This window comes from Enterobacter sp. 237C8 (genome assembly GCF_034106865.1).
Classification (GTDB): domain Bacteria; phylum Pseudomonadota; class Gammaproteobacteria; order Enterobacterales; family Enterobacteriaceae; genus Enterobacter; species Enterobacter asburiae_B.
In genome coordinates this window covers 227,849-458,534 of sequence record NZ_JAWNDF010000001.1, presented here as the reverse complement: position 1 = coordinate 458,534, position 230,686 = coordinate 227,849, and the positions used below count along the sequence as shown (strand labels likewise).

At 56.2% G+C, this 230,686-nt stretch carries 215 protein-coding genes, 13 tRNA genes and 2 pseudogenes (1 of these 230 only partly in view); 120 read left to right on the top strand and 110 right to left on the bottom strand.

The genetic code is table 11. From position 1 onward, the window contains the following. Window positions 1-27 precede the first annotated feature (27 nt). The gene (gene gpmA, locus USF70_RS02260) at window positions 28-780 is read left to right on the top strand and encodes a 2,3-diphosphoglycerate-dependent phosphoglycerate mutase (protein WP_023310804.1); all 753 of its coding nucleotides are present in this window, start codon (window positions 28-30) and stop codon (window positions 778-780) included. Between the two features lie 61 nt (window positions 781-841). Here the strand turns inward: gpmA and aroG are convergent, their stop codons facing one another. Continuing rightward, the gene (aroG, locus tag USF70_RS02255) at window positions 842-1,894 is read right to left on the bottom strand and encodes a 3-deoxy-7-phosphoheptulonate synthase AroG (RefSeq protein ID WP_024908788.1); all 1,053 of its coding nucleotides are present in this window, start codon (window positions 1,892-1,894) and stop codon (window positions 842-844) included. Window positions 1,895-2,198: 304 nt separating this feature from the next. On the opposite strand from aroG, the gene USF70_RS02250 reads away from it, so the two are divergent. Together USF70_RS02250 and zitB are read left to right on the top strand one after the other, a co-directional pair. Further along, entirely contained in the window at window positions 2,199-2,579 is a 381-nt protein-coding gene (locus USF70_RS02250; RefSeq protein ID WP_032661161.1) for a protein YbgS, read from the top strand. Between the two features lie 105 nt (window positions 2,580-2,684). Then, window positions 2,685-3,623 carry a CDF family zinc transporter ZitB gene (zitB, locus tag USF70_RS02245; RefSeq protein ID WP_058841708.1) on the top strand — a complete coding sequence of 313 codons (939 nt, stop codon included), beginning with the start codon at window positions 2,685-2,687 and terminating at the stop codon, window positions 3,621-3,623. Here the strand turns inward: zitB and pnuC are convergent. The 26 genes from pnuC to sdhC form a co-directional block, all read right to left on the bottom strand. After that, window positions 3,620-4,339 carry a nicotinamide riboside transporter PnuC gene (gene pnuC / locus USF70_RS02240; protein ID WP_047061376.1) on the bottom strand — a complete coding sequence of 240 codons (720 nt, stop codon included), beginning with the start codon at window positions 4,337-4,339 and terminating at the stop codon, window positions 3,620-3,622. The two genes, zitB and pnuC, sit on opposite strands and share 4 nt — an antisense overlap. 21 nt (window positions 4,340-4,360) lie before the next feature. Next, window positions 4,361-5,404, bottom strand: coding sequence for a quinolinate synthase NadA (gene nadA / locus USF70_RS02235; protein ID WP_232938420.1), 1,044 nt, complete (start codon window positions 5,402-5,404; stop codon window positions 4,361-4,363). A gap of 222 nt (window positions 5,405-5,626) precedes the next feature. After that, window positions 5,627-5,702, bottom strand: a tRNA-Lys gene (locus USF70_RS02230). 31 nt (window positions 5,703-5,733) lie between these two features. Then, window positions 5,734-5,809, bottom strand: a tRNA-Lys gene (locus USF70_RS02225). Between the two features lie 41 nt (window positions 5,810-5,850). Further along, a tRNA-Lys gene (locus USF70_RS02220) sits at window positions 5,851-5,926 on the bottom strand. Between the two features lie 3 nt (window positions 5,927-5,929). Further along, a tRNA-Val gene (locus USF70_RS02215) sits at window positions 5,930-6,005 on the bottom strand. A 126-nt stretch (window positions 6,006-6,131) separates the two neighbouring features. Next, window positions 6,132-6,207: transfer RNA gene (locus tag USF70_RS02210), tRNA-Lys, on the bottom strand. Window positions 6,208-6,368: 161 nt separating this feature from the next. Continuing rightward, the gene (gene cpoB / locus USF70_RS02205; protein WP_214538228.1) at window positions 6,369-7,163 is read right to left on the bottom strand and encodes a cell division protein CpoB; all 795 of its coding nucleotides are present in this window, start codon (window positions 7,161-7,163) and stop codon (window positions 6,369-6,371) included. A gap of 9 nt (window positions 7,164-7,172) precedes the next feature. Further along, a complete protein-coding gene (gene pal / locus USF70_RS02200; protein WP_003858578.1) occupies window positions 7,173-7,694 on the bottom strand; it encodes a peptidoglycan-associated lipoprotein Pal in 522 nt (173 codons plus the stop codon). A gap of 35 nt (window positions 7,695-7,729) precedes the next feature. Beyond that, window positions 7,730-9,022 (bottom strand): Tol-Pal system beta propeller repeat protein TolB, encoded by a 1,293-nt coding sequence (gene tolB, locus USF70_RS02195; protein ID WP_008501103.1) that lies wholly within the window; start codon window positions 9,020-9,022, stop codon window positions 7,730-7,732. Between the two features lie 134 nt (window positions 9,023-9,156). After that, entirely contained in the window at window positions 9,157-10,443 is a 1,287-nt protein-coding gene (gene tolA / locus USF70_RS02190) for a cell envelope integrity protein TolA (RefSeq protein ID WP_029740419.1), read from the bottom strand. A 28-nt stretch (window positions 10,444-10,471) separates the two neighbouring features. Next, window positions 10,472-10,900 carry a colicin uptake protein TolR gene (gene tolR, locus USF70_RS02185; protein WP_003858589.1) on the bottom strand — a complete coding sequence of 143 codons (429 nt, stop codon included), beginning with the start codon at window positions 10,898-10,900 and terminating at the stop codon, window positions 10,472-10,474. Between the two features lie 3 nt (window positions 10,901-10,903). Next, window positions 10,904-11,596 carry a Tol-Pal system protein TolQ gene (gene tolQ / locus USF70_RS02180; RefSeq protein WP_008501101.1) on the bottom strand — a complete coding sequence of 231 codons (693 nt, stop codon included), beginning with the start codon at window positions 11,594-11,596 and terminating at the stop codon, window positions 10,904-10,906. Further along, a complete protein-coding gene (ybgC, locus tag USF70_RS02175; protein ID WP_003858593.1) occupies window positions 11,593-11,997 on the bottom strand; it encodes a tol-pal system-associated acyl-CoA thioesterase in 405 nt (134 codons plus the stop codon). The genes tolQ and ybgC overlap by 4 nt, the downstream gene beginning before the upstream one ends. A gap of 148 nt (window positions 11,998-12,145) precedes the next feature. Beyond that, window positions 12,146-12,436 carry a cyd operon protein YbgE gene (gene ybgE, locus USF70_RS02170; protein ID WP_010428735.1) on the bottom strand — a complete coding sequence of 97 codons (291 nt, stop codon included), beginning with the start codon at window positions 12,434-12,436 and terminating at the stop codon, window positions 12,146-12,148. After that, window positions 12,436-12,549, bottom strand: coding sequence for a cytochrome bd-I oxidase subunit CydX (gene cydX / locus USF70_RS02165; RefSeq protein ID WP_003858598.1), 114 nt, complete (start codon window positions 12,547-12,549; stop codon window positions 12,436-12,438). The genes ybgE and cydX overlap by 1 nt, the downstream gene beginning before the upstream one ends. A gap of 14 nt (window positions 12,550-12,563) precedes the next feature. After that, a complete protein-coding gene (cydB, locus tag USF70_RS02160) occupies window positions 12,564-13,703 on the bottom strand; it encodes a cytochrome d ubiquinol oxidase subunit II (protein ID WP_039261312.1) in 1,140 nt (379 codons plus the stop codon). A gap of 15 nt (window positions 13,704-13,718) precedes the next feature. Then, complete coding sequence (gene cydA / locus USF70_RS02155; RefSeq protein ID WP_023310795.1) at window positions 13,719-15,287, bottom strand: cytochrome ubiquinol oxidase subunit I; 1,569 nt, start codon at window positions 15,285-15,287, stop codon at window positions 13,719-13,721. A gap of 732 nt (window positions 15,288-16,019) precedes the next feature. Next, window positions 16,020-16,889: a succinate--CoA ligase subunit alpha gene (gene sucD, locus USF70_RS02150; protein ID WP_008501094.1), complete on the bottom strand. Its 870-nt coding sequence runs from the start codon at window positions 16,887-16,889 to the stop codon at window positions 16,020-16,022. Then, complete coding sequence (gene sucC / locus USF70_RS02145) at window positions 16,889-18,055, bottom strand: ADP-forming succinate--CoA ligase subunit beta (RefSeq protein ID WP_023310791.1); 1,167 nt, start codon at window positions 18,053-18,055, stop codon at window positions 16,889-16,891. The genes sucD and sucC overlap by 1 nt, the downstream gene beginning before the upstream one ends. A gap of 83 nt (window positions 18,056-18,138) precedes the next feature. Then, a complete protein-coding gene (gene odhB / locus USF70_RS02140; RefSeq protein WP_008501093.1) occupies window positions 18,139-19,359 on the bottom strand; it encodes a 2-oxoglutarate dehydrogenase complex dihydrolipoyllysine-residue succinyltransferase in 1,221 nt (406 codons plus the stop codon). Between the two features lie 14 nt (window positions 19,360-19,373). Continuing rightward, window positions 19,374-22,181, bottom strand: a complete 2,808-nt coding sequence (sucA, locus tag USF70_RS02135; RefSeq protein WP_033144953.1) for a 2-oxoglutarate dehydrogenase E1 component — start codon at window positions 22,179-22,181, stop codon at window positions 19,374-19,376. 219 nt (window positions 22,182-22,400) lie between these two features. Beyond that, complete coding sequence (gene sdhB, locus USF70_RS02130) at window positions 22,401-23,117, bottom strand: succinate dehydrogenase iron-sulfur subunit SdhB (RefSeq protein WP_008501090.1); 717 nt, start codon at window positions 23,115-23,117, stop codon at window positions 22,401-22,403. Between the two features lie 15 nt (window positions 23,118-23,132). Continuing rightward, a complete protein-coding gene (gene sdhA, locus USF70_RS02125) occupies window positions 23,133-24,899 on the bottom strand; it encodes a succinate dehydrogenase flavoprotein subunit (protein WP_023310789.1) in 1,767 nt (588 codons plus the stop codon). Continuing rightward, the gene (sdhD, locus tag USF70_RS02120) at window positions 24,899-25,246 is read right to left on the bottom strand and encodes a succinate dehydrogenase membrane anchor subunit (RefSeq protein ID WP_008501088.1); all 348 of its coding nucleotides are present in this window, start codon (window positions 25,244-25,246) and stop codon (window positions 24,899-24,901) included. Before sdhD ends, sdhA begins: the two co-directional genes overlap by 1 nt. After that, window positions 25,240-25,644 carry a succinate dehydrogenase cytochrome b556 subunit gene (gene sdhC / locus USF70_RS02115; RefSeq protein WP_020684965.1) on the bottom strand — a complete coding sequence of 135 codons (405 nt, stop codon included), beginning with the start codon at window positions 25,642-25,644 and terminating at the stop codon, window positions 25,240-25,242. The genes sdhD and sdhC overlap by 7 nt, the downstream gene beginning before the upstream one ends. A 639-nt stretch (window positions 25,645-26,283) precedes the next feature. Between sdhC and USF70_RS02110 the strand changes: the two genes are divergently transcribed. Continuing rightward, window positions 26,284-27,567 (top strand): citrate synthase, encoded by a 1,284-nt coding sequence (locus tag USF70_RS02110; RefSeq protein ID WP_023334930.1) that lies wholly within the window; start codon window positions 26,284-26,286, stop codon window positions 27,565-27,567. Window positions 27,568-27,719: 152 nt separating this feature from the next. Here USF70_RS02110 and nei read toward each other — a convergent pair whose 3' ends face one another. The 7 genes from nei to USF70_RS02075 all read right to left on the bottom strand — a co-directional run bounded on the left by nei (window position 27,720) and on the right by USF70_RS02075 (window position 33,826). After that, on the bottom strand, window positions 27,720-28,511 hold the full coding sequence (nei, locus tag USF70_RS02105; protein WP_033144951.1) for an endonuclease VIII: 792 nt from the start codon (window positions 28,509-28,511) through the stop codon (window positions 27,720-27,722). A gap of 19 nt (window positions 28,512-28,530) precedes the next feature. Further along, window positions 28,531-29,271, bottom strand: a complete 741-nt coding sequence (pxpA, locus tag USF70_RS02100; protein ID WP_033144950.1) for a 5-oxoprolinase subunit PxpA — start codon at window positions 29,269-29,271, stop codon at window positions 28,531-28,533. Continuing rightward, on the bottom strand, window positions 29,258-30,190 hold the full coding sequence (gene pxpC, locus USF70_RS02095; protein ID WP_033144949.1) for a 5-oxoprolinase subunit PxpC: 933 nt from the start codon (window positions 30,188-30,190) through the stop codon (window positions 29,258-29,260). The genes pxpA and pxpC overlap by 14 nt, the downstream gene beginning before the upstream one ends. After that, window positions 30,184-30,840 (bottom strand): 5-oxoprolinase subunit PxpB, encoded by a 657-nt coding sequence (gene pxpB / locus USF70_RS02090; protein ID WP_045887708.1) that lies wholly within the window; start codon window positions 30,838-30,840, stop codon window positions 30,184-30,186. Before pxpB ends, pxpC begins: the two co-directional genes overlap by 7 nt. A gap of 14 nt (window positions 30,841-30,854) precedes the next feature. After that, a complete protein-coding gene (locus tag USF70_RS02085; RefSeq protein ID WP_094934380.1) occupies window positions 30,855-31,598 on the bottom strand; it encodes a type 2 GTP cyclohydrolase I in 744 nt (247 codons plus the stop codon). 10 nt (window positions 31,599-31,608) lie between these two features. Beyond that, window positions 31,609-33,021: a deoxyribodipyrimidine photo-lyase gene (gene phrB, locus USF70_RS02080; protein ID WP_320735229.1), complete on the bottom strand. Its 1,413-nt coding sequence runs from the start codon at window positions 33,019-33,021 to the stop codon at window positions 31,609-31,611. 598 nt (window positions 33,022-33,619) lie between these two features. Continuing rightward, a complete protein-coding gene (locus USF70_RS02075; RefSeq protein WP_023310781.1) occupies window positions 33,620-33,826 on the bottom strand; it encodes a YbfA family protein in 207 nt (68 codons plus the stop codon). Window positions 33,827-34,134: 308 nt separating this feature from the next. Here USF70_RS02075 and kdpF point away from each other — a divergent pair, with 308 nt between their 5' ends. From kdpF to potE, 9 genes are all read left to right on the top strand, one after another. Next, entirely contained in the window at window positions 34,135-34,224 is a 90-nt protein-coding gene (gene kdpF / locus USF70_RS02070) for a K(+)-transporting ATPase subunit F (protein ID WP_014069365.1), read from the top strand. Next, window positions 34,224-35,903, top strand: a complete 1,680-nt coding sequence (kdpA, locus tag USF70_RS02065; RefSeq protein ID WP_087822187.1) for a potassium-transporting ATPase subunit KdpA — start codon at window positions 34,224-34,226, stop codon at window positions 35,901-35,903. Before kdpF ends, kdpA begins: the two co-directional genes overlap by 1 nt. An 18-nt stretch (window positions 35,904-35,921) precedes the next feature. Next, window positions 35,922-37,970 (top strand): potassium-transporting ATPase subunit KdpB, encoded by a 2,049-nt coding sequence (gene kdpB / locus USF70_RS02060; RefSeq protein WP_039261299.1) that lies wholly within the window; start codon window positions 35,922-35,924, stop codon window positions 37,968-37,970. A 12-nt stretch (window positions 37,971-37,982) separates the two neighbouring features. Beyond that, window positions 37,983-38,558, top strand: a complete 576-nt coding sequence (gene kdpC / locus USF70_RS02055; protein ID WP_033144943.1) for a potassium-transporting ATPase subunit KdpC — start codon at window positions 37,983-37,985, stop codon at window positions 38,556-38,558. After that, window positions 38,559-41,246 (top strand): two-component system sensor histidine kinase KdpD, encoded by a 2,688-nt coding sequence (gene kdpD, locus USF70_RS02050; protein ID WP_023310777.1) that lies wholly within the window; start codon window positions 38,559-38,561, stop codon window positions 41,244-41,246. Beyond that, on the top strand, window positions 41,243-41,920 hold the full coding sequence (gene kdpE / locus USF70_RS02045; protein ID WP_320735228.1) for a two-component system response regulator KdpE: 678 nt from the start codon (window positions 41,243-41,245) through the stop codon (window positions 41,918-41,920). The genes kdpD and kdpE overlap by 4 nt, the downstream gene beginning before the upstream one ends. Before the next feature lie 279 nt (window positions 41,921-42,199). Continuing rightward, entirely contained in the window at window positions 42,200-42,304 is a 105-nt protein-coding gene (gene speFL / locus USF70_RS02040; RefSeq protein ID WP_003858645.1) for a leader peptide SpeFL, read from the top strand. 254 nt (window positions 42,305-42,558) lie between these two features. Next, window positions 42,559-44,757, top strand: a complete 2,199-nt coding sequence (gene speF, locus USF70_RS02035) for an ornithine decarboxylase SpeF (protein ID WP_232938426.1) — start codon at window positions 42,559-42,561, stop codon at window positions 44,755-44,757. Beyond that, window positions 44,754-46,067, top strand: coding sequence for a putrescine-ornithine antiporter (gene potE, locus USF70_RS02030; protein WP_014831099.1), 1,314 nt, complete (start codon window positions 44,754-44,756; stop codon window positions 46,065-46,067). The genes speF and potE overlap by 4 nt, the downstream gene beginning before the upstream one ends. A 144-nt stretch (window positions 46,068-46,211) precedes the next feature. On the opposite strand, the gene pgm is transcribed toward potE, so the two are convergent. Further along, complete coding sequence (gene pgm / locus USF70_RS02025) at window positions 46,212-47,852, bottom strand: phosphoglucomutase (alpha-D-glucose-1,6-bisphosphate-dependent) (RefSeq protein WP_232938427.1); 1,641 nt, start codon at window positions 47,850-47,852, stop codon at window positions 46,212-46,214. Window positions 47,853-47,876: 24 nt separating this feature from the next. Beyond that, a complete protein-coding gene (seqA, locus tag USF70_RS02020) occupies window positions 47,877-48,425 on the bottom strand; it encodes a replication initiation negative regulator SeqA (protein WP_048976302.1) in 549 nt (182 codons plus the stop codon). Between the two features lie 183 nt (window positions 48,426-48,608). Between seqA and ybfF the strand changes: the two genes are divergently transcribed. From ybfF to fur, 4 genes are all read left to right on the top strand, one after another. Continuing rightward, complete coding sequence (ybfF, locus tag USF70_RS02015; protein ID WP_320735227.1) at window positions 48,609-49,382, top strand: esterase; 774 nt, start codon at window positions 48,609-48,611, stop codon at window positions 49,380-49,382. Between the two features lie 128 nt (window positions 49,383-49,510). Next, window positions 49,511-49,798, top strand: coding sequence for a LexA regulated protein (gene ybfE, locus USF70_RS02010; RefSeq protein WP_028019455.1), 288 nt, complete (start codon window positions 49,511-49,513; stop codon window positions 49,796-49,798). Window positions 49,799-49,953: 155 nt separating this feature from the next. Continuing rightward, a complete protein-coding gene (gene fldA, locus USF70_RS02005) occupies window positions 49,954-50,484 on the top strand; it encodes a flavodoxin FldA (RefSeq protein WP_008501067.1) in 531 nt (176 codons plus the stop codon). A gap of 290 nt (window positions 50,485-50,774) precedes the next feature. Then, complete coding sequence (gene fur / locus USF70_RS02000) at window positions 50,775-51,221, top strand: ferric iron uptake transcriptional regulator (RefSeq protein ID WP_014169146.1); 447 nt, start codon at window positions 50,775-50,777, stop codon at window positions 51,219-51,221. A 138-nt stretch (window positions 51,222-51,359) separates the two neighbouring features. Here fur and chiQ read toward each other — a convergent pair whose 3' ends face one another. From chiQ to nagE, 4 genes are all read right to left on the bottom strand, one after another. Then, window positions 51,360-51,686, bottom strand: coding sequence for a ChiQ/YbfN family lipoprotein (chiQ, locus tag USF70_RS01995; protein WP_033146507.1), 327 nt, complete (start codon window positions 51,684-51,686; stop codon window positions 51,360-51,362). A gap of 47 nt (window positions 51,687-51,733) precedes the next feature. Continuing rightward, on the bottom strand, window positions 51,734-53,131 hold the full coding sequence (gene chiP / locus USF70_RS01990) for a chitoporin ChiP (RefSeq protein ID WP_023310769.1): 1,398 nt from the start codon (window positions 53,129-53,131) through the stop codon (window positions 51,734-51,736). A 446-nt stretch (window positions 53,132-53,577) separates the two neighbouring features. Beyond that, complete coding sequence (gene glnS, locus USF70_RS01985; RefSeq protein ID WP_029740147.1) at window positions 53,578-55,245, bottom strand: glutamine--tRNA ligase; 1,668 nt, start codon at window positions 55,243-55,245, stop codon at window positions 53,578-53,580. A 169-nt stretch (window positions 55,246-55,414) separates the two neighbouring features. Beyond that, window positions 55,415-57,436, bottom strand: coding sequence for an N-acetylglucosamine-specific PTS transporter subunit IIBC (nagE, locus tag USF70_RS01980; RefSeq protein ID WP_024907027.1), 2,022 nt, complete (start codon window positions 57,434-57,436; stop codon window positions 55,415-55,417). A gap of 328 nt (window positions 57,437-57,764) precedes the next feature. Between nagE and nagB the strand changes: the two genes are divergently transcribed. The 12 genes from nagB (at window position 57,765) to USF70_RS01920 (ending at window position 64,631) form a co-directional block, all read left to right on the top strand. Next, entirely contained in the window at window positions 57,765-58,565 is an 801-nt protein-coding gene (gene nagB, locus USF70_RS01975; protein WP_320735226.1) for a glucosamine-6-phosphate deaminase, read from the top strand. 55 nt (window positions 58,566-58,620) lie between these two features. Beyond that, complete coding sequence (gene nagA / locus USF70_RS01970) at window positions 58,621-59,769, top strand: N-acetylglucosamine-6-phosphate deacetylase (RefSeq protein ID WP_064673647.1); 1,149 nt, start codon at window positions 58,621-58,623, stop codon at window positions 59,767-59,769. 8 nt (window positions 59,770-59,777) lie between these two features. Continuing rightward, entirely contained in the window at window positions 59,778-60,998 is a 1,221-nt protein-coding gene (gene nagC, locus USF70_RS01965; protein WP_021242995.1) for a DNA-binding transcriptional regulator NagC, read from the top strand. 45 nt (window positions 60,999-61,043) lie between these two features. Continuing rightward, complete coding sequence (nagD, locus tag USF70_RS01960; RefSeq protein WP_023310763.1) at window positions 61,044-61,796, top strand: ribonucleotide monophosphatase NagD; 753 nt, start codon at window positions 61,044-61,046, stop codon at window positions 61,794-61,796. Between the two features lie 249 nt (window positions 61,797-62,045). Next, complete coding sequence (asnB, locus tag USF70_RS01955) at window positions 62,046-63,710, top strand: asparagine synthase B (protein ID WP_023310762.1); 1,665 nt, start codon at window positions 62,046-62,048, stop codon at window positions 63,708-63,710. A 226-nt stretch (window positions 63,711-63,936) separates the two neighbouring features. Beyond that, a tRNA-Met gene (locus tag USF70_RS01950) sits at window positions 63,937-64,013 on the top strand. 8 nt (window positions 64,014-64,021) lie between these two features. After that, a tRNA-Leu gene (locus tag USF70_RS01945) sits at window positions 64,022-64,106 on the top strand. A gap of 23 nt (window positions 64,107-64,129) precedes the next feature. Next, window positions 64,130-64,204: transfer RNA gene (locus USF70_RS01940), tRNA-Gln, on the top strand. A 32-nt stretch (window positions 64,205-64,236) separates the two neighbouring features. After that, window positions 64,237-64,311 (top strand) — tRNA-Gln (locus USF70_RS01935). A gap of 17 nt (window positions 64,312-64,328) precedes the next feature. After that, window positions 64,329-64,405: transfer RNA gene (locus USF70_RS01930), tRNA-Met, on the top strand. Window positions 64,406-64,445: 40 nt separating this feature from the next. Continuing rightward, a tRNA-Gln gene (locus USF70_RS01925) sits at window positions 64,446-64,520 on the top strand. 36 nt (window positions 64,521-64,556) lie between these two features. Continuing rightward, window positions 64,557-64,631, top strand: a tRNA-Gln gene (locus tag USF70_RS01920). Between the two features lie 110 nt (window positions 64,632-64,741). Here USF70_RS01920 and ubiF read toward each other — a convergent pair. After that, window positions 64,742-65,917 (bottom strand): 3-demethoxyubiquinol 3-hydroxylase, encoded by a 1,176-nt coding sequence (gene ubiF, locus USF70_RS01915; protein ID WP_048977179.1) that lies wholly within the window; start codon window positions 65,915-65,917, stop codon window positions 64,742-64,744. A 135-nt stretch (window positions 65,918-66,052) separates the two neighbouring features. Between ubiF and miaB the strand changes: the two genes are divergently transcribed. From miaB to rihA, 10 genes are all read left to right on the top strand, one after another. After that, window positions 66,053-67,477: a tRNA (N6-isopentenyl adenosine(37)-C2)-methylthiotransferase MiaB gene (gene miaB, locus USF70_RS01910; RefSeq protein WP_033144935.1), complete on the top strand. Its 1,425-nt coding sequence runs from the start codon at window positions 66,053-66,055 to the stop codon at window positions 67,475-67,477. 163 nt (window positions 67,478-67,640) lie between these two features. Beyond that, a complete protein-coding gene (locus USF70_RS01905) occupies window positions 67,641-68,687 on the top strand; it encodes a PhoH family protein (protein WP_008501053.1) in 1,047 nt (348 codons plus the stop codon). After that, complete coding sequence (ybeY, locus tag USF70_RS01900) at window positions 68,684-69,151, top strand: rRNA maturation RNase YbeY (RefSeq protein WP_008501052.1); 468 nt, start codon at window positions 68,684-68,686, stop codon at window positions 69,149-69,151. Before USF70_RS01905 ends, ybeY begins: the two co-directional genes overlap by 4 nt. Window positions 69,152-69,240: 89 nt before the next feature. After that, window positions 69,241-70,119, top strand: a complete 879-nt coding sequence (corC, locus tag USF70_RS01895; protein ID WP_021242574.1) for a CNNM family magnesium/cobalt transport protein CorC — start codon at window positions 69,241-69,243, stop codon at window positions 70,117-70,119. Between the two features lie 5 nt (window positions 70,120-70,124). After that, window positions 70,125-71,663, top strand: a complete 1,539-nt coding sequence (gene lnt, locus USF70_RS01890) for an apolipoprotein N-acyltransferase (protein ID WP_087822183.1) — start codon at window positions 70,125-70,127, stop codon at window positions 71,661-71,663. Between the two features lie 352 nt (window positions 71,664-72,015). Beyond that, window positions 72,016-72,921 carry an amino acid ABC transporter substrate-binding protein gene (locus USF70_RS01885; protein WP_008501049.1) on the top strand — a complete coding sequence of 302 codons (906 nt, stop codon included), beginning with the start codon at window positions 72,016-72,018 and terminating at the stop codon, window positions 72,919-72,921. Window positions 72,922-73,076: 155 nt separating this feature from the next. Then, window positions 73,077-73,817, top strand: coding sequence for an amino acid ABC transporter permease (locus USF70_RS01880; RefSeq protein ID WP_023310756.1), 741 nt, complete (start codon window positions 73,077-73,079; stop codon window positions 73,815-73,817). Beyond that, window positions 73,817-74,491 carry a glutamate/aspartate ABC transporter permease GltK gene (gene gltK / locus USF70_RS01875; protein ID WP_014883002.1) on the top strand — a complete coding sequence of 225 codons (675 nt, stop codon included), beginning with the start codon at window positions 73,817-73,819 and terminating at the stop codon, window positions 74,489-74,491. Before USF70_RS01880 ends, gltK begins: the two co-directional genes overlap by 1 nt. Beyond that, window positions 74,491-75,216 (top strand): amino acid ABC transporter ATP-binding protein, encoded by a 726-nt coding sequence (locus USF70_RS01870; protein ID WP_014883001.1) that lies wholly within the window; start codon window positions 74,491-74,493, stop codon window positions 75,214-75,216. Before gltK ends, USF70_RS01870 begins: the two co-directional genes overlap by 1 nt. 120 nt (window positions 75,217-75,336) lie before the next feature. Next, window positions 75,337-76,278, top strand: coding sequence for a pyrimidine-specific ribonucleoside hydrolase RihA (gene rihA, locus USF70_RS01865; RefSeq protein WP_232938429.1), 942 nt, complete (start codon window positions 75,337-75,339; stop codon window positions 76,276-76,278). A 149-nt stretch (window positions 76,279-76,427) separates the two neighbouring features. Here rihA and USF70_RS01860 read toward each other — a convergent pair whose 3' ends face one another. Then, window positions 76,428-76,910: a zinc ribbon-containing protein gene (locus USF70_RS01860; protein ID WP_048980791.1), complete on the bottom strand. Its 483-nt coding sequence runs from the start codon at window positions 76,908-76,910 to the stop codon at window positions 76,428-76,430. 214 nt (window positions 76,911-77,124) lie between these two features. Here USF70_RS01860 and leuS point away from each other — a divergent pair, with 214 nt between their 5' ends. From leuS to lipA, 14 genes are all read left to right on the top strand, one after another. Beyond that, window positions 77,125-79,707, top strand: a complete 2,583-nt coding sequence (gene leuS, locus USF70_RS01855) for a leucine--tRNA ligase (RefSeq protein WP_221702644.1) — start codon at window positions 77,125-77,127, stop codon at window positions 79,705-79,707. A 14-nt stretch (window positions 79,708-79,721) separates the two neighbouring features. Continuing rightward, window positions 79,722-80,291, top strand: a complete 570-nt coding sequence (lptE, locus tag USF70_RS01850; RefSeq protein WP_320735225.1) for an LPS assembly lipoprotein LptE — start codon at window positions 79,722-79,724, stop codon at window positions 80,289-80,291. After that, window positions 80,291-81,322 (top strand): DNA polymerase III subunit delta, encoded by a 1,032-nt coding sequence (gene holA, locus USF70_RS01845; RefSeq protein WP_064673642.1) that lies wholly within the window; start codon window positions 80,291-80,293, stop codon window positions 81,320-81,322. The genes lptE and holA overlap by 1 nt, the downstream gene beginning before the upstream one ends. Next, complete coding sequence (gene nadD, locus USF70_RS01840; RefSeq protein ID WP_029740134.1) at window positions 81,315-81,980, top strand: nicotinate-nucleotide adenylyltransferase; 666 nt, start codon at window positions 81,315-81,317, stop codon at window positions 81,978-81,980. Before holA ends, nadD begins: the two co-directional genes overlap by 8 nt. 269 nt (window positions 81,981-82,249) lie before the next feature. Then, entirely contained in the window at window positions 82,250-82,567 is a 318-nt protein-coding gene (gene rsfS / locus USF70_RS01835) for a ribosome silencing factor (protein WP_023334893.1), read from the top strand. A 3-nt stretch (window positions 82,568-82,570) separates the two neighbouring features. Continuing rightward, complete coding sequence (gene rlmH, locus USF70_RS01830; RefSeq protein WP_023310748.1) at window positions 82,571-83,038, top strand: 23S rRNA (pseudouridine(1915)-N(3))-methyltransferase RlmH; 468 nt, start codon at window positions 82,571-82,573, stop codon at window positions 83,036-83,038. 28 nt (window positions 83,039-83,066) lie between these two features. Next, window positions 83,067-84,968, top strand: coding sequence for a peptidoglycan DD-transpeptidase MrdA (gene mrdA, locus USF70_RS01825; protein ID WP_047061344.1), 1,902 nt, complete (start codon window positions 83,067-83,069; stop codon window positions 84,966-84,968). 2 nt (window positions 84,969-84,970) lie between these two features. Then, on the top strand, window positions 84,971-86,083 hold the full coding sequence (mrdB, locus tag USF70_RS01820) for a peptidoglycan glycosyltransferase MrdB (RefSeq protein WP_023310746.1): 1,113 nt from the start codon (window positions 84,971-84,973) through the stop codon (window positions 86,081-86,083). A gap of 16 nt (window positions 86,084-86,099) precedes the next feature. Further along, on the top strand, window positions 86,100-87,212 hold the full coding sequence (gene rlpA / locus USF70_RS01815) for an endolytic peptidoglycan transglycosylase RlpA (protein ID WP_094934393.1): 1,113 nt from the start codon (window positions 86,100-86,102) through the stop codon (window positions 87,210-87,212). Between the two features lie 139 nt (window positions 87,213-87,351). Beyond that, window positions 87,352-88,563 (top strand): D-alanyl-D-alanine carboxypeptidase DacA, encoded by a 1,212-nt coding sequence (dacA, locus tag USF70_RS01810; RefSeq protein WP_032638844.1) that lies wholly within the window; start codon window positions 87,352-87,354, stop codon window positions 88,561-88,563. A 106-nt stretch (window positions 88,564-88,669) separates the two neighbouring features. Further along, window positions 88,670-88,933, top strand: coding sequence for a DUF493 family protein YbeD (gene ybeD, locus USF70_RS01805; RefSeq protein ID WP_006177135.1), 264 nt, complete (start codon window positions 88,670-88,672; stop codon window positions 88,931-88,933). Window positions 88,934-89,028: 95 nt separating this feature from the next. Next, the gene (gene lipB / locus USF70_RS01800) at window positions 89,029-89,670 is read left to right on the top strand and encodes a lipoyl(octanoyl) transferase LipB (RefSeq protein ID WP_167818342.1); all 642 of its coding nucleotides are present in this window, start codon (window positions 89,029-89,031) and stop codon (window positions 89,668-89,670) included. A gap of 291 nt (window positions 89,671-89,961) precedes the next feature. Further along, on the top strand, window positions 89,962-90,915 hold the full coding sequence (locus tag USF70_RS01795) for a YbeF family transcriptional regulator (RefSeq protein WP_032665064.1): 954 nt from the start codon (window positions 89,962-89,964) through the stop codon (window positions 90,913-90,915). Window positions 90,916-91,122: 207 nt separating this feature from the next. Then, window positions 91,123-92,088: a lipoyl synthase gene (gene lipA, locus USF70_RS01790; RefSeq protein WP_013097595.1), complete on the top strand. Its 966-nt coding sequence runs from the start codon at window positions 91,123-91,125 to the stop codon at window positions 92,086-92,088. An 81-nt stretch (window positions 92,089-92,169) separates the two neighbouring features. Here the strand turns inward: lipA and tatE are convergent, their stop codons facing one another. Together tatE and USF70_RS01780 are read right to left on the bottom strand one after the other, a co-directional pair. Next, on the bottom strand, window positions 92,170-92,373 hold the full coding sequence (gene tatE, locus USF70_RS01785; protein WP_023310742.1) for a twin-arginine translocase subunit TatE: 204 nt from the start codon (window positions 92,371-92,373) through the stop codon (window positions 92,170-92,172). Between the two features lie 125 nt (window positions 92,374-92,498). Then, complete coding sequence (locus USF70_RS01780) at window positions 92,499-93,287, bottom strand: deaminated glutathione amidase (RefSeq protein ID WP_167818343.1); 789 nt, start codon at window positions 93,285-93,287, stop codon at window positions 92,499-92,501. Window positions 93,288-93,354: 67 nt separating this feature from the next. Between USF70_RS01780 and crcB the strand changes: the two genes are divergently transcribed. Then, the gene (gene crcB / locus USF70_RS01775) at window positions 93,355-93,738 is read left to right on the top strand and encodes a fluoride efflux transporter CrcB (RefSeq protein WP_008501029.1); all 384 of its coding nucleotides are present in this window, start codon (window positions 93,355-93,357) and stop codon (window positions 93,736-93,738) included. Between the two features lie 219 nt (window positions 93,739-93,957). Here the strand turns inward: crcB and cspE are convergent, their stop codons facing one another. Together cspE and pagP are read right to left on the bottom strand one after the other, a co-directional pair. After that, window positions 93,958-94,167, bottom strand: coding sequence for a transcription antiterminator/RNA stability regulator CspE (cspE, locus tag USF70_RS01770; RefSeq protein WP_002439184.1), 210 nt, complete (start codon window positions 94,165-94,167; stop codon window positions 93,958-93,960). Between the two features lie 190 nt (window positions 94,168-94,357). Beyond that, complete coding sequence (gene pagP, locus USF70_RS01765) at window positions 94,358-94,975, bottom strand: lipid IV(A) palmitoyltransferase PagP (RefSeq protein ID WP_045142917.1); 618 nt, start codon at window positions 94,973-94,975, stop codon at window positions 94,358-94,360. 391 nt (window positions 94,976-95,366) lie between these two features. Between pagP and dcuC the strand changes: the two genes are divergently transcribed. After that, window positions 95,367-96,734 carry an anaerobic C4-dicarboxylate transporter DcuC gene (dcuC, locus tag USF70_RS01760; protein ID WP_023310737.1) on the top strand — a complete coding sequence of 456 codons (1,368 nt, stop codon included), beginning with the start codon at window positions 95,367-95,369 and terminating at the stop codon, window positions 96,732-96,734. Between the two features lie 94 nt (window positions 96,735-96,828). Next, a complete protein-coding gene (gene rna / locus USF70_RS01755; RefSeq protein WP_320735224.1) occupies window positions 96,829-97,638 on the top strand; it encodes a ribonuclease I in 810 nt (269 codons plus the stop codon). Here the strand turns inward: rna and USF70_RS01750 are convergent. Beyond that, window positions 97,632-98,249: a flavin reductase family protein gene (locus tag USF70_RS01750; protein WP_023334881.1), complete on the bottom strand. Its 618-nt coding sequence runs from the start codon at window positions 98,247-98,249 to the stop codon at window positions 97,632-97,634. The two genes, rna and USF70_RS01750, sit on opposite strands and share 7 nt — an antisense overlap. A 267-nt stretch (window positions 98,250-98,516) precedes the next feature. Between USF70_RS01750 and rnk the strand changes: the two genes are divergently transcribed. Then, window positions 98,517-98,927: a nucleoside diphosphate kinase regulator gene (gene rnk / locus USF70_RS01745; RefSeq protein ID WP_023310734.1), complete on the top strand. Its 411-nt coding sequence runs from the start codon at window positions 98,517-98,519 to the stop codon at window positions 98,925-98,927. A gap of 139 nt (window positions 98,928-99,066) precedes the next feature. Further along, on the top strand, window positions 99,067-99,156 hold the full coding sequence (gene yldA / locus USF70_RS01740) for a small membrane protein YldA (RefSeq protein ID WP_272481390.1): 90 nt from the start codon (window positions 99,067-99,069) through the stop codon (window positions 99,154-99,156). Window positions 99,157-99,164: 8 nt separating this feature from the next. On the opposite strand, the gene USF70_RS01735 is transcribed toward yldA, so the two are convergent. Continuing rightward, window positions 99,165-100,403 (bottom strand): zinc-dependent alcohol dehydrogenase, encoded by a 1,239-nt coding sequence (locus USF70_RS01735; RefSeq protein ID WP_032661072.1) that lies wholly within the window; start codon window positions 100,401-100,403, stop codon window positions 99,165-99,167. A gap of 180 nt (window positions 100,404-100,583) precedes the next feature. Here USF70_RS01735 and uspG point away from each other — a divergent pair, with 180 nt between their 5' ends. Continuing rightward, window positions 100,584-101,012 carry a universal stress protein UspG gene (gene uspG / locus USF70_RS01730; protein ID WP_023310731.1) on the top strand — a complete coding sequence of 143 codons (429 nt, stop codon included), beginning with the start codon at window positions 100,584-100,586 and terminating at the stop codon, window positions 101,010-101,012. 60 nt (window positions 101,013-101,072) lie between these two features. On the opposite strand, the gene ahpF is transcribed toward uspG, so the two are convergent. Both ahpF and ahpC read right to left on the bottom strand, forming a co-directional pair. Then, on the bottom strand, window positions 101,073-102,638 hold the full coding sequence (gene ahpF, locus USF70_RS01725) for an alkyl hydroperoxide reductase subunit F (RefSeq protein ID WP_047061336.1): 1,566 nt from the start codon (window positions 102,636-102,638) through the stop codon (window positions 101,073-101,075). Between the two features lie 127 nt (window positions 102,639-102,765). Further along, complete coding sequence (ahpC, locus tag USF70_RS01720) at window positions 102,766-103,329, bottom strand: alkyl hydroperoxide reductase subunit C (RefSeq protein ID WP_008501015.1); 564 nt, start codon at window positions 103,327-103,329, stop codon at window positions 102,766-102,768. Between the two features lie 622 nt (window positions 103,330-103,951). Between ahpC and citR the strand changes: the two genes are divergently transcribed. From citR to USF70_RS01705, 3 genes are all read left to right on the top strand, one after another. Next, window positions 103,952-104,851: a DNA-binding transcriptional repressor CitR gene (gene citR / locus USF70_RS01715; RefSeq protein ID WP_039261223.1), complete on the top strand. Its 900-nt coding sequence runs from the start codon at window positions 103,952-103,954 to the stop codon at window positions 104,849-104,851. 172 nt (window positions 104,852-105,023) lie between these two features. Further along, window positions 105,024-106,247, top strand: a complete 1,224-nt coding sequence (locus tag USF70_RS01710) for a phosphoadenosine phosphosulfate reductase (protein ID WP_182072415.1) — start codon at window positions 105,024-105,026, stop codon at window positions 106,245-106,247. After that, complete coding sequence (locus tag USF70_RS01705) at window positions 106,232-106,858, top strand: ParB/RepB/Spo0J family partition protein (RefSeq protein WP_320735223.1); 627 nt, start codon at window positions 106,232-106,234, stop codon at window positions 106,856-106,858. The genes USF70_RS01710 and USF70_RS01705 overlap by 16 nt, the downstream gene beginning before the upstream one ends. Here USF70_RS01705 and USF70_RS01700 read toward each other — a convergent pair whose 3' ends face one another. Then, window positions 106,859-108,019, bottom strand: coding sequence for a pyridoxal phosphate-dependent aminotransferase (locus USF70_RS01700; RefSeq protein WP_320735222.1), 1,161 nt, complete (start codon window positions 108,017-108,019; stop codon window positions 106,859-106,861). A 122-nt stretch (window positions 108,020-108,141) separates the two neighbouring features. Here USF70_RS01700 and USF70_RS01695 point away from each other — a divergent pair, with 122 nt between their 5' ends. The 3 genes from USF70_RS01695 to USF70_RS01685 are packed head-to-tail and all read left to right on the top strand — an operon-like array spanning window position 108,142 to window position 109,981. Then, window positions 108,142-108,756 (top strand): methylthioribulose 1-phosphate dehydratase, encoded by a 615-nt coding sequence (locus USF70_RS01695; protein WP_033144913.1) that lies wholly within the window; start codon window positions 108,142-108,144, stop codon window positions 108,754-108,756. Continuing rightward, on the top strand, window positions 108,753-109,442 hold the full coding sequence (gene mtnC / locus USF70_RS01690) for an acireductone synthase (RefSeq protein WP_023334872.1): 690 nt from the start codon (window positions 108,753-108,755) through the stop codon (window positions 109,440-109,442). Before USF70_RS01695 ends, mtnC begins: the two co-directional genes overlap by 4 nt. Beyond that, window positions 109,439-109,981 carry a 1,2-dihydroxy-3-keto-5-methylthiopentene dioxygenase gene (locus tag USF70_RS01685; protein WP_023315605.1) on the top strand — a complete coding sequence of 181 codons (543 nt, stop codon included), beginning with the start codon at window positions 109,439-109,441 and terminating at the stop codon, window positions 109,979-109,981. The genes mtnC and USF70_RS01685 overlap by 4 nt, the downstream gene beginning before the upstream one ends. Before the next feature lie 96 nt (window positions 109,982-110,077). Here USF70_RS01685 and USF70_RS01680 read toward each other — a convergent pair whose 3' ends face one another. After that, complete coding sequence (locus USF70_RS01680) at window positions 110,078-110,548, bottom strand: SRPBCC family protein (protein ID WP_032641748.1); 471 nt, start codon at window positions 110,546-110,548, stop codon at window positions 110,078-110,080. A 42-nt stretch (window positions 110,549-110,590) separates the two neighbouring features. After that, the gene (mtnA, locus tag USF70_RS01675; RefSeq protein ID WP_320735221.1) at window positions 110,591-111,607 is read right to left on the bottom strand and encodes an S-methyl-5-thioribose-1-phosphate isomerase; all 1,017 of its coding nucleotides are present in this window, start codon (window positions 111,605-111,607) and stop codon (window positions 110,591-110,593) included. Between the two features lie 104 nt (window positions 111,608-111,711). Between mtnA and mtnK the strand changes: the two genes are divergently transcribed. Beyond that, the gene (gene mtnK / locus USF70_RS01670; protein WP_248233869.1) at window positions 111,712-112,911 is read left to right on the top strand and encodes an S-methyl-5-thioribose kinase; all 1,200 of its coding nucleotides are present in this window, start codon (window positions 111,712-111,714) and stop codon (window positions 112,909-112,911) included. Window positions 112,912-112,973: 62 nt separating this feature from the next. Here mtnK and USF70_RS01665 read toward each other — a convergent pair whose 3' ends face one another. The 4 genes from USF70_RS01665 to USF70_RS01650 form a co-directional block, all read right to left on the bottom strand. Continuing rightward, entirely contained in the window at window positions 112,974-114,215 is a 1,242-nt protein-coding gene (locus USF70_RS01665) for an LVIVD repeat-containing protein (protein ID WP_033144907.1), read from the bottom strand. Between the two features lie 89 nt (window positions 114,216-114,304). After that, entirely contained in the window at window positions 114,305-115,369 is a 1,065-nt protein-coding gene (locus USF70_RS01660; RefSeq protein ID WP_023310718.1) for a sugar ABC transporter substrate-binding protein, read from the bottom strand. 20 nt (window positions 115,370-115,389) lie between these two features. Then, the gene (locus tag USF70_RS01655) at window positions 115,390-116,385 is read right to left on the bottom strand and encodes an ABC transporter permease (RefSeq protein ID WP_023334863.1); all 996 of its coding nucleotides are present in this window, start codon (window positions 116,383-116,385) and stop codon (window positions 115,390-115,392) included. Then, the gene (locus USF70_RS01650; protein WP_094934403.1) at window positions 116,382-117,884 is read right to left on the bottom strand and encodes a sugar ABC transporter ATP-binding protein; all 1,503 of its coding nucleotides are present in this window, start codon (window positions 117,882-117,884) and stop codon (window positions 116,382-116,384) included. The genes USF70_RS01655 and USF70_RS01650 overlap by 4 nt, the downstream gene beginning before the upstream one ends. Window positions 117,885-118,043: 159 nt before the next feature. Between USF70_RS01650 and USF70_RS01645 the strand changes: the two genes are divergently transcribed. The 4 genes from USF70_RS01645 (at window position 118,044) to USF70_RS01630 (ending at window position 120,798) form a co-directional block, all read left to right on the top strand. Continuing rightward, complete coding sequence (locus tag USF70_RS01645) at window positions 118,044-119,132, top strand: oxidoreductase (protein WP_320735220.1); 1,089 nt, start codon at window positions 118,044-118,046, stop codon at window positions 119,130-119,132. 57 nt (window positions 119,133-119,189) lie between these two features. Beyond that, window positions 119,190-119,933 carry an SDR family NAD(P)-dependent oxidoreductase gene (locus tag USF70_RS01640; protein WP_032661029.1) on the top strand — a complete coding sequence of 248 codons (744 nt, stop codon included), beginning with the start codon at window positions 119,190-119,192 and terminating at the stop codon, window positions 119,931-119,933. Between the two features lie 183 nt (window positions 119,934-120,116). Then, entirely contained in the window at window positions 120,117-120,413 is a 297-nt protein-coding gene (locus tag USF70_RS01635; RefSeq protein WP_047749439.1) for a type II toxin-antitoxin system RelE family toxin, read from the top strand. Next, entirely contained in the window at window positions 120,394-120,798 is a 405-nt protein-coding gene (locus tag USF70_RS01630) for a helix-turn-helix domain-containing protein (protein WP_033144901.1), read from the top strand. The genes USF70_RS01635 and USF70_RS01630 overlap by 20 nt, the downstream gene beginning before the upstream one ends. On the opposite strand, the gene USF70_RS01625 is transcribed toward USF70_RS01630, so the two are convergent. The 7 genes from USF70_RS01625 to entC form a co-directional block, all read right to left on the bottom strand. Next, window positions 120,795-120,992: a YbdD/YjiX family protein gene (locus USF70_RS01625; RefSeq protein WP_006809671.1), complete on the bottom strand. Its 198-nt coding sequence runs from the start codon at window positions 120,990-120,992 to the stop codon at window positions 120,795-120,797. The genes USF70_RS01630 and USF70_RS01625 overlap by 4 nt on opposite strands. Before the next feature lie 96 nt (window positions 120,993-121,088). Then, window positions 121,089-123,194, bottom strand: coding sequence for a pyruvate/proton symporter CstA (cstA, locus tag USF70_RS01620; protein WP_033144900.1), 2,106 nt, complete (start codon window positions 123,192-123,194; stop codon window positions 121,089-121,091). Window positions 123,195-123,343: 149 nt separating this feature from the next. After that, window positions 123,344-123,757 carry a proofreading thioesterase EntH gene (gene entH / locus USF70_RS01615; protein WP_023310710.1) on the bottom strand — a complete coding sequence of 138 codons (414 nt, stop codon included), beginning with the start codon at window positions 123,755-123,757 and terminating at the stop codon, window positions 123,344-123,346. A 1-nt stretch (window position 123,758) separates the two neighbouring features. After that, complete coding sequence (entA, locus tag USF70_RS01610; protein WP_087822169.1) at window positions 123,759-124,514, bottom strand: 2,3-dihydro-2,3-dihydroxybenzoate dehydrogenase EntA; 756 nt, start codon at window positions 124,512-124,514, stop codon at window positions 123,759-123,761. Then, window positions 124,511-125,365 (bottom strand): isochorismatase, encoded by an 855-nt coding sequence (locus USF70_RS01605; protein ID WP_033144898.1) that lies wholly within the window; start codon window positions 125,363-125,365, stop codon window positions 124,511-124,513. Before USF70_RS01605 ends, entA begins: the two co-directional genes overlap by 4 nt. A 10-nt stretch (window positions 125,366-125,375) precedes the next feature. Continuing rightward, window positions 125,376-126,986 (bottom strand): (2,3-dihydroxybenzoyl)adenylate synthase EntE, encoded by a 1,611-nt coding sequence (gene entE / locus USF70_RS01600; protein WP_320735219.1) that lies wholly within the window; start codon window positions 126,984-126,986, stop codon window positions 125,376-125,378. A gap of 9 nt (window positions 126,987-126,995) precedes the next feature. Continuing rightward, window positions 126,996-128,171 (bottom strand): isochorismate synthase EntC, encoded by a 1,176-nt coding sequence (gene entC, locus USF70_RS01595; protein WP_048975908.1) that lies wholly within the window; start codon window positions 128,169-128,171, stop codon window positions 126,996-126,998. A gap of 188 nt (window positions 128,172-128,359) precedes the next feature. Between entC and fepB the strand changes: the two genes are divergently transcribed. Then, on the top strand, window positions 128,360-129,319 hold the full coding sequence (fepB, locus tag USF70_RS01590) for a Fe2+-enterobactin ABC transporter substrate-binding protein (protein WP_320709068.1): 960 nt from the start codon (window positions 128,360-128,362) through the stop codon (window positions 129,317-129,319). A gap of 83 nt (window positions 129,320-129,402) precedes the next feature. Here the strand turns inward: fepB and entS are convergent, their stop codons facing one another. Continuing rightward, a complete protein-coding gene (gene entS, locus USF70_RS01585; RefSeq protein WP_320735218.1) occupies window positions 129,403-130,638 on the bottom strand; it encodes an enterobactin transporter EntS in 1,236 nt (411 codons plus the stop codon). A gap of 108 nt (window positions 130,639-130,746) precedes the next feature. Here entS and fepD point away from each other — a divergent pair, with 108 nt between their 5' ends. The 3 genes from fepD to fepC are packed head-to-tail and all read left to right on the top strand — an operon-like array spanning window position 130,747 to window position 133,537. Next, a complete protein-coding gene (fepD, locus tag USF70_RS01580) occupies window positions 130,747-131,751 on the top strand; it encodes a Fe(3+)-siderophore ABC transporter permease (RefSeq protein ID WP_320735217.1) in 1,005 nt (334 codons plus the stop codon). Further along, window positions 131,751-132,740 (top strand): iron-enterobactin ABC transporter permease, encoded by a 990-nt coding sequence (gene fepG / locus USF70_RS01575; RefSeq protein ID WP_320735594.1) that lies wholly within the window; start codon window positions 131,751-131,753, stop codon window positions 132,738-132,740. The genes fepD and fepG overlap by 1 nt, the downstream gene beginning before the upstream one ends. Further along, a complete protein-coding gene (gene fepC / locus USF70_RS01570; protein WP_320735216.1) occupies window positions 132,737-133,537 on the top strand; it encodes an iron-enterobactin ABC transporter ATP-binding protein in 801 nt (266 codons plus the stop codon). The genes fepG and fepC overlap by 4 nt, the downstream gene beginning before the upstream one ends. Window positions 133,538-133,614: 77 nt before the next feature. Here fepC and entF read toward each other — a convergent pair whose 3' ends face one another. Genes entF through fes form a run of 3 tightly spaced genes read right to left on the bottom strand, consistent with a single transcriptional unit; the run spans window position 133,615 to window position 138,891 of the window. Continuing rightward, window positions 133,615-137,472: an enterobactin non-ribosomal peptide synthetase EntF gene (gene entF, locus USF70_RS01565; RefSeq protein WP_320735215.1), complete on the bottom strand. Its 3,858-nt coding sequence runs from the start codon at window positions 137,470-137,472 to the stop codon at window positions 133,615-133,617. Beyond that, a complete protein-coding gene (locus tag USF70_RS01560; RefSeq protein WP_032662857.1) occupies window positions 137,469-137,681 on the bottom strand; it encodes an MbtH family protein in 213 nt (70 codons plus the stop codon). Before USF70_RS01560 ends, entF begins: the two co-directional genes overlap by 4 nt. A gap of 10 nt (window positions 137,682-137,691) precedes the next feature. Next, window positions 137,692-138,891: an enterochelin esterase gene (gene fes / locus USF70_RS01555; RefSeq protein ID WP_320735214.1), complete on the bottom strand. Its 1,200-nt coding sequence runs from the start codon at window positions 138,889-138,891 to the stop codon at window positions 137,692-137,694. A 146-nt stretch (window positions 138,892-139,037) separates the two neighbouring features. On the opposite strand from fes, the gene USF70_RS01550 reads away from it, so the two are divergent. After that, on the top strand, window positions 139,038-141,278 hold the full coding sequence (locus tag USF70_RS01550) for a TonB-dependent siderophore receptor (RefSeq protein ID WP_213729509.1): 2,241 nt from the start codon (window positions 139,038-139,040) through the stop codon (window positions 141,276-141,278). Between the two features lie 81 nt (window positions 141,279-141,359). After that, window positions 141,360-142,016, top strand: coding sequence for an enterobactin synthase subunit EntD (gene entD, locus USF70_RS01545; RefSeq protein ID WP_320735213.1), 657 nt, complete (start codon window positions 141,360-141,362; stop codon window positions 142,014-142,016). Window positions 142,017-142,111: 95 nt separating this feature from the next. Here entD and nadS read toward each other — a convergent pair whose 3' ends face one another. The 3 genes from nadS to betT all read right to left on the bottom strand — a co-directional run bounded on the left by nadS (window position 142,112) and on the right by betT (window position 144,955). Continuing rightward, the gene (nadS, locus tag USF70_RS01540) at window positions 142,112-142,396 is read right to left on the bottom strand and encodes a NadS family protein (protein WP_033144885.1); all 285 of its coding nucleotides are present in this window, start codon (window positions 142,394-142,396) and stop codon (window positions 142,112-142,114) included. Between the two features lie 40 nt (window positions 142,397-142,436). Continuing rightward, window positions 142,437-142,784, bottom strand: a complete 348-nt coding sequence (locus USF70_RS01535; protein ID WP_033144884.1) for a type II toxin-antitoxin system RelE/ParE family toxin — start codon at window positions 142,782-142,784, stop codon at window positions 142,437-142,439. A gap of 137 nt (window positions 142,785-142,921) precedes the next feature. Continuing rightward, complete coding sequence (gene betT, locus USF70_RS01530) at window positions 142,922-144,955, bottom strand: choline BCCT transporter BetT (RefSeq protein WP_320735212.1); 2,034 nt, start codon at window positions 144,953-144,955, stop codon at window positions 142,922-142,924. 128 nt (window positions 144,956-145,083) lie between these two features. On the opposite strand from betT, the gene betI reads away from it, so the two are divergent. The 8 genes from betI to USF70_RS01490 all read left to right on the top strand — a co-directional run bounded on the left by betI (window position 145,084) and on the right by USF70_RS01490 (window position 153,979). After that, a complete protein-coding gene (betI, locus tag USF70_RS01525; RefSeq protein ID WP_032662864.1) occupies window positions 145,084-145,671 on the top strand; it encodes a transcriptional regulator BetI in 588 nt (195 codons plus the stop codon). A 13-nt stretch (window positions 145,672-145,684) separates the two neighbouring features. After that, entirely contained in the window at window positions 145,685-147,157 is a 1,473-nt protein-coding gene (gene betB / locus USF70_RS01520) for a betaine-aldehyde dehydrogenase (RefSeq protein ID WP_320735211.1), read from the top strand. A 13-nt stretch (window positions 147,158-147,170) separates the two neighbouring features. After that, a complete protein-coding gene (gene betA, locus USF70_RS01515; protein WP_320735210.1) occupies window positions 147,171-148,835 on the top strand; it encodes a choline dehydrogenase in 1,665 nt (554 codons plus the stop codon). Window positions 148,836-149,428: 593 nt separating this feature from the next. Beyond that, window positions 149,429-149,992 (top strand): fasciclin domain-containing protein, encoded by a 564-nt coding sequence (locus tag USF70_RS01510; protein ID WP_023334833.1) that lies wholly within the window; start codon window positions 149,429-149,431, stop codon window positions 149,990-149,992. Between the two features lie 43 nt (window positions 149,993-150,035). After that, window positions 150,036-150,590 (top strand): RNA polymerase sigma factor, encoded by a 555-nt coding sequence (locus tag USF70_RS01505; RefSeq protein ID WP_048979585.1) that lies wholly within the window; start codon window positions 150,036-150,038, stop codon window positions 150,588-150,590. Continuing rightward, window positions 150,587-151,234: an anti-sigma factor domain-containing protein gene (locus USF70_RS01500; protein ID WP_320735209.1), complete on the top strand. Its 648-nt coding sequence runs from the start codon at window positions 150,587-150,589 to the stop codon at window positions 151,232-151,234. The genes USF70_RS01505 and USF70_RS01500 overlap by 4 nt, the downstream gene beginning before the upstream one ends. 276 nt (window positions 151,235-151,510) lie before the next feature. Then, complete coding sequence (locus USF70_RS01495) at window positions 151,511-152,251, top strand: SDR family oxidoreductase (protein ID WP_033144879.1); 741 nt, start codon at window positions 151,511-151,513, stop codon at window positions 152,249-152,251. 33 nt (window positions 152,252-152,284) lie between these two features. Continuing rightward, window positions 152,285-153,979, top strand: coding sequence for a thiamine pyrophosphate-binding protein (locus USF70_RS01490; RefSeq protein ID WP_320735208.1), 1,695 nt, complete (start codon window positions 152,285-152,287; stop codon window positions 153,977-153,979). Between the two features lie 33 nt (window positions 153,980-154,012). On the opposite strand, the gene USF70_RS01485 is transcribed toward USF70_RS01490, so the two are convergent. Continuing rightward, complete coding sequence (locus USF70_RS01485) at window positions 154,013-154,711, bottom strand: GNAT family N-acetyltransferase (RefSeq protein WP_217072376.1); 699 nt, start codon at window positions 154,709-154,711, stop codon at window positions 154,013-154,015. A gap of 201 nt (window positions 154,712-154,912) precedes the next feature. Between USF70_RS01485 and USF70_RS01480 the strand changes: the two genes are divergently transcribed. The 5 genes from USF70_RS01480 to USF70_RS01460 all read left to right on the top strand — a co-directional run bounded on the left by USF70_RS01480 (window position 154,913) and on the right by USF70_RS01460 (window position 159,992). Further along, on the top strand, window positions 154,913-156,481 hold the full coding sequence (locus USF70_RS01480; protein ID WP_320709056.1) for an ABC transporter substrate-binding protein: 1,569 nt from the start codon (window positions 154,913-154,915) through the stop codon (window positions 156,479-156,481). 144 nt (window positions 156,482-156,625) lie between these two features. Then, window positions 156,626-157,639, top strand: coding sequence for an ABC transporter permease (locus USF70_RS01475; protein ID WP_320735207.1), 1,014 nt, complete (start codon window positions 156,626-156,628; stop codon window positions 157,637-157,639). Then, window positions 157,639-158,472, top strand: a complete 834-nt coding sequence (locus tag USF70_RS01470) for an ABC transporter permease (RefSeq protein ID WP_320735206.1) — start codon at window positions 157,639-157,641, stop codon at window positions 158,470-158,472. The genes USF70_RS01475 and USF70_RS01470 overlap by 1 nt, the downstream gene beginning before the upstream one ends. Then, window positions 158,465-159,301: an ABC transporter ATP-binding protein gene (locus USF70_RS01465; protein ID WP_033144873.1), complete on the top strand. Its 837-nt coding sequence runs from the start codon at window positions 158,465-158,467 to the stop codon at window positions 159,299-159,301. The genes USF70_RS01470 and USF70_RS01465 overlap by 8 nt, the downstream gene beginning before the upstream one ends. Then, complete coding sequence (locus USF70_RS01460; protein ID WP_320735205.1) at window positions 159,288-159,992, top strand: ABC transporter ATP-binding protein; 705 nt, start codon at window positions 159,288-159,290, stop codon at window positions 159,990-159,992. Before USF70_RS01465 ends, USF70_RS01460 begins: the two co-directional genes overlap by 14 nt. A 71-nt stretch (window positions 159,993-160,063) precedes the next feature. Here the strand turns inward: USF70_RS01460 and USF70_RS01455 are convergent, their stop codons facing one another. The 4 genes from USF70_RS01455 to budA form a co-directional block, all read right to left on the bottom strand. Further along, window positions 160,064-160,537: a cold shock domain-containing protein gene (locus USF70_RS01455; RefSeq protein WP_320735204.1), complete on the bottom strand. Its 474-nt coding sequence runs from the start codon at window positions 160,535-160,537 to the stop codon at window positions 160,064-160,066. A 256-nt stretch (window positions 160,538-160,793) separates the two neighbouring features. Then, on the bottom strand, window positions 160,794-161,564 hold the full coding sequence (locus USF70_RS01450; RefSeq protein WP_024906954.1) for a (S)-acetoin forming diacetyl reductase: 771 nt from the start codon (window positions 161,562-161,564) through the stop codon (window positions 160,794-160,796). Window positions 161,565-161,584: 20 nt separating this feature from the next. Further along, complete coding sequence (alsS, locus tag USF70_RS01445; RefSeq protein ID WP_198922085.1) at window positions 161,585-163,306, bottom strand: acetolactate synthase AlsS; 1,722 nt, start codon at window positions 163,304-163,306, stop codon at window positions 161,585-161,587. Then, complete coding sequence (gene budA / locus USF70_RS01440; RefSeq protein ID WP_023310680.1) at window positions 163,278-164,057, bottom strand: acetolactate decarboxylase; 780 nt, start codon at window positions 164,055-164,057, stop codon at window positions 163,278-163,280. The genes alsS and budA overlap by 29 nt, the downstream gene beginning before the upstream one ends. Window positions 164,058-164,162: 105 nt before the next feature. Here budA and USF70_RS01435 point away from each other — a divergent pair, with 105 nt between their 5' ends. Both USF70_RS01435 and USF70_RS01430 read left to right on the top strand, forming a co-directional pair. Further along, window positions 164,163-165,044, top strand: a complete 882-nt coding sequence (locus USF70_RS01435) for a LysR family transcriptional regulator (protein ID WP_038417608.1) — start codon at window positions 164,163-164,165, stop codon at window positions 165,042-165,044. A gap of 247 nt (window positions 165,045-165,291) precedes the next feature. Continuing rightward, entirely contained in the window at window positions 165,292-165,558 is a 267-nt protein-coding gene (locus USF70_RS01430; RefSeq protein ID WP_075203944.1) for a hypothetical protein, read from the top strand. Window positions 165,559-165,639: 81 nt separating this feature from the next. On the opposite strand, the gene gstA is transcribed toward USF70_RS01430, so the two are convergent. Continuing rightward, a complete protein-coding gene (gene gstA, locus USF70_RS01425) occupies window positions 165,640-166,245 on the bottom strand; it encodes a glutathione transferase GstA (protein ID WP_320735203.1) in 606 nt (201 codons plus the stop codon). A gap of 109 nt (window positions 166,246-166,354) precedes the next feature. Between gstA and USF70_RS01420 the strand changes: the two genes are divergently transcribed. From USF70_RS01420 to USF70_RS01410, 3 genes are all read left to right on the top strand, one after another. After that, on the top strand, window positions 166,355-167,239 hold the full coding sequence (locus USF70_RS01420) for a LysR family transcriptional regulator (RefSeq protein ID WP_320735202.1): 885 nt from the start codon (window positions 166,355-166,357) through the stop codon (window positions 167,237-167,239). A 291-nt stretch (window positions 167,240-167,530) separates the two neighbouring features. Next, window positions 167,531-167,986: a hypothetical protein gene (locus USF70_RS01415; RefSeq protein WP_320735201.1), complete on the top strand. Its 456-nt coding sequence runs from the start codon at window positions 167,531-167,533 to the stop codon at window positions 167,984-167,986. Window positions 167,987-168,155: 169 nt separating this feature from the next. Continuing rightward, window positions 168,156-168,455 (top strand): hypothetical protein, encoded by a 300-nt coding sequence (locus USF70_RS01410; RefSeq protein WP_320735200.1) that lies wholly within the window; start codon window positions 168,156-168,158, stop codon window positions 168,453-168,455. Window positions 168,456-168,564: 109 nt separating this feature from the next. Here USF70_RS01410 and USF70_RS01405 read toward each other — a convergent pair whose 3' ends face one another. Both USF70_RS01405 and USF70_RS01400 read right to left on the bottom strand, forming a co-directional pair. Then, window positions 168,565-168,897: a DUF6678 family protein gene (locus USF70_RS01405; protein WP_320735199.1), complete on the bottom strand. Its 333-nt coding sequence runs from the start codon at window positions 168,895-168,897 to the stop codon at window positions 168,565-168,567. 87 nt (window positions 168,898-168,984) lie between these two features. Beyond that, window positions 168,985-169,560 (bottom strand): hypothetical protein, encoded by a 576-nt coding sequence (locus USF70_RS01400; RefSeq protein ID WP_320735198.1) that lies wholly within the window; start codon window positions 169,558-169,560, stop codon window positions 168,985-168,987. 332 nt (window positions 169,561-169,892) lie between these two features. On the opposite strand from USF70_RS01400, the pseudogene USF70_RS01395 reads away from it, so the two are divergent. From USF70_RS01395 to USF70_RS01375, 5 genes and pseudogenes are all read left to right on the top strand, one after another. Continuing rightward, window positions 169,893-170,192: pseudogene (locus tag USF70_RS01395) on the top strand (type II toxin-antitoxin system HigB family toxin). Further along, window positions 170,189-170,496: pseudogene (locus USF70_RS01390) on the top strand (transcriptional regulator). Before USF70_RS01395 ends, USF70_RS01390 begins: the two co-directional pseudogenes overlap by 4 nt. A 69-nt stretch (window positions 170,497-170,565) precedes the next feature. Then, window positions 170,566-170,976 (top strand): Imm63 family immunity protein, encoded by a 411-nt coding sequence (locus USF70_RS01385; protein WP_320735197.1) that lies wholly within the window; start codon window positions 170,566-170,568, stop codon window positions 170,974-170,976. Window positions 170,977-171,087: 111 nt separating this feature from the next. Then, the gene (locus USF70_RS01380) at window positions 171,088-171,678 is read left to right on the top strand and encodes a hypothetical protein (protein ID WP_320735196.1); all 591 of its coding nucleotides are present in this window, start codon (window positions 171,088-171,090) and stop codon (window positions 171,676-171,678) included. Window positions 171,679-171,961: 283 nt separating this feature from the next. After that, window positions 171,962-172,465, top strand: a complete 504-nt coding sequence (locus USF70_RS01375) for a DUF2569 domain-containing protein (RefSeq protein ID WP_320735195.1) — start codon at window positions 171,962-171,964, stop codon at window positions 172,463-172,465. 130 nt (window positions 172,466-172,595) lie between these two features. Here USF70_RS01375 and USF70_RS01370 read toward each other — a convergent pair whose 3' ends face one another. The 3 genes from USF70_RS01370 to USF70_RS01360 are packed head-to-tail and all read right to left on the bottom strand — an operon-like array spanning window position 172,596 to window position 175,646. Further along, window positions 172,596-173,459 carry an HlyD family secretion protein gene (locus USF70_RS01370; RefSeq protein ID WP_087822144.1) on the bottom strand — a complete coding sequence of 288 codons (864 nt, stop codon included), beginning with the start codon at window positions 173,457-173,459 and terminating at the stop codon, window positions 172,596-172,598. Then, window positions 173,456-173,671: a DUF1656 domain-containing protein gene (locus tag USF70_RS01365; protein WP_033144858.1), complete on the bottom strand. Its 216-nt coding sequence runs from the start codon at window positions 173,669-173,671 to the stop codon at window positions 173,456-173,458. Before USF70_RS01365 ends, USF70_RS01370 begins: the two co-directional genes overlap by 4 nt. Beyond that, window positions 173,664-175,646: an FUSC family protein gene (locus tag USF70_RS01360; protein WP_320735194.1), complete on the bottom strand. Its 1,983-nt coding sequence runs from the start codon at window positions 175,644-175,646 to the stop codon at window positions 173,664-173,666. The genes USF70_RS01365 and USF70_RS01360 overlap by 8 nt, the downstream gene beginning before the upstream one ends. Before the next feature lie 76 nt (window positions 175,647-175,722). On the opposite strand from USF70_RS01360, the gene USF70_RS01355 reads away from it, so the two are divergent. Next, window positions 175,723-176,517, top strand: coding sequence for a helix-turn-helix transcriptional regulator (locus tag USF70_RS01355; protein WP_320735193.1), 795 nt, complete (start codon window positions 175,723-175,725; stop codon window positions 176,515-176,517). Here the strand turns inward: USF70_RS01355 and USF70_RS01350 are convergent. Then, a complete protein-coding gene (locus USF70_RS01350; protein ID WP_064673599.1) occupies window positions 176,514-177,404 on the bottom strand; it encodes an oxidoreductase in 891 nt (296 codons plus the stop codon). The genes USF70_RS01355 and USF70_RS01350 overlap by 4 nt on opposite strands. Window positions 177,405-177,509: 105 nt before the next feature. Here USF70_RS01350 and USF70_RS01345 point away from each other — a divergent pair, with 105 nt between their 5' ends. Next, complete coding sequence (locus tag USF70_RS01345) at window positions 177,510-178,631, top strand: YbdK family carboxylate-amine ligase (protein ID WP_029741715.1); 1,122 nt, start codon at window positions 177,510-177,512, stop codon at window positions 178,629-178,631. On the opposite strand, the gene USF70_RS01340 is transcribed toward USF70_RS01345, so the two are convergent. From USF70_RS01340 to USF70_RS01330, 3 genes are all read right to left on the bottom strand, one after another. Then, complete coding sequence (locus USF70_RS01340; protein ID WP_320735192.1) at window positions 178,561-181,716, bottom strand: efflux RND transporter permease subunit; 3,156 nt, start codon at window positions 181,714-181,716, stop codon at window positions 178,561-178,563. The genes USF70_RS01345 and USF70_RS01340 overlap by 71 nt on opposite strands. Before the next feature lie 9 nt (window positions 181,717-181,725). After that, the gene (locus USF70_RS01335) at window positions 181,726-182,790 is read right to left on the bottom strand and encodes an efflux RND transporter periplasmic adaptor subunit (RefSeq protein ID WP_320735191.1); all 1,065 of its coding nucleotides are present in this window, start codon (window positions 182,788-182,790) and stop codon (window positions 181,726-181,728) included. A gap of 107 nt (window positions 182,791-182,897) precedes the next feature. Next, entirely contained in the window at window positions 182,898-185,606 is a 2,709-nt protein-coding gene (locus tag USF70_RS01330; protein ID WP_320735190.1) for a cation-transporting P-type ATPase, read from the bottom strand. Between the two features lie 478 nt (window positions 185,607-186,084). Between USF70_RS01330 and USF70_RS01325 the strand changes: the two genes are divergently transcribed. After that, window positions 186,085-186,333 carry a DUF1158 domain-containing protein gene (locus USF70_RS01325; RefSeq protein WP_013097677.1) on the top strand — a complete coding sequence of 83 codons (249 nt, stop codon included), beginning with the start codon at window positions 186,085-186,087 and terminating at the stop codon, window positions 186,331-186,333. An 82-nt stretch (window positions 186,334-186,415) separates the two neighbouring features. On the opposite strand, the gene USF70_RS01320 is transcribed toward USF70_RS01325, so the two are convergent. Together USF70_RS01320 and USF70_RS01315 are read right to left on the bottom strand one after the other, a co-directional pair. Next, window positions 186,416-186,757: a RamA family antibiotic efflux transcriptional regulator gene (locus tag USF70_RS01320; RefSeq protein ID WP_029741711.1), complete on the bottom strand. Its 342-nt coding sequence runs from the start codon at window positions 186,755-186,757 to the stop codon at window positions 186,416-186,418. Between the two features lie 32 nt (window positions 186,758-186,789). Then, window positions 186,790-187,893 (bottom strand): MBL fold metallo-hydrolase, encoded by a 1,104-nt coding sequence (locus USF70_RS01315; protein WP_320735189.1) that lies wholly within the window; start codon window positions 187,891-187,893, stop codon window positions 186,790-186,792. 190 nt (window positions 187,894-188,083) lie between these two features. On the opposite strand from USF70_RS01315, the gene USF70_RS01310 reads away from it, so the two are divergent. The 7 genes from USF70_RS01310 to USF70_RS01280 all read left to right on the top strand — a co-directional run bounded on the left by USF70_RS01310 (window position 188,084) and on the right by USF70_RS01280 (window position 196,690). Beyond that, on the top strand, window positions 188,084-188,674 hold the full coding sequence (locus tag USF70_RS01310) for a TetR/AcrR family transcriptional regulator (RefSeq protein WP_039264021.1): 591 nt from the start codon (window positions 188,084-188,086) through the stop codon (window positions 188,672-188,674). Next, the gene (locus USF70_RS01305; protein ID WP_045889435.1) at window positions 188,664-189,032 is read left to right on the top strand and encodes an MmcQ/YjbR family DNA-binding protein; all 369 of its coding nucleotides are present in this window, start codon (window positions 188,664-188,666) and stop codon (window positions 189,030-189,032) included. Before USF70_RS01310 ends, USF70_RS01305 begins: the two co-directional genes overlap by 11 nt. A 120-nt stretch (window positions 189,033-189,152) precedes the next feature. Further along, complete coding sequence (nfsB, locus tag USF70_RS01300) at window positions 189,153-189,806, top strand: oxygen-insensitive NAD(P)H nitroreductase (RefSeq protein WP_033144849.1); 654 nt, start codon at window positions 189,153-189,155, stop codon at window positions 189,804-189,806. 404 nt (window positions 189,807-190,210) lie between these two features. Then, the gene (locus tag USF70_RS01295; protein WP_087822136.1) at window positions 190,211-192,820 is read left to right on the top strand and encodes a filamentous hemagglutinin N-terminal domain-containing protein; all 2,610 of its coding nucleotides are present in this window, start codon (window positions 190,211-190,213) and stop codon (window positions 192,818-192,820) included. A gap of 93 nt (window positions 192,821-192,913) precedes the next feature. Beyond that, entirely contained in the window at window positions 192,914-194,572 is a 1,659-nt protein-coding gene (locus tag USF70_RS01290) for a ShlB/FhaC/HecB family hemolysin secretion/activation protein (protein WP_320735188.1), read from the top strand. An 86-nt stretch (window positions 194,573-194,658) separates the two neighbouring features. Continuing rightward, window positions 194,659-196,374 carry an O-antigen ligase family protein gene (locus USF70_RS01285; RefSeq protein WP_183269149.1) on the top strand — a complete coding sequence of 572 codons (1,716 nt, stop codon included), beginning with the start codon at window positions 194,659-194,661 and terminating at the stop codon, window positions 196,372-196,374. 163 nt (window positions 196,375-196,537) lie between these two features. Next, window positions 196,538-196,690 (top strand): hypothetical protein, encoded by a 153-nt coding sequence (locus USF70_RS01280; protein ID WP_158002598.1) that lies wholly within the window; start codon window positions 196,538-196,540, stop codon window positions 196,688-196,690. Between the two features lie 42 nt (window positions 196,691-196,732). Here USF70_RS01280 and USF70_RS01275 read toward each other — a convergent pair whose 3' ends face one another. The 7 genes from USF70_RS01275 to USF70_RS01245 all read right to left on the bottom strand — a co-directional run bounded on the left by USF70_RS01275 (window position 196,733) and on the right by USF70_RS01245 (window position 203,430). Further along, window positions 196,733-197,698, bottom strand: coding sequence for a fimbrial protein (locus tag USF70_RS01275; RefSeq protein ID WP_320735187.1), 966 nt, complete (start codon window positions 197,696-197,698; stop codon window positions 196,733-196,735). A gap of 85 nt (window positions 197,699-197,783) precedes the next feature. Beyond that, window positions 197,784-198,311, bottom strand: a complete 528-nt coding sequence (locus USF70_RS01270; RefSeq protein ID WP_320735186.1) for a fimbrial protein — start codon at window positions 198,309-198,311, stop codon at window positions 197,784-197,786. Between the two features lie 9 nt (window positions 198,312-198,320). Then, window positions 198,321-198,860, bottom strand: a complete 540-nt coding sequence (locus USF70_RS01265) for a fimbrial protein (protein WP_049015676.1) — start codon at window positions 198,858-198,860, stop codon at window positions 198,321-198,323. A gap of 14 nt (window positions 198,861-198,874) precedes the next feature. Beyond that, window positions 198,875-201,508 (bottom strand): fimbrial biogenesis usher protein, encoded by a 2,634-nt coding sequence (locus USF70_RS01260; RefSeq protein ID WP_087822133.1) that lies wholly within the window; start codon window positions 201,506-201,508, stop codon window positions 198,875-198,877. A 22-nt stretch (window positions 201,509-201,530) separates the two neighbouring features. Further along, complete coding sequence (locus USF70_RS01255; protein WP_223998124.1) at window positions 201,531-202,262, bottom strand: fimbria/pilus periplasmic chaperone; 732 nt, start codon at window positions 202,260-202,262, stop codon at window positions 201,531-201,533. Between the two features lie 6 nt (window positions 202,263-202,268). Further along, window positions 202,269-202,919 carry a fimbrial protein gene (locus USF70_RS01250; RefSeq protein ID WP_148043172.1) on the bottom strand — a complete coding sequence of 217 codons (651 nt, stop codon included), beginning with the start codon at window positions 202,917-202,919 and terminating at the stop codon, window positions 202,269-202,271. Beyond that, a complete protein-coding gene (locus USF70_RS01245) occupies window positions 202,882-203,430 on the bottom strand; it encodes a fimbrial protein (RefSeq protein ID WP_033144842.1) in 549 nt (182 codons plus the stop codon). Before USF70_RS01245 ends, USF70_RS01250 begins: the two co-directional genes overlap by 38 nt. A 285-nt stretch (window positions 203,431-203,715) precedes the next feature. Here USF70_RS01245 and USF70_RS01240 point away from each other — a divergent pair, with 285 nt between their 5' ends. The 3 genes from USF70_RS01240 to USF70_RS01230 all read left to right on the top strand — a co-directional run bounded on the left by USF70_RS01240 (window position 203,716) and on the right by USF70_RS01230 (window position 205,869). Then, a complete protein-coding gene (locus USF70_RS01240) occupies window positions 203,716-204,390 on the top strand; it encodes a molecular chaperone (protein ID WP_259678406.1) in 675 nt (224 codons plus the stop codon). A gap of 12 nt (window positions 204,391-204,402) precedes the next feature. Next, window positions 204,403-204,960, top strand: a complete 558-nt coding sequence (locus USF70_RS01235; protein WP_166670500.1) for a fimbrial protein — start codon at window positions 204,403-204,405, stop codon at window positions 204,958-204,960. A 300-nt stretch (window positions 204,961-205,260) separates the two neighbouring features. Next, complete coding sequence (locus USF70_RS01230; RefSeq protein ID WP_158002599.1) at window positions 205,261-205,869, top strand: helix-turn-helix domain-containing protein; 609 nt, start codon at window positions 205,261-205,263, stop codon at window positions 205,867-205,869. 15 nt (window positions 205,870-205,884) lie between these two features. Here USF70_RS01230 and USF70_RS01225 read toward each other — a convergent pair whose 3' ends face one another. Further along, window positions 205,885-206,754 carry a helix-turn-helix transcriptional regulator gene (locus tag USF70_RS01225; protein WP_087822131.1) on the bottom strand — a complete coding sequence of 290 codons (870 nt, stop codon included), beginning with the start codon at window positions 206,752-206,754 and terminating at the stop codon, window positions 205,885-205,887. Between the two features lie 107 nt (window positions 206,755-206,861). Here USF70_RS01225 and USF70_RS01220 point away from each other — a divergent pair, with 107 nt between their 5' ends. Beyond that, the gene (locus tag USF70_RS01220) at window positions 206,862-208,298 is read left to right on the top strand and encodes an MFS transporter (RefSeq protein WP_087822130.1); all 1,437 of its coding nucleotides are present in this window, start codon (window positions 206,862-206,864) and stop codon (window positions 208,296-208,298) included. Between the two features lie 65 nt (window positions 208,299-208,363). Continuing rightward, window positions 208,364-209,608: a mechanosensitive ion channel family protein gene (locus USF70_RS01215; RefSeq protein ID WP_048978906.1), complete on the top strand. Its 1,245-nt coding sequence runs from the start codon at window positions 208,364-208,366 to the stop codon at window positions 209,606-209,608. 109 nt (window positions 209,609-209,717) lie between these two features. Here USF70_RS01215 and pheP read toward each other — a convergent pair whose 3' ends face one another. The 8 genes from pheP to USF70_RS01175 form a co-directional block, all read right to left on the bottom strand. Continuing rightward, on the bottom strand, window positions 209,718-211,106 hold the full coding sequence (gene pheP / locus USF70_RS01210; RefSeq protein WP_047061279.1) for a phenylalanine transporter: 1,389 nt from the start codon (window positions 211,104-211,106) through the stop codon (window positions 209,718-209,720). A gap of 103 nt (window positions 211,107-211,209) precedes the next feature. Next, window positions 211,210-213,393, bottom strand: a complete 2,184-nt coding sequence (locus USF70_RS01205; protein WP_320735185.1) for a TonB-dependent siderophore receptor — start codon at window positions 213,391-213,393, stop codon at window positions 211,210-211,212. Between the two features lie 185 nt (window positions 213,394-213,578). Then, a complete protein-coding gene (gene yahO / locus USF70_RS01200; RefSeq protein WP_320735184.1) occupies window positions 213,579-213,854 on the bottom strand; it encodes a DUF1471 family periplasmic protein YahO in 276 nt (91 codons plus the stop codon). Window positions 213,855-214,003: 149 nt separating this feature from the next. Then, window positions 214,004-215,035 carry an ABC transporter ATP-binding protein gene (locus tag USF70_RS01195; protein WP_320735183.1) on the bottom strand — a complete coding sequence of 344 codons (1,032 nt, stop codon included), beginning with the start codon at window positions 215,033-215,035 and terminating at the stop codon, window positions 214,004-214,006. A 1-nt stretch (window position 215,036) separates the two neighbouring features. Continuing rightward, window positions 215,037-216,611 carry an ABC transporter permease gene (locus USF70_RS01190; protein ID WP_048976680.1) on the bottom strand — a complete coding sequence of 525 codons (1,575 nt, stop codon included), beginning with the start codon at window positions 216,609-216,611 and terminating at the stop codon, window positions 215,037-215,039. A gap of 24 nt (window positions 216,612-216,635) precedes the next feature. Further along, a complete protein-coding gene (locus USF70_RS01185; RefSeq protein WP_039263996.1) occupies window positions 216,636-217,652 on the bottom strand; it encodes an iron ABC transporter substrate-binding protein in 1,017 nt (338 codons plus the stop codon). A gap of 354 nt (window positions 217,653-218,006) precedes the next feature. Further along, complete coding sequence (locus tag USF70_RS01180) at window positions 218,007-218,837, bottom strand: CPBP family intramembrane glutamic endopeptidase (protein WP_320735182.1); 831 nt, start codon at window positions 218,835-218,837, stop codon at window positions 218,007-218,009. A 102-nt stretch (window positions 218,838-218,939) separates the two neighbouring features. Next, a tRNA-Arg gene (locus tag USF70_RS01175) sits at window positions 218,940-219,016 on the bottom strand. A gap of 278 nt (window positions 219,017-219,294) precedes the next feature. Here USF70_RS01175 and USF70_RS01170 point away from each other — a divergent pair. From USF70_RS01170 to fimZ, 3 genes are all read left to right on the top strand, one after another. Further along, a complete protein-coding gene (locus USF70_RS01170) occupies window positions 219,295-219,993 on the top strand; it encodes an EAL domain-containing protein (protein ID WP_069303766.1) in 699 nt (232 codons plus the stop codon). A gap of 24 nt (window positions 219,994-220,017) precedes the next feature. After that, window positions 220,018-220,746 carry a DNA-binding response regulator gene (locus USF70_RS01165; RefSeq protein ID WP_320735181.1) on the top strand — a complete coding sequence of 243 codons (729 nt, stop codon included), beginning with the start codon at window positions 220,018-220,020 and terminating at the stop codon, window positions 220,744-220,746. An 800-nt stretch (window positions 220,747-221,546) separates the two neighbouring features. Beyond that, entirely contained in the window at window positions 221,547-222,179 is a 633-nt protein-coding gene (gene fimZ, locus USF70_RS01160) for a fimbria biosynthesis transcriptional regulator FimZ (RefSeq protein WP_032661427.1), read from the top strand. A gap of 51 nt (window positions 222,180-222,230) precedes the next feature. On the opposite strand, the gene sfmF is transcribed toward fimZ, so the two are convergent. The 6 genes from sfmF to fimA all read right to left on the bottom strand — a co-directional run bounded on the left by sfmF (window position 222,231) and on the right by fimA (window position 228,242). Further along, entirely contained in the window at window positions 222,231-222,752 is a 522-nt protein-coding gene (gene sfmF / locus USF70_RS01155; RefSeq protein WP_039263992.1) for a fimbria assembly protein, read from the bottom strand. 9 nt (window positions 222,753-222,761) lie between these two features. After that, complete coding sequence (gene fimH / locus USF70_RS01150) at window positions 222,762-223,769, bottom strand: type 1 fimbria D-mannose specific adhesin FimH (RefSeq protein WP_033144826.1); 1,008 nt, start codon at window positions 223,767-223,769, stop codon at window positions 222,762-222,764. Further along, on the bottom strand, window positions 223,762-226,323 hold the full coding sequence (locus USF70_RS01145; RefSeq protein WP_320735180.1) for a fimbrial biogenesis usher protein: 2,562 nt from the start codon (window positions 226,321-226,323) through the stop codon (window positions 223,762-223,764). The genes fimH and USF70_RS01145 overlap by 8 nt, the downstream gene beginning before the upstream one ends. A gap of 14 nt (window positions 226,324-226,337) precedes the next feature. Next, a complete protein-coding gene (gene fimC, locus USF70_RS01140) occupies window positions 226,338-227,030 on the bottom strand; it encodes a type 1 fimbria chaperone FimC (RefSeq protein ID WP_032661434.1) in 693 nt (230 codons plus the stop codon). Window positions 227,031-227,064: 34 nt separating this feature from the next. Next, entirely contained in the window at window positions 227,065-227,610 is a 546-nt protein-coding gene (fimI, locus tag USF70_RS01135) for a type 1 fimbrial protein subunit FimI (protein WP_023310642.1), read from the bottom strand. A gap of 68 nt (window positions 227,611-227,678) precedes the next feature. After that, entirely contained in the window at window positions 227,679-228,242 is a 564-nt protein-coding gene (fimA, locus tag USF70_RS01130) for a type 1 fimbrial major subunit FimA (RefSeq protein ID WP_023310641.1), read from the bottom strand. Window positions 228,243-228,552: 310 nt separating this feature from the next. Between fimA and folD the strand changes: the two genes are divergently transcribed. The 3 genes from folD to USF70_RS01115 all read left to right on the top strand — a co-directional run. Further along, window positions 228,553-229,419, top strand: a complete 867-nt coding sequence (folD, locus tag USF70_RS01125; protein WP_008499332.1) for a bifunctional methylenetetrahydrofolate dehydrogenase/methenyltetrahydrofolate cyclohydrolase FolD — start codon at window positions 228,553-228,555, stop codon at window positions 229,417-229,419. 1 nt (window position 229,420) lies between these two features. Further along, complete coding sequence (ybcJ, locus tag USF70_RS01120; RefSeq protein WP_023334767.1) at window positions 229,421-229,633, top strand: ribosome-associated protein YbcJ; 213 nt, start codon at window positions 229,421-229,423, stop codon at window positions 229,631-229,633. Window positions 229,634-229,866: 233 nt separating this feature from the next. Further along, on the top strand, window positions 229,867-230,686 hold the 5' portion of the coding sequence (locus tag USF70_RS01115; protein ID WP_148243963.1) for a PTS transporter subunit EIIC. 680 nt of this gene lie beyond the right edge of the window; only the first 820 of its 1,500 coding nucleotides appear in the window; it begins with the start codon at window positions 229,867-229,869; its stop codon lies beyond the right edge, outside the window.

Genomic DNA, 230,686 nt, shown 5'->3' with positions numbered 1-230,686 from the left:
ATTCTAAAAATGCTTGAGGAGTAAGAGATGGCTATAACTAAGCTGGTCCTGGTGCGTCACGGCGAAAGCCAGTGGAACAACGAAAACCGCTTTACCGGTTGGTACGACGTTGATCTGTCTGAGAAAGGCGTAAGCGAAGCAAAAGCAGCGGGTAAACTGCTGAAGGAAGAAGGCTTCAGCTTTGATTTTGCTTACACCTCTGTGCTGAAACGTGCCATCCACACCCTGTGGAACGTGCTGGACGAACTGGATCAGGCCTGGCTGCCGGTTGAGAAGTCCTGGAAACTGAACGAACGTCACTACGGTGCGCTGCAGGGCCTGAACAAAGCGGAAACCGCTGAGAAATATGGCGACGAGCAGGTTAAACAGTGGCGTCGCGGCTTCGCAATCACCCCACCAGAGCTGACCAAAGATGACGAGCGCTACCCGGGCCACGATCCGCGCTACGCGAAGCTGACCGACGCTGAGCTGCCAACCACCGAAAGCCTGGCGCTGACCATCGACCGCGTTGTGCCTTACTGGAACGAAACCATTCTGCCACGCCTGAAAAGCGGCGAGCGCGTGATCATCGCTGCTCACGGTAACTCCCTGCGTGCGCTGGTGAAATACCTGGACAACATGGGTGAAGACGAAATCCTCGAACTGAACATCCCAACTGGCGTACCGCTGGTGTATGAGTTCGACGAAAACTTCAAGCCAATCAAACACTACTATCTGGGTAACGCAGAAGAGATCGCGGCGAAAGCAGCGGCTGTCGCGAACCAGGGTAAAGCGAAGTAATTTTCGCAAGGTATAAAAAAAGCGCGGAGCCTTCCGCGCTTTTTTATTTGTGCCTGAGAATTCAGCCGCGGCGCGCTTTTACCGCATTCGCCAGCTGACGCAGGATGGTATCGGTATCGTCCCAGCCAATGCAGGCATCGGTGACGCTTTTGCCATACACCAGCGGCTCGCTGCCTTCCAGGTTCTGGTTACCTTCAACCAGATGGCTTTCGATCATTACCCCAATCACTGCCTTCTCACCGCCGGCAATCTGCTGGCAGACGTCTGCCCCCACTTCCATCTGCTTTTTAAACTGCTTGCTGGAGTTGGCATGGCTGAAATCGATCATCACCTGCGGTGGCAGCCCGGCTTTTTCCAGCCCGACCTTCACTTCCGCCACGTGTTTCGCACTGTAGTTTGGCTCTTTGCCGCCGCGCAGAATGATATGGCAGTCACCGTTACCGCTGGTGTTAACGATGGCGGAATGGCCCCATTTGGTCACGGACAGGAAGCAGTGCGGCGCACCCGCTGCGTTGATGGCGTCGATAGCCACCTTAATGGTGCCGTCAGTGCCGTTTTTGAAACCCACCGGGCAAGAAAGACCGGACGCCAGCTCGCGGTGAACCTGAGATTCAGTTGTACGGGCACCAATTGCGCCCCAGCTCATCAGGTCTGCCAGGTATTGTGGCGTAATCATATCCAGGAATTCACCGGCCGCTGGCAGGCCGCTGTCGTTGATCTCCAGCAGCAGCTTGCGCGCAATGCGCAGACCGTCGTTGATCTGGAAGCTGTTATCCATATGCGGATCGTTAATCAGCCCTTTCCAGCCCACGGTGGTGCGCGGTTTTTCAAAATAGACGCGCATCACGATTTCAAGCTCGTCCTTTAGCTCTTCACGGAGGGTGAGCAGACGGGCAGCGTACTCTTTCGCAGCTGCAGGATCGTGAATGGAGCACGGACCAATCACCACCAGAAGACGATCGTCATTACCTTTCAGGATCTTATGGATCGCTTTACGAGCATGAGAAACCGTGTTTGCGGCATTTTCAGTGGCGGGGAATTTCTCAAGGAGCGCTACAGGAGGTAATAACTCATTGATCTCTTTAATGCGTAAATCGTCGTTCTGATAATTCATTTTCTTTCCAGCTCTGCCATATCTTTAGTAATGAAAGCAATCCTTTCAATCTATCTTGTCGACCAGGAAGTGTAAACACGGTTTTACACTTCACGCAGATAATTCCTGGAATTCGCCTAAAAATCGCCACAAAATAGCGAAAAATGAGATCTAACCTAAGCTTTTTAACTGTAACAACCAATTTTACACGCTTAAACGCGATTCCCTACTGACGTAAGTCCGTAAGGCGGAATCTTTCGCCTCAGAAAAAGATGCACTGTTGGAGAATGTTATCCAGCGTAACGACAAGAACAGGAGCACCATGATGAAAATGACAAAACTGGCAACCCTCTTCCTGACCGCCACACTCACTCTGGCAAGCGGCAGCGTCCTGGCCGCGGAAACGGGCACATCAGACAGCAACGGTGATGCGAATGCCGCGGCAGCAGCAGGCCAGCCCGCACCTGATGCGAAACAGAATATCGCCCCGAATAATGTCGACAACAGCCAGATCAATACCGGCAACACTAACACCGGAGGCACCATGCTGCATCCCAACGGCAGCGGTTCCGGCACCATGAATCATGACAATATGAGTTCGGACGAGGTTCATAAGAACTCAATGTGCAAGGACGGCAAATGCCCTGACCCTAATGACAAAGTAGGGAACGACGCGAATACCAAAACCGATGGCACCACCCAGTAATGGGGATGTTCGGTAAGAAAAAGGAGAGCTCTGGCTCTCCTTTCTTTTTGGAGTAACCTATTAAAAACGCTACACTAAAAACAATAACACATCAGGAAAGCAGACATGGCGCACTCCCATTCCCACTCACCCTCTCCCGGCAACGACAACGCTAAACGACTGATGCTGGCCTTTGGCGTCACGGCAACGTTTATGGTTATCGAGGTCATTGGCGGCCTGATTTCCGGCTCTCTGGCGCTACTGGCTGATGCCGGACACATGCTGACCGATGCCGCAGCGCTGCTCTTCGCCCTGCTGGCGGTGCAGTTTGCGCGTCGTCCTCCCAATGCGCGCCATACCTTCGGCTGGCTGAGGCTGACAACCCTCGCCGCGTTTGTTAACGCTATTGCGCTGGTGGTCATTACCGTTCTTATCGTCTGGGAGGCCGTACAGCGCTTCAGACACCCGCAGCCGATCGCCGGGGCGACAATGATGGTGATTGCCGTGGCGGGGCTGCTGGCGAATATCCTCGCCTTCTGGATTTTGCACCGCGGCAGCGGGGAAAAGAACCTCAACGTGCGCGCTGCGGCTCTGCATGTTCTGGGTGATTTGCTCGGCTCAGTCGGGGCGATTGTCGCCGCGCTGGTGATCCTCTACACCGGCTGGACGCCTGTCGATCCGATTCTGTCCGTGCTGGTGTCATGTCTGGTCTTGCGCAGCGCCTGGCGACTGCTGAAGGAGAGCGTGAATGAACTGCTTGAAGGGGCACCGGCATCGATGGATATTGACGAGCTGAAGCGCAACCTGCGCCGTTCAGTCCCGGAAGTCCGCAATGTTCATCACGTGCACGTCTGGCTGGTGGGGGAAAAACCGGTCATGACGCTGCACGTCCAGGTGATCCCGCCTCACGACCACGATGCGCTGCTTGAACGCATCCAGCATTTTCTTGAACATCACTACGAAATTGGCCACGCCACCATCCAGATGGAGTATCAGCCCTGTAACGGGCCGGACTGCCACCTTAACGAGGCGCAGTCCGGACATTCACATCAGCATCACCACTAGCTGGAAAGCGCGTGGGAACCTCGCTCACGCGCGCTCTTAATCCACATCCGGCTGCCGTTCAGCGCGATGAAAGTCAGCAGCAGATATTCCAGCGACATCGCATAGACGCCCTGCAGGGCGAAGATCGCCACGCTGATCACGTTGATGATCACCCACAGCAGCCAGTTCTCAACGTATTTACGGGTCATCAGGATCATCGCCGCAATCGACAGCACCATCATGCAGGAATCCCAGAACGGGAAGGCATCCGGCTGGAGCTCGGGCATCGTCACGTTCAGGCCGAAACCGGACATGACCGAAACGGCAACGCGGGTCAGGAACGCAAACACCGGGTTGATATAGACGGTCATTAAACCAATGGCGACCACGCAGGCGACAAACCAGGCGATGGCTTTCGGCAAGGGAAGCCAGCGGATCTGCAGCTCTGCCTCCTGCTGGCTGTTCTGACGCGACCACGCGTACCAGCCGTAAATATTGGCGGCGAAGAAGAACAGCTGCAAAAGCAGGCTGGCATACAGCTGGATCTGGAAGAAGATAATCGCAAACAGCGTAACGTTTATCAGCCCGAACGCGTAGTTGCTGATCTTCTCCAGGCTTGCCAGCCAGATACAGAGTAATCCCGCCAGCGTGCCAACGGCCTCAATCCATGACAGGTCATAGCCACCTGCACCAATCGGTATATGAACCAGAATGTTCTGCGTGCTAAAAAAATCCATCTTTTCCCCGGTCGTTTTGAATTAAGTACGTAGTGTAGCCGCAAAATCCAGCATGCGGTTAAGCGGAATTAATGCACCTTCACGCAGGGCGGCATCCACATGGATTTCATGTGCTGCCCCGCCCGTCTCGAGCCCTTCGGCAATGGCCTTCAGGCCATTCATCGCCATCCACGGACAATGCGCACAGCTGCGACACGTTGCGCCCTCGCCCGCCGTTGGCGCTTCAAGGAGCTCTTTCTCCGGCACGGCCTGCTGCATCTTGTAGAAGATACCGCGATCGGTCGCCACGATGAGCTGCCTGTTAGGCAGCGTTCTGGCCGCGTTGATAAGCTGGCTGGTTGAGCCCACGGCGTCCGCCATGTCGACAATCGACTGCGGTGATTCAGGGTGAACAAGAATCGCGGCGTCAGGATAAAGTGCCTTCATGCGCGCCAGCGCCTGGGTTTTGAATTCGTCGTGCACAATGCAGGTCCCCTGCCAGCAGAGAACGTCAGCCCCCGTCTGCTTCTGGACATAATTTCCAAGATGGCGGTCAGGCGCCCAGATAATTTTCTCGCCCAGGCTATCCAGATGTTCAATCAGCTCAACGGCGATGCTGGAGGTGACAACCCAGTCTGCCCGCGCTTTTACCGCCGCAGAGGTGTTGGCGTAAACCACCACGGTCCGGTCAGGGTAGGCGTCACAGAAGGCCGTGAATTCGTCAATCGGGCAGCCGAGATCCAGTGAACACTCCGCATTAAGCGTCGGCATCAGAATGGTTTTTTCAGGGCTCAGGATCTTTGCCGTTTCGCCCATAAAACGCACGCCAGCAACCAGCAGCGTGGAAGCAGGATGTTTTGCACCGAAGCGTGCCATCTCCAGTGAGTCAGAAATACAGCCGCCGGTCTCTTCCGCCAGCTGCTGAATTTCCGGGTCGGTGTAGTAATGGGCCACCATCACCGCATCTCGTTCTTTGAGAAGACGTTTGATCTTCTCACGGTAGAATTGCTTTTCGTCCTGGCTCAGCGGGACAGGCTTTGGCGGAAACGGATAGATTGCGGCTTCAGGATCAAACATCACACTCATTATGGCTTCTCGTTTTACGGGCTTAACAATATTGCCTTTCTTTTGCATGACATAGCAAAACGCATGGCAATTGTGTTTTGTATACTAAACAAGATAGCGAATATGAGAGGAAAAGTCACCGGAAATAGGTGCGGATAGCATTTGTCGGTCAGCGGCTTCGCCTTGCCCGACCTGCACAGACGGCAGATAGCAAAAAGGCGCCTTTAGGGCGCCTTTCTACACTGGTGGGTCGTGCAGGATTCGAACCTGCGACCAATTGATTAAAAGTCAACTGCTCTACCAACTGAGCTAACGACCCCTTGCGGGATGTACTTCAAATTTATTCAGGCTGGTGGGTCGTGCAGGATTCGAACCTGCGACCAATTGATTAAAAGTCAACTGCTCTACCAACTGAGCTAACGACCCTTTTGGGTGTTGCCTGAATTATCACTCGGAACCAATAAAATTGGTGGGTCGTGCAGGATTCGAACCTGCGACCAATTGATTAAAAGTCAACTGCTCTACCAACTGAGCTAACGACCCGAGTGGTGGGTGATGACGGGCTCGAACCGCCGACCCCCTCCGTGTAAAGGAGATGCTCTACCAACTGAGCTAATCACCCACTCTGTACTGCTGGTGTGCGTTAAGTGGTGGGTCGTGCAGGATGACTCGGCTTCGCCTCGCCCTATGGGCCGTTGCTGACGCAACGTTATCCTTCACGTTTTACTACTACTTCCACCTGACTTAGTGGTGGGTCGTGCAGGATTCGAACCTGCGACCAATTGATTAAAAGTCAACTGCTCTACCAACTGAGCTAACGACCCACTTTTACGCTGTTTTCACGTTGTTTGATATCCCGTGGCAACGGCGGCATATATTACTGATTTAAGAATTCAGCGCAACAAAAATTTCGATGAAGATCACTTAACTGCTTACGAATCATGCTGCACGACCAGAAATAACGCGATTTCTGGTCATGCGATAATCATCCCATCGAATTCAGACGTTTTTGCGCCTGCTTAGCACCTTCGGTACCCGGGAATTTGGAGACCACCTGCTGGTAAACCGCTTTGGCTTTCGCAATGTCGCCTTTGTCCTGCATGATGACGCCCACTTTATACATCGCATCAGGCGCTTTTGGCGATTTCGGGTAATTTTTCACCACAGAGGCAAAATAAAACGCCGCATCGTCCTTTTTACCCTTGTTGTAATTCAGCTGACCGAGCCAGTAATTCGCATTTGGCTGATAAGTGGAATCAGGGTATTTCTTAACAAAGTTCTGAAACGCAGCAAGCGCGTCATCCTGACGAGATTGATCCTGCACCAGGGCAATGGCCGCGTTGTAGTCCGTATTCGCGTCACCGCTCTGTACAGGCGCACCTGTTGAAGCAGAAGCATCCGCAGCCGGAGCTGATGTCGCCGCACCGGTCTGATCGCCCGCGGCTGGCTGTGCTTGTGCTGCTGCACCACCGCTGCTCAGACTATCCATCTGCAGCAAAATCTGCTTCTGACGTTCCACAACCTGGTTCAACTGATACTGGCTTTCCTGAATCTGGCCGCGGAGAGAGTCAATATCGTTTTGGTTATCAGAAAGTTGTTGCTGGAGTTGGGTTAAAAGCTGGCTGTGAGCGTTAGAAATACGCTCGAGTTGAGTGACCCGGTCTTCTACCGAGCCTGAGCCGACACTACTGATTGGTGCCTGAGCAAAAGCGGCCCAGGGGGCCGCTATTCCAACCAGTAACGACAGACTCAACAGATGATGTCTGAAGTTACTGCTCATGCAATTCTCTTAGTAAACCAGTACGGCACGACGGTTTTTGGAGTAAGCCGCTTCGTCGTGACCCAGTACTGCAGGTTTTTCTTTACCGTAAGAAACGATGGAGATCTGGTCAGCAGAAACGCCTTTACCCTGCAGGTACATTTTAACAGCGTTAGCACGACGTTCACCCAGGGAGATGTTGTACTCTGGAGTACCACGTTCGTCCGCGTGACCTTCTACGGTGACTTTGTAAGATGGGTTGCTACGCAGGAAGTTAGCGTGAGCATCCAGCATCGCAGCGAAGTCAGAACGGATGTCGTATTTATCCAGATCGAAGTAAACGATGTTGTTCTGCTGCAGCTGCTGCATCTGAAGACGCGCCTGCTCTTCAGAAGACATGTTGCCATTGCCGTTCGCGTCCATACCGGTGCCGGCACCCATCATGCCTTCGCCGCTCTGGTCATTGCTGGCGTTCTTGTTAGAAGAACACGCTGCGATTGCCATTACAGGCAGAGCGATCATCAGCCCCTTCAGCACTTTGTTCAGTTGCATTTCTATGATTCCTTTAGTAATCAATTAATTATTATTTACAGATACGGCGACCAGGCAGGTGATTTTACCTGTCCATCAGTTGCCGGAATACGCGCTTTGAAACGCCCATCTGTAGAAACCAGATTCAGCACAGATCCCATCCCCTGAGAAGAGCTGTAGATTACCATCGTGCCGTTAGGTGCCAGACTTGGCGTTTCATCCAGGAACGTTGACGACAGAACTTGAACGCCACCCGCTACCAGATCCTGTTTGGCAATGTGCTGCTGCCCACCGTTGGAGCTCACCATTACCATAAATTTACCGTCGCTGCTCACGTCTGAGTTCTGGTTCTGCGAACCTTCCCAGGTAATACGCTGCGGAGCACCGCCGTTGATGTTGACTTTATAGATTTGTGGACGGCCAGCCTGGTCAGAAGTAAACGCCAGGTTTTGACTATCCGGGAACCATGAAGGTTCAGTGTTGTTGCTGCGACCGTCGGTCACCTGACGGATCTGGCCAGAGCCAATGTCCATCACGTACAGGTTCAGGCTACCGGTTTTTGACAGCGCAAACGCCAGTTTAGACCCGTCCGGAGAGAAGGAAGGTGCACCGTTGTGACGTGGGAAAGACGCCACCTGACGAACAGCTCCGTTTGCCAGCGTCTGGATAACCAGCGCTGAACGGCCGCTTTCGAAGGTTACATAGGCCAGTTTAGAACCGTCCGGAGACCAGGCTGGAGACATCAGCGGCTGAGAAGAACGTTTCACCAGGAACTGGTTGTAGCCGTCGTAGTCAGATACGCGCAGCTCATACGGGAACTGACCACCGTTGGTCTGCACCACATAAGCAATACGGGTACGGAACGCCCCTTTAATGCCGGTCAGTTTTTCAAATACCGCATCGCTGGCAGCGTGTGCCGCGTAGCGCAGGTACTGCTTAGTGACCTTGTAAGAGTTCTGTGCCAGAACGGTACCCGGTGCACCGCCGGTATCCACCAGCTGCCAGGCCACGTTGTAAGAGCCGTCCGGGTTAGGCGTAACCTGACCCACAACCACGGCATCAATACCCAGTGCAGACCATGCTGCAGGCTGTACTTCCTGCGCGCTGCCCGGCTGCTGAGGCAGACGAGAACGATCTAACGGGTTGAATTTACCGCTGTTACGCAGGTCAGCCGCCACGATGCCACCGGCATCTTCAGGTGCAGCGCCAGGACCGGCCCACTGGAACGGAACAACACCGATTGGGCGTGCCGAGTCCACCCCCTGGGTGATCTCGATACGTACTTCTGCGTGCAGTACTGCTGCCCACAGCATTAAAAAACTAAATGCTACACGTAATGCCTGCTTCATCATATCTCCCTTATCCGGGTAACCTTACCCACGATAATTTAGCAGAATGTTAACAAACTCAAATAGACAAAACTACCAGAACCCTGTGACTAAACCTGGTCTATTTTTCCCCGTTTGCACGGGGAAAATGTAACTTAAGGTTTGAAGTCCAGCGGCGCATTTTTGAAGACTTCGTAAACTGCCTGAGACGGCGGTTTAGGCATCTTCGCCTGACGCGCTGCAGCCAGGGCCGCAGTACATAAAGCCGGGTCGCCACCTTCAGACTTGATATCCAGCAGCATGCCGTCCGGAGCCAGTTTTATACGCAACGTACACGTTTTACCGGTATAGGAAGACGCATCATAGAATCGGCTTTCAATAGCGGATTTAATCTGCGCGGCATAACCGTTGATTTCAGCCCCTGTCGCACCGTTACTCTTAGTGTTACCACTTCCCGTCGGCGCTGCGTTGTTTCCTTTCGCCCCACCGCCCGTTTTCGGTGCATTCTTACCGGAGCTTAAATCGCCCAGCAGATCGTCAACCCCTGCGGCAGCAGCGGCTTTTTCAGCAGCCGCGGCCTTTTTGGCCGCCGCTTTATCAGCAGCAGCTTTCTTATCGGCAGCGGCCTTCTCAGCTGCAGCTTTCTTATCGGCGGCAGCCTTCTCAGCTGCAGCTTTTTTATCGGCAGCGGCTTTTTCAGCGGCGGCAGCTTTTTCTGCAGCCGCTTTCTCAGCAGCAGCCGCTTTCTTCGCGGCCTCGGCAGCAGCTTTCTTCTCTGCTTCCTGAGCGGCTTTTTTCGCGGCTTCCGCTTCGGCTTTCTTCTGAGCATCGGCAGCGGCTTTTTTCGCGGCTTCCGCTTCAGCTTTCTTCTGAGCATCGGCAGCGGCTTTCTTCGCGGCTTCCGCTTCAGCTTTCTTCTGAGCATCAGCAGCGGCTTTCTTCGCCGCTTCTGCCGCTAATTTTGCCTGGGCATCAGCCTGTGCTTTCGCGTCCGCTGCGGCTTTTGCTGCCGCCTCTTCCGCCTGCTTTTGCTGTTCCTGTGCTTTCTTCGCGGCCTCTTCGGCTTGCTTCTGCTGTTCCGCCTGCTCTTTCGCAGCTTCCTGCGCCTGCAAACGCTCTTTCTCAAGCTGCTTCAGACGCTCCTGCTCTGCGGCCTGCTTTTCACGCAGTTCTTCCGCCTGCTGTTGCGACTGTTTTTCACGCTGCTCTTCAGCCCGTTTGGCACTCGCCTTCTGCTGCTGTTCGCGATTATAGTTCTGTACTACCGCACCGGGATCCACCATCACGGCGTCAATGGAAGACCCTCCACCGCCGCCGGCTGATGCATCAATATGCTCGTCGAACGAACTCCAGATCAGCGCTGCAAAGAGAATCACGTGCAGCACTGCGGAGACGATTATCGCTCGCTTAAGCTTGTCGTTCTGTTCGGTTGCCTTTGACACTATCGGTTCCCAAAAACTACGCGGATGATCAAATAGGTTGGGTCATTAAGCCAACTGACTTAACACCCGCACTATGTAGCAAGTTCAGCGCTTTAATAATTTCATCGTAGGGTACGTCTTTCGCGCCACCGATTAAGAAGACCGTTTTCGGATTTGACTCCAGACGACGCTGCGCTTCAGCAATAACCTGCTCAGGCGGCAGCTGATCCATACGATCTTTCTCTACCACGACGCTGTATTGCCCTACGCCGGAAACCTCAATGATAACCGGAGGATCGTCATTGGTGCTCACCGCCTGTGATTCTGTCGCATCCGGCAGATCCACTTCCACGCTCTGAGTAATGATTGGCGCTGTCGCCATGAAGATCAGCAGCAGTACCAGCAGGACGTCCAGCAGTGGAACGATATTGATTTCGGACTTGAGCTCGCGACGACCTCGTCCACGCGATCTGGCCATGGTTTACCCCTTGTTGCTCTCGGTGCTGGTAAACGCCTGACGGTGCAGAATCGCAGTGAACTCTTCCATAAAGTTGTCGTAGTTCAGTTCCAGTTTGTTCACGCGCTGGTTCAGACGGTTATAAGCCATAACCGCAGGAATTGCCGCAAACAGACCGATAGCGGTCGCAATCAGTGCTTCAGCGATACCCGGTGCAACCATCTGCAACGTCGCCTGCTTCACCGCGCCCAGCGCGATAAAGGCGTGCATGATCCCCCACACGGTACCAAACAGGCCGATATACGGGCTGATGGAACCGACAGTGCCGAGGAATGGAATATGCGTTTCGAGATTTTCCAGCTCACGGTTCATAGAGATACGCATCGCACGCGAGGCACCTTCTACAACCGCTTCCGGCGCATGATTGTTTGCACGATGCAGACGAGCAAACTCTTTGAAACCGCTATAAAAAATTTGCTCGGAGCCTGTAAGGTTTTCACGGCGTCCCTGGCTTTCCTGATACAGACGAGAAAGCTCAATACCCGACCAGAACTTATCTTCAAACGCTTCAGCTTCACGGCCAGCGGCATTGAGGATACGCGTTCTCTGGATGATGATGGCCCAGGATGCGATTGAAAAACCAATCAAAATCAACATGATAAGTTTAACCAGAAGGCTTGCCTTCAGGAACAAATCAAGGATATTCATGTCAGTCACTGCTTAAACTCCGCGACAATAGACTTAGGAAGCGCACGAGGCTTCATTATGGTTGGATCAACACAAACAATCAGCACTTCAGCTGAGTTCAGTACGGTATTCTCTGCGTTGACTATCCGCTGCGTGAAAACCAGTGAGGTCCCGCGCATTGATGTAATTTCAGTTTGGACTTCGAGCATATCGTCGAGTCTGGCAGGCGCAAAATACTCAAGCGTCATCTTGCGTACCACGAAGGCAACTCGCTCAGCCAACAGCACCTGTTGACTAAAGTGATGATGGCGCAGCATCTCTGTGCGTGCCCGTTCATAAAAAGCAACGTAGCTGGCGTGGTAAACCACACCACCGGCATCGGTATCTTCGTAATAGACACGAACCGGCCATCGAAACAGCGTTGTATTCACTTTACATCCCGGTAATGCAACAAAAGTTAATGCTTTTAAACTTCGCTACTATACGCGCGGGAAAGAGGGTTGGGAATGGGAGAAAGTAAACGGAGAGTAAATTTTTATGGGCTCGGGTAAGCCCATAACGTTAACGGACATTTCTTATTCAGAAGAAGAAGAAAATCAAACCGGCGAGAAGCACCAGATCGGCAATCAGCGGGCAAAAAATTCCCTGCCAGTGAACGGCTTTCGGACGAAAGCCCACGCCGTGGATCACACCTGCGCACACCGCCCACATAATGAGAAAGCCGTGCCAGATTTCAAGCTCGCTGGTTTTCGCTGCAAAGCGCGAAGGGTCCCAGAAGATACAACCTGCCAGCAGTAATGCCATCACTAAAGAAAGCGCCCGTAGCGGGCGCTTATCCATTACCGCGTAAAGCGTCGCGATAATATTCATCAGTGTTTTTCTTCACCCGCTTTGGTCGCTTCGACGTGCTCAAGCGCCAGGGCAGTGATGACACCAAATGCACAGGCAAGAAGCGTCCCTAAAATCCATGCGAAATACCACATATTCAGCTCCTTACTTAGTACATAGAGTGGGTGTTGCTTTCGATATGTTCTTTAGTGATGCGACCGAACATTTTCCAGTAACACCAGGTGGTGTAGAGCAGGATAATCGGTACGAACACGCAAGCAACATACGTCATCAGGTTCAGCGTCAGCTGGCTGGACGTTGCGTCCCACATGGTCAGGCTAGCATTCAGCATGGTGCTGGATGGCATGACGAATGGGAACATCGCAATACCCGCCGTCAGGATGATGCACGCCAGGGTCAGCGAAGAGAACACGAACGCCAGCGCGCCTTTCTCCAGACGAGACGTCAACACGGTCAGCAGCGGCAGCAATACGCCCAGAGCCGGGATCGCCCACAGCGCAGGGGTGTTATTGAAGTTCACCAGCCAGGCGCCAGCCTGACGCGCCACTTCTTTGGTCAGCGGATTAGACGGCGCAGTATGGTTGATTGCAGACGTCACCACGTAGCCATCGATACCGTACACCACCCACACACCGGCCAGTGCGAAGCAGACCAGCGTCACCAGCGCAGCGACCTGAGCCGTCGCGCGAGAACGCAGGTGCAGTTCACCAACCGTACGCATCTGCAGATAGGTTGCGCCCTGAGTGATGATCATCGCCACGCTCACCACGCCGGCCAGCAGACCAAACGGATTCAGCAGCTGGAAGAAGTTACCGGTGTAGTAAAGACGCATGTATTCGTCCAGGTGGAACGGTACGCCCTGCAGCAGGTTACCGAACGCCACGCCGATCACCAGCGGTGGAACGAAGCTACCGATGAAGATGCCCCAGTCCCACATGTTGCGCCAGCGGGTGTCTTCAATCTTGGAACGGTAGTCGAAACCAACCGGACGGAAGAATAAAGAGGCCAGCACCAGAATCATCGCCACGTAGAAGCCGGAGAACGCAGCCGCGTAGACCATCGGCCAGGCAGCGAACAGCGCGCCGCCAGCGGTGATCAGCCACACCTGGTTACCGTCCCAGTGAGGGGCGATGGAGTTGATCATGATTCGACGCTCGGTGTCATTACGACCGAGGAAACGGGTGAGCATCCCCACCCCCATGTCGAAACCATCCGTGACGGCAAAACCGATCAGCAGAACGCCAACCAGCAGCCACCAGATAAAACGCAATACTTCATAATCGATCATTTGATGACTCCTGTCTTAGCGTGCCGGCTGAGTAGTCGCAGTGGACTGCTCGTAGTGATAGCGACCGGTTTTCAGGCTGCTTGGGCCAAGGCGCGCGAACTTGAACATCAGGAACAGTTCAGCCACCAGGAACAGGGTGTACAGACCACAAATCAGCAGCATGGAGAAGATCAGGTCGCCCGCTGTCAGGGACGAGTTCGCTACCGCCGTTGGCAGTACCTCACCAATCGCCCATGGCTGACGGCCGTACTCCGCAACAAACCAGCCGGATTCGATCGCGATCCACGGCAGTGGAATACCGTACAGCGCGGTGCGCAGCAGCCATTTTTTCTCGCCGATGCGGTTACGAATCACGGACCAGAAGGACGCCGCAATGATCAGCAGCATGATGATGCCGCAGCCCACCATGATACGGAATGCGAAGTACAGTGGCGCAACGCGTGGAATCGAATCTTTGGTTGCCATCTGGATCTGCGCTTCTGTCGCATCAGAAACGTTCGGGGTATAACGCTTCAACAGCAAACCGTAACCCAGATCTTTCTTCACGTTGTTGAACTGGTCGCGAACGGCCTGGTCGGTAGAACCGGCACGCAGCTGTTCCAGCAGCGAGTAAGCTTTCATACCGTTACGGATACGCTCTTCGTGCTGAACCATCAGCTCTTTCAGACCGGTCACCTGCTTATCAACAGAACGGGTGGCGATGATACCCAGCGCATAAGGGATCTGAATGGCGAAGCGGTTTTCCTGCGCGTCCTGATCCGGAATACCGAACAGCGTAAAGGCAGCAGGCGCCGGTTGGGTTTCCCATTCGGCTTCGATGGCGGCCAGTTTGGTTTTCTGCACGTCACCCATTTCGTAACCGGATTCATCACCCAGAACGATAACAGAGAGGATTGCAGCCATACCGAAGCTTGCAGCGATAGCAAAGGAGCGCTTAGCAAACGCGAAGTCACGACCGCGCAGCATGTAGTAAGAGCTGATGCCCAGTACAAACATCGCGCCGCACACGTAGCCAGAAGCCACGGTGTGAACGAATTTAACCTGTGCAACCGGGTTCAGGACCAGCTCGGCAAAGCTGACCATCTCCATACGCATGGTTTCGAAGTTGAAATCAGACGCGATAGGGTTCTGCATCCAGCCGTTCGCCACCAGAATCCACAGCGCGGACAGGTTCGAACCTAATGCCACCAGCCAGGTCACCGCCATATGCTGGACTTTACCCAGACGGTCCCAGCCGAAGAAGAACAGACCTACAAAGGTGGATTCGAGGAAGAATGCCATCAGACCTTCAATGGCCAGCGGCGCACCGAAGATATCCCCTACATAGTGGGAATAGTAAGACCAGTTAGTCCCGAACTGGAACTCCATGGTCAAACCGGTTGCCACGCCCAGCGCGAAGTTGATACCAAACAACTTGCCCCAGAACTTGGTCATATCTTTATAAATCTGTTTGCCGGAGAGAACGTATACCGTTTCCATAATGGCCAGCAGGAACGCCATACCGAGCGTCAGTGGCACAAACAGGAAGTGGTACATCGCGGTCAAGGCAAACTGTAAGCGCGACAGTTCGACTATATCTAACATCATGACTCCTTGCTCATCGCATGAAGACTCCGAGAGTGAACCCCGTCAGAGAGAGATCCACACGCATGCCCCAATACAAATTATTCGCATCCTTGTCGTCGTTATTACCCTGAAGGAGGATAAAAACGATGACGTGAGGTTACAAATACGTTAATAAAAAACTCAAATTGATCCCGCAAATATAATACGCTGCAAAACCCTTACAATAAACAGGTTTTTATTGAATCACATTTACGTTTTTCGACGGCGATCAATTTATAGCAAAATTACCACTTTTCGGCCATTTTGATCGGGGACAATTTACCGCCTTTTGATGGGTTTTTCCAAGGATTAAACATTGATTTAAATCAAAAACAATCCGTTGTGTTAAATGTGTTTTGATGCGGTGAACATAGTAAAAACCATGTTAAAGATATGTATATAAAATACAATTAAGGTTATCAAGTCGATTGATGAATATAAACAGAAGTGATTTTTATTAACTCAGAAGCCCGAATGCCTAATTTATTCAGGACATAAATTTTAGTGCGTTTTTCGTTTTTTTCCATCCGCTCTCTTTAAGGTAAATAAATAACAATTATTTTACTTTTACCCCCCTCTCTAATTAACACCATTTAGTGACTATTGCATGACACCCGGCAGGCAATAAAAAAGGCCGCTTTACAGCGGCCAACCATGTCGAAACGGACATTTTTATACTTCAACGCCCCCCTTTCGGGGAGCAGAGAGGACTTACTTAATGATGGATTTCAGTGCTTCGCCGATATCCGCCAGGCTGCGAACGGTTTTCACGCCTGCGGCTTCCAGCGCTGCGAATTTCTCATCAGCCGTACCCTTACCACCGGCGATGATCGCGCCTGCGTGACCCATACGCTTGCCTTTCGGCGCGGTCACGCCCGCGATGTAACCGACAACTGGCTTGGTCACGTGTTCTTTGATGTAAGCAGCGGCTTCTTCTTCCGCGCTACCACCGATCTCACCGATCATCACGATCGCTTCGGTCTGTGGATCTTCCTGGAACAGCTTCAGGATGTCGATGAAGTTAGAGCCCGGGATCGGGTCACCGCCGATGCCCACGCAGGTGGACTGGCCGAAGCCGTAATCGGTGGTCTGCTTCACAGCTTCATAGGTCAGCGTACCGGAACGGGACACGATGCCCACTTTACCCGGCTTGTGAATGTGGCCCGGCATGATGCCGATTTTGCATTCGCCCGGGGTGATAACGCCAGGGCAGTTCGGGCCGATCATGCGCACGCCTGCTTCATCCAGCTTCACCTTCACGGTCAGCATATCCAGCGTCGGGATGCCTTCAGTGATGGTGATGATCAGCTTGATGCCTGCGTCGATCGCTTCCAGAATGGAGTCTTTGCAGAACGGTGCCGGAACGTAGATCACGGTCGCGGTTGCGCCCGTCGCTTCGACGGCTTCACGCACGGTGTTGAATACCGGCAGGCCCAGATGCGTGGTGCCGCCTTTACCTGGCGTTACGCCGCCAACCATCTGCGTGCCGTAGGCAATCGCCTGTTCGGAGTGGAAAGTCCCCTGGCTACCGGTGAAGCCCTGGCAGATAACCTTGGTATCTTTATTAATTAAAACTGACATTATTTCCCCTCCACTGCGGCAACAACCTGCTGAGCTGCATCCGTCAGACTTTTCGCTGCAATAATATTCAGGCCGCTGTCAGCCAGTTTTTTCGCGCCGAGTTCAGCGTTGTTACCTTCCAGACGCACAACCACCGGAACGTTAACACCCACTTCTTCTACCGCACCGATGATTCCGTCGGCGATCAGGTCGCAACGAACGATGCCGCCGAAGATGTTAACCAGAACGGCCTTCACGTTGTCGTCAGAGAGGATGATTTTGAACGCTTCGGTTACGCGCTCTTTGGTTGCGCCACCGCCTACGTCGAGGAAGTTTGCTGGCTCACCGCCGTGCAGCTTAACGATGTCCATGGTGCCCATTGCCAGGCCCGCACCGTTAACCATGCAGCCGATGTTGCCGTCCAGCGCCACGTAGTTCAGCTCCCACTGCGCAGCCTGCGCTTCACGCGGATCTTCCTGAGACTGGTCGCGCATTTCGCGCAGATCGGACTGGCGGAACAGCGCGTTGCCGTCAGCGCCCAGCTTGCCGTCGAGGCAGATCAGGTCGCCCTGGGTGGTGATCACCAGCGGGTTGATCTCGATCAGCGCCAGGTCGCGCTCCAGGAAGATATTCGCCAGCCCCATGAAAATCTTGGTGAACTGCTGAACCAGCTTGCCTTCCAGGCCCAGTTTGAACGCCAGCTCGCGACCCTGGTAAGGCATTGGGCCTGCCAGCGGATCGATTGCCACTTTGTGGATCAGGTGCGGGGTTTCTTCCGCCACCTTTTCGATTTCCACGCCGCCTTCGGTAGACGCCATGAACACCACGCGACGGGAGCTACGGTCAACAACCGCGCCCAGGTACAGTTCTTTCGCGATGTCGGTCGCCGCTTCAACCAGGATCTGGTTAACCGGCTGGCCGTTCGCATCTGTCTGGTAGGTTACCAGACGCTTGCCGAGCCAATGTTCAGCAAACGCACGAATCTCTTCTTTGCTCTTAACAACCTTCACACCGCCCGCTTTACCACGGCCACCAGCGTGAACCTGACACTTAACTACCCAAGGGCCGGAACCGATTTTAGATGCGGCTTCTTCTGCTTCACGCGGGGTAGTACAGGCATAACCCACCGGAGCCGGTAAGCCATACCGGGCAAACAGCTGTTTGGCCTGATATTCATGTAAGTTCATGTGTTCTATCCATCCTTCAGGTAATCGTTAGGTCGTGCTTTTATTGGCCCGGCAGCCATACGCCGCCGGGCAAGACTGCAAAACTAGACGTCCAGCAGCAGACGGGTTGGATCTTCCAGCAGCTCTTTAATCGCGACCAGGAAGCCCACGGACTCGCGGCCGTCGATCAGGCGGTGATCGTACGAGAGCGCCAGGTACATCATCGGCAGGATCTCAACTTTACCGTCTACCGCCATAGGGCGATCTTTAATGGCATGCATACCCAGGATCGCGCTCTGCGGCGGGTTAATGATCGGGGTAGACATCAGCGAGCCGAATACGCCGCCGTTGGTAATGGTGAAGTTACCGCCGGTCAGGTCGTCTACGGTCAGCTTGCCGTCGCGGCCTTTTACAGCCAGCTCTTTAATGTTTTTCTCGATGTCAGCCATACCCAGGGTATCCACATCACGCAGAACCGGGGTGACCAGGCCGCGTGGAGTAGAAACCGCCATGCTGACGTCGAAATAGTTGTGGTAAACCACGTCATCGCCATCGATAGACGCGTTCACTTCCGGGTAGCGTTTCAGCGCTTCAACTACCGCTTTCACGTAGAAGGACATAAAGCCCAGACGGATGCCGTGACGTTTTTCAAACGCGTCACCGTACTGCTTGCGCAGATCCATGATTGGCTTCATGTTCACTTCGTTGAAGGTGGTCAGCATCGCGGTGGAGTTTTTCGCTTCCAGCAGACGCTCGGCCACACGCTTGCGCAGGCGGGTCATCGGCACGCGTTTTTCGCTGCGGGCACCCAGAGCAGGCTGTGCTGCTGGTGCTGCCGCAGGGGCTTTCGCTTCCGCCTGAGCAGGCGCTTTCGCCAGGTGTTTGTCGATGTCTTCGCGGGTCAGACGACCGCCCACACCGGTGCCTTTGATGGCTGCCGGGTCGAGGCTGTGTTCAGCCAGCAGGCGACGGATCGCCGGGCTGAGGGCATCGTTAGACTGTTCTTCCAGAGAAGCCTGCTGGCGCTGAGCCGGCGTAGAGGCTTTCTCTTCAGATTTCGCGCTGGACTCTTTGCCCGCGCTGTTGCCTTCACGCAGGCGACCCAGGATCTGACGAGAGGTTACGGTGGTACCTTCATCTTCCAGCACCGCGTCCAGAACGCCATCCGCCGAAGCCGGTACTTCCAGTACCACTTTGTCAGTTTCGATTTCTACCAGCACTTCATCGCGCTTAACGGCATCGCCTGGTTTTTTGTGCCAGGTAGCGACGGTCGCATCTGCTACGGATTCAGGCAGGTCGGGAACAAGAATATCTACGCTACTCATTTTGTATCCTTTAATTAATCGACGTTCAGCGCGTCATTGACCAGATCTTGTTGCTGCTTCTGGTGAACGGACATATACCCTACCGCCGGAGAGGCGGAGGCCGGGCGACCTGCATAGCGCAGGGCTGACCCAAATGGAATCACTTCACGGAAATGATGCTGGCTGCAGTACCATGCGCCCTGGTTAAGCGGCTCTTCCTGGCACCAGACAAAATCATGTACGTGAGCATATTGTTTCAGCACTTCCTGCATCGCCTGATGCGGGAACGGATAAAGCTGTTCGATACGCACGATGGCGACATCTTTCTGATCGTTCTTGCGGCGCTGTTCCAGCAGGTCGTAATAAACCTTACCAGAACACATCACCACGCGCTTCACGCCCTGCGGATCCAGCTCGTCAATTTCACCGATGGCTGGCAGGAAGGTTCCGTTCGCCAGTTCTTCCAGGCTCGACACCGCCAGCGGGTGACGCAGCAGGGATTTCGGCGACATCACCACCAGCGGACGGCGCATACCGCGCAGCGCCTGACGACGCAGCATGTGGTAGACCTGAGCCGGGGTGGACGGCACGCAGACCTGCATGTTCTGCTCGGCGCAGAGCTGCAGATAACGTTCCAGACGCGCGGAGGAGTGCTCCGGACCCTGACCTTCATAACCGTGCGGCAGCAGCATCACCAGGCCACACATGCGGCCCCACTTCTGCTCGCCGGAGGAGATGAACTGGTCGATAACCACCTGCGCGCCGTTGGCGAAGTCACCGAACTGCGCTTCCCAGATGGTCAGGGTGCGTGGTTCAGCGGTGGCATAACCGTATTCGAAGGCCAGAACCGCTTCTTCAGACAGCACGGAGTCCCAGACCTTGAACTGGCCCTGACCGTTGTGCACGTGCTGCAGCGGGGTATAGGTTGAACCGTTGGACTGGTTGTGAACAACCGCGTGACGGTGGAAGAAGGTCCCACGGCCCGCATCTTCACCGGACAGACGAACAGGAATGCCTTCGTCAACCAGCGTTGCGTAAGCCAGCGTTTCCGCGCCGCCCCAGTCGAACAGCTTCTCGCCTGCCGCCATGGACTGACGGTCAGCGTAAATTTTCGCCACGCGAGACTGCATCTCGATAGCGTCCGGTACGGTGCTGATGCGTTTAGCCAGCTCCTGCAGGCGCTTCATCTCAACCTTGTTCGGGTAGCTCTCATCCCACTCGTGGTTGAGGTACGGCGACCAGGTAAAGGAGTGCATGTTCATCGGGCGCAGCTCTTTGACCACGCATTCACCCGCATCCAGCGCGTCGCGGTAGAGGTTGACCATTTCGGTCGCATCTTCCAGCGTCGTCACTTTGTCGCTCTCCAGCTTGTCAGCATAGATTTTGCGCGGGGTCGGGTGTTTTTTGATTTTCTGATACATCAACGGCTGGGTTGCACTTGGCTCGTCCGCTTCGTTGTGGCCATGACGGCGGTAGCAGAAGAGGTCAATGAACACATCGCGTTTAAAGGTATTACGGAAGTCCAGCGCCAGACGGGTAACGAAAGCAACGGCTTCCGGGTCATCCGCATTAACGTGGAAGATTGGCGCCTGCACCATCTTACCGATGTCGGTGCAGTATGGGGTAGAACGCGCGTCCAGCGGGTTAGAGGTGGTGAAGCCCACCTGGTTGTTGATCACGATGCGAACGGTACCGCCCACTTCATAACCACGCGCTTTCGACATGTTCAGGGTTTCCTGAACCACGCCCTGCCCTGTTACCGCCGCATCGCCGTGGATGGTAATTGGCAGAACTTTATTGCTGCTCGGCTCGTCCAGACGATCCAGACGCGCACGCACGGAACCGATAACCACCGGGCTAACGATTTCCAGGTGTGACGGGTTAAACGCCAGCGCCAGGTGAACCAGACCGCCTTCGGTTTCGATATCCGACGAGAAGCCCATGTGGTACTTCACGTCGCCGGTGCCAAGGTGTTCTTTATGTTTGCCCGCGAATTCGTCGAACAGGTCCTGCGGTTTTTTACCCAGCACGTTGACCAGCACGTTCAGACGACCACGGTGCGCCATGCCCAGTACCACTTCACGGGTGCCGCTCTTGCCTGCATGACGAATCAGCTCTTTCAGCATCGGCACCAGCGCGTCGCCGCCTTCCAGCGAGAAGCGTTTTGCGCCCGGGAATTTCGCGCCCAGATAGCGCTCAAGCCCTTCCGCTGCGGTCAGTTCGTTCAGGAAGCGTTTTTTCTCGTCTGCCGAGAAGGTCGCGTGGCCCGCTACGGATTCGATGCGCTGCTGGATCCAGCGTTTCTCTTCGGTAGAGGTAATGTGCATGTATTCCGCGCCGATGGAGCCGCAGTAGGTTTGCTTGAGCGCGTCAATCAGATCGCCCAGCTTCATCGTGTCTTTGCCGATGGCAAAGGAACCTACGTTAAAGCTTTCCTGGAAATCGGCCTCGGTCAGATCGTGATACGCCGGATCGAGATCGGCCACACGGTCTTGCTGCCACAGTCCCAGCGGATCGAGATTCGCATGCTGGTGACCGCGGAAGCGATAAGCGTTGATAAGCTGCAGGACTTTAACCTGCTTCGCATTAGTGTCAGGGTCGGAAATCGCAGAAGAGTAACGTGAGGCATCCTTCGCCAGACGACGGAAATAATCACGTGTTTTGGAATGGAATTGATCCGGTTTGACCCCTGTGCCAGGCAACTGCTGGAACATGGAACGCCAGTTTGCGTCCACTGAGTCAGGATCGGTTAAGAAGTCTTCATAGAGCTGTTCAATCCAGCTCTGGTTCGCACCAGAAAGGAAAGAAGAGTCCAGCCAGGCTTTCATTGCGCCGTTCTGCATCGTGATCCCTTAAGCATTTTTATGCTTACTTTCGCCGTAGAAACTACCACGCACACCATGTGTACGTGCCGGGGTTCACCTGCGAGCTCTTTGTGGCCCGCGAAGGAACCTTTAGAAACTGTCTAGACTTCAGGGCAGTTTTTAAAGGTTTCTGCAAACTGTCCCCTCTCCCTTGGGGAGAGGGTTAGGGTGAGGGGAACAGCGCTCCCCTCTCGCTACTTACGCACTGCGCTGCAGCAGCATCGACTTAATATGGCCAATGGCGCGCGTCGGGTTCAGCCCCTTCGGACACACACTGACGCAGTTCATGATGCTATGGCAGCGGAATACGCTGAAAGCGTCACTCAGTCCTTCCAGACGGCTGTCGGTTTCGGTGTCGCGGCTATCGATCAGGAAGCGATAGGCAGCCAGCAGACCGGCCGGGCCGATAAACTTGTCCGGGTTCCACCAGAACGACGGGCAGGACGTTGAACAACATGCGCAGAGAATACACTCGTACAACCCATCGAGTTTTTCACGCTGCTCAGGAGACTGTAAGTGCTCGCGAGCGGGTGGATTTTGCCCATTATTCAATAAGTAAGGCTTAATCTTCTCATATTGTGCATAGAATTGCCCCATGTCTACCACCAAATCACGCACGACCGGCAGGCCTGGCAGAGGACGGATAACAATTTTCTGACCAGGACGCTGCAATGCTGAAATTGGCGTGATGCAGGCCAGGCCATTTTTGCCGTTCATGTTCACACCGTCAGAGCCACAAACCCCTTCACGACAGGAGCGGCGGAACGACAGCGTAGGATCTTTTTCTTTCAGCTGGATTAACGCATCCAGCAGCATCATGTCGCGACCTTCTTCCGCTTCCAGGGTGTAGTCCTGCATACGCGGAGCATCATCAACATCCGGGTTATAACGATAAACTGAGAATTCGAGTTTCATTATCCTGTCTCCGCATTAGTAAGTACGAATCTTCGGCGGGAACGCCGGACGCAGTTTCGGTTCCATGTTGACGCTACGACGCGTCATGGATTCCGACTCTGGCAGATACAGGGAATGGCACAGCCAGTTTTCGTCATCACGATCCGGGAAGTCGAAGCGGCTATGCGCGCCACGGCTTTCGGTACGGAAGTTTGCCGACATCGCCGTCGCGAACGCGGTTTCCATCAGGTTATCCAGCTCCAGGCACTCAACGCGCTGGGTGTTGAATTCGCTGGAGGTGTCGTCCAGACGGGCATTTTTCAGACGCTCGCGGATCGCTTTCAGCTGCTCAAGACCTTTGGCCATCGCGTCGCCTTCGCGGAATACCGAGAAGTTGTGCTGCATGCATTCCTGCAGCGCTTTACGGATTTCCACCGGATCTTCGCCGTTACGGTTACCGTTCCAGCGGTTGAGGCGCTCAAGAGAGGCATCAATTTCGTCGTCGGTTGCGTCACGCAGCGCGCCCTGCTCGGCAATGGATTCCTGCAGATGCAGACCGACTGCACGACCAAACACCACCAGGTCCAGCAGGGAGTTGCCGCCCAGACGGTTTGCACCGTGTACGGATACGCAGGCAATTTCGCCTACCGCGAACAGGCCAGGAATGACCACGTCTTCGCCCTGCTCGTTTACGGTCAGCGCCTGACCGGTCACTTTGGTCGGAATACCGCCCATCATGTAGTGGCAGGTTGGGATAACCGGAATCGGCTCTTTCACCGGGTCGACGTGTGCGAAGGTGCGGGACAGTTCCAGGATGCCCGGCAGACGGGACTCCAGAACTTCTTTACCCAGATGGTCGAGCTTCAGCTTGGCGTGTGGACCCCATGGGCCGTCACAGCCGCGGCCTTCACGGATTTCGATCATGATGGAACGCGCCACCACGTCACGACCCGCCAGGTCTTTCGCATTCGGGGCATAACGCTCCATGAAGCGCTCGCCGTGTTTGTTCAGCAGGTATCCACCTTCACCGCGGCAGCCTTCTGTTACCAGAACGCCCGCACCGGCGATACCGGTTGGGTGGAACTGCCACATCTCCATATCCTGCACCGGCACGCCCGCGCGGATAGCCATGCCGACACCGTCACCGGTGTTGATGTGGGCGTTGGTGGTGGACTGATAGATACGGCCTGCGCCGCCGGTAGCCAGCACGGTAGCACGAGCTTTGAAGTAAACCACTTCACCGGTTTCGATGCACAGCGCGGTACAGCCGACGATTGCGCCATCGGCGTTTTTCACCAGATCCAGCGCGTACCACTCGGAGAAGATGGTGGTGTGGTTTTTCAGGTTCTGCTGATACAGGGTGTGCAGCAGTGCGTGACCGGTACGGTCAGCCGCCGCCGCGGTGCGTGCCGCCTGCTCGCCGCCGAAGTTTTTCGACTGGCCGCCAAACGGACGCTGATAGATAGTGCCATTTTCCAGACGGGAGAACGGCAGACCCATGTGGTCCAGCTCCAGAATCGCTTCCGGGCCGGTTTTACACATATATTCGATGGCATCCTGGTCGCCGATGTAGTCGGAACCTTTTACCGTGTCGTACATGTGCCATTCCCAGTTATCTTCATGGGAGTTGCCCAGCGCAACGGTGATACCGCCCTGCGCAGACACAGTGTGAGAACGGGTCGGGAAAACTTTAGAGAGCAGCGCACAGGTCTGGCCGCTCTGGGAAATTTGCAGTGCGGCACGCATACCTGCGCCACCGGCACCAATTACAACAGCATCAAATTCTCTGACTGGCAGTTTCATTACACACCCCACACCACAACGAATCCATAAATAACGTAAACCACCAGTGCAACGACAATGGCCAGCTGCAGTGGGAGGCGAATCGCCAGCGGTTTAACGTAATCGGTTAACACCTGCCACATACCAATCCAGGCATGAATAAGGATGGAGAACAGAGCCAGCAGGGTGAACACTTTGGTGAAGGCGGATCCGAAGAACCCACTCCAGATTTCCCACGTCAGCGTGCCGCTGGTCGCGAAGAAACCGATCATGTAGATGATGTAAAGAGTGAGAACGATGGCGGTAGCACGGACCAGAATGAAGTCATGTACGCCGTTGCGTCCTAATGCGGAGGCGTTGCTTACCATACGAGAACTCCTGCGAGAAGTGAAAGCACGACAGTAATCACAAATGAAATGTTAGCGGAGCGTTTCCCGGCTTCGAAAGTCTCTTCCAGGTAGCCAAAGTCCATCAGCATATGGCGAACACCGACGACGACGTGGTACGCCAGCGCGGTCAGAATGCCCCACATGATGAATTTCACGAAGAAGCTGTTCATGATGGCGGAGGCCTGGAGGAATCCTTCAGGGGAAGAGAGGCTGGTGCCCAGTAACCACAGCAAAATACCGACCGCCACAAACGTAATCACACCAGAAACACGGTGCAGAATGGACGCTATTGCTGTTACAGGGAACCGGATCGTTTTGAGATCCAGATTGACAGGTCTTTGTTTTTTCACATTTCTTATCATGAATAACGCCCACATGCTGTTCTTATTGTTTCCTTCCTCCGGACTGCGATGCGGGTCAAGCAGCGTTCCTTTTCTATAACTGCGCGTCATGCAAAACACTGCTTCCAGATGCTTAAACGACACGTTACAACGCTGGGTGGCTCGGGATTGCAGGGTGTTCCGGAGACCTGGCGGCAGTATAGGCCGTTCACAAAATCATTACAATTAACCTACATACAGTTTGTCGGGTTTTCTCTGGAACAGTGATCAGGGTCACGATAACAACATCTTTTTAATTTTTAATCATCTGATTTGACAAATGTTAAACAATATTGTTACAAACGTCATCAGAAAAGGCATATAATGCGCAAAAGTTATGAGGTCTCTCTTTCACCTGACAAATAGTTATGTAACAGTGTGATGGTATTGACCGAAGTTATCAGGACAGTTATTAGTGATATACAGGTTTGAATAATTCGGACTGCAAAAACGCTGATTTGCTGTTGTTTCACTGATATTTCATTCGTTTACCTGCAAGGCGCCATAGCTCTGTACCCTGGTTTGTCCTCGTGAGCTGAGCGGTAAGCCAAATAACAATCTGGTAACGGTGATTAACAGCTGAAAGCAAATCCGGTAAAGCGCAGTCTTAAGCATAAGGCGCTAAGGAGACCGTAAATGGCTGATACAAAGGCAACGCTCACCCTAAATGGTGACACTGCTATTGAACTGGATGTGCTAAAAGGCACGCTCGGTCAGGATGTTATTGATATCCGTACGCTGGGCTCTAAAGGTGTATTCACCTTTGACCCTGGATTTACCTCTACCGCATCTTGCGAATCCAAAATCACCTACATTGACGGTGACGAAGGTATCCTGCTCCATCGCGGCTTCCCCATCGATCAGTTAGCCACCGAATCCAACTATCTGGAAGTGTGCTACATCCTGCTGAACGGCGAAAAACCGACGCAGGCACAGTACGATGAATTCAAAACCACCGTGACCCGTCACACCATGATCCATGAGCAGATTACCCGTCTGTTCCATGCGTTCCGCCGTGACTCTCACCCGATGGCGGTGATGTGCGGGATTACCGGTGCGCTGGCGGCGTTCTACCACGACTCCCTTGACGTGAATAACCCGCGTCACCGCGATATCGCGGCGTTCCGCCTGCTGTCCAAAATGCCTACCATGGCGGCGATGTGTTACAAATACTCCATCGGCCAGCCGTTTGTGTATCCTCGCAACGACCTCTCCTATGCGGGTAACTTCCTGCGCATGATGTTCTCCACGCCGTGCGAAGAGTACGAAGTGAACCCGGTGCTGGAACGCGCGATGGACCGTATTCTGATCCTGCACGCTGACCACGAACAGAACGCCTCTACCTCTACCGTCCGTACCGCGGGCTCTTCAGGGGCGAACCCGTTCGCCTGTATCGCTGCGGGCATCGCCTCCCTGTGGGGACCGGCGCACGGTGGCGCGAACGAAGCGGCACTGAAGATGCTGGAAGAGATCAGCACCGTTGAGCACATTCCTGAGTTCGTGCGTCGTGCGAAAGACAAGAATGACTCCTTCCGCCTGATGGGCTTCGGTCACCGTGTTTACAAAAACTATGACCCGCGCGCCACCGTCATGCGTGAGACCTGCCACGAAGTGCTGAAAGAGCTGGGTACCAAAGATGACCTGCTGGAAGTGGCGATGGAGCTGGAACACATCGCGCTGAACGACCCGTACTTCATTGAGAAGAAACTCTACCCGAACGTCGATTTCTACTCTGGCATTATTCTGAAAGCGATGGGCATTCCGTCTTCCATGTTCACCGTGATCTTCGCCATGGCCCGTACCGTAGGCTGGATTGCGCACTGGAACGAAATGCACAGCGAAGGCATGAAAATCGCCCGTCCTCGTCAGCTGTACACCGGCTACGAGCAGCGTGATTTTAAGTCTGATATTAAGCGCTAACAGAAGTTGGGTGCGGCCTGATGCCCTCACCCCGGCCCTCTCCCACAGGGAGAGGGTGAACACCTTAAAAACGGTAACCCATGGGTTACCGTTTTACTTTTATTGCTGGCAAAAATGTAGGCCGGGTAAGGCGTAGCCGCCACCCGGCTTTTTTATTTTTGACAGTGTGGACACCAGTAAAAAGGTCTGGAAGAGAGCATAATCCTGTCGATAATCCCGCCACATCGCTCGCACTTTTTCCCCGCCTGATGAAACACCTTGAACCGGAACAGCGCCCCGTGATGCGTGTTCTCATCCGCCACGCCTCGCGTGTTGTACGACAGCCGCGGAATATCCAGCAGCGCGTGGGATAACGCCTCCAGCTGTTCATCGCTCAGCTGAGACGCTTTATGCTGCGGCGCCAGCCCGACTTCCCAGAGGATCTCTACCCGCAGGTAGTTACCCAGCCCGGCCAGAAAGGCCTGGTCGAGGAACAGACCGGAAAACTGTCGGTTCCGGAATTTAGGTGATAACAGCCGGGCCTTCACGTCGCTTGCCGTCAGGCGCATGTCCAGCACGTCCGGCCCGACCCGCTGCAGGAACGGGTGCGTCAGCAGCTGCTCCGGCGTTAACATTTCGATATCCGACGCGCTATAGAGCAGGATCGCCTTATCCGCCGTTTGCAGCCTGACGCGCAGCACGCGGGTGGTTTGCGGCTGCTCGTCCGCCTCCACAACCCGCCAGACGCCGTAAAGCTGGTTATGGCTATATAACGTCAGGTTATGGGAAAAGTGCGTGAGCAAGGCCTTGCCGCGCGTTTCAATATGGGTCACCGTCTGGCCCACCAGCTGTGATTCAAACGGTTTCAGTTGAGGAAAAGCAAACCAGACATCCGTCAGGGGTTTGCCCTTTATCGCCGCCTCCAGGCTATCCGCCGCGCGGCGGATCTCCGGACCTTCAGGCATTTTTGTGTCCTTATCGTCATTATTCGGCGCTGACGAGGATACCCTCTTCAGAAAACGCTGCCCGCAAGCGGCGTGCGAACTGGAGCGCATGCTCGCCGTCGCCGTGTAAACATACCGTATCGGCCTGAACATTTGCCGGTGTTCCATCCACGGCGATCACCCGCCCGGCGCGCACCATCTCCAGCGTCTGCGCCAGCGCTTTGCCTTCATCGGTAATCAGCGCCCCGGCCTGCGTCCGCGGCACCAGGCTGCCGTCCGGCTGGTATCCACGATCGGCAAACACTTCCTGACGCGTGGTCAGCCCCAGCCGTTGTCCGGCGCGAATCAGCTCGCTTCCCGCAAGGCCTACCAGAATCAGCTGCGGATTACAGTCCCGCACCGCGCGGGCAATCGCCTCCGCCAGCGCCGGATCTTTCGCCGCCTGGTTATAGAGCATGCCGTGCGGCTTCACGTGGCGCATCACGCCGTTCTGGGCGCGCACCATCGCCTCCAGCGCGCCGATCTGGTAGAGCACCTGCGCGTAGACCGTCTCAGGGGGCAGATCCATCGCCGTACGGCCAAAGTTTTCCCGATCGGGAAAGCTGGGGTGAGCCCCAATCGCGACGCCGTTTTTAATGGCATTACGCACGCTCTCCAGCATGGTTTGCGCATCGCCCGCGTGAAAGCCGCAGGCGATATTGACCGAGGTGACCAGGGTCATCAGTTCCGCATCAGCGCGGCTTCCCTCCCCCAGATCGGCGTTCAAATCAATCTTTACCATCAAGCCTCCACGCCAGCTGTTCGAGATAACGCTGCTGATCCTGCCGCGCTTTCAGCGCCTCCTCCAGCGAACACTGCACGAAGTGAATCGGCTGGCCGAGAGGAATTTGCGCCAGATGGTAGCGATCCGCTTCAATAATGCAGGCAATGCGCGGGTAACCGCCGGTAGTTTGCGCGTCGTTCATTAACACGATGGGCTGACCGTTCCCCGGCACCTGAATAACCCCAGGCAATAAACCGTGGGAGAGCAGTTCCCGGTCCGTCGTGCGGGTCAGCGGCTGCCCCTGCAGGCGGTAGCCCATGCGGTTACTCTGCGGGCTGATCTTCCACGGCGCGCGCCAGAAGGACTCTTTAGAAGCCTCGTCGAACTCATGATATTCCGGCCCCGGTAAGGCACGGATCTGGTTTCCCCACAGCAGCTGTTTTACGCCCTGCGTGGTCGAGAAATGGCGCGCGGAGGCTTTGATTGCCAGCCGATCGCCGTCGCGCAACAAACGTCCTTCGTGACCGCCGATCCCGGCTTTTTGATCGGTACTGGATGAACCCAATACCTCCGGCACGTCGATGCCGCCAGCCACCGCGAGATAGCTACGCACGCCGTGCAGCGGACGTTTGAGCGTCAGGCGCTGCCCGGCTTTCGCCCGCAGCCGCCAGCCGGTCCACACCGCTTTGCCATCCAGCGTCGCATCACACCCTGCGCCGGTTAAGGCAAACCAGGTTTCCTGACCAAACTCAATTACACACTGACCCAGCGTAATTTCTAGCGCCGCCGTGCTGCCTGGGTTGCCCACAAGCAGGTTGGCAATCTCCAGCGAAGGACGGTCAAGCGCACCGCAGTAGCTCACGCCCGACTGGCGAAGACCAAAGCGCCCGGCATCCTGTACGGAGGTGTAAAGCCCGGCGCGAATAAGCGTTAACATACCCCCTCCTTCTGCGGGATAAAGCGAAGGGTATCGCCGGGACGCAGGAGTATTGGCGTCTCCAGCCCGGGTTCAAATAACGGTGTAGCGGTATGCCCAATAAGCTGCCAGCCGCCGGGCGATGTCAGCGGATAAACGCCGGTCTGCTCGCCGCCGATAGCCACCGTTCCCGCCGGCACGCTCAGGCGCGGCTCGGCACGGCGTGGCGTATGCAGCCGGGGAGATAATCCGCCCAGATACGGGAACCCGGGCTGAAATCCCAGGAACCAGACCACGTAGTCAACCGAGCTGTGCAGCTCAACAACCTGCTTTTCTGTTAATCCGCAGTGATCTGCCACCACGCCAAGATCCGGCCCACCCGTACCGCCATAAACGACCGGGATCTCAATGGCGCGCGATTCCGGCTCCAGCGCCTCGCTCTCTTCCCACCAGCGCTGCAAACGCTCAATGGCATCCAGCGCCAGGGTATGCGGGCTACGCAGCACCACGGTGATGTTATTCATCCCCGGAATGGCTTCAACCACCTCCGGTAGTTCGGCCAGACGCTGGGTCAGCCGCCAGATACGCTTTTGCGTGGCAAGCGTCACCGGTGGTTCAAGCTCCAGAACCACGGCGGTTTCACCCAGAAGATAACAACGCGCTCGCTGCACTTAACTACCTCTCGTCAGGCTGGGTTAGGGATATCAATAAAGGTCACATCCAGACCGGTATTTTCCGTCAGCCACTCGCTGAGGGCGCGAATGCCGCCGCGCTCGGTGGCATGATGGCCAGCCGCATAAAAATGCAGCCCCTGTTCACGCGCCGAATGAATGGTCTGCTCGGAAACCTCGCCGGTGATAAAAGCATCGACGCCGAAACGCGCGGCGCTGTCGATAAAGCCCTGACCGCCACCGGTACACCATGCGACACGCTTCACCGTATCCGGACCGGTATCACCGCTCCACAGCGGACGACGGCCCAGGCGCGCTTCAATCCACGATGCCAGCTCCAGCCCCGGAACCGGCATCGCCAGCTCGCCCCACGGCACCAGCGGTTCAATTTCCCCCATCACGGTAATCCCCAGTAGCTGCGCCAGCTGGACGTTGTTGCCGAGCTCCGGGTGCGCATCCAGCGGCAGATGATAGCCGTACAGGTTGATGTCATTAGCCAGCAGCGTTTTCAGACGATTGCGCTTCATCCCGCGAATAATCGGCGATTCGTTTTTCCAGAAGTAACCGTGATGAACAATCACCGCGTCGGCGTTCTGACGAACGGCCTCGTCCAGCAGCGCCTGGCTTGCCGTCACGCCGGTGATAATTTTTTGCACCGTCTCACGACCTTCAACCTGGAGCCCGTTCGGGCCGTAATCGCTGAAAGAGGTACTGTTCAGTTTTTCGTTAATCAGGCTTTCCAGTTCGCTGTTTTTCATCATCACTCTCTTATGCTTTGCGGGCAGCTTCGTACGCCGCCAGCGTGGCGACACGCGCCTGTTTATGGTCGACAATCGGACGAGGGTAATTCAGCTTTACATGCTGTTTATCCGCCCATGCCCACGGTTCGTGGATCGCTTTAGCAGGTATACCGTTAAGTTCAGGAACCCAGCGGCGGATAAACTCGCCGTCCGCATCAAATTTTTGCCCCTGCGTGGTCGGATTAAAAATCCGGAAATAGGGCGCGGCATCGGTGCCGGTAGAGGCTGCCCACTGCCAGCCGCCGTTATTCGCGGCGAGATCGCCATCGATCAGCTGAGAGATAAAATAGCGCTCTCCGATACGCCAGTCGATAAGCAGATCCTTCACCAGAAAGCTGGCGGTAATCATCCGCAGGCGGTTATGCATCCACCCCGTCTCGTTAAGCTGACGCATGGCGGCATCGACTATCGGGTAACCCGTCTGCCCGCTTTGCCAGGCTTTAAGCTGCTTATCATTCGATTGCCACTTTACATTATCGGTCCAGCCAATGAAGGGCCGATGCTTACACAAACCCGGATGAAAGGTCATCAGATGGCGATAAAACTCGCGCCAGATAAGTTCATTCAGCCAGACGGACCCTGCGCCGCCCTCCAACGCCTGCGGCTGCTCCGCCAGCAGACGATGCAAACACTGGCGCGGTGAGATCGCGCCCAGCGCCAGACAGGCCGACAGGCGGCTGGTGCCCTCGATGGCGGGAAAATCCCGACGCGCGTCGTAATATCCCGCGTCCTGCTTGCAGAACTGGCGCAGTTGAGCGATTGCCGCTTTCTCATCGGCGGGGAACAGCGTTTCATCAAACGGCTGCTGAGGGTAATCAAACGTCAGCTCAGGCAGATCCTTTATGGCTTCGCCTCGCACGGCAGGCGCGGCAACGCACTCCGGCAGCGCCTCTCTCAGACGTTTGATAAAGGCATTTTTGAACGGCGTAAAAACTTTATACATCTCGTGGTTGCCGGTCATCACGCTGCCCGGTGCCAGCATCACGCTGTCATCAAACCCTTCACAGACCCCCCCTTCCAGCATCTTCTCCAGCTGACGGTCGCGCTGCTGTTCGTTGAATTCGTACTGATAGTTGTAAAAAAGATGCGTGACGTTGTGCTGCTTACATATCTCCTGCACCGTCTGAAGCTGTGCGGCAAAATCACTCACCTCTTTATAGAGAAGCGGTATGCCTTTTCCAGCGAGCGAGTGCTGCAGATCGTTCAGATATGCCCGGAGCAAGGCCGCCTGCCGGGGGGCCATATCGTGCTGCCGCCACTGCTCGGGCGTGGCCATAAACAGGGCCAGTACGTTAGCGTCTTTGGCGCGGCAGGCTGCCGCAAGGGCGATGTTGTCATGTACGCGCAGGTCCGCGCGAAACCAAACCAGATGGGTGGGCATAAAACTCCAGGCAATTATCCATTATGTCCGTAAGGGCATGCCGTAAAAGGAAAAAGCATGCATTGAACTACTTTGCCATGAAGTGTAGACGGGATGAAATAAAAAAGGCCGCCCGAAGCGGCCTTAGCGCTACTTGTCCTGCGCTATCGTGGTTAACGCGACAAACCCATTAGGTTCATCGCTCTTTACAACGAGTACGCTGGCGACAATGAACGCGATGCAAAAATAGCGTTTCATTATGCGGTCCCTGCTGCTAACCGCTCCACCGTTCACCACCGGTGATAAGTCGGTGGACACAAGCCCGGGTAGGCGGGTTGCTTTACGGCTGTAAGTACACCTTTCCCAGGACCGATGCCCATTTGCGAGATGGCGGAAAGGGACGCAGCATCATAATTAACATCCGCTGCGAAGGTAATATACTCGAATAAAATTAGGAATTTATAAAGGCTTCGAGGGATTGCCATCTGCTTACAGGAGGGTATGATAAAAATCCCGGGTAGGGGCTGCAAGACCACCCAACGGACCGCGAATCCCGAGGGACAAAAAAACCGCCAACAGTAATGTGGCGGTTTTTTTATTGCTATGTGTAGTCTTAGTATCAGTAGAAATCGCAGGTCGCTTTCTCGGCCTGATCCATCCACACCGGCTTCTCGCTGGTTTTCGCCCAGACGCGATGCAGATAGCTGTAAAAACGTGCACGATCTTTCCAGAACAGCATCACCGGCAGAGCCAGCACGCCAGCCACTACGGCGAAAGCGCGGCGCAAGAACACGATATGAGCCGGATACTCTTTATAAAGATCCATATTTTCTCCCCTATAGTTGGCCGGAAACGTCATCCGGAAAATTCAAAATCTGTGACCTGGCTAAAATAATATCGCTTTGTTTGTAATTTTACTACTCATCCGACCACTTATTTTTGCCCATTTAGTGAATATTTACATTCACGCCGTAATTAAGTTACAAAAAAGTTAACAGTTTACTTATCAATAGTTAAATTGTGGGCTTTGCCATTTTTATACTTTTTTTACACCCACCCTCCCCATTTTTGCGAAATCTTTGCGCCGGAAATCCTACCGTTAGTACAACAACGAAAGTCACCTGGAGGTGGATTGTGAGTGCAGGTCTTATTGCCGGCATCGTGCTGGTGTTCCTGTTATTGGGTTATCTGGTCTATGCCCTGATTAATGCGGAGGCCTTCTGATGGCTGCTCAGGCGTTTCTGCTTATTGCCAGCTTCTTAGTGGTACTGTTCATTCTGGCAAGGCCACTGGGATCGGGACTGGCACGATTGATCAACAACGTCCCTTTGCCCGGCACGGGAAGCGTTGAAAAAGGGATCTGGCGCGTACTGGGAATAGACGATCGGGAGATGAACTGGCGTCAGTATCTGATCGCCATTCTGCTGCTGAATATCGTTGGGCTCATTGCGCTTTTTGCCATGCTGATGTTGCAGGGCATCCTGCCGCTGAATCCGCAACAGTTACCGGGCCTGTCCTGGCATCTTGCGCTGAACACAGCGGTGAGCTTTGTCACTAACACCAACTGGCAGTCCTACGCCGGTGAAACCACGCTGAGCTATTTCAGCCAGATGATCGGGTTAACCGTGCAAAACTTCCTCTCGGCCGCCAGCGGTATCGCCGTGATCTTCGCGCTGACGCGTGCGTTTGCGCGTCAGAAAATCAATACCCTGGGTAATGCGTGGGTGGATCTGACCCGCATTACGCTTTGGATCCTGCTGCCAATTGCGCTGCTGATCGCGCTGTTCTTCATCCAGCAGGGCACCCTGCAAAACCTGATGCCTTACGCGCCCTATACCTCGCTGGAAGGTGCAAAACAGCTCCTGCCGATGGGGCCAGTAGCGTCACAGGAAGCCATCAAAATGCTCGGGACGAACGGAGGTGGCTTCTTCAACGCCAACTCGTCGCATCCGTTTGAAAACCCTACCGCATTGACCAATTTTGTGCAGATGCTGGCGATTTTCCTGATCCCCGCCGCGCTCTGCTTCGCCTTTGGTGACGTGGTTAACGATCGCCGTCAGGGCCGCACCCTGCTCTGGACGATGTCGCTGATCTTTGTGGTCTGCGTGGCGCTGGTGATGTGGGCTGAATGGAACGGCAACAGCCATTTCATGCAGCTAGGGGCCAACAGCAATATCAACATGGAAGGTAAAGAGAGCCGCTTTGGCATTCTCGCCAGCAGCCTGTATGCGGTAGTCACCACGGCGGCCTCGTGCGGGGCAGTTAACGCCATGCATGATTCTTTTACGGCGCTGGGTGGCATGATCCCGATGTGGCTGATGCAGATTGGCGAAGTCGTCTTTGGCGGCGTGGGTTCGGGTCTTTACGGCATGCTGCTGTTCGTGCTGCTGGCGGTGTTTATTGCCGGTTTGATGATTGGCCGCACTCCGGAATACCTCGGTAAAAAAATCGACGTCCGCGAGATGAAATTAACCGCGCTGGCGATTCTGGTCACCCCTGCGCTTGTGCTGCTCGGCACCGCGCTGGCGCTGATGACCGAGACCGGACGCAGCGGCATCTTTAACCCCGGCATTCACGGTTTTAGCGAAGTGCTGTATGCCGTCTCCTCTGCCGCCAACAACAACGGCAGCGCGTTTGCGGGCTTAAGCGCCAACTCACCGTTCTGGAACTGCCTGCTAGCGTTCTGCATGTTTGTGGGTCGCTTTGGGATCATTGTGCCGGTGTTGGCGATTGCCGGATCGCTGGTGAATAAAAAAATCCAGCCGACCACCACCGGGACATTACCAACCCACGGCGCGCTGTTTATCGGCCTGCTGACGGGTACCGTGTTACTGGTCGGCGCCCTGACCTTTATCCCCGCCCTCGCGTTAGGCCCGGTCGCGGAATACCTCTCTTTACGCTGATTTTGCGGAGAAATTGTCATGAGTCGTAAACAACTGGCCCTGTTCGAACCGTCATTAGTTCGCCAGGCGCTCATGGATGCGGTGAAAAAGCTGAGTCCGCGCGTGCAGTGGCACAACCCGGTGATGTTTATTGTCTGGGCGGGAAGCGTCCTGACCACCGCCCTGGCGATTGCCATGGGAACGGGCCACATGCCGGGAAATGCAACGTTTACCGGCGCCATCAGCCTGTGGCTGTGGTTTACCGTGCTGTTCGCCAACTTTGCGGAAGCGCTGGCGGAAGGCCGGAGTAAAGCCCAGGCCAACAGCCTGAAAGGGGTGAAGAAAACCGCCTTCGCGCGCAAGCTGCGTGAACCGAAATACGGCGCGCAGATGGACCACGTTCCGGCGGATGAACTGCGCAAAGGCGATGTGGTGCTGGTGGAAGCCGGTGACATTATCCCTTGCGACGGTGAAGTCATCGAAGGGGGCGCCTCGGTGGATGAAAGCGCCATTACCGGGGAGTCCGCGCCGGTTATCCGTGAGTCCGGCGGCGATTTCGCCTCCGTGACGGGCGGGACGCGCATTCTCTCCGACTGGCTGGTGATCCAGTGTAGCGTTAACCCGGGGGAAACCTTCCTCGACCGGATGATCGCCATGGTGGAAGGCGCCCAGCGCCGTAAAACACCGAACGAGATCGCCCTGACCATCCTGCTGGTGGCCCTGACCATCGTCTTTCTGCTGGCAACCGCGACCCTGTGGCCGTTCTCCGCCTATGGCGGCACCGCGGTCACCATCACGGTGCTGGTGGCGCTGCTGGTCTGCCTGATCCCCACCACCATTGGTGGCCTGCTGTCAGCCATCGGCGTAGCCGGCATGAGCCGTATGCTCGGTGCCAACGTCATCGCCACCAGCGGGCGTGCGGTTGAAGCCGCCGGTGACGTGGACGTCTTACTGCTGGATAAAACCGGGACCATTACCCTCGGTAACCGCCAGGCGTCAGATTTCCTGCCCGCCCCGGGCGTGGATGAAAAAACGCTGGCGGATGCCGCGCAGCTCTCTTCGCTAGCCGATGAAACCCCGGAAGGCCGCAGTATCGTGATCCTCGCCAAGCAGCGCTTTAACCTGCGCCAGCGCGACGTTCAGAGCCTTCACGCTACTTTCGTGCCCTTCACGGCGCAAACCCGCATGAGCGGCATTAACATTCAGGATCGCATGATCCGTAAAGGCTCTGTTGACGCCATCCGTCGCCACATTGAGGCCAACAATGGCCACTTCCCGCCGGAAGTGGACAGCCTGGTCGAAAGCGTGGCCCGTCAGGGGGCAACGCCGCTGGTGGTGGCCGAAGGGGCACACGTGCTGGGGGTGATTGCCCTGAAGGATATCGTCAAAGGCGGCATCAAGGAGCGCTTTGCCCAGCTGCGTAAAATGGGGATCAAAACGGTGATGATCACCGGGGATAACCGTCTTACCGCCGCGGCGATTGCCGCCGAAGCGGGCGTGGATGATTTTCTTTCTGAAGCCACACCGGAAGCAAAACTGGCGCTGATTCGTCAGTATCAGGCGGAAGGCCGTCTGGTGGCGATGACGGGCGACGGTACCAACGATGCCCCTGCCCTGGCGCAGGCCGACGTGGCGGTGGCGATGAACTCCGGTACCCAGGCGGCAAAAGAGGCGGGCAACATGGTCGACCTCGACTCTAACCCGACCAAGCTGATTGAAGTGGTGCACATCGGCAAGCAGATGCTGATGACGCGCGGGTCGCTGACTACGTTCAGTATCGCCAACGACGTGGCGAAATATTTCGCCATCATTCCGGCGGCGTTTGCTGCGACCTACCCGCAATTAAACGCGTTGAACGTGATGCACCTGCACTCTCCGGCATCGGCCATTCTGAGCGCAGTGATCTTTAACGCCCTGATTATTGTCTTCCTGATCCCGCTGGCGCTGAAAGGCGTGAGCTATAAGCCGCTCACCGCCGCCGCCATGCTGCGCCGCAACCTGTGGATTTACGGCCTGGGCGGGCTGGTGGTGCCCTTCATCGGTATCAAGGTTATCGACCTGCTGTTGACGCTGTTCGGCCTGGTTTAAAAGGTGAATCAAATGACGATGTTACGCCCCGCTATACTTCTGTTTATTCTGCTGTCTCTCATTACCGGCGGGCTGTACCCGCTGGTGACCACCGCGCTGGGCCAGTGGTGGTTTAAGGATCGGGCCAACGGCTCGCTGATTATGCAAAACGGTGAAAGCCGCGGTTCACGCCTGATTGGTCAGAACTTTACCGATGCCCGTTACTTCCAGGGGCGCCCTTCCGCCACTGCCGAAAGCCCGTATAATCCGATGGCATCCGGCGGCAGTAACCTGGCGGGCAGCAACCCCGAGCTGGACAAAGCCGTTGCTGAGCGCGTGGCAGCCCTGCGCGCCGCAAATCCGCAGGCCAGCCGTGAGGTGCCCGTAGAGCTGGTGACCGCCTCGGCCAGCGGGCTGGACTACAGCCTGACGCCGGCAGCCGCGGCATGGCAAATCCCGCGCGTCGCCGCGGCCCGTCAGCTGACCGTCGAACAGGTTAGCCAGCTGGTTGCAGAGCACACGCAAAAGCCGCTGGTCAGCTTTATCGGCATGCCCGTGGTGAATATTGTTGAGCTGAATCTGGCGCTGGACGCGCTAAGGAAAAACTAAATGACCGACGAGCCCATGCGCCCGGATCCGGACAGGCTGCTCGAACAGACGGCCGAAGCCCATCGCGGCAAACTGAAAATTTTCTTTGGCGCCTGCGCAGGCGTCGGGAAAACCTTCGCCATGCTGACGGAAGCCCAGCGGCTTCGGGCGCAGGGGCTCGATATATTGATAGGCGTGGTAGAAACCCACGGACGCAAAGAGACCGCATCGCTGCTGAAGGGGCTGGCCACCCAGCCGCCCCGCCGTATCAGCCACCGCGGTCGGCTAGTCACCGAATTCGATCTCGATGCCGCCCTCGCCCGCCGTCCCGCCCTTATCCTGATGGACGAACTGGCGCACAGCAATGCGCCAGGCTCACGCCATCCAAAACGCTGGCAGGATGTCGAGGAGCTGCTCGAAGCCGGCATCGATGTTTTCACGACGGTTAACGTTCAGCATCTGGAGAGCCTGAACGACGTGGTCAGCGGCGTGACCGGCATTCAGGTGCGCGAGACGGTGCCCGACCCCTTCTTTGATTCTGCCGATGAAGTGGTGCTGGTCGACCTTCCCCCCGACGATTTGCGCCAGCGCCTGCACGAAGGCAAGGTTTATATTGCCGGCCAGGCCGAGCGCGCCATCGAACATTTCTTCCGTAAAGGCAACCTGATTGCCCTGCGCGAGCTGGCCCTGCGTCGTACTGCCGATCGCGTCGACGATCAGATGCGCGCCTGGCGCGACCTGCAGGGCCAGGAGCGCGTCTGGCATACGCGAGATGCCATCCTGCTGTGCGTAGGCCACGGCAGCGGCAATGAAAAGCTTGTCCGCACCGCCGCGCGCCTGGCGGCCAAATTTGGCAGCGTCTGGCATGCGGTGTATGTCGAAACGCCGCAGCTGCACGCGCTGCCCGAGAACCAGCGTCGCGCGATATTGAGTTCGCTTCGCCTGGCGCAGGAGCTGGGTGCCGAAACCGCCACCCTTTCCGACCCTCAGGAAGATAAAGCCATTTTGCGCTACGCCCGTGAGCACAATCTGGGAAAAATCGTGATTGGCCGTCGCCAGCATCGCCGCTGGTTTAGCCGCGAATCGTTTGCCGACAAGCTGGCCCGCCGCGCACCGGATCTGGACCTGGTGATCGTGGCGCTGGATGATAAGCCCACGCCGTTACCCAGCCGCGCGCCGGACAGCCGTGCCTTCAGCGATAAATGGCGCATTCAGCTGCGCGGCTGTCTTGTCGCCGTCGTGCTCTGCGCCCTGATTACCGTGATTGCCAGCCAGTGGCTGATCGCGTTTGATGCCGCCAACCTGGTGATGATCTACCTGCTTGGCGTAGTGGTGGTGGCGCTCTTTTACGGGCGCTGGCCGTCGGTACTGGCGACGGTGATTAACGTCATCAGCTTCGATCTGTTCTTTATTGCCCCGCGCGGGACGCTCGCCGTGTCGGATGTTCAGTACATTCTCACCTTTGCGGTGATGCTCACCGTCGGGCTGGTAATCGGGAATCTGACGGCGGGCGTGCGCTACCAGGCGCGTATTGCCCGCTATCGCGAACAGCGCACGCGCCATCTCTATGAGATGTCGAAATCGCTGGCGGTGGGCCGCACGCCGCTGGATATCGTGCAGACCAGCGAGCAGTTCATTCGCTCGACGTTTCATGCCAGCAACCTGATTTTACTCCCTGACGAACACGGCAAGCTGCGCCCGCTGACGTCGGCCTCAGGCATGACGCCCTGGGACGAAGCCATCGCGCGCTGGAGCTTTGATAAAGGGTTACCTGCGGGCGCAGGGACCGACACCCTGCCCGGCGTGCCCTACCAAATTCTGCCGCTGCGCAGCGCCGATAAAAATCAGGGGCTGGTAATTGTTGAGCCCTCAAACCTGCGCCAGCTGATGATCCCCGAACAGCAGCGGCTGCTGGAGACCTTTACGCTGCTGGTTGCCAGCGCGCTGGAGCGGCTTGCCCTCACCGCCAGCGAAGAGCAGGCCCGGCTGGCGAGCGAGCGTGAAAGCATTCGTAACTCGCTGCTGGCGGCGCTCTCTCACGATCTGCGAACCCCGCTCACCGTCCTGTTTGGTCAGTCAGAAATCCTGACGCTGGACCTGGCGGCCGAAGGCTCTAAACACGCCCTTCAGGCCAGCGAGATCCGCCAGCATGTGCTGAATACCACGCGTCTGGTGAATAACCTGCTCGATATGGCGCGTATCCAGTCAGGCGGTTTTAACCTCAAAAAAGAGTGGCTCACGCTTGAAGAGGTAGTGGGCAGCGCCCTGAAAATGCTCGAACCCGGCCTGGGCGGGCGGCATATTGCGCTGAACATGCCCGAGCCCCTGACCTTAATTCACGTTGATGGTCCGCTGTTTGAACGGGTGCTGATCAACCTGCTGGAAAATGCCGGCAAATATGCGGGCGCCAGCGCGCAAATTGGCGTAGATGCAACGGTGGACGACGGCACGCTTCATCTTGACGTCTGGGATACCGGACCCGGCATTCCAGCCGGGCAGGAGTTGGCTATTTTCGAAAAATTCGCGCGCGGCAATAAGGAGTCTGCCATTCCGGGCGTGGGGCTGGGGCTGGCGATTTGCCAGGCGATCATTGACGTCCATGGCGGGTCCATCTCCGCAGAGAATCGCCCCGAAGGCGGCGCGCGGTTTTGTGTTACACTTCCTCTGGAAACCCCGCCAGAACTTAATGAATTACCAGAGGATTTGTGATCAACGTTCTGATTGTTGAAGATGAGATCGCCATTAGCCGTTTTCTGCGCGCTGCGCTGGAAGGGGACGGTCTGCGCGTTCATGATGCGGGTACGCTTCAGCGGGGTTTAATAGAAGCCGCCACCCGCAAGCCGGACCTGGTGATCCTCGATCTTGGCCTGCCGGACGGCGACGGCATCGATTTTATCCGGGAAGTGCGTCAGTGGAGCCAGATGCCGATCCTCGTGCTCTCCGCGCGTACGGAAGAGACGGATAAAATCGCGGCGCTGGATGCCGGGGCGGATGACTATCTGATTAAACCTTTTGGTATCGGCGAGCTACAGGCTCGCCTTCGCGTGGCGCTGCGCCGCCACAGCGCAACCATGCCCGCTGACCCAACCTACACGTTTGGGGATATCCGGGTTGACCTGGCCGCGCGGCGTATTGTGCGCGGTGAAGAAGAAATCCATCTGACGCCAATAGAATTTCGCCTGCTCGCCGTTCTGCTCAACAACCACGGCAAGGTTCTCACCCAACGCCAGCTGTTAAGTCAGGTGTGGGGACCCAACGCTGTAGAACATAGTCATTATTTACGCATATATATGGGACATCTTCGTCAGAAACTCGAAGTTGACCCCGCTCGCCCTCGCAATTTATTAACTGAAACCGGTATCGGTTATCGGTTTATGCTTTGAATAACTATTCATTTTATTTTTAAATAAAAACGAAATCCCTCAGACAATATTTCACAAATAACCCATAAATTATTTTTACGGGCTATTTTCGCTCATTTAAAACATTGACAACACAACCTGTTAACGCATCATCAACAAATCAGAATTTTGATCTGCGATATTCATCTAAAACGAATATTTATTTCTGATTTGATCGGTTAACGGTGATCTACCTCACGGTTAATCGCCTTTCCCTGGATAAAATGACCATGCTTTCAATTACTGAAAGGAAAATGAAACATGGAAAACAACAATCGCTTAATGCCCCATATAAGGCGGACAACACATATCATGATGTTTGCCCACCGAAACTGCTTTGACTTTCATCTCTTTAATGCCCGGTAGTCCTTCGACTTCTGGCGCACTCGCTTACAGGTTATCCTGAAATACCTTATTTTACAGGCCATTGCCTGTGAACTCGTGCGCTCATTCATTTTAATTCAGACTCATCCGCACCGGGCGGACTGAATTTCAATCATCAAAAAAGCAATTCACTGATTTTAATCAGCGGCCACCCTTTGCTTTTTTTCCGGTAAATTATCGATTTCTTTCTTGCAAGAAATCGAGGGACGCTTATTACCTAAAATAAAGAGAGAAAGATGAAAAGTTTAAAAATCGCAGCCAGCCGTGCATGTCCGGATTGCTTTACTACCCAGCGTGAACTGGTAGATGTCCGCGCCTCTGATTATATTGATGTTGCCGCCATTGTTCTGGCGGTCACGGATATTGCCAGCGGTATCCTGGACGAAATAGAAGCCACCGGTTTTGGCATTCCTGTTTTTGTCGCGACGCACAAAGAAGAGTTCATCCCGGCAGACTATTTATCGCGCATTCATGGCGTATTTGAGTATTCAGACACCAGCAACGACTTTTATGGACGCCAGCTGGAAGCGGCCGCCCAGAAGTATGAAACCCAGCTGCGCCCGCCGTTTTTCCGCGCCCTTGTCGACTATGTGAAGCAGGGCAATAGCGCGTTTGACTGCCCGGGGCATCAGGGTGGTCAGTTCTTCCGCCGCCATCCAGCCGGTAATCAGTTTGTCGATTTCTTTGGTGAGACGCTTTTCCGCTCCGACCTGTGTAACGCCGACGTGGCGATGGGCGATCTGCTGATCCACGAAGGCGCACCGTGCATCGCCCAGCAGCATGCTGCAAAAGTCTTTAATGCTGATAAGACCTACTTCGTGCTGAATGGCACCTCGTCATCCAACAAAGTGGTGCTTAACGCCCTGCTCACCCCGGGCGACCTGGTACTATTCGACCGTAACAACCACAAATCCAACCATCACGGTGCCCTCCTCCAGGCTGGCGCAACGCCGGTCTATCTGGAAACCGCGCGCAACCCGTACGGCTTTATTGGCGGCATTGACGCCCACTGCTTTGAAGAAAGTTATCTGCGCGAGCTGGTGGCAGAGGTGGCGCCAGGCCGTGCACGCGATGCGCGTCCGTTCCGCCTGGCGGTGATCCAGCTGGGTACCTACGATGGCACCATCTATAACGCCCGTCAGGTGGTGGATAAGATTGGGCACCTGTGTGATTACATCCTGTTTGACTCGGCCTGGGTGGGTTACGAGCAGTTTATTCCGATGATGGCCGACTGCTCTCCGCTGCTGCTGGAGCTGAACGAAAACGATCCGGGGATCCTGGTCACCCAGTCCGTGCATAAACAGCAGGCCGGCTTCTCGCAGACCTCGCAAATCCATAAGAAAGACAGCCACATAAAAGGGCAACAGCGCTATGTCCCGCACAAGCGGCTGAATAATGCCTTTATGATGCACGCCTCCACCAGCCCGTTTTATCCGCTGTTCGCTGCGCTGGACATCAACGCCCGTATGCACGAAGGCCAGAGTGGCCGCAACATGTGGATGGATTGCGTGGTGAACGGTATCGAAGCGCGCAAGCTGATCCTGGAGAACTGCCAGTATCTGCGCCCCTTCGTGCCGGAAACGGTGGATGGCCTCCCGTGGGAAAGCTGGGACACGGCGAAAATTGCGACCGATCTGCGCTTCTTCCACTTCGTACCGGGTGAAAACTGGCACGCTTTTGAAGGCTACGCTGAGCATCAGTATTTTATCGACCCGTGCAAGCTCCTGCTGACCACGCCGGGTATTAACGCCCGCACCGGGGAGTATGACGACTTCGGCGTGCCCGCCACTATCCTCGCCAACTTCCTGCGTGAAAACGGCATCGTGCCGGAAAAATGCGATCTCAACTCGATCCTGTTCCTGCTCACGCCTGCGGAAGATATGGGCAAACTGCAGCAGCTGGTGGCGCAGCTGGTGCGCTTCGAAAAACTGCTCGAGAGCGATGTTCCGCTGAAAGACGTCCTGCCTTCTCTCTACAAACAACATCCGGAACGTTACGCGGATTACACCCTGCGCCAGATCTGCCAGGAAATGCATGACCTGTACGCCCGCCACAACGTGAAACAGCTGCAGAAAGAGATGTTCCGCAAGTCTCACTTCCCACGCGTGATGATGAACCCGCAGGACGCGAACTACGCCTATCTGCGCGGTGAAGTTGAACTGGTCTCCCTGCGCGATGCGGAAGGCCGCATCGCCGCCGAAGGCGCCCTTCCTTATCCACCGGGGGTGCTGTGCGTGGTCCCAGGGGAAGTCTGGGGCGGTTCCGTGCTGCGCTACTTTGCCGCGCTGGAAGAAGGCATCAATCTGCTGCCGGGCTTCGCGCCGGAGCTGCAGGGTGTGTACGTCGAGGAGTGTGAGGGTCGCAAGCAGGTTCGCTGTAACGTCATCAAACAACCCGCCGCTCAGCCCGCGCTGCTGAAAGGAGAGAAATTATGAGTAAGTCCAACAAGATGGGCGTGGTGCAGCTGACCATCCTCACCATGGTGAACATGATGGGCTCCGGGATTATCATGCTGCCCACCAAACTGGCAGAGGTGGGCACCATCTCTATCATCTCCTGGCTGGTGACGGCAGTCGGTTCAATGGCGCTGGCGTGGGCGTTTGCCAAGTGCGGAATGTTCAGCCGTAAGTCAGGCGGCATGGGCGGCTATGCCGAATACGCCTTCGGCAAGTCGGGCAACTTTATGGCCAACTATACCTACGGGGTGTCACTGCTGATCGCCAACGTGGCGATTGCCATCTCCGCCGTGGGCTACGGTACGGAGCTGTTTGGCGCGACGCTCAGCCCGGTGCAAATTGGGCTGGCGACCATCGGGGTGCTGTGGATCTGTACCGTGGCTAACTTTGGCGGCGCGCGTATCACCGGACAGCTCTCCAGCATCACCGTCTGGGGCGTGATTATCCCGGTTGTCGGCCTGTGCATCATCGGCTGGTTCTGGTTCAGCCCGACACTCTACGCCAACTCCTGGAACCCGCACCATGTGCCATTCTTTACCGCGGTCGGCTCTTCAATCGCCATGACGCTCTGGGCCTTCCTGGGTCTGGAATCCGCCTGTGCGAACGCGGAAGTGGTAGAGAATCCGGAGAAGAACGTGCCGATTGCGGTCCTCGGCGGCACGCTGGGCGCGGCGGTGATCTATATCGTCTCGACTAACGTGATTGCCGGGATTGTGCCAAACATGGATCTGGCAAACTCTACGGCGCCGTTCGGTCTGGCCTTCGCGCAGATGTTCACGCCTGAGGTCGGGAAAGTGATCATGGGGCTGATGGTGATGTCCTGCTGCGGTTCACTCCTCGGCTGGCAGTTCACCATCGCACAGGTCTTTAAATCCTCGGCTGATGAAGGTTACTTCCCAAAAATCTTCTCCCGCGTGACCAAAGCGGATGCGCCGGTGCAGGGCATGCTGGCGATTGTTATCTTCCAGAGCGGATTGTCGCTGATGACCATTAGCCCGTCGCTGAACAGCCAGTTCAACGTGCTGGTCAACCTGGCGGTGGTGACGAACATCATTCCGTATATTCTGTCGATGGCAGCGCTGGTGATCATTCAGAAGGTGGCGAAGGTGGATCCACGCAAAGCGCGCGCGGCCAATATCGTGGCGCTGATCGGGGCAATCTACAGCTTCTATGCGCTCTACTCATCCGGCCAGGAAGCGATGCTCTACGGGGCAATGGTGACCTTTATGGGCTGGACGCTGTACGGTCTGGTGTCACCGCGGTTTGAATTGAAGAATAAGCATAGTTAAAAAAAAGCCCGGTGGCGCTAGCGCTTACCGGGCCTACGAGGTCAAAGCAAAACGGCAACCCAGGGGTTGCCGTTTTTAGTGTTTTCTCCCTCTCCCTGTGGGGAGAGGGCCGGGGTGAGGGCATCAGCCCGCCCCGAACATCACTTACGCGTTTTTCAGCACTTCGCTGACAATCTCTACCGCTTCTTTCTCAATCTGCTGACGGTGCTCAGCGCCGAGGAAGCTTTCGCAATAGATTTTATACGCATCTTCCGTACCGGACGGACGCGCGGCGAACCAGCCGTTCTCAGTCATCACTTTCAGACCACCAATGGATGCGCCGTTGCCCGGTGCAGCCGTCAGACGCGCGATGATCGGATCGCCCGCCAGGGTGCTTGCGCTGACCATCTCCGGAGAGAGTTTGGACAGGGCCACTTTCTGGGCTGACGTCGCGCTCGCCTGAATACGGTTATAGCTTGGTGCACCAAAGCGTGCCGCCAGGTCGTTGTAGTGTTCCTGCGGGTTCTTACCGGTGACCGCAGTGATCTCCGCCGCCAGCAGGCACATGATGATGCCGTCTTTATCGGTTGACCATGGCGTGCCGTCGAAACGCAGGAAAGATGCGCCCGCGCTCTCTTCACCGCCGAAGCCGAAGCTGCCGTCGTGCAGACCGTCAACGAACCATTTGAAGCCGACCGGCACTTCCACCAGCGTGCGGCCCAGCGCCTCGACCACGCGGTCGATCATCGCGGAGGAAACCAGCGTTTTACCGACGGCCACCTCTTTGCCCCACTGCGGGCGGTGCTGGAACAGATAGTTAATTGCAACAGCCAGATAGTGGTTCGGGTTCATCAGCCCGGCAGGGGTGACGATACCGTGACGGTCATAATCCGGGTCGTTAGCAAACGCCAGATCGAATTTATCACGCAGCGCCAGCAGGCCCGCCATCGCGCACTCGGAGGAGCAGTCCATGCGGATCGCGCCGTCTTTGTCCAGGTGCATAAAGCGGAAGGTCTGATCGACGTGATCGTTCACGATGGTCAGATCCAGCTTGTAGTGCTCGGCGATACGTTTCCAGTATTCGATACCGGAGCCGCCCAGCGGATCCACGCCCAGCTTCAGGCCGGCTTTCTGGATGGACGCCATATCGACGATATCCGCCAGCCCTTCCACGAACGGCTGAACCAGATCCTGCTCTTTCACGTGACCGGACGCCATGGCCGCATCCAGAGAAATGCGCTTCACGCCTTTCAGACCGTCAGCCAGCAGCGCGTTCGCACGATCTTCCACCACTTTGGTGACGTTAGTGTCGGCCGGGCCACCGTTAGGCGGGTTGTATTTGATACCACCGTCTTCCGGCGGATTGTGGGATGGCGTGATAACGATACCGTCCGCCAGCGCGCCACCTTTTTTGTTGTGCACCAGGATGGCGTTAGAGACCGCAGGCGTTGGGGTGAAGCCATTGTTCTCCTGAACAATCACATCGACGCCGTTTGCCGCCAGCACTTCCACAACAGAGATGAACGCCGGTTCAGACAGGGCATGGGTATCTTTCCCCACGTAGCACGGACCGGTAACGCCGTTTTTAGCGCGCTCTTCCGCAATGGCCTGAGCAATGGCCAGAATGTGCGGTTCGTTAAAGCTGTGGCGCGCCGCGCTGCCGCGGTGACCAGATGTACCAAACTTCACTGCGTGTTCTGCGTTGCCCACGACCGGTTTCAGCACGTAATACTGCGCGGTCAGCTGAGCGACGTTAATCAAATCGCTTTGTTGTGCAGGTTGGCCTGCACGGCTGTGATTTGCCATTACCGGGTCCTTCTGATGCAAGGGTTAAATTGTACCGCAAACCTTTTCAATCAATTCCGCCGGGAACTGCATGGACTGCATGATGTGTTCAATCATGCTGCACTTGCGGCCCGTATTGGTATTGGTGATCACCCAGTACGGGGTGCCAGGAACATGTTTGGGTTTGGTTTGATTGCCATTTTGCAGCAGCGTCTGCTCGTCGCCCGCGAAATAGACGCGAGTACGGCCGTGAAGCGACTCGGTCGCTTCAGCAAACGCTTTGTTATCCAGTGAGTAAAGTGTAGACAGCACCAGCATAAAGCGGTTAACCGCCTTTTTCTGCTCCGCGTATTCATCGGAGAGCAGCAGCTCGCGCATCGCGCGCACTTTATCTTTTGCCGGCGTCACGGCAGGTTTTGCTTGTGCAATAACGCTCGGCTGAGACACGACATCTTTGGTGACTGGGGTAGCAGGCTGTGAAGCGGCGGAAATTTTAAGCATGCGCCGTAAAATGTCGGACGCGCTCTCCCCGATATGCCGCGTCTGGCTGGCAATATACTGATAGAGTTCGTCATCAACTTCGATTGTTTTCATCTTAATCCAGTGCGATATCTTATCTGAATACAAGTCATTGGGATTATAAGGTCAAATCCCAACAGCGGATAGCGTCAAACCAGGTTGGCAGCAAAAGTCAGATTAAACTGGAACCTTGCAGCCGGGCGGCAGAATGGTCAACATGATACCCTAACCTGACATACGTAAAAAAAGAACTTTGCCATGAAATTGAATACCCGAGCGCAAACTGCACAATCGCCGAACAATAATTCTCCCATCGTACTGGTTCACGGGCTTTTTGGCAGTCTGGACAACCTGGGCGTACTGGCGCGCGATCTGGTTAGCGACCACGATATTTTACAGGTCGATATACGCAATCACGGTCTTTCCGGGCGTTCCGACGAGATGACCTACGCGGCGATGGCGCAGGATCTGCTGGATACGCTGGATGCTAACGATCTGCAAAAGGTGACCCTCATCGGGCATTCAATGGGTGGCAAAGCGGTGATGGCCCTGACGGCACTGGCCCCGGACCGTATTAGCGGCCTGGTGGTGATTGACGTCGCGCCCGTGGATTATGACGTCCGCCGTCACGACGAGATTTTTGCCGCCATCAATGCAGTCACAGAAGCGGGTGTCGCGACGCGCCAACAGGCGGCTGCCGTCATGCGTGAGCATCTTGATGAAGAAGGCGTCGTGCAGTTCCTGCTGAAGTCGTTTGTTGACGGGCAATGGCGTTTTAACGTGCCGGTACTCTGGGAGCAGTACAATAACATCGTGGGCTGGGAAACCGTCCCCGCCTGGCCACACCCTACTCTTTTTATTCGCGGCGGAAATTCTCCTTACGTTACCGACGCGTACCGCGACACGCTGCTGGCCCAATTCCCGCAGGCTCGCGCCCACGTGATTGCCGGTGCCGGGCACTGGGTGCATGCGGAAAAACCGGATGCTGTACTGCGCGCCATTCGCCGCTATCTCACTGATACTGCAAATTGATTAAAAAGAAAGCGACTGGAAGGCTGCGGGCTTCCAGTCGTTGGCGTGCCGTTTTTGGTGATGTATGATGGCGCGCTTATCGCCCGGGCATTAGCAGGGCGGCGTGTTTCCCCCGAAGTCTCAGAATCATGGCCAAAGAACAAACGGACCGTACGACACTAGATCTGTTCGCGAATGAGCGTCGCCCGGGACGACCCAAGACGAATCCGCTTTCGCGCGATGAACAGCTGCGTATCAATAAACGCAACCAGCTTAAACGCGATAAAAATCGTGGGCTTAAGCGTGTCGAACTGAAGCTTAACGCCGACGCCGTCGACGCGCTGAACGAGCTGGCTGACGCGCGAAATATCAGCCGCAGCGAGCTCATTGAAGAGATGTTGCTCGTCCAGCTTGAGACGTTACGCAGCCAGGCATAAGTCTGAAAATCCCCTTTCTCACCCTTTTCATGTAGCACAGAGTGCAGTCCTGCGCGATAGCTGTTTCCGCAGGGTTGCCAGTTCTGCTATTATTGCCCTTATCCGTGGCCGAATTGCGCCACCATACTATTAAGTTTCAAGAGGTTATTTTACTCATGGCAATCATCGGCATTTTCTTTGGCAGTGATACCGGCAATACCGAAAATATCGCAAAAAACATTCAAAAACAGCTCGGTAAAGACGTTGCTGATGTGCATGACATCGCCAAGAGCAGCAAAGAAGATCTGGAAGGCTATGACATTCTGCTGCTGGGTATCCCAACCTGGTACTACGGTGAAGCCCAGTGCGACTGGGATGATTTCTTCCCGACGCTGGAAGAAGTGGACTTCAACGGTAAGCTGGTCGCCCTGTTTGGCTGTGGCGATCAGGAAGACTACGCCGAATACTTCTGTGACGCGCTGGGCACCATCCGCGATATCATTGAGCCGAACGGCGCGGTTATCGTAGGCCACTGGCCGACCGCCGGTTACCACTTCGAAGCGTCTAAAGGCCTGGCCGATGACGATCATTTCGTGGGTCTGGCCATCGACGAAGACCGTCAGCCAGAACTGACCGCAGAGCGCGTTGAGAAGTGGGTGAAGCAGATCCGTGAAGAACTGCACCTGGATGATATTCTGAACGCCTGATTTTATCGCGGCGCAACTGCGGTTGCGCCCATGCTCCAGGTCAAACCGATTAAATTAATCGCTACAATCTTTTAACTTTTTCGCCCAGACCTGTACAATGTCTCCCTGATAAAACGTGGTTTTCCATTGAGCAAGTTTGTTGGTGATACCACGTTTTTATAAGCATATTTTGCCTGAGACTTGCAGTTTTCATTTAGCCATGGCAGTTCTATAATGAGACGCATTATCCCGGGTGCATTTTCTGTCACTTCCTACAGAAGTGAATCGTTTAGCAACAGGACAGATTCCGCATGACTGACAACAATACCGCATTAAAGAAGGCTGGCCTGAAAGTTACGCTTCCTCGGTTAAAAATCCTTGAAGTGCTTCAGGGTCCAGACAATCACCATGTCAGTGCGGAAGACCTTTATAAACGTCTTATCGACATGGGTGAAGAGATTGGGCTGGCTACCGTCTATCGCGTGCTGAACCAGTTTGATGACGCGGGCATTGTTACCCGTCATAATTTCGAAGGCGGTAAATCCGTTTTCGAACTGACCCAGCAGCAGCACCACGATCACCTGATCTGCCTCGATTGCGGCAAGGTCATTGAATTCAGCGATGATTCCATCGAAGCGCGCCAGCGTGAAATCGCGGCGCGTCATGGCATCCGCCTGACGAACCACAGCCTGTACCTTTACGGTCACTGCGCTGAAGGCGACTGCCGCGAAGACGATCACGCGCACGACGCGAAATAATAAGATTCATACTCTGAGCCAGCCGAAAGGCTGGCTTTTTTTTGCCTAAAAAAGCCCGGTGGCGCTGCGCTTACCGGGCCTACGGGCTATAACACCTTTGTAGGCCCGGTAAGCGCAGCGCCATCGGGCGTAAAGCACTTAATTATTGTTATTGCGTATCTCGTTCCAGATCTTATCGCAACGCTTCGCCACTTCCTGATCGTTACCGGTTTTACGCGCCTGGATGCAGGCCTGGTAATCCATCACGCGGACGTTCTCCTGCGTCGCGAACTGCTCATGCGCTTTCTCTTTCTTCAGCACGTTCAGCACGCTCTGACAGGCTTGAATTTTCTCCGGCGATCCTTCCGCAGTATTTATGCAGGCGCTATACGCCTCCTTCAGACGGGAGTCCTCTTTCGGCGCCTGATTCTGAGCACACGCCGCCAGCCCTGATGCCAGCAACGCGACGATTACGATTTTTTTCATCATGTGCAGTCTCCATGCCGGCGGGACTCAGCCCGCCGGTGCGTTCATCAGAAGATGGTGAATGGGGCAATAACCATGAATTTCACGTCACGCTCATCCTGGAAGATGTTGCCGTAACCGCCCGCATAGCTCGGGATATCGGAGTGGTTGTCATACTGGGTGAAGTGCAGTTTGAACATCGTGCCTTTCGCACGGCCATCCTGCAGGGTATAGATAGCATCAAGGCTGTAGGAAGACTCTTTCAGGCGATAGTTGGGATCGTAGTATGCGTCCGGCGTGGCCATATCGGCAGGTTTTGCGTCCCAGGCGTAAGCGTAAGAAGCGCCCACCGCCCAGCCAGGCAGGTTCCAGTTTTTCAGGTCATACATTGCGCCGAAGAAGACCGCTTTCTCGCCGTCGGCGTTGAAGTCTGAGCGATTATCCCACCAGATATCAAGACGACCGTTGGAGGAGGCGTAGGTCGGGGTCATACGCTGCAGGAAGTAGCCCTGCTGCCCTTCTGCCTTCACCCATGTGCCTTCCAGACGCAAATCAACCTGACCGACCTTGTAGCCGAAGGTTAACGCCTGCAGCCACGCGGTGCCGTCATAAATGTCGTTTACGCCACCGTTGCTGACCTTGTCGCGCGTACCGTAGAATTGGTAGCTGGTGCTCAGCGGGCTACCCGCGACATCAAATTTATAGCTGGCCTTGGCAAAATACTGATCGACATAGCCCTGTGCCTGACCAAATGCCGCTTCCAGCACCAGATCGTTTTTGAAGTCGTACTTCGCGCCCAACGAGTGCAGGTAATCGACTTTGGTTTTTTTATCGTTCTGGTAGAACTTGTCCATCTCGATGTGCCACGGTGCTTTGTACTCGTTGGTCCACATATAGGAGAAGCTCAACGCACCCGCATCACCGTAGTCAAAGTTCGCCCCGGCTTCGGCACCCTGATAGGTACCCGGCATAAAGCTCCAGTGCGGTGCTAACAGAGTCTGGCCAGTTGGCTGAATATAACCACCGCGCGCCCAGACCGGACCGTATTTAAATTTTGCAGCGGCTTTGTAAAGGCTAATGCCGCTTTTATCCCCGGACCAGTCTTCTTTATAGGCTTTGTTGCTGGAGGAGAAGGCAATTTCGTTCGGGTGGGCGCTGTCGCCGTTTTCCGCCATTTCAATCGCGGTAAACGCAGCAATATCCAGACCGAACATATCCGCGGCATAGCCTGACTGGAAGTCCAGGTTGGCATTCCAGGTGGAGTGAGAAAGGTTGGTTTTGTATTTGTCTTCGGTGACGTCTTTACGGTCACGTTCACGCTGCCAGTAATAAATACCGCCCGTGAGGGTAGAATCATCGATGAAGCCCGCCGCTTTCGCCTCTGGTGTCACCACCAGACCCGACATTGCTGTCACACCGGCAATAGCCAGCGCCAGCGCACTACGTTTGCCACTGAACGTACGCATAGATTATTCCTCTTTGACGAATTAAAACGCCTGAAGCGGCGTAAATAAAAAAGACCAAATGGTCAGGGGTAGCTTTAAATACCCTCGAATTAACTACCGTCTTTAGGTTATTTTTCGCGACGCGAATTATCAATGCTTTTTAGCGGACAAAAGTCAGGACTATGACGAAGTGCACATAATTGGTAGCGCTTTGTAACATTTGTGAGGAGGCGAGGAATGGCGGGGAATTATCAGGTATTTCAGTAGCTAGACGTGAGAATTCTTTCCTTTTTTATAACCTTTTTAATTTCCGCAATGATACAAACTTTTTTTTGAAAAATAAGTAGCACCTCATTGACCTGATATTTTTATGACGCCTTTTTAGGCCCTGTCTTAATACCCTGATCGTTAAATAAAAAAACGCCGCATAGTGCGGCGTTTGTCTCTCATTGACCAGACCAGCAATATTATTCGCCGATCTTCGTCCAGGTATCACGCAGACCTACGGTACGGTTGAATACCGGTTTTTCCGCCGTGCTGTAACGGCTGTCCAGGCAGAAGTAACCTTCACGTTCGAACTGGAACGCTTTGCCCGCTTCAGCGGCTTTCAGAGAAGGCTCCGCATAACCCTGCTTGATCACCAGAGATTCCGGGTTGATGGTCGCCAGGAAGTCTTCCGCTGCACCTGGGTTAGGCACGCTGAACAGACGATCGTACAGACGAATTTCTACCGGCAGCGCGTGGGAAGCGCTCACCCAGTGAATCACGCCTTTCACTTTGCGGCCATCCGCCGGATCTTTGCTCAGCGTTTCAGCGTCATAAGAACAGAAGATAGTGGTGATATTCCCTTCCGCATCTTTCTCTACGCGCTCGGCTTTGATGACGTAGGCATTACGCAGACGCACTTCTTTACCCAGCACCAGACGCTTGTACTGCTTGTTGGCTTCTTCGCGGAAGTCAGCGCGGTCAATCCAGATGTCACCGCTGAACGGCACGTCACGGCTACCCATTTCCGGTTTGTTCGGATGGTTAGGCATGGAGACCAGCTCGCTTTCACCCTGCGGATAGTTTTCGATAACCAGTTTCACCGGGTCGATAACGGCCATCGCGCGCGGGGCGTTTTCGTTGAGATCTTCGCGAATGCAGGATTCAAGGGAGGCCATCTCGATGGTGTTGTCCTGCTTGGTCACGCCGATGCGTTTGCAGAACTCACGAATAGAGGCGGCAGTGTAACCACGACGACGCAGACCCGAGATGGTTGGCATACGTGGGTCATCCCAGCCTTCAACGTGCTTGTCGGTCACCAGCAGGTTCAGCTTACGCTTGGACATCACGGTGTATTCCAGATTCAGACGAGAGAACTCGTACTGGCGTGGATGCACAGGAATGGTGATGTTATCCAGCACCCAGTCGTACAGACGACGGTTGTCCTGGAACTCCAGCGTACACAGGGAGTGCGTAATGCCTTCCAGCGCATCGCTAATGCAGTGGGTAAAGTCGTACATCGGGTAGATGCACCACTTGTTGCCGGTCTGATGGTGTTCCGCAAACTTAATGCGGTACAGCACCGGATCGCGCATCACGATGAACGGAGACGCCATGTCGATTTTGGCACGCAGGCACGCTTTGCCTTCTTCGAAGCCACCGGCACGCATTTTTTCAAACAGCGCCAGGTTCTCTTCCACGCTGCGATCGCGGAACGGGCTGTTTTTGCCCGGGGCGGTCAGCGTACCGCGATATTCACGGATTTCATCAGCAGACAGTTCGTCAACGTACGCCAGACCCTTGTTGATCAGTTCAACCGCGTAGGCGTACAGCTGATCAAAATAGTCAGAGGAGTAGCAGATATCGCCAGACCAGTTGAAGCCCAGCCATTGCACGTCATTCTTGATGGACTCAACGTATTCGATGTCTTCTTTTACTGGGTTGGTGTCATCGAAACGCAGGTTGCACTGTCCCTGGTAGTCTTGCGCAATGCCAAAGTTCAGGCAGATGGACTTCGCATGCCCGATATGCAGGTAGCCGTTCGGCTCCGGCGGGAAGCGGGTATGAACTGTGGTGTGCTTACCACTGGCCAGATCTTCATCGATGATCTGACGAATAAAGTTACTCGGGCGGGCTTCTGCCTCACTCATCGTGGATTCCTCAAAGCGTAAACAACGTATAACGGCATATGATCTTATAAGCCGGACGTAGTGACAACCCTTAAAACGTCTCTGAAGAAAATAATGGGGGCTTTTGCTGCAAAAAAAAGCGGCGGAGGATATCCCCCGCCGCTTAAGGCATGACTCTACTCAGGAGCGATTACTTGCCTTTAATCTCATACAGCGGCGTTTGACCCGCAACAACCTGACCTTTCGCCTGAATGACCAGGCCACTGAAGTCATCGATGTTGCTGCAAACGACCGGGCTTATCATGGAGCGCGCGTTGGCGTTCAGGAAGTCCAGATCCATTTCCAGAATCGGCTGCCCGGCCACCACTTCAGCGCCCTCTTCCACCAGGCGAGTAAAGCCCTGACCGTTCAGCGCAACGGTATCGATACCCATGTGGACAACGATCTCCGCGCCATTTTCGGTTTCGAGGCAGAACGCGTGGTTGGTGTTGAAGATTTTCACGATGGTACCGGCCGCCGGAGACACAACGGTTTTTTCCGTTGGTTTCACCGCCACACCGTCACCAACCGCTTTGCTGGCGAAGGCTTCGTCAGGCACCTGCTCAATCGCAACCACTTCACCTGTTACCGGTGAAACCAGCGCGGCTACCGTTTTGGCGTTCGGTACCGCCTGCGGTTTTGCAGCCGCTGGCGCGGCGGCAGGTGCGGCAGAAGCTTCTGCTGCGGCTACCGGACCAGTGGTTTTCATGGCATTAGCAATTTTCTCTGCCACGAAGCCAACGATAATCTGCACGCTGGTTTTGTTCAGGCGAATAACACCGGAAGCACCCAGACGTTTAGCCAGCGCTTCGTTCACCAGGGAAGAGTCTTTGACGTTCAGACGCAGACGAGTGATACAGGCGTCGATACCGGTCAGGTTGTCAGAACCGCCGACAGCGGCGATGTACTGACGCGCCAGGCCTGAAACGTCCTGATCCTGAGCACCGCTCACGTTCACATCCTGACCATCCGCTTCGCTACCGGCCACGGCCAGTTCACGACCCGGGGTCATCAGGTTGAATTTGGTGATAGTGAAACGGAACACCATGTAGTAGATCGCGAAGAACACCAGACCTTGCGGGATCAGCATCCACCAGTGGGTCGCCAGCGGGTTACGGGACGACAGCACCATATCCACCAGACCGGCGCTGAAGCCGAAACCGGCAATCCAGTGCATGCTGGCAGCGATGAACACGGAGATACCGGTCAGCACGGCGTGGATCACATACAGAACCGGCGCCACGAACATGAAGGAGAACTCCAGCGGCTCGGTGATACCGGTGAAGAAGGCCGCGAACGCCCCCGCCATCATGATACCCAGCACTTTTGCTTTGTTCTCTGGACGCGCGCAGTGGTAGATAGCCAGCGCAGCACCCGGCAGACCAAACATCATGATCGGGAAGAAGCCCGCCTGGTAACGACCGGTGATACCGACTACCGCTTTACCTGCTTCGATGGACTGTGCGCCACCCAGGAAGTTAGGGATATCGTTAATACCGGCAACGTCGAACCAGAATACGGAGTTCAGCGCGTGGTGCAGACCGACCGGGATCAGCAGACGGTTGAAGAACGCATACACGCCCGCACCGACAGAACCCAGTTTCTGGATGTGCTCACCGAAGTTCACCAGACCGTCGAAGATCATCGGCCAGACGTACATCATGATGAACGCAACAACGATCATCACAAACGAGGTCAGGATAGGAACCAGGCGGCGACCGCTAAAGAAGGAGAGCGCTTTTGGCAGCTCTACGCTGCTGAAGCGGTTATACAGTTCGGCGGAGATGATACCCACAAGGATACCGACAAACTGGTTGCTGATCTTACCGAATGCCGCCGGAACCTGGTCCGCCGGAATTTTTTGGATCATGGCCACCGCTGCAGGCGAGCAGAGGGTGGTTAACACGAGGAAACCGACAAAACCGGTCAGCGCAGCGGCACCGTCTTTGTCTTTGGACATACCGTAAGCCACACCAATCGCGAACAACACGGACATGTTGTCGATAATGGCGGAACCTGACTTGATAAAGAACGCCGCCAGCGCGCTGGTATTACCCCAGCCGTTGGGGTCGATCCAGTAGCCGACACCCATCAGGATGGCTGCGGCAGGCAGCGTGGCGACCGGCACCATAAGCGCGCGGCCAACCTTTTGTAAATAACCTAGAATACTCACTTTCTTCCCCCTATGAGACCCCGTTTAAGGCATGTTCTCAGCTCTGTTTTTTATTGTGTCACGAACTATAGATACAGTTGATGCTTCACTGGCATTGTGAGTGTGTGAAAAATTAATTCGTATCGCAAATTAAACGCGTACTTTTTGTGATTTTTGTCACCAAATATCGTTATTCACCCTCCCTTATACTGGCTAACAGCGAAAACTTATTTTATCATTCAAAAAATCAAGACGGATTGATCCGGCCTGAAAGTTTCCAGGTTACGCTTAAGTATCAGGTCCCGATAGCCATCCGCCCACTCTTCTACTTAAACTCTTGAGGTGAACAATGAGACTGATTCCCCTGGCAACTGCTGAACAAGTCGGTAAATGGGCCGCTCGCCATATCGTTAACCGTATTAACGCCTTTAAACCGACCGCCGATCGTCCTTTCGTTCTTGGACTTCCGACAGGCGGCACGCCGCTGACCGCCTATAAGGCGCTGGTTGAGATGCATAAAGCAGGCCAGGTTAGCTTCAAACATGTTGTGACCTTCAATATGGATGAATACGTTGACTTACCGAAAGACCACCCGGAAAGCTACCATAGCTTTATGCACCGTAATTTCTTTGATCACGTTGATATTCCATCTGAAAATATTAACCTGCTGAATGGAAACGCGCCTGATATTGACGCAGAATGCCGTCAGTATGAAGAAAAAATCCGTTCTTACGGTAAGATCCACCTGTTCATGGGTGGTGTAGGTAATGATGGTCATATCGCGTTTAACGAACCGGCGTCATCTCTGGCTTCCCGCACCCGTATTAAAACGCTGACCCATGACACGCGCGTGGCAAACTCCCGCTTCTTTGACGGCGATGTTAACCAGGTTCCAAAATACGCCCTGACCGTAGGCGTAGGCACCCTGCTGGATGCCGAAGAAGTGATGATTTTGGTGCTGGGCGGCGTGAAAGCGCAAGCGCTCCAGGCTGCCGTTGAAGGCAACGTTAACCATATGTGGACCATCAGCTGCCTGCAGCTGCATCCTAAATCCGTCATCGTCTGCGACGAACCGTCCACGATGGAGCTGAAGGTTAAAACGCTGAAATACTTCAACGAGTTAGAAGCTGAGAACATCAAAGGTCTGTAATTGAATAACCGCCTCTTCATCAAGAGGCGGCCGCTTTTTTTAACCGGGGGTCGTTATGTACGCTTTAACCCACGGTCGGATTTATACCGGCCATGAAATTCTGGATGACCATGCGATTGTTATCGCTGATGGCCTGATTGAACGTGTTTGTCCGCTGGCAGAACTGCCGCCGGAGATTGAACAGCGCTCACTCAATGGAGCAGTAATCTCCCCCGGTTTCATCGACGTACAGCTCAACGGCTGCGGCGGTGTGCAATTCAATGACACTGCGGATGCGGTGACGGTCGAAACGCTGGAGATCATGCAGAAAGCCAACGAGAAATCGGGCTGCACCAGCTATCTGCCAACGCTCATCACCAGCAGTGATGACCTCATGAAGCAGGGTATCCGCGTGATGCGCGAATACCTGGCCAAACACTCTAACCAGGCGCTGGGTCTGCACCTTGAAGGGCCATGGCTGAATATGGTCAAGAAAGGAACGCATAACCCGAATTACGTGCGTAAACCGGATGCGGAGCTGGTTGACTACATGTGTGCGAACGCCGATGTGATCACCAAAGTGACGCTGGCGCCTGAAATGACGGGTACGGATGTCATCAGCAAACTGGCTGGTGCCGGGATTATCGTTTCAGCTGGCCACTCAAACGCGACGCTGAAAGAAGCGAAAGCCGGTTTCCGCGCGGGCATTACTTTCGCAACGCACCTTTACAACGCTATGCCGTATATCACAGGCCGTGAACCGGGTCTGGTCGGGGCGATTCTGGATGAACCAGACGTTTACTGCGGCATTATTGCTGACGGCTTACACGTCGATTACACCAACATTCGCAACGCTAAGCGGCTGAAAGGTGACAAGCTTTGTCTGGTGACGGATGCCACCGCACCGGCAGGTGCAAATATTGAGCAGTTCATTTTTGCCGGTAAAACAATATACTACCGCAATGGACTGTGTGTGGATGAAAACGGTACGCTGAGCGGTTCCTCTTTAACCATGATTGAAGGGGTGCGTAACCTGGTTGAACATTGCGGGATTGCGCTTGATGAAGTCCTGCGTATGGCCACCCTTTATCCGGCGCGCGCAATGGGCGTGGATAAACAGCTCGGCGAAATTGCACCAGGTATGGTTGCAAACCTGACGGCATTCACACACGATTATAAAATTATTAAGACCATCGTTAATGGTAACGAGGTCGTCACTGAGTAAGTAAAAGTATGACACCTGGCGGACAAGCTCAAATCGGTAATGTCGATCTCGTTAAACAACTTAACAGTGCGGCGGTATACCGCCTGATTGACCAGCACGGACCAATCTCGCGAATTCAGATAGCCGAACAGAGCCAGCTTGCTCCCGCCAGCGTGACAAAAATTACCCGCCAGCTCATTGAGCGCGGTCTGATCAAAGAAGTCGATCAGCAGGCCTCCACCGGGGGCCGCCGCGCGATCTCCATTATTACCGAAACCCGCAATTTTCAGGCCATTGGCGTCCGTCTGGGCCGCCATGACACCACGCTCACGCTGTACGATCTGAGCAGTAAAGCCATTGCGGAAGAGCACTACCCTCTTCCGGAGCGCACCCAGGAGACGCTGGAGCATGCGCTGCTGAATACCATTGCGCAGTTTATTGAAAGCTGTCAGCGCAAGATCCGTGAACTCATTGCCATCTCCGTGATTCTGCCCGGACTGGTCGACCCGGAAAGCGGCGTGATCCGCTATATGCCGCATATTCAGGTTGAAAACTGGGGGCTGGTCGACGCGCTGGAAAAGCGTTTTAAGGTGACCTGCTTTGTGGGCCACGACATTCGCTCTCTGGCGCTGGCAGAGCACTACTTTGGTGCGAGCCAGGACTGTGAAGACTCTATTCTGGTGCGCGTTCACCGCGGAACGGGCGCCGGTATTATCTCTAACGGCCGTATTTTTATTGGTCGCAACGGTAACGTCGGCGAGATCGGCCACATTCAGGTTGAACCCCTCGGGGAGCGCTGCCACTGCGGCAACTTCGGCTGCCTTGAAACGATTGCCGCCAACACGGCCATCGAGCAGCGCGTTCGCCATCTCCTTGAACAGGGTTACCAAAGCCGCGTCACGCTGGACGATTGCAAGATAGGCACCATCTGCAAAGCCGCCAATAAAGGCGACGCGCTGGCCTGTGAAGTGATCGAGCAGGTAGGCCGCCATCTGGGGAAAACCATCGCCATCGCCATTAACCTGTTTAACCCCCAGAAAGTGGTGATCGCCGGTGAAATTGTGGAGGCGGAAAAGGTGCTGCTCCCCGCCATTGAAGGCTGTATTAACACCCAGGCGCTGAAAGCATTCCGCCAGAACCTCCCGGTGGTTCGTTCAAAGCTTGACCATCGCTCGGCGATTGGCGCGTTCGCGCTGGTCAAACGCGCCATGCTCAACGGAATTCTGCTGCAGCATTTGCTGGAAAGTTGATCGGACCTTATAGTAACGCCTTCTTTTTTTGATGTCGGACTGTCCATGACCATTAAGAATGTAATTTGTGATATCGACGGCGTGCTGATGCACGACAACGTTGCCGTGCCGGGTGCTGCGGAGTTTCTTCACCGCATCATCGACAAAGGAATGCCTCTGGTTCTGCTCACGAACTACCCTTCCCAAACCGGTCAGGACCTGGCTAACCGCTTTGCCACAGCGGGCGTCGACGTTCCGGACAGCGTGTTTTATACCTCGGCAATGGCCACGGCAGATTTTCTGAAGCGTCAGGAAGGGAAAAAAGCCTACGTGGTGGGTGAAGGTGCGCTGATACACGAGTTGTACAAAGCTGGCTTTACCATCACTGACGTGAACCCGGACTTCGTGATTGTCGGCGAAACGCGCTCCTTTAACTGGGAGATGATGCATAAGGCAGCATACTTTGTCGCCAGCGGCGCGCGCTTTATCGCGACCAACCCGGATACGCACGGCCGTGGTTTTTATCCGGCCTGCGGCGCGCTGTGCGCCGGTATCGAAAAAATCTCAGGTCGTCAGCCGTTTGTAGTCGGTAAACCGAGCCCGTGGATCATTCGTGCCGCGCTCAACAAGATGCAGGCCCACTCTGAAGAAACCGTTATTGTCGGCGACAACCTGCGCACCGATATTCTGGCCGGATTCCAGGCGGGTCTGGAGACGATTCTGGTCCTCTCCGGCGTCTCTCAACTTGATGACATTGATTCGATGCCGTTCCGGCCAAGCTGGATTTACCCCTCCGTCGATGAAATCGACATCATCTGATACCGAACCACGCCTCAGGGCGTGTTTTTTCATTTATGGCCTACAAAAATAAAGTCTCATCTAACAAAAAGCACGTTTCATTGCATAATCATCAATAAAAGAATTTCTGGCGTGCTCTTTTTTCACTATTCCGCAATCACTGTTGCACTATTTCCGTTTTCACCCGTAAAACGCTTGCGCGCCCTGCCCCTTTGCGGCATTTTCATAAGCAAGCAACATTACAAAGCAACAGGGTTAACGGAGAAGGTTATGTGTTCAATTTTTGGCGTACTGGATATTAAAACTGACGCGGGCGAACTGCGTAAAAAGGCACTCGAACTGTCCCGCCTGATGCGCCATCGCGGACCAGACTGGTCAGGCGTTTACGCCAGTGATAAAGCGATTCTGGCTCACGAACGTCTGTCCATTGTTGACGTCAACGCCGGTGCACAGCCGCTGTATAACGAGAAAAAAACGCACGCGCTGGCTGTCAACGGTGAAATCTACAACCACCAGGCGCTGCGCGCCGAATACGGCGACCGCTACGCGTTCCAGACCGGTTCTGACTGTGAAGTGATCCTGGCGCTGTATCAGGAGAAAGGGCCCGAGTTCCTGGACGACCTGCAGGGCATGTTCGCCTTCGCCCTGTACGACAGCGAAAAAGACGCGTACCTGATTGGCCGTGACCACATCGGCATTATCCCGCTGTACATGGGCCACGATGAGCACGGCAACTTCTACGTTGCCTCTGAAATGAAAGCCCTGGTGCCGGTATGCCGCACCATTAAAGAATTCCCGGCGGGCAGCTATTTGTGGAGCAAAGATGGCGAGATCCGCTCCTATTACCAGCGTGACTGGTTCGACTATGATGCGGTAAAAGACAACGTCACGGACAAAGCCGAGCTGCGCCAGGCCCTGGAAGACTCCGTGAAAAGCCACCTGATGTCTGACGTGCCCTACGGCGTGCTGCTCTCCGGCGGTCTGGACTCCTCCGTAATCTCCGCGATCACCAAGAAATTCGCGGCGCGTCGCGTGGAAGATCAGGAGCGCTCAGAAGCCTGGTGGCCACAGCTGCACTCTTTTGCCGTTGGCCTGGAAGGCGCACCTGACCTGAAAGCCGCGCAGGAAGTGGCGAACCACCTCGGCACCGTGCACCACGAGATTCACTTCACCGTGCAGGAAGGTCTGGATGCGATCCGCGATGTGATCTATCACATTGAAACCTATGACGTGACTACCATCCGCGCCTCAACGCCGATGTACCTGATGTCGCGTAAGATCAAAGCGATGGGCATCAAGATGGTGCTCTCCGGTGAAGGTTCTGACGAAGTGTTTGGCGGCTACCTGTACTTCCACAAAGCGCCGAACGCCAAAGAGCTGCACGAAGAGACCGTGCGTAAGCTGCAGGCGCTACACATGTTCGACTGTGCGCGTGCCAACAAAGCGATGTCGGCCTGGGGCGTGGAAGCGCGCGTGCCGTTCCTGGATAAGAAATTCCTCGACGTGGCGATGCGCATCAACCCGCAGGACAAGATGTGCGGCAACGGCAAAATGGAAAAACATATTCTGCGCGAGTGTTTTGAATCCTACCTGCCGGCGAGCGTGGCATGGCGTCAGAAAGAGCAGTTCTCTGATGGCGTAGGTTATAGCTGGATCGACACCCTGAAAGAGGTCGCGGCGAAACAGGTTTCTGACCAACAGCTGGAAACCGCGAGCTTCCGCTTCCCGTACAACACGCCGGGCTCGAAAGAGGCCTATCTGTATCGTGAAATTTTTGAAGAGCTGTTCCCGGTACCGAGTGCCGCGGAGTGCGTACCGGGTGGCCCGTCCGTCGCCTGCTCTTCTGCCAAAGCGATTGAATGGGATGAATCTTTCAAATCCATGAACGATCCGTCAGGACGCGCGGTAGGCGTTCACCAGTCAGCCTACAAATAATCACTCAGATCGCAATCAGGCCCCTCAGGGGCCTGATTTTTTTGCCTCACATTTCACCGTCTAAATCTGATTAATAACCAATAATTGCCGAATATTCGGCCACGCTGTTCGCAACCTAACCAAACAGTCACATTCCGGCTATTTTCGTTGAAAAAGGTGTTGACGCTGCAAGGGTCTATACGCATAATGCGCCCCGCAACGCCGATAAGGTAACGCGAAAAAAGATGGCTACGTAGCTCAGTTGGTTAGAGCACATCACTCATAATGATGGGGTCACAGGTTCGAATCCCGTCGTAGCCACCATCTTTTTTGCGGGAGTGGCGAAATTGGTAGACGCACCAGATTTAGGTTCTGGCGCCGCAAGGTGTGCGAGTTCAAGTCTCGCCTCCCGCACCATTCCCGGGTAAGCGTTGCACGGATGGGGTATCGCCAAGCGGTAAGGCACCGGTTTTTGATACCGGCATTCCCTGGTTCGAATCCAGGTACCCCAGCCATATTTCTTCGATTTTGCGGTTCTCCGCGGTATTGGGGTATCGCCAAGCGGTAAGGCACCGGTTTTTGATACCGGCATTCCCTGGTTCGAATCCAGGTACCCCAGCCATCGAAGATTGCAGTACTGGCTACGTAGCTCAGTTGGTTAGAGCACATCACTCATAATGATGGGGTCACAGGTTCGAATCCCGTCGTAGCCACCAAATTAAGATTGTCGATTTTTCGGTAATCAAGACAAATTGTTGGGGTATCGCCAAGCGGTAAGGCACCGGATTCTGATTCCGGCATTCCGAGGTTCGAATCCTCGTACCCCAGCCAATTTAAAAAGTCGTTAAGCAGTTTGTTTAACGCAATTGGGGTGTCGCCAAGCGGTAAGGCTCTGGTTTCTGATACCAGCATTCCGGGGTTCGAATCCCTGCACCCCAGCCACTTAAGTAACAAAAAAGCCCGCTCTGCGGGCTTTTTTGTTTTTGTTGTTCAGAATGGTGCGGCCTGATGCCCTCACCCAGACCCTCTCCCACTGGGAGAGAGGGAAAAGATTAGAGTCCCAGCGCGTATTTCAGCGCCTGACGCTTCAGACCACCGGCACGTTCCGCTGCCATCAATCCAATATTACGCAGAATGCGCACCGGGGCTAAGTCATTGCTGAACCCGGCATAAAACAGATCCATCCCCGACTGCATAATAAAGTTATCCGCCATGCGTCGCGTCTGGTAACGCTTCAGGATCTGATGGCTGGCCCAGTTTTCCGCGTGCCCGCGGGCGCTGCTCAGCACATCCAGTAACGCATCGACATCACGGTACCCCAGGTTCACGCCCTGCCCGGCCAGCGGATGAATGGTGTGTGCCGCATCGCCCACCAGCGCCAGCCCTTCACGGGCATACTGCAAAGCATGGCGGCGCGTGAGCGGAAATGCACCTGCAGCGACCGGCGTCACGTTGCCCAGACGGCTCGGGAAATGCAGGCGGATTTCCCGCTGCAATTGTTCCATTGTAAGCCCCTGCAGCTGGCGAATGCGTGCCGGTTTGTCGTACCAGACCAGCGATGCCCAGTTATCAAACAGCGGTAAAAAGGCATGCGGGCCATTCGGCGTAAAGTGCTGCCACGTGCTTTCACCCGGCGCATGCTCGCACTCGACGGTAATCAGCATGCAGGACTGCTCATACTGCCAGGCATGAACGCCAATTCCCGCCATCTGTCTGACCTGCGAGTTAGCGCCGTCCGCTCCGACGACGAGCTTCACGGCCAGTTCATCGCCGCTGTCGAGCGTCAGCAAATACCCGCTCTCGTGAGGATGCAGTGCCTTAATCGACGCCGGAACGCGCAGCGTCACCTTCGGATGCGCCTCCAGCGCCAGCCAGAGCGCCTGCTGGAGCACATTGTTTTCCACCATATAACCCAGGCGCGGCAGCTTCAGCTCAGCGGCATCAAACGCGACGTGGGCATTTTCCCACTCCCAGGTTTCAAGACGGCTGTAAGGATGGGCGCGCATCGCCAGCACCGCCTCCCAGACGCCCAGCCCGCGCAGCAGATCGACGGACGCCGCGCTGATCGCGGATATGCGCACATCCGGTTTGCTCGCGGGATCGAATGCAGGCGGAGCAGCCTGTTCAATTACCGTTACCTCAAATCCCTGCTGCGCCAGCCCCAGCGCCAGCGCGCCGCCGACCATACCGCCGCCGACAACGGCAACTTCGGTGTGTAGGAGTGTCATGGTCAATTTTCCTTATTGGAGAATCCCTTAAGTTTACCGGATTTTTGCGGTCCTGAGACACATAACCTTCATACTGGTCACAACCCCACCAAAGCATTACAATACGCGGCTTGCAATCCTGAGCTGAGCAAGTCGATGACTAAAAAACTCCATATAAAAACCTGGGGCTGTCAGATGAACGAATACGATTCATCCAAGATGGCCGATCTGCTGGATTCAACCCACGGATACCAGCTGACTGAAAATGCGAAAGAAGCGGACGTGCTGCTGCTGAACACCTGTTCGATTCGTGAAAAAGCGCAGGAAAAAGTCTTTCACGTGTTAGGCCGCTGGAAGCTACTCAAACGAAAAAATCCGGATCTGATCATCGGGGTGGGTGGCTGCGTCGCATCGCAGGAAGGTAAGCTGATCCGCCAGAGAGCCCCGTATGTGGATATCGTCTTTGGCCCTCAGACCCTGCACCGCCTGCCGGAGATGATCAATCAGGTTCGCGGCAACCGTAGCCCGGTCGTTGACGTCAGCTTCCCGGAAATCGAAAAGTTTGACCGTCTGCCGGAGCCGCGCGCCGATGGCCCGACCGCCTTCGTCTCCATCATGGAAGGCTGCAACAAATATTGCACTTACTGCGTGGTGCCTTACACCCGTGGTGAAGAAGTCAGCCGTCCGGCAGACGATATTCTGTTTGAAATTGCGCAGCTTGCCGCACAGGGCGTTCGCGAAGTGAACCTGCTGGGCCAGAACGTGAACGCCTGGCGCGGGGAAAACTACGACGGCACCACCGGCAGCTTTGCCGAACTGCTGCGTCTGGTGGCCGCGATTGACGGTATCGACCGCATTCGCTTTACCACCAGCCATCCGATGGAGTTTACCGACGACATCATTGACGTGTATCGCGATACGCCAGAGCTGGTGAGCTTCCTGCACCTGCCGATTCAGTGTGGATCTGACCGCGTGTTGAACCTGATGGGCCGCCCGCATACGGTGCTGGAGTACAAGTCCACCATTCGCAAGCTGCGTGAAGCGCGTCCGGATATCCAGATCAGCTCCGACTTTATCGTCGGCTTCCCTGGCGAAACCGCTGATGACTTCGAGCGCACCATGAAGCTCATCGGTGAAGTGAATTTTGACGTCAGCTACAGCTTCATCTTCTCTGCGCGTCCTGGAACACCTGCGGCCGATATGGTTGACGATGTGCCGGAAGAAGAGAAAAAGCAGCGTCTGTATATTCTGCAGGAGCGTATTAACCAGCAGGCCAACGCGTGGAGCCGCCGTATGCTTGGCACCGTTCAGCGCATTCTGGTGGAAGGCACCTCCCGCAAGAGCATTATGGAACTCTCCGGTCGTACCGAAAACAACCGCGTGGTGAACTTTGAAGGCACCCCGGATATGATCGGTAAATTCGTGGACGTCGAGATTGTCGAAGTGCTGACCAACTCGCTGCGCGCGAAGCTGGTACGCACCGAGGACGAAATGGGCCTGCGTATTGCCGAGTCACCGGAATCCGTGATCTCTCGTACCCGTAAAGAAAACGATTCTGGCGTGGGGATTTACCAGCCTTAATCCTCCTGGCCTGCCTTTCCGGCAGGCCTTGTATTTCCTCTCATCGTCCCCAATATCTTCCGCAACGCTTGCGCCTTTATTCTGTGGCGTGAATAATTTCGGTAATGACCGTTTTATTACGTCCTATCGCAATGGGTCAGTTAACCAATTAAAGAGGAACAGTTTGAATATAGATACGCGTGAAATTAGCCTTGAGCCAGCAGACAACGCTCGCCTGCTGAGCCTGTGCGGGCCGTTTGATGACAACATCAAACAACTGGAGCGACGTCTGGGTATCGAAATCAATCGTCGCGATAATCATTTCAAACTTACCGGACGCCCTATCTGCGTCAACGCCGCTGCGGACATTCTGCGTAGCCTGTATGTGGATACATCACCCATGCGCGGCGAAATTCAGGATATCGAACCGGAACAAATTCACCTCGCCATTAAAGAGGCGCGCGTGCTTGAGCAGAGCGCGGAAAGCGTGCCGGACTACGGCAAGGCCATTAACATCAAGACCAAACGTGGCGTTATTAAGCCGCGTACGCCAAACCAGGCGCAGTACATCGCCAATATCCTCGACCACGACATCACCTTCGGGGTGGGGCCGGCGGGGACGGGTAAAACCTATCTGGCCGTTGCCGCTGCGGTAGATGCGCTGGAACGCCAGGAGATCCGTCGTATTCTGCTGACCCGTCCGGCCGTTGAAGCGGGTGAAAAGCTGGGCTTCCTGCCGGGCGATCTGAGCCAGAAGGTCGACCCGTATCTGCGCCCGTTATACGATGCGCTGTTCGAGATGCTCGGCTTTGAGAAGGTTGAGAAGCTCATTGAGCGTAACGTTATCGAAGTGGCCCCTCTCGCCTACATGCGCGGTCGTACGCTGAACGATGCGTTCATCATTCTCGATGAGAGCCAGAACACCACCATCGAACAGATGAAGATGTTCCTGACGCGTATCGGCTTTAACTCGAAAGCGGTCATTACCGGTGACGTCACCCAGATCGACCTGCCGCGCAGCACCAAATCCGGCCTGCGCCACGCCATTGAGGTGCTGGCCGAGGTCGACGAAATCAGCTTTAACTTCTTCCACAGTGAAGACGTGGTACGCCACCCGGTGGTCGCGCGTATCGTTAACGCCTATGAAGCCTGGGAAGAGGCGGATCAGAAGCGTAAGGCCGAACTGGCCGCAGAACGTAAGCGCGAAGCGCAGGAGCAAGAACAGAAATGAGTCAGGTGATCCTCGATTTACAGCTGGCCTGTGAAGACAATTCCGGCATGCCAGATGAGGCACAGTTTCAGAAATGGCTGGATGCCGTTATTCCTCAGTTCCAGGAAGAATCAGAAGTGACGATTCGCCTGGTTGATGAAGCGGAAAGCCATGAGCTTAACCTGACCTATCGCGGGAAAGATAAGCCGACCAACGTGCTCTCATTCCCGTTCGAAGCGCCGCCGGGCATTGAGATGCCGCTGCTGGGCGATCTGATCATCTGCCGTCAGGTGGTTGAGCAGGAAGCCAAAGAGCAGCAAAAACCGCTTGAGGCCCACTGGGCGCATATGGTGGTACACGGCAGCCTGCACCTGCTCGGCTACGATCACATTGAAGATGACGAAGCGGAAGAGATGGAGTCCCTCGAGACAGAGATAATGCTTGCTCTGGGCTATGAGGATCCGTACATTGCCGAGAAAGAATAGTCCGTCATCTGACGGACTCACATGCCGCCACGAAAGGATATCGCGTGGCGGTAAACGTTGAACTAACAAGAGAACCCTTAACAAACGCCATGAGCGACGACAATTCACACAGTAGCGACACGACAACCAGTAAAAAGGGATTTTTCTCCCTCATTCTGAACCAGCTTTTCCACGGCGAACCCAAAAACCGTGATGAACTGCTGGAGCTGATTCGTGATTCCGGGCAGAACGACCTTATCGACGAAGATACGCGCGAAATGCTCGAAGGGGTTATGGACATCGCCGACCAGCGCGTTCGCGATATCATGATCCCCCGCTCGCAGATGATCACCCTGAAACGTAACCAGACCCTGGACGAGTGCCTCGATGTGATCATCGAATCCGCCCACTCGCGTTTCCCGGTCATCAGCGAAGACAAAGATCACATCGAAGGGATTTTGATGGCCAAAGATCTGCTGCCGTTTATGCGCAGCGATGCCGAAGCCTTCAGCATGGAAAAAGTGTTACGCCAGGCCGTGGTTGTGCCGGAAAGTAAACGTGTGGATCGGATGCTGAAAGAGTTTCGCTCTCAGCGTTACCACATGGCGATTGTTATTGATGAGTTTGGTGGCGTTTCCGGTCTGGTCACGATCGAGGATATTCTTGAGCTGATCGTGGGCGAAATCGAAGACGAGTACGACGAAGAAGAAGATATCGACTTCCGGCAGCTTAGCCGCCACACCTGGACCGTGCGCGCGCTGGCCTCTATTGAGGACTTTAACGACGCCTTCGGTACCCACTTCAGCGATGAAGAGGTCGATACCATTGGCGGGCTGGTGATGCAGGCCTTTGGCCACCTCCCGGCGCGCGGTGAGACCGTTGACATTGACGGTTACCAGTTCAAAGTGGCAATGGCCGACAGCCGACGTATTATACAGGTTCACGTCAGAACGCCGGACGACTCACCGGTGCCAAAACTGGAAGATTAATGTAAATGGCATTTGCCCCACTGCTTGAACGCCAGCGCATCCGTTTGCTGCTGGCGCTGTTACTCGGAGCCAGCGGTACGCTGGCTTTTTCTCCTTACGATATCTGGCCCGCCGCCATTCTCTCCCTGATGGGGCTTCAGGGCCTGACCCTGAATCGTCGTCCGGTACAGGCTGCGGCTATCGGTTACTTCTGGGGACTGGGGCTGTTTGGCTCAGGCATCAACTGGGTCTATGTCAGCATCGCCCAGTTTGGCGGTATGCCTGGCCCGGTTAACGTCTTCCTGGTGGTATTGCTCGCCGCGTATCTCTCGCTCTATACCGGTCTGTTCGCCGGCATCCTTTCTCGCCTGTGGCCAAAAACCACCTGGCTGCGCGTCGCCATTGCCGCGCCGGTGGTCTGGCAGATAACCGAGTTCCTGCGCGGCTGGGTGCTGACGGGCTTCCCGTGGCTGCAGTTCGGCTACAGCCAGATTGACGGCCCGCTGAAAGGGCTGGCGCCGGTAATGGGCGTTGAGGCCATCAACTTCCTGCTGATGGTGGTGAGCGGTCTGCTGGTCCTGGCGCTGGTCCAGCGCTGCTGGAAGCCGCTGGCTGTGGCGCTGGTGCTGTTTGCCCTGCCCTTCCCGCTGCGCTATATCCAGTGGTTCACGCCCGAGCCAGAGCGCACCCTGCAGGTGTCCATGGTGCAGGGGAATATTCCGCAGTCTATGAAGTGGGATGAGAAAGAGCTGCTGAATACGCTGAAGATCTACGCCAACGCCACCGAAGAGGTGATGGGTAAATCCCAGCTGATTATCTGGCCGGAATCTGCGATCCCCGATCTGGAAATTAACCAGCAGCCGTTCCTCAACATGATGAACGACCTGCTGCTGGCGCGCGGCAGCACGCTGATCACCGGGATTGTCGATGCGCGTCTGAATCAGCAGAACCGCTACGACACCTACAACAGCATCATTACGCTCGGGAAAGATAGCGAGTACAGCTACCACTCCACTGACCGGTACAACAAGAACCACCTGGTGCCGTTTGGTGAATTTGTCCCGCTGGAGTCGATTCTGCGCCCGCTGGCCCCGTTCTTTGACCTGCCGATGTCCTCTTTCAGCCGCGGCCCGTACGTACAGCCTCAGCTGCACGCGCACGGCCTGGCCCTGACGGCGGCCATCTGCTACGAAATCATTCTCGGCGAGCAGGTACGCGATAACTTCCGCCCGGATACTGACTATCTGCTGACCATCTCCAACGACGCCTGGTTTGGTAAGTCAATCGGCCCGTGGCAGCACTTCCAGATGGCACGTATGCGCTCTCTGGAGCTGGCGCGTCCGCTGCTGCGCAGTACCAACAACGGCATCACGGCTGTGATTGGTCCGCAGGGTGAAATTCAGGCGATGATCCCGCAGTTTACCCGTGAGGTACTGACCACTAAAGTCACGCCAACCACCGGGCTGACGCCATACGCGCGCACCGGCAACTGGCCGCTGTGGATACTGACCGTGCTGTTCGGCTTTGGCGCGGTGCTGATGAGCCTGCGTCAGCGTCGGAAATAACCTTCCCTCCTGTTGCCGGGTGGCGTAGCCGCCACCCGACAATTTTCTCCAGACTCCCATTCTGGCACGCCTATTGCTTTGTTTATTCAGGTAAACGCAGTTTGGCTTAACGTGCAACTTTGTCGCACCAGCGTAGATCATCGGTAGCACCGAAACGGTGCAACGGGAGATATTTGCCTCTGATTGGTGCGGCGCGCTTCGCAAAAATAAACAATAACGCAGCAAAATCTTTACATTAAGCCAGACTAAATGTTAACAAGCTTGCATAACACTGCACTCGCATTGCGCGAGATATAACAACATCACAATGGGTATCAATGCGTCGCTGGCGCTGATAAAAAAGGAGTTGGGTATGCAATTACGTAAACTGGCCACAGCAATGCTGGTTATGGGAATGTCTGCAGGCGTGGTTCACGCTGAAGATGCGCCTGCAGCAGGCAGCACTCTCGACAAGATTGCCAAAAACGGCGTCATCGTGGTCGGCCACCGTGAATCTTCTGTCCCGTTCTCTTACTACGACAACACGCAAAAAGTCGTGGGCTATTCACAGGATTACTCCAACGCCATCGTTGAAGCTGTGAAGAAAAAGCTGAACAAACCTGACCTGCAGGTGAAGCTGATCCCAATCACTTCACAGAACCGTATTCCACTGCTGCAAAACGGCACCTTTGACTTCGAGTGTGGCTCCACCACCAACAACCTCGAGCGTCAGAAACAGGCTGCCTTCTCTGACACCATCTTTGTCGTGGGCACTCGTCTGCTGACGAAGAAAGGCGGCGAGATCAAAGACTTCGCTGACCTGAAAGGCAAAGCGGTTGTTGTGACCTCCGGTACCACGTCAGAAGTGCTGCTGCACAAGCTGAACGACGAGAAGAAAATGGATATGCGCATCATCAGCGCGAAAGACCATGGCGACTCCTTCCGTACCCTGGAAAGCGGTCGTGCCGTCGCGTTTATGATGGATGACGCCCTGCTGGCGGGCGAACGTGCGAAAGCGAAGAAACCAGACAACTGGGATATCGTCGGTACCGCGCAGTCCAAAGAAGCCTACGGCTGTATGCTGCGTAAAGACGATCCGCAGTTCAAAAAGCTGATCGATGACACCATCGCTCAGGTGCAGACCTCCGGCGAAGCGGAAAAATGGTTCGACAAATGGTTCAAGAACCCGATTCCACCAAAAAACCTGAACATGAATTTTGAACTGTCTGACGACATGAAAGCGCTGTTCAAATCTCCAAATGACAAGGCTCTTAACTAATTAGAACAACAGGGGCGGGATCTCCTGCCCTCTCGATTGTCGGGAAGCATGGACAGACTATACGTTGAGTGGTCGTTCCCCACTCAGCGCGAAAAATGAGCTTCTCACCAATCTTCGAGGGTAGCGCTGCTACCCTTTTTTTTCTGGAGTTTATTATGTCAATAGACTGGAACTGGGGCATATTCCTGCAACAAGCCCCGTTCGGCAACACCACCTATCTTGGCTGGCTGTGGAGCGGCTTTCAGGTCACCGTGGCACTATCGATAACGGCGTGGATTATCGCGTTTCTTGTCGGTTCTCTGTTCGGTATTCTGCGCACCGTCCCTAACCGTTTTCTTTCAACGCTTGGCACCCTGTATGTGGAACTGTTCCGTAACGTTCCGCTGATCGTGCAATTCTTTACCTGGTATCTGGTCATCCCGGAACTGCTGCCGGAAAATATTGGCATGTGGTTCAAGTCGGAGCTGGATCCGAACGTGCAGTTCTTTGTCTCCTCCATGATGTGTCTGGGGCTGTTTACCGCTGCGCGCGTTTGCGAGCAGGTGCGTGCCGCCATTCAGTCATTGCCGCGCGGACAAAAAAACGCTGGCCTGGCGATGGGCCTGACGCTGCCCCAAACCTACCGCTACGTGCTGCTGCCTAACGCCTACCGCGTTATCGTTCCACCGATGACCTCCGAGATGATGAACCTGGTGAAAAACTCGGCCATCGCCTCGACTATCGGCCTCGTGGATATGGCTGCGCAGGCGGGCAAGCTGCTGGATTACTCCGCTCACGCGTGGGAATCCTTCACCGCGATCACGCTCGCGTATGTTCTGATTAACGCTTTCATCATGCTGGTGATGAACCTGGTTGAACGCAAAATCCGCCTGCCGGGTAATCTGGGGGGCAAATAATGTACGAATTTGACTGGAGTTCTATCGTTCCATCCATGCCTTACCTGCTTGATGGCCTGGTGATTACCTTAAAAATCACCGTTATTGCCATCATCATTGGTATCGTCTGGGGCACCCTGCTGGCCGTCATGCGCCTGTCGAGCTTTAAGCCGCTCGCCTGGTTTGCGACCGCCTACGTTAACGTGTTCCGCTCCATCCCGCTGGTGATGGTGCTGCTGTGGTTTTACCTGATTGTGCCCGGCTTCCTGCAGAACGTGCTGGGGCTGTCGCCGAAAACCGATATCCGTCTGATCTCCGCCATGGTGGCGTTCTCAATGTTCGAGGCCGCTTACTATTCGGAGATTATCCGAGCGGGCATTCAGAGTATCTCCCGCGGGCAATCCAGCGCCGCGCTGGCGCTGGGGATGACGCACTGGCAGTCCATGCAGCTCATTATTCTGCCGCAGGCGTTTCGCGCCATGGTTCCGCTCCTGCTGACCCAAGGCATCGTGCTGTTCCAGGATACCTCGCTGGTCTACGTTCTGAGTCTGGCAGACTTCTTCCGTACCGCGTCAACCATCGGTGAACGTGATGGTACGCAGGTCGAGATGGTGCTCTTTGCGGGTGCGGTCTATTTTGTGATTAGTTTAAGCGCGTCGCTGTTGGTCAGCTGGCTGAAGAAAAGGACGGTATAATGATTTCCCTGAAAAATGTTTCTAAATGGTATGGGCACTTTCAGGTGCTGACCGACTGCTCCACCGAAGTCAAAAAAGGCGACGTGGTGGTGGTATGCGGGCCGTCCGGCTCCGGTAAATCGACGCTGATTAAAACCGTCAACGGACTGGAGCCGGTGCAGCAGGGTGAGATCGTTGTCAACGGCACCAAAGTCAACGATAAGAAAACCAACCTCGCCCAGCTTCGCTCTCACGTTGGCATGGTGTTCCAGCATTTTGAGCTGTTCCCTCACCTCTCCATTATTGAGAACCTGACGCTGGCGCAGGTAAAAGTGCTTAAGCGTGATAAAAAAGCGTCGCGCGAGAAAGGTCTGAAGCTCCTGGAACGCGTTGGGCTTTCGGCGCATGCCGATAAGTTCCCGGCACAGCTTTCTGGCGGCCAACAGCAGCGTGTGGCGATCGCCCGCGCGCTGTGCATGGATCCGGTGGCAATGCTGTTTGATGAGCCAACGTCGGCGCTCGATCCAGAGATGATCAATGAAGTGCTGGACGTAATGGTCGAGCTGGCGCACGAAGGGATGACCATGATGGTGGTGACCCACGAAATGGGCTTTGCCCGTAAAGTGGCCAACCGCGTAATCTTTATGGACGAAGGGAAAATTGTCGAAGACTCACCGAAAGAAGAGTTCTTCGCTAACCCGAAATCAGAGCGTGCGAAAGATTTCCTCGCGAAAATCCTGCACTAATCTTCCCGGTGCGCAATCTGCGGATTGCGCACCGCTTCACGCTTTCACTCAGTTCCTCTCGTCGGCGTCACATTGCAGCGTTAACCTTGTCACAAAATAACGCTACGTATGGAGAACGCTATGGCACAGCCTATTATTCTCGACTGCGATCCGGGTCATGACGACGCGATCGCGCTCGTCCTCGCTCTTGCCTCCCCTGAACTCGAGGTAAAAGCCGTCACCTCATCCGCCGGAAACCAGACGCCGGACAAAACCCTGCGCAACGTGCTGCGCATGCTCACGCTGCTCAAACGCACCGACATTCCTGTCGCCGGCGGGGCCGTGAAGCCGCTGATACGCGAGCTGATTATTGCCGACAACGTTCATGGTGAAAGCGGGCTGGACGGTCCGGCACTGCCGGAGCCGGGTTTCACGCCGCAAAACTGTACCGCCGTGGAGCTGATGGCGAAGGTTCTACGTGAGAGTGCAGAACCGGTAACGCTGGTGGCAACCGGACCGCAAACCAACGTTGCGCTGCTGCTGAACAGCCATCCTGAGCTGCATAATAAAATTGCCCGAATTGTGATTATGGGCGGGGCCATGGGGCTGGGGAACTGGACGCCTGCGGCGGAGTTCAACATCTTTGTCGACCCGGAAGCCGCGGAAATCGTCTTCCAGTCCGGCTTACCGATTGTAATGGCGGGACTGGACGTTACCCACCGCGCGCAGATTACGGCGGACGATATTGAGCGATTCCGCTCCGTGGGTAATACGGTCGCGACAACCGTAGCCGAGCTGCTCGACTTCTTTATGGAGTATCACAAAGCAGAGAAATGGGGCTTCCACGGCGCGCCGCTGCACGACCCGTGCACCATTGCCTGGCTACTGAAGCCGGAGATGTTCACCACGGTGGACAGATGGGTTGGTGTTGAGACGCAGGGAAAATACACCCAGGGAATGACGGTGGTAGATTACTACTCGCTGACGGGGAATAAACCTAATACCACGGTGATGGTGGACATCGACCGCGAGGCGTTTGTGGATTTGCTGGCGGAGAGACTGGCTTACTATTGTGCGGCCTGATGCCCTCACCCCAACCCTCTCCCACGGGGAGAGGGAGCAAACACTAAAAACGGCAACGGGGTTGCCGTTTTGCTTTTACCTTTTGTGGCCTGATGCCCTCACCCCCGCCCTCTCCCACGGGGAGAGGGAGCAGAGAGTTTTGCTTTTATTTAGGGCTCAAACGGCCGACGCTGGAACTGATCGTGGCCGCATTTCGGACACAGCGGCAGGACATCCGGCGTATATACCGCAAAATGATGGTGGCAATTCTCACATACCAGATTTCCCAAGCCGACCACCTCACCACTGTGATACACACCGTGATGGTTCAAATCCTGAAAGACCTCGCGCCACTCCAGCTGCGTTTTATCCGTGATGTCGGCCAGCTCTTGCCACAGGCTCTCTTTAATCACCCGCATAAAAACGCTGTCCGTGACCTCCTCCTGGCTCTCCTGGTAGCTGCGCGCGAACTCTTCCAGATCGCGACGCACGGCGCGCGTCACCTCTTCCACTTCGGTTCGCGTTAACTCACCCGTTTGCGTCACGCGGGCACGCGCTTGCTCCACCAGCGCGTCGATATCTCGCTCGCCGTTACGCAGCCGTTCCGTCAGTGTCGCCACCAGTTCGCGGTAAAATTGAGCAACCTTGTTCATCATTTTGCCTCCCGGGTAAGTAACTATTTCTAATAATAGACCTTATTTCATCGCCGCTTTGTCAGGTGAAGCACAGACCCGGTAAATTCCTGCAAAGCGCATTTGTGCGAAAGGCTGTTTTGACGCTGGCGTTTGGGCTATGCTATGCGGATCTGAATTACCACATCCATTGGCTACATTTGTAGCTGTATTGAAAACAGGACCACTGGCTGCCATGCAAGAGCAATACCGCCCGGAAGAGATAGAATCAAAAGTCCAGCAACACTGGGACGAGAAGCGCACCTTTGAAGTAACCGAAGACGAGAGCAAAGAGAAGTATTACTGCCTGTCGATGCTTCCCTATCCTTCTGGTCGACTACACATGGGCCATGTGCGTAACTACACCATCGGCGATGTGATTGCACGCTACCAGCGCATGCTGGGCAAAAACGTTCTGCAGCCTATCGGCTGGGATGCGTTCGGTCTGCCTGCGGAAGGCGCGGCGGTCAAAAACAACACCGCACCGGCGCCGTGGACGTACGACAATATCGCGTACATGAAAAACCAGCTCAAGATGCTGGGCTTTGGCTATGACTGGAGCCGCGAGCTGGCAACCTGTACCCCGGAATACTATCGCTGGGAGCAGAAGTTCTTCACCGAGCTGTATAAAAAAGGCCTGGTTTATAAGAAGACCTCTGCCGTTAACTGGTGTCCGAACGACCAGACCGTTCTCGCGAACGAACAGGTTATCGACGGCTGCTGCTGGCGCTGTGACACCAAAGTTGAGCGTAAAGAGATCCCACAGTGGTTTATCAAAATCACCGCTTACGCTGATGAGCTGCTGAACGATCTGGATAACCTCGACCACTGGCCAGATACCGTTAAGACCATGCAGCGCAACTGGATTGGCCGTTCTGAAGGCGTGGAGATTACCTTCAACGTTGAGAACTACGACCAGACCCTGACTGTCTACACCACCCGTCCGGACACCTTCATGGGCGCGACCTACCTGGCCGTGGCCGCAGGTCACCCGCTGGCGCAGAAAGCGGCAGAGAACAACCCGGAGCTGGCCACCTTCATCGACGAGTGCCGCAACACCAAAGTGGCCGAAGCCGACATGGCGACGATGGAGAAAAAAGGCGTCGCGACAGGCTTCTATGCGAAGCATCCGCTGACTGGCGAAGCGATTCCTGTCTGGGCAGCGAACTTCGTGCTGATGGAGTACGGTACAGGCGCGGTAATGGCCGTTCCGGGACACGATCAGCGCGACTACGAGTTTGCCACCAAATACAGCCTGCCGATTAAAGCCGTTATTCTGGCCGCAGATGGTTCTGAACCCGACCTGTCCGAACAAGCGCTGACCGAAAAAGGCACCCTGTTCAACTCCGGTGAATTCAGCGGCCTGAGCTTCGAAGAGGGCTTCAACGCCATCGCCGATAAGCTGGCCTCTCTGGGCGTGGGCGAGCGTAAAGTTAACTTCCGTCTGCGCGACTGGGGCGTGTCCCGTCAGCGTTACTGGGGCGCGCCAATCCCAATGGTGACGCTGGAAGATGGCACCGTGATGCCAACGCCGGAAGATCAGCTCCCGGTGATCCTGCCGGAAGACGTGGTCATGGACGGTATCACCAGCCCGATCAAAGCCGATCCTGAGTGGGCAAAAACCACCGTCAACGGTCAGCCTGCGCTGCGTGAAACCGACACCTTTGACACCTTTATGGAGTCATCCTGGTACTATGCGCGCTACACCTGCCCGCAGTATCAGGACGGTATGCTCGATTCCGATGCGGCAAACTACTGGCTGCCGGTTGATATCTATATCGGCGGCATCGAACACGCCATCATGCACCTGCTCTACTTCCGCTTCTTCCACAAACTGATGCGCGATGCAGGCATGGTGAACTCTGACGAACCAGCAAAACAGCTGCTGTGTCAGGGCATGGTACTGGCAGATGCGTTCTATTACGTCGGTGCTAACGGCGAGCGTAACTGGGTTTCTCCGGTTGATGCGATCGTCGAGCGCGACGAGAAAGGCCGTATCGTTAAGGCAAAAGACGCCGAAGGTCATGAACTGGTCTACACCGGCATGAGCAAGATGTCCAAGTCGAAAAACAACGGCATCGATCCGCAGGTGATGGTTGAGCGTTACGGTGCGGACACCGTGCGTCTGTTCATGATGTTTGCCTCTCCGGCCGACATGACCCTGGAATGGCAGGAGTCCGGCGTGGAAGGGGCGAACCGCTTCCTGAAACGCGTCTGGAAACTGGTTTACGAACACACTGCACTGGGCGATGCCCCGGCGCTGAACGCCACCGCACTGACTGAAGATCAGCAGGCGCTGCGTCGCGATGTTCATAAAACGATTGCGAAAGTGACCGATGATATTGGTCGTCGTCAGACCTTCAATACCGCAATTGCGGCTATTATGGAACTGATGAACAAGCTGGCGAAAGCCCCGCAGGACGGTGAGCAGGATCGTGCCTTAATGCGTGAAGCGCTGCTGGCCGTCGTTCGCATGCTGAACCCGTTCACTCCGCACGTCAGCTTCACCCTGTGGCAGGAGCTGAAAGGCGAAGGCGATATTGACAACGCGCCGTGGCCGCAGGCTGACGAAGCCGCGATGGTGGAAAACACGACGCTGGTTGTGGTCCAGGTAAACGGCAAAGTCCGCGGTAAAATTACCGTGGCGGTCGATGCAACCGAAGAACAGGTTCGCGAGCGCGCGGGCCAGGAACCTCTGGTCGCAAAATATCTTGAGGGCGTTACCGTACGTAAAGTGATCTACGTACCGGGTAAACTGCTCAATCTGGTCGTTGGCTAAGCGCGGGAGGAAACGTGCGACAACTGGCAACAATACTCTTATCACTGGCGGTGCTTGTCACCGCCGGCTGTGGCTGGCACCTGCGCAATACCACGGCGGTGCCTGCTGAGATGAAAACGATGATTTTCGACTCATCGGATCCGAATGGTCCACTCAGCCGGGCAGTTCGTAATCAGCTGCGTCTGAACGGCGTTGAGCTTGTTGAGAAACAAACGCTGCGCCAGGATGTACCGTCTCTGCGTATCATCGGAGGAGGTCTGTCGAGAGATACGGCCTCCATCTTCCAGGACGGTCGTACAGCTGAATATCAGATGGTGCTGACGGTCAACGCAGCGGTCCTGATCCCGGGTAAAGACATCTATCCGATCAGCACGAAAGTGTTCCGTTCGTTCTTCGATAACCCGCAGACGGCGTTGGCAAAAGATGCCGAACAGCAGATTATCATCAACGAAATGTACGACAAGGCGGCGGAACAGCTGATCCGTAAACTGCCAGGTATTGCAGCGTCTACCCGACAAGGCTCTGACATTGTTGTAAAACCGGTTGCTGGCACGCTTCCTGCTGCTAACTCTCTGGGTAAATGATGATCAGGCTGTATCCTGAACAACTCCGCGCGCAGCTCAAAGAAGGGCTGCGCGCGGCGTATCTGCTTCTTGGAAACGATCCGTTATTGCTTCAGGAAAGCCTGGATGCCGTGCGGCATGAAGCCGCCTCTCAGGGCTTCGATGAACACCACACCGTCCAGCTGGATAACAACACCGACTGGAATGCCCTCTTCTCACTCTGTCAGGCGATGAGCCTTTTTGCGTCGCGCCAGACTATTCAGATCCTGCTGCCGGAAAACGGCCCTAACGCGGCCATCAATGAACAGCTGGCCACGCTGGTCAGCCTGCTTCACAGCGATCTGCTGCTGATTGTGCGCGGCAACAAGCTCACCAAAGCGCAGGAAAATGCGGCGTGGTTCACCCAACTCGCAGCCCACGCGGTGCAGGTCACCTGTCAGACGCCTGAACAGGCGCATCTGCCCAAATGGGTGGCAGCGAGAGCGAAGCAGAACAACCTTCAGCTGGATGATGCGGCGAACCAACTGCTCTGCTACTGCTATGAAGGTAACCTGCTGGCCCTGGCGCAGGCGCTGGACAGACTCTCCCTGCTCTGGCCAGATGGCAAGCTGACCTTGCCGCGCGTCGAGCAGGCCGTTAACGACGCGGCACACTTCACGCCGTTCCACTGGGTGGACGCGCTGCTGTCGGCGAAAAGCAAACGCGCCCTGCATATTTTGCAACAGCTGCGTCTCGAAGGGAGCGAACCGGTTATTCTGCTGCGTACGCTGCAGCGCGAATTATTGCTGCTGATTACGCTCAAGCGTCAGTCGGCCCATACGCCGCTGCGTTCGCTGTTTGATAAACACCGCGTGTGGCAAAATCGCCGGGCTTTGATCACCGAAGCCGTCAACCGCCTGAGTCATGAACAGCTTCGTCAGGCAGTTCAGCTTCTGATGCGCGCTGAGCTCACGTTAAAACAAGATTATGGCCAGTCGGTCTGGGCGGAGCTGGAAAGTCTTTCTCTCCTGCTCTGCCACAAGGCGCTGGCAGACGTTTTTATTGATGGATAGCATGCATTCTTTACAGGCCTTATATGGCGGCACCTTCGACCCGGTACATTACGGGCATCTGAAGCCGGTTGAAATTCTGGCGAATCTGATCGGCCTTCAGCGCGTCACCATCATGCCCAACAATGTCCCGCCCCATCGTCCACAGCCCGAGGCGACCAGCGAGCAGCGAAAAGAGATGCTTGCCCTTGCCATCGCAGATAAACCGCTATTCCGACTTGACGAGCGTGAGCTGCGTCGCGACACGCCCTCCTGGACGTCTCAGACGCTTCAGGAGTGGCGCGCCGAACAAGGGCCAGACCAGCCGCTTGCCTTTATCATCGGCCAGGATTCTCTGCTGAATTTCCCTACGTGGCATCAGTATGAAACCATCCTGGAGAACAGCCACCTGCTCGTCTGCCGCCGTCCCGGCTATCCGCTGACCATGCGCGAAGAGCAGTACCAGCAGTGGCTGGAAGACCACCTCACCGATAATGTTGAAGATCTTCACAACCAGCCTGCCGGGAAGATCTATCTGGCGGAAACGCCGTGGTTTGATATCTCTGCAACCCTCATTCGCGAGCGTCTACAGCAGGGTTTAGCGTGTGACGATCTGCTGCCGACCCCGGTGCTGGCCTATATCCATGCGCACGGTTTGTATCAGAAAAGCGCAGATGAATAGCCGGAGAGCATAAAAAGCGGCTTATTGTTTATCCCGCCTTGACAGGGTAAGCCATACTGTTATTCTCCGCTGCCAGACTTTCCCGCCGATCATTGCTTTACAGAAATTGTTTTACAAAAATGGCAATGCAATCTCAGGCGGAGGGTGGGATGATACCCGCCTTCAAAAGCCCGGCCGGAGACATTTGTCCCGACGCAGGCGTGAGTTCAGGTATACTGTCTGGCTACGAATTCAAAGTTTTACAATCTCATTCACCCCAGGGGGAAAACTTGCAGGGTAAAGCACTCCAGGATTTTGTTATTGACAAAATTGATGACCTGAAAGGTCAGGACATCATCGCTATCGACGTTAAGGGTAAATCCAGTATTACCGACTGCATGATCATCTGCACCGGTACATCGACGCGTCATGTTGTTTCAATTGCCGATCACGTGGTTCAGGAATCGCGTGCAGCAGGGCTGTTGCCGCTGGGTGTTGAAGGTGAAGCGACGGCTGACTGGGTGGTAGTCGACCTCGGCGATGTGATTGTCCACGTCATGCAGGACGAGAGCCGTCGCCTGTATGAGCTGGAAAAACTCTGGGGTTAATGCGTGAAGTTACAGCTGGTCGCCGTCGGCACCAAAATGCCGGACTGGGTACAAACCGGTTTTACTGAATATCTGCGTCGTTTTCCAAAAGACATGCCGTTCGAGCTGGTGGAAATTCCCGCCGGGAAGCGCGGCAAGAACGCTGATATCAAACGTATTCTCGATAAAGAGGGCGAACTGATGCTGGCTGCCGCTGGCAAAAACCGCATCGTCACCCTCGATATTCCAGGTAAACCCTGGGATACGCCGCAGCTGGCGCAAGAACTGGAGCGCTGGAAGCAGGATGGTCGTGACGTCAGTCTGTTGATTGGCGGACCAGAAGGGTTATCCCCTGCCTGCAAAGCGGCGGCTGAACAAAGTTGGTCCCTCTCCGCGCTGACGCTTCCCCACCCGCTCGTTCGGGTACTGGTGGCAGAAAGCCTGTATCGCGCGTGGAGCATTACTACCAACCACCCCTATCACCGCGAGTAATGACTGACCAGGGTAGATTAAGCAGCGGATGAAACTACAGAATTCTTTTCGCGACTATACGGCTGAGTCCGCGCTGTTTGTGCGCCGGGCGCTGGTCGCCTTTACCGGGATTTTGCTGCTTACCGGCGTGCTGATCGCCAACCTCTATAATCTGCAAATTGTCCGCTTTACCGACTACCAGACGCGTTCAAACGAAAACCGTATTAAGCTGGTGCCTATCGCACCCAGCCGCGGCATTATTTACGATCGTAACGGCACCCCGCTGGCGTTGAACCGCACCATCTATCAAATCGAGATGATGCCGGAAAAAGTCGATAATGTTCAGGATACGCTGGAAGCGCTGAAAAGCGTTGTAGACCTTAACGATGACGATATCGCGGCCTTCAAAAAGGAGCGCGCCCGCTCTCACCGCTTCACCTCGATTCCGGTTAAAACCAATTTGACGGAAGTCCAGGTGGCCCGCTTTGCGGTGAATCAGTACCGTTTCCCCGGCGTGGAAGTGAAGGGATATAAGCGTCGCTACTATCCCTACGGCTCCGCGCTGACGCATGTGATTGGCTACGTTTCCAAGATTAACGACAAAGACGTCGACCGCCTTGATAAAGATGGCAAGCTGGCCAACTATGCTGCTACGCACGATATCGGTAAGCTGGGGATCGAACGTTACTACGAAGACGTTCTGCACGGGCAAACCGGCTATGAAGAGGTTGAGGTTAACAACCGTGGACGCGTGATCCGTCAGCTAAAAGAAGTGCCGCCTCAGGCGGGGCATGACGTCTATCTGACGCTCGACCTCAAACTTCAGCAGTATATCGAAACCCTGCTGGCGGGTAGCCGTGCAGCCGTTGTGGTCACCGATCCTCGTACCGGCGGTATCCTGGCAATGGTCTCCATGCCTAGCTATGACCCGAACCTCTTTGTTGATGGGATTTCGAGTAAAGACTATTCCGGTCTGCTGAATGACCCGAACACGCCGCTGGTCAACCGCGCGACGCAAGGGGTTTACCCGCCGGCATCCACGGTTAAACCGTACGTGGCGGTCTCTGCGCTGAGTGCCGGCGTCATCAACCGTAATACCAGCCTGTTTGACCCGGGCTGGTGGCAGCTGCCGGGTTCAGATAAGCGCTATCGTGACTGGAAAAAATGGGGTCACGGTCATCTGAACGTCACCAAATCACTGGAAGAATCTGCGGATACCTTCTTCTATCAGGTGGCGTATGACATGGGTATCGACCGCCTGTCAGAGTGGATGAGCAAATTCGGCTACGGGCATTACACCGGCGTGGACCTTTCAGAAGAACGTTCTGGCAACATGCCAACGCGTGAATGGAAGCTGAAGCGCTTTAAAAAACCGTGGTATCAGGGTGACACTATTCCGGTGGGTATCGGCCAGGGTTACTGGACAGCGACGCCGATTCAGATGAACAAAGCCATGATGATCCTCATCAATGACGGCGTGGTAAAAGTGCCCCATCTGCTACAGAGTACGGTTGAAGACGGCAAAAAAGTGCCGTGGAATCAGCCGCACGAGGCGCCAGTGGGTGACATCCATTCCGGCTTCTGGGAAATTGCGAAAGACGGTATGTACGGCGTGGCAAACCGCCCGAACGGTACCGCGCATAAGTACTTCACCGGTACGCCGTACAAAGTGGCCGCGAAATCCGGTACTGCGCAGGTATTTGGTCTGAAAGCCAACGAAACCTATAACGCGCACCGCATTGCTGAACGTCTTCGTGACCATAAGCTGATGACGGCGTTTGCCCCTTATGATAACCCGCAGGTCGCGGTGGCGATGATTCTGGAGAACGGCGGTGCCGGGCCAGCAGTAGGTACCATCATGCGCCAGATCCTTGACCACATTATGCTGGGTGATAACAACACCGAACTGCCGGCTGAAAACCCGGCCGCCGCTGCGGCGGAGGACCAATAATCATGACGGATAATCCAAATAAAAAATCGCTGTGGGATAAAATCCACATCGACCCAGCCATGCTGCTGATCCTGCTGGCTCTGCTGGTGTACAGCGCCCTGGTTATCTGGAGCGCCAGCGGCCAGGACATCGGCATGATGGAGCGCAAAATCGGCCAGATCGCCATGGGTCTGATCATCATGGTGGTGATGGCGCAAATCCCGCCGCGCGTCTACGAAGGCTGGGCGCCCTATCTCTACATCTTCTGTATTATTTTGCTGGTTGCGGTAGATGCGTTTGGCGCCATTTCAAAAGGGGCGCAGCGCTGGCTGGATCTGGGCGTTGTCCGCTTCCAGCCCTCGGAAATTGCCAAAATCGCCGTTCCATTGATGGTGGCACGCTTTATCAACCGCGACGTCTGTCCGCCGTCGCTGAAAAACACCGCCATCGCGCTGGTGCTGATTTTCCTGCCGACGCTGCTGGTTGCGGCGCAGCCTGACCTTGGCACCTCAATTCTTATCGCCCTTTCCGGCCTGTTTGTCCTTTTCCTGTCGGGACTGAGCTGGCGCCTGATTGGCATCGCGGTGGTGCTGATTGCAGCGTTCATTCCTATCCTCTGGTTCTTCCTGATGCATGATTACCAGCGCCAGCGCGTCATGATGCTGCTCGATCCGGAAACCGATCCGCTGGGCGCGGGCTATCATATTATTCAGTCCAAGATTGCGATTGGCTCCGGCGGCCTGCGCGGTAAAGGCTGGCTGCACGGCACGCAGTCGCAGCTGGAATTTTTACCGGAACGCCACACCGACTTTATCTTTGCCGTACTGGCGGAAGAGCTGGGGCTGGTTGGTATCTTAATATTGCTGGCGCTGTACGTACTGCTGATCATGCGGGGATTGTGGATTGCAGCACGCGCACAAACCACTTTTGGTCGCGTCATGGCCGGCGGGTTGATGCTGATTTTATTCGTTTATGTCTTCGTAAATATTGGTATGGTGAGTGGTATTCTGCCGGTGGTAGGCGTACCGCTGCCGCTGGTGAGTTACGGAGGCTCGGCACTGATCGTGTTGATGGCCGGGTTTGGTATCGTGATGTCGATCCATACCCACAGAAAAATGTTGTCAAAAAGCGTATAAAAATAAGGGGATCGGAATGCGTAAGCAGTGGCTGGGGATCTGCATCGCGGCAAGTTTACTTGCGGCCTGCACAAGTGATGATGGTCAGCAACAGGCAACCGTCGCGCCGCCGCAGCCTGCGGTGTGTAATGGCCCGATCGTTGAAATTAGCGGTGCCGATCCCGTTTATGAACCGCTGAATGCCAGTGCCAATCAGGATTACCAGCGCGACGGCAAAAGCTATAAAATTGTTCAGGATCCTTCCCGTTTCAGTCAGGCGGGCTTTGCCGCCATTTATGATGCCGAGCCAGGCAGTAACCTGACGGCTTCCGGGGAAGTGTTCGACCCAATGCAGCTGACGGCAGCACACCCGACGCTGCCGATCCCGAGCTACGCCCGTATCACCAACCTGGCGAATGGCCGTATGATCGTCGTGCGGATCAACGACCGTGGTCCTTACGGAAATGACCGGGTGATTTCCCTGTCGCGCGCGTCTGCCGATCGCCTGAACACCTCGAACAACACCAAAGTCCGTATTGACCCGATTATCGTCGCACAGGATGGTTCGCTCTCCGGGCCGGGTACCGCGTGTACGACGGTGGCAAAACAGACCTATGCCCTTCCTGACCGCCCAAATCTTGACGGCGGAATGGGAAGCGTCTCGTCTCCGGCAGAGCCTGCTCAGCCGGGGGGAGAAATACGCCCGATCAGCAATGACACGCTGCAAAGCGAGGATTCTACCGGTGCGCCGGTAAAGAGTAGCGGCTTTCTTGGCGCACCGACGACCTTAGCCTCGGGCGTGCTGGAAGGCAGTGAGCCAACTCCGGCCCCTGCGCCCGTTGCTGCGCCAGCGACCCAGCCGGCTCCCGTAACGGCGCCAGCGGCCACGCAAAGTGCGGCGGTGGCGGCTCCAGCAGCGGCCAGCGGCAGCTATGTGGTTCAGGTAGGCGCAGTGAGCGATCAGGCCCGGGCCAGGCAGTATCAACAGCGTCTGAGCCAGCAGTTTGGCGTACCGGGACGCGTTGAGCAGAACGGCGCGGTCTGGCGCATTCAGATGGGGCCGTTTGCCAGCAAATCGCAGGCCGCGTCCCTGCAGCAGCGTCTGCAGAATGAAGCTCAACTTCAGTCATTTATCGCTGTTGCGAAATAATTAACCGGCGGTATCCGAATTGTCAGTTAGTGTAAAACACATTCACAAACTCATGCTTAAAGTCGGATGCCTGCCTGAATAGCATTTGCTATAGTAAGGCACTTTTTTTAATTCCATCACGGATGTCGTAGTTCTGACCATGAAGACCACTTTTTCTGCTCGTTTTGTGCAGCGCATGGCGCTGACCACGGCCCTTTGCGCTGCTGCGCTCTCTGCAGCTCACGCCGATGACCTGAATATCAAGACCATGATCCCTGGCGTTCCGCAAATCGACGCGGAATCCTACATCCTGATCGATTACAACTCTGGCAAAGTGCTGGCAGAACAGAATGCCGATGCCCGCCGTGACCCGGCCAGTCTGACCAAAATGATGACCAGCTACGTTATCGGCCAGGCGATGAAGGCAGGTAAATTCAAAGAATCGGATCTGGTCACCATCGGTAACGATGCGTGGGCAACCGGGAACCCTGTTTTCAAAGGTTCCTCTCTGATGTTCCTGAAGCCGGGTATGCAGGTTCCTGTTTCCCAGCTGATTCGCGGTATCAACCTGCAGTCTGGTAACGATGCCTGCGTGGCGATGGCCGACTTCGCCGCCGGGAGCCAGGATGCCTTCGTGGGCCTGATGAACAGCTACGTTAACGCACTGGGTCTGAAAAACAGCCATTTCCAGACCGTACACGGCCTGGATGCAGACGGTCAGTACAGCTCTGCACGTGACATGGCCCTGATTGGCCAGGCGCTGATCCGCGATGTACCGAATGAATACTCTATCTATAAAGAGAAAGAGTTCACCTTCAACGGTATTCGTCAGACCAACCGTAACGGCCTGCTGTGGGATAACAGCCTGAACGTTGACGGCATCAAAACTGGCCACACCGACAAAGCGGGCTACAACCTGGTGGCCTCTGCCACTGAAGGTCAGATGCGTCTGATCTCTGCCGTGATGGGCGGCCGTACCTTTAAAGGTCGTGAAACAGAAAGTAAGAAACTGCTGACCTGGGGCTTCCGCTTCTTCGAAACCGTGAACCCACTGAAAGCAGGCAAAGAGTTTGCGTCTGAACCCGTCTGGTTCGGCGACAATGACCGTGCTTCACTCGGCGTTGATAAAGATCTCTATCTGACCATTCCACGCGGTCGCATGAAGGATCTGAAAGCCAGCTACGTGCTGAACAGCACCGAGCTGCATGCCCCGCTGCAGAAAAACCAGGTTGTGGGTACGATCAACTTCCAGCTGGATGGAAAAACGATCGATCAGCGTCCGCTGGTTGTCCTGCAAGAAATTCCTGAAGGCAATTTCTTCGGCAAAATCATTGATTACATTAAATTGATGTTCCACCACTGGTTTGGTTAAAAATTGAACACTTGAAAGTGTGATTTTGATCCCCATATACTAAGTATCCTGATAACTCCCACCTGACGTGGGAGTTATTATTTTTTGACGTTACGCCGGAGCTGACATGAAAACCAAACTTAACGAACTGCTTGAATTCCCAACCTCATTTACCTACAAAGTAATGGGTCTGGCGAAACCTGAGCTGGTTGATCAGGTGGTTGAAGTGGTACAGCGCCATGCGCCGGGTGACTACTCTCCGTCAGTAAAACCAAGCAGCAAGGGCAACTACCACTCGGTTTCTATTACCATCACTGCGACACATATTGAGCAGGTGGAAACGCTGTACGAAGAGCTCGGCAATATCGAAATTGTTCGTATGGTGCTGTAGTCCCTTTGCGGTTACCCGGTTTGCCGGGTAACCCCTCTCCCCCGCTGTGATATACTCCTCCACACCTTTTGTCCCTCGTCTTCGGAGACGCAGTTTTGTATCAGGATAAAATTCTGGTCCGTCACCTCGGCCTGCAACCTTATGAGCCTGTCTCCCGGGCTATGCATGACTTCACCGATTCACGCGATGACAGCACCCCAGATGAGATCTGGCTGGTCGAACACCTGCCGGTATTTACGCAGGGCCAGGCGGGTAAAGCAGAGCATTTGTTAATGACGGGAGATATCCCGGTTATTCAGAGCGATCGCGGCGGTCAGGTCACTTATCATGGGCCCGGTCAGCAGGTGATGTACGTCCTGCTCAATCTGAAGCGCAGAAAGCTGGGCGTGCGTGAACTGGTTACCTTACTGGAACAAACTGTCGTCAACACGCTGGCGGAATATGGTATTGACGCACATCCACGCGCCGATGCGCCGGGAGTCTACGTTGGGGAAATGAAGATCTGCTCACTGGGGCTGCGTATTCGTAAAGGTTGCTCATTCCATGGCCTGGCCTTGAATATTAATATGGACCTTGCGCCTTTCCAGCGCATTAACCCCTGCGGCTACGCCGGCATGGAAATGACGCAAATGCGTCAGTGGGTTGAAACCGCTACGCCAGAACATATTCGTCCCGTGCTTTTAAAGCAGATGTTAGCGCTACTTAACAATCCCCCATACGAATATATCCCTGCTTAATACAGCATACAACATGGCTCGATAATTTGGCGGGCCACTGTTTATTTACAGCTTTTGCACTTTACAATAATCCACAGATTCTATATTTTCGAAGCGCCCGAATATTACCGTCACATATTATTTAGCCTCCAGCAAGCATGGCAAACACGGCATAAGTAAGGTGAGCAATTATCACACAACCGTTTGCCCTTGATAAACAAGTGAAACAAAACCAACACTTTACGAATCTCTACAAGCATAATAAATAAATTCAACTATCATTCATATTGTGAATGTATACGGAGTGAAAGCGTGGAGTATAATAATTTACCAGCCAAACGACTGAATGAACCCGGTGGCGAAGACAAGCCGCAAATTTTTCGGACTTTACGTAATATTGATCTCAATTTACTGACTATTTTTGAGGCGGTATATGTCCATAAGGGTATCGTTAACGCTGCGAAAATTCTTAATCTCACGCCATCAGCAATAAGCCAGTCAATCCAAAAGCTTCGCGCTATATTTCCCGACCCGTTATTTATCCGTAAGGGCCAGGGGGTAACGCCGACGGCTTATGCCACGCATCTCCACGAGTACATCAGCCAGGGGCTAGAGTCGATTCTGGGCGCACTGGATTTAACCGGGAGCTATGATAAGCAGCGAACCATCACCATCGGCTGTTCCCCTTCTGTCGGGGTGCTGGTGATGCCAGCGATCTTCCAGGCCGTAAAAGAGCATGCTCCGCAGCTCCTGCTTCGCAATGTGCCTCTCAATGAACCTGACATTCAGCTTGCCCAGTTCCAGACGGACCTGATTATTGAAAGCGGCAGCTTCAGTGCCAGAGCGCTGGGGCAAAATGTGCTTTATGCGGATAACCTGGTACTGGTTTGCCGCCAGCAGCATCCTGCTCTTAGCGAGCCGTTAACCATCGAAAACCTGCGCAACTACGACCACTCGTCTTTCATGACCGAAGGGCAATCTAATCATGCGCTTCGTCAGCGTATTGATGAAATTTTCCCGGAACGTCAGATCAGCTTCAGCAGTTACAATATGTTTACCACCGCATCCCTGATCGGCAGCAGCGATATGCTGTGCGTTATGCCATCACGCCTGTACAGCCTGCTACAAAAATGCTGGCCGCTGGAAAGCATCCCCCTCAGCCAGCTTAATGCGGAATCTATCGAGATTTCACTGCATTACAACAAGCTGAGTTTGCGCGATCCGGTCCTGGAAAACGTCATCCGCATCATCCGTCAGGCCTTCTGACAGGTTTAGCCAGCACAAGCCCCTGCAACCCGCAGGGCAAAAGGCACAAAACAACAACTATTTTACAAATTGGCGATCTGGCAGGCTGCTTTAACGACCGTTTCAATGATATACTGCCTGTCGTTCGTTCAAAAATAGTTGATAAATACAACATTCCCTTGAATTGAAACGCTTTCCTTCGATATTCGCAACTGGAACACGCACGCTATGAGTAAACCCATTGTGATGGAACGCGGTGTTAAATACCGCGATGCCGATAAAATGGCCCTTATCCCGGTTAAAAACGTGGCTACAGAGCGCGAGGCGCTGTTAAGAAAACCGGAATGGATGAAAATCAAACTTCCGGCCGACTCTTCGCGTATCCAGGGGATCAAAGCGGCGATGCGCAAGAATGGTCTTCACTCCGTCTGTGAAGAAGCCTCTTGTCCGAACCTTGCTGAATGTTTCAATCACGGTACCGCGACGTTTATGATTCTGGGTGCTATCTGTACCCGCCGCTGCCCGTTCTGCGATGTTGCTCATGGCCGTCCAGTCGCGCCTGATGCTAACGAACCCCAGAAACTGGCGCAGACCATCGCCGATATGGCGCTGCGTTATGTGGTTATCACATCCGTTGACCGTGACGACCTGCGTGATGGTGGTGCTCAGCACTTCGCCGACTGTATTACGGCCATTCGCGAGAAAAGCCCTAACATCAAAATCGAGACGCTGGTGCCTGACTTCCGCGGCCGTATGGACCGCGCGCTGGATATCCTGACCGCGACGCCGCCAGATGTGTTTAACCACAACCTGGAGAACGTGCCGCGTCTTTACCGTCAGGTGCGTCCGGGCGCTGACTATAACTGGTCCCTGAAACTGCTGGAGCGTTTCAAAGAAGCGCATCCGCATATTCCGACCAAGTCTGGTCTGATGGTGGGTCTGGGTGAAACCAATGATGAAATCATCGAGGTGATGCGCGATCTTCGCCGCCACGGTGTGACCATGCTGACCCTGGGACAGTATCTGCAGCCAAGCCGTCACCACCTGCCGGTACAGCGCTACGTGAGCCCGGACGAGTTCGATGAAATGAAAGCCGAAGCGATGGCGATGGGCTTCACCCACGCTGCCTGCGGCCCATTCGTTCGCTCCTCATACCATGCCGATATGCAGGCTAAAGGCGAAGAAGTTAAATAATGCTGTAATATTCATTTACAGTAATACAAAAAAACCGGCCTCATGAGCCGGTTTTTTTTCGCAAGCCCTGAGGCGTTGCTGTCACTCTTTGTGAGAAAGCTTGTCTGCCGGGACGTCATCCTCGGCGCTTTTCTTCGCCGCTGCATCATCATCGTTCATCGCTTTCTTAAAGCCTTTGATGGCAGCCCCCAGGTCACCACCCAGCGTGCGTAACTTCTTGGTACCAAACAGCAGGACGACCAGTGCGGCAACCACCAGCAGTTTGGTAATACTAATCTCACCCATAGATACCTTCTTTACTTAAAACAGGCTGCATTCAGCGCCAAAACCTGACTGTATTAACGGTCATTTTGCGCGTGCACACAATAGCAATCTGTAACAAGGTGAATCAAGCATTGTTGAAAAAAACATCACAATAATTGCGGTGGCGCAAACCGACGATTGCGAAGAACGGGTAATTGCTGACGCGCAAGCGCAATTCTCTCTAAGTTTATCTCCGCCACCAGCACATGCGGGGCTTCAGCGGCGGCGGCGATCGTCACCCCCAGCGGATCAACCACCCTGCTTTGCCCGATGTTTTTCGTGCCACATTCCCCTGCGGCAACGACATAGCAGGTTGTATCCAGCGCGCGTGCCGCAAGCAGCGTTGCCCAGTGATGCTCTTTTAACGGCCCTTTGACCCACGCGGCAGGCAGTACCAACACGTCAGCCCCCTGCAGCGCCAGATGGAGCGCCAGCTCGGGAAAACGCAGGTCATAGCAGGTCATCAGTCCGATCTTAAATCCGTCAATCTCCAGCAGCGGAGGGATATTGTCTCCGGGGTCAACGCGTCGCGACTCCTTGATGCTGAACGCATCATAGAGGTGAAGCTTGGCGTAACGTGCCACGATAGCCCCGTCACGAATCGCCACGAGCGTATTCACCGCGCGACCCGGCGTGGAGGGAATATGGATCGTTAAGATCGTCGTCATCGTATTGCCCGCGCTCTGGGCGAGCAATTGCTGTAAGAATTCGCCATCCAGCGGCTGCGCGGACTTCACGGATAAATCCGGGTCATTATCATCCCTGGCCAGCAGCGCCTCGGGGAGAACCAGCAGCGATGCGCCTTTCTGCCGGGCCTGCATCATCAGGTTGACGCATGTTCTCGCATTCTCATGCCAGTCAGGCGTGACGGCAAACTGCCCTACCGCTACATACATATTTGTCCCCTCATCATAAACGGCGTTAAACTCGCTACTCTTACACATCAAATAGCAGGTATTTAGCGTGTTACAACTACTTTTAGCCGTTTTTATTGGTGGGGGAACGGGTAGCGTTGCGCGATGGTTTCTGAGTATGCGGTTTAACCCCCTGCATCAGGCGATTCCTATGGGAACACTTGCCGCAAACCTGATTGGTGCCTTTATCATTGGTATGGGGCTGGCCTGGTTTAACCGAATGACGCACATCGACCCAATGTGGAAGGTTTTGATTACCACCGGATTCTGCGGCGGTTTGACCACCTTCTCAACCTTTTCTGCGGAGACGGTTTTTCTCTTTCAGGAAGGCCGTATCGGCTGGGCGCTGATGAATATGGCGATCAATATGCTCGGCTCCTTTGCGATGACGGGGATCGCATTTTGGCTATTTTCTTCCGCAAGCGCGCATTAACAGCCGAACCGTTAATGTTGGCTTAATTTTTCTCTGTCACTCTGAATGTAATACTGAACGAGGGTGACAGAATGAAACAGAGTCTGATGAGCGCAGGAATGGTGTTGTTGAGCGTGCTGATCGTTGCCAGCTTCCTGAAAATGTATCTGCTTGGCTGATTCAAAACGAAAAAAACCCGCTCAGTGAGCGGGTTTTGAAATTCTTGCTGACGCGTCTGAATTACAGAGCGATTACGTTAGCAGCAGAAGGGCCTTTGGCACCGTTAGTGATTTCGAACTCTACACGCTGACCTTCAGCCAGAGTTTTGAAACCATTAGACTGGATTGCAGAGAAGTGTACGAACACGTCTTTGCTGCCATCTTCAGGAGTAATGAAACCGAATCCTTTGGACTCATTAAACCACTTAACGTTACCTTTAATCTTAGACATCAAAATTACCTTTACATTAAAAAACGACACAAATGCTGTGTCGGTTATCAGTACATCAATTGTGGGACCTTTTGTCCAGCGGATCTTTGATAAAAAGTGACTAAAGTCGCGTTAATTTTCACTGACAGATTTTTATCGCTTATGAATCAACGCCTGCGCGTTTTTTCACCAGCATGTAACGTTTTGTCAGTTAAAACTGAAAACGCATCCAGGCGAAGTAAACGTTACCGTTGTTGTACGTACCCGGAATGTAGGTCATCTGGAACGTTGCAGGGCCATAGCCAATAGAGGCCAAAGGCAGCAGCACCGGGATTGGAATGTATTTCCAGTTGTCACGTGCAGTAACCCCGGCGGTATAGCCCAAACCGACGTGGAAGTTCTCGTCCGCTAGCGGCCGCCAGGTTTTTTCCCAGCCATACCCCCCAATCGGCTCCCATTTATTAAACGAGTCTTTGAAGGCCATCAGATAGATGCCATGCCAGTTTCCCTTTTCATCCCAGCGCGACTGGCCAAAACCCGCGCCCCAAGGACGCTCGTTGTATTTATCGGTTTTCTCTTTGTCATAAGCAAAACGCGCATGCCACGTTATTGCCGGGACATAGAGATCATAATGTTCAGGTGCCGTCCATGTCTGGGAAACATTATCCGTAAAGGTTGAGAACCAGCCTTTATCCGTCGCGTTGCCTTCTGCCTGTGCAACAGAACAAAACGTTAACTGCCCAAAAATAAACAACAAAATAGAGAAAAATGTATTACGTACAATCACAATGCAATTACCATTCTTAGTATTCGAGGCAAAGTTTACCATAAAGTAGTTGAATCAAAGCTTAACGACATCGGCGTTATTCCTAATTATTCAGCTTCTTTTCGGGAATATTCTTAAGGAAAGGCGGCGATGCGTTCAAAATAAACCCACAAGGGGTGTGACTTTACCCATTTAATGTTCTGAATCAGTGACATGTAAAACCACACAAAACATTAACAATTTGTTATCATTATTAGGACATGTTGCGCTATTTCTGACGGTCAAGACCCTCATGACATAAATGTATGGCCATGGCAAAAAGACGGTTGTTCTGTTCTTTAGTCGTCTGTTTATTGATTTTAATCAGCAAGAACAGGCCAATTATTCGGCACATTTTCATCCTTCTTTTTTTTGATTTTTTGTGCTCCATAGCAGCAGAGATACAGGGGAAATCATGCTTACGTTATTCGAACTCCTTATTGGAGTCGTCGTCATTGTCGGCGTCGCACGCTACATCATTAAAGGCTACTCGGCCACGGGCGTATTATTTGTCGGCGGTCTAACGCTGCTGATTATCAGCGCAATAATGGGGCACCAGGTGTTACCTGCCAGCGCGACCAGCACCGGTTACACGGCTACAGATATTGTTGAATACATTAAAATATTGCTCATGAGCCGCGGCGGTGATCTGGGTATGATGATCATGATGCTGTGCGGTTTTGCAGCCTACATGACCCATATTGGCGCCAACGACATGGTCGTTAAGCTTGCCTCTAAACCCCTGCAATACATCAACTCGCCGTATCTGCTAATGGTCGCCGCCTATTTCCTCGCCTGCCTGATGTCACTGGCCGTTTCGTCGGCTACCGGGCTTGGCGTACTGCTCATGGCGACGCTGTTCCCGGTCATGGTGAACGTCGGTATCAGCCGTGGCGCGGCCGCGGCAATTTGCGCGTCTCCGGCAGCGATTATTCTCTCCCCGACCTCCGGCGACGTTGTGCTGGCGGCAAAGGCGGCGGAGATGTCACTCATCGACTTCGCCTTTAAAACCACGTTACCGATCTCAATTGTTGCCATCGTGGGCATGGGGATCGCGCATTTCTTCTGGCAGCGCTATCTCGATAAGAAAGAAAACATCAGCCATGAAATGATGGACGTGAGTGAAATCACCACGACCGCTCCCGCGTTCTATGCCATTCTGCCGTTCACCCCGATCGTCGGAGTGCTGATTTTTGACGGAAAATGGGGTCCACAGCTGCACATCATCACCATTCTGGTCATCTGCATGCTGCTGGCCGCCGTGCTGGAGTTTGTGCGCGGTTTTAACACGCAAAAAGTCTTCTCGGGTCTGGAAGTTGCGTATCGCGGTATGGCGGATGCCTTCGCTGGCGTGGTGATCCTGCTGGTTGCAGCGGGCGTTTTTGCCCAGGGTCTGAGCACGATCGGCTTTATCCAGAGCCTGATTTCTATCGCCACCTCGTTCGGCTCCGCCAGTATTATCCTGATGCTGGTTCTGGTGGTGCTCACCATGCTGGCGGCGATGACCACCGGTTCCGGTAATGCGCCTTTCTACGCTTTCGTTGAGATGATCCCGAAACTGGCTCACTCCTCCGGTATTAACCCGGCCTACCTTTCCATTCCCATGCTGCAGGCGTCAAACCTGGGCCGTACCATTTCGCCGGTGTCGGGTGTGGTCGTCGCCGTTGCCGGGATGGCGAAAATCTCGCCATTCGAAGTCGTCAAACGCACCTCAGTGCCCGTTATAGTTGGTCTGATTATCGTGATTATCGCCACGGAAGTGCTGGTACCCGGCGCAGCCTAAGCTAAATTAGGGATATCCAAAAAGCGCCTGTAGGCGCTTTTTGTGCTTTAATAACTTCCAGAAATTAATCGTGCTCATTCGATCAGGAAATCATATGTTCAGGAAGGATATCGTCATCCCGTCTGGCGCAATCGCGCTTGCTCTCTGTCTCTTCTCCGCACAGGCGGAACCGCTGAAGGCAACACAGTATGGCGATTTCGATCGCTATGTGCTGGCTCTGTCCTGGCAAACCGGGTTTTGCCAGAGCATGGTCGAACGCAACCGCAATGAACCTGATGAATGTCGCCTGCAAAAAGAGCGCGATAATAAAGCCGATTTTCTGACCGTCCACGGGCTATGGCCTGGCCTGCCAAAATCCATTGCCGCCCGCGGCGTGGATGAACGTCGGTGGATGCGTTTTGGCTGCGCCACGCGCCCCATTCCGAACATGCCGGAAGTGAAGGCCAGCCGCAAATGCGATGCCGCCGAAACCGGACTGTCGCTTTCCGCAGCCGCAAAGCTCAACGACGTGATGCCGGGCGCGGGCGGTAATTCCTGCCTGGAACGTTATGAATATGCCAAACATGGCGTCTGCTTTAGTTTCGATCCAGATGCCTATTTCGGCACGATGGTGCGGATGAATCAGGAAGTTAAAAACAGCGCGGTCGGTAAATTCCTCGCCGATAATTACGGGAAAACCGTCAATCGCAGCGACTTTGACGGTGCCGTTGCCAAAAGCTGGGGAAAAGAAAACATCAAAGCGATCAAGCTGACCTGCAACGGCAATCCGGCGTATCTGACCGAGATGCAGGTTTCGCTGAAGGCGGACACCATTAACAACCCGCTTTCTGCGGCGTCATTTGCCCCGCAGCCACATCCGGGTAACTGCGGAAAACAGTTCGTGATTGATAAAGCCGGCTACTGATCCGCGCCCGGGCGCACCATATCAAACCGGTTGTCGTCACTGATGCCATAATACGCCGTCGGCCCTCCCGCACGCAGGATGGGCTGCGCTTTCGCCGTCTGGTAAATCCCCTCTTCCAGCAGCGTTTCGGCAATATGGATACCGACTACCTCCCCCAGCACCAGCCACGTATCGACCGGCGTGCCGTCGGCACCGGTAAGCTGAATGCACTGCGACAGGCGGCACTCAAAGTTCACCGGGCTTTCTGCGACGCGGGGCGCGTTGACCAGCTGGCTCGCCGCTGGCGTAAGTCCGGCAAAGCTGAATTCATCCCGATCGTGCGGAAGCATCGCAGAGGTTTGGTTCATCGCCTGCGCGAGATCGCGCGTCGCAAGGTTCCAGACAAATTCCTTTGTTTCGGTAATATTACGCACGCTGTCCTTCCAGCCGTTGCTGGAAAAGCCGATGATCGGCGGGCGATAGTTAAAGCAGTTAAAGAAGCTATACGGTGCGAGGTTGAGCTGACCGGCCTTGTCGCATGAGGAGATCCAGCCGATCGGACGTGGACCAATAATGGCGTTCAGCGGATCGTGCGGCAGGCCGTGCCCCTGAGACGGTTGGTAGAAGTACATAGTTCTCTCTCGTTGGTGGGCGGACGCGAATTGCGCTTCGCGCAACGCCCGGGTTCAGGACACTCAGCGTAACGTATTCCGCCCGGAATGAAGACTGAATAAATTTCAGCGAAAATTCATATGGACCATGAATGTGACCTTCATCACTTCAAACTTGCGCGCTCAGCCAGTATCATCGGGAGAGTTAAACCCTCGCTGCCAGACGGCGAGGGTTTTCTTTTGGATTGGTTTCTGCGTTACGCGCAGCATTAACGACATGGAGTAAAAATGTCCAGACCTACAATAATCATCAACGAGCTCGACGCAGAACGTATCGACAGGCTGCTGGAAAAAGCGGAGTTTGCCTCACTTCCCGTGGCCGACGCCCTGAATGAGGAGCTCGACCGGGCACAGATGTGCACGCCTGAAACGATGCCGCATGACGTGGTCACCATGAACAGCCAGGTAAAATTCCGCAACCTGACCACCGGTGAAGAGCTGACCCGCACGCTGGTTTACCCGGCTCAGATGACCGACAGCAGCGCACAGCTTTCTGTCCTTGCGCCTGTGGGCGCCGCACTGCTGGGCCTGCGCACGGGCGATACCATCCACTGGGAGTTGCCGGGCGGCGCCTCTGCCCATCTTGAAGTGCTGGCGCTGCTCTACCAGCCAGAAGCCGCGGGCGATTACCTGCGTTAACCACTTCTGAACAAGCGCCCACCCGCTTTGCACAGAGGATGCAGCCGCATCCTCTTTCCGTAAATTCACCCCATTTTCTTATATCGCGCAAAAAGCCCTTAATCCACGCTTAATCTGTTTTGGTGCCGTGGGGACGGTCATGAGTGAGATACTGGTTATCACACTTATTTTTCTGATTATTGCGGCGATTATCGTCATGGCCGTGCTTTATCTTGAACGCCACAGCTAGGCGAGCACTTATGCAACCCCACCCGGGAAAGCGTTCACCAGGCCCTTAACTTTTTGCTCTGCGGCCTCGGGCGTTTCTGCGCCAGGGACCAGAATCACCTTCCGGCACTCCTCCTCCCGTTTTTCGAATACCTTATAGGCGCGTTCCGCATCGGCAAGGGGGAGATAATGGGTCACGATCTCTTCCGGGGTAAGCAGCCCTTTTTCGATCAGCGGCAGCAGTTCACCCAGCCAGGCATGGACGTGCGTCTGGCCCATCTTAAACGTCAGCCCCTTATCAAAGGCATCGCCAAACAGGAAGCCATGAATAAACCCAGCGTACACGCCGGGTACGCTAACTACGCCACCGCGTCGAACGGCAGCAATGCACTGCCGCAGCGCTTTGCCGCTGCTGCCTTCAATTTTAAGATTGCTGAGGATCGTTTCCGTGGTGCTGCCTTTCGCTTCGAACCCAACCGCATCAATCACGGCGTCAACGCCGCGCTGGCCAGCGGTCTGCTCGATGATTTTTTCCGCTGCGTCGTTATCGTCATCAAAGTTGATGGGGATTGCGCCGTAACGCGCTTCGGCAAATCGCAAACGGTACGGGTGGTGATCGATAACAAAGATCTGCTCAGCGCCTAGCAACCGCGCGCAGGCAATAGTCAGGAGCCCCACCGGCCCGGCGCCGAAAACCGCAACGCTTGAGCCTTTTTCAATCTGCGCATTTTTTGCCGCCTGCCAGGCCGTGGGCAAAATATCTGACAAGAACAGCGCCTTATCATCGGAGAGGAGTTGCGGGACCTTAAACGGCCCGACGTTGCCTTTTGGCACGCGGACATATTCCGCCTGTCCCCCCGGCACGCCGCCGTAGAGATGGCTGTAGCCAAACAGCGCGGCCGGCGCGGGGATTTGCTTTTTGTTCAGCGCGGCGCCCTGCCCGGCATTGGTATTCTCACAGGCCGCGTATTGCTGCAACCGACAGAAGAAACAGTCCCCACAGGCAATGACAAAGGGGATCACCACGCGATCGCCTTTTTGCAAATTCTTCACCTCTGCGCCGCACTCGACGATTTCCCCCATAAACTCATGGCCAAAAATGTCGCCGTGCTGCACCTTCGGGATCTTTCCGCGATAGAGATGCAAATCGGAGCCGCATATCGCCGTGGCCGTGACGCGCAGAATGATATCGTCGGGCTGTTCGATAATGGGATCGGGGACATTCTCGACGCGTACATGGTGCGGACCGTGATACGTAAGTGCTTTCATGCGACCTCCGAAAGGTTCCAGGTAAGTGTATAAGGGTAGCTACCCCTGAAGGTCTGCCCTGGAATACGGGGCTTTTGAGATTTATCCTGGTGAGATAAGAAAACTGACGGGGCGCTTACAGAAACCATTTTTATTTTATGGTTGAATGAATTCAGCGTTTATAAACAAGGAGAAACGGGTATGTATCAGAGAATCATTATGCCGGTTGATGTTTTTGAGATGGAGCTGAGCGACAAGGCCGTTCGCCATGCGGAGTTTCTGGCGCAGCAGGACGGTGTTATCCATCTTTTACACGTACTGCCGGGCTCCGCCAGCCTGAGCCTGCACCGCTTTGCCGCCGACGTGCGTCGCTTCGAGGAGCATTTGCAGCATGAAGCGGAAACTCGCCTGCAAACCATGGTCAGCCACTTCAGCATCGACCCTTCGCGCATCAAAACGCACGTCAGATTCGGCAGCGTTCGCGATGCGGTAAACGAACTGGCGAACGAGCTGAAAGCAGACGTGGTGGTCATCGGTTCGCGCAACCCTTCCATTACCACGCATCTGCTAGGCTCTAACGCCTCCAGCGTGATCCGCCACACCCATATACCGGTGATGGTCGTAAGATAAAAAAAGAGGCCACCTTTCGGTGGCCTCTCGCTATTGCAGGTGTAGCCTTACTTTCTTCTGTTATGCGGTTTTGGTGCGAATCAGGTAGTCAAAGGAACTCAGAGACGCCTTCGCCCCTTCGCCCGTGGCGATAATGATCTGTTTGTACGGCACGGTGGTGCAGTCGCCCGCCGCAAACACGCCTTTCACGCTGGTTTCACATTTCGCATCGATGATGATTTCGCCCATGCGGTTGCGCTCAATCGCGCCTTCCAGCCAGGTGGTATTTGGCAGCAGACCAATCTGCACGAAGATCCCTGACAGCTGAACGCTGTGCACGTCGCCGCTCACGCGGTCGCGGTATTCCAGGCCGGTCACTTTGCTGCCGTCGCCCTTCACTTCCGTGGTCTGCGCGTTCAGTACGATGTCGACGTTTTTCAGGCTGCGAACTTTATCCTGCAGAACCTGGTCGGCCTTCATCTCTGGAGCGAACTCCAGAAGGGTAACGTGCTCAACAATCCCCGCCAGGTCGATAGCCGCTTCCACGCCGGAGTTACCGCCGCCGATCACCGCCACGCGTTTACCTTTAAACAGCGGGCCGTCGCAGTGCGGACAGTAGGTCACGCCTTTGGTACGGTACCGATCTTCGCCCGGAACGTTCATGTTGCGCCATTTCGCGCCGGTGGCAATGATAATGCTGCGCGCTTTCAGCACCGCGCCGGACGCGGTTTCAATCTGGTGTAAACCACCCTCGACCGCTGCCGGAACCAGCTTGCTGGCGCTCTGGCTGTCAATCACGTCCACGTCGTAGTCGCTGACGTGCGCCTTCAGCGCCCCCGCAAGCTTCTGGCCTTCGGTCTTCGGCACGGAAATGTAGTTTTCGATGTCCACGGTATCGAGCACCTGGCCGCCAAAGCGTTCACCCATCAGGCCGGTACGAATACCTTTACGCGCGGAGTACACCGCTGCCGCCGCGCCCGCAGGGCCGGAACCGACGATAAGCACGTCGTAAGCATCGCGTTTGTTAAGCTCTTCCGCCGCACGTTTTTCAGCACCGGTATCCACTTTGGCAACGATCTCAGTCAGCGTCATGCGGCCCTGGCCGAACTCTTTGCCGTTCATATAGACCGCCGGAACGCCCATCACGTTGCGATCGGTGATTTCATTCTGGAAGGTACCGCCGTCAATCGCCGTGTGCTTGATGCGCGGGTTCAGAACCGACATCAGGTTCAGCGCCTGCACCACGTCCGGGCAGTTGTGGCAGGAGAGCGAGTAATAGGTTTCAAATTCGAAATCACCGTCGATATCGCGGATCTGCTCCAGCAGCGCCTGCGCTTCTTTTGACGGATGACCACCGGTCCACAGCAGCGCCAGCACCAGTGAGGTAAATTCGTGACCCAGCGGCGAGCCGGCAAAGCGCGGTCCCTGGTCGGAGCCTGGGTTGGTAATCAGGAAAGAGGGCTTACGGACCGGCAGCGCGTTGTCTTCTTTGAAGGTCACTTTCGGCGACAGCTCGGCGATCTCCGCCAGCAGTTCCTTGATCTCTGCCGATTTGGCGCTGTCGTCCAGCGTGGCAATCAGCTCAACGGGTTTGGTCAGTTTCTCAAGGTAGGCCTTGAGCTGGGTTTTCATGTTAGTGTCGAGCATTGTTCTTCCCTCTCTTAAGACGTCATCATGCAAGCTGCCTTATACGGGCGGCCTGAATGCAACTTGCATCATGGTGCTGGAATGAAATGGGCGCGGGTGCGCCCATTGATTGCCGAATGGGCAAAACTTAGATTTTACCAACCAGATCTAAGGATGGAGCCAGCGTCGCTTCGCCTTCTTTCCATTTCGCCGGGCATACTTCGCCTGGGTGAGAAGCCACGTACTGAGCAGCTTTCACTTTACGCAGCAGGTCAGAAGCATCACGGCCGATACCTTCAGCGGTAACTTCGATAGCCTGGATAATGCCCTGCGGGTCAACAACGAAGGTGGCGCGGTCAGCCAGGCCTTCATCTTCACGCATATTGTCGAAGTTACGGGTCAGGGCGCCAGTCGGGTCGCCGATCATCGCGTATTTGATTTTCGCGATGGTTTCGGAGCTGCTGTGCCATGCTTTGTGGGTGAAGTGGGTATCGGTAGAGACAGAGTAAACGTCTACGCCCAGCTTCTGCAGTTCGTCGTAATGGTCTGCAACGTCACCCAGTTCAGTCGGGCAAACGAAGGTAAAGTCAGCCGGATAGAAGAAGAAGACGCTCCAGCGACCTTCGGTATCTTTCTCGGTAACTTCGATGAACTCACCGTTTTTGAACGCCTGGTTTTTGAAAGGTTTAATTTTGGTGTTAATCAAAGACATCTGTACTTCCTCCGTGTTTTCGTTGAGGTGTAAGGTAACCAACTTTATTCATCGGGGCTAATGCGTATGCTTTATCAAATCAATCAGCCAAACCTTACAACGTCGACAAGACAACAAGGTGAACCTTTTACAGGAAAGCCTGAAAGTAAAAAGGCCGCCTCAACGGGCGGCCCTGATACCTGAATTCCCCGCAGGTACATTCAGTGCCAGCCGAAACTGGCGTTGCGTTGCGCTCTACAACCCTTTATATCAAGGCGGTAACAGCCGTTTGATTACACCACCCGCGCAGGGATTGAGCAATCCATAAGAGAGGCATTCCTGCCTATGGCTGTGATAGGTTGTGTCGAACATCATTCCGGTGCGTTATAAATTTATTTTTATTATAAAACCATCGCAATATATAAATGACAGTTGTCATTTAAAATGATTGTTCCCTTTCCTAAGATAAAATTATCTCAATCGCTTTTGAAGCGCTATTTCAATAATCTGCCACTGTGATATATTAAGATGATTTAATTTAAAACTAAGAGAGCTAACCGAAAGAGTTATAAATGGTTAGCCTTAAACTATTGTTATCAGTTATATGATAACCACAGCAAACGCAGTACCCTCAGGACGAAACATGGCAAACCTGTATGACCTTAAAAAATTCGATCTTAATCTGTTAGTCATTTTCGAGTGCATTTATCAGCACCTTAGTATCAGTAAAGCCGCCGAGACGCTGTATATCACACCCTCAGCCGTGAGCCAGTCACTGCAGCGTCTGAGAGGACAACTCAACGATCCTCTGTTTATCCGTTCCGGTAAAGGGATCACGCCCACGACCGTCGGCGTCAATCTGCATCATCATCTGGAACAGAACCTGAACCAGCTGGAGCAGACTATCAATATCATGCACAGCAGCGGGTTGAAGAAGAACTTTGTCATTTATTGCCCGCATTTTATGAGTACGAAAGCAACGCTTGACCCTATAAAGCTGCTGATGGAAAACCATAACTATTCAATTGAATTACATGATGTTTTTCTATCATCTGATTCAGCGGAAGATCTCTTAGCCTACAGAAGAGCCGACCTGATATTTTCGTTTTCTTCTTCTAACAATCATTCTGTCGCCTGTAGCCTCTACCATAAACTTCCTTTCGTACTCGTTTGTCGGGAGGGCCATCCCCGTCTCAGTGAAAATCCCACGCGTGAAGAGATTCTGAATGAAAACTTCACCGCCTACCTGAACGATGAAAACAGCTTCAAAGACTATCAGGAAAAGGCCGAAAACCTGTTAACCGAAAGAAATATCGTCTATCGCAGCGACTCTTTTATATCCCTTCTGTCGGTGATTGGTTCGTCCGACCTCATAGGATTAGTGCCCGCACCGGCCTTCGAACAATATGGGCCAGCCCTCAACCTGCGAAAAGTGGAAACTGACATTCAATTCCCCAGCATTGATATTTACATGATGTACAATCGTTCCGCACTCAATAGCTCGGCATTCGCGAGTTTTATTGAAGAAATATCCTTACCGTGAGATATTGCTGTGGTTCTCGCACAAAATGGGAACCACACCGTTAAAACATACACCACCGTTATAGAATTACGCGGCATAACCGTTACATATCCAATTAATTATTGACTGATATAATCCTCTTATTAGTATTGACGCTACAGTCAGGTATTTATTCCTCAGGATGAGAATAAGCATGTCAATTTATAAATACCCTTTAAACCAGGATGTTCTTACCGCTGCTCGGGAGCGAATAAAATGGACGCTCGAAAACTTACCCAGAATCTGTGTTTCTTTTTCAGGAGGTAAAGACTCCACCGTCATGCTGCATCTGGTTGCCCAGCAGGCGCGACTGATGAACATCAAAATAGATGTGCTCTTTATCGACTGGGAAGCGCAGTTTTCCCATACCATTATCCATGTGGAACATATGCGCGAGTTGTACAGCGATGTCATCGACCATTTCTGGTGGGTCGCGCTCCCCCTGACAACGCAAAATTCACTGTCGCAATTCCAGCCGGAATGGCAATGCTGGGAACCCGGCACACAATGGGTCCGCCAGCCTCCTGACGATGCGATAACCGATCCCGCTTTTTTTCCCTTCTACCAGCCAGGCATGACGTTTGAAACCTTTGTCCGCGGTTTCTCCGACTGGTTCTCTCGCAATCGCCCGGCGGCGGTACTGATTGGCATCCGCGCCGATGAGTCATACAACCGTTTTCTGGCTGTCGCGTCGGCGCGTAAACAGCGTTTTGCCGACGATAAACCCTGGACAACCGTCGCACCGGGAGGACATGCCTGGTATATCTACCCTCTCTACGACTGGAAAACCGCCGATATATGGACCTGGTTCGCCAAATCAGGGTGTTGCTATAACCCACTCTATGACCTGATGTTTCAGGCCGGCGTGCCGCTACGCTACATGCGGATTTGTGAACCCTTTGGTCCGGAACAGCGCCAGGGATTATGGCTCTACCACGTTGTTGAGCCCGATCGCTGGGCGGCCATGTGTGAGCGCGTGAGCGGTGCGCGCAGCGGGGGGATGTACGCCGGACACGATAACCATTTTTATGGTCACCGAAAAATTCTGAAACCCGAACACCTGTGCTGGCGCGAATATGCCATGCTGCTCCTCGACAGCATGCCGCAAAATACGGCTGAGCATTACCGCAATAAAATCGCCATTTATCTGCACTGGTATCAGAAGAGAGGCACAGAGGAGATTCCCGATACGCAGGACGGTGATATCGGTGCCAAAGATGTTCCCTCATGGCGCCGTATTTGTAAGGTTCTCCTGAATAACGACTACTGGTGCAGGGCGCTATCGTTCAGCCCAAATAAACCCAAACATTATCAGCGCTACAGCGACAGAGTGAAGGCGAAACGCAAGGAGTGGGGCATATTATGCGACAAAAACTAATCAACGAGATGGAAACGTACCTTCAGTCACTTCCCGAAGAGGAACGCATTAACGCCATAAATGCTTTTCGTGAAGCGATCCATAAACACAGTCCGTTTCGTGCGCAACCGATAGACTGCGTCCTCTGGATCAGACAGGACGCTATTACCGCTAACGACTACAACCCCAATAATGTTGCCCCGCCAGAAAAACGGCTGCTCAGTAAGTCGCTGGAACTCGATGGATTCACCCAACCTATCGTTGTGACAGAAAGTGAACCGCAACATTACGAAATTGTGGATGGTTTTCATCGCCATGAAATCGGTAAAAATCGGGCGGCACTGAAGCACCAGCTCAAGGGTTATCTTCCTGTTACCCTCCTGCGCCAGGACCGACAGGATAAACATGACCGTATGGCTGCCACTATTCGTCACAACCGGGCGCGGGGTCGACACCAGATTAACGCTATGTCGGAGATCGTTCGCGAGCTGGTGCAGCTTGGCTGGAATGACGAGAGAATAAGCAAGGAGCTGGGAATGGACGGCGATGAAGTCTTGCGCCTCAAGCAAATCAACGGTCTGCTGGAGCTGTTTGCAGACCGTCGTTACTCAGAAGCCTGGACGGTGAAATAATCAGAGCGTGTTCAGGCGCTCTGCCGCCGCCAGCAGCGTCGATTCCTGCTTCGCAAAGCAAAGACGAATCAGCTTATGCGGGAAGGGATCGGCGCAGAATACAGACAGCGGAATGGCGGCCACGCCCACCTCTTTCGTCAGCCACTGGCAGAAACTCACGTCGTCCAGATCCGATATCGCGCTGTAGTCGGCGAGCAGGAAATAGGTCCCTTCTGAGGGCAAAATTTCCAGACGACTTTTGCTGAGCGCCGTCACAAACAGATCCCGACGTTCACGATAGAAGTGCGGCAGCTCGCGATAGTGCTCCGGCTCGGCGTGCAGCATATCCGCCAGCGCCAGCTGAGCCGGCGTGTTCACGGCAAAGGTCAGGTACTGGTGCACCTTGCGCAGCTCGGCGCTGATAGCCGCCGGTGCGACGCAGTAGCCCACTTTCCAGCCGGTCATATGGTAAGTCTTACCGAATGACGAGACGGCGATAGCACGCTCGCGAAGCTGCGGATGGGCCAGCACGCTGGCGTGTCCTTCTTCTGCAAAGCAGATGTGCTCGTAGACTTCATCGCTCAGCACGTAAATTTCACGTTCCGCAATCGCCTGCCACAGCGCGGCGAAATCGGCCTTTTGCCACACCGTCGCAGAAGGGTTGTGCGGGGTATTCAGGATCACCAGGCGGGTTTTGTCGCTCAGCAGCGCAGCAAACGCCTGCCAGTCAGGGCGAAAATGCGGCGGCTGAAGCGCCACGCGTTTCACCACGCCGCCGGAGAGTTCAACTGCAGGCGCATAGCTGTCGTAGCTCGGATCAAAGCAGATGACTTCATCGCCCGTACGCACCAGCGCGGTGATGGCCGCATAGAGCGCTTCGGTCGCCCCTGCCGTCACCGTAATGTCGCTGTTCGCATCGGGCTTATGGCCGTACAGCTCCGCCGTTTTATCCGCAATGGCTTCCCGCAGCGCCTGCACACCCGTCATCGGCGCATACTGATTCGCCCCCTGCGCCACGTGGTACGCCAGGCGCTCCTGCAGATAGGTCGGGCCGTCGAAATCCGGGAATCCCTGAGAAAGGTTAATGGCGTTGTGCTGCTGCGCCAGAGCGCTCATCTGCGTAAAGATGGTAGTACCGAGATTGGGAAGTTTACTCTTAGGAATCAATGCGTTATTGCTCATTGTGTCGTGCCTGCTTGTAATACTTATGTTGCTGCCACTATAACACGATGTTAGTCTTTGGCAATCAAGACGCTTAGACGTCTAAACCATATGAATATTCCTGGCCGCGAGGGTAAAAGGAAATGACAGACAACCTGCAACTCACACATCTTGTCGACGCCTGCCGCTGGATTGGCGCCAAAGGCTGGGCACCCGCCACCGGCGGCAACATGTCGGTGCGTCAGGACGAGCGCCTCTGCTGGCTCAGCGAATCCGGCAAAGACAAAGGCAGCCTGACAACGGCGGATTTTCTGCAGGTTGAAATCGCCACCAACCGCGCGCCGTCTGGCCGCAGGCCGTCGGCGGAAACCGGTCTTCACACGCTGATTTATCGCCTGTTCCCGGAAGCCAACGCCGTCCTGCACGTTCATACCGTCAACGCCACGGTGCTGTCGCGTCTGGTCAAAGAAGCCGAGCTCAACATCAGCGGCTTTGAGATGCAAAAATCCCTCACCGGGCAGACCACGCATCTGGATACGGTGGCTATCCCGGTCTTTGATAACGACCAGGATATTGACGCCCTCGCCTCCCGAATCGCCCATTACGCACAGGAACGCCCGCTTAATTATGGTTTTCTTCTGCGCGGTCATGGCTTAACCTGCTGGGGACGCGACGTGGCCGAGGCCCGCCGTCATCTGGAAGGACTAGAATTCTTATTTGAATGCGAAATGCGTTTACGACAACTGGAGAGAGTATGATTCGCGCGATTGTGACGGATATTGAAGGGACCACCAGCGATATCCGTTTTGTCCATGACGTTTTGTTCCCCTACGCGCGTGAGCGGCTGGCGGCCTTCGTGACCGCGCAGCAGTACGCCGAGCCGGTCAAATCCATTCTGGACAACCTGCGTGATGAAATCGGTCACCCGCACGCCAGCGTCAGCGAGCTTATCGACGCCCTGTTTGCCTTTATGGATGAAGACCGCAAATCCACGGCGCTCAAAGCCCTGCAGGGGATCATCTGGCATGACGGCTACGTGAACGGCGACTTTACCGGCCACCTCTACCCGGACGTACTGCCTGCGCTGGAAAAGTGGAAAGCGCAAGGGATTGATCTCTATGTTTATTCCTCTGGCTCCGTCGCCGCGCAGAAACTGTTATTTGGCTACAGCGACGAAGGTGATATTACTCATCTGTTCAGCGGCTATTTTGATACCCACATCGGCGCCAAGCGCGAGGTGCAGTCCTATCAGAACATTGCGGCACAAACGGGCATCGCCCCGTCGCAGATCCTGTTCCTGTCCGATATTCATCAGGAGCTGGACGCGGCTGAACAGGCAGGTTTTCGCACCCTGCAGCTGATTCGCGGTGATGATGACGGCGCAAGCCATCACCATCAGGTCCACCAGTTTGACGAGATTAATCCGGAGCAGATCCCTTCATGAGCGCATTGACCATTTATTCCGATAAAGACGCCAGTCAACACCAGTGGCACAGCACCGACGCCGCCGAGATCGCCCAACAGCTCAACGCCAAAGGCGTGCGGTTTGAACGCTGGGCGGCGGATCGCGATTTAGGACACGATCCCGCGCCCGAAGCCGTGATCGCGGCGTATCAGCATGCGATCGACAAGCTGGTGGCGGAAAAAGGCTATCAGAGCTGGGACGTGATCAGCCTGCGCGCCGACAACCCGCAGAAAGAGGCGCTGCGCGCGAAGTTCCTGAACGAACACACCCACGGCGAAGACGAAGTGCGCTTCTTCGTGGAAGGCGCGGGGCTGTTCTGCCTGCACATTGGTGATGAGGTGTATCAGGTGCTGTGCGAGAAAAACGACCTGATTTCCGTTCCCGCGGGCACGCCGCACTGGTTTGATATGGGCTCAGAGCCGAACTTTACGGCGATCCGCATTTTCGATAACCCGGAAGGCTGGGTGGCGCAGTTTACGGGCGATGCCATCGCGGATGCGTATCCACGGTTGGCATAGGTAAAAGCAAAACGGCAGCTAGAGCTGCCGTTTTTAGTGTTTGCTCCCTCTCCCTGTGGGAGAGGGTCGGGGTGAGGGCATCAGGCCGCTCGAGCTTCAACGCTCCAGTCCTTTCACATACCCCACCAGCTGATCCAGCACAATCCCCCACCCTTCGTGGAAGCCCATCTGCTCATGCTGCTCGCGGATTTCCTTCGTCGGATGACGCGCAATCGCCGTGTAGCGGGTCTTGCCCTCGCCCACATCTTCCAGCAGCAGGATCGCCGTCATAAACGGCTTTTCGGCCGGTTTCCAGCCTTCGGTATAGCCGTCGGTAAAGACCAGCTTTTTACCCGGGTCGATTTCAAGAAATACGCCCCGGTTATCCATCCGCTGACCGTCCACCTCAAACACGGTGTTGAACCTCCCGCCCACGCGGAGATCGAGATCGCATTCGGTCACCTTATGGGGAGCAGGAATGAAGAAGTTTTTGATGTGTTCCGGCGTGGTCCAGCACAGCCACAGCAGGTCGCGCGGTGCATCCACCACGCGCTCCAGTTTTAAGTCAGTTTCAGGATCGAGCGTCACGATATTGTCCTCTTAAGGGAGCCCCTTAAAGGATAGCCGGACTCAGGCGAATTTCCCGTTTGCCACCGCTTCCGGCGTGACCACGCCCGTGTCCAGCACCCAGCCGCTAATCAGCGAGGCAGGCGTAACGTCAAACGCCGGGTTATAGACCTGCGCGTTTTCCGGCGCCCACTGCACCGCGCCAAAGCTTCCGGCCACGCCCGTCACCTCGCTGGCGGCGCGCTGCTCAATGGGGATCGCATCCCCGTTCGGGCAGTCCGGATCGAGGGTCGTTTGCGGGGCGGCCACGTAGAACGGAATGCCGTGGAATTTCGCCAGCACCGCCAGAGAATAGGTGCCGATCTTGTTCGCCACATCGCCGTTGGCGGCAATGCGGTCTGCGCCCACCCACACGGCGTCCACTTCCCCTTTTGCCATCAGGCTGGCGGCCATGGAATCGGTAATCAGCTGGTACGGCACGCCCAGCTCGCCAAGCTCCCACGCGGTCAATCTGCCGCCCTGCAGCAGCGGACGGGTTTCATCCACCCAGACGCTGCTGACGTTACCCTCCTGATGCGCGCGGGCAATCACGCCCAGCGCGGTACCGACGCCCGCCGTTGCCAGCCCGCCGGTGTTGCAGTGGGTCAGCAGACGGCTGCCGGGCTTCACCAGCGCGCTGCCGGCTTTGGCGATCGCGTCGCAAAGACGTTTGTCTTCGTCAATCAGGCGCAGCGCTTCCGCGACCAGCGCCGGTACAAAATCTTCCTGCCACAGGGCGAGCTTCATGCGATCGAGATTGTTCATCAGGTTCACCGCCGTCGGGCGGGAGGCGCGCAGGGTTTCCAGCGCCGACGCCAGCTCGTCGCGGCTTTTGCCGTTTTCCGCCAGCAGCGCCAGCAGCAGGCTTGCAGAGAGACCAATCAGCGGCGCGCCGCGCACGCGCAGGGTGTGGATATGCCCGACCAGCGCCTCTACCGTCGAGGCATCCAGCCAGCGTTTCTCCTGCGGAAGCGCCTGCTGATCGAGAATAAAGAGCTGATTATCCGCCACCCGCAGGCTGGTCGTCTGTAATGTCTGCATGTCGTTAATTCCCTGTTGCGTTGTTGTAGCACATTGTGTCAGGATGAAATCCAGATGTATAGACGTCTACATGTCTTAATTAGAAAACTCGTGAGGAGCAGGCCATGTCGCAATACCGTACCTTTACCGCTCAGGACGCCGTGGAGTATGCCAGGCAGTTTGGCGGACTTGACGATCCTTCATCGCTGGTAGAGGCGCAGGAAGTAGGCGACGGCAACCTCAATCTGGTCTTTAAAGTTTTCGACGGCGCGGGCGTGAGCCGCATCGTCGTTAAGCAGGCGCTGCCCTACGTCCGCTGCGTCGGCGAGTCCTGGCCGCTGACGCTGGACCGCGCCCGCCTTGAAGCGCAAACGCTGGTCGAGCACTACCAGCACAGCCCGCAGCACACCGTGAAAATCCACCACTTCGACCCGGAGCTGGCGGTGATGGTGATGGAAGATCTCTCCAGCCATCGCATCTGGCGCGGCGAGCTGATTAAAAACAATTACTACCCGCAGGCGGCCCGTCAGCTGGGCGAATACCTCGCGCACGCGCTGTTCCACACCAGCGATTTCTACCTGCACCCGCACGCGAAAAAAGCGCAGGTAGCGAAATTCATCAACCCGGAGATGTGCGAGATCACCGAAGATCTGTTCTTCAACGATCCGTACCAGATCCACGAACGCAACAGCTATCCGGCCGAGCTGGAAAATGACGTCGCGGCCCTGCGCGACGACGCGCAGCTTAAAATTGCCGTAGCTTCCCTGAAGCACCGCTTCTTCTCGCACGCCGAAGCGCTCCTGCACGGCGATATTCACAGCGGCTCGATTTTTGTGGCCGACGGCAGCCTGAAGGCCATCGACGCCGAGTTCGGCTACTTTGGCCCGATTGGCTTTGACGTCGGTACCGCCATCGGCAACCTGCTGCTGAACTTCTGCGGCCTGCCGGGGCACCTGGGCATTCGCGATGCCGCCGCCGCGCGCGAGCAGCGCCTGACCGATATTCAGGAGCTGTGGAACACCTTCGCGGAACGCTTCCAGGCGCTGGCAAACGAGAAAACGCGCGACGCCGCGCTCGGCGCGCCGGGCTATGCCTCCGCGTTCCTGAAAAAGGTCTGGCATGACGCCATCGGCTTCTGCGGCACCGAGCTCATTCGCCGCAGCGTCGGGCTTTCCCACGTCGCGGATATCGACACCATCCAGGACGAGGCGATGCGCCACGAGTGCCTGCGCCACGCGATAACGCTCGGTAAAGCGCTGATAGTCATTGCCGACCGCATCGACAGCGCCGAAGATCTGGTGGCACGGGTGCGTCAGTACAGCTGATTACATTTGGTTTTCTCCCTCTCCCTGTGGGAGAGGGCCGGGGTGAGGGCATCAAACCGCACTCATCCCAGATACTCAATCACCGACAGCCCGCCGTTATAATCCGTGCTGTAAATTATCCCCTGCGCATCCACAAACACGTCGCACGACTGGATCACCTGCGGGCGATTTGGCCGCGTGTCCATCATTCTCTCCGGCGCGGCGGGCACCAGCGCACCGGTTTCCACCGGTCGATACGGATTGGAAATGTCATATGCACGCACCCCCGCGTTCTGATAGGTCGCAAAAATCAGCGTCGAGCTGACAAAGCTCCCCGGCCGGTTCTCGTGCAGGTTATGCGGGCCAAAATGCGCCCCTTTCGCCACGTAGTCGGTTTCATCCGGCTGCGGGAAGGTCGAGATGCTGACCGGGTTCGACGGCTCGCGGATATCAAACAGCCAGATCAGCTTTTCGCCGTCCTCCTGGTTATCCAGCACCGCTTCGTCCAGCACCACCAGTAAATCGCGGTCCGGCAGCGGCAGCGCGGTGTGCGTCCCGCCGCCAAACGGCGGACTCCAGTTGCGGTGGCTAATCAGCTTCGGCCGGGTGCGGTCCTTCACGTCCAGCAGCGTCAGGCCGCCGTCGCGCCAGCTGCCGTAGGCGGTATCGCCCGCGATAATCGCGTGATGCAGCGCGTAGCGTTTCCCTTCCGGCCAGTTCGGCTTCTCCCCTTCGGCCTGGTTCATCCCCGGCAGCCACCAGCGCCCCGCCACTTCAGGCTTACGCGGGTCCGCCAGATCGATGGTCAGGAAAATGTAGTCGGTAAAGCCGTCGATCAGCGCTGACACATACGCCCAGCGGCCGCCGACGTACCAGATGCGGTGGATGCCGATGCCGCTCAGCGACAGAAAGCCGATTTCGCGCGGCCTGTCGGGCGTGGAGATATCAAACACCCGCAGCCCGGCGCTCCAGCCTTTGTCCTGCACGTCGCTGACGGTCTCCCCCACCTGGCGGGTGTAGTAGACCTTCTCGTCGGCAAAGCGGGCATCGGCAAACAGATCCCGGGCGTTAATCACCAGCAGCAGGTCGTCATGCGCCTGCAGATGCACGTTCCAGGTGCCGGGCGGCGCGGGCACGTAGCCCGCCGCTTTCGGGTTTTTCGGGTCGCGCACGTCGACAATCGAAAATCCCTGCGACACCATATGGCCGATATAGGCGAAACCGCGATGGACCATCAGCTGCACGCCGTCCGGGCGACCGCCCTGATCGCTATGGCCAATCAGCCGCATATTGCGGCTGTATTCTGGAAGGGGTACTTGCGTCACCGTTAGCTCCTTTGGGTTTTCCCCCTCTCCCTGTGGGAGAGGGCCGGGATGAGGGCATCAGGCCGCACCTGACGCCACCCGGCCTGGTTTTATTTATTCTTCGCTTCCAGCGTCGCAAACCACGGCGCGATAAAATCTTCCGTCTGGCCCCAGCCCGGAATGATTTTCCCCAGCGACGCCACGTTCACCGGGCCCGGCTGGGCGGTCAGCAGCGCCTGAGGAATGGCCGCCGCTTTGAAATCGTAGGTCGCAGGCGTGGCTTCCCCGGCAATCTTGTTCGCCACCAGACGCACGTTAGTCGCGCCAATCAGCTTCGGATCCACCGCCACGCTCACCTTCCACGCGCTGCCTGGCTCGCGCATCAGCTGCAGATCCTGGTTAGAGATGTCGATGCTGTAGAGCTTAATCTCGGTGCGGCCGTTCTCTTTCAGCGCCTTATACGCGCCCTGGCTGAAGGCGTCCCAGGTTCCCCAGATGGCGTCGATTTTGCCTTTCGGGTATTTCGCCAGGATCGCACCCACCTTGTTGGCGGTATCGCCCTGCACGTCAGAGGACACGGCGCCGATAGACTCCAGCTCTTTGATGTCCGGATACTGCTTTTGCAGCTCTTTATAGGCCGCCTGACGACGCTCCATCGGCGGGAAGCCCGCCACCCACAGCTTGACGATATTGGCCTTGCCGTTGAAATCTTTCGCCAGCTGGCCGAAGGAGAGGTTCGTCAGGGAGGCATCGTCCTGCTGGGTGACGGTCACGCCGGGGATCTCGCCGTTAACCGCCGTATCAAAGACGGAGACTTTGATCCCGGCATCCACTGCTTTCTTCACCAGCGCGGTGGAGTACGGATCGCGCCCCTGAGAGAGAATAATCCCGTCATACTTCTGGCTGATGGCCTGGTTCACGAAGTCCTGGAATTTGGCGTCGTCCCCGTTGCTTAAAAAGGTGCTGACCTTAAAGCCGAGCTTTTTCCCTTCCTGAATTGCGCCAGCAATAAACTGCGTGGTGTTGTCATCTGAGCCGAGGTTACGGATCACCGCGATGCGGATCGGGCCGTCATGGTTCGCAATGGCTGCCGGAAGCGGCGCGGGCGTGGCCGCGAAGCCTGGCAGAGCCGTGAGCAACCCAAGTGCCACCAAAGAGAGTGCAATCTTTTTCATTTTTTTATCCCGTTGTGTTGTCAGCGTTTTTGTATGTAGGTAATCGCCAGCGCTACCGCGAGCACCAGCCCTTTTATAATGTCCATGGCGTAATACGGCACGGAGAGCATCACCAGCCCGTTCGACAGCACGCCGAGAATGACCGCCCCAACCAGGGTTCCCAGCGCGTTCGGCTTGCCGGATCCGGCCAGCGAGAAGCCAATCCACGCCGCCGCCACCGCATCCATCAGGTATCCGCCGCCCGCATTCACCTGCGACGAGCCGATGCGTGAAGCCAGCAAAATCCCGCCCAGACCCGCCAGCAGCGAGGCAATCACGTAGGCCGCCACCTTGTAGCGCGTGGTGCGAATGCCGGAGAGGCGCGCCGCTTCGGGGTTACCGCCGATGGCGTACATGCGTCGGCCATGCGTAGTGAGCGACAGGCCCAGCTGCGCCAGCACGGTCACCACCAGCATGACGATCACGATGGTCGGCACCTGCCCCAGCAGGCTGAACGCCGCCGGAATGGTCCCTTCCGCCATGTCGCCGCTCGGCAGCACCATGTTCTCGGTAATCGACCCGCCGTAGCTGTAGGTCATCGCCACGCCCTGGATCACAAACAGGCTGGCAAGCGTCGCCAGCATGTCCGGAATGCGCAGGATGACGATCAGGAATGCGTTAAACAGACCCACCAGCGTGCAGAGCGCGAGGGTGATCAGAATCGACTCGGTGGTGCCAAAGCCGTGCCAGACGAAAAGGGAAATCACCAGCGCGTTCGCCAGCGAGGCGGTGGATCCCACGGAGAGATCGAACCCGCCGATGGTCAACGAGATCGACACGCCAATGGCAATCACCGTCACGATGGCGATCGAGCGCAGGATATTGATGATGTTGTTCGGGTCGAGGAAGCTGTCCGACGCCAGGCCAAAGACGGCCACCAGCGCGACGACGGTTAACAGCATGCCCCACCTGTAGAGAAAATCGAAAATCTGCTGGCGGCCAGACGCCGCCGCGTTCACTGAAAGGGCCTTGCTCACGACGCCGTTCCTCCGGTTGAATAATAAAGTAGTGTCTCTTCGCGGGCCTCGGCCCCGGCGATTTCCGCCACGATGCGCCCGTCCCACAGCACGCAGATGCGGTCGCACAGCCCGACCAGTTCGGCAAACTCGCCCGAGGCGTAAATCACCCCTTTGCCCTCGCGCGCCAGGCCGTCAATCAGCTGGAACAGGTCGGTTTTGGCCTTCACGTCCACGCCTTTGGTCGGCTCGTCGAATATCAGCACGCTGGCGTCATTGCGCAGCCATTTACCGATGGCGACCTTCTGCTGGTTGCCGCCGGAAAGACGGCGCAGCACCTGCCCCGGCCCACGCGCGCGCACGCCGACGCGGGCGATGACCTCTTCCGCCCAGCGCCACGCCTGACGATGGCCAAACAGGCTCCAGCGCGAAAAGCTGTTATCGGCGCACACGGCGAGGTTCATGCTCACCGGCTCGTCGATAAAAATGCCCTCTTTCCGCCTCTCCTCCGGCACCAGCGCCAGACCGCGCAGCACGGAGTCGGCCGGGTCGCGCGGCTGCCAGGATTGATGATTCAGCTCACCGCGCGCCACGCGGCTCTTGGTGGCGCCAAACAGCGCCTTGCAGAGTTCGGTTTTCCCCGCCCCCGCCAGCCCGGCAATCCCGAGAATTTCGCCTTTGCGCAGGTGCAGGGAGATATCTTTCAGCAGCGCGTCGTCGTGAAGCCCCTCAACGCGTAACAGCGTTTCGTCGCCGTGCGGCGGCCGCGCGGGCGGATAGATATCGCTCAGCACGTGGCCGAGCATCTTCTCGACGATCGCTTCGCCGCTAAGATCGGCCATCGGGCCGGACTCGATCAGCTTGCCGTCGCGCAGCACCGTCAGGGTGTCGCAGATGGCCTTCAGCTCGTGAATGCGGTGAGAGATAAATACCACGCCGATGCCCTGCTGCTTTAAACGTCTCACTACCGCAAACAGGCGCTCGCTCTCATGCGCGTCCAGCGGCGCGGTGGGTTCATCAAGAATCAAAAAACGGCAGTGATGGGACAGCGCCCGCGCCAGCAAAATCTGCTGCTTTTCGGCCAGCGAACAGCCGTCGATGGAACGGCGAACGTCCAGCGTCACGTCGAGCTGCGCCAGCGCCTGTCTCGCCTGCTGGCGGATAGCGCGCCAGCTGAAGCGATGCCCCGGCTGCGCCAGCTGGTCGAGCATGATGTTTTCGGCAATGCTTAACCCCGGGATCAGCGCTACGTCCACTTCCTGCTGCACAAGGTGGATCCCCAGCCGTTTGGCATCGAGCGGTTCGCGGATGCTCACCGGCTGGTTGTTGATGCTGATCTCACCCTCATAGTGGTCGTGCGTCCCGCACAGCACCGCCATCAGGGTCGATTTTCCCGCGCCGTTGGCACCGGTCAGCGCGTGTACGGATCCGCCGGTTAAGGTGAAATTCACGCGCGACAGCGCCTGAAAGCCGGAAAAGGCCAGGCTGATACCGCGCATCTCAAGGCGACTGGAAACCATCCGCGTAAATCCTTCATTACTCTTCTGATTTATCGAATTTTTCACAGCTCCGGTTGACTGACAACGACGGAAAAGGCATAAGTTAAAGCGAAATATTATTAGCCATCCGGATGTCCAGACATAACATCGGGTTAGCGCTTCCGCAAAAAGGACACCATCATGAGCAACACCGATATCCGCGTCGTGCCTGGCCCGGCGAACTACTTCTCTCATCCCGGAAGCCTTGCGAGGCTGGATAACTTCTTTACCCCGGAACAGCTTTCCCGCGCGGTGTGGATTTACGGCGAACGCGCTATCGAAGGCGCGCGCCCTTTCCTGCCCGAGAGCTTTAACGCGCCGGGAGCGAAACGCCTGCTGTTTAAAGGCCACTGCAGCGAGCGCGACGTCACCCATCTGGTGAATGAATCCGGCAGCGACGCCAGCGTGGTGATTGGCGTCGGCGGCGGCGCGGTACTGGATACCGTCAAGGCCGTGGCGCGCAGCTTAGGGGTGCCGTTCGTGGGTATCCCCACCATTGCCGCCACCTGTGCGGCGTGGACCCCGCTTTCCGTCTGGTACAACGATGCCGGACAGGCGCTGCATTTTGAGATCTTCGACGACGCCAACTTCCTGGTGCTGGTGGAGCCGCAGATCGTCCTCAACGCCCCGGCGGAGTACCTGCTGGCGGGCATCGGCGATACGCTGGCGAAGTGGTACGAAGCGGTGGTATTGGCACCAGAGCCGGAGAACCTGCCGCTGACCGTGCGGCTGGGCATTAACGGCGCGCTGGCGATCCGCGACGTGCTGCTGGCGCGCAGCGAAGAGGCGCTGGCCGACCAGCAGCGCGGCGAACAGACGCAGGCGTTCCGGGACGTGGTCGATGCAATCATCGCCGGCGGCGGGATGGTCGGCGGCCTGGGCGAACGCTATACGCGCGTGGCGGCGGCGCATGCGGTACACAACGGCTTAACCGTGCTGCCGCAGACGGAAAAATACCTGCACGGCACCAAGGTGGCCTACGGCATTCTGGTGCAGAGCGCCCTGCTCGGCCAGGACGACGTGCTGGCGCAGCTGGTCGCGGCGTACCAGCGTTTTAACCTGCCGACCACGCTTCGCGAGCTGGACGTCGACATCAATAACCGCGACGAGTTGGATCGGGTCATCGCCCACACCCTGCGCCCGGTGGAGTCGATTCACTATTTACCTGTTACGTTAACGCCTGACGTTCTGCGCGCCGCGTTTGAGAAAGTGGAATCCTTCAGCCGTTGATCGCGCCGACAGGCTATACCTAATGATGATTCTTACCACTCTCGTAACGAGGTCATCATGCAGATCGATTTAACAGGTAAAAAGGCGCTGGTTACCGGCGCCAGCCGCGGATTGGGTCGTGCGATTGCCCTGTCGCTGGCGCGCGCCGGTGCGGATGTGATTATTACGTATGAAAAATCTGCCGATAAAGCCCAGGCGGTCGCCGATGAGATTAAGGCGCTGGGGCGCCACAGCGAAGCCGTGCAGGCCGACAGCGCCAGCGCGCAGGCGATTCAGGATGCCGTCACCCATGCGGCGCGTTCCCTTGGCGGGCTGGACATTCTGGTCAACAACGCCGGGATCGCGCGCGGCGGCCCGCTGGAGTCCATGACGCTGGCGGACATTGACGCCCTTATCAACGTCAACATTCGCGGCGTGGTGATCGCCATTCAGGAAGCGCTGGTGCACATGTCAGACGGCGGGCGCATTATCAACATCGGCAGCTGTCTGGCAAACCGCGTGGCGCAGCCGGGCATTGCCGTTTACTCGATGACCAAATCGGCGCTGAACTCCCTCACCCGCGGGCTGGCCCGTGATTTAGGGCCGCGCGGCATTACCGTTAACCTGGTGCACCCCGGCCCCACCAACAGCGATATGAACCCGGAAGACGGGGAACAGGCTGACTCTCAGCGTCAGCTTATTGCTTTGGGTCATTACGGTCAGCCGGAAGACGTCGCGGCGGCGGTCACGTTTCTTGCCAGCCCGGCGGCCGGGCAGATCTCCGGCACCGGCCTGGATGTGGACGGCGGTTTGAACGCCTGATCGCAATCTCCCTGCAAGCCTCTGTCGCCCGGCAGAGGCGTTTCCGAGCATCCTCGACGGTTCGCGTTTTGCCGCTTTCTCCGGTTATTTCCCCGCTCTACAGTACCCCATTAGAAATTCGGAATTTATCTAATAGCCTTATTATTTCCTTATACTTTGTGTGGGCGTACAGTGGAGGTACGGATGAAGATTGTCTGGTCAAAGAATGCAAAGAAAGAGTTTTTCAAAATCGATGGCCGATATCAGCGAAGAATCAAAGCAAAACTTGCTGAGCTGGACGATCGCTCAGCTCCCCGGCCCGATATCAAAAAAATATCGGCAACAGAAAATCAATTCCGGCTACGCGTTGGCGATTACCGCATTCTGATTACACTTCGGGACGATCCCGATAACCATTGTTATGTTTTGGCCGTCAAGCGCAGAACATCAACGACCTACCTTCACGAGGAGAAAGCCCCCTATGGCTGTTCAGCTAATTAAGGACGATGACGGAAAAGCGCAGTACGTCGTTATTCCCTATGATGAATACTTTCGTATGTGCTTACAGATGGCAGAAATCGACGACGAAACCGATGATGATCTAGAGGATATTGAAGTCGAACACGATTGTTATGATGACGTAGGATTACCTGGTGAAGTGTGCGACGTCATGCATAACGAGAACGTCAGCCTGCAGGCCGCGTGGCGTATCCTGCGCGGCATGTCCCAGCAGGAGGTGGCGGAAAAACTCGGCATCACCCAGTCCGCCGTGTCGCAGCTGGAAGCGCTCGACTCCCGTCCGCAAAAGCGCACCCGTGAAAAGCTGGCAGCGATCTACGGCTGCAGGCAGGAACAGATCAGCCTCTATTTACCGAAAGAGGGTTAACAGCACTTCGCCCCGCCCTTGCCGCCGTAGCGGGCGTCCTGGCGGTCGCGGAAAAATTCTTCGTAGGTCATGGGCGTCTGGTCCGGATGGTTGACGCGCATATGCTCGACGTAGTTGTCGTAGTCCGGCACGCCAATCATCATTTTGGCGGCCTGGCCCAGGTACTTACCTGCTTTGGATAGAGTGTCGAACATAATCAGTTTCTCGTTTGTTTCCGGCCCTCTCCCGGAGGGTGAGGGCGGAGAAGAAATGTAGGCCGGGTAAGGCGAAGCCGCCACCCGGCAAACAGGTTAGTGCGCCCCTTTCGCCTGGGTCACAATCTCTTCCAGGTTTTCAGGCATCGGCTCGTACGGTGTTTCTTTCGCCGTTGGCTGATCGTTTTTCAACGCCGCCAGCGCGGTCTTGAGAGAATACAACGCCAGCACCACGACCACCACCATAAAGAAGATGGTCAGCCCGGCATCCAGACGGTTGTTAAACACCAGCTGGGACAGCTGCGACTCGGTGTACTGCGCCGGGATCTTGCCGCTGTCGATCATCGCCTGGAACTTGTTGGCGATCGCCAGGAAGCCCACCTTGTTGTCCGGGCTGAAGGCCTTCTGCCAGCCCGCCGTCAGGGTACAGATCAGCAGCCACGCGGTTGGCACCAGTGCCACCCACGCGTAACGCTGGCGCTTCATCTTGAACAGCACCACCGCGCAGAGCATCAGCGCCATGCCTGCCAGCATCTGGTTGGCGATACCAAACAGCGGCCACAGGGTGTTAATCCCGCCGAGCGGATCGACCACGCCCTGGTGCAGGAAGTAGCCCCACGCCAGCACGCACAGCGCCGTCGCCAGCAGGTTAGCCGGGAGCGAATCGGTACGCTTCAGGTTCGGGGAGATCACCCCCAGCAGGTCCTGCAGCATAAAGCGCGCCGCACGAGTTCCCGCATCCACCGCCGTCAGGATAAACAGCGCCTCGAACAGGATGGCGAAGTGATACCAGAACGACACGTCCATCAGCCCGCCCAGCGCGCCGTGAAGAATATACGCCATGCCGACCGCCAGCGTCGGCGCTCCGCCCGCACGGGAGATAATCGACTGCTCGCCCACTTCACTGGCGATGCTCGTCAACGTATCAGGGGTAATCGCAAAGCCCCAGCCGCTCACCACCTGCGCGGCGGACGCCACCACGTCAACGGTGCCAGCCGGTGCCAGTACCGCCATCGGGCTGTTCATCGCGAAATACACGCCCGGGTCGATGATACAGGCAGAGACCAGCGCCATGATGGCGACAAAGGATTCCATCAGCATGCCGCCGTAGCCGATCAGGCAGGCCTGATTTTCATTCGCCAGCATCTTCGGCGTGGTTCCGGATGCGATCAGCGCGTGGAAGCCCGACACCGCGCCGCAGGCGATGGTGATAAACAGGAACGGGAACAGGTTACCGGTCCAGACCGGGCCGGTACCGTCGATGAATTTGGTTAACGCAGGCATGGTCAGGGTCGGACGCATAATCAGAATGCCGATCGCCAGCCCGACGATGGTGCCGATTTTCAGGAACGTAGAGAGATAGTCACGCGGAGCCAGCAGCAGCCATACCGGCAGCACCGCCGCCACAAAGCCGTAGCCCACCAGCATCCAGGTCAGCTGGACGCCGGTAAAGTCGAAGAACGGCGCCCAGGTAGGGCTTTCCGCCACCCAGCCGCCGGAGATAATGGCGAACACCAGGAATACCAGGCCAATTACCGACACCTCACCAATGCGGCCCGGGCGCAGGTAGCGAATATAAATCCCCATAAACAGCGCCAGCGGAATGGTGAAGGCAACGGTATAGGTCCCCCACGGGCTGTGGGTCAGCGCTTTCACCACGATCATCGCCAGCACCGCGAGGATGATCACCATGATCATAAAGGTCGCCACCAGCGCAATCACCCCGGCGGTTGCCCCCATCTCCTCTTTCACCAGCTCACCCAGCGAACGCCCGTCGCGGCGGGTCGAGACGAACAGCACCATAAAGTCCTGCACAGCGCCCGCCAGCACCACGCCCGCGAGGATCCAGATCATCCCCGGCAGGTAGCCCATCTGCGCCGCCAGCACCGGCCCCACCAGCGGACCCGCCCCGGCAATCGCCGCAAAATGGTGACCGAACAGCACTTTTTTGTCGGTCGGCACGTAGTCCAGCCCGTCGTTATGGCGGACGGCAGGCGTCATGCGCGTCGCATCAACGCCCAGAACGTTCTTCGCAATATAGCGGCCATAAAAACGGTACGCGATCAGATAAATGCAGACGGAGGCGACGACGATCCAGAGCGCATTGATCTGTTCCCCCCGGTTGAGGGCGATATAGCCCAGGGCAAAGGCTCCCACAACGGAGAGCCCTGCCCATATAAGGTATTTCCCTGAGTTGTTCATAGTTGTTGTCCGTTGTTGTGAAACAGTGAGATGTTACATTTTGTTTCTAGAACAACCGGAAAAATTTAACAACTTTGAAACGCAATAATGCGTGGTCAAACCAGAGATTTACACCACAGTGTTAAGCCGATCACTTTGATCTGCCTGGCTTAGCCCAACACCATCGTACTCAACCGACAGGTACAGCACCGCCGCCCCTGCTCGTCGAATACCACAATCTCCCAGCTCTGGCTCGAACGCCCCAGATGCAACGGCTGGCATACCCCGCGCACTTTGCCGTGAGAGACCGCACGATGGTGCGTGGCGTTAAGCTCCGTCCCCACCACGCTCTGCCCGTCGCGGGTCATCAGAAAGCCGGCCATCGATCCCAGCGTTTCCGCCAGCGCCGCCGACGCGCCGCCGTGCAGCAGGCCAAACGGCTGATGGGTACGCGCATCCACCGGCATCTCCGCTTCCAGCGTGTCGTCGCCGAGGCGGGTATAGACGATACCGAGATGCGCCACCAGGGTGTTCAGGCTGGTCGCGTTCAGCTCCTCGAGCGGTAAATGACGTTTCCAGATCATCTTACGCCCCCAGCGTGGAGCCGCCGTCCACCACGATATCCTGCAGGGTGATATGGCTGGCGGCATCGGAAGCAAGGAACAGCACCGTGCTGGCAATCTCCTGCGGGCGAGCGATTTTGCCCAGCGGAATGCCGAGCTTGAACTGCTCGCCAAAACCGCGAATACGCTGCTGCTCCGCGTCGTCGCTTTTCCACAGCGTGCGCTGCATATCGGTATCCGTTGAGCCCGGCGACACCAGGTTACAGCGCACGCCGCTGCCCGCCAGCTCCAGCCCGACGGTCAGGGCCAGGCTTTTCAGCGCCGCCTTCGACGCGCCGTAGGCGCTCATGCCGATGCGCGGCGTATGCGCCGCGTCGGACGCCACGGTGACTATCGCCCCGCCCTGCTGACGGCGAAACTGGCCCATCGTCTGCTGGAACAGGTTGAACGCGCCGCCGACGTTGACCGCGAAGGTCTGCTGCCAGTCCTCCTGCGAAAGCTGGTCCGTCGCCCCCATGCGCAGAATGCCCGCCGCGTTGACCAGCACGTCCAGCCGTTCAAGCGACGCCAGCGCGCGCCCGCACACCTCATGCACCTGCGCGGCATCCGCCACGTCCAGGGTTTCAGTGGCGAACGGATAATCCCCCAGCGGAAAAGCCAGATCGAAGCCGGTCACCCGTGCGCCCACCTCCACAAACGCCAGCGCCGTCGCGTAGCCAATCCCCTTACCCGCGCCCGTCACCCAGACGGTTTTACCGGTGAAATCCAGCCCCATCACTTCACCTCGCGGGACAGCAGCGCCCACCAGGCGTCGATGGTTGGATTTTTGGCCAGCATCACGAAGTCAATGTCGCCGTGCACTTTGCGCCAGCGGGCGGCCAGCGCCATCATGCGCACCGAGTCCAGGCCGTAGTCGATCAGGTTTTCGTCATCCATCGGCTCGTCGGACTCGTCCAGCAGCGGCAGGATCAGCTCACGCAGCGCGGCTTTGGTCGCCGGAACGGACGGCAGCAGCTCGTCGGTCATCACCACGCGGCCCGAGCGTCCGGCCACATAGTTCAGCGACATCAGGTGCTCGTCACGGGTGAAATCCGCCAGCGCGTCGGCGATAAAGAACGGTTTGATGTCGCGCATAAAGGCATCGGTGGCGGTGGTCATACAGCCGATATGGGCGTAAACGCCGGTAATCAGCAGCTGGTTGCGGCCGGTTTCTTTCAGCATCTGCTCCAGCGGCGAGCGGTGAAACGCGCTGTAGCGCCACTTCACCAGCACCGTGTCCGCTTCGTCCGGGGTCAGTTCGCGGACAATGCGCTGCTGCTCCGGCGAGCGGGTCAGGCCCGGCCCCCACATGTCGTTCAGCAGGGCGCGGTCTTCGTCGCTCTGCTCTTTCGGCTGAGCGGTGTAGTACACGGGAATATTGTGCGCTTTGCAGTAAGCGCGCAGTCGGGCGATATTCGCCACCACCTGCTGCATCATCGCGCTGTTTTCGCCCCAGAAGTTCAGGAAATACTCCTGCATATCGTGGATCAACAGCGCGGCACGTTCAGGCTCAAACGCCCAGTTTACTTTACTGGTCGGCAGCTCTGCGGCGGTCGGCAGCGCGTAAGCGGTTAATTTTGGAATGGCCATACTCTGTTCCTCAGCCCCGGGCGCGTTCAGCAAGCCACAGGCGCAACTGTTTCTTATCGACTTTGCCGACCGGCGTCAGCGGTAGCGCATCCACGCTCTCCACGCGGTCCGGCAGCTTGAATTCGGCAACGCCCTGCTCGCGCAGGAAGCGGCGCACTTCAACCGCGCGCAGCGGCTGTTTCATCACCAGATACGCGCAGCTTTTTTCGCCCAGCAGGCTGTCCTCCATGCTCACCAGCGCGGCGTGGATCACCGCCTCGTGGCGCAGCAGCAAATTTTCAATCTCTTCGGCGGCGATCTTCTCGCCGCCGCGGTTGATCTGATCCTTCTCGCGCCCCTGCACGGTGATGTAGCCCTGCTCGTCGATGGCGATCAGATCGCCAGAGCAGTAAAAGCCGTCGGCGTCAAAGGCGCTGGCGTTGTGTTCCGGGCTGTTGAAATAGCCGCGGAAGGTATACGGCCCGCGCGTCATCAGACGCCCGACCTCACCGCGCGGCAGCGGGTTACCGTGCTCGTCCGCCACCCACACTTCGTCGTCCGGGCTCATCGGGCGGCCCTGAGTGTTGATGATGCGCTCCGGCAAGTCGTCGAGCGCGGTGTAGTTCACCAGCCCTTCCGCCATGCCGAACACCTGCTGAAGCTGGCAGCCGATTTCCGCCGGAATGCGCGCCGCGAGCGTGGCGGAGAGGCGTGCGCCCCCCACCTGCAGCAGCCTGAGGGATTTGAGCTGCGCGTTGCCCGCGCCGTCGGCAATCGCCTGCAGCCACAGGCTCACCGCCGGAGGAACCAGCGAGGTGACGTTAATCTGATGCCGTTCAATCAGCGGGAAGCAGAGCGTGGCGCTCGGATCGTTCGCCAGCACTACGCACCCGCCCGCGGTGAAGACGCCTAACGATCCCGGCGAGCTCATGGCGTAGTTATGCGCCGCGGGCAGCGCGTTCAGATAACGCGTTTCGGCGGTGATGCCGCAAATCTCGTTGCTGCGGCGAATGCTGTAGTCGTAGTCGTTATGCGTGCGCGGGATCAGCTTCGGCGTGCCGGTGCTGCCGCCGGAAAGCTGGAAAAACGCCACTTCGTCAGCGGGCGTCGGGTTCGGGATGAAGTTGTCCGCCGGACGCGCAATCGCCGCTTCCAGGGCGTGTTCGCCCTTATCGCCGCGCAGCAGTACAAGGCGTACCGAGCGATGCGCATCCACAAAGGCGTTGAGGAAATCATCGCCCGCAAACAGCGCGTGGTCGCGATCGGCAATCAGCACGGCGGGTTTGATCTGCTCCGCGTAGGCGTTCAGCTCGCTGCGCTGATGGCTAAAGAGCGCGTTAACCGGCGCGACGCCAATTTGCAGCAGCGCAAAGAAAGTGACGTAGAACTCGGCCACGTTACCGAGCTGCACCAGCGCGGTCTCGCCGCGCTGCAGCCCGCGCGCCTGAAGAACGGACGCCAGGTTGTTCACCGCCTGATTAAACGCGCGGTAAGTAATGTGCCGCTCGCCGTCGATAATCGCCACGGCATCGCTGTCCGCGCGATCCGTCAGGATGTGGGTCAGCGGCAGATCCTGCCAGTAGCCTTTTTCGCGGTAGCGGCGGGCGAATTCCTCAGGCCAGCGGGTAAAAGGAATGGTCATGAGCGATCCTTAGTGCAAGCCAAACACGTTGAGCATGGTGGAGAGCTTCACGCCCGTTTCGCGCCATTCGCCCACCGGCGAAGAGGCAGGCACAATGCCCGCGCCGGCAAACAGGCGAACGCTATTTTCGCGAAGACGCGCGCAGCGGATGGTCACCACCCACTCGCCGTTGCCTTCGCTGTCGCACCAGCCGACGATGCCGCCGAACAGCTCGCGGTCGAACGGCTCCAGCTCGGCGATCAGCTCTTTTGCCGCCTCATGCGGGAAGCCGCTCAGCGCCGGGGTCGGGTGCAGCAGGCAGGCCAGAGTCAGGGCGTTTTCGTTCTCGCGCGCGTCACCCTCAACCGGCGTCGCCAGATGCCACAGCGTCGGCGTGGTGATGAGCTGCGGGGAAGACGGCATGCTCAGGTGGTGGCTGCGCGGTGCCAGAATAGCCTTCATCGCCTGGGTCACCAGGTCGTGCTCGTGGCGGTCTTTTTCGGAGGCCAGCAGCTTATTGCCCGCTTCGCGATCCAGCACATCGTCCGGCTGACGACGCGCGGAGCCTGCCAGCGGCAGCGAGCTAAAGTGCGCGCCCTCTTTACGCAGCAGCAGTTCGGGGCTGGCGCCGAGCAGCACGCCGCCGTCTTCCAGCGGCACGTGGAAGTTAAAGCTCGCCGGGTTCTGGGCGATCAGCCGCTCCATCAGCGCACCGCTGTCCATGTGTTTGTCGGTCGCGATATCAATCAGACGCGACAGCACAACCTTGTTCACCTGCGGCGTAGCGGTGAGCGACGCGGCGCGAGCGACCATCTCTTCAAACACGGGCTGCGGCGGGATCTCGGTGCGTTGTTCCACCTTCAGCGCCTGCGAGCCGGAAAAATAGCGTGCGGACTGCTGACGTGCCGGACGGGAAAAGGTCTGCCAGCGCTGTGGAATAAACAGAGAAGATGGCTTGCGGGTATCGAACGGAATAGCCCCTACCATCACCGGATGAGCGATACCGTTAGCTTTCGCATTCCGGAAGGCCTGGGCTAATTTTTGCTGGAATTGACCGGCCGGATCGTCACCGCCGACGGCGGGTTCAGAGAAGCGGGCAAAACAGCCTGAGGTAGTAAAACTGCGGTAAGGCGACATAAAGAAAAAGCTGTCTGATTGCAGCGTGGTCGCGGTGTGCTGAACTTCCTCAGCCAAGGACGTGTCCATATCATCCTCCTCAAAATGATAAAAGAAGCAATAATGATTATCATTTATATTTTCGTCGGCTAACCTAATCCCACATCGCTTCGCTGTCAACCGTCGGACAAATAACTTATGCGACAAAAGCTTGCATCCCTTCGCATCAACCATGAAAATGAGAAGCATTATCTTCAACGAAAACAGGATGTCGCGCTGTGAAATTCCCTGCCCTATTCCGTAATACCCTGCTTTTATCTGGACTTTTAGTTTTAGGACTTGCCTCAGCCGCTGCCGCCGACTGGCCGCGTCAGGTGACCGACAGCCGAGGCGTTCACACGCTTGAGAGCAAACCGACGCGCATTGTCTCCACCAGCGTGACCTTAACTGGCTCCCTGCTGGCGATTGACGCGCCGGTCGTTGCCAGCGGCGCGACCACGCCGAACAACCGCGTGGCGGATGCGCAGGGCTTTTTGCGTCAGTGGGGCGATATTGCGAAACAGCGCAAGGTTGCGCGGCTGTACATTGGCGAGCCAAGCGCCGAAGCGGTCGCCGCGCAAATGCCGGATCTGATTTTGATCAGCGCTACCGGCGGGGATTCCGCGCTGGCGCTGTACGATCAGCTCTCCGCCATCGCCCCAACGCTTATCATCAACTACGACGACAAGAGCTGGCAGGAACTGCTGACGCAGCTGGGCACCCTCACCGGGCAGGAAAAACAGGCCGCAGAGCGCATTGCCGCGTTTGATAAACAGCTCGCGCAGGTAAAACAGCAGATGAAGCTGCCGCCGCAGCCGGTGAACGCCATCGTCTACACCGCCGCCGCGCACAGCGCCAACCTGTGGACTGCGGAATCGGCGCAAGGCAAGCTGCTGCAACAGCTGGGCTTTACGCTAGCGGATCTACCCGCCGGGCTGCACACCTCAAAAAGCCAGGGCAAACGCCACGACATCATCCAGCTGGGCGGTGAAAACCTGGCGACGGGGCTGAACGGCGAAGGGCTGTTTGTGTTTGCCGGCGATCGGAAAGACGTGGATGCGATTTACGCCAACCCGCTGCTGGCGCATTTGCCGTCGGTGAAAAACAAACGGGTCTGGGCATTGGGAACGGAGACGTTCCGCCTGGATTATTACAGCGCGGTGTTGGTGTTGCAGCGTTTAGAAGCAATCTTTGGGTAACAGCTGCGCCCGGTGGCGCTTCGCTTACCGGGCCTACGAGTGCAAAATGTAGGCCGGGTAAGGCGCAGCCGCCACCCGGCAAATCACACCGGAGCACTCTCCTGCCTGAACCGCCGCAATTCCACCAGCGCCACTAACAAAATCACGCCAATAATTGCCAGTACAAACCCGCCACAGCTCGCCGAGGCCACCGGAGTCATCATCGCCCCCAGCCCGCCGAGGATCGCCGCACCAATCGCATCCCCCGTGACGTTCTGCGCCGTCCACAGGCCGTTAATGCGCCCGAGCATCCCTTCCGGCGTCTGGGTCTGGATCAGGGTGTACTGCAAAAGCGAGCTGATGGCGCTCAGCCAGCCGAAAATCACCAGACACAGCACCCCGAGCGCCCACACCGGCATCAGGCTGAAGAAGCCGATGGCGATAAACGAGGCCAGCGTGGCAAGCAGCATAATCAGCCCCGGACGCGCGCCCTGTGCCAGGTTGCCGCTGGTCAGCGCCCCGCACGCCGCGCCGAGCGGAATGGCGGCGTAGAGAATGCCAATCTCCGAGGCGCTCATCTGCCACTCTCCCGCTAATGCCGGGTAGAGCACGCGCACGGCGCTCGCCATGGTCAGCAGGCCGCCGAGCAGCGCAATCCCGCCAATCAGCGGGTTGCTGAACAGGAAACGAATCGCGGCCATCAGCGATTTCAGCGGATGCTCGCGCGGCTGCGGCGGAGGCAGCAGCAGCGGCAGGCGCAGCAGCGTCAGCGTGGTAATGAAGGTTCCCGCCGCCGCCAGCCCGTAGTTCCACGCCACGTTGCCGGACGCCAGCAGCAGGCCGCCCACCATCGGCGAAATCACCGAGCCCAGACGCACGGTGAGCATGGTAATCGCCCCCGCCTGCATCAGGTTCTCGCGCCCGACCAGCGCGGGCGTCGCCGCCAGCAGCGCCGTCACGCCCAGCGAGGCGAAGAAACCGTCCCACAGCCCCAGGGCATAAATCGCGATCAGCGACGGCTCCGGCAGCATCGCGTTCAGACACAGCCCAATAAAGCCCACGCCGCAGGTGCCGCGCGCCAGCAGGATCAGCTTTTTACGCTCGTAGCGGTCCGCCAGCACGCCGCCGACCATCAGGCCGATGAACATCGCCCCGCCGGTTAAGGTGACGGATAACCCCACTAGCCAGCTGGAGTGCGTCATGGTCTGGATCTGGACCGGCACGGCGACGCCAAGCAGGCCGAGGGACAAAATGGAGATAAAGCGAGCGATAAAAACGGCGCGATACGCCGGGTGCGTTTTCAGCAGGCTGAGGTTGAGCAGCCAGGATTTTTGATTCATGACAAAGCCTTGAGTCTATTTCTACCCATTCCATGGGCGCACATGCTAACATAGCCAAATAAGATAGATAACGATAATCACTATCATTATCAAATCATGGATGTTGCTATGCCGTTTTCCTCTTCTTCGGCGCGCGCCGTTGCCGTGCCCGTTTTACTGCTGCTCCTAAGCCTTGCGGCTGCACTCAGCCTGCTGGTCGGCGCGAAGCCGCTGCCCGCGTCCGTTATCGTTGATGCGCTCTCCGGCACCTGCCAGAGCGCCGACTGCGTCATCGTGCTCGACGCCCGACTGCCCCGCACGCTTGCCGGACTGCTGGCCGGTGGCGCGCTCGGCCTTGCCGGCGCCCTGATGCAAACCCTCACCCGTAACCCGCTGGCGGACCCCGGCATCCTCGGCGTTAACTCCGGCGCCAGCTTTGCCATCGTGCTCGGCGCAGCGCTGTTTGGGTTGACCTCGCCCTCCGAACAGCTGGTGATGGCCTTCTGCGGCGCGCTGGCCGCCTCGCTGGTGGTCGCCTTTACCGGCAGCCAGGGCGGCGGGCAGCTGAGCCCGGTACGCCTGACGCTTGCGGGCGTGGCGCTCGCGGCGGTGCTGGAGGGCTTGTCCAACGGCATCGCCCTGCTCAACCCGGACGTCTACGACCAGCTGCGCTTCTGGCAGGCCGGTTCGCTGGATATCCGCACCCTTGAAACCCTAAAAGTGGTGGCAATCCCGGTCATTATCGCTGCCGCCGTGGCGCTGTTTTTAAGCCGGTCGCTCAACAGCCTGAGCCTCGGCAGCGACACCGCGACAGCCCTCGGCAACCGCGTGGCGCGCACGCAGCTGATTGGTCTGTTCGCCATCACCGTGCTGTGCGGCAGCGCGACCGCCGTAGTCGGCCCTATCGCCTTTATCGGCCTGATGATGCCGCACATGGCGCGCTGGCTGGTGGGGGCGGATCACCGCTGGTCGCTGCCGGTGACGCTGCTTGCCACCCCTGCCCTGCTGCTGTTTGCCGACGTGCTCGGTCGCCTGCTGGTGCCCGGCGAGCTGCGCGTCTCGGTGGTCAGCGCCTTTATCGGCGCGCCGGTGCTGATTTTCCTGGTTCGTCGTAAACGCGGAGGTGGCGCATGATGGCCCCGTCCCGTCGTTTACTCACCAGCGTATGCCTGCTGCTTATCGCCATTCTGCTGCTGGCGGTCTGGAGCCTGCGCAGCGGCGCGGTGACGCTCGACTTTACTCAGGTCTTCAACGCCCTGCTCGGCAGCGCGCCGCGCAACGTCACCATGGTGGTGACGGAGTGGCGACTGCCGCGCGTGGCGATGGCGATTCTGGTCGGCGCGGCGCTCGGCGTCAGCGGCGCGATATTCCAGTCGCTGATGCGCAACCCGCTCGGCAGCCCGGACGTGATGGGCCTCAACACCGGGGCCTGGAGCGGCGTGCTGGTGGCGATGGTGCTGTTTGGTCAGCACCTGACGGCCATTACCTTTACGGCGATGGCGGGCGGCATTCTGACGTCATTACTGATCTGGGCGCTGGCCTGGCGCAACGGTATCGACACCTTTCGCCTGATCATCATCGGGATCGGCATCCGCGCCATGCTGATGGCCTTTAACACCTGGCTTTTACTGCAGGCCTCGCTGGAAACCGCGCTCTCCGCCGGGCTGTGGTACGCCGGATCGCTCAACGGCCTGACATGGGGCAAAACCTGGCCCGCCGCGCCGCTGATTTTGCTGATGTTTATCGGCGCGCTGCTGCTGGTGCGGCGCATGCGTCTGCTGGAGATGGGCGACGACAGCGCCTGCGCGCTGGGCGTGGGCGTCGAGCGCTCGCGCCTGATGCTGATGCTGGTCGCCGTACTGCTGACCGCCGCCTCCACCGCGATTGCCGGGCCAATCTCGTTTATCGCCCTCGTGGCACCGCACATCGCCCGGCGACTTAGCGGCACGGCGCGCTGGGGATTAACCCAGGCGGCGCTGTGCGGCGCGCTGCTGCTATTGGCCGCCGATCTCTGCGCCCAGCGGCTGTTTATGCCTTATCAACTGCCGGTGGGCGTGGTGACCGTCAGCCTCGGCGGGATTTACCTCATCGTCTTGCTCGTTCAGGAGTCACGCAGGAAATGACAGATACAACCACCCGCTTGCGCGGCGAAAACTTAACCCTCGGCTACGGCAAAAAAATCATTGCCCGTGATTTATCCGTCGCCATTCCGGACGGCCATTTCACCGCGATTATCGGCCCGAACGGCTGTGGAAAATCGACCCTGCTGCGCACGCTGAGCCGCCTGATGACGCCGGCTGAGGGCAGCGTGTTCCTCGACGGGGAGCAGATCCAGCGCTTCGCCAGCAAAGAGGTGGCCAGGCGCATCGGTCTGCTGGCGCAAAACGCCACCACGCCGGGAGACATCACGGTGCAGGAGCTGGTCTCGCGCGGGCGCTACCCGCATCAGCCGCTGTTTACCCGCTGGCGTAAAGAGGATGACGAGGCGGTGAACCGCGCGATGCTGGCGACGGGCATCACCGATCTCACCCAGCAGAGCGTGGACACCCTCTCCGGCGGGCAGCGTCAGCGGGCGTGGATCGCGATGGTGCTGGCACAGGAAACGTCGATCATGCTGCTGGACGAGCCGACAACCTGGCTCGACATCAGCCATCAGATTGACCTGCTGGAGCTGCTGAGCGAGCTGAACAGCACTCAGGGGTATACCCTGGCGGCGGTGCTGCACGACTTAAACCAGGCGTGCCGCTATGCGACGCATCTGATTGCGCTTCGCGACGGTGAGATCGTGGCGCAGGGTGCGCCGAAGGAGATTGTGACGCCGGAGCTGATCGAGCGGATCTACGGCATGCGCTGCATGATTATTGACGATCCGGTGGCGGGTACGCCGCTGGTGGTGCCGCTGGGGAAGCGTGCGGGCTGATGCCCTCACCCCGGCCCTCTCCCACAGGGAGAGGGAGCACCCCCTCCCCTCGCCCTGTGGGAGAGGCGCTTTTGACGTTACCCCAATATCTCCCTCAACACCGGCCCTATCTTCTCAAACGCCTGCGGTGAAATGATATCCACGTGGGCGCAGTCCTGGCTGTACACCTCAAGCTCCGCCACCCACGGCGCCCAGGCGACCTGCGGATCCATCGTTCGCGTGCGCTCGGCGACAAACAGCGTCGCTTTGCCGTCAAAGCGCGCGCTGCGCGCCGTGGTGAGCAGCCGCACCGCGTCGGCGTAGTTGCCCTCGATAGCGTTAAACATCTCGCTGGAGCCCTGACCCTGCTGGGCGGCGATAAACGCCTGACGCTCGCGCTCGATTTCCGCCAGCACCTCGGGGTCGAGGCCGTTGGCCTCTTTCTCCGACCAGTTCTGGGTTTCCGGCGGCCAGGTGTCCAGCAGGCCGAGGAAGGCCACCGCTTCACCCTGCTCGCGCAGACGGGCGGCAATACCTTGCGCCAGCGTGCCGCCGAGGGAATAGCCGAACAGATAATACGGCCCCTGCGGCTGCTGCTTACGCAGCGTAGCCAGGTGATGCTCAATCACCCCATCCAGATCCGCACGCTGCTGCATTGGACCGTCCGGACGCGGCGACTGAATGCCGACGATAGACCAGCGCGGACTGAGGTAGCGTGCCAGGACGCTAAACTGCCAGGCAAAGCCGGACGCCGGATGGAAACAGAACAGCGTCGGGCCGTCGCTTTCGCGCAGCGGAAGAAGTGTTTCATACCCCAGACGCTGCGCCTGCTCGTCGCTCATCTGCGAGTCCAGCAGCGCGCTGAGCTTGCTCACCGTGGAGGCGACCATAATCTGCCCCGGCGTGACCTTGCGCTCGAACGCGCGGCTAAGCTGTGCCGCCAGGCGCATCGCCAGCAGCGAGTGGCCGCCGAGGGCAAAAAAGTCGGCGTCGATGTCGTTGACCTCGCAGCCCAGCAGGGCAGAAAACGACTGCGCGACGGCAATTTCGGATTCGCTTTCCGGCGCGCGCCCGAAGGATTTACTCGTCAGCTCCGGCAGCGGCAGCGCCTTGCGGTCCAGCTTGCCGTTCGCGCTGAGCGGCAGCGCGCTGATTTGCAGCAGCACCACCGGGACCATATGCGGCGGCAGCTGTGCTTTTAGTGCTTCCATCAGCGCGTCGAGATCCAGCGGTAAGCCGGATTCGGAAACCACATACCCCACCAGCTGGCGGGCATCGCCGCCGGTGGCTGCCGCCTGGTTGAACACGCAGGCGTGTGCCACGGCCTGGGCCACGTCCGGCAGCGACAGCATCGCCCGGTCGATTTCGCCCAGCTCGATGCGCTGTCCGCGGATTTTTAACTGGTCATCGCTGCGGCCGAGATATTCCACCGCGCCGTTGTCCAGCCAGCGGGCAACGTCGCCGGTGCGGTACATCCGCTCGCCCGGGGCGAACGGGTCGGCAATAAAGCGGCTGGCGGTGAGGTCCGGACGGCCCAGATACCCCTGCGCCAGCTGAATCCCGGTGAGATAAAGGTCCCCTGCCACGCTGAACGGCACCGGGCGCATCATCGCATCCAGAATGCGCAGCCCCGTGTTCCACACCGGGAAGCCGATCGGCACGCTGTTGCCTTCCACCGCCGCCAGCTCGGGGCCAAACGCCGGATACCAGCTGACGTCCACCGCCGCTTCGGTTGGGCCATACAGGTTGTGCAGCGGCGCACGGGTGAGCTGCTCCCACTCGCGGCACAGCCCGGTCGGCAGCGCTTCGCCGCTGCAGAACACCTGCTTAAGCGTCCTGCAGCAGTCGACGTTTTCCGGCGTCAGCGAGGCGACAAACGCCGCCAGCATCGACGGCACGAAGTGGGTAGTAGTCACGCCGTACTGCGCGAAGAAGCTCTGCATCGCCTGCGGATCGCGGTGCGCGTCCGGCTCGGCCATCACCAGCTTCGCCCCGGCGATAAACGGCCACCAGAACTCCCACACCGACACGTCAAAGCTGCACGGCGTTTTCTGCGCCACCACGTCCGTCGCGTCCAGCGGGTAGTGGTCCTGCATCCACTTCAGGCGGTTAACGATGGCGGTATGGCCAACCATCACCCCTTTCGGACGCCCCGTCGAACCGGAAGTAAAGATGATGTACGCCGTCTGCTCCGGCTTCGCCAGGCGCAGCGGTTTTGCATCCGCAGCCGGTAAAAGGGTGTTGTAACTAAAGGCAGTAATCGGCAGATCGCTAAAGCGCGGAAGCTGCTCGTCGGTGGTAATGAGCAGGGATGGCTTCGCGTCTTCCAGCATCATCCTCAGGCGGTCGTCCGGGTAGCCGGTGTCGAGCGGCAGCCACGCGGCGCCGGCCTCGACGATGCCGTGCAGCGCCAGCGTCAGGAACACCGAGCGCGGCAGGGCCACCGCCACGCTGTCGCCCGGCTTCACGCCGCGCGCGCGCAGCAGGTTTGCCAGCGCCACCACCTGCTCGCGCATCTGACGATAGCTGAGCTCAATATGCGCGTCCGCCAGCGCGGGGGCGTCCGGCGTTTTGCTCGCCTGCTCCGCCACCAGATCCGCCAGCGTGGTGGCCGGCAGCGCCAGTCCGGTATCGTTGATGCGCGCAAGCCTCTGGTATTCCTGCTCTGAAACGGTTTCCACTTCGCCGCAGCGCAGGTCCGGGTTGGCCGCAAACTGCATCAGCATCGCGTTCAGGCGCGCGACGTGACGGGAAAGCGTCGCCTCATCGTAACGCTGCTTACTGGCGAGGATCTCAATGCTCAATCCGCCCTGTTCGTCCGGGAACAGCGCCAGCTCAAGGTCGTTCACCGGGCCGGTGGCCAGCGTGTGGGTGATGGCCTCCACGCCGTCGATATCCAGCTGATAATCAAACACCTTCACGTTCAGCACCGGGCCAAACAGGGCTTCTTCGCCTGCGGCACGCCCGCTGTCGCGCACGATCTGCTCGGCGTCGTAGCGCTGGTGGCGGCGCATTTTTTTCAGCTGGTTGGCCAGGCGCAGCGCCAGCTCCGGCAGGCTCTCCTGCGGGTTGATATTCACCGCCAGCGGCAGGACGTTGAGCACCGGCCCGGTCGCGGTCAGCGCGGCGGAGCCCATGCGTCGCATAAAGATAAACCCGGCGGCGTAGTCCAGCCTTCCGGTCAGGCGGCCCAGCCACAGCGCCACCAGCGCAAGGGCCAGATCGGTACGCTGCGCCTGCCCTGCCGCCTGTGCAAGCTGGCTAAAGGCGCGACCGTCGGCGGCGATTTTGAGGCGCAGAATATCGGTAGTAGCGGCGCGTCCCGGCAGCGGCGCGGAAGAGAGCGAGACCGGAGAAGGAAGCTGCCTGCGCTGCTCCGCCCAGAAGGCGCCGTCGCGCTGATACGCCTCGCTGTCGCGATAGCGCTGATACTCCTCCACCACTTCAGCAAATGGCGTAAACGGGGAGTCAGGAGTCGGTTCATCCTTTTTCCACGCGGCGTAAATCGCGGCGATCTGGCGGGTAATGGCCGGGAAGCTGAAGCCATCCACCACCAGATGGTGATAGCGCTGATACCAGTACCAGTGGCTTTCACCCACCTGAATCAGCTGGTGAAACGCCAGCGGCTGACCGCTATCGACGCGCAGGTTTTGGCGGAGGTCGGCCTCCATCAGCGCCACGGCATCTTCGTGAGAGGCAACGCGAACGATGGACGGCTCCGGCAGAATGAGAGTGTCATCCACCCACTGCCACACCTCGCCGTTATCCTCGGCAAAACGCATCCGCAGGGTATCGGCCTGCATCATGCCTTCAGCAATCGCTTTTGCCAGCAGCGGCGCGTCGATGTCGCCTTTTAGCTCGGTGTAGTGCGCCACGCTCCAGGCGTTTGGCAGCGTGGACAGCTGCTCCGCCATCCAGATACCCGGCTGGGCGGCGACGAGGGGAAGACGGTTCATGCGCTCCCCTCCGCAAAATGGGACGGTTCAAGCGTGCGCCAGTGCCCGGCCAGCCACTGCTGGCACGCCTCCTGAGACTGCGCTTCGCACACCACGCGCCACCCCGCAGGCAGTTCGCACTGCTGCGGCCACAGGCTGTACTGCCCCTGGTCGTTTTGCAAAATGGCGAACTGTCCCTGCGGATTATCGAAAGGATTGCTGAATTCCATACAGACTCCGTTATTGAATGAGCGGCTGCCAGAGGGTCATCAGCCCCTGCGTCAGCCCACCGCGCCAGCAAAGCGCATCGTGTCCGCCGTCAACCTGACGCCAGGTAACCTGCTGCTGCGCGTGTAGTTCGGCGTAAATCGCCTGATTGGCATTGAAAATCAGCGGCTCGTTGCGCCCGGCTTCGAGGACGATACGCAGCCCGCTCGCGGTCAGCTCACCGGCTCTGAGCTGTTCGATGAGGCACCCTTCCTGCTGCCCACCGCGGTGCGGCCACCAGTACGAGCCGGACTGGCTCAGCACGCAGCCAAAACGCTGCGGCCAGCTGAGGCCAGCATAAAGCGAAGAGAGTCCGCCAAAGCTCTGGCCCGCCACCACGGTACGGTCGGCGCGGTCGCTGAAGGGGGCGAGATGTTTTACAAGAGGGAGAAGTTCTTCCTGTATCGCCAGCCAGAAATCGGGGTTACAGGGCAATTCGCGGTTGCGGTGTTCCATGTCGATCGCATCGATTAATACGTAGACCGCAGGGGGCAGTTGGCACCCGGTGGTGAGCGACGTCAGCGCAGGCCAGACGGGCATGCTTTCGGCCCAGAACTGCCCGTCGAGCAGCACCGCCAGCGGGCGGTCGGGGCCGTCGTCCCCGGTGGTAAAAATCCACACGCGGCGACGGTTATTGAGACGCTCGCTGTTCCACTCAATGCAGACTGGCTGTTGATACGGCGTATCGGGACGGTCCCAGCCGGGCTGAACGGGCGCGTCCGGCATCTCCAGCGCCGAAACGGCATGACCGCGCCCGCCGCGCCAGCTCTGCCGATTCAGCGGGTCGGAAACCGCGTGCGGCAGCAGCCTGCGCCAGCCTTCGCGCAGCGCCAGGCGGTCCGGCAGCTCGCCTTCAAACACGGTATCGGCAAAATCGTTTTCATTTACAGAAGGGATAAAACAGTAGCTCCCGCGCCACTCGGGGCTGAATTCGCCCCGCCACTGCCAGACGTCGGTATCCGGGATGCGCTCGAGGGACTGCGGGCGGGCATTTTGATGGTGATCGGTCACGCCGGTAACGTAGAGCCAGACGCGTTTGACCAATGAGGTTTTCTGCGTTCCTGCCGGATCCCGCCACCAGAAGGTGACGCGACACTTCTCCTTCTGACGTTCCCATTCAGGTCCGTTTTTCGACTGCCACCACGCTTCACTTCCGGCTGTTAACGTCGTCACCCTTATAACCCCATGTTTCACAGTCTTTTTTGTTTCAGAGCAAATTTTATTGATAATATTATTGATAACTATTTGCATTTGCAATAGCGTAATGCCCGCGCTGTGGGAAGCGCGCTCATTAAATAACCATAAAAGCGGGACGTACAATGAATAAGAAGATTCACTCTCTGGCCTTGCTGGTCAATTTAGGGATTTATGGTGTCGCGCTGCCCGCCATGGCAGACGACAACACCGCCTCTGCGCAGCACGAAGATACGATGGTGATCACCGCCGCCGAGCAGAATTTACAGGCGCCGGGCGTGTCGACCATCACCGCCGACGAGATCCGCAAAAACCCGCCCGCGCGCGACGTGGCGGAAATCATCCGCACCATGCCGGGCGTTAACCTCACCGGGAACTCCACCAGCGGCCAGCGCGGAAACAACCGTCAGATTGACATTCGCGGCATGGGGCCGGAAAACACGCTGATCCTGATCGACGGCAAGCCGGTGACCAGCCGCAACTCTATTCGTCTGGGCTGGCGAGGCGAGCGAGACACCCGCGGCGATACCGGCTGGGTGCCGCCGGAGATGATCGAGCGCATTGAAGTGATCCGCGGTCCGGCCGCCGCGCGCTACGGCAACGGCGCGGCAGGCGGCGTGGTGAACATCATCACCAAAAAATTCGACGACCAGTGGCACGGCTCCTGGAACACCTACCTGAACGCGCCTGAGCACAAGGACGAAGGTTCCACCAGGCGCACCAACTTCAGCCTGAGCGGCCCCCTGGGCGGCGACTTCAGCTTCCGCATGTTCGGTAATCTCGATAAAACCCAGGCCGACGCGTGGGACATTAACCAGGGCCACCAGTCCGATCGTACCGGTGCCTACGCCAACACCCTGCCGGCTGGCCGCGAGGGCGTGGAAAACAAAGACATCAACGGCGTGGTGCGCTGGGACTTCGCGCCCATGCAGTCCCTGGAGTTCGAAGCGGGCTACAGCCGCCAGAACAACCTCTACGCGGGCGACACGCAGAACACCAACAACGACAGCGCGCTGGTGAAGAAGAATTACGGCAAAGAGACTAACCGTATCTACCGCCAGAACTTCGCGGTGACCTGGAACGGCGGCTGGGATAACGGCATCACCACCAGCAGCTGGGCGCAGTACGAACACACCCGCAACTCCCGCCTGGGCGAAGGTCTGGCGGGCGGGACGGAAGGCTTGTTCAACAGCAATAAATTCACCGACACCGACCTGGCCGACGTGATGCTGCACAGCGAGATCAACCTGCCGATTGATTTCCTCGTCAACCAGAACCTGACGCTGGGCACCGAGTGGAACCAGCAGCGCATGAAGGACTCCACCTCCTTTACGCAAACCCTGCAGGGCGGCACCGTTCCGGGCATGAGCAACGACCGCAGCCCGTACACCTCGGCGGAGATTTTCTCCCTGTTCGCCGAAAACAACATGGAGCTGACCGACAGCACCATGCTAACCCCTGCCCTGCGCTTCGATCACCACACCATCGTCGGCAACAACTGGAGCCCGTCCCTGAACCTGTCGCAAGGTCTGGGCGATGACTTCACGCTGAAGATGGGGATCGCGCGCGCCTATAAAGCGCCGAGCCTGTACCAGACCAACCCGAACTACCTGCTCTACAGCAAAGGCCAGGGCTGCTACGCCAGCTCGGACGGCGTGGGCTGCTACATGATGGGCAACGACGATCTGAAAGCGGAAACCAGCATCAACAAAGAGATTGGTCTGGAGTGGAAACGCGACGGCTGGCTGGCTGGCGTGACCTGGTTCCGCAACGACTATCGCGACAAGATTGAAGCGGGCTACGCGCCGATCGGTCACACCTCTTCCGGTAAAGTGCAGACGGATATCTACCAGTGGGAAAATGTTCCGAAAGCGGTCGTCGAAGGGCTGGAAGGCTCCCTGAACGTGCCGGTCAGCGACACGATCAACTGGACCAACAACATCACCTGGATGCTGCAGAGCAAAAACAAGGAGACCGGCGACCGTCTGTCGATCATTCCGGAGTACACGCTGAACTCGACCCTGAGCTGGCAGGTTCATCAGGACGTGTCGCTTCAGTCGACCTTTACCTGGTACGGCAAGCAGCAGCCGAAGAAGTACAACTACAAAGGTCAGCCGGTGACCGGGTCTGAGAAAGACGAAGTCAGCCCGTACAGCATCGTTGGCCTGAGCGCGACCTGGGACATGACCAAAAACGTTAGTCTGACCGGCGGCGTGGACAACGTCTTCGACAAACGCCAGTGGCGCGCGGGTAATGCCCAGACCACGGGCAACGCCACCACCGGTGCGTATATGTACGGTGCGGGAGCGTATACGTATAATGAGCCGGGTCGCACCTGGTACATGAGCGTGAATACGCGTTTCTGATTCAGGCAGTAACTCCCCCCTCTCCCCGTGGGAGAGGGCCGGGGTGAGGGCATCAGGCCGCACAATTCTGAAGGGAAAAACATGCACACAACCCACACCACGTTCATTATTGCCGGCCACACCGTCCACAACGTCACCTTCGACCCCACCACCTTCACCGACGCCGACCTTCTCTGGCTCCCCCACTACGCTGAGCTTTTAAACGCCGGACGCAAACGCAAAGCCGAGCATCTTGCAGGCCGCATCGCCGCCGCGCATGCGCTCGGCGCGATAAATGAACGCGCGATCCCCGGCATCGGCCCCAGCGGCGAACCGCTCTGGCCGGAAGGGGTTTCGGGAAGCATTACTCATAGCGGCACGCAGGCGATGGCGGTTGTCGTCCGTCATCAAGATGCGCTCGTAGGTATTGATTGCGAAGCCATTCTTCCAGACCGGGAAGCCCGCGAAATCCAGGACGGCATCGTTGATGCGCAGGAAGCGATATGCCTGACGCACTCGGGCTACCCTTTTGCGCTGGCGCTGACGCTGGCATTTAGCGCCAAAGAGAGTTTGTTTAAGGCGCTCTTTCCAAAGGCAAATACTTACATGGGGTTTGAGTGGGCGAGAGTCACAGAGTTAACGGAAAAAACAATCACGCTGGCGCTTTCGAACCCGGCTGGAGACTATCCTGAGGGTAAACGCTTCATCCTCATCTGGCAGAATAATGATACGAGCGTGTTTACGCTGCTAAAAGCCTGATGGCGCTACGCTTATCAGGTCTTCGGTAAAGCGGTGTTGTAGGCCGGGTAAGGCATCGCCGCCACCCGGCATAAATTGTACAGATAGATATCAGCTCACTGCCCCGCAAGCGCTCTGAAAAACGCGGGATTATCTCTAATCACATTTAGCACTTTCGCCGCTAATCCCGTTGGGTTTCGCCGTTTCGACTCCCAGCTTTTAATCGTATCAACACTTGTACCCAGAGCCTTCGCCATTTCGCTTTGAGTGACATTTAACTGCTCTCTTATCGCCCGAACGTCCGCGACCTCATAGCGAGTGACTCGTGATGGAGTTTTCTTACCACGTTGGATCTCGGCAGCCTCTTCAAGCGAAGCCTTAAGTTCATCAAAGATACTCATTGTCTGCCCCTTCTTGCCTGATGGAGTACATAGTACACCTTTAATTGACGGAACTGGAAGCGCTATTGGTGAGAACAGACGTGAGTTTTCTGAGTTCGGCTTTCTCTACATCGGTCAGGCTGTCCTTCATGCTTTTTGGATAGGCCATGAGGAAAAAAATCACCTCTTCAGTAGCCAGAAAGTAGATGACTCTGGCCCCGCCGCTTTTTCCCTTTGAGCCAACAGCCATTCTTATTTTACGTAGCCCGCCTGTATGCTGGATCAAATCGCCTTTATGAGGCCAGGCAATGAGTTCCTTTTGGAGATCCCTTAATTCATCATCCGTAGCAATACTTTTGAACTGCCGGGTAAAAAGTGATGTTTCGATAAATTCTATCGCGTGGCTCATGCATGATTCCTTCCCTGATGCAGCAAAAGCCTGAATGCTTCAGCATCAGGCTTTTGCTGCAATATGACTCTTCCATGAGTAATATCGCATTGAATAACTGTATTTATATACAGATATATTGTTATTTAAGAATCCGTTTAGACATCCGGGAACATCACGCTATTCCCCGGCGCTTCCCTGTGCAGATGGATAAAGTTCAGGTGCCGTTCATACTGGTCCAGAATGTCCGTAATCACCTGCTCCTTGCTGTAGTCCATCAAATCATTCCCCTGGCTCCCTTCCAGCAGGAAGGTTTCCAGCCGGTAGTAGGTCGATTTCCCGCTGCGCGCCCGGTAGGTAAACCCGGGTACCGAATACTGCTGCGGCCAGATCTGATAAACAAAGTTCTGCTCGTCGCCCATGTGCACCAGCAGATCCAGGTGCCCCAGGGTCTCGCCCTCATCCGGTGGCAGGTTTTTCAGCTCCACGTACGCACCGCGCAGCTTCAGCTCCTGCGCGACCTCTTCCATCGCCGGGAAGCAGACCGTCTCCATCATCTGTTTGGTGTAGCGCGTGCCCGGGTAGTTCATCAGGCGCGAGAGGCGTTTCTTCCAGCTCAGCCTGTCCTGCGCGCCCATCGGACGCGGCGCGGTGTCGCGGCTGGCGCTGACGCGGCGATAGTCTTCCACCTTGAGCGATTTATACAGCCCGGCCATCACGAAGAAGATGACGAAGCTGAACGGCAGGCCCATGATCACCGTGGTGTTCTGCAACGCCGAAATGCCGTTGGTCATCAGCATGCCGAGCGTCAGCAGGCCGATGGCGACGGACCAGAAGATGCGCAGCCAGTTCGGCGCATCGCTGTTGATATCTTTGAGCTTCGAGGTGAAGTTACCCAGCACCAGCGCGCCGGAATCCGCCGAGGTAACGTAGAACAGCAGGCCGGTAATGGTCGCCACGGAGGCGCTAAAGGTAAACGCCGGGTACTGCGCCAGCAGGCTGTAGAAGCCGCGCTCCGGGTGCGCCATCGCTTCCTGCGCGAAGGTGGCATTGCCGTGGATGATCTCATGCAGCGCGCTGTTGCCGAAAATCGACAGCCACAGCAGGGTAAAGGTGAACGGGATAATCAGCGTGCCCATCACAAACTGGCGGATGGTGCGGCCACGCGAAATACGCGCCAGGAACAGGCCGACAAACGGCGACCACGCCACCCACCACGCCCAGAAGAACAGCGTCCAGTTGTTCATCCACTCCACCGGGCGGTCGAAGGCGAAGCTGTTCAGCGTCATGCCCATAAAGCGGTTTACGTAGTCGCCCACGTTGAGCACTAGGGCATTGAGCAGGAACGAGGTATCGCCCATAAACAGCACGAACAGGATCAGGCCCAGCGCCAGCGCCACGTTCAGCTCGGAGAGCACGCGGATGCCCTTATCCACGCCAGACGTCACCGAGATGGTGGCGATAATGACGGAGAGCGCAATCAGCGCCGCTTTGGCCGCCATCGAATCCGGGATATCAAACAGCACGCTCAGCCCGTAGTTGAGCTGCACCACGCCAATCCCAAGCGTCGTCGCAATACCAAAGATGGTGCCGATCACCGCCGCGATATCAACGCTGTGGCCAATCGGGCCGTTAATCTTTTTACCGAAGATCGGGTACAGCGCGGAGCGGATGGTGAGAGGCAAATTATAACGATAGCTAAAGTATCCGAGCGCCATGCCCATCAGGGCGTACATCGACCAGCCCGTCAGGCCGTAGTGGAACAGCGTCCAGACCATCGCCTGGCGCGCGGCCTCCATCGTCTGCCCCGCCCCTTCCGGCGGCTGCATATACTGCGTGACCGGTTCGGCCACGGAGAAGAACATCAGGTCAATGCCGATGCCGGCGGCAAACAGCATCGCGGCCCAGCTCAGCAGGCTGAATTCGGGCTTGGACTGCTCAGGCCCGAGCTTCACGGAACCAAAGCGCGAGCAGGCAATGCAGACCACGAAGACGATATAGAGCGTCGCGGCCAGCAGATAGTACCAGCCGAAGGTCTTCGACACCCAGTTCAGGGTGCGCCCAATCCACTCGGCAGAAAAATCACGAAAGAAGATAGTCGTCAGGGAAAACAACAAAATCAGCCCGGCGGACGTATAAAAAACGACCGGGTTGATTTTGTCTTTTTCTCTGTCTTGTGAAAGGTCTGTCATCCAGTATCCCCACTGTTTTTGTAACTATTGAAATCCAAATCCGCAACAATTAAGACACATTTTATATTGAACGTCCAATCAAAAACCGCTTTAATGTATTACCAACGCTGATGAATGGAGTGGCAAAAATGCCCAAAGTGGGGATGCAGCCGATCCGGCGCAGGCAGCTTATCGACGCCACGCTGGAAGCAATAAATGAAGTGGGAATGCACGACGCGACGATCGCGCAGATCGCCCGTCGGGCGGGCGTTTCCACGGGGATCATCAGTCACTACTTCAAAGACAAAAACGGTCTGCTGGAAGCGACCATGCGCGACATCACCGGCCAGCTGCGCGACGCGGTTTTGAGCCGCTTACGCGCTCTGCCGGACGGCAGCGCGGAGCAGCGCCTGCAGGCCATTGTCGGCGGCAATTTTGATGAAACCCAGACCAGCGGCGCGGCAATGAAGGCCTGGCTGGCCTTCTGGGCGAGCAGCATGCACCAGCCAATGCTCTACCGCCTGCAGCAGGTGAGCAGCCGTCGCTTGTTGTCAAACCTGGTGTACGAGTTCCGCCGTGAACTGCCGCGCGAACAGGCCGAAGAGGCGGGCTACGGCCTGGCGGCGCTGATCGACGGGCTGTGGCTGCGCGCCGCGCTGAGCGGCAAGCCGCTGGATAAGACCCTGGCGCAGTCGCTCACCAGCCACTTTATCAGCCAGCATTTACCGACCGAATAACCGAGGAGAATTTATGTCCCGAATGGCAGAACAGCAGCTTTATATCAATGGTGGTTATACCTCCGCCACCAGCGGTCGCACCTTCGAGACCATCAACCCGGCCAACGGTGAAGTCCTGGCGAGCGTACAGGCCGCCGGACGCGAAGACGTGAACCGCGCCGTCGAAAGCGCAAAACGCGGGCAAAAAATCTGGGCGGCGATGACCGCCATGGAGCGGTCGCGCGTTCTGCGTCGCGCCGTCGATATCCTGCGCGAGCGCAACGACGAGCTGGCGAAGCTGGAAACCCTCGACACCGGTAAAGCGTATTCCGAAACCTCCACCGTCGACATCGTCACCGGCGCGGACGTGCTGGAGTACTACGCGGGGCTGATCCCGGCGCTGGAAGGCAGCCAGATCCCGCTGCGTGAGACCTCATTCGTCTACACCCGCCGCGAGCCGCTGGGCGTGGTGGCGGGCATCGGCGCGTGGAACTACCCGATCCAGATCGCCCTGTGGAAATCCGCCCCGGCGCTGGCGGCGGGCAACGCGATGATCTTCAAGCCGAGCGAGGTCACCCCGCTCACCGCCCTGAAGCTTGCCGAAATCTACACCGAAGCGGGTCTGCCGGACGGCGTGTTTAACGTCCTGCCGGGCGTGGGCGCGGAGACCGGCCAGTACCTGACCGAGCATCCGGGCATCGCCAAAGTCTCCTTCACCGGCGGCGTCGCCAGCGGCAAAAAGGTGATGGCCAACTCGGCTGCCTCCTCCCTGAAAGAGGTGACGATGGAGCTGGGCGGCAAATCCCCGCTGATTATTTTCGACGACGCGGATCTCAATCTCGCGGCGGACATTGCCATGATGGCGAACTTCTTCAGCTCCGGCCAGGTGTGCACCAACGGCACCCGCGTGTTCGTGCCCGCGAAATTCAAGGCCGCGTTTGAGCAGAAAATCGTCGAGCGCGTGGGCCGCATCCGCGCGGGCGATCTGTTCGATGAACGCAACAACTTTGGCCCGATGGTCAGCTTCCCGCACCGCGATAGCGTGATGCGCTACATCGCCAAAGGCAAAGAGGAAGGCGCGCGCGTGCTGTGCGGCGGCGACGCGCTGAAGGGCGAAGGCTTCGACAACGGCGCGTGGGTCGCCCCGACCGTGTTCACCGACTGCACCGACGAGATGACCATCGTGCGCGAAGAGATCTTCGGCCCGGTGATGTCCATCCTCACCTATGAAAGCGAAGAAGAAGCCATTCGCCGCGCCAACGACACCGACTACGGCCTGGCGGCGGGCATCGTCACTGCCGACCTGAACCGCGCGCACGGCGCCATTCATCAGCTCGAAGCGGGCATCTGCTGGATCAACACCTGGGGTGAATCCGCCGCAGAAATGCCGGTCGGCGGCTATAAACACTCCGGCATTGGTCGCGAGAACGGCGTGATGACGCTGCAGAGCTACACCCAGGTGAAGTCCATCCAGGTTGAGATGGGTAAATTCCAGTCCATATTTTAACCGGGAGGTTTATTTGCAATTTGACTACATCATTATCGGGGCCGGCTCTGCCGGCAACGTACTGGCAACGCGACTGACTGAAGATCCGAATATCACCGTCCTGCTGCTTGAGGCGGGCGGGCCGGACTACCGCTTTGACTTCCGCACCCAGATGCCCGCCGCGCTGGCGTTCCCGCTGCAGGGCAAGCGCTACAACTGGGCGTATGAAACCGAGCCAGAGCCGTACATGAACAACCGCCGCATGGAGTGCGGGCGCGGCAAAGGGCTGGGCGGCTCGTCGCTGATCAACGGCATGTGCTACATCCGCGGTAACGCGATGGACCTCGACAACTGGGCGAAAGAATCTGGCCTTGAGCACTGGAGCTACCTCAACTGCCTGCCCTACTACCGCAAGGCCGAGACGCGCGACGTGGGGCCGAACGACTACCACGGCGGCGACGGCCCGGTGAGCGTTACCACCTCTAAGCCGGGCGTGAACCCGCTGTTTGAGGCGATGGTGGAAGCGGGCGTGCAGGCGGGCTACCCGCGCACCGACGATCTCAACGGCTATCAGCAGGAGGGCTTCGGCCCGATGGACCGCACGGTCACGCCGCAGGGTCGACGCGCCAGCACCGCGCGCGGCTATCTGGACCAGGCCAAAAAGCGTCCGAACCTGACCATCCGCACTCACGCCATGACCGATCATATTATTTTTGACGGCAAGCGCGCGGCGGGCGTCGAGTGGCTGGAGGGCGAAAGCACCATCCCGTCCAGAGCGACGGCGAATAAAGAGGTGCTGCTGTGTGCGGGCGCGATTGCCTCCCCGCAGATCCTCCAGCGCTCCGGCGTGGGCAACGCGGAGCTGCTGAAGCAGTTCGATATTCCGCTGGTGCACGACCTGCCCGGCGTGGGCGAAAACCTGCAGGATCACCTGGAGATGTACCTCCAGTACGAATGCAAAGAGCCGGTCTCCCTCTACCCTGCCCTGCAGTGGTGGAACCAGCCGAAGATTGGCGCCGAGTGGCTGTTTGGCGGCACCGGCGTGGGCGCGAGCAACCACTTCGAAGCGGGCGGTTTTATCCGCAGCCGCGAAGAGTTCGAATGGCCGAACATTCAGTACCACTTCCTGCCGGTAGCGATTAACTACAACGGCTCGAACGCGGTAAAAGAGCACGGCTTCCAGTGCCACGTTGGCTCCATGCGCTCCCCAAGCCGCGGGCACGTGCGCATCAAGTCGCGCGATCCGCACCAGCATCCGGCGATCCTGTTCAACTATATGTCTCACGAGCAGGACTGGCAGGAGTTCCGCGACGCTATCCGCATCACCCGCGAGATCATGCACCAGCCCGCGCTGGACAAATATCGCGGCCGCGAAATCAGCCCGGGCGTCGAATGCGAGACCGACGAGCAGCTCGACGAGTTCGTGCGTAAACACGCCGAAACCGCCTTCCACCCGTGCGGCACCTGCAAGATGGGTTACGACGAGATGGCGGTGGTCGACGGCGAAGGCCGCGTTCACGGGCTGGAAGGGCTGCGCGTCGTGGATGCGTCGATCATGCCGCAGATCATCACCGGCAACCTGAACGCCACCACCATCATGATTGGCGAGAAGATTGCCGACGCCATTCGCGGGCTCGAGCCGCTGGCGAAGAGCACGGCGGCGTATTATGTGGCGAACGGGGCGCCGGTTCGACGCTGAGGGTATTTCCCTTTACCCTGGCCCTCTCCCCATAGGCTGAAGGATCCCCAGTAATTTTTAAGCAGCAGCAATAACGTTGTTTAAGAACGACTTAAGCCTTTCAGCGATGCCCTGGTCCGGCTGTAAATCGCTGAGGCGTTTGCCTTCCGGCCGGGGCGAGGCGCATGGATGCGCCGAGAGGGCGGGCTTTACAGGGACGTTACCTCCGCCCGTCCCCGATAAGCCGGAAGGAATAAGCCGAGGGCACCGCGAAGCGGCGATTTACCGCCGGGAGCACGGGTCGCCAGGGTGGTGGCGACTGAGCCACCCTGGCACGTTCACCGGTTACGGGGTTACAGAGTAGCAAGGAACATAAAGTGAACGGAATGACCACTACAGCTGTATGTTCCCCTCACCCTAACCCTCTCCCCGGAGGGGCGAGGGGACTGTTCCGTGCTGGCATTACTTTGTGGTGCCCCCTCAGCCCCATAGGGGAGAGGGGATTAACCTACCCCGCCAAAAATTTATTTTCATTTGCCTGCATCCAGTTTCCCACCTGCCCTCGTATGTGAGTATGTGAGCAACGCCTTTGCTCCTTAATCCGAGGATAAATGATGAAAAAGCTACTCAGTGTTGCATTCGTATCCAGCGCTTTACTCTTCTGTGCAGGCGCATCAGCAGCCATGACGTCAGGCTCCGTGATGGTGGGCGGAGCGGAAATGTTCCCGAGCAAAAACATTGTTGAAAACGCCGTGAACTCTAAAGATCACACGACGCTGGTGGCGGCGGTTAAAGCGGCCGGGCTGGTGGATACGCTGCAGAGCAAAGGGCCATTCACCGTCTTTGCGCCCACCGATGCGGCGTTTGCGAAATTGCCTGCGGGTACGGTCGACAATCTGGTGAAGCCGGAAAATAAAGCGCTGCTCACCAGTATCCTGACCTATCACGTGGTTGCGGGTAATTACGATATGAAAGCGCTGGAGCAGAAAATTAAACAGGGCGGCGGCCACGCGGAGCTGAAAACCGTTAACGGTCAACCGCTGTGGATCATGAGTAACGGCCCGCACAATATTCAGCTCAAGGATGGTAAAGGCAACGTGGCGAATATCAGCACCTATGACGTCCATCAGAAAAATGGCGTGATCGATGTGATTGATACCGTCCTGATGCCTAAGTAGTTGTCTATACTTCGGAAGTGTGACGTTGCCTTCCGGGAAAAACATGGATAACGCGCTGGCTGAACAGCAGTTGAAATTAATGCAGGCGGTCGCAAACGGCGATCGCCGCGCATTTGAACAGCTTTACCGACTCACTTCACCGCATCTGTTTGCCGTCGCGCTGCGCATGCTACGCCATCGCGCCTGGGCAGAAGAGATCCTTCACGACTGTTTTGTCACCGTCTGGAGTAAAGCCGACACCTATAACGCCGCCCTAAGCTCTCCGATGACCTGGCTTACGCATATTGTTCGCAACCGCTGCATTGACTGGCTGCGCAGCGGGCAAACCCGGGCTGCCGCCCGCGAGGAGTCGTATTCCGAAGAGAGTCTGCTGAGCGAAAACGATGAGCAAAACAACTGGTACGACGACGCGCAGGCAGCACGGCTCAGGCATTGTCTGGATCATCTGAGTCAGGAACAGCGCCAGAGCATTACGCTCGCCTACTATCAGGGCATGTCCCACAGCGACATTGCCGACTGGCTCCAGCAGCCCGTGGGCTCGGTAAAAAGCTGGATCCGCCGCGCGATGGATCATCTTCGGGAGTGCGTGGGCCTATGAATGACAGCGAAAAACGCGATGACATGCTGGCTGCAGAATATGCCCTCGGCACCCTGCGCGGAGGGGCGCGGCTTCAGTTCCAGAAGAGGCTTGCCGCTGAGCCCGGTCTGGCTGCCCGCGTGGCGTACTGGCAGGAAATGTTCAGCACGCTCGATAGTCACCTTACGCCCGTTCACCCACCCGAGACGGTGTGGAAGAGAATCGCCCTCGATCTGCCACCGAAAAAGCCTTTGCGCCAAAGCCGGCCCTATCTCGGCTGGATGGTCGCGGCCGGCCTCGCCGCCGTTACCGTAGTGACCTGGTATTCCACCCGAACGCCGGAACTCGCACCGCTGATGGTGCTCAACGATGCCCAACAGCACGGGCAATGGATCGTCAGTGCGGACAGCCGCCGCCAGTATCTGAGCATCACCCCTCTCAGACCGAACGCTATTGCGGCGCAAAAAAGCCTGCAGCTTTGGCTTATTCCTGCCGGTAAGGCCCCGATATCCCTTGGGCTGCTGCAACGTGATATACCGACTCATGTTGCCCTCGGGAACAACACCCTTACCCCTGACGCGATGATAGCCATAAGCCTCGAGCCCGAAGGTGGGTCACCCACCGGTCAACCCACCGGCCCCGTGCTGTACAGCGGCAAGATTTAATCCTCCGGCTTTGTTCGCAGGGCCGCGGGGGTCACCAAATTTTATTCTGTTCATATGATTGTTACATATAAGAATTAAATATTAAGCTTGCAATTAATTTAATTATTAAAAAACGTCATTGACATTTTCTTCCGCACTCCATTAAGTTTTAAGCGAGCATTATTTCATTCCAGATACAGAATATATCAAAAACGAGCGGTTTAAGAATTTTCAAAAATTCTTAAACCGCTCCCTTATTTTTATTTATTTTGAATCATACAACAGTGAGATAAGATCATGAATAATAGTGCAAACAAAGTTGTTGTTATCACCGGTGCCAGCAGCGGTATTGGTGAGGCCATTGCCCTTCATCTGGCAAATAAACCTTTTTCTCTGGTTCTGGTTGCCCGTCGTCTGGAGAGAATTAACGCCCTGGTAGATCGCATTATTCAGCAAGGCGGCCAGGCGATTGCCGTGAAGGCGGACGTGACCCGACAGGAGGAGGTTCAGCGCGCGATTGACGCTGCCGTTGCCGCATACCAGCGCGTCGACGTGCTGATCAACAACGCGGGCTTTATGGCGATTGCCCCCCTCAGCGAGCTGAAAACCGACGAGTGGGACCGGATGATCGATACCAATATTAAAGGCGTGCTGTACGGTATCGCAGCGGCATTTCCGGTATTCCAGCGTCAGGGGAGCGGACACTTTATTAACGTGGCCTCCGTGGCGGGTATCAAGGTCCTTGCCCCCGGCGGCGTGGTGTACAGCGCCACGAAATTCGCCGTCCGCGCCCTGAGTGAAGGCTTACGTCAGGAAGCGGGGAAAACCGTTCGGACGACCCTTATTTCCCCCGGCGCCGTTGAAAGCGAGCTGCAGTTTGGCAGCTCTGATGCCCCGAGCAAACAGTTCCTGCATGAATTTTATAAGCAGGCTATTCCGGCAGAGTCGATTGCCAGAGCCGTATTATTTGCTATCGAACAGCCTGGCGACGTTGATGTAAATGAAATAATAGTCCGTCCTACGCAGGAAGAATTTTAGCATGAGTTAAATAACGCTGAATGAGGTGTCATTATGATTAAATCATTAACGTCCCTGTCAGACTTAAATATGCGATCGGGTGCCGATATTCTCCTTGAAGTGCTGGAGAGTGAAGGTGTGGAATATATTTTTGGCAACCCCGGCACCACCGAACTCCCGCTCATTGATGCCCTTCTTCGCCATGAAAATATTCACTATATTCTGGCACTCCAGGAGAGCAGCGTGGTCGCCATTGCCGACGGCTACGCGAAAGCCTCCGGCAAGACCGGTTTTATCAATTTGCATACCGCCAGCGGTCTTGGACACGGGATGGGGAATCTCATTAACTCGCGGATCATGAAAACGCCGCTGGTTGTCACCGTCGGGCAGCAGGATACCCGTCACTACGTGCGCGACCCGCTCCTGTATGATGACATAGTCTCCATTGGATCACCGGTGGTGAAATGGGCGCAGGAGGTCACCAGCGCCGACCAGCTTCCGGTGCTGGTGCGTCGGGCGTTTCATGCCGCCAGCTACCCTCCCGCGGGTCCGGTTCTGCTATCCCTGCCAATGAACGTGATGGAAGAGCTGAGCGACGCCGGGATACAAACGGCCTCTAAAGTGAACTACCACACAGTGGCGGGCTCGCTGGACGAGCTGGCGCAGGCGCTAAGCGAAGTCACCCCCGGCAGGATCATGATTGTGGCGGGGGATGAAGTTCACTCCAGCGGCTCGACGCAGGAGATTGTCCAGCTTGCTGAAGCGCTCGGCGCCCATGTCTACGGCTCCTCCTGGCCGTTGAATTTGCCCTTTCCCACGCAGCACGCGCTATGGCGAGGCAATATGCCCACCACCGCAAATGAAATCGCCAGCGTCGTTAATGCCTACGATGCGGTGTTTATCATCGGCGGCAGAAGCCTGATTACCATTTTGTATAGCGAGGGCGAGGCCATTCCGGAAACCTGCGCGGTGTATCAGCTCTCGGCGGATATGAACGAGCTGGGACGCACCTACGCCACGCGCCTCTCGGTGATGGGGGATATTAAACTCTCCCTGAAGGAACTGCTGCCGAAGCTTGAGCAGCGCCGGGTGGCAAGCAAATTGACGCATCAGCGGCTGCTTAAAGCTGCACGCGCTGAACGTGAAAAAGAGTGGCAACTGCAGGAAGAGCGTCTGGCAGCCGAGCGGCTGCGCCCGGCGATTTCGCCGATGGTCGCGGCCTACGAGGTGATAAAGTCCGTTCCACCGGGCACCACGATTGTCGACGAAGCGATTGCAACGGCCAGACACGTTCGCCGGTTTATCTCCGACCCGCAGCACCCGCGCTACTACTTTATGCGCGGCGGCGGTCTGGGCTGGGGAATGCCTGCAGCAGTAGGTCACTCGCTGGGGCTGGGGCGCGAGCCGGTTGTGTGTCTGGTTGGCGACGGCGCCTCCCTGTACTCGCCGCAGGCGCTCTGGACGGCGGCGCACGAAAATCTGCCCGTCACCTTTATCGTGATGAATAACCTGGAGTACAACATCCTGAAAAACTTCATGAAAGGACAGCCGGGCTACAGTTCGACAAAGCTGGGTCGCTTTATCGGGATGGATCTGATTAACCCGCGAATTGATTTCCAGTCGCTGGGCACCGCGATGGGTATCCGCTGCTGCCGGGTGACCCAGGCCGCGGATATCGCCACGGCGGTGACGCAGGGGCTACAGTCAGGAAAAACCAATTTAATCGAAATTGCCATTTCCGCAGATTGATCGACCGTTTCAGATGTACCCTACATAAAACACTTATAACCGAAACGCCTCAAGCCGCTTAATCTGCCGCCCTTCTCCGTCAAAATTCTCCGCCGCCAGCCAGGAGCGCAGTTCGGCATCGCGCTGCGGCCACTCGCCGTCAATAATAGAAAGCATATCGCTGTCGCGGTTGCGCCCTTTGCGCACCAGCTTCTGGCGCAGGCGTCCTTCCCAGACAAACCCCAGCCGCTCCGCCGCATTTCGTGACGCAACGTTCATGGAATCGCACTTCCACTCGACGCGCCGGTAGCCGTGCTCAAACGCATTTTTCAGCAGCAGCCACACCGTTTCGGTGCCCATCCGGGTTCCTTTCATCCTGCGCGACCAGGTCACGTGCCCGATCTCCACCGACCCCAGCAGCCGCTCGTTAGCCATATAGCTCACCAGCCCCACCGCGCGTTCGGTGCGTAAATCAATGACGGCAAACGGCACCAGCTCATCGTCCATCACCTTACCCACGATCCAGTGCGCGGTGGCTTCCACGCTCGCTGGCTGCGTGCTGGCAAGCCACGTCCAGTCGCTGTCGTCGCCCAGCGCGTAGGCCTCATAGAGATCGGCCGCGTGGCGATCGGCGTCCAGCGGCTCCAGGCGGCAATACTGGCCGAACAGCGGCGTGCGGGTTAATACGCGCGCGCCTCTCCAGTCGGGAACGATATCGTTAACGGTTTGACCATGTTGATTGATTTCGGGCACGGCGGTGACTCCCTGAAAGGTAAGGAGTTTGTTATAGCAGGTTAAAAAGCGGGCGAAAAGCAGCGTATTTTAATAGCCCGAACGCATGCGATATTCCCGAAAGGCATAAGCAAAGCTGAATTTCGACTTTGCGGAATGTCAGAGTCGCCCTAACGTAGCGGAGCATAAAACAATCACAATATATTCTTCTCAGGGATCGCTATGACGAAAAAACTGTTGCCGTTACTGGTGCTGGCTGCGCTCTCAGGCGCTGTCCACGCCGCTACTCCGCCCACCACGCTGGTTGTTGCCCAGGGGCTGGATGACATCGTGAGCCTCGACCCGGCCGAAGCCAACGAGCTTTCCAGCATCCAGACCGTGCCGAGCCTGTATCAGCGTCTGGTACAGCCGGACCGCGATAACCCGGAAAAAATCACCCCGATTCTGGCAGACAGCTGGGAAGCGGACGCGGCAGCCAAAACCCTGACGATTAAGCTCAAGCCCGATGCCAAATTCGCCTCCGGCAACCCGCTGCGCCCGGAAGACGTGATTTTCTCTTACACCCGCGCCGTGACGCTGAACAAATCCCCGGCCTTTATCCTCAACGTGCTGGGCTGGGACGCGAGCAACATCGCCAGCCAGCTGAAAAAGGTGGACGACCATACCCTCCAGCTTCACTGGACGGCGGACGTTAGCCCGTCGGTGGCGCTGAATATTCTCTCCACGCCGATTGCCTCCATCGTCGATGAAAAGCAGGTCGCGGCGAACGTGAAGGATAACGACTTCGGTAACGCGTGGCTGAAAATGCACTCGGCGGGCAGCGGCGCGTTCAAAATGCGCGTCTATCAGCCGCATCAGGCTATCGTGCTGGAAGCTAACGAATCAGCGCCCGGCGGCGCGCCGAAGCTCAAAAGCATCATCATTAAAAACGTCCCCGATCCGGCTTCACGCCGCCTGCTGATCCAGCAGGGTGATGCGGACGTGGCGCGCGATCTCGGTGCAGATCAGATAAGCGCCCTGGACGGCAAGCCGGGCGTGAAGGTGCTGAGCATTCCGTCCGCCGAGCAAAATTACCTGGTGTTTAACACCGGCAACAGCGCCAACCCGCTGCTGAACAACCCGGCGTTCTGGGAAGCCTCGCGCTGGCTGGTCGATTATGAAGGCATCACCAAAAATCTGCTGAAAGGCCAGTACTTTGTTCATCAGAGCTTCCTGCCGGTCGGCCTGCCGGGCGCGCTGGAAGACAACCCGTTTAAATTTGACCCGGCAAAAGCGAAAGCCATTCTCGCCAAAGCGGGCATTAAAGACGCGCACTTCACGCTGGACGTGGAGAACAAGCCGCCGTTTATCACCATCGCCCAGTCGATGCAGGCGAGCTTTGCTCAGGGCGGCGTGAAGGTCGATTTGCTGCCTGCCGCCGGGAGCCAGGTCTATGCCCGCGTGCGCGCAAAGCAGCATCAGGCGGCGATTCGTCTGTGGATCCCGGACTACTTCGACGCGCACTCAAACGCCAGCGCCTTCGCGTGGAACGACGGCAAATCCAGCACCGTGGCCGGGCTTAACGGCTGGAAAATTCCCGAGCTGAACAAAGCCACGCTGGCGGCGGTAGCCGAGCCGGATCCGGCGAAGCGTCTAGGTCTCTACAAAAAGATGCAGGAACAGCTGCAGCAGAATTCGCCGTACGTGTTCGTCGATCAGGGGAAAACCCAGATCGTGGTGCGCGATAACGTGAAGGGGTATCAGCAGGGGCTGAACGCGGATATGGTCTGGTACGATCGCGTCACGAAGTAGCCCTTCTCCTTCTCCCTCTCCCGTGGGAGAGGGTTGGGGTGAGGGCAACATCGTGCAACAGAGCCGCCTGTTCCCCCTCACCCCCGCCCTCTCCCACAGGGAGAGGGGGTCGTCCGTGCATATTTTCAGGATAACGATTTACCCATGCCACATCTTTCCACCCGCGTGCTCCAGGGTCTGCTGACCCTGCTGCTCACGCTCCTCGGGCTGCTGCTCGTCACGTTTGCGCTCTCGGCGTTTTCACCGGTCGATCGCGTGCTGCAGATCGTTGGCGATCACGCCAGCCAGTCAACCTACGATCAGGTTCGCCACCAGCTTGGGCTGGATCGGCCTCTGCCCGTGCAGTTCTGGCACTACCTGCAAAACCTTGCCCACGGGGATATAGGCACCGCCAGCGCCACCGGGCAGCCGGTGCTGCAGGATCTGCTGCACGCGTTTCCCGCCACGCTCGAGCTGGCGACTTTGGCGTTAATCATCGGCGCCGTGCTCGGCGTGATTGCCGGGGTGCTGTGCGCCCGCTACGCCGGTTCGCCGCTCGATTTAGCCATCAGAACGCTCACCCTGCTCGGCAACTCGGTACCGATTTTCTGGCTCGGCCTGCTGATGCTGGCCCTGTTCTACGCGAAGCTGCAGTGGAGCGCGGGTCCCGGCAGGCTGGATGATATCTGGCAGTTCACCGTCGAGCCGCGTACCGGCTTTGCGCTGGTGGATACCTGGCTTTCCGGCGATCGCGAGGCGTTCCGCAACGCCCTCAGCCACCTGGTGCTGCCGGTGCTGCTGCTGGCCTATTACTCGCTGGCGAGCATCACGCGCCTGACGCGTTCCGCCTGCCTGAGCGAAATGAACAAAGAGTACATCCTGCTTGCCCGCGCCAAGGGCGCCGGGGAGATGGCCATCCTGCTGCGCCACGTGCTGCCGAACATTCGCGGCACCCTGCTGACGGTGATCGCCCTCGCCTACACCAGCATGCTGGAAGGCGCGGTACTGACCGAAACCGTCTTCTCCTGGCCGGGGATCGGGCGCTACCTCACCACCGCCCTGTTCGCCGGAGACACCACCGCCGTCATGGGCGGCACGCTGCTGATTGGCGTCTGCTTTGTACTGATCAATAACCTTACCGACCTGCTCGTGCGGGCGACCGATCCCAGGGTGCGCTGATGCCGTTTTATCTTTTCTTACGCCGCCTGCGCCGCTCCCCTGCCGCGTTTTGCGGGCTGGCTGCCATCGCGCTGCTGGTAGCTATCGCCCTGTTCGCGCCGTGGCTCGCGCCGCTTGACCCGAACTGGCAGAACGCCGCCGCGCGCCTGCAGGCACCGAACAGCCAGCACTGGCTGGGCACCGACAGCTACGGGCGCGACCTGCTTTCGCGCCTGATTTACGGCACCCGTCCGGCGCTCGGGCTGGTGGCGTTAGTCACCGTGATCACCCTGCCCGCCGGGCTGCTGGTGGGGATTTTGTCCGGCTACTACGGCGGCTGGCTGGAGCGCATCCTGATGCGTTTTACCGACGTGGTGATGTCGATGCCGCGCCTGATCCTCGCCTTCGCGTTTGTGGCGATGCTTGGCCCGGGGCTGGTCAACGGCGCGCTGGCGCTGGCCTTAACCACCTGGCCGGCCTACGCGCGTCAGTCGCGGAGTGAAATTCAGCGTCTGCGCCACAGCGATTATCTGGCCGCCGCCGAGATGATGGGCATTCGCGGCCCGCGCCTGCTGGTCGGCCATATTCTGCCCCTGTGCCTGCCGTCCGCGATTGTGCGGCTGGCGCTGGATCTGGCGGGGATTATTCTGGCGGCCGCCGGTCTGGGCTTCCTCGGCCTTGGCGCGCGTCCGCCGATGGCCGAATGGGGCGCGATGATCGCCGACGGCATGCAGGTTATTTTCGACCAGTGGTGGATTGCCGCCATTCCGGGCGGAGCGATTTTGTTTGCCAGCCTGGCCTTTAACCTGCTGGGCGACGGCCTGCGCGACGTACTGGAGCCACAGCATGACTGAACAACGCGTCATCGTCGATGCGCTAAATATCGACTACCCCGCCGCGCGCGTGGTCAATAACCTGAGCTTCACGCTGGGCAACGAGCGGCTGGCGCTGGTGGGGGAATCCGGCTCGGGCAAATCAATGTCCGCCCGCGCCCTGATGGGGCTGGTGCGTAAGCCCGGCATCGTGAGCGCGAACCGGCTTAACGTGCTCGGCAACGACCTGCTGACCCTGAGCACCCGCCGCTGGCAGGCGCTGCGCGGCAACGGGATTGCGATGGTCCTGCAGGACCCGCGCTACGCGCTGAATCCGGCGAAAAACGTCGCCGCTCAGCTCGATGAAGCGCTGACCCTGCACCAGCGCCTGCCCCGCGCCGAGCGCCTGGGGCGCATTCACGACATCATCCGCGCCGTCGGGCTCAACGAACACGTCCTCACTCGCTACCCCGGCGAACTCTCCGGCGGCATGGGCCAGCGGGTGATGATCGCCATTGCGCTGATCAACAACCCGCAGGTGCTGATTGCCGACGAACCCACCTCCGCGCTGGACGCCCGCCTGCGCAACCAGATCCTCGAACTGCTGGTGCAGCAGAGCGAAGAACGCCAGATGGCGATGCTGTTAATCAGCCACGATCTGCCGCTGGTGGCGGAGCACTGTGACCGCGTGCTGGTGATGTATCAGGGCGAGAAGGTCGATGAGATGGCGGCAAGCCGACTTCCGCAGGCGACGCACCCGTATACGCGAACCCTGTGGACCTGCCGACCCAATGCGCAAACGTTCGGCCAGATGCTGCCGACGCTGGACCGCACGCAGCCGTGGAAGGAGGCCGATAATGGCGCTCGTTGAGGTTAAGGATCTCCAGGTGAGATTCGGGGAGAAAACGGCGGTGTCCGCCGCCAGCTTTGCCATTGAAAAAGGCGAAACCTTCAGCCTGATAGGCGAATCCGGCTGCGGGAAATCAACTATTCTGCGCGTGCTGGCGGGGCTGCAGCGCGAGTGGAACGGGCGCATTTCGATCCTGGGAGACGCGCTACGGCCAGGACGGCGTTTTGAAGGCGAGCTTCGCCGCAACGTGCAAATGGTGTTTCAGGATCCGTGGGCGTCTCTGCATCCAAACCACACCGTTGCGCGCACCCTGTCGGAGCCGTTAAACATCCACGGCGAAACGCGGATTGCCGAAAAGGTGGCGGATGCGCTGCAGCAGGTGGGGCTTTCCGCCGACGCGGGCAGGCGTTATCCGCACCAGCTTTCCGGCGGGCAGCGTCAGCGCGTGGCCATTGCCCGCGCGCTGCTGCTGCGCCCGCAGCTTCTGCTGCTGGACGAGCCGACTTCGGCGCTGGATATGTCCGTGCAGGCGGAAATTTTGAACCTGCTCAACCGCCTGAAGGCCGAGCACGGCATGACCTACCTGCTGGTGAGCCACGACGCGGGAGTGATTGCCCATATGTCCGACCGGGCGGCGTTTATGGCGCACGGGGAGATCCAGAGGGTGTTTGACCGTGAGGCGATGTTACGGGGCGAGCACAGGATGGGGTAAGTCGCGTGGCGGCGAGCGCCGCGCGGGTTTTCCAGGCCGGGTAAGGCGTCGCCGCCACCCGGCAAAAAAAATCACTTCAGCAGCTTCACCGTGGCGTCGATGTCGATCTCATCTTCGGTGAAGATCAGCGTCGTGTTCTGGAAGGTGGTGATCGCCAGCTTCTTCACCGTGCGCATTTCGCCCGGCTTTTTCTCGGATTTCGGCTTGATGCTGTTCATCAGCAGCCCCACCGACAGCACCGCGTTCTCTTTGTCGATTTTGGCATCAACCGGCTCTTCTTCGTTAAACACCACGAAGGATTTGATGGAGGAGAGCTTCACGCGCTCGCCGGCAATAAAGAGATGTTTGCTTTCGGGGATCACCTTCACCGCGTAGGCGGAAAGGCCTTTGTTGTTGGTGGTTGGCTCAAAGGTCACCGCGGCATCTTTCTTAATCAGATCGGGGTTCGCGACCTTAATCACATGAAAATAGCGGTTGTCGCCGTTTTCATCTTTGATAAATCCAAAGCCTTTATCTTTAAACCACGTTGTGATTGTACCGTTCATCGCTGTTACCGCCTGTCAGATCGTAATGACTAAAGTTTTGCAGCGCGCAGTGTAATGCACAATGACGGAGGAGACAAAAAAAAGCCCCTGCACGGGTGCAGGGGAAAACTCATGTCAGAGCTTTTACCCTAAATAATTCGAGTTGCATGAAGGCGGCGACGCAGCGAATCCCCGGGAGCGTACATCAGTACGTGACTGGGGTGAGCGAGGAAAGCCAACGCACAGGCAACTTGAAGTATGACGGGTATATTAGTATTTAGTTGAACACCATCCCTCCATCGATTAAGAGCGACTGACCGGTCATGTAGTCGGAATCCGGGCCTGCCAGGTATGAAACGCAGGCGGCGACATCTTCCGGCTCGGACAGGCGGCCAAGCGTAATGCGTTTGGCAAAGGTTTCGGTCCCGTAGCCGAGCGGTTTACCCGCCGCCTCGGAGACCTGACGGTCGATTTCCGCCCACATCGGCGTTTTGACGATGCCCGGGCAGTAGGCGTTAACGGTGATCCCCAGCGGCGCGAGATCCCGTGCCGCGGTCTGGGTTAAGCCCCGCACCGCGAACTTGCTGGAACTGTAGACCGCCAGTTCAGGGTTGCCGGTGTGGCCCGCCTGGGAGCAGGCGTTGATGATCTTGCCGCCGTGCCCCTCTTTGCGAAAGGCGTCAATCGCGGCCTGGATCCCCCAGATCACCCCTTTCACGTTGATGTTGTAGACCTTGTCGACAATGTCCGGCGTGATGGATTCGATGGGGGTAGACGGCGCAATCCCGGCGTTATTCACGATCACGTTAAAGCCGCCCAGCGCGGTGCGCGCTTTCTCCACCGCTGCAAATACCTGTTCGCGGTCAGAGACATCGACCTTCACGGCGACGGCGTTGCCGCCGTTACGGATGATTTCATCGGCGACGGCTCTTGCCGTCTCGACGTTATAGTCGGCGATGGCGACGGCAAAGCCGTCTTTCACCAGGCGAAGCGCGATCGCTTTACCAATCCCCTGGCCTGAGCCTGTTACGAGAGCAACTTTTTGCATTTCTCTGTCCTTATATTGAGTCACAAAATCTGGCTGAGATGGAGCTGACCCATCAGCAGCGGGTTATCGCTGTAGTCGACGGGAATGGCCACCACGGCCGGGCCATCCACATCCATCGCCGCACGCAGCGTCGGCTCAAGCGCCTCGGCGCTCTCCACGGCAAAGCCTTTCGCGCCGAAGGCGTCGGCATACGCTTTGAAATCGACCGGGCCGAACTCGACGCCGGAAAGGCGCTGGTATTTTTTCTCTTCCTGAATCGCCACCATGTTGTAGGCGTTATCCACCCAGATGATGTGCAGCACGTTGGCGTTGAGGCGCACCGCGGTTTCCAGCTCCATGCTCGACTGCAGGAAGCCGCCGTCGCCGGAGACTGAAACCACCTTGCGGCCCGGGTTCACCAGCCACGCGCCAATCGCCCACGGCAGGGCAACGCCCATGGTCTGCTGACCGTTGGAGATCATCACCTGACGCGCCCGGAAGCTGTAGAGATAGCGGGCGATCCAGATGTGGAAGCTGCCCATGTCGACGGTGAGCGTCACGTCGTTGTTCACAATGTCCTGCATGGCGCGCACGATGCGCAGCGGGTGCAGGGCAAACTGGTTGAGCGAGGCGCCGCGGCGGTCGAGCAGATCGCGCTGATGCTGGCGATCGACCAGAATTTCGGAGGCCCGCTGGCTCAGCTCGAGCTTACGATCGATCCGGTTAGCGAGCAGGTTCAGCGTTTCGGCGATATCCCCCACCAGCTCCAGATCCGGCACGTAGTTACGCTCTTCATAAGCGGGCAGCACGTCGATGTGCACCAGCGTCGCGTCGCCGCTGTTCCACATGGACGGCTCGTACTCCACCGGGCTGTAGCCGATGCAGATAATCAGGTCCGCCAGATGCAGCAGCCGGTCGCCCGCCTGGTTATTGAACAGGCCGACGCGTCCGGCAAAGCGGGTGAAGTGCTCCTGGTTTACCGCCCCGGCGGCCTGATAGGTGCTGGTGACCGGAATGCGGCTTTTCTCCAGCAGCTTACGCAGCGCGGCGCTGTTCGCGGGCTGGCTGGCCATCAGGCCGAGTAAAATGACCGGATTTTTGGCGTTTTCGATAAGCTTCGCCACGTCGTTAATCGCCGACTCCGGTGCCGGGCCCATCAGCGCGGGGCCGCTGGCGGGTAAAATCGCCCCCGTCGCGGGCTGGTCGACGATATCCTGCGGCAGGCTGACGAATGCGCCCCCCGGCCTGCCGTGCTCGGCGGCGCGAAACGCATTCGATACCACCTCGGCAATCGCGTCCGGCGAGCTGACCTCCACGGCGTATTTAGTGACAGGGCTGAACATGGCGACGGTGTCCATACTCTGGTGCACCAGCTTGGCTTTATCCGCCCGCTTCACCGCCCCGCCCAACGCTACTACCGGGTCGCCTTCGCTGTTGGCGGTGGCGATGCCGGTGATCAGGTTAGAACAGCCCGGCCCGGAGGTGACCAGCGCCACCCCGGCCTTGCCGGTCAGCCGCCCGACCGCCGCCGCCATAAACGCCGCGTTGGCCTCGTGGCGTACCGGGATGATCTCGATGGAGGAGTCCAGCAGGGAGTCAAAGACCTTGTCGATTTTCGCACCCGGGATCCCGAACACCTGCTTCACGCCCTGCGCTTCCAGCTGGCCGACAACCATATCGGCGCCGTGCGCCCACTGACGTGACTGTTTCTCACTGTTCACGGTAGTTCTCCTGTTAGTTTTCGACGGAACGGATCGCTGCATCAAGATTGCTGGGGTGAAGGTTGGCCTGTAAGAACGCGCTGTCGGCGGGCAGGTCAATCATCAGCTTGTGAATTTCACCGAAGGTGAGCACGCCGCTCTCCAGCTGATAGTCGAGCAGATGGCCCCCGCCCTGACGGTCGTCGGTGATGAAATGCTCGTGATAGCCCGCCACGTTGATGCCCTGCATGTGCTGCGGCGTGCGGAACCCGACCAGCACCCCTTCGCGCTGGTTAAAGCGGAACACCGGCTGGTCGTCCAGCACGTCGGTCATCGCGCGGTACGGCGGCTTCTGGCGCGGTACCGTGCGGGTATGGGCGTGGCGGAAGTTGCCGTCAATGCGCAGCGCGCAGAACAGGTTGTCGGAGGGGATCTGCTGGTCGATGACGTCGTGGATCTGCTGACGGCTGACCGGCGCATCGAAGGTTTTGCGGTACTGCGGCTGGAACCAGGTCATCACCGCGAACGGCGTTTTCTGTTCTGGCTTCGCGGCCCGGGCGCTGCCGTCGGCGCGCAGCTGGTACACCTGGCTGCTGAAGGCAATCATTTCACCGTCCAGCTCGTTGAAGGTGCCCAGACCAAAATCACCGTGTGCCAGCAAATCGGCGATGGTGGTCTCTCCTTCGTACACGCCGCTTAGCAGGGCGCTCATTAGCGATGTCTGATAGATCACGCTGTCAGGATGCTGGGCGGAGAACCCCCGCAGGGTCTCGCACAGGCTGGCCTCACAGTCGCAGGCAGATGAATGCATCATCGTGCTCGTCCTCTTCAACTTTATTTAGAAAGGTTAAATAAATGTTGACCCGATTCAGCAGAGAGTTCCAATATAGAAACCATGCTGGTTTGAGACGTTTTAGATATGGAACTTCGTTATCTGCGGTATTTTGTCGCGGTTGCACGCGAGCGACACTTCACCAGGGCGGCCGAAGCGCTGGGTATTTCACAGCCTCCTCTGAGTCAGCAGATCAAACGGCTCGAAGAGGAAGTGGGCACGCCGCTGTTCAGACGCCTGACGCGGGGCGTGGAGCTGACCGAGGCGGGAGAAGCCTTCTACGAGGACGCCTGCAAAATTCTGGCGCTGAGCGATGCCGCGCTGGAAAAAGCCCGCGGCATCGCGCGCGGGCTGAACGGCAACCTGTCGATTGGCATCACCAGCTCCGACGCTTTTCATCCCAAAATTTTCGCGCTGATCCGCCAGTTTCAGGTGCAGAACATGGCGGTGCAGGTTCACCAGGTGGAAGCCAATATGTCGTCGCTGACGACGATGCTGGCGGAGGGTGAACTGGATATCGCCTTCGTGCGCCTGCCGTGCGAGAGCAGCAAGGCCTTCGAGTTAAAAATCCTCGACCGGGAGCCGATGGTGGTGGCGCTGCATCGCGATCATCCGCTGGCGGCGTGCGATTCGCTGGCGTTAGAGCAGCTTCGGGATACGCCGGTGGTGCTGTTTCCGCAGGAGGTCGCGCCGGGGCTGTACGAACGGGTTCACGGCTGCTGCGAGCGGGCCGGAATTGACGTGCAGCACGCGCTGCAGTCGTCGCAGCTTTCCTCCTCCTTGAGCATGGTTTCCGCGGGCGGCGGGTTCGCGCTGGTGCCGAAATCCATGGCGGCCATTTCACCACCGAATGTCACCTATCACGCGCTGAGCTCGCCGGAGCTTTATACCGATATCGCGCTCTGCTGGCGGCGCTTTGAACGCTCGCGGACGGTGAAGCGGTTTTTGATGATGATGAGCGAGGGGTGACGGCAATAGAGGGGTTTTGGTTTTTGTAGGCCGGGTAAGGCGCAGACGCCACCCGGCAATGCCAGCCTCTGTCGTGCTTAGAACGGTAAAGGTCATGTTGATGCACGCTTAGGTACTACGTTTTCCTGGTAATTGTCTGCCGCAAACCCTCTGTTACTCTGGCTGCACTCAAGGGATGACAAGGAAGAGAGATGCTGAATCCAGGCTGGCAAGATGCCTTGAAATACCCTGAACAATGGAGGTTTTGATGACTACACGAGTTATTGCATTTTTGCTTATACTCGGCGCATTCGCTGTAAATGCTGCCGATGGCGGTAATGGTGGGGATGGCGGAAACGGTTCTGATGGAGGAAACGGTTCGAATGGCACCGTCTCAGCTCCGGGCCGTGCGGGTTGTCCGGGCGGAACAAATCCGGACGCGTCGGGAAAATTTTATCTTCCAGGAACAAAACAGCAGTGCAATCCGGGGAAGCAGGATGCCGTGAAAAGCGCCAGGCAATCAGATGCAGAGTGACAGTATGCTAACGCATCCTGGCTCCACATCCTCACTCGCCTCCTGCTTCAGGCATGAATACCTGCGCCGGAATACGCAGACCTAGACTTTCGCCTCCGCACGTAATGCGGCCTGCACCGCGGGCCGGGCACTGATTTTTTCCCTGTACGCCAGTAGCGCGGGCCAGTCGTTAAGTTCAATTGAGAAGAACGTGCACCATCCCAGCACGGTGAAAAGATAGGCATCCGCCACGCTGAAAGATGCTCCCGTCAGATAAGCGCTTGCGGAGAGCGTTTCCTGAAGAAAATCGAACCGCCTGAAGAGCTTCTCACGAAAAATCGATTTGGCCTCTTCGGGCAGCACGCGGTTGAAAAGAGGTGCCGATCCCGCGTGTATTTCGCTGGTGATAAAGTTTAGCCATTCCTGAAGCCGCACCCGCTCCCAGCTGTCTGCTCGCGGTGCCAGCCCACTTTCTGGCTTGAGGTCTGCCAGGTACTGCAAAATGGCTGGCCCCTCGGTCAGGATTTTCCCGTCATCCAGTTCAAGCGCAGCGACATAACCTTTAGGATTGATGGTCAGGAAGTCGCGCCCGTCAGCGGTAATCTTGCTCCTGTTGTCCACTTTAACCAGTTCAAACTCAATCGCCAGTTCGCGAAGCACGATATGGGGTGAGAGTGAACAGGTGTCCGGGGCGTAATAGAGTTTCATAATCTCTCCGTTAAAGCGGTTGTGTGATTTACATACACTGTGCTTAAAGCCATTCTCACTGTAAAATTAATGATTCATAAAATAGCTATTAGCTGAGCTACTGATATCCATGATGAATCTTTTACACTGGCGCTTGCTGGTTGCAGTGGCCGATGCCAGTAATATTTCCCGTGCCGCTGAAGAGGTCGGTATGACGCAGTCGGGCGCCAGCCAGGCGATCGCTCAGTTAGAGGCCTCATTAGGATTTGCGGTATTCACGCGAGAGCGACGCCACATCGGCGTGACTGCCCTGGGCGAGCGGGTTGTCAAAGAAGCAAGGAGTATGCTGGCGCGGCTGGATGCCATCCGTGCACTGGCGGATGAGAGCCGGGGGCTGAGCGGCGGGCGTATTCGTCTTGCCAGTTTTCCTTCGGTGACATCCACGTTTTTGCCCGGGCTGCTGCGCGACTTTAAGCGCCTGCATCCTGAAATCGAGGTGGTCGTACTGGAAGGTACGGACCAGGAGGTCGAAGAGTGGCTGGCGGCAGATACGGTTGATGTGGGCGTGGTCATGAACCCTGTTCCCGGGCGCGCTGAAGCGATCTTAGGGCAGGATGCATGGGTCGCGGTGTTGCCAGCCAGTCACCGTCAGGCTCGTTATGCACGTACGCGCGGCATCACCCTTGAGGAACTGGCAGACCAGCCCTTCGTGCTCGCAACGGGCGGTTGTGCCGTCAATGGAAAAAGCCTGATGGAACAGGCTGGCTTGCAGCTGTCTGACGTGCGTGTGACCGTCCGCGACTGGATCAGCGCCTGCCTGCTGGTACGCGAAGGCATGGGCGTCGCACTGATACCTGAATCCGCCCTGCCGGGTGAATTACGCGGCCTGTGCGTCGTGCCCGTGACGCCTTCGCTGTGCCGGGAGTTTGGGCTGGTTTGTTCGCAGGCTGGCAAATCCTCCCGCGCGACGCAGGCGTTATTAGAAGGATTGCTCAAAATGAAAAGGTCTGCGTGAAGGAGTAACCGTGGTTCAAACTGTGCCCGGCGGCGCTGCGCTTGCGCGGGCCTACGGTTCGTGTCGCGGGTTGGTTGACGGTTTTGCAGGCCGGGTAAGGCGTAGCCGCCTCCCGGCAATGCCCTTCTGGAAGCCGCCTCGCAAACTTTCAAGAAACCTTATGTAATTCAGGGTGATCCCTTTCCTTCCCTTTTTCGCCGCCGTAAAGTGCCTGCGTTGCGGCACATCCGTAACCGGGCGTAGGAACCCGTTAGCATAACATGACGTTTTTTTGGACAAAGAGGATGCTAAATGGCGACTACCCCTGGATTTTCTTACGCGCTTTCTGAGGAAAGCGCAGTTCATCACCTCATCAACACTTCAATTTCCGATTCTGCGGATCTCTTCGAACTGGCCGATGCCTGCACTGCGTATGTCTGCGTGCTGGTGGAAACTGACGACGCGGTGACATTTGCCACGCTCTGTAAGAGATTGCTGGCTGCGCTTAAGCGACTGCGGGAGTGCTGTGACTCGGAACTTCCGCCGTACCTGGTTGAACAGTTGATTGCGGGTGAAAAGATAACCTCATGTGTACCGGACTGCTGGCAGGAGACGACGCTGCAGGTGGATTATGCCGTAGCGTTAACGCTGGCGGTGATGGGCGGGACGTTGCCTGCAAACGTGGCGGAAGAACTCACCGGGCTGCTGCATGATATGGTTTGGTTGCTGGCGGAGTTTGTGAAGGAGCCGTATATCACGGCGCACTGAGTTTGGTGACTGAAGGCCGGAATTCTGCGAGGTAAGAAGCAGGATTTCGACCTTACGCTAACGTTGAATGTCTGTTAAGAGCGAGAAACGGGCATAATTGTAAAAAGCATGGTGTCGGATTACAGTGAGGACATTGATTGATAAGTAAGTCGAATCAAAGCTGTAGCCAATGAAACAAAAACTTCGCAAACGTAACCAGGACTGGATTTCAAGGCAATTGCAACGTGCGCACAAAGAGGAAATGCCGTTAAGTTTCTTTATTAACTTTCCCTCAATACGAGCAAGTTTGTGTAATGGTGAGCGCCTTAAACGGCGTGGTCGTCTCAAGCCGGACTGGGGTCGCGCGTTGTTTCATCAAGGATGGGGAGAAGTGCCTATGGTTGGGCCACAAGGCTCAGTGTATTGGTTTAACGGGTTTGATAAGGAACAATTACCTGTAGAATTGTTGCCACTGCGGGAAGATCTCTGATTGTATAGAATTTGATCTAATAGCTTTCAGGGTAACGCCTCAACCACGCATAAGACAGCGAGGAGTAGAGGCCAATTCTACGTAAAGATTACAGTATTCCTGTTGGCCATTAAACGATATTGTCTAGTGAAAGATAACCTACATCGCTGACCGAATCTGCGTATCCCCAAATCCTATAACCGGTTGAGGTCTCCATTCCAGGGAGATGAATAGCACGAAGAATAGTACCTACCGTGGTATGCTGTTCAACCGTGTTGGTAAAAATATCAAGATACCGTATTTCCAAATAGCCACCTTCACTGAAATGGTAAAACCACTCGCCATCAAGTGCGGATTCATAGCCATTGAGAAGAGTGACTTTCCATAAGGGAGGTGATTCCATGCTAACCATTGCGACGCGGATCTCATTCCATTTTGTATTATTCATGCAGCTATAAAGCATTCGAACCTCCCAAGGTCTGCTTCAGAAAGAATAACACGCACCTGGATAACAACGTCAGCGCCTGGCACTTTGCAGTTATGAGATTGCCTATACTGCTCGGACCAGAACCCCGGCCCAATCAGAGCTACAGAGAACACGATAGAAAGGTTTCACGCGGCATTTCACAAAATCAAGAATTTCTGCTTCGCTCATCGCTGAGGCCCTAGAGGGGTAGCCAGGCCCCCAATCATCATAGAGATCATCGTATATGCGATAAAACTGCCAGGATATGTTGCTGAGGATACGAGAACCCGGAGATGAGTGAAACGCAGGGATTTGATGCAGCCGTAACTCTAATTCTTTAGAAGTCTCGGCATGCATCAGAAACCAAGCTTTGATCCTTAGCCACGTCATTGCACTAGCGTTAATGTTGGGCATAACGATGTTTTGTTCAAGCATATATGCACAAAGGTAGCGCTCAATTTCATCTGAATCAGGACGTTTATCTAAATTGAGGGAGGCTAAAATTAACAATGATTCAGAACTTTTGCCGTAGAGTAGCTCTCTTTCTGCCCACTCAATGATCATCTTGTCATAATCATCGACGCGATAAGCCTCGAAAGATTCACCAAACGTTTTCAAACAAAGAATTTCGTGAAGGTCAAGTTTGTATTTATTTTCCATAACGTCTTTCAATCCTTGTTGTTAAGAGGGGCAAGTGGATGGCTTCGTTGAGACGATCCGGTGCAAATTGAGCGTACCCCATTACCATCTTAATATCAGCATTAACATCCTTGCAAAACTACCGTTCCGCTATTAAAGAGTCTCTGGCACTCCAACTTCCGCTTCTGGCACAAAGCGAACTTTTTTTCACAGTCACCTCATACAGTGTTCACACTCATTAAATGACCGCCGTCAGCACGAGCATTTGAAAACTGTACTCCATCAATGTTTCCATATTATCAACCCACCAACTATCACCTATTATATTTCCAATATGGAAACACGGGGCAAGGATGCACGTAGTCTCAAGAGCGCCTTTCGACGCGACTACCAGACAATTTCCTAATCAAGCACAAGCCCTGGACGATCTTTACCGAGTACTAAAGAGGAACACTACCCGTCACCGGACGATATGCGAAAGCGATTCCCCAGCCTGGACAGGATGAAATACCGGGTGAAATGGTGGGTCATTAATGTGGGCAGCGGTGATGTTTTTTGCTGATTTTGAGCGAGGAAAGATTTTCATCAAACACATCAGCACACACGCAGAATATGACAAGCTCACGGACCTCTACCGGAGAACGAAAGAATGAATTATGCAGCAGCCATCAAAGCGGCAAAGGATCTGACAAACGCGCTCCCTTTCCTGGGCTCACGCCCGTCGCGGCATGATTACGAGGATGCGCTGACGTTGGTGAAGATGCTCACCACTAAAATCGATAAATACGAAAACAAGTCTCCGGTGTTTGCAAAATTTAACGCGCGTGTTGCCAGCATTCCGTCAGGCGTTGCGTTATTGCGAACGCTGATGGATCAGTACCAACGTTAACGCTGGATCATATGCGTGCGCTGGCGAAGCGTTTTGGTTTGCCGGTGAGTGCGTTTGTCGGGAAGTGATCGAGAGCAGGCGCTTTGTACCCAATCCGCGATAATGCGTCGTTTACATACAAGAACAAAGAGCTGTTTATGAAAACAATTGAAGAACTACGAAACGAGCTTCTAAAAATAGGTGAGCAACTAGGGGGAGGCACAAGGCCAAAACATTACTTCTTTATCCCTGACCAACCCGATGGGGCCGCAACTCCCTATCTTGAAATTCATGGCAAAGAATATCATTTTATCGTCAGTGAAAGAGGCCTTGAGATACAGCGAAAAGTAACGCTCAGTGACGATGAAATTCTGTATTGGTTTGTGGAAAGTGCCGTGGCGGGGATGGCCTCAACCTATGCAGCAAGCCATTCATCTGAACGAGAATTTAGAGAGGTTTATTTCAGAAGGCAATATAGTTTAATGCTCTCTATCAAACCTGAATGGGCAACAAGAAAGCGCAAAGAAATCACTGAGCTTCTCCATTCGCAAAGAAGCGAACGTCGTTAACCCAACCGGCTCGTTACATTTACTTCCCTGTTGCCCTCTCTTTTCCTGGTAATTGCCTGCAACACACCATCTGTTACTCTGGCAGGACGCAAGGGATGACAAGGAAGAGAGATGCTTAACCCAGGATTCGTTACCCGCAAAGCGCTTGCTCAGTGGAAGGATGTTCCCGCTTTTCTCCCCCAGTTCCAGTTTCATGAAAAACACCTGACGGTCATTCACACTAGCCGCCCTGAAAATATTCTGCCAATGATTGCCAGCTTTGACGTCCGGCAAGATGCCGTGATTCGGCGGTTAATGTCATTGCGTCAAATACCGCAAAAAATTCTGCGCAACCAGAAGCCACAGTCGATCGGCAACTTTGGTTTGCACAGTTTTACCCTTTTGAAGAACTCTGCATCTGAGCTCTGCTATGGCTTAAGAGGGCAATTCTGGCGTACCGATTTCGGTCTGGAAAACGTGCCGGATGCCAGTGCTTTTCAGACCCCAGCCGAGCCGGGCAGCGCGAAACTGTTGCTGCGCTACAAGGTAACGGAGCTGGCGCCTGGCAAACATGAGCTCTCTACGGAAACATTCATCTATTGTCCAGACAGACGCACTCGGCTAAAAATGTCGGCTTACTGGCTGATAATACGGGCGGGAAGCGGCTGGATCCGTAAAAGGACGCTGAAAGCGGTTAGGGCGGATATTGAAGGGCTAGGGTGAAATGCAAAAGAGAACGTTATGGCGTTCAGTGTTAGCACTTGACTTTAAATATCCGTTTCCGGAAGGGTTCTGTCGGGATGGAATGTCTGAGAAACCGCTATTAGCAAAGAGCGCTCCCTGGAAACCGCCTTTAAAAATGAATACCTTTACTACGAATAGTCACCCTTAACACAAATTTACGCGAAAAATTACCTGTATAGCACACTTATTTATCGGTCAGTTGCGCTTGCAACATATTTCGTTTAATCTATTGTTAATTATAAAATATTTCAAAGGTCCATCTATGGAATGGGGATGTATAAAGTGCGGGGTTGAAATACCTCAGGACAGAGAATTTTGCGAAAGCTGTGAAGATAAAAACTTCAGGAAAATTGGAGGTTTTCTCTTCTTACCCCTTATAGGTTTAGTGGTCACCGCTGCTTCCTATCTATTTGCAATGACTGATGCATTTAAATTTACGATAGAAAATTATTCGCATCTGAATACACATGAAAAAATATTCTTCATGATTTCCCTCGCCATTTACATTGGCGAATTTTTATTTACAGTCACAGTTCTTTCATTTTTCATAAGAAAGAAAAAATCGCTACCAAAGCTTTATATTTTGTTTCTGACATCAGTCGTAACGACGATGTCATTAAATATCTACCTGCTTTACGTGTTAATTCCTGGCGCTGAGATTGGATATAATGAACTTGTACCTATTTTTAGAAATGTGATAACAGCTTTAATTTGGATTCCCTATTTCATTATATCAGTTCGTGTAAAAAGAACGTTTATTCGATAAAAAGTACGAGTGGCTTCACCATTTTGATGATTAATCAGTCAGAGTTATATTGATCCACCTCCTGTCATCAAAACCGAGCGGACGGTGTCACCGTCCGCTTTTGGCACAAAACAGATATTCATACTCATATCTACCGCCCCACCGCCACGCTCGCCGACAGCCCTGCCACCAGCTCAACGCCCTCCGGTAACCTGTCGATATGAATGCGCACCGGCACGCGCTGCGCCAGGCGCACCCAGCTAAAGGTGGGCTCGACGTCGGGCAGGCCCAGCCCGCCCGCCTCATCGTTGCTGTCCCCGATCCCATGCCCGATGCTCTCCACATGGCCCGTGATGACAGGCTCGTAACCCATCAGCACCACCTGCGCGGCATCCCCGACGCGAATATGGCGCAGCTTGGTCTCCTCAAAGTACCCCACCACCCAGAAGCTGTGTGCATCAACGATGGCGACCTTCGTCTCCCCCGCCGTCGCGTAGTCTCCGGGGCGAAGCCGCAGGTGCGTGACGTACCCCGAGACCGGCGCGCGCACGGTGGCGTGCGCCAGATTCAGCTCTGCCAGATCCAGCGCGGCCAGCGCGCCGTGATAATTGGCCGCCGCGACGTTCGCCGCGCTGCCGGTTTGCTGTAAATCCTCGCTCGAGATGGCGTTTTTAATCAGCGTGCGGCGATGGGCCGCGTCCTGGCGCATCAGCATCTCATGGCGTTTCGACTCGACGTCCGCCTGCGCGCTGACCACCGCCAGCTTAAGCCAGCGCGGATCGATGGTGTAAAGCACATCGCCCTGGTTCACCCACTGATTGTCCCGCACGGCCACGCTGATGACCGGCCCGGAGACGTCCGGCGCAATCTGCACCACGTCCGCCCGCACGCGGCCGTCGCGGGTCCACGGCGTTTGCGCGTAGTGTTTCCACATCATAAAGGCCAGAAGCGAGGCCGCCGCGGCCGCGCTTAAGGTCAGCGCATAGCGAGCCAGTAAAGAGAGCAGTGATTTCATGACAATAACCCCAACGCGGTCAGACCCTGCATCAGCAGGAAAAAGGTGACGATCCAGGTTGAAACATCCATCAGCGGGCGAAACGGCAAGCGCCGGTAGAGCCTGCTGAGCGAGAAAAGCGCGACGAGGCCCAGCGTGCAGACCAGCGCCGCGAGGGCGACCATCAGCAGCCCCGGAATAAAAACCCCGCCGATATTGAGATCGTTAACCATGGTCTGGCCCCCGTAATGCACAGTGCAGATCCACCAGCCTGAAGACCAACTGGCGCGCGTGTTCATCTGCCGCGGGCAGATGGCGCTCGATAATAGCGGCAATGCGTTCGCGCAAGGCGTTGCAGTCCCCGGCGTTTATCCGATGAAAAAGCGCGTCAACCTCCCTGCCGGGCGGTGCGCCACTGCGGCGTAAATGCATGACCGCCAGCCCCAGACGCAGCGCGTGTAACAGTCGATCCAGCGCCTGCTCCGGCGCGCGCGCGCTGCGCGGCAGGCGCGGCAGCAACAGGGCGGTTCGGTCCATCATCAGGTTGATCCAGTGCGTTTCATCAACCCGCAGCGTGCCCTTCACGCTGCGGCGAATGTCGCGCTGGCAGAGGTTCAGCAGACGCGCGATGGCGCCGTCCGCCTGCACGGTTTGCAGCAGGCTCATGCTGACGACGGCAAAGCCGGTCGCGGCAAAGAGCGCGATGGCGGTGTTGGCCGCGACGGCGAAGTCTCCGCTGTAGTGCGCACCCAGCTCGCACAGAATGGGCAGCGTCAGGGTGATGCCCATCGCCATAAACGTGGTGGGCGGGCGCGCCTGAAGCGACCCGGCCAGCAGATACGCCGGGGCAAGCACCGCCACCAGCACCGGGAAATCGCTTACCTGCGGCAGCAGCGCAAAGCTGTAGAACAGGCTAATGACCACGCCCCAGAATGAGCCAATGATGTATTTCACGATATGCGGCGCCGGGGTGTCGAAGCTGCCAAACAGCGTGCAGCAGACGCCGAGTATAGAAACCGCCGTACCGCCATCCGGCCACGCCGAGAAGATCCAGACCAGACAGCCGCTCAGGATGATAGCGAAAGCCCCCAGCGCCGTGCGGGCGGCTGTTAGGGGATCGCGGTGGAAAACGTAGCCTTTCGCCGCGCGGGTTTGCACCTCACCAAACACGGGTTTTGCACGGTGGATGGCCCCGGAAAGACGTTCGCACTGCTGCAGAAGCACGATCGCCTCCGAGAGGTAGCGGATAAAACTGACCTGCAGCGCGTCGTCAAACGTCTGCGCCTGCGCGGCATACCGATCGATGAGAAGCGCACAGCGGAGCCGCAGCGACTCTGCCGTACTGCCGGCATCAGCGCCTTCAGCGGTAAGCCAGGCCTGAACGTCGCGCATCAACGCCTGCACGTTGGCGGGCAGGGTTCCGCTCGCTGGCAGGCGATCGTGTAGTTCACAGTTGACGATAACCAGCCGCGCCAGCCGGTCGTGGATCGCTTTTCTGGCCTGTCGCACCGGGGCTGAAAGGGCAAAATCATACGGAATATGGTGGCTGATGCCCTGCAGGAACTGCAGCGCCAGAGCCAGATGCAGGGGGCCGGAAGCCGCATCGGGTTTGCCTGATAGGGTGTCCGCCACCCGCCCGCGCGCGGCCTGTAGCGTCTGGGATAGCTTAGCGTTGAACTGGCCCGATACGCGCGCGGGCAGCACGTAGCGGTGGATCAGCGCCGCGCAGATAATCCCAATCGCGATCTCCTGCACGCGGACGATGGCGACGTTAAAAATGCCGCCGGGATCGGACACCGCCGGAAAACCAATCAGGCTCGCGGTGTAGCCTGCCAGCACAAACGCGTAAGCCCGGGGCGTGCGTTCCAGCAGGGAGAGCCACAGGCAGAATACGATCCAGCCCGTCAGCACCACGCTGCACAGGACTGGCGTATTTGCGAAGGCAGGCACAATCACAACGGTCGCGCTGGCACCCGCCACGGTACCGGCCAGCCGGTAGAGACTTCTGCTCAGCGATGCGCCGACCGACGTCTGCGACACGATGTAAACCGTAATAATGGCCCACGAGGGGCGTTCGAGGCCGATCGACAGCGCAATGTAATAAGCCAGCATCGCCGCGGCAAAACTCTTCGCAGAGTAGATCAGCGCGCCCGCATCGTTTCGCAGCGCGGCGGGGAGACGCACGGGATGAGAGAAAATGTTTTTCATGCCGGGATTATTACCGGCTTGCAGACCCGCTTAAATACTCTATTCTGTCAAAAAATACCTAAATGTTGCCAGAATCGTGAAGCCTCAACCCGCTACTACGCTGTATGACCCCGACTCTACCGCCAGCCCGGCGGTGGCGCGTCATCTGGACTTCGTGGACTACGCCGCGGAAGTGCCGCTGCATACCCACCGCAAGGGCCAGCTGATTATTGCCCGATACGGTGCGGTCAGCTGTTACGCGGAAAATGACATCTGGATCGTGCCGCCGGACTGCGCCGTCTGGATCCCCGGCGGGATCCCGCACAGCGCCAGGGCGACCTGGAACGCGCATCTTAACTATCTGTTTATTGAGCCCGGCGCGGCGGCACTGCCGGAGAGATGCTGCACGCTGGCGATCTCGCCGCTGATTAAGGAGCTGGTCGATCGTCTGACGCGCGAAGGCGTGGATTATCCCCCCGACGGCCACGTCGCCAGATTGACCCGGGTCACGCTGGACGAGCTCGCCAGCATGCCGCAGCAGAAGCTAAGCCTGCCGGTCTCAACCGATCCGAAAATTCGCGCCATGGCGGACGCGCTGGTTAGCCGCCCTGATGACAGAAGCACGCTGAAGGACTGGGCGAAACGGCTCGCCCTCAGCGAGCGATCGTTTGCCCGCCTGATGCAGCGCGAAACCGGGCTGAGCTTCGGGCGATGGCGTCAGCAGCTGCATTTGATTATTGCCCTGCGGGAGCTGGCCAGCGGCGTGCCCGTCCAGAACGTGGCGGCAACGCTCGGGTATGAATCGGTGAATGCATTTATCACCATGTTCAGAAAAGCGATGGGCAGCACGCCCGCCCACTACTTTGCCGAACGGAAAAACAGCGGCCGTTAGCCCGGCCCCTCGCTCCCCGCCGCCAGCAGCGGCACCACCACGTCGCTGATGGGCACCGCAATCCCGTGCTTGCGGCCGTAGCGCTGGATCACGCCGTTGCGGATATCCCACTCCATCGGGCGATCGGCCTGGCGGTCGGCCAGGATCGACGTGCCCAGATCTACTGGCGCACGCTGGAAGTTCGCCAGGATCTCCTGCGCCACGTCATCATCCAGCTTCGCCCCTTCGGCGCGGGCAACGGCAAGCCCCTCACGCAGGTAGGCCAGCGCAAGCTCGCTGATATCTTCGCGCCTGAACATCCCGGCGCGGCGGTTAGAAAGCACCATCAGCCCGGCGACCGCGTTTTGCAGCAGCTTGCGCCAGGCGACGGAGGCGAAATCTGTCGAGAGCTCAACCGCGCAGCGCGTACCGCGAAGCGCCTCCACCACCCGCTGCGCCTGCGGCACGTCCGGCAGGGTCAGGCGCGGTTTGGCGCGCAGCCAGACGGAGGCATCCGGCTCGCGCTGGGCCGGGAACCAGACCACCGACGGCAGCACCGTCGCGCCGTTAACCCACGGCTCAAGCTGGGCTTTTTGCTCCACGCCGTTTTGCAGGGCGCAGACCACGGTGTTTTCATCGCACAGCGCGCGCAGCCACCCGGCGCTGTCGGCGTTCTGGGTAGTTTTCACTGCGATGAAAACCAGAGCCACTGGCTGCCTGATGACGGCCGGATCGGTTAATACCGGACCGGGTACCACGGTTTCACCCTCGTCGTGGCGCAGGCGTAATTCCGCGTGCGCGGTGCGCCCGCACAGCAGCGGCGTGCGGCCAACGTCATGCAGCACCGCGGCGATGGTGGTACCAATTGCGCCAGGCCCAATCAGCGCAATCACTGGATTGTCAGACATGGTTAACTCCCCTTTTCGCTAAGCCTGCTAACAGTTATACCACCCTGAAAAGTGAGCGCCACGTCGTTGTCTATACTCAACACACTACAGACAACGGAGTGCGCCATGCCTTTACCCGATTTTAAGTCCTCTGAACCTTTCACCCTCGGCATCGAACTCGAACTGCAGGTGGTTAACCCGCCGGGCTACGATCTGAGCCAGGACTCCTCCGCGCTCATCGCCGCCGTCAAAGACGACATCAAAGGCGGCGAGGTCAAACACGACATCACCGAAAGCATGCTCGAAATCGCCACCGGCGTATGCCAGAACATCGACCAGGCGGCGGCGCAGTTCTCGGTGATGCAGCAGAGCATCCTGCGCGCGGCGGCGGAGCAGCATATCCAGATCTGCGGCGGCGGGACGCACCCGTTCCAGAAGTGGCAGCGGCAGGAGGTGTGCGACGACGAGCGCTATAACGTCACGCTGGAGCGCTTTGGCTACCTGATTTTGCAGGCGACGGTGTTCGGCCAGCACGTGCACGTCGGCTGCCGGACCGGGGACGACGCGATTTACCTGCTGCACGGCCTGTCGCGCTTCGTGCCGCACTTTATCGCCCTGGCGGCGGCCTCGCCGTACATGCAGGGCACGGACACGAAGTTCTCCTCGTCGCGGCTCAACATCTTCTCGGGATTTCCGGATAACGGCCAGATGCCGTGGGTCAACAGCTGGCAGGAGTTCGAGGGGCTGTTCCGCCGCCTGAGTTCGACCAGCATGATCGACAGCATTAAGGACCTGCACTGGGATATTCGCCCCAGCCCGCACTTCGGCACCGTCGAGGTGCGGGTGATGGATACGCCGCTGACGCTCGGCCACGCCATTAACATCGCCGGGCTTATCCAGGCGACGTCGCACTGGCTGCTGACCGCGCGGCCCTATAAGCATCAGGAAAAAGATTTTCTGCTGTACCGCTTTAACCGTTTTCAGGCCTGTCGCTACGGGCTGGAAGGGATCCTGACGGACGTGCATACCGGCGAGCACAAAACCGTGGCGGAAGACATTGCGTGGCTGCTGGAGCAGGTTGCGCCGTCGGCCGAGAAGCTTGGCGCGACGAGCGCAATCAATGAAATTGCCCTGCTGTTAAAGCAGGGCAAGAGCGAGGCGCAGCGCATGCGGGAGTTTATCGCCGACGGCGGCTCGCTGATTTCTCTGGTTCAGAAGCACTGCGAGCTGTGGGCGACGAGTCCGTAAGGCCGTGGCCCCACTCGCGCAGACGCTGGAACAGCACGAACAGCGCGGGGATAAACACAATCCCCACCACGGTCGCCACCAGCATGCCGCTGAACACCGTGGTGCCGATGATGCGGCGGCTCTGGGCACCCGCCCCGGTCGCCAGCATCATCGGCAATACGCCGATAATGAACGACACGGCGGTCATCATCACCGCGCGGAAGCGGCGCGATGCCCCTTCTAGCGCGGCATCGACAATCGCCATCCCGTCCATGCGCCGCGCGCGGGCGAACTCCACGATAAGAATTGCGTTCTTGGCGGCGAGGGCTATCAATAGCACCAGACCTATCTGCACGTACACGTCGTTGGCATAGCCCGCCAGCCACAGCCAGACCAGCGCCCCGCCGATGGCGAACAGCACCGAGAGCATCACGCTCGCCGGGAGCGTCCAGCTCTCGTACTGGGCAACGAGGAACAGCCACGCCATCACCACCGCCGCCAGCACGATCCACATCGCCTGGTTACCGGCCTGCTGCTCCTGATACGACATGCCGCTCCAGGCGTAGTCGTACCCCGCTGGCAGATTCTGCGCCAGAAGCTCGCCCATCGCCGCCATCGCGGTGCTGCTGCTCACCCCAGCGGCCGCCGAGCCGCTCACCGACACGGACGGGAACTGGTTGTACTGCTGCAGGAACGGCGCGCCGACGGTCGGCGTAATGGTGACGAGGTTGCTCAGGCGCACCCGCTCGCCGCTGTTGCTGCGCACGAACAGCTCGCTGATTTGCCCGGCGCGCTCGCGCCACTGCATCTCGTTCTGCATCACCACGTGGTAGACGCGGTTGTTGACGCTGAAATCCCCGGCGCGCGTGCCGCCAAAGGCGGTTTGCAGGCTGCTGAAGATGCGCGACACCGGCACGTCGAGTCGGGCCGCGCGCTCGCGGTCAACGGTCAGCGTCAGCTGCGGCACGTTGCTGCTCCAGGTGGTGAACACGCGGCTCAGCTGAGGATGCTGGTTAGCTTTCGCCAGCACCTCACGAGTCACGCGCTCCAGCTCCGCCGGGCTCTGCCCCGCCTGCGCCTGGATGCGCAGGTCGAAGCCGGAGGCGTTGCCCAGCCCCGGCAGCGTCGGCGGGGCAAAGGTCATGATGGTCGCTTCCGGCAGGGCCAGCAGCTGGCGCTGCAGGGTACCCATCACCTCGTCCAGCGGTGGACGCTCGCTCCAGTCCTTCAGCATGATGGAGATAAACCCGCCGTTGGAGGCGCTGGTGCCGTTGAGAATGTTAAATCCGGAGACCTGAATCACGTCCTCCACCGCCGGATTTTTTGCGATGAGTTCGCGTGCCGTGGTCATCACCGCTTCGGTGCGCTCCAGAGAGGCCGCCTCCGGCAGCTGAACGCTGGCAAAGAAGTAGCCCTGATCCTCCTGCGGCAGGAAGCCTTTTGGCATCGACGTAAAGCTGAACGCCACCACGGCCGCCGCGCCTGCGGTGGCCAGCAGCGCCAGCCACGGGCGAAGGTTGAAGACAGTCACGATGCGGGTGTAGACGCCACGCGTGGCCTCCAGCCCCCGGTTGAACCCACGGAAAATCGCCGCGGGCTGCACCGGGCGCGGACGCAGGAGCATCGCGCACAGGGCGGGCGTCAGGGTCAGCGCCACGAGGCTTGAGAGCGTGACGGCGGTGGAGAGCGTCACCGCAAACTGGCGGTACAGCTCGCCGACAATCCCCGGCAGGAGCGCTACCGGCACAAACACCGCCAGCAGCACCAGCGTCGTGGCGATGACCGGCCCGGCGATCTGGCGCAGCGCCAGCGCGGTCGCCGCCGTGCGGCTCTGCCCTTCCGCCATCAGCGTTTCGACGCTCTCCACCACTACGATGGCGTCATCCACCACCATGGTCAGCGCCAGAATAATGGCGAACAGGCTGAGCGTGTTGGCGGAGTAGCCGAGCGTGTAGAGCACCGCGAAGGTGCCCACCAGCGATACCGGAATGGCGAGCGCGACAATCAGCGTCGCGCGCCAGCTTTGCAGGAACAGGGACACCACGACCACCACCGCCAGCATCGTCAGCGCCAGCGAGACGCCGATCTCTTTAATGGTGGCGGCCACAAAGGAGGTGGTGTCGAATTTCACCTCGTAGACCAGGTCGTCCGGGAAGCGCGTCGAGAGGCGATCCAGCTCCGCGCGCACCGCGTCGGCCACGCGCAGGGCGTTGGCGGACGGCGTCGGGTAGATGCCGAGATAGGCGGAGTCGTGCCCGTTCAGCTGCGCGCCGGAGCTGTAGCTGCGCGAGCCGAGCTCGATGGTGGCGACGTCCTTCAGACGCACCAGCTGGCCCATCTCGCCCGCGCGGATGATGATGTCGGCAAAGTCTTCGGCCTGGCTTAAGCGCCCCAGGCCGTTGATGGTCAGGGTCTGCTGCTGGCCGTTAAACACCGGCGGCGTGCCGACCTGGCCTGCCGCCCCCTGCACGTTCTGTTCGCGCAGCGCCTGCGCCACGTCGTCGGTGGTGACGTTCAGGGCGTTCATGCGGTCCGGACGCAGCCAGATGCGCATGCTGTAGTCGCGCGCGCCAAACATCTGCACCTGCCCTACGCCCGGCAGGCGCGACAGCGCCTCGCGCACCTGGGTGCTGGCGTAGTTACTCACAAACAGCGGCGTATGGGTGTTGTCCGGTGAGTAAAGACTTACCCCCATCATCAGGTTGGTGGCGCGCTTGCGCACCTGCACGCCGTTTTGCTGCGCTTCGGTCGGGAGCTGCGCCACGGCCTGCGAGACGCGGTTTTGCACGTCGATGGCGGCGAGGTCCGGATCGGTGCCCGCCGCGAAGGTGATGTTCAGGCTATACGTGCCTTCGTCCGAGCTGGTGGACTCCATGTAGAGCATGTGATCCACGCCGTTCAGCTGCGTCTCCAGCGGCGTGGCGATAGCCTCCGCCACGTCAGCCGAGCTGGCGCCCGGCCAGCTGGCAGACACATTCACCACCGGCGGCGCGATCTGCGGGTACTGCTCCACCGGGATAATCCTCAGCGCAATGGCCCCCACCAGGGTGATGACCAGCGCAATCACCATCGCGAAGCGCGGGCGTTTGATGAAAAACGTCAGCATGATGGCTCCTTAATTCAGTATCTGGACGGCCGCGCCGGGCTGCACGCGCTGCGCGCCGTCAGTAATCGCTCGCTCACCGGACTTCACGCCGGAGGTAATCCGGAACTGCTGGCCGATCTGTCCGGCGACCTTCAGCGGGCGCATTTCGGCTTTGCCGTCGGCGTTAACCACCCAGGCAAAGAACCCGTCGCCGTTCTGCTGGACCGCCGCGGCGGGCAGGGTCAGAACCGGCTGCTCGCTGGCCGGGCGCAGCGTCACGTTCACGCTGCCGCCGGGCAGCAGCTGATGGCGCGGGTTGGCAAACTCGGCGCGCAGCATCACGCTGGCGGTGCGCGGATCGATGCGGTTGTCCACGGACGTCAGCTCGCCGCTGACGCGCTGGCCGTTGCTGTTAATGAAAGCCTGCCAGGCCTGCTTCATGGCGCTGATATCCGCATGCTGTCCGGCTTTGGTGGCAAACGCGCCCTCTTCCAGCGCAAAGGCGATGCGGATGGGATCGAGCTGCACCACCTCCACCAGCACGCCGCTGGCAGGGTTGACCAGGCTGCCGACGTGGAACCGGCTGTGCCCCACGCGACCGTCAATCGGCGAGGTGATGCGGGTGTAGTTCAGGGTGACATTACGGGTTTCGAGACGGGCTTTGGCCTGCTCCAGCGCCGCGCTGGCGACGTCGCGCTGCATGCGGGCGTTGTCCACGTCGTGACGGCTAATGGCGTTGCTGCTGCCCAAGCTTTCAAAGCGGGACAGCTGCTGCTGCGCCTGGCGCAGCGTGGCTTCGGCGCTTCTCACCTCAGCCTGCGCCAGACGCAGGGCGGCGCGCGGCTCGGCGTCGTCCAGTTCGAACAGCAGGTCGCCTTTTTTCACGTACTGCCCGTCGCGGAAGTGGATTTTGGCGATCGCGCCTTCGGTACGCGCGCGCAGCTCAACGGTGTGGATGGCTTCGATGCGGCCCGGGATCTGGCGCTCGGCGGCGTGGGCAGTCTGCTCCACGGTGGCGACACGAACGGGGATGGCGGCAGCGAATACGGGTTGCAAGGTGCAGGCGAAAAGTGCGAACAGGAGTGGGAGTTTCATTAAGAGGTACCTCAGATGTGTTCCCCTCACCCCGGCCCTCTCCCACAGGGAGAGGGAGGTCAGAGTCCCCTCTCCCCGTGGGAGAGGGTTAGGGTGAGGGCAAAAGGTTATGCAGCCTTACGGAATCTGCGGGTCAGTCGCTTCTCGATTTCGACGACGAAGAACATCACGCCCGCTACCGCCAGGGTCACAAACCAGTAGCGCAGCGGCAGGGCTTCGGTGCCGAACAGCATCTGCATCAACGGCAGGTAGATAATCGCCGCCTGGAGCAGGAACAGCACGCCCGTCACCAGCCAGATCCCTTTGTTCGCCAGCAGGCCTCGGTTCAGGGAGAATCCTTCGGTGTTGCGGCAGTTAATCATGTAAACCCACTGGGCGCAGACCAGCATCTGCAGCAGCACGGTGCGGATGAACTCCGCGCTGTGGCCGCGCGGGGCCAGCCAGGCCTCCAGCGCAAAGGCGGCGATGGCAATCATGGTGCCGACGAAGGCCCCGCGCCAGACGGCGTAGGCGTCCATCACGTGCTGCCCGGTCTGACGCGGCGGACGACGCATGATGTTGCGCTCGGCGGCCTCAAAGGCCAGACCGAAGGAGAGCGTGGCGGAGGTGGCCATATTCATCCACAGAATCAGCACCGGCGTCAGCGGAATGATGTTCCCCGCCAGCAGCGCAATTACAATCAGCAGCCCCTGCGCGAGGTTGGTCGGCATGATGAACAGAATCGTCTTCTTCAGGTTGTCGTAAACGCGACGCCCCTCTTTCACCGCGCTGGCGATGGTGGCGAAGTTGTCGTCCGTCAGAACCATGTCCGCCGCCTCTTTGGTCACTTCCGTGCCCTTGATGCCCATCGCGATGCCGACGTCAGCCTGACGCAGCGCCGGGGCGTCGTTCACGCCGTCGCCGGTCATGCCGACGATTTCCCCCTTGTCCTGCAGCGCTTTCACCAGGCGCAGCTTATGCTCCGGGCTGGTACGGGCGAAGATGTCATACTTCACCGCCGCTTCCGCCAGCGCGGCGTCGTCCATCTTCTCCAGCTCGTAGCCGGTGACCGCTTGCTCGCTGTTGGCGATCCCCAGCATCTGGCCGATGCTCATCGCCGTCTGCGGGTGATCCCCGGTGATCATCTTCACGCGGATCCCCGCCTGCTGGCAGGCGTTAATCGCATCAATGGCTTCCGGACGCGGCGGATCCATCATCCCGGCGATGCCGAGGAAGATCAGGCCGTGGCTCAGGTCATCGTGCGTCAGTTCCTGCTCGCCGTTCGCCGGCTTGAACGCCGCGGCGACCATGCGCAGCCCCTGACGCGCATAGCGCTCCATCTCGCTTTCCCAGTACGCGCGGTTGAAGGCTTCCGCACCGTTGCGGGTCTGCTGCTGCGCGCACAGGGCGAAAATGACGTCCGGCGCGCCGGTGATCAGGATCTGCTCCTCACCGCCAATCTGGTAGTGGGTGCTCATGTACTTGTACTGCGAGTCGAACGGGATCTTGTTAACCAGTGTGGTCATGACCGGCTCAAGGCTGGCCTTCGCCGCCAGCACCTTCAGCGCGCCCTCGGTTGGGCCACCGGTGATGCCCCACAGGCCGCGCTCGTCCTGGATCAGCTGGCTGTCGTTGCACAGGTCGATGGTGCGCAGGTAGTGCTCCAGCACGGTGCCCGGCTGGATGTGGACCGGCTCGTCGCTGCCTTCCAGGTAGATGTTACCCACCGGCTCGTAGCTGTTGCCGTCCACGCGGTAGCAGGCGTCAGCGGTGATAATGGCTTTAACCGTCATCTCGTTCATGGTCAGGGTGCCGGTTTTATCCGAACAGACCACGGTCATCGCGCCGAGCGTTTCCACCGTCGGCAGCTTGCGGATAATCGCCCGCTTGCGCGCCATCGCCTGCACGCCCAGCGAGAGGATGATGGAGATAATCGCCGGCAGACCTTCCGGCACGGAGGCCACCGCCAGGCTAATCAGGGAGAGCAGCAGCTCGCCCATCGGGATCTCGCGGAACACCAGGCTGAAGACAAACAGCGCGGCCATCATCGCCAGAATAATGGCGAAGATCGCTTTACCCAGCTTGTCCATCTGAACCAGCAGCGGCGTGCGGTGCTTTTCGATACCCGCCATCATCTGGTTGATGTGGCCGAGCTCCGTATCCTTACCGGTCGCGGTGACCACGCCGACGCCGCCGCCCGCGCTTACGGTCGTCCCGGAGAAGACCATATTGGTGCGATCGCCCAGCGGCAGTTCGCCGCTCAGCGGATTAATATGTTTATCCACCACGGTGGATTCACCGGTCAGAATGGCCTCTTCCACGCGTAAATTATGCGCTTCGATTAAACGCATATCCGCCGGAATACGATCCCCCGCGCGTAATACAATAATATCGCCCGGGACTATTTCAGTTGTGGGTAGAGTTTCGTGATTGCCGTTACGAATAACGCGCGCCTCGCTGGAGAGCATATTGCGAATACTCTTCAGGGATTTTTCCGCGTTGCTTTCCTGAATATGCCCAATTAAAGCATTGATTACCGCCACGCCCAGAATAACCAGCGTATCAACCCAGTGGCCCATTACTGCCGTTAATACGGCGGCGGCCAGCAGGACATAAATCAGCACATCATTAAAATGGGCCAGGAAACGCAGCCAGGCGGGTTTACCTTTTTTCTCCGGCAGCGCGTTCGGCCCTGTTTTTTGCAGACGCGCCTGCGCCTCTGCACGATCCAGGCCGCTGGCCTGGCTCTGCGTGTGGGTAAGCACCTGCTCTACGGTCTGCTGGTATGCCAGCCCGCCGGAAGGCGGCACGTTTGGGGACAATTTTTTTTCGGTCATCGTATTTTTCCTTCAATATCCGGTGAACAGAAGCCTGAATTCCTTTCTGGCTAAATAAATTCATTTTTAAGTCTTGCGGGTAAAATTGATCTACCGCAATATAATGACTTCTCGGTTATTCAAAACTGATTAAAACTATTTCGATGGCCTGATTTTTACAAAATATTTCTAAACCAACACTAAACGAGGGGGAACCATGTGGGGTATTTATCGCGGACGCCGACTGGTGTTATACGTTATCGCGGCCATTGTTATTGCCACGTTAATTGGTTATAGCACTTATACATTTGTAAAATTATTTTCCTGACAAAGACATTTATTTACATAACGCGATATTAATATAAATGCCGGGTCGTATTTTGTTATTTATTCCCCAAATAATATCTTGGTTTTTATTCAATAACGTCTTAGTCGCTGATATTGCTTTACGTTACAGGATGCCGGACAATGACATTTTTAACTGACGATTAACATTACGATGAAACACCCGTTAGAATCGCTGCTTACGGCAGGCGGCATTTTATTGCTGGCCCTGCTCTCCTGCCTGCTGTTGCCCGCGCCATCGCTGGGTCTGGTGCTGGCGCAGAAGCTGGTTCAGACCTTTCACATGGTCGATCTGAACCAGCTTTACACCATTTTGTTCTGCGTGTGGTTTTTACTGCTGGGTGCCATCGAATTCTTCGTGCTGCGTTTCGTCTGGCGCCGCTGGTTTTCACTGGCGTCGTAAGCCAATAAAAAAGCCGGGTGGCGACTTCGCCTTACCCGGCCTGTGATGGCAATTTTTGTGACCCGCCAGGGCGGAAAACAGCTCAGTGCGCCTGACTGTGGTTCTCCTTGCGGTACGCACCAGGCGGCTGGTTGAACGTGCGGGTGAAGATACGGGTAAACGTCTGCTGCGAGTCAAACCCGTAACGCAGGCAGATGTCGTACACCCGAGCGTCGGATTCACGCAGATCGCGCGCCGCCAGCAGCAGCTTGCGCTCACGGATATAACGCCCCAGGCTCTCCCCTTTGTACTGCATAAACAACCGCTGCAGGTGCCACTTCGAGTAGCCCGCGTGGCGGGCAATCTCTTCTATACGTAATGGCTGGTGCAGATTGTCGTCGATCCATTCGACGATAGTGTCGATGACTTGAGCGGAAATGGTCATGCTGCTGTCCCCCTCTGCTTCTCGCTTAAACATTATTCCCACCACGCGCGAAAGGTTTGCGTGGCGTCATTCACCCGGACGGGCTCGCCCAGCGCCGGTGTCAGTAGCCGATAGTTTTTATCCTTGCTGGCTTTAGCCAGCTGGATCAGCGGATCGTTCCACGTATGTTTCGCCAGCACGAAGCGTCCGTTATGCCCGGGCACTAAGGCTTTCGCGTTCAGATCCACCGAGGCCTGCGCCGTTTCCTCCGGCAGCATGTGGATGTACTTCCAGTCCTGGTCGTACTGGCCGTTTTCCATGATGGCAACATCCACGCCATCAAACTGCTCGCCGATGGCCTTAAAGTGCGGGCCGTAGCCGGAATCCCCGCTGTAATAAACCTTCCGATCTGGCGTGACGAACATAAAGCTGCCCCACGGGGTTCGATCGCGCTTGATGCCGCGCCCGGAGAAGTGACGCGCCGGCAGAACATGCACCGTCAGTTCATCGCTGATGCGTACCGACTGGTTCCAGTCGCGTTCGTCAATAATCTCAGGCTTCATCCCCCAGTAGCGCAGATGGGATCCCACGCCCAGCGGCGTCACCACGCGCTTCACCTTCGGCAGTAGCGCCCGGATGGTGGCGTAATCCAGATGATCGTAGTGATCGTGCGAGATAATCAGCAGGTCGATTTCCGGCATGCTTTCAGCGCGCCACGGATATTCCCCGGCAAAGGCTTTATTCAGAAACGAGAACGGTGCGGCATAGTTGCCGAGCACCGGGTCAATCAGGATGCGTTTGCCCGCGAGCTGCAGGTACCACGAGGAGTGGCCGAGCCACACCAGGGTGTCCTGCTCCAGCGGCAGGCTCGCAAGATCGGTTTTCACCAGCGGCAGCGGCTGGGCCGGGCGCGCGTTTTCGGTTTTTTTGGTCAGAAAATCCCACGTCGCGACCAGCATGTTTTTGTCGCCGTTATAGCCCGGCGTCGGCAGCGTATTGTGGAATTTCCCGTCGCGATACTGGGGAGAGGCCTCCACTTCAGTGAGCTGCTCACCCTGCGGCGGCTGGCCGAATCCGGCATTCAGAACAAACGGTAAACTCGCAGCTGAAGCAATAATCATGATTAACACCACGCAGATGAAGAGAGGTTTTTTCATATCCAGACCCGAAAACGCGCCCCTTCCGATAGTTTGCGCGGGGTAAACTTGATTATGAGTGAGTAAGCACTCATTATAGATATGATGATAAAGTCGTCAAGACGTTTTCGATCTTTGACATTCCGCGTTGCAGCGTGTCAAAGCACGTGTTTCAATCAGGGTTTTTATAATTGACAGGGGGAAAAATTTAGTGGCACGTCCGAAGAGTGAAGATAAAAAACAGGCCTTACTGGAAGCCGCAACGGTGGCGTTTGCACAGTCAGGTATTGCCGCCTCAACGTCGTTAATCGCCCGTAACGCGGGCGTCGCCGAAGGGACCCTGTTTCGCTACTTTCCCACTAAAGACGATCTGCTGAATGCCCTCTATCTGCACCTGAAGCAGGATCTCTGCCAGGCCATGCTGGCAAACCTCGATCGCACCATCACGCTGCCCAAAGAACATACCCGCAATATCTGGAACAGCTACGTGGACTGGGGTATTCGTAACCCCGTTTCTCATGCGGCTATCCGCCAGATTGGCGTCAGTGAAAAGCTGAGCGCCGAAACCGAACAGGCGGTGAAAGAGATGTTCCCGGAACTCCATGAACTGTGCCGCCGCTCGGTGCGTCAGGTGTTTATGTCAGATGAATTTAAAACCTTTGGCGATGCGCTTTTCTTATCGCTGGCCGAATCCACGATGGAATTTGCCACTCGCGACCCTTCCCGCGCCGTTGATTTTAAAGCGCTCGGTTTTGAAGTGATGTGGCGCGGGCTGGCCCAGGAAGAGAGCGATGGACAGTAAATCCTTGCAGGAGCACGCAATGCGCGTGGCCCTTGAGTTGCCCTTCACCGAACACTGCTGGCCGTTTGGGCCGGAGTTTGACGTGTTTAAAGTGGGCGGAAAGATTTTCATGATCGCCGCGGTCGCGCACGGGCGACCGCACGTCAGCCTGAAGTCAGACCCGGAGAAATCGCTGTTAAATCAGCAGATCTATCGCGGGATAGAGCCGGGCTACCATTTGAGTAAAAAGCACTGGATCTCCCTTTACGGCACCGACGACGTGACGCCGGAACTGGTTACCGACCTCATTCATGATTCCTGGAATCTGGTGGTGGATAAGCTGCCGAAAAAAGACCAGAAGTGGATCCGTCCGGTCTGATTGTTCGTCTGAGACGAACAGATTAAGCGCTCGAATTGCACTTATCTTTTTCCGCGTCCCGCTGTAATCTGCTTTCCTTTCGCGCCCGCGAGCGGGCGAATTTCATCACCAGGAGTTGTTATGGATATCATTTCTGTCGCCCTGAAACGCCACTCGACCAAGGCGTTCGACCCAAGCAAAAAACTGACCGCGGAAGAAGCGGAAAAAATCAAAACCCTGCTGCAGTACAGCCCGTCCAGCACCAACTCCCAGCCGTGGCACTTCATTGTGGCCAGCACCGAGGAAGGAAAAGCGCGCGTGGCGAAATCCGCCGCGGGCACCTATGTGTTCAACGAACGCAAAATGCTGGATGCTTCCCACGTGGTGGTATTCTGCGCGAAAACCGCGCTGGATGACGCCTGGCTGGAGCGCGTCGTGGATCAGGAAGAGGCCGATGGCCGTTTCAACACGCCGGAAGCCAAAGCCGCAAACCATAAGGGCCGCACCTTCTTCGCCGACATGCACCGCGTGGATCTGAAGGATGACGACCAGTGGATGGCGAAACAGGTTTACCTGAACGTCGGCAACTTCCTGCTGGGCGTAGGCGCGATGGGTCTGGACGCGGTACCGATTGAAGGTTTCGACGCCGCTATTCTCGACGAAGAGTTTGGCCTGAAAGAAAAGGGCTTTACCAGCCTGGTGGTGGTACCGGTTGGGCACCACAGCGTGGAAGATTTCAACGCCACGCTGCCGAAGTCTCGCCTGCCGCTGAGCACGATTGTAACTGAGTGCTGATCTCCTCTGGCGCGCTGGGATCCGGCGTGCCTGTTTTCAATACCGCATACTCCCGCTGTGTATAGATGCATCCGTTAGCAGGCAAATTATTTGTAACAGCATAGAAATAGTTATATCGGAAATTTCGCATGCAATTTTATAATTATTAATTACGTTCTTCTATGTGATATCAACCTGTTATAGCCTCTCATCACCCCAATCAATAACTCTCAAAAATATATCCATTTATTTTTTGTCACGTTCACGTTAATTATTCCCTTCTGGTACCGCATTAATTAATGCACATTTTGTATGAATTGTTACATGTCTATTTTTGGAATCGAAGTTCTGCATGTTTTTATGTGCGTCCATTTCGCATGAAGAGAAATGGGAACACTTTTTCAAGGAATTACAAGGATAGATATATGAAAAATAAAAGTGCAGTGAGCACAAAGGCTAATTCAAAGGTATTGCACGCCAAACTGGCGCCGACCTGTTTCGCGACCATGCTTGCGCTGGGCATGATTATGCCAGCTCAGGCTGCCATCGTGGCAGGTAATACCGATAAACCGGCCATTCATACGGATGCAAGTGGCGCAACCATCGTTGATATCAACAAGGCGAGCGCGGGTGGGGTTTCCCATAACGTTTATTCCGAATTTAACGTCGACAGCAACGGCGTGATCCTGAATAACAGCGGCACAGCAACCAACACCCAATTAGCAGGTCAGATCAATGGCAACGCGAATATGGCCGGCGGCAGCGCTAAAGTGATCCTGAACGAAGTGCGTTCATCCGATCCGAGCCAGCTGAACGGCATGGTCGAAGTGGCAGGCCAGTCCGCGCAGGTGATTATCGCCAACCCATCAGGCATCACCTGTGACGGTTGCGGCTTTATCAATACCAACCACGCTACGCTGACCACCGGTACTGCCACCTACGATAACAAGGGTAATGTTAGCGGTCTGGATGTGAGCAAAGGTCAGGTGACCATCACCGGTAAAGGGATGGATACTCGTTCTACGCAGTACACCGACATTATTGCCCGTTCAGTGAAGGTCAATGCGAAACTTCAGGCTAACGAACTGAATATCGTCACGGGTAATAACCACATTGATAAATATGGCCGCGTGCAGAAGAAGTATGACAGCAGCAATGCCCCGGACGTAGCGCTGGATGTGTCTGCGCTGGGCTCCATGTACGCGAATAAAATCTATATGGAAGGCACTGACGCCGGCGTTGGCGTGCATATCGATCGTGCTGACCTGACGGCATCCGACACGCTGTCAATCAACGTTGAGGGTGTGGTCGAAAACAACGGCGGACGTATCAGCGGTAAAAATTCAGCTACCGTGATGGGAAGTGATGTCCTGAACCATAACGGTCAGATTACCTCTGAGGGGATGGTGTCCGTTGCCGCAGACAACACGCTGGACAACACTAACGGCGTCATTAAAGCTGCGATGGTGAACGTTTCCGGCAAAAATACCGTTAACAACCGTGGTTCCATTCAGGGCAGCCAGAATACCTTTATTACCGCTGACTCGCTGGACAACAGCGACGGTGAAATTCTCAGCAATGGCGATTTGACGATCGGCCGCGCCTCCAGGAATTACAACGCGCAGGGCGTGAATAACACCCATGGCCGCATTGTTGCTAAGGGTGCCCTCAGCGTTGACGCTGCCAGCCTGAACAACTCCGCTGGCCGCGTAGAAACCAACGGTGCGATGAGCGTCAATGTCGACACGCTGACGAACGACAACGGTCTCATTTCCGCCGGGAACGGCTGGAACATGATCAACGCCTCCATGCTGAATAACGACAACGGTGTGATTCAGTCTCTGGGTTCTGACAGCCAGCTTCAGGTGAGCGGCAACAACATGCTCTCTAACCGCAATGGATCAATCCACAGCGACGGCTCTGTTTCAATCAATGGCGCGCTGGATAATATGTCCGGCACCATCGCAGCCGAAAAAGACCTCTTTATGTACGGCACGTCCTACTATTCTGACCTTGCCAGTAAGATGGAAGCAGGCGGCAATATCGACATGACCGTGACCGGTACGTTCCAGAACGCCGGAACCCTTAAAGCGGGTCAGGATATGATGTTAACCATCGGTTCTAATGGCTGGAATAACTATGGCGGCCCGGCGCAGAACAGCGGTTCCATCGCGGCTGGCGGTCGCCTGGCGCTGCAGATGAACAGCAGTCAGTTCGACAACAGCGGCGACATTACCGCTAATCAGATGGATCTTCAGCTGGCAGACCTGTCCAACAGCGGCTCGATCGTCAGCAAGAATGATATCAACCTGAACACCACTAGCCTGGAAAACCGGGGCAACGGTACGCTCGTCGCAGACCATAACATCAACATTACCGCCTCTTATCTGATGACCGATACAGGCAGCCAGATCAACGCGGGTTCTGATGCCATGCTGTTTGTCATGAACAATCTGGACAACAGCGGTGACATCCGCGCGGCGCATGACATTAATCTCGACGTAATGGGCAGCTACGGCTGGTCTCAAAGCACCGCGTATAACTACGGCACGATTGTGGCGGGTAATACCCTGAACGCACAGATGGACCGCGTAACCCTCATCAACGGCGGTACGCTGTCTGCTGATAACGGTATTACCCTGGTCAGCAACTACCTGACCAACAGCGGTAACATCACCAGTGCAAGCGGTATTACGCTGAACACGGCTAACGGCATTAACAACGAAGCCAGCGGTAATATTACCGGCGATCGCGTGTACACCATGGGTTACGTCAATAACATGGGTGTGATTAACGAGACCGGTACAGCAAATCAAGACAACGGTAGTAACACTGCTGATAACAATAATACCAACCCAGATTCAGATACCACGGCGAATAATAGTGGAAATACCACCGTTAAGCCAAACGGTACACCTGAAGGTAATGGCGTTTGGGAAAACGGCGTTGTCTATTATCCGGGCGATCTGTATTACGGGTATCCCATTCAGGATATCGTTTATTACCCAGGCGGCTACTCCATTTATACCGCGTAATCGTTTGACATAAACCAAAGCCCCATTCCTGCAATGGGGCTATCTATTTTTTCGTTAAATTCAGGATCCTTCGCGGTCCATAAAGTTATTTACATGACTAATTATCGATCTGGCCTCGTTCTGCTATCACTGCTCGCGTCACTTCCCGACACTGTACATGCTGAACCGGCCACCACTCAGCAGCAGGATCAGGCGAGGCACGAACAGCTTGCACCGCCTGGGAAGTCAGTCCTTTCATCAGAAAGCATGCTCGCAACTGATGCGCTTGCATTGCCACATGAGACAGTGTGCTACGACATTCAGCATCTGAACATCGACAATACGCAGTCGCTTCCACACTGGCTCACTTTTCGCGATATCATTCGTCAGGCTGAGAATAACTGTATCGGCGTGAAGGGAATTAAAGCCATACATACGGCCGTGCAGAATCGATTAATATCCCACGGATTTATTACCACCCGCGTATTAATACCGGAGCAAAATTTGCACAAGGGAACGTTAACCCTGCGAATTCTGCCAGGACGCGTCAGTGATGTCATTATTCAGGATGAAAGCGGCCTCTCCGTTCATCGCTGGAATAACGTCCCACAAGGGCCGGACGATCTCCTCGATTTACGCGGTCTGGAACAGGGGCTGGAAAACCTGCAGCGTATTCCCGGTTCGCAGGCCAGTATTCGTCTGGTGCCGGGGGAAAATCCTGGCGATACCCGCGTTGAGATCAAGCGCGACCAGCGTAAAGCCTGGCGACTGGGCAGCTGGTTTGATGATTCCGGTAGTAAATACACCGGACGGTATCAGGGGGGGCTGGCGCTGTATCTGGATAACCCCAACTCGCTCAACGATATGTTTTATGCCGCGTATGGCGGTGGTTTCAAGAATGAAAACGGCAAGCGTAACGATAATACCTCGGCGTTTTACTCCGTTCCCTGGGGATACTGGGCGCTGGAACTTTATGCCAGCCAGTACAGAACGACGCAGACTCTCCATAGCGGTGATTTTAACTACCGGTACAGTAGTGATGAAAAGTTAATGACCGCCGCGCTTAACCGCGTGGTTTACCGCAGCGCGAGCCAGAAAACCACGCTGGGCTTTAAAGGGATCAAGCGGGATTCCCGCTACGATCTTAACGACGTGGAAGTGGAGGTTCAGCACCGGGACACCAGCAGCTGGCAGCTCAGCCTGGAACATTTAGCCTATCTTCCCTTCGGTCAGCTTACGGCAAGCCTCGGTTATCAACATGCCGCACCGTGGTTTGGTGAAGAACCCGATGCTGAAGAGATGGTGGGCAGTGCCGACGCGCAGGCGCGCATCATTACGCTGAGTGCAGACGGTACTTTCCCGTTCAAACTGGGCAAGTTTGCCCTCAGCTATGAACCGCACTTCAAGCAACAGACCTCTCCGGACAGGCTGACCCAGCCCGATAAGTTCACCATCGGCAACCGCTGGACGGTGCGCGGCTTTGACGGAGAGTCCTCATTGTATGCAGACAAAGGCTGGTATCTGCGCAACGATATCAACCTGAATCTGCCGGTATGGGGAATGCAGCCGTATATTGGCGCAGACTATGGCGAAGTCAGCGGCTCAGAAAATGATTACTGGAGCGGGGCGCACATTGCCGGTGCGGTCGCTGGCGTGCGCGGGGTAAAAGGCCATCTGGGGTATGACCTTTTTGCGGGCGTACCACTGGCAAAACCGGATGAGATGCATACCAGTCCCGTCACGCTTGGGTTTTCGGTGCAATGGCAGTACTGACGGAGAAAGTCTCAGAATGGACGCAGGAGCGTTAGCCCCTGTCGGAGGGGGTAAATACAATCATGATTTACCCTCTTCAGGCTCTAATGAACACGCTGACATCCTCTTTGATTACGCTGGCAAATATATTGCTAAACGCCCGCACGATACGCGTGCTGATACTGTCCACTTTCAGCCTTTACTGGCTGGTGCTACTCCATATCCCCTGGCCTAACAACGGCGATTACGGCATGAACCTGCCGATGAACCTGCTCTGCTGGGGCGTGATGTCTATGCTGTCGCTGCTGGTATGGCTTTTTCTGCGTACGGCAACCGTGCGTATTACACGCACCAGCATACTCATGCTGGCGAGCGCGGTTCTGTTTACGCTGCCGATCCTCTGGTCTCCTTCTGAAGGCTTGCCGACTGCCCTACCCCGGCTGGTCGGGATCTGGGGCGGAGTGATGTGTTACGTGACTCTGCTTCAGGTTCCTCTTCAGGAGAAAGAAACCACAGGGATTTTTTATCTGCTGGCTATCGCTGCCGTTGTGGAATGTCTGATTTCGCTGGCGGGGCTTTACTGCCCGGCATATCTCCCCTTCCCGCTCAATAACCTGGCTGAAAATTATTCTGGCTACGCACCGGGTATATTTCAGCAACTGAATGTCACCGCTTCATTTCTGGCGACGGGGCTGGTCGCCCTGCTGTTTGTTCTTGCCGATGCTCGATGCGTCTGTTACCGGGTTCGCGCAGAATCGTATCGCCTGCTGTTTATTTGTGTCAGCATCATAGTGATATCGGCCACGCTGGTTGTGTTTCACTCACGCACCGGCTGGCTCGGCGGGTTAATCGGCATTCTGTGCGTATCGGTGATGTTCAGCCACCCGCGTTTTCGCGTTCGAACGACAAGTCGCCGCCGCCTGCTGGTGGTCCTTTTGCCGTTCGCGGGAGGGCTTTTAGGCACGCTGCTGCTGAATCAGCCTCTGGCCGCATCCCTCGCGCACGAAAGCTCCAGCAATCAGCGGATGTTAACCCTGGAATACACGCTACGTATGATCGGCGTTCATCCTTGGCGGGGCTGGGGGTTAGGAATGTTTGAACCCGCCTTCCAGAATTTTATGGCCGCGCTGCCGTTCGATAATCCAAGCCGGGAAATGATGCAACACCCGCACAATGAGACGCTGTTTATCTGGGCGGAGGGCGGCGTGATTGCGCTGGCGGGCGGGCTGTGTCTCCTGTGGGGCTGGATAGTTCTTTTCCTGAGGCGAAAAAGCCTGTGGCAGTGGGCGGCACTGCTCACCACCTTGCCGATTCTGCTGCACACTCAGGTGGAGTTTCCACTCTATTATTCCGTGGCGCACTATTTTGCCATTCTGATTTTAATGGCCTCAGCAGACGGAGAACTCCGCACATTTCAGGTTCGCAGTTCGCGGTTACGTTGGCCGCTGGTGTTCATCGCACTGTATGGCTTAGTGCTTTCTGCACAGCTTTTTTTTGCCAGCATTGTGCTGGGAAATTTTGAGACGGGCAGACTTGCTTTCCCTGAGAGCATTACCGGTTTACACGTGCCGGGACTCATGCAGATGCGCTATCAGCGTGACCTTAGCCAGCTTCATTTGTGGCATTTCAACCAGACGGGCGATATTGATGAGCTGGAACGATACGCCAAAGAAAATGGTGAATGGATAAAATTGCATATGGAAGAGGACGCCTGGAACGATCAGGTTAATATTTTATTATTTTCACATCGTCAGGATGATGCAGAAAAATTAAAACAGCGGGCACATCGGCTAATGCCGTGGGACGTTAGATTTAAATCATAGGGGATCGAAATCTATTTCAACCGCGTTGATTAACGCGGTTTTTATATATTCAGGCAAGTCATAAATGCAGGTTTAAGTATTTTTAAACAGACTTTCCCTTCCTTCTGGTTATTATCACACCTGTAATTAAATCCAGTGATGAGCGCGGTACGGAAGTGCGCCAGTGGAAATTGTGGTTGAAGAGGGAAGAATGGTGGTGACGGTGATGCCTAAACCCGAAACGCCGGTACCCGCTGAAGTCGTATCGAAACTGGCATTAAGGAAAGCGCGCGATCTGAAACGGTTTATGCAGCGTATTGATATGAAGCACGGGTAAAACGTGAGGCCGGGCATCCTGCCCGGTTTGTCATATTGAAGGTCATTGGTAGGTCAGATTCAACGTTGCGGTGGTATTTGCAATGCCAGCTTTAATCTTATCTTTAGTTTGAATATATCGAGCAGTAATAGGGAAAATTTCGTTTCCGCCAGCGGAATGTTTAATTTCCAGCCTTTCGTTTAATTTCAGCGGTTTATCATTATAAAGAAGCTGGACACCAATACCATCCGCAATTTTAGCATCGTCCTGGCCCTGCCCCGTTAATGCCAAAATACTACTGTCTGATGAGTCGGGGTTTTGTACACCAGTCAATGTGAAATTGATATTCGCTTCAGGATCACAGTCTAGTTTTAAATCAACGGTTTTTACTTCCTGAGATACGGTTCCAGTAGATATAAACTGGGCCGATAAAACATTGCCAATTGGAAATGACAACGGACCTGAATTTATGGCACAGGCGACTTGTGTAATAACCGCAGGCGAATTTATGCTCCATGTCACATCCCCGTTTGTATTCTCATTATTCAAAGCATATACATGAGCTACACTCCCAGTTGCCAGAGATCCTGACGTAATATTTCCTGTTTTAATTAAATCCACAACAGGGGGGTTAATTCCATAGCTCATGGCTGTTGAAAAATGATCCAAAAAAGTGCCTGGTGTAGGTGAAGCGTAAACGCCGCCATGCGACCACGTAGAGAAATAAAAACGAATGCCTACCCCTGGAACATTTGTATTATAAACATGCTCTATTGGTGCTGGAACAGCCCCTTGATAATTCATTGCAACATATATATCACAGTCAGTAATCCCGTAATAATACTCACCACCACTCATTTCACCGGCCACTGATGCAATAACAGTCCCAACAGGGGTATCTCGCTGCACTATTACATCATTAAAATGAACGTCATCAGTTGGACCAAAATAAGCATCTGCACTGCAAGCAAGTAAATGAGTTGAAAAAAACAGTGCAGACAAACATAAATAACGTAAAAAAGAGAACATAGAATACCTAAAAATTTGTGGACGCGGTTATATTATTAGCATAATCAAAAAAATCTACTATTTCTCTGTCCTTTCCAGCATTTTATTATGTGTAGTTGACTATAAACGTAACATATACATTCGCACTCCCCATCTCAACGTTATCGTCAACAGATACATAGCGCGCTGTAAACGCCAACTCAACTGATGTCTGGCCTGGTTCCAACGCAACACCCAAGCTTTGAGCACCCGGAGCGATCGGTTGGGCATTACTATCATAAATTCCCAGCGCAATACCTGTGGCCGCATCGGAACTGTGGTCGAGAGAATAGAGGGTATTGACTTGTGGGTCGGGTGTACCTGAAAAGGTAACAGAAGCTTCACTTGCCGCAGGCCCACAGTTAATAAGATTAATTGAGAAGGCCTTTTCTGGCGTTTGATTACCCTTCCTTGTAAACTGATTGACTGCCAGCACACCCATTTCAACGGTCTTATTTTGCGAGTCTGTAGCCAGCTCACATGTATTATCTTGTATTGTGCCAGATATAGTTACAGTACCATCATGTGCTTCAACATCAAATATGAATACGTTTAAAAGCAAGCACATTATAAAAAAACGCCTTGTGTTTTTCATTATAAAAACTCACTGATATATTAAATCAAAATACATCACAGCAGAGGCATCTCCTGGCGTCACCTGTGCTTTTGTCGACTTGTAACGCATTAGAAATGATAGCGTATTTTCTTCCCCGTCGAGCTCATATACCAATGGCTTTTCGCTATTAAATGGCAATGTTTTAAAATTATTATCGAGCAATTCAACTCCCACCCCCGTCGCTAACACCTTGTCTTTCCCAATATCGGTTATCGCCAACAAAGCAGGATTATCTTTATCCGTAACACCTGAAAAACTCACTTGAACATTTTTTAATTTTGAATAGCAATCTTTTAAATCAATATTCATAGCTTTGAATGCTGTGGTGCTTCCTACCGTAGGAAAATCTTTCCCAGAAAATACACCAATCATCACCGTCGGGGTCGGATATCGAACAGTACAACCACTGGCAATAATATTGCCCGCTATCGTTAACGTCGAATCTGCTGTCGATGCAAAGGGAACACAAAAAATCCCCCCCAGCAGCGTCAGAGTCACGACAAAAAAGCATTTCAAATTCAATTCCACCGTTTGCATCCTTTTTAATGGCAAATGACTTTCATCTGGGTAATGGCGGAATTCTCTGCATCAGCAGGGAGCTGGTAGTTCGCCCGGCACGTTTGCTCAGCCCCTTCTCCCCACTGCACCTGCAACTCACCTTTCGGTGCCAACCCGGACAAATACGCCTGTCCGTCATCTCCTACAATACTACCCATACCATTATCATTTCGTGTTACCGTCGCCCCAAAGGGAACTAGTTTGTTATTGTGCATCAACGTAAATAATGCCCGGCTTCCGACATGCGCCTGGAATGTTGCACGAACCAGTGCACCTCGCGTGGGTATAACGTCTACTACCGCGTTTTCAAGATCAACTTTGTCACCCAGTGTTGTGGTGTCCAGGCCTATACGGTTTTTACGGTAGGTCGTTGCGAAAGGCACAACAGCATATCCACGCCAGTCCGTTTTCACGCCGGTGGAGTTTTCAACCTTAACGTTATCCGCACCCGGCGCTTCAACCAGGACATTCGTTTCCCCTAGCGGCTGGCTCAGAGTAATGCCGTGTGGATGCGCCACGATGCCGCCCGCGACGCCGTAGGTCACCTGCTGAGAATTACTGCTGTCGTAGCTGTAACCTACGTTGGCATTACCATATCCGCCCTGATAAGCAAGGCTGGCATTACCGCTATTACCTGTACCCTGATTACCGTAGCCCTGCTGAACGCTGTAGCTCAGGTTATTGCCTTCCAGCAGAGTACCGCTGATCCCGGCGTTCTGGGTGACGCTACCGTGGTTATCGTGGTTCATGCTGTACGTCGCAAATGCGTTATTTGACGACGAGGCTCCCTGCGCTGAGAGCCATTTACCGATCGGTAACGACAGGTTGAATGCAATCATTTTGTCGGCTACGGGTTGGCCGGACATCTGGCTGTAGTTGTAGCTCAAACCGATATTAATATCCTTCCAGGTGGTGTTATAACCAAACTGCACCAGCGTATCTTTATCATCGTTATGCCAGTAACTTTGCTGGCTTCCGCTGAGATAAATGGAGCCAAAACCACCCAGCTGTTGAGAAATATTGACCTGCAACTTTCCGCGCTTGGTGTAATAGAGGTTGTAGTAGTCGAACCAGTGCGGCACATCGTTGTTATCATCATCATCCTCGTTCAGCGGATTGCTGTTATAGCCATCCATGTGCTTGTACGTAGTATCCGTAAAGGTGTAATAGCCTGACGTTGAATAGCGATAGCCCAATAACTGGAAGTTAGTTCCTATTTCGTTTAACGATTTTGCATAAAGCAAACGCAATGACTGACCGCTATGCTCGGTCTCATCAATAAGCGTACTTTGGGCGTGAGTGACATCCGCAGACAGCGCGCCCCAGTGGCCCATATTGACCCCCGTCCCGATCGCCATTGCCTTGTAATTGTCAGACAGCTGTGCGCCGCCATACAGCGTAAAACCATGCGGCAAGCCACAGCTTAATGTTCCTTGTGCGAAAGAGACTTGATCTTGCTGTTCGTTGCTGGTGCGGTACTTCGCGGCTGTGGCAGAATATTTCAGACGACCTTCGCGCTGTAGTAACGGGACGGCGGAATAAGGGACAGAATAGGAGGTAATAGCACCATCCTGCTCTTTTACTTCTACCGTCAAATCCCCGCTTGAGGATGTCGGAAAGAGATCGTCTATTGCAAAGGCGCCAGGCGCTACGTAAGTCTGATAAATAACGTATCCGTTTTGTTTGATCGTCACCTGAGCGTTGCTTTTTGCAATACCGCGCACCGTTGGGGCGAAGCCTTTCAGGCTGTCCGGCAACATATTGTCGTCTGAGGCTAGCTGAACACCACGGAAGCTAACGCTGTCAAACACGTCACCACTGGTATAACTGTCACCCACCGTCAGTTCACTTTTCAGCAAGATGATCGTGCGTTCCAGAAAACCACTAATATGTTGCCACTGGCTGGTTGTCTCTCCATTACTACTGATGCTACGGTTAAATGTAGAATAGTCACGATAACGCCATGCTCCCAGGTTAACGCCGCCGTTTAGCCCCAGAAAATTGCTGCTACCTTCGCCGCTGCTGTCTTTTCGTCTCGAGCCATTCAGGTTGTAGTTCAGAAGCAGGGCGTTGATCCCCTGATCCCATTTTTCCGGAGGAATGTAGCCCCGTGCGCTATTTTTAAGCGCAACCTGTGGCACACTGAGATCCAGGCGCTGCTTGCTAAAATCAAAACTGGCTTTAGCCCCCTCAATTAAAGTCGCGATATCGATACACTGTCCGTCTACAGACTGTTTTCGGTCTTGCGGAATACTTAGATCGATACCCAGACCATCCAATACTTTTCCGGATAAACAGGCGGTTAAACCTGTATCATCGGAGGATGACGGGGCGCTGGAATTCTGCGTTTGCCGGGCCTGAAACTCGACATCATGACTGGTGATAAAATCATTATTGAGATAAATGTCTACGCGATATACCCCAGGGGCCTGGCTGCCGTCGTTTTCAAAGCGGGATAGATCGGCAACCTGATTTTCACCATCCGCCAAAAAAGCCGGATTAAAATAGTTCTCTGCATGCAAAACACCGGAAAATAAACCCGATCCAATAACTAACGCTAATGGAGATAACCGCCAGCGGACTGCATTAATCATTCGAGCTTGTTTTCGAAGTTTCATAACAACTTATGACCTGTCTGCATTACGCATTGCATGTTAATGCTGGGGTTACTGCGCCATAGTCATTCATGGTCTGGAAAGATATACTGCCCTGGGCATTATCCGGCGCCGTTACCTGAAGGTTACCCATTGGGGGAACCATGTTGTTCGGCAATGCTTTCCCTCCAACGCTGAATTTCACCAGCGAAACAAAATAGGGAGAAGGGTTTGTAATGGTGATGCTTTTTCCACTACGCTGGCAACGCAGCGTTGCAGGTGCATCCATTGATTTCATTTTTAAATGCGCAGGGCGAACAAATAATTTGATCACACTTTGCGTAGCGATCTGTAAGGTATTACCCTGGAGTTGTTTTTTATCGAGTGAAGGTATTGCTTTGTTATTGAAGTAAAATACTGACTCGCGATCTTCCGGAAGTTTTGGGCCTACGTACATGATGCGCAGAACGTTCGCTTTTTCAGGCTTCATCACAAACAATGGCGGCGTCACGGTAAACTGTGTGGATTTATTACCCTGCGGATCGGATACCCAAGATTGCACCAAAAACGTCTCTTTCTTATTGGTGTTAACAACATTGATGCTGGTTTGTTTTTCACCCAGCGGATAAATGATTCGGGTGGCCCCCAGCGCGATCCCTTCTGCATAAACTAAATGACTATTTCCCAAGCAGATCATTAATAAGAGCAACGTTGAAATAAAGGTTTTCATTTTAAAAATCCAAAAAAATAAAAAACATCCTGGTGAGTACTTATCCATTTTTACTTACTGATAAATCACCGAGAAAGTGACGGCCGCACTGGCATCCCCCGCCGTAACGGGCATCGATACAGAGCGATATCGGGCGGTAAACAGTAATGTGTTTTCTCCCGCAATCAGCGGCATTTTTGCGAGAGGTTGGCTATCAGGGATCACCTGGTTGCCTCTCATATCAAAAATACCAATTCCGACGCCCTTTGCAGCACCAGAGCCAAAACCTGCCTGAAAGACCTGTGGATCCTTAAGATCAGCCAGTCCGTTGAAGGTGACGCTTGCCGACTCGCTGGTTGAAGTGGCACAATTTTCAAGCTTAATCCAGAAGGTGACCGGTTCAGCCCAACTTCCTGGCCCTAAAAATGAACCGGTGCGGACTTGACCCATCATGACACTCTGGTCAAAACTCTGCGTATCAATTGAACATGAGCTATTAACCACAGCACCATAGAAATGCACTTTTCCCACGGTTGATATATCGCTACTAATACCTGGCTGAATCAATAGCAGTTGAATGAAAATTATCAGTGCTATCAGACGAAACATGTTTATCTCAATAAAAAAATAATGATGAAGCGCCAGAAATATCCCCCCCCGGAATTCCAGAGGGGGATAAATAAAGCAATCAGGAATAGATGATCTGGAATGTTGCAACAGCTTCAACAGCACCCGCAGTTGGTTTATCGCCAGTTGTCAGATAATCAACACTCATAGGAATGGTGTTGTCGCCTTTTGACAGCGGAATGGTGTCAGATGCGGTACCAGAGTTAACATCCATCGCCTTACCATCTGGCCCAAACAGGCGCAAAGCCACGCCAGTTGCTCCGCCAGAACCTGCGGTGTTAGCCAAAGCACCTGCAGTTATAGCGTCTGACTGACCGCTGAAACTGATAGCGGCATTCGTATAAGTGCTGACATCGCAGTTAGTCAGGGTCACGTAGAACGGCTTAGACTGGCCAGAAACGGCATCTTTAGCGCCGAGGCTTTTCAACGTAATTTGATCAATATGGACAACCTGGTCTTCAGATTCCAGGGCAACAGCGCACGGTGCGTCTACCACAGAACCCATAAACTTAATATTACCACCGTTAACGGTCGTAGTGCTTGCCGCCTGTGCACAGGTAGCGCTTGCCATAATAGATGCCATAACTACAGCTAACATATGCTTCTTCATTTAAAACTCCAGATACCTATAATAAAAAAGAAAAATCCTGTTCTCACAAATAAAACATTATTTTTCAGCGAAAAAACACTCAGCATGTTGTAACAATATTTTATTTACAAGGGTATTTTTACAATATTAACTTTTTAGTCAAAATGAAATACGATCCTTTCTTGGATCCTAAATAGGATATTGTTTAGAAGGACAATACCCTTAGCGGCACTTAGAATTACAGCATCAGCATTGAAAACTGTCTTTCCCATTAAGGAGACATATATTATCTCTCGGAGTTTTACCGTGAAAATTATTACTATTTTACTGCTTGGCTGCACTGTCGCCGCCACCTGCCAAATGGCTCACGCAACGGTCAATATTGGCGGAACACGCCTCGTCTATGCAGGTGCAAAAAAAGAAGTGTCACTCAGCGTTCGTAATCCAGACAGTAGTCCTTATCTTATTCAGACGGTTATCGATAATCTTGATAGTAGTCAGCAAAAACCGCCCTTCATCATCACCCCTCCGCTTTATCGCCTTGATGGAGGGAAAGAAAACCTAATGCGCGTTATCCAGTCAGGCAATCTTCCACAAGATAAAGAGTCCATGTTCTGGCTACGTGTTAAGGCAATCCCATCTGCGCCACGTGAAAAAAATACGCTACAGATTGCGGTATCAACCAGCATTAAACTGATTTATCGCCCGGACTCGCTGAAAAACCTGGACGTAGAGAAAGAAAGCGACAAACTCAGCTGGCATATCTCTGGCAACCAACTGGATATCAACAATCCGACGCCCTGCTACATTAATTTCAATGAAATAAGTGTTGCCGGAAAAAAACTTACGAATGTCTCCTATGCATCACCGGGCAAAACAACATCGTTTACGCTCCCTGCGGGAGTTAATTCCGGAAATATTCAATTCAGCGTCATTAGCGACTTCGGCGCTGTGGGCAAGATGCACTCAAAATCTGCTTAAATGGCCATTACTATGTTCAATGTAAAAAAATTCTTTTTATCATCAACAGCCTGTATTTTTCTTACTGTCGGCTCGGCTCACTCCGCGTTTGCCGCAGACCCAGTACAAATTACCGTAACGGGCAATATTGTCGCCTCACCTTGCGTAATCGATACGGGAAGTGAGTCGTTAAATATTTCTCTAGGCGACCAGTTGCAAAGCGCCGATCTGAACGCAGCAGGAAGCAGTTCTGCATGGGTACCAATTAACGTCGTTTTCAAAAGCTGTCCGGCGGGTACGTCAACGATAACCGCAACATTCCATGGCACAGCCGATGCTGGCGATCCTAACACGCTGTACAGCAACACGGCGGTAGATGCGGGAGAAGACAAAGCGGCTAAAAATATCGCTGTTCAGCTTGAAGGTTTGGCTAATGAAGCTTACGGCAATGGCAAAACGGCGACTATTGATATTGCCTCCGCAGGCACGACACCCACCTTTAAGATGCATACTCGCGCTTTCAGTAAAGACGGTGGCGCGACACCGGGAAAAATCAGCTCCGTTATCACGATGTCATTCACGTATAACTAACAAACGGGTTTTTCTCTCGGATGCGGCTCAAGGATGGTCGTTTCCGGTCTTTTTTTCATTGTAGGGTGCTGAAAGGGATATCATGATTTTCTCTCGCTTTGCGTCTTTGCTGGCTGCATTCAACGCGGTTTCCTCATCGCCTGTACGTTAAACATCCTTCATCCTCTCAGCCTCTATTAAGATAACGTGTTATATATTGCGTGTGCCCATGGTGTCATTTATAACCTTGTTCTCACTTCCACTACTTTTATCAACCTCTGAAATACTCTTAGCGATATTTCTCAGGGTATGTTGTACGCTATGAAACCTGAAAATTATATTATAAAACTTATACATGAACTCTCTGAACCGGAGCGCGTCAGGGTAGGACACCAACGGCAAATCATTTCATTGGATCAGCATGAAAAACCAATGACATTCATACTCCATTCCGGCATCGTCGCCGTCTACCGCACGAGAGACCGGCTTCTGCTGAAGTTTATCGAAGCCCCGATGATCGTTGGTATGAATAATCTTATTGATACCAATGCGGGATTTTATATGCAGGCCTGCGGTGAAATTAGATATGAAATCAAACCGCTAAAATCTACATTTGCAATTATTAACAATCGCAATCTTTGGCAGGAAGCCGCCTATTCGTATATGTACGCCATTAAACGGTTACTGGAAGCTCATGAAACTTCGGTTGGGTTGTCTACTTATGAGTTAATTCGCCTTAATCTTGTGTCACTGATGACAGAGAAGGAAGACCTTCGTCTGTCTGTAAATGCCTGTGACTACATACAGGAAAAGACTCATCTTTCGCGCAGTCGAATTATGAAGATCCTGAGCGATTTGAAAACAGGCAACTATATTAAAATTGAACGTGGGCTCTTAATGGCAATAAACAGGCTTCCGGATAACTACTGACCCGGGAAACCAGGTTTATTTGTTCTGCACCGCCAACCATGCCATTGCCCTTTCCCCCGCCTCATCCACGGGCAGATACACCAGCAGCCGCGATCCGTTTCGCGGCGCGGAGTACCAGTACATCTGCTGCAGCGTAAAATCCCCCAGCTCGGGATGGGTAAACAGCTTGAGCTGGTTCTCCACGCCGCGCACGTCGTTGCGCTGGTGCCACAGGGTTTTAAACTCTTCCGACACCGCAAAGAAGCGCGCCAGTTTGGCCTCCCACAGCGGATCGCCCCGGTGCTCGGCCATCGCCGCCCGGAAATAGGAGACAAATATGGGCAGCACATCGTCACGTCTGCCGAGACGCGCGCGCCACGCCGGATGGGTGAGGAACAGGTAAATACAGTTACGGTCTTCCGGCGGAATTTCATTGAAATCGACGCCCATAAGGTGCCCGAAGCTGTCGTTCCACGCCACGATGTCGAAATTCGGTTTCTGAATGCTGGCGGGTTTAGGCATCAGCGTATCCAGCAGGCGGCGCGTGCCCTCGCTGATACCCTCGCAGCAGACCGCCTGCGGGGCTTCACCCGGCGGCAGCCCGGCTAACACGAACAGGTGTCGGGCCTCGGTCGGAGTGCATTGCAGCGCTTTTGCCACAGCCGCCATCACCGCGCTGGACGGATTGACGTCCCTGCCCTGCTCAAGCCAGGTGTACCAGGTCACGCCCACGTCCGCGAGCATCGCCACCTCTTCACGGCGCAGACCCGGCGTGCGGCGGCGACCGCTGCGCGGCAGGCCGAGACGCTGCGGATCGAGGCTTTCGCGTCGCGCGCGTAAAAATGCCCCCAGCTGTTTTCGGGTGTCATCCTGAAGTGAGACGACGGGTTCAGACATCAAGGCCATAAATCCCCCTGCATGGTAGTGCCAGTACCAGTATAAGCAAGAACTGGTACCCGTTTATCAGATGGTTGATGCTACGACCATCTGTTGAATGACGCAATGGAGTTACCATGAATACGTCAGTTGTTTCACCGGGCCGCGCTGGCCTGATATTGCTGCTAACCGGCCAGATGCTGCCGATGATTGATACCTCAATCACCAACGTCGCGCTGGACGCCATCACCCATTCGCTGAACGCCACCGCCACCGAGCTGGAGCTGATTGTCGCCCTCTACGGCGTGGCCTTCGCCGTCTGCCTCGCGCTCGGCAGCAAGCTGGGGGATAACTTTGGCCGTCGGCGTCTGTTCATGTGGGGCGTCGCGAGCTTTGGCCTGGCCTCGCTGCTGTGCGGGATGGCGGGGAACATTGAACAGCTGCTGGCCGCGCGCATCGTTCAGGGGGCGGGGGCCGCGCTGATCGTGCCGCAAATTCTTGCTACCCTGCACGTGACGCTGAAAGGTACGGCGCACGCTAAAGCCATCAGCCTGTTTGGCGGCATCGGTGGGATTGCGTTTATCGTCGGCCAGATGGGCGGCGGCTGGCTGGTGTCGGCGGATATCGCCGGGCTGGGCTGGCGTAACGCTTTCTTTATCAACGTGCCGATCTGTCTGGTGGTGCTGGGGCTGAGCCGCCATTTCGTACCCGAAACCCGTCGCGAGAAGCCGTCACGCATCGACTGGACCGGAACCGTGCTGCTGGCGATCATTCTTTGCTGCCTGCTGTTCCCGATGGCGCTCGGCCCCCAGTGGCACTGGTCGTGGCCGCTGAAGGTTATGCTTCTCGCCATTATTCCGCTGGGCTGGCTGACGGCGCTGAATGCGCGCAAAAAGGAGCGTGAGAATGCCCATCCGCTGATCCCGCCGCGCCTGCTGCAGCTTCGCAGCGTTCGCTTTGGCATTCTGATTGCGATGCTCTTTTTCAGCGTCTGGTCCGGGTTTATGTTCTGTATGGCGCTGACCATGCAAACCGGTCTGGGGATGGCACCGTGGCAGTCCGGAAACAGTTTTATCGCGCTGGGCGTAACTTACTTTATTTCGGCGTGGTTCGCGCCGAGGCTGATTGCTCGCTACAGCACCAGTACCATTCTGCTGACGGGTCTGGCGATCCAGATTGCCGGCCTGCTGGCGCTGATCGCCACGTTCCGCGTCTGGGGAATGGAGAATACCGCCCTGACGCTGGCGCCCGCGACCGGGCTGGTCGGCTACGGGCAGGCGCTGATCGTGAACAGCTTCTACCGCATCGGGATGCGCGATATTCAGCCTGACGACGCGGGGGCTGCGAGCGCCATTCTCAGCACGCTGCAGCAGGCCGCGCTGGGGCTTGGCCCGGCCATTTTTGGCGCGATTTTGCTGCACGCGCTGCAAAACCATCACGGGGATTACACCCAGGCGGTTAACGTCTTCCTGATGGTGGAAACGGCGATGATGGTGGTACTTGCCCTGGCGACGCTGCGCATCCGCCATAGCCTGTGCCTGCCGGTGGTGAAGGTCTGCCAGGCCACCAAATAAGCCCGGGAATTTGCATAATAGATCCGCAGCCGCCATTATGGGGCTGCATCAATACAGGAGACGTTATGCAGGAATTAATTGCTCAGGTTGAAGAGTTAGGCATTGAAATTAATCACACCACCTCTTTAGTGATTATCTTTGGTATTATTTTTCTTACCGCCATCATCGTTCATTTTATTCTGCACAAAGTGGTGCTTCGCGCTTTCGAAAAACGCGCGCAGGCCAGCAGCCATTTATGGCTGCAGATCATTACCCAGAATAAATTATTTCACCGTCTGGCCTTCACCCTTCAGGGGATAATCGTCAACGTTCAGGCGGTACTGTGGCTGCAAAAGGGCAGCGAAGCGGCGGAAATTCTCACTACCTGCGCAAAGCTGTGGGTCATGGTGTATGCCCTGCTCTCCTTCTTCTCGCTGCTGGACGTAATTTTTAATCTGTCGCAGAAAATGGCCACCGCGTCACAGCTGCCGCTGAAGGGGATCTTCCAGGGCATCAAGCTGGTGAGCGCCATCCTGGTGGGGATATTGATTATCTCCCTGCTGATCGGCCAGTCCCCGGCAATTCTGATAAGCGGTCTGGGCGCCATGGCCGCCGTTCTGATGCTGGTGTTTAAGGACCCGATACTCGGACTTGTGGCCGGGATCCAGCTTTCCGCCAACGACATGCTCAAGCTCGGCGACTGGCTGGAGATGCCAAAATACGGTGCCAACGGCACGGTAACGGACATCGGTCTGACCACCGTTAAAGTGCGCAATTTTGATAACACCATCACCACCATTCCGACGTGGGCCCTGGTGTCCGACGCCTTTATCAACTGGAGCGGCATGTCCGCCTCCGGCGGGCGACGCATTAAGCGCAGCCTGAATATTGATACCACCAGCATTCATTTTCTCGACGAGCAGGAGCAGCAGAAACTCATTCAGGCGAAGCTGCTGAAGCCCTATCTGGCCGCGCGACATGAGGAAATTAGCCTGTGGAATCAGAAGAACGGTGAAGGGGAGTCAGTATTAAATCTGCGTAAGATGACCAATATTGGGACCTTCCGCGCCTACCTGAATGAATATCTGCGCAACCATCCGCGTATTCGCAAAGATATGACGCTGATGGTGCGCCAGCTAGCGCCTGATGCGAATGGTTTGCCGATTGAAATATATGCCTTCACCAACACGGTGGTCTGGGCAGAATATGAGGAGATTCAGGCCGACATCTTCGACCATATATTCGCGGTGGTGGATGAATTTGGGCTGCGTATTCACCAGTCCCCGACCGGGAACGATATTCGATCCCTGGCGGGCGTTATCGCCAGATAATCCGTTTGTAGGCCCGGTAAGCGAAGCGCCACCGGGCGTGAAGGCAGGTGCGGTTTGGTGTGGTGCCCTCACCCCGGCCCTCTCCCACAGGGAGAGGGAGAAAAGCGGATCACTTTTTGCGGGAAAGCTTAAACGCCACAAACAGAAAGATAACCCACACCGGCAGCAGCATCGCCGAAAGACGCATCTCATCCATAGTGCACATCAGCACCAGAATCAGCCCGAGGAAAGCGATACAGATGTAGTTCCCCGCCGGGTAAAGCAGCGCTTTGAACTGCGTCTCGCGTCCCTTGCGGCGCATCGCGGCGCGAAAGCGCAGGTGCGCAAGGCAGATCATGATCCAGTTCAGCAGCAGCGTGGCAACAACCAGCGCCATCAGCAGGCCAAAGGCCTCTTTCGGCAGCAGATAGTTAATCAGCACCACCAGCGACGTAATGGCGCCGGAAAGTAACAAGGAATTCACCGGCACACCGCGACGGCTGACGCGGGTGAGGAACTTCGGCGCGTTGCCCTGCACGGAGAGGCCGAACAGCATGCGGCTGTTGGAGTAAACGCCGCTGTTATAGACCGACAGAGACGCCACCAGAATGACGAAGTTCAGCGCCGAGGCCACCACGTTGCTGTTCAGATCGTGGAAAATCATCACGAACGGGCTGCTGTCGGACTTCACTTCCACCCACGGATAGAGCGCCAGCAGCACCACCAGCGAGCCGATGTAGAACAGCAGAATCCGGTACACCACCTGGTTGACCGCTTTGGGAATGCTTTTATGCGGGTCGCGCGCTTCCGCGGCGGTAATGCCGATCAGCTCTAGTCCACCGAAGGAGAACATGATCACTGCCAGGGAGAGGATCAGCCCTTTCCAGCCGGTCGCCAGGAAGCCGCCGTGCTGCCACAGGTTGTCGATCGTGGCGCGCTCGCCGCCGTGGCCGGAAAAGAGCAGCCACAGGCCAAAGCCGATCATCCCGATAATCGCCAGCACCTTGATCAGCGCAAACCAGAACTCGGTTTCGCCATACAGGCGCACGTTGACGAGGTTAACGGCGTTAATAATGATGAAGAAGGCCGCCGCCCAGATCCACGTCGGAACATCCGGCAGCCAGTACTGCATGTAAATGCCCGCGGCGGTCAGCTCCGCCATCCCCACCAGCACGAACATTACCCAGTAGTTCCAGCCGGACAGGAAGCCTGCAAACGGACCCCAGTATTTATAAGCAAAGTGCGCGAAGGAGCCTGAAACCGGCTCTTCAACGACCATTTCGCCAAGCTGGCGCATGATCAGGAAGGCGATAATCCCGGCGATACCGTAACCCAGCAGCACCGCCGGGCCAGCCATCTGAATAGCGGGGCCGATGCCGAGAAACAGCCCGGTACCGATCGCGCCGCCAAGGGCAATGAGCTGAATATGTCGATTTTGCAAACCACGTTGCAGCGTCGGATTCTGATCCGACGAGGCTTCAGCGCTACCATGGCCTGAAGCGGATGACGCGTCTTTCACGTCCTACCCCTGTCTCTTTTTTAGAAGGGGCACGTTTTAACACTTCATGCTGGAGGTAGCAAGGGATTGGGGCATCCCTGCCCCGGATAACGAGATGGAACGCTTAAAACGCGTAGCCAACCGAAACCTTAAAGGTGCGCGGTTCGCCCTGCGTAATATAGGTACCGGAATCATCCACGCTGGCCCAGTAGTTTTCATTGGTCACGTTGTCGATGCCCGCGCGAACCGTCATCTGGTTTTCATTGTGGTTCACCGCGAAGCGATAACGCATTCCCAGATCCAGCGTGGTGTAGCTGTCCAGCTTTTTGGTGTTTGCCAGGTCAGCGTACTGCGCGCCGGAGTGGTTCACGCGGGCGGTGGCGGTCAGGCCGTCAATCGGCTTGATGTCGTACTCAGCGCCCAGCACGGCGTAAAAGTTCGGAATCCCGATCGCATCGTTACCCTGATTCACGCCATTTTTGGTTTTGGTCAGTTCGGCCTGCAGCCAGGTAGCGCTGGCGTTCAGACGCATCCCCAGCGCGGGCTCGCCGAAGACGTTCAGCTCCACGCCACGGTTTCGCTGCTCGGCGTCCAGGCCGTAGTGGCCGCTGTTGTCGAGGATCGCCGACGGCATTTTGATTTCGAACAGCGCAAGCGATCCGCCCACGCGGCCGAAGTCCGCCTTCACGCCCACTTCGTTCTGCTTAGAGTGAACGATACCGGTGCTCTGGCCGTAGTTGGTGGCGGTGTTAGGTGCGGTTTTGCCCGGCTGCAGCGCTTCGGTGTGGTTTGCATAAAGGGAAATTTCCTCCCACGGCTTGTAGACCACGCCGTAGGTGGGCATCCAGCGGCTACCGTCGAAACCGTCCGCCGCGTTTTCCGCACCGGTGACTTTGTTATACCCGCGAATGACGACTTTCTGATGGCGGGCACCTGCGGTGAACAGCAGCTTGTCGTCCAGCACGCCCAGCGTATCGCTCAGCAGCCAGCCCTGGGTACGGGTGCGCCCGCTGGTCAGCGGATCGCTGTACTTTCCGCCGGAACCATTGAAGTTGGTGCTGTCCGGCATGTCGACGCCGGTGTTGTGGTAGATGTTGGTGGTCGGATTATCCTTCGTCGCCGACATTTTCCACGCGATTTTTTCGTTTTTGGTCATCGCCGAATAGCCAACGTTGACCTTGTGCGAGACGAAGCCTGTATTGAAATTACCGCGAATGCCCGCCATGCCGCTGACGGAATCGCTGATGCGGTTGGTGTCGAGACGGCTGACCGTTGCCTTGCCGCTTTTATCCACCAGCTTCGGCGCGCTGTAGATGCCTTCCTCGTGCGCGTGCTGCGCGCCAAGACCGGTATAGGCGGTCCAGCCGTCGGTGATGTCGTACTCGCTGCGCCACATTCCAAATTCGTTTTCGATGTTGCTGTAGGCCCACTTCTGCGAGAAGTTACGATCGTTTTTCGGCGGCTCGGGAACGAAATCCACCGCGGAAATATTGACGCTGGTCGGGCTGCCGTGGAAGGTTTTCTTCTGATAGCCCAGATCCAGCGAGGTGCGGAAGCGGTCGCCGGTGTAATCCAGGCCGGTAGAGAGTAGCGTGGTGCGGCGGCGGTCATTCGGTATGCCGGTTTCCCCTTCGCGATGAACCAGGTTCACCCGCGCGCCGAACTGGTCGCTGTCACCGTAGCGACGGCCCGCATCCAGCGTGGTGCCAATCTGGGAATCCGAGGTGTAGTCCACGCCGACTTTCGCCTGCGGGAGTTCGCCCGCGTGTTTTGGCTCAAGGTTAATCATCCCGCCCACGCCGGAGCTTGCCGCGCCGTTCATCAGCGAGTTGGCCCCTTTGAAGATCTCGATGCGGTCAACCATCTGGGTATCCACCACCTGGCGCGGCAGCACGCCGGACAGGCCGCCAAAGGTCATGTCGTCGCCGTCGAACTTCAGGCCACGGATGCGGTAGGTCTCCGCGCTGTTGCCGTACCCCTGAACGAACTGCACGCCCGCGTCGTTCGCGACGACATCGGCAATGGTTTTCGCCTGCTGATCTTCCACCAGCTTCGAGGTGTAGCTGATGATGTTGAACGGCACGTCCATGGCGTTCTGCTGGCCCAGCATCCCCATGCGCCCGCCGTTCGCCACCTGTCCGTCAAGGAAGGCCGGTACCAGCTGGTCGCCACCGGGTTTGAAATCGCTGGCTGGAGCAGCCTGGACAACAAGGGTGTCCTCTTTTTGATTGTCCGCCGCGAAGGCGGAATGTGTCGCCGCGCCAACGGCGAGCGCCAGCAGCGTTTTGTGCATGATGGTGTTGTTCATCGTTAACTCATTTTAAAGTGCGCGCAAAAATGACCCGTTGTCGGGCCTTAGAATGTATTGAATGCAATGCAAATGAGAACTATACGCATTATCCATGCGTTAGCAAGTGTAACCGCGTTCATAAGGAGATTTGGCGAGAAAAGAGGGGGAACAGCCACCCCGTTTCGGGGATGGCTGCAATAACATTATTTTTTCTTGTAGATATTGGCCGTACCGTGAATTTTATTGTTGGTGTTCCCTGAAGTGAGCACCAGGATATCCGCGCCTTGCTTATCGGCTTTCTCAATCAGTTCTTTTTTCGCATCATCCACCGATACTTCATTCGAGGTGTTTACCGTACCGATTTTTTTATATTGAGATGCAACTTTCTTGAACTCGCTTTTAGTGAGTAGCTGGGCAGCAAAAGCATTGGTCGTAAACAGTAACGCCGTTCCCAACAAAATAGCAGTCGTCTTTTTCATAACCTTTTTCCTTGAGATTAATCAGCCACTACGAAAAACCTCACGCATTGTGGTGAGGTTTTATGAGCATGGTAGAGAATCTCAGGAATTGCCATGTGTTCGGGAAAAATCTTTTATAACAACCCGTTGCATGAAATTACTAACGAATATTAAGAATATTCGAATACCCGCGCGGTGCCAGCAATATCAATGCGTACCGCCGTGCCCGGGTTCCATCCTGGCTGGCTTACGGTCTTCAGAATCACGGGTTGTTTCTCCCCGGCTAACGCAAGGGTGAGCGTCGACAGCTGGCCGGTGAAGTCCACGTCGAGAATCGAGATCGGGCTTTCATTCGCTGCACATGCCGTCACGCGTAATTGTTCAGGGCGCATCATTACTCTGCCCTGCCCTGTCGCATGCGCGTTGTCCGTCGGCACTTCACCCAGCGCGCACACAGCATACCCGGCAGCGAGCTGAGCAGGCAGGATCACGGCATCGCCAAGAAACAGCGCCGTCTCTTCGTCAACCGGACGGGTGTAGACGTCATAAGGCGTACCGACCTGCGTGAAGCGTCCGGAGCGCATGACGGCAACCTGCGTGGCAAAGGACAACGCTTCGTTCTGATCGTGGGTGACCAGAATCGAGGCCACGCCCGCTTCGGCCAGCAGATCGGCCGTTGCCTTACGCGTCATGGCGCGAAGGCCGGTATCCAGCGCCGAGAATGGTTCATCCAGCAGCATCAGTGAAGGTCGCTGGGCCAGCGCGCGGGCCAGCGCCACGCGCTGCTGCTGTCCGCCTGAAATCTCGTGGGGCCAGTGCGTTGCGAGCTGCCTGTCCAGAGAAACCATCTCCATCAGCGCCTCAACGCGCTGGCGCTTCTCGTGGCGAGTACCGTCCAGCCCCCAGGCGATGTTGTCTGCCACATTGAGGTGCGGGAACAGCGCACCCTCCTGAGGCACAAAACCGATCCGGCGCAGGTGGGCGGGAACAAAACTGTTTTCATCGAACAGCGTTCTCCCCTGCATGACAATGCGCCCGGTGTCAGGCGTTTCGAACCCGGCCAGAATACGCAGCAGCGTGGTTTTCCCCGACCCGGACGGCCCGACAATCGCCGTCCTGCTCCCCGGCGCCACGCTCAGGTTTAAGCTGTCGAGCACCTGCACATCAGAAAACGATTTAGAAATGGCGGTTAATTCAAGCATGTCATAGCCCTGCAATTTTTTTCGACTGCATATAGAGAATGGCGGTCAGCGGGAGTGAAATCAGGATCATCAGCATCGCGTAAGGCGCGGCGGCAACATAGTCAATTTCACTGGTCAGCGCCCAGAATCCGGTGGAGAGCGTGCGCGTGCCCAGCGGAGAGAGCAGCAGCGTGGCGGTCAACTCGTTGCTGACGCCGAGGAAAACCAGCGCGGCCCCCGCCGCCGCACCCGGCGCGGCCAGCCGCATCGTGACGCTCCAGAGCGCCTTCGCGGGCGTGCTGCCCAGGCTGCGCGCCACGTTCTCCAGCTCGACCGGCGCCTGCGCAATCCCCGCCCGCAGGTTGATGAGCGCACGGGGCATAAACATCAGCAGGTAGGCAAGGAACAGGGTAATTTCCGTCTGGTAAATGGGACGGGCGTAATGAATGGTGACGGTGACCAGCGCCAGCGCCGTGACGATGCCCGGCAGCGAACTGGTGATATAGATGCACCCTTCCAGCATCCGGAAGATGCGGTGCGGATAGCGGATACCGAGCCACGCGATGGGGATCACGCACGCCGTCGTCAGAAGCGCGCCGCCCACGCCGAGCATCAGCGTCTGGCGCAGGGAGTGCCAGAGATCGGCACTCATCCAGTTTTGCACGCCGCCGAGCCAAATCCAGCGACACAGGACAATTAACGGCACGCCCAGCGCCAGCACGATCAGCACGATGAAAAACAGCTGGCCCAGCGCGGCGGCCGCAGGCTTCAGCGGCCAGCGTTTCTGCTCGCGCGCGGCCCCGGCGCCAATGCGCGCGTAGCGTGCTTTTCCGCGCGTCACGCCCTCCAGCATTAATATAGCCAGACAGCATAAGGCCAGCACGCCCGCCAGCATGTTCGCCGCCGGGCCGCTGAAGGTAGACTGGAACTGGTCATAAATTGCCGTGGTGAAGGTATCAAAGCGGATCATCACGTACAGGCCATATTCCGCCAGCAGGTGCAGCGCCACCAGCAGCGCGCCGCCGCAGATAGCGAGCTTGAGCTGGGGCAACACCACGCGGAAAAAGACCCGCCAAGGCGGCGTACCCAGCGAAGCGGCGACATCTTCCAGCGTCGGGTCCAGGCGACGCAGCACCGCCGCAACCGGCATATAGATAAACGGATAGTAGGCAAGAACCGAGAGGAACACGCCCGCGGAGAGCCCGTGCATGGAAGGGACAGCGCTCACCCAGGCGTAGCTTTGCACAAACGCGGGGATCGCCAGCGGGGCGACCGCCAGTGCGGACCAGATCCCTCGCCCGGCAAGCTGCGTGCGCTCCGTGAGCCAGGCGATTGCCACGCCCGTCACGATACACAGCGGAACCGCTAAAGCCGTCAGCCACAGCGTGTTGCTGAGCAGCTCAGCAACACGCGGGCGAAACACCAGCGCCTTAATGGTTTCCCAGCCAGTCTCAATGCCAATGGCAATGATAAAACCCAAAGGCAGAAGCGCCATTAATGAAAACAACACAGCTAACGCAACCATCGGCAGTGCAGGACGCCTGCGGGCAGGCTCCTGCACTCTGTTTTTTCCGATGTCGAGACTCAGACCAGACATAAGACGTTCACTTCACTCTCAGGATCACAGCAGGCCGGCTTGCGTCATCAGCTCGATAACTTTTTTACTGTTGAGCGTTGAAGGTTCAACTTTCGGCGCATCAAGATCTTTCAGCGGGACCAGTTTCGGGTTTGAGGCCGCGTTCACGCCCACGGCATATTCAAAGGCGTTGTTGGTACGCAGGCTTTCCTGACCTTCTTTACCGGTAATGTATTTGATGAAGGCCTGCGCCTGCGCTTTGTGTTTGCTGGACGCCAGCACGCCGCCGCCAGAGAGGCTCACGAACGCGCCCGGATCCTGGTGTTTGAAGTAGTAAAGCTGGGTGTTTTTGCTGTTTTCACCGGTTTTGGACTGATCGACAAAACGGTAGTAGTGATAAATCACGCCGCCATCAATCTGACCGGCATTGACCGCTTTCATCACGGTGCTGTTGCCTTTATAGGCAACGAAATTGGCTTTCATCGCCTTGAGCCATTCCAGCGTGGCCTTTTCGCCTTTCAGCGCCAGCATCGCGCTCACGATGGCCTGGAAATCCGCGCCTGACGGTGATGCCGCCCAGCGGCCTTTCCACTCGGGTTTTGCCAGATCCATCAGCGATTCAGGCAGCTGCTTTTCGTTCAGCTTTTCCGGGTTATACACAAACACCGTGCTGCGGGCGGCGATGCCAATCCAGCGGCCGTGCGCCGGACGATATTCTGCCGGTACCTGCTTCAGGGTGTCTGCATCCAATGGCGCAAACAGGTTGGCATTATCCACCAGCACCATAGAAGGCGAGTTCTCCGTCAGGAACACGTCTGCCGGTGACGCGCTGCCTTCCTGAACCAGCTGGTTACCCAGCTCGCTGTCATCGCCATTACGCAGAGTGACTTTAATGCCGGTTTCTTTGGTAAAACCGTCAACCCACGACTTCACCAGGTTTTCGTGCTGCGCGTTATAAACAACGATACCTTCGTTGTTATCAGCGGCAACCGCTTGTGTGGAAAGGAAAAGGGATGAAGACAACAAGGCAAGCGAGAAGCAGGACAGCAGGCGAGAATTCATGAACATATCCTTTATAGACCAACGGGATTAACGACTCATAGCTTTGTGGGACAGGATTAAAGCATACAACAACGCTAATGATAATTAGTATCAATCGAGTTTAGTCGTAAAAGTGTAAAATTTCTTTTTAGCAGATTTTAGAATGATAAAAATCCAAATTTTAATGAGAGATAATTTTTAGATTAAGAAAACCTTAAGCCTGCCTACAGTGAAATTCATTAGCCTTCTATTCATTATGACGCGAAGGTAAATCTGTTATTCATGCGCCCGGCAGATATAAAAGCCCCGATCTTGCGGGGCTTTTTATGTTTATTCAGAGGTAGCCAAATTATTAGGCGACTATTTAAAAACGCATCACATCGCAGCGTGGGGGGCATACATCGGATAGGTGAAGAACAATAAATGCACGCAGTTCAGCCCAAAATGGAATAACGTTGCAACCCAGAGCCTGCCGCTCCACATCCACGCCAGGCCGTAAATAATGCCGGAGAGGCTGGCAAAAATAATCAGTAGTAAACCGCCGCTATAATGCATCAGTCCAAAGATGACTGAGGCAATCAACAGCGCGACAACAGGATGAATAATCCGGGACAAGCGTTGCTGCAGGTAGCCTCTGAACAAGGCTTCCTCAGCCAAAGAGACGAAAAAAATATTCGCAAGGGCAAATTGAGCGAACCATTCAGGCGCATGCGGCTCAATTCTAAGTCCGCCCAACGCAACAGCCAGAAGTAACAGCACGGGTATCGCAAGAACCAATATTCCCCAGCCGACCTTGCCCGCTTTATAGAGGGGTTTTGCGACGAATAACGTTGGCATGCACGTAATTAAAAAGAACGGCACCACTGCCTTGTCCATATTAAAGTACATACTGAACGGTATGCTTTGCGGACCAACGACGACAGCATCCAGCACTTTGGGGTTATGAAAACCCGGGATCACATGCAAAACCAGGACAACGGCGATGGCCACGCACAGGCCTTCGACCAGATACGTATATTTATTATTTTTATTCCGTAGCCATTCAACAACAGACCAGCCAACGACGATTGATGCAATAACAAGCAGCGCCGGGGCGTCAAGAATACTCTGTTTCCAGCCGAGAAATGCCGTTAATCCCAGCATTAGATAAGCCAGGCTTTTATTAAGGGAGAGTGCGGCAAGCGAAGTTGCGAGTAGATACCACATAAATGTCCTTCTTGACCGGTAAATTTTAGGGGCGATGTCCCAAATATGTCCCACAACGGAAATCAGGAGGATGTGAAAGAGGCGTAACTCTATGAAATGAAATGGCACGCCCTGTAGGATTCGAACCTACGACCTACGGCTTAGAAGGCCGTTGCTCTATCCAACTGAGCTAAGGGCGCACTGATATGCGTGTACTTCGCGGTGGTGAAACGCGAAGAATTATACGGTCAATGGCAGGTGAGTCAATGCCTTTTCCGTTTTCAGGACCAATTACCGCTAGCCGATTGTAAATACGGCTATTTTCTCAACATTTCGCCCTGTTTCACCGTAAAATTTAGCGCTGCGAAAAGGCTTAGTTGCATTTAAGTAACGCCTGCTGTTTTCCTGAACGTCAGCTCGTCACACTAGAGTCAGGTATCCCGGCCGCCTGGAGGCTGACAGACAACAGGACAATGGAGTGACAGCGCAAAACCTGATCGATACGCCCCCCCGGTTACAGTACATTTCTCAGGACATCGTCGGCATTAAGCTTGAGCCCATCGTCGCCCTTTCCTCCTTGCGCCAGGTTGGCGTGGAGGTCCTTAGCGTTCTGTCCGACACGCGGGACAGCGAGAACTTTTTTTGCGATCGCTCCGCAGAGTGGTCGATAACGCTGCTTGAAGCGCAGCTTGCCGCGTTAAAAAATACGCCGCACGGTCATAATCTTTTTATTAATCTGCCGATAACCGTCCTGACAGAGCCCGCGTCTTTTCAGCGACTTATCCGGTTGCCAGGCATGCCGCTCAATATTGAGATTGTCGACCTCGCGTCCTTTTTGGCGCTTTCCCTCGTAGAGAAGCAGCATGTCGTTCAAAATTTGCGGCAACTTTGCAAACAGGGACACGCTATCTGGCTTGATGACGTGGATGACGTCACAGTGCAGTCGTTTTTATCCTGCCGACTCCCGTTAAGCGGCATCAAAATAGATAAGGAAGCATTCTGGCGTTTACGCGACACCCCTGCGCTGAGGCAACTGGTTTCCCTTTGCTTTCAGCTTGCCGGGAAAGTGCTTATTGAAGGTATTGAGACTGAACGCGATCGTACCTGGGCACTGCAGGCAGGCGCAGACCTCGGCCAGGGATATTACTGGCCGTCCTGGACATGGCCGGAGGATTAAAAAGCCATTTCCAGGAGGGAGACCATGCGAATGACAGTGCGCCGTTACCGGCGGCGGCGTACAGGAAGTGATGCACTGGGATTTACGCGCTCACCTTTTGCTCCCCCCTTTTTCGACCGGCTCGAATTTTTGAGCCAGTCCATCAGCCAGCCCCGCAAAACCGACGCCCCGTTTATCCTTCTGGTGACGGAGGATCACTACCTGCGCACCGGTTTTCTCCACGGGCAGTTTCCCCTGAGCAGCTGCTGCGACTACGCCACGCTGGACGACGCCCTTATCGCTCAGACGCAGTGGCCCTCAGCCCGTCTGGTCGTGGATATTGAAAGCCGGTCCACGGGGCTTCTGGAGAAACTGGATCAGTTGAGACGGCATAGCCTGTTTCCTCCGTTCCTGACGCCCTGGCTGCTGGTCCGGGCCGATAATTACGATACCCGCCTCTTCTGCAAAGCGGCAGGTCCCTTTCATGTGCTCGAACGTCAGCTGAGCGCCGCTGCGCTCCAGCACAGCCTGTTGGAAACCCTACCTCCGCTGGGTACCGAGAAAGACTGGTTCTCGCGCAACGAGTGGCCCATCCTGCAGGAGCTTTCCCGGGGCAAGACATTGCGTCAGATTGCCCTTATGCAGAATCGCCCCTATAGCCGCATTATCTATCGTCTCAGCTGCATCCTCTTAAAGCTGGGGCTAAGCCATCGCCAGGAATTGCTCCATCTTCTTAATAACCTCTCAGACTGCACGTTTTCACTCACCACCTAACCCCTTATTTCCTAAAGCGGTTTAGGAAATTACTTACCACTCGCGTTGCAAAAATGTTAATTTTTAACAATAAACTCGAAATTATAACTATTCCTAATTTATGGGCGTGAACCTTGTGAAATGCCACAGATTAACGGAACGGCAGCACTTTCCTCCATCCGTTAAGTGAATGCAGAAGGCGTTAACAAGATGATAATGATGTAAAAACAAGCAGCTTAGCGACAACAGCCAGGAGTAAAAAGCGAAGCGGGCAGCACGTTCTCCTGTGCACCAGACGCCGTTATCCGGATCGGCGTAAGCACTTTCAGATGAAGGTCAGACGGCCTGCGAGGGCAATTTTTAACCTCACTTTTGCGGGTTCGTCCCTTTAAAAGAGGCGTATTTTTGTTAACAATTAATCAACATACAGAGATATCTGTTATTTTTTGTTATTACATAAAGATGAAAAAATGCGGTAAATGAGATAACAGGACATTTCCGCTAAATTTAAAAAAATAGCGATTCAGATCCAGAAGATAATACAAACCAATACCCTCATATTAATTTACAGGGTTTTCGGAAAAAACTTACCCTGTATAATAAGATGCGTATCAAATATGAATAAGAAAAACCTTTTTGCCAACACCAGCCTAATGAGATGACCGCGCTGAGGCATAGTTCTTTTCATTACGTAAACAAGGATGCTTTCGCTCTTTCCAGGGAAATACTACGGTATAGGGATCTGCACATTATATCCTTCCGGCATTTCGAGAGTTTTACCAAACTCTGCATAACGCTTTTAACAATCTGAGGCATTAAAAATGAAACCGGCATCCGTTATCATTATGGACGAACATCCTATCGTCAGAATGTCGATAGAAGTCCTGCTACAGAAAAATAAGAATATCACAGTCAAGCTCAAGTCTGGCGATAGCCATGAAGTCCTTGACTGTATCCGCAATCACCCTATCGATCTGGTGATCCTTGACATTGAACTCACGGGCACGGATGCCTTCTCTTTACTTAAGAGAATCAGGAACTTAAACAAGAACATTAAGGTTCTGTTCCTCTCGTCTAAATCAGAGTTATTTTACGCGGGTCGCGCCATTCGCGCCGGGGCAAATGGCTTCGTCAGTAAACGAAAAGATTTGGGTGAGATCTACAACGCCGTAGAAATGATTCTGATGGGCTATTCCTTTTTCCCGTCAGAGACGTTGAACTTTATAAACCATTTGGGTTCCGGGAAAGGGATGGCAGTAGATATGCCATTATCGAATCGCGAGGTCACGGTATTACGGTATCTGGCGAATGGATTATCCAACAAGGAAATAGCTGAACAGCTACTATTAAGCAACAAGACCATTAGCGCGCATAAATCCAATATTTATTCCAAGCTGGGTGTGCAAAGTATCGTGGAATTAATTGATTACGCCAAAGCCCACGAGCTGCTATAACCTGAATTCACTCCCTGCAGCTTATCTGAGCTGCAGGGAGTGCGGTCAGTGCTAATTATAATTAATCATGAAGGTGGCATCCGCATCAGCCCGTCCGGGCTGAGGGTTATCGGCAGTGGCAATATAATTGGCATAAAATGACAGAATCGCATTTCCCTGCGCATCAACCGAGACCGGCTGGCTGGCCTGCTGAAGCGCCAGCCGCGTTTTATCCGCATCCCTGATCTCAACGGCGACATGGCTTGCAGTACTGGCATCATTCAGCGCCAGCAAGCCGCTATTGCTTCCGTCGGCTTTACCCGAAAACGTAATGGACGCCGCGCCCGGCGGGCAGCCGGTCAGCTTCAGCGTAAACGGCATCGGCTGCGTGCGGCTCCCGGTGGTGCTGAGCTGTTTCGTGGGCCAGGTGCCCAGCGGGACGGCCTTGTCGCTGTCGCTGCCCTCGGCAACGCAGGTAAAATCGACGATATTGCCGTAGAGCCGAATGTTAATCTCGCCCAACGCGGTGTCCGCCTGAGCCTGCGTGCAAAGCGCAAAGAGCGCTACGGTGAGAAAACGGATCCTGTTTCGCATATCGGCTCCTTAGTCGTAATCCACGCGCAAATACCCGCGCGAGGTGAAGCGCCCTTCCGCTGGCTTATTGCCCGTCACGCTCACCGGCCAGACCCGGATCCCCACCTGCGCCTGCGCGCTGTCGTCGAGGCGGAACGGAATTTTGCTCGTCAGGTTGTTGGGCGTCAGCGGCGCCCCGCTCTCGTTGGCGATGATGAACCCCACATCCGGGTTATCCGACACCAGCACATTATCAGAGACTTTTTCCGCCTCGACCCGCATCGTCAGCATGGCGTTCGCCTCCACGTTGGTGCATTTGATGGCGATGGTTTTGCTTTGCGATGAGACCCCCTCCGGCTTGTTACCCACGCCCGCCTTGCTGAACAAGGAGGCGCCAATGTCGCCGAAATCAAACTCCACCACGTTACCGGCATTGATGGCGCAGCTTTGCGGCACCTGAATGGTTCCGCTGTAGCTGATGGTATAGACCGGCGTGGTTAACGGATCGGAAGAGGTAGTGGTGACGTAAACGCGGAACATGGTGGCACGCGGGATCACCACCATGTTGATAAAACGCCGGGTCACCTTAAGACGGAAGACCAGGCTGGAGTCCTGAACGCCAAACGGTTTGTTTTTGGAGACGTTAGGATGGCTCCCCATCTGGATATAGCTTTTTGGCGGGTAAAACACGCCAGCATAGCTGTCCGTGATTTTCATCGCCCCGTCCAGATAGTCGTTAAGCTTCAGATATTGATAGCCATCGCTCGTTCCTGTTACCGGATAATCAGTCACATAGCTGCGCTTGGTGGTATTCCCGGTCGTGCCCTTCGGGCAGACGGCATTCACCCCTACCCACTGCGATTTCTCGCTGAGCGTCACGACCTGCCCAATCTGGTTATTCGAGCTGTTGAATTTATCCGTCAGGTCGTAATGCACTTCCGTCGGCACGCCTTTTTCATTGACGCACACGGTCGCTAATGCGTTTGTCGCGGGCAGTAACGCCAGCAGCGACAAGGCAAAGAGTTGAGTTTTAATCACAGCCGATCCCCTTAAGTGTGATTGCCTGTTGCAGGCTCTGTTCAGACAAGCTGTAAGGTGCGCGACACTGGGACTGCGCCCCGTCGCCCCACTGGATCAGCAGTTCGCCCTCCAGCGGCAGCCCACTCAGGTAAATTTGTCCGTCATCCCCCACCATGCTGGTGACGCCGCTTTTGGTCTCACGCACCACCGCGCCGAACGGCACCGGCTGGTTGCCGCGCGTTACCGTCAGCAGGGCGCGCACGCCAATGCGGGTATCAAAGCTGGCGCGCACCAGCGCGCCTTTGGTCGGCACCACGCTGCTCACGTTGTTTTCGATATCGGTGTTGTTGCTCATGGTGTTGGTATCCAGCGCCACGCGGTTGTAGCGATAGACGGTGGCATACGGCATCACCGCGTAGCCTCGCCAGTCGGTTTTCACGCCGGTCTGGTTTTCAATACTGACGCCCGATGCTCCCGGCGCTTTGATCAGCACGTTGGTGTCGCCCAGCGGCTGGCTGAAGGTCACGCCGTCGGCGTGGCCGACCACCCCGCCGGAGAGCTGCCAGTTGAGATCGTGCTGGTCGCGGGAATAGTTGTAGCCCACGCCCAGCGTGCCGTAGGTCGCCTGCCAGTTGGCGCTGGCGCTTCCGCTTCCGCCGTTGGTGCTGGCGTGTCCCTGGGTCACGCTGTAGTTCAGGTTGCGATCCTCCAGCAGCGTTCCGCTGACGCCGGTTTGCCAGCTAGTGTCGCCGTCGCTGTTTCGACTGGCGGATGCCGTAGCGTAGGCGCGGTCAATCGCGCTGTCCCGGCGATAGCCCTGACGGGTAAAGAGGCTGAACGGCACGGATACGTTAAACGACGCGATCCGATCGGTGCCATCTATCCCCACGGATTTGTTCCACGACCACGAGACGGAGTAGTTGATCCCCTTCACGCCGCCCGCATAGCCCAGCTGGTACCAGAGGTTCGTCTCGTCTGTTCCCCAGTAGGTCTGCTCGCTACCGGAGATATAGACCGAGCCGTAGTCCCCCAGCGACTGAGAAACGTTGAGCTGGAAGCGGCCTTTTTTATTCCACGTCAGGTTGTGATAGCTCTGCACGTCCGGCACATCGTTATCGTTCTGGCTATCGGCATACTGATAGCCCTCCATTGAGCGCCAGGCGACATCGTCGAGGGTGTAAAACCCTTTTGTGGAGTAGCGGTAGCCCAGCAGCTGGAAGTTGGTGCCGAAGCCGTTAAGGGATTTCGCGTAGAGGAAGCGCAGCGACTGCCCTTCATGCCTGCTGTCGTCCGCGAGCTGGCTGCGGGCGTGGGTGATATCAAGCGAGACCGCGCCCCAGTCGCCCAGGTTTTTCCCGGCCCCGACGGCCACCGCGGTATAGCGTGACGCCAGCTGCGTCCCGCCGTAGAGCGTGTAACCGTTGGCAAGACCGGTAATCAGGGTGCCCTGAGTGAAGAACGGCGTATCCTGATCGCTGTTACCGCTGCGGTAATCCCCGGCAACGAGGTCATACTTCCAGCGCCCTTCACGCTGCAGAAGCGGCACGGTGGAGTACGGCACGGTATAGCGCTGCTGGGTGCCGTCTTTCTCTTCAACCGTGACTTCCAGGTCACCGCTTGAGGAGGTCGGGTTAAGATCGGTAATCGCAAATGCGCCCGGCTGGACATAGCTTTGATAGATAACGTAACCGTTCTGGCGAACCACCACTTTGGCTGGCGTACGGGCGATCCCGCGCACGGTCGGCGCGTAGCCCTGCAGGCTGTCCGGGTACATGCTGTCAGACGAGAAGAGCCGCCCACCTCGAAAACCCATGCTGTCGAAGACGTCATTCCCGGTATTGCTGTCGCCCAGCACCAGTTCGCTTTTGAGCGGGATGACGGTGCGCTGCGCCCAGGTGCCAATATTCTGCCACTCGCTGTGCCGCTGCCCGTTATTCTGCGTGTACCGCCATGCGCCGTTGTTACGTAAACGCCAGGCGCCATAGTTCAACCCGCTCTGCAGGTTCAGATAATAGCTGTCGTCTTCGCTTCCCCGGTTACCGGTGAAGCTGTAGTTCACCAGCGCGGCGGGAATGCCTTCATCCCACTGTTCAGGCGGAATGTAGCCCCGGGCGCTGTTTTGCAACGCCACCTGCGGCAGGCTGACGTCCAGACGCTGAGAGGCAAAATTGAATACCGTTTCGCTGCCGGGTATGGCCGTGGTCAACGGAATGCAGGTGTCGCCCTGCACCTTAGCCAGCTCGGGAAACGCCGCGACGTTGACGCCAAAGCGATCGAGCATCGCGCGCGTAATGCACGCCGACAAACCGCCCGCCACCGGCGGCGTGTTCTCGGCCTGCTCGAAACGCACGTCCTGGGTACCGATAAACTCATCGTTACGCCAGATATCCACGCGATAAACGCCGGGTGCCTGCTGGTGTCCTTGTTCAAAACGCGACAAATCCGCCACGCTGGCGGCGTCGTCGGACAAGAAGGCCGGGTTGAAATAACTTTCGCTCCAGCCAGCCTGCGGCCAGAGCGCAGCCATCAGCGCCAGTGCAACCGGGCAGTAACGTCTCTGGTGGTTTTTCATCGACCTGACTCTGCTCACAGGTTGACGCTACGCGCCGGAGTGATGGCACCGTAGTCATTCACGCTCTGCCAGGAAAGCGTACCGCCAGCACCGGCTGGCAGCACCTGCTGTGCCGAGCTTTTCGGCGCAACCATCAGGTTATCCAGCTGCTGCCCGCCCAGCTTCAGATTGACGAGGGTGATGTAATACGGGGAAGCGTTGCTGACTTTGAGATGGCTGCCCGCGCGCTCAAACCGCAGCTGGGAAAGCGCTTCTTCCGGCTGCATCGCCAGGTTGTTCGGGCGCACAAACAGCTTGATGCGTGAGAGGATCGCCAGCTGCAGCACGTTATTGTTTTCCGTTTTCGCTTTATTCACCGACGGGATCGCCTTCACGTTCATGTAAAAGAGCGATTCGCGATCGGCAGGCAGCGCTGGCCCGGCGTAAATAATACGCAGCGTGTTTTCACTGTTCGGCTCGCTGACAAACAGGGGCGGAGTGACGGCAAAGGTTTTTTCTTTTTGCCCGCTCGCATTTTCGATCCACGCGTTAATTAAATAGCGTTCCTGTTTGTTGCTGTTGGTGATCGCCAGCGACGTTTGCTTCGCCTCTGCGGGATAAATAACGCGCGTGGCCCCCAGCGCAATACCGCCGGAAGCATTTGCGCAGGCAGAAACCATCATCAAAATAAACGATAAAAAAAGTCCTGGTTTAATTAGGGTATTCATCACAACCGTACCTTTAATAATGTGTTCGCAGGTGTTATGGATAAATCAACGTAAACCAGACATCCGACTGAATTTTGCCTGGCTCGAGGTGTTCGGAAATAGCCCGATAGCGGGCGCTAAAATGGAACGCGAGCTCGCGGGTATCGATCGGCAGCCAGCTGACGGCCGTGGCATTTGGGATAATCTGACGCTGCTGTTCGTCAAAAAGCGCCAGCCCCACGCCGCTGCTGACGGGCGTTTCACCCGGCCGCGAGGTCGCCAGAAAGACCTGCGGATCTTCTGCGGGCGTCACGCCCTGAAACTGGATCCCCACGGTGCGCGAAACATCAACGCTGCAGTCCAGCAGCCGCACGGTAAAAGGCACGTTAACCGTGGAAAAACTGCCCACACCGGAAAATGAATTGGTTCGGTACTGCCCCATGTCGATGCGCATATTCTGGCTGTCGGGCGCCACGGCGCAGCCGCCGTTTACCAGTTCACCTCTGAGATGAACCTTGCCACCTTCGATCACCACGGTATGCGCCGATGCCGGGCAAGCCATCGCAAGGGTTAACAGCAGTAGTGTTCCAGTCCTTGTCATCCTTCGTTCCTGGCATTAGCGTATGACGGGCCTCGTCCGTGAGGCCTGAACATCCCTGTGCGGAGGAATTACTCGTATTTCATTACGAAGGTGGCGTCAGCGTTTGCCTGGCCTGGCTCAGTGGTGGCAGCCGTTGATTTGTAACGTGCGGTGAACTTCAGGGTGTTGGTCCCTTCGATCAGCGTCTGCGCAGCAGAGAAGGTCGCGCCGTCTGGGGTCAGAACGCTGGATTTGCTGTCGAGGATTTCGATACCCACGCCTTTCGCGGTGTTGTCGTTGTTACCGGAAGTCACGGCCAGCAGGGTTTTGTCGGTTGGGTCGATCTGACCGGTGAACGCAACAGCGGCAGTTTTGGCAACCAGCGGATCGCAATCATTCAGTTCAATGTTGAATGGAATATTAGAGGTGGTGTCGCCCACTTTGGTAAATTTCGCGGTGCGATACTGACCCAGATTAACGGTCTGCTCAGAAGAATCAGTATTTACTGAACAAGCCGCATTAACCAGCTCACCTTTAAAATGTACGGTACCGCCATTTACGGAAACCGGCGCAGCAGGATCTGCTGCATTTGCGGCACCTGCAACCAGGGCCAAAGTAGCAATAACAGTAGAAGCAATGTTGCTGAGTTTCATGTCTATTCCTTTAAAATGTAAATAACCCTTCCCGCGAATAATCGGGAATAAGAAATACGTTCAATTGATTAATTGAAAGCTTATTTCGGAGGAGACAAAGTAGCTCAGGACGCGTTTTTTAAATATGTCAAAACGCTGCCATTTCGCCAGGTCACATCCTAATCCCGCCTAAGAAATTGACCATCCCTTAAGAAGGGTTTTTGCGTCTCACTGATAAAAACGCGTAAAGGGTGACTGACAGCGACGCTCGCTTCTGACAAAATACACGCCATCCCCCCTTTCAAACGTTACAGACGGAATCTTCTCTCTGATGGCAGCAAAGATTATTGACGGTAAAACGATTGCGCAGCAGGTGCGCTCTGAGGTCGCGGAAAAAGTGAAGGCGCGTAAAGCTGCCGGAAAACGCGCCCCCGGGCTGGCCGTTGTGCTGGTTGGCAGCAACCCGGCATCGCAGATTTATGTCGGCAGCAAGCGCAAAGCGTGTGAAGAGGTGGGCTTCGTCTCCCGCTCTTACGATTTGCCGGAAACCACCAGCGAAGCAGAACTGCTGGAACTTATTGACACCCTGAATGCCGATAAAGAAATCGACGGTATTCTGGTTCAGCTGCCGCTGCCGGCGGGTATCGACAACGTGAAGGTGCTGGAGCGTATCGCGCCGGATAAAGACGTGGACGGTTTCCATCCGTACAACGTTGGCCGCCTGTGCCAGCGCGCGCCGCGTCTGCGCCCGTGCACGCCGCGCGGCATTGTGACGCTGCTGGAGCGCTATAACATCGACACCTACGGTCTGAACGCCGTGGTTATCGGTGCGTCCAACATCGTGGGCCGCCCGATGAGCATGGAGCTGCTGCTGGCGGGCTGCACCACCACCGTGACCCACCGCTTCACCAAAAACCTGCGTCACCACGTCGAAAACGCCGATCTGCTGATCGTCGCGGTCGGCAAGCCGGGCTTTATTCCGGGCGAGTGGATCAAAGAGGGCGCGATTGTCGTGGACGTCGGGATTAACCGTCTGGAAAACGGCAAAGTGGTCGGCGACGTGGTGTACGAAGATGCCGCCGCGCGCGCGTCTTACATCACCCCCGTACCGGGCGGCGTAGGCCCGATGACCGTAGCAACGCTGATTCAGAATACGCTGCAGGCGTGCGAAGAATATCACGACGTAGAGGACGCGTAAGATGGCGACTTTTTCATTAGGTAAACACCCGCACGTTGAGCTGTGCGATCTGCTGAAGCTGGAAGGCTGGAGCGAAAGCGGCGCGCAGGCGAAAATCGTTATCGCCGACGGGCTGGTAAAAGTCGACGGCGTGGTAGAAACGCGCAAGCGCTGCAAGATTGTCGCGGGTCAGACCGTGAGCTTTGAAGGACAGAGCGTAACCGTTACGGCCTGAGCCGTATTATGCCCTCACCCTAACCCTCTCCCACAGGGAGAGGGGATATAAAATCCCTTACACCCATCGCGGTTATTTATCGATCAACTTCAAATAATCACTATTTCATCTGTTGAAACATGAAAATTCTGTTGCGCGTTTTTCACTCTTTGCCCACGATAAGTAGAACGTTCTACTAAAACGTTATACTTACAATAACAGCGCCAGAAAAGCGCTACTCGGGGGAAATCAGCATGAGTCTGATATCAGGGTTTGTTAAATCGCTGTCTAAGTTATCGATGATTGGTCGCGCCTTAATGCTGCCAATTTCACTGCTTCCCGCTGCGGGCCTGCTGCTGGCCTTCGGCGATAAGTTCCATCTGCCGCTGATGATGAACGCGGGCGGGGTTATCTTTGATAACCTGCCGATGCTGTTTGCCATTGGCTCCGCCGTGGGTCTGGCGTCAGAATCCGGCATCGCGGCGCTGTCTGCGGCGGTGTCGGTGTTTGTCACGAATATCACCATCAGCACCGTGCTGAGCATCACGCCGGAAATGGCCTCCCAGGGTGGGAAATACGCCATGGTGGTCGGCATCCCGACGCTGCAGATGGGCGTCTTCGGCGGCCTGATCTGCGGTATTCTCGCGGCCTGGTGCTATAACCGCTTCCACACCATGCAGCTGCCGGAGTTCCTGGGCTTCTTCTCCGGCAAGCGCTTCGTGGCCATTGCAACGGCGTTTCTGTCGTTCCTGATGGGGCTGCTGCTGCCGTACGTATGGCAGCATATCCAGGCCGGTATCGACGCGCTCTCCGTGGTGGTTAACGGCGATAATCAGGCAGCGTCGACCTTTATCTTCGGTCTGGTAGAGCGCGCGCTGATCCCGCTCGGCCTGCACCACATCTGGTATCCGTCCTTCTGGTACTCGTTCGGGGATTACACCACTCAGGCAGGACAGGTGATCCACGGCGACCAGACCATCTGGTTCAAGATGCTGGAAGAAGGAGTGAAGTCCTTCAGCAGCGACACCTACCAGAATGCCGGTAAATTCATGCAGGGCGAATTCCCGCTGATGC

What these genes read in the sequence shown, in the direction of transcription:
- USF70_RS01360 (WP_320735194.1), bottom strand. Translation starts at nt 175,646, where the DNA reads ATGAAAAACATTTTCTCTCATCCCGTGCGTCTCCCCGCCGCGCTGCGA.
- odhB (WP_008501093.1), bottom strand. Translation starts at nt 19,359, where the DNA reads ATGAGTAGCGTAGATATTCTTGTTCCCGACCTGCCTGAATCCGTAGCA.
- USF70_RS01180 (WP_320735182.1), bottom strand. Translation starts at nt 218,837, where the DNA reads ATGTGGTATCTACTCGCAACTTCGCTTGCCGCACTCTCCCTTAATAAA.
- potE (WP_014831099.1), top strand. Translation starts at nt 44,754, where the DNA reads ATGAGTAAGTCCAACAAGATGGGCGTGGTGCAGCTGACCATCCTCACC.
- USF70_RS01420 (WP_320735202.1), top strand. Translation starts at nt 166,355, where the DNA reads ATGATGAATCTTTTACACTGGCGCTTGCTGGTTGCAGTGGCCGATGCC.
- fur (WP_014169146.1), top strand. Translation starts at nt 50,775, where the DNA reads ATGACTGACAACAATACCGCATTAAAGAAGGCTGGCCTGAAAGTTACG.
- holA (WP_064673642.1), top strand. Translation starts at nt 80,291, where the DNA reads ATGATCAGGCTGTATCCTGAACAACTCCGCGCGCAGCTCAAAGAAGGG.
- ybcJ (WP_023334767.1), top strand. Translation starts at nt 229,421, where the DNA reads ATGGCGACTTTTTCATTAGGTAAACACCCGCACGTTGAGCTGTGCGAT.
- dcuC (WP_023310737.1), top strand. Translation starts at nt 95,367, where the DNA reads ATGCTTACGTTATTCGAACTCCTTATTGGAGTCGTCGTCATTGTCGGC.
- dacA (WP_032638844.1), top strand. Translation starts at nt 87,352, where the DNA reads ATGAAGACCACTTTTTCTGCTCGTTTTGTGCAGCGCATGGCGCTGACC.
- USF70_RS01435 (WP_038417608.1), top strand. Translation starts at nt 164,163, where the DNA reads ATGGAACTTCGTTATCTGCGGTATTTTGTCGCGGTTGCACGCGAGCGA.
- ybeY (WP_008501052.1), top strand. Translation starts at nt 68,684, where the DNA reads ATGAGTCAGGTGATCCTCGATTTACAGCTGGCCTGTGAAGACAATTCC.
- ybfE (WP_028019455.1), top strand. Translation starts at nt 49,511, where the DNA reads ATGGCCAAAGAACAAACGGACCGTACGACACTAGATCTGTTCGCGAAT.
- zitB (WP_058841708.1), top strand. Translation starts at nt 2,685, where the DNA reads ATGGCGCACTCCCATTCCCACTCACCCTCTCCCGGCAACGACAACGCT.
- entD (WP_320735213.1), top strand. Translation starts at nt 141,360, where the DNA reads ATGCACACAACCCACACCACGTTCATTATTGCCGGCCACACCGTCCAC.
- USF70_RS01185 (WP_039263996.1), bottom strand. Translation starts at nt 217,652, where the DNA reads ATGAATTCTCGCCTGCTGTCCTGCTTCTCGCTTGCCTTGTTGTCTTCA.
- kdpD (WP_023310777.1), top strand. Translation starts at nt 38,559, where the DNA reads ATGACCGACGAGCCCATGCGCCCGGATCCGGACAGGCTGCTCGAACAG.
- miaB (WP_033144935.1), top strand. Translation starts at nt 66,053, where the DNA reads ATGACTAAAAAACTCCATATAAAAACCTGGGGCTGTCAGATGAACGAA.
- entF (WP_320735215.1), bottom strand. Translation starts at nt 137,472, where the DNA reads ATGAACCGTCTTCCCCTCGTCGCCGCCCAGCCGGGTATCTGGATGGCG.
- USF70_RS01325 (WP_013097677.1), top strand. Translation starts at nt 186,085, where the DNA reads ATGAAACACCCGTTAGAATCGCTGCTTACGGCAGGCGGCATTTTATTG.
- sucC (WP_023310791.1), bottom strand. Translation starts at nt 18,055, where the DNA reads ATGAACTTACATGAATATCAGGCCAAACAGCTGTTTGCCCGGTATGGC.
- rnk (WP_023310734.1), top strand. Translation starts at nt 98,517, where the DNA reads ATGTCCAGACCTACAATAATCATCAACGAGCTCGACGCAGAACGTATC.
- tolB (WP_008501103.1), bottom strand. Translation starts at nt 9,022, where the DNA reads ATGAAGCAGGCATTACGTGTAGCATTTAGTTTTTTAATGCTGTGGGCA.
- sucD (WP_008501094.1), bottom strand. Translation starts at nt 16,889, where the DNA reads ATGTCAGTTTTAATTAATAAAGATACCAAGGTTATCTGCCAGGGCTTC.
- USF70_RS02085 (WP_094934380.1), bottom strand. Translation starts at nt 31,598, where the DNA reads ATGAAAAACAGCGAACTGGAAAGCCTGATTAACGAAAAACTGAACAGT.
- USF70_RS01295 (WP_087822136.1), top strand. Translation starts at nt 190,211, where the DNA reads ATGAAAAATAAAAGTGCAGTGAGCACAAAGGCTAATTCAAAGGTATTG.
- USF70_RS01370 (WP_087822144.1), bottom strand. Translation starts at nt 173,459, where the DNA reads ATGAAATCACTGCTCTCTTTACTGGCTCGCTATGCGCTGACCTTAAGC.
- mtnC (WP_023334872.1), top strand. Translation starts at nt 108,753, where the DNA reads ATGATTCGCGCGATTGTGACGGATATTGAAGGGACCACCAGCGATATC.
- USF70_RS01405 (WP_320735199.1), bottom strand. Translation starts at nt 168,897, where the DNA reads ATGCTTTATAGCTGCATGAATAATACAAAATGGAATGAGATCCGCGTC.
- USF70_RS01510 (WP_023334833.1), top strand. Translation starts at nt 149,429, where the DNA reads ATGAAAAAGCTACTCAGTGTTGCATTCGTATCCAGCGCTTTACTCTTC.
- USF70_RS01630 (WP_033144901.1), top strand. Translation starts at nt 120,394, where the DNA reads ATGGCTGTTCAGCTAATTAAGGACGATGACGGAAAAGCGCAGTACGTC.
- USF70_RS01780 (WP_167818343.1), bottom strand. Translation starts at nt 93,287, where the DNA reads ATGTATGTAGCGGTAGGGCAGTTTGCCGTCACGCCTGACTGGCATGAG.
- nadA (WP_232938420.1), bottom strand. Translation starts at nt 5,404, where the DNA reads ATGAGTGTGATGTTTGATCCTGAAGCCGCAATCTATCCGTTTCCGCCA.
- USF70_RS01750 (WP_023334881.1), bottom strand. Translation starts at nt 98,249, where the DNA reads ATGTACTTCTACCAACCGTCTCAGGGGCACGGCCTGCCGCACGATCCG.
- USF70_RS01465 (WP_033144873.1), top strand. Translation starts at nt 158,465, where the DNA reads ATGACTGAACAACGCGTCATCGTCGATGCGCTAAATATCGACTACCCC.
- betT (WP_320735212.1), bottom strand. Translation starts at nt 144,955, where the DNA reads ATGACAGACCTTTCACAAGACAGAGAAAAAGACAAAATCAACCCGGTC.
- USF70_RS02110 (WP_023334930.1), top strand. Translation starts at nt 26,284, where the DNA reads ATGGCTGATACAAAGGCAACGCTCACCCTAAATGGTGACACTGCTATT.
- USF70_RS01735 (WP_032661072.1), bottom strand. Translation starts at nt 100,403, where the DNA reads ATGAAAGCACTTACGTATCACGGTCCGCACCATGTACGCGTCGAGAAT.
- USF70_RS01505 (WP_048979585.1), top strand. Translation starts at nt 150,036, where the DNA reads ATGGATAACGCGCTGGCTGAACAGCAGTTGAAATTAATGCAGGCGGTC.
- kdpA (WP_087822187.1), top strand. Translation starts at nt 34,224, where the DNA reads ATGGCTGCTCAGGCGTTTCTGCTTATTGCCAGCTTCTTAGTGGTACTG.
- USF70_RS01190 (WP_048976680.1), bottom strand. Translation starts at nt 216,611, where the DNA reads ATGTCTGGTCTGAGTCTCGACATCGGAAAAAACAGAGTGCAGGAGCCT.
- sucA (WP_033144953.1), bottom strand. Translation starts at nt 22,181, where the DNA reads ATGCAGAACGGCGCAATGAAAGCCTGGCTGGACTCTTCTTTCCTTTCT.
- USF70_RS01345 (WP_029741715.1), top strand. Translation starts at nt 177,510, where the DNA reads ATGCCTTTACCCGATTTTAAGTCCTCTGAACCTTTCACCCTCGGCATC.
- USF70_RS01480 (WP_320709056.1), top strand. Translation starts at nt 154,913, where the DNA reads ATGACGAAAAAACTGTTGCCGTTACTGGTGCTGGCTGCGCTCTCAGGC.
- USF70_RS01410 (WP_320735200.1), top strand. Translation starts at nt 168,156, where the DNA reads ATGAAACAAAAACTTCGCAAACGTAACCAGGACTGGATTTCAAGGCAA.
- folD (WP_008499332.1), top strand. Translation starts at nt 228,553, where the DNA reads ATGGCAGCAAAGATTATTGACGGTAAAACGATTGCGCAGCAGGTGCGC.
- sdhD (WP_008501088.1), bottom strand. Translation starts at nt 25,246, where the DNA reads ATGGTAAGCAACGCCTCCGCATTAGGACGCAACGGCGTACATGACTTC.
- seqA (WP_048976302.1), bottom strand. Translation starts at nt 48,425, where the DNA reads ATGAAAACAATCGAAGTTGATGACGAACTCTATCAGTATATTGCCAGC.
- cstA (WP_033144900.1), bottom strand. Translation starts at nt 123,194, where the DNA reads ATGAACAACTCAGGGAAATACCTTATATGGGCAGGGCTCTCCGTTGTG.
- USF70_RS01290 (WP_320735188.1), top strand. Translation starts at nt 192,914, where the DNA reads ATGACTAATTATCGATCTGGCCTCGTTCTGCTATCACTGCTCGCGTCA.
- pnuC (WP_047061376.1), bottom strand. Translation starts at nt 4,339, where the DNA reads ATGGATTTTTTTAGCACGCAGAACATTCTGGTTCATATACCGATTGGT.
- USF70_RS01195 (WP_320735183.1), bottom strand. Translation starts at nt 215,035, where the DNA reads ATGCTTGAATTAACCGCCATTTCTAAATCGTTTTCTGATGTGCAGGTG.
- USF70_RS01605 (WP_033144898.1), bottom strand. Translation starts at nt 125,365, where the DNA reads ATGGCCATTCCAAAATTAACCGCTTACGCGCTGCCGACCGCCGCAGAG.
- fimC (WP_032661434.1), bottom strand. Translation starts at nt 227,030, where the DNA reads ATGAATACCCTAATTAAACCAGGACTTTTTTTATCGTTTATTTTGATG.
- USF70_RS01400 (WP_320735198.1), bottom strand. Translation starts at nt 169,560, where the DNA reads ATGGAAAATAAATACAAACTTGACCTTCACGAAATTCTTTGTTTGAAA.
- nfsB (WP_033144849.1), top strand. Translation starts at nt 189,153, where the DNA reads ATGGATATCATTTCTGTCGCCCTGAAACGCCACTCGACCAAGGCGTTC.
- pxpA (WP_033144950.1), bottom strand. Translation starts at nt 29,271, where the DNA reads ATGGTAAAGATTGATTTGAACGCCGATCTGGGGGAGGGAAGCCGCGCT.
- USF70_RS01705 (WP_320735223.1), top strand. Translation starts at nt 106,232, where the DNA reads ATGCGACAAAAACTAATCAACGAGATGGAAACGTACCTTCAGTCACTT.
- USF70_RS01885 (WP_008501049.1), top strand. Translation starts at nt 72,016, where the DNA reads ATGCAATTACGTAAACTGGCCACAGCAATGCTGGTTATGGGAATGTCT.
- nadS (WP_033144885.1), bottom strand. Translation starts at nt 142,396, where the DNA reads ATGAGTATCTTTGATGAACTTAAGGCTTCGCTTGAAGAGGCTGCCGAG.
- USF70_RS01430 (WP_075203944.1), top strand. Translation starts at nt 165,292, where the DNA reads ATGACTACACGAGTTATTGCATTTTTGCTTATACTCGGCGCATTCGCT.
- USF70_RS01260 (WP_087822133.1), bottom strand. Translation starts at nt 201,508, where the DNA reads ATGAAACTTCGAAAACAAGCTCGAATGATTAATGCAGTCCGCTGGCGG.
- sfmF (WP_039263992.1), bottom strand. Translation starts at nt 222,752, where the DNA reads ATGCGAAACAGGATCCGTTTTCTCACCGTAGCGCTCTTTGCGCTTTGC.
- sdhB (WP_008501090.1), bottom strand. Translation starts at nt 23,117, where the DNA reads ATGAAACTCGAATTCTCAGTTTATCGTTATAACCCGGATGTTGATGAT.
- fimZ (WP_032661427.1), top strand. Translation starts at nt 221,547, where the DNA reads ATGAAACCGGCATCCGTTATCATTATGGACGAACATCCTATCGTCAGA.
- USF70_RS01380 (WP_320735196.1), top strand. Translation starts at nt 171,088, where the DNA reads ATGCTTAACCCAGGATTCGTTACCCGCAAAGCGCTTGCTCAGTGGAAG.
- USF70_RS01495 (WP_033144879.1), top strand. Translation starts at nt 151,511, where the DNA reads ATGAATAATAGTGCAAACAAAGTTGTTGTTATCACCGGTGCCAGCAGC.
- USF70_RS01320 (WP_029741711.1), bottom strand. Translation starts at nt 186,757, where the DNA reads ATGACCATTTCCGCTCAAGTCATCGACACTATCGTCGAATGGATCGAC.
- USF70_RS01230 (WP_158002599.1), top strand. Translation starts at nt 205,261, where the DNA reads ATGAAACCTGAAAATTATATTATAAAACTTATACATGAACTCTCTGAA.
- fepC (WP_320735216.1), top strand. Translation starts at nt 132,737, where the DNA reads ATGACAGATACAACCACCCGCTTGCGCGGCGAAAACTTAACCCTCGGC.
- USF70_RS01285 (WP_183269149.1), top strand. Translation starts at nt 194,659, where the DNA reads ATGAACACGCTGACATCCTCTTTGATTACGCTGGCAAATATATTGCTA.
- USF70_RS01710 (WP_182072415.1), top strand. Translation starts at nt 105,024, where the DNA reads ATGTCAATTTATAAATACCCTTTAAACCAGGATGTTCTTACCGCTGCT.
- USF70_RS01330 (WP_320735190.1), bottom strand. Translation starts at nt 185,606, where the DNA reads ATGACCGAAAAAAAATTGTCCCCAAACGTGCCGCCTTCCGGCGGGCTG.
- nadD (WP_029740134.1), top strand. Translation starts at nt 81,315, where the DNA reads ATGGATAGCATGCATTCTTTACAGGCCTTATATGGCGGCACCTTCGAC.
- pagP (WP_045142917.1), bottom strand. Translation starts at nt 94,975, where the DNA reads ATGGTAAACTTTGCCTCGAATACTAAGAATGGTAATTGCATTGTGATT.
- USF70_RS02075 (WP_023310781.1), bottom strand. Translation starts at nt 33,826, where the DNA reads ATGGATCTTTATAAAGAGTATCCGGCTCATATCGTGTTCTTGCGCCGC.
- tatE (WP_023310742.1), bottom strand. Translation starts at nt 92,373, where the DNA reads ATGGGTGAGATTAGTATTACCAAACTGCTGGTGGTTGCCGCACTGGTC.
- nagB (WP_320735226.1), top strand. Translation starts at nt 57,765, where the DNA reads ATGAGACTGATTCCCCTGGCAACTGCTGAACAAGTCGGTAAATGGGCC.
- USF70_RS01270 (WP_320735186.1), bottom strand. Translation starts at nt 198,311, where the DNA reads ATGAAAAACACAAGGCGTTTTTTTATAATGTGCTTGCTTTTAAACGTA.
- fepD (WP_320735217.1), top strand. Translation starts at nt 130,747, where the DNA reads ATGCCGTTTTCCTCTTCTTCGGCGCGCGCCGTTGCCGTGCCCGTTTTA.
- sdhA (WP_023310789.1), bottom strand. Translation starts at nt 24,899, where the DNA reads ATGAAACTGCCAGTCAGAGAATTTGATGCTGTTGTAATTGGTGCCGGT.
- USF70_RS01255 (WP_223998124.1), bottom strand. Translation starts at nt 202,262, where the DNA reads ATGGATAAGTACTCACCAGGATGTTTTTTATTTTTTTGGATTTTTAAA.
- rlpA (WP_094934393.1), top strand. Translation starts at nt 86,100, where the DNA reads ATGCGTAAGCAGTGGCTGGGGATCTGCATCGCGGCAAGTTTACTTGCG.
- USF70_RS01205 (WP_320735185.1), bottom strand. Translation starts at nt 213,393, where the DNA reads ATGAACAACACCATCATGCACAAAACGCTGCTGGCGCTCGCCGTTGGC.
- lipA (WP_013097595.1), top strand. Translation starts at nt 91,123, where the DNA reads ATGAGTAAACCCATTGTGATGGAACGCGGTGTTAAATACCGCGATGCC.
- entE (WP_320735219.1), bottom strand. Translation starts at nt 126,986, where the DNA reads ATGACCATTCCTTTTACCCGCTGGCCTGAGGAATTCGCCCGCCGCTAC.
- USF70_RS01305 (WP_045889435.1), top strand. Translation starts at nt 188,664, where the DNA reads ATGGACAGTAAATCCTTGCAGGAGCACGCAATGCGCGTGGCCCTTGAG.
- corC (WP_021242574.1), top strand. Translation starts at nt 69,241, where the DNA reads ATGAGCGACGACAATTCACACAGTAGCGACACGACAACCAGTAAAAAG.
- USF70_RS01535 (WP_033144884.1), bottom strand. Translation starts at nt 142,784, where the DNA reads ATGAGCCACGCGATAGAATTTATCGAAACATCACTTTTTACCCGGCAG.
- USF70_RS01415 (WP_320735201.1), top strand. Translation starts at nt 167,531, where the DNA reads ATGGCGACTACCCCTGGATTTTCTTACGCGCTTTCTGAGGAAAGCGCA.
- USF70_RS01350 (WP_064673599.1), bottom strand. Translation starts at nt 177,404, where the DNA reads ATGTCTGACAATCCAGTGATTGCGCTGATTGGGCCTGGCGCAATTGGT.
- entH (WP_023310710.1), bottom strand. Translation starts at nt 123,757, where the DNA reads ATGATCTGGAAACGTCATTTACCGCTCGAGGAGCTGAACGCGACCAGC.
- USF70_RS01315 (WP_320735189.1), bottom strand. Translation starts at nt 187,893, where the DNA reads ATGAAAAAACCTCTCTTCATCTGCGTGGTGTTAATCATGATTATTGCT.
- USF70_RS01450 (WP_024906954.1), bottom strand. Translation starts at nt 161,564, where the DNA reads ATGCAAAAAGTTGCTCTCGTAACAGGCTCAGGCCAGGGGATTGGTAAA.
- cpoB (WP_214538228.1), bottom strand. Translation starts at nt 7,163, where the DNA reads ATGAGCAGTAACTTCAGACATCATCTGTTGAGTCTGTCGTTACTGGTT.
- USF70_RS01490 (WP_320735208.1), top strand. Translation starts at nt 152,285, where the DNA reads ATGATTAAATCATTAACGTCCCTGTCAGACTTAAATATGCGATCGGGT.
- mrdB (WP_023310746.1), top strand. Translation starts at nt 84,971, where the DNA reads ATGACGGATAATCCAAATAAAAAATCGCTGTGGGATAAAATCCACATC.
- USF70_RS01650 (WP_094934403.1), bottom strand. Translation starts at nt 117,884, where the DNA reads ATGGTTTCCAGTCGCCTTGAGATGCGCGGTATCAGCCTGGCCTTTTCC.
- fimA (WP_023310641.1), bottom strand. Translation starts at nt 228,242, where the DNA reads ATGAAACTCAGCAACATTGCTTCTACTGTTATTGCTACTTTGGCCCTG.
- USF70_RS01340 (WP_320735192.1), bottom strand. Translation starts at nt 181,716, where the DNA reads ATGCTGACGTTTTTCATCAAACGCCCGCGCTTCGCGATGGTGATTGCG.
- USF70_RS01880 (WP_023310756.1), top strand. Translation starts at nt 73,077, where the DNA reads ATGTCAATAGACTGGAACTGGGGCATATTCCTGCAACAAGCCCCGTTC.
- asnB (WP_023310762.1), top strand. Translation starts at nt 62,046, where the DNA reads ATGTGTTCAATTTTTGGCGTACTGGATATTAAAACTGACGCGGGCGAA.
- nagC (WP_021242995.1), top strand. Translation starts at nt 59,778, where the DNA reads ATGACACCTGGCGGACAAGCTCAAATCGGTAATGTCGATCTCGTTAAA.
- USF70_RS01500 (WP_320735209.1), top strand. Translation starts at nt 150,587, where the DNA reads ATGAATGACAGCGAAAAACGCGATGACATGCTGGCTGCAGAATATGCC.
- cydB (WP_039261312.1), bottom strand. Translation starts at nt 13,703, where the DNA reads ATGATCGATTATGAAGTATTGCGTTTTATCTGGTGGCTGCTGGTTGGC.
- USF70_RS01470 (WP_320735206.1), top strand. Translation starts at nt 157,639, where the DNA reads ATGCCGTTTTATCTTTTCTTACGCCGCCTGCGCCGCTCCCCTGCCGCG.
- rna (WP_320735224.1), top strand. Translation starts at nt 96,829, where the DNA reads ATGTTCAGGAAGGATATCGTCATCCCGTCTGGCGCAATCGCGCTTGCT.
- nei (WP_033144951.1), bottom strand. Translation starts at nt 28,511, where the DNA reads ATGCCTGAAGGTCCGGAGATCCGCCGCGCGGCGGATAGCCTGGAGGCG.
- USF70_RS01700 (WP_320735222.1), bottom strand. Translation starts at nt 108,019, where the DNA reads ATGAGCAATAACGCATTGATTCCTAAGAGTAAACTTCCCAATCTCGGT.
- USF70_RS01870 (WP_014883001.1), top strand. Translation starts at nt 74,491, where the DNA reads ATGATTTCCCTGAAAAATGTTTCTAAATGGTATGGGCACTTTCAGGTG.
- USF70_RS01695 (WP_033144913.1), top strand. Translation starts at nt 108,142, where the DNA reads ATGACAGACAACCTGCAACTCACACATCTTGTCGACGCCTGCCGCTGG.
- nagA (WP_064673647.1), top strand. Translation starts at nt 58,621, where the DNA reads ATGTACGCTTTAACCCACGGTCGGATTTATACCGGCCATGAAATTCTG.
- chiQ (WP_033146507.1), bottom strand. Translation starts at nt 51,686, where the DNA reads ATGAAAAAAATCGTAATCGTCGCGTTGCTGGCATCAGGGCTGGCGGCG.
- USF70_RS01215 (WP_048978906.1), top strand. Translation starts at nt 208,364, where the DNA reads ATGCAGGAATTAATTGCTCAGGTTGAAGAGTTAGGCATTGAAATTAAT.
- fldA (WP_008501067.1), top strand. Translation starts at nt 49,954, where the DNA reads ATGGCAATCATCGGCATTTTCTTTGGCAGTGATACCGGCAATACCGAA.
- ybfF (WP_320735227.1), top strand. Translation starts at nt 48,609, where the DNA reads ATGAAATTGAATACCCGAGCGCAAACTGCACAATCGCCGAACAATAAT.
- uspG (WP_023310731.1), top strand. Translation starts at nt 100,584, where the DNA reads ATGTATCAGAGAATCATTATGCCGGTTGATGTTTTTGAGATGGAGCTG.
- USF70_RS01455 (WP_320735204.1), bottom strand. Translation starts at nt 160,537, where the DNA reads ATGAACGGTACAATCACAACGTGGTTTAAAGATAAAGGCTTTGGATTT.
- fepG (WP_320735594.1), top strand. Translation starts at nt 131,751, where the DNA reads ATGGCCCCGTCCCGTCGTTTACTCACCAGCGTATGCCTGCTGCTTATC.
- USF70_RS01635 (WP_047749439.1), top strand. Translation starts at nt 120,117, where the DNA reads ATGAAGATTGTCTGGTCAAAGAATGCAAAGAAAGAGTTTTTCAAAATC.
- betI (WP_032662864.1), top strand. Translation starts at nt 145,084, where the DNA reads ATGCCCAAAGTGGGGATGCAGCCGATCCGGCGCAGGCAGCTTATCGAC.
- USF70_RS01475 (WP_320735207.1), top strand. Translation starts at nt 156,626, where the DNA reads ATGCCACATCTTTCCACCCGCGTGCTCCAGGGTCTGCTGACCCTGCTG.
- ybgE (WP_010428735.1), bottom strand. Translation starts at nt 12,436, where the DNA reads ATGAATATTATCGCGACGCTTTACGCGGTAATGGATAAGCGCCCGCTA.
- leuS (WP_221702644.1), top strand. Translation starts at nt 77,125, where the DNA reads ATGCAAGAGCAATACCGCCCGGAAGAGATAGAATCAAAAGTCCAGCAA.
- cydA (WP_023310795.1), bottom strand. Translation starts at nt 15,287, where the DNA reads ATGTTAGATATAGTCGAACTGTCGCGCTTACAGTTTGCCTTGACCGCG.
- USF70_RS01220 (WP_087822130.1), top strand. Translation starts at nt 206,862, where the DNA reads ATGAATACGTCAGTTGTTTCACCGGGCCGCGCTGGCCTGATATTGCTG.
- ybeD (WP_006177135.1), top strand. Translation starts at nt 88,670, where the DNA reads ATGAAAACCAAACTTAACGAACTGCTTGAATTCCCAACCTCATTTACC.
- citR (WP_039261223.1), top strand. Translation starts at nt 103,952, where the DNA reads ATGGCAAACCTGTATGACCTTAAAAAATTCGATCTTAATCTGTTAGTC.
- gstA (WP_320735203.1), bottom strand. Translation starts at nt 166,245, where the DNA reads ATGAAACTCTATTACGCCCCGGACACCTGTTCACTCTCACCCCATATC.
- mrdA (WP_047061344.1), top strand. Translation starts at nt 83,067, where the DNA reads ATGAAACTACAGAATTCTTTTCGCGACTATACGGCTGAGTCCGCGCTG.
- chiP (WP_023310769.1), bottom strand. Translation starts at nt 53,131, where the DNA reads ATGCGTACGTTCAGTGGCAAACGTAGTGCGCTGGCGCTGGCTATTGCC.
- nagD (WP_023310763.1), top strand. Translation starts at nt 61,044, where the DNA reads ATGACCATTAAGAATGTAATTTGTGATATCGACGGCGTGCTGATGCAC.
- rihA (WP_232938429.1), top strand. Translation starts at nt 75,337, where the DNA reads ATGGCACAGCCTATTATTCTCGACTGCGATCCGGGTCATGACGACGCG.
- speF (WP_232938426.1), top strand. Translation starts at nt 42,559, where the DNA reads ATGAAAAGTTTAAAAATCGCAGCCAGCCGTGCATGTCCGGATTGCTTT.
- ahpC (WP_008501015.1), bottom strand. Translation starts at nt 103,329, where the DNA reads ATGTCTTTGATTAACACCAAAATTAAACCTTTCAAAAACCAGGCGTTC.
- yahO (WP_320735184.1), bottom strand. Translation starts at nt 213,854, where the DNA reads ATGAAAAAGACGACTGCTATTTTGTTGGGAACGGCGTTACTGTTTACG.
- cydX (WP_003858598.1), bottom strand. Translation starts at nt 12,549, where the DNA reads ATGTGGTATTTCGCATGGATTTTAGGGACGCTTCTTGCCTGTGCATTT.
- pxpC (WP_033144949.1), bottom strand. Translation starts at nt 30,190, where the DNA reads ATGTTAACGCTTATTCGCGCCGGGCTTTACACCTCCGTACAGGATGCC.
- USF70_RS01365 (WP_033144858.1), bottom strand. Translation starts at nt 173,671, where the DNA reads ATGGTTAACGATCTCAATATCGGCGGGGTTTTTATTCCGGGGCTGCTG.
- mtnA (WP_320735221.1), bottom strand. Translation starts at nt 111,607, where the DNA reads ATGCAGACATTACAGACGACCAGCCTGCGGGTGGCGGATAATCAGCTC.
- USF70_RS01685 (WP_023315605.1), top strand. Translation starts at nt 109,439, where the DNA reads ATGAGCGCATTGACCATTTATTCCGATAAAGACGCCAGTCAACACCAG.
- USF70_RS01550 (WP_213729509.1), top strand. Translation starts at nt 139,038, where the DNA reads ATGAATAAGAAGATTCACTCTCTGGCCTTGCTGGTCAATTTAGGGATT.
- USF70_RS01145 (WP_320735180.1), bottom strand. Translation starts at nt 226,323, where the DNA reads ATGAAAAACCACCAGAGACGTTACTGCCCGGTTGCACTGGCGCTGATG.
- cspE (WP_002439184.1), bottom strand. Translation starts at nt 94,167, where the DNA reads ATGTCTAAGATTAAAGGTAACGTTAAGTGGTTTAATGAGTCCAAAGGA.
- USF70_RS01225 (WP_087822131.1), bottom strand. Translation starts at nt 206,754, where the DNA reads ATGGCCTTGATGTCTGAACCCGTCGTCTCACTTCAGGATGACACCCGA.
- yldA (WP_272481390.1), top strand. Translation starts at nt 99,067, where the DNA reads ATGAGTGAGATACTGGTTATCACACTTATTTTTCTGATTATTGCGGCG.
- glnS (WP_029740147.1), bottom strand. Translation starts at nt 55,245, where the DNA reads ATGAGTGAGGCAGAAGCCCGCCCGAGTAACTTTATTCGTCAGATCATC.
- mtnK (WP_248233869.1), top strand. Translation starts at nt 111,712, where the DNA reads ATGTCGCAATACCGTACCTTTACCGCTCAGGACGCCGTGGAGTATGCC.
- phrB (WP_320735229.1), bottom strand. Translation starts at nt 33,021, where the DNA reads ATGCCCACCCATCTGGTTTGGTTTCGCGCGGACCTGCGCGTACATGAC.
- betB (WP_320735211.1), top strand. Translation starts at nt 145,685, where the DNA reads ATGTCCCGAATGGCAGAACAGCAGCTTTATATCAATGGTGGTTATACC.
- ahpF (WP_047061336.1), bottom strand. Translation starts at nt 102,638, where the DNA reads ATGCTCGACACTAACATGAAAACCCAGCTCAAGGCCTACCTTGAGAAA.
- speFL (WP_003858645.1), top strand. Translation starts at nt 42,200, where the DNA reads ATGGAAAACAACAATCGCTTAATGCCCCATATAAGGCGGACAACACAT.
- USF70_RS01625 (WP_006809671.1), bottom strand. Translation starts at nt 120,992, where the DNA reads ATGTTCGACACTCTATCCAAAGCAGGTAAGTACCTGGGCCAGGCCGCC.
- fimI (WP_023310642.1), bottom strand. Translation starts at nt 227,610, where the DNA reads ATGACAAGGACTGGAACACTACTGCTGTTAACCCTTGCGATGGCTTGC.
- USF70_RS01645 (WP_320735220.1), top strand. Translation starts at nt 118,044, where the DNA reads ATGAGCAACACCGATATCCGCGTCGTGCCTGGCCCGGCGAACTACTTC.
- USF70_RS01560 (WP_032662857.1), bottom strand. Translation starts at nt 137,681, where the DNA reads ATGGAATTCAGCAATCCTTTCGATAATCCGCAGGGACAGTTCGCCATT.
- USF70_RS01375 (WP_320735195.1), top strand. Translation starts at nt 171,962, where the DNA reads ATGGAATGGGGATGTATAAAGTGCGGGGTTGAAATACCTCAGGACAGA.
- entC (WP_048975908.1), bottom strand. Translation starts at nt 128,171, where the DNA reads ATGGACACGTCCTTGGCTGAGGAAGTTCAGCACACCGCGACCACGCTG.
- lnt (WP_087822183.1), top strand. Translation starts at nt 70,125, where the DNA reads ATGGCATTTGCCCCACTGCTTGAACGCCAGCGCATCCGTTTGCTGCTG.
- USF70_RS01335 (WP_320735191.1), bottom strand. Translation starts at nt 182,790, where the DNA reads ATGAAACTCCCACTCCTGTTCGCACTTTTCGCCTGCACCTTGCAACCC.
- sdhC (WP_020684965.1), bottom strand. Translation starts at nt 25,644, where the DNA reads ATGTGGGCGTTATTCATGATAAGAAATGTGAAAAAACAAAGACCTGTC.
- USF70_RS01235 (WP_166670500.1), top strand. Translation starts at nt 204,403, where the DNA reads ATGTTCAATGTAAAAAAATTCTTTTTATCATCAACAGCCTGTATTTTT.
- USF70_RS01385 (WP_320735197.1), top strand. Translation starts at nt 170,566, where the DNA reads ATGAAAACAATTGAAGAACTACGAAACGAGCTTCTAAAAATAGGTGAG.
- pgm (WP_232938427.1), bottom strand. Translation starts at nt 47,852, where the DNA reads ATGGCAAATCACAGCCGTGCAGGCCAACCTGCACAACAAAGCGATTTG.
- USF70_RS01245 (WP_033144842.1), bottom strand. Translation starts at nt 203,430, where the DNA reads ATGAAGAAGCATATGTTAGCTGTAGTTATGGCATCTATTATGGCAAGC.
- pal (WP_003858578.1), bottom strand. Translation starts at nt 7,694, where the DNA reads ATGCAACTGAACAAAGTGCTGAAGGGGCTGATGATCGCTCTGCCTGTA.
- USF70_RS01640 (WP_032661029.1), top strand. Translation starts at nt 119,190, where the DNA reads ATGCAGATCGATTTAACAGGTAAAAAGGCGCTGGTTACCGGCGCCAGC.
- ubiF (WP_048977179.1), bottom strand. Translation starts at nt 65,917, where the DNA reads ATGACACTCCTACACACCGAAGTTGCCGTTGTCGGCGGCGGTATGGTC.
- aroG (WP_024908788.1), bottom strand. Translation starts at nt 1,894, where the DNA reads ATGAATTATCAGAACGACGATTTACGCATTAAAGAGATCAATGAGTTA.
- USF70_RS01660 (WP_023310718.1), bottom strand. Translation starts at nt 115,369, where the DNA reads ATGAAAAAGATTGCACTCTCTTTGGTGGCACTTGGGTTGCTCACGGCT.
- USF70_RS01275 (WP_320735187.1), bottom strand. Translation starts at nt 197,698, where the DNA reads ATGTTCTCTTTTTTACGTTATTTATGTTTGTCTGCACTGTTTTTTTCA.
- budA (WP_023310680.1), bottom strand. Translation starts at nt 164,057, where the DNA reads ATGATGCATTCATCTGCCTGCGACTGTGAGGCCAGCCTGTGCGAGACC.
- USF70_RS01860 (WP_048980791.1), bottom strand. Translation starts at nt 76,910, where the DNA reads ATGAACAAGGTTGCTCAATTTTACCGCGAACTGGTGGCGACACTGACG.
- alsS (WP_198922085.1), bottom strand. Translation starts at nt 163,306, where the DNA reads ATGCAGCGATCCGTTCCGTCGAAAACTAACAGGAGAACTACCGTGAAC.
- USF70_RS01165 (WP_320735181.1), top strand. Translation starts at nt 220,018, where the DNA reads ATGCGAATGACAGTGCGCCGTTACCGGCGGCGGCGTACAGGAAGTGAT.
- USF70_RS01460 (WP_320735205.1), top strand. Translation starts at nt 159,288, where the DNA reads ATGGCGCTCGTTGAGGTTAAGGATCTCCAGGTGAGATTCGGGGAGAAA.
- entS (WP_320735218.1), bottom strand. Translation starts at nt 130,638, where the DNA reads ATGAATCAAAAATCCTGGCTGCTCAACCTCAGCCTGCTGAAAACGCAC.
- tolR (WP_003858589.1), bottom strand. Translation starts at nt 10,900, where the DNA reads ATGGCCAGATCGCGTGGACGAGGTCGTCGCGAGCTCAAGTCCGAAATC.
- gltK (WP_014883002.1), top strand. Translation starts at nt 73,817, where the DNA reads ATGTACGAATTTGACTGGAGTTCTATCGTTCCATCCATGCCTTACCTG.
- kdpC (WP_033144943.1), top strand. Translation starts at nt 37,983, where the DNA reads ATGACGATGTTACGCCCCGCTATACTTCTGTTTATTCTGCTGTCTCTC.
- gpmA (WP_023310804.1), top strand. Translation starts at nt 28, where the DNA reads ATGGCTATAACTAAGCTGGTCCTGGTGCGTCACGGCGAAAGCCAGTGG.
- USF70_RS02250 (WP_032661161.1), top strand. Translation starts at nt 2,199, where the DNA reads ATGAAAATGACAAAACTGGCAACCCTCTTCCTGACCGCCACACTCACT.
- kdpB (WP_039261299.1), top strand. Translation starts at nt 35,922, where the DNA reads ATGAGTCGTAAACAACTGGCCCTGTTCGAACCGTCATTAGTTCGCCAG.